Annotated in this window: 206 protein-coding genes and 6 pseudogenes (1 of these 212 only partly in view); 105 read left to right on the forward strand and 107 right to left on the reverse strand. The window is 62.7% G+C overall.

Annotated elements, in window-relative coordinates; all coding sequences use genetic code 11:
• A protein-coding gene (locus NLN62_RS31810) for a substrate-binding domain-containing protein (RefSeq protein WP_027525750.1) crosses the window boundary here: on the forward strand, positions 1-370 show its 3' portion. The gene continues 515 nt to the left of window position 1, outside the view; 370 of the gene's 885 nt are visible here — the last part of the coding sequence; the start codon falls outside the window, past its left edge; its stop codon occupies positions 368-370.
• A 24-nt stretch (positions 371-394) separates the two neighbouring features.
• On the forward strand, positions 395-958 hold the full coding sequence (locus NLN62_RS31815) for a PQQ-dependent catabolism-associated CXXCW motif protein (protein ID WP_027525749.1): 564 nt from the start codon (positions 395-397) through the stop codon (positions 956-958).
• A 20-nt stretch (positions 959-978) separates the two neighbouring features.
• On the opposite strand, the gene NLN62_RS31820 is transcribed toward NLN62_RS31815, so the two are convergent.
• From NLN62_RS31820 to NLN62_RS31845, 6 genes are all read right to left on the reverse strand, one after another.
• Complete coding sequence (locus tag NLN62_RS31820; protein ID WP_027525748.1) at positions 979-1281, reverse strand: copper-binding protein; 303 nt, start codon at positions 1279-1281, stop codon at positions 979-981.
• 138 nt (positions 1282-1419) lie between these two features.
• Entirely contained in the window at positions 1420-2034 is a 615-nt protein-coding gene (locus tag NLN62_RS31825) for a hypothetical protein (RefSeq protein WP_027525747.1), read from the reverse strand.
• On the reverse strand, positions 2031-2882 hold the full coding sequence (locus tag NLN62_RS31830; protein WP_254111427.1) for an ABC transporter permease: 852 nt from the start codon (positions 2880-2882) through the stop codon (positions 2031-2033). The genes NLN62_RS31825 and NLN62_RS31830 overlap by 4 nt, the downstream gene beginning before the upstream one ends.
• A complete protein-coding gene (locus NLN62_RS31835) occupies positions 2879-3688 on the reverse strand; it encodes an ABC transporter ATP-binding protein (RefSeq protein WP_254111429.1) in 810 nt (269 codons plus the stop codon). The genes NLN62_RS31830 and NLN62_RS31835 overlap by 4 nt, the downstream gene beginning before the upstream one ends.
• Entirely contained in the window at positions 3685-4629 is a 945-nt protein-coding gene (locus tag NLN62_RS31840; RefSeq protein WP_245288139.1) for a YVTN family beta-propeller repeat protein, read from the reverse strand. The genes NLN62_RS31835 and NLN62_RS31840 overlap by 4 nt, the downstream gene beginning before the upstream one ends.
• Before the next feature lie 223 nt (positions 4630-4852).
• Positions 4853-6049, reverse strand: coding sequence for an ABC transporter substrate-binding protein (locus tag NLN62_RS31845; protein ID WP_254111431.1), 1197 nt, complete (start codon positions 6047-6049; stop codon positions 4853-4855).
• Positions 6050-6178: 129 nt separating this feature from the next.
• Here NLN62_RS31845 and NLN62_RS31850 point away from each other — a divergent pair, with 129 nt between their 5' ends.
• Positions 6179-6682 carry a DUF3280 domain-containing protein gene (locus NLN62_RS31850; protein WP_027525742.1) on the forward strand — a complete coding sequence of 168 codons (504 nt, stop codon included), beginning with the start codon at positions 6179-6181 and terminating at the stop codon, positions 6680-6682.
• Positions 6683-6841: 159 nt separating this feature from the next.
• Here NLN62_RS31850 and fghA read toward each other — a convergent pair whose 3' ends face one another.
• Positions 6842-7687 (reverse strand): S-formylglutathione hydrolase, encoded by an 846-nt coding sequence (gene fghA, locus NLN62_RS31855; RefSeq protein WP_254111432.1) that lies wholly within the window; start codon positions 7685-7687, stop codon positions 6842-6844.
• Between the two features lie 78 nt (positions 7688-7765).
• Complete coding sequence (locus tag NLN62_RS31860) at positions 7766-8386, reverse strand: response regulator transcription factor (protein ID WP_254111434.1); 621 nt, start codon at positions 8384-8386, stop codon at positions 7766-7768.
• A gap of 200 nt (positions 8387-8586) precedes the next feature.
• On the opposite strand from NLN62_RS31860, the gene NLN62_RS31865 reads away from it, so the two are divergent.
• Both NLN62_RS31865 and NLN62_RS31870 read left to right on the forward strand, forming a co-directional pair.
• Entirely contained in the window at positions 8587-9951 is a 1365-nt protein-coding gene (locus tag NLN62_RS31865) for a histidine kinase (RefSeq protein ID WP_254111435.1), read from the forward strand.
• Positions 9952-10148: 197 nt separating this feature from the next.
• A complete protein-coding gene (locus tag NLN62_RS31870) occupies positions 10149-12539 on the forward strand; it encodes a TonB-dependent receptor (RefSeq protein WP_245288138.1) in 2391 nt (796 codons plus the stop codon).
• 31 nt (positions 12540-12570) lie between these two features.
• Here NLN62_RS31870 and NLN62_RS31875 read toward each other — a convergent pair whose 3' ends face one another.
• The 4 genes from NLN62_RS31875 to NLN62_RS31890 all read right to left on the reverse strand — a co-directional run bounded on the left by NLN62_RS31875 (position 12571) and on the right by NLN62_RS31890 (position 16991).
• On the reverse strand, positions 12571-14337 hold the full coding sequence (locus NLN62_RS31875) for a S8 family serine peptidase (protein ID WP_254111437.1): 1767 nt from the start codon (positions 14335-14337) through the stop codon (positions 12571-12573).
• A gap of 18 nt (positions 14338-14355) precedes the next feature.
• Positions 14356-14814 carry a hypothetical protein gene (locus NLN62_RS31880; protein ID WP_027525737.1) on the reverse strand — a complete coding sequence of 153 codons (459 nt, stop codon included), beginning with the start codon at positions 14812-14814 and terminating at the stop codon, positions 14356-14358.
• 79 nt (positions 14815-14893) lie between these two features.
• Entirely contained in the window at positions 14894-15652 is a 759-nt protein-coding gene (locus tag NLN62_RS31885) for a hypothetical protein (RefSeq protein ID WP_027525736.1), read from the reverse strand.
• Between the two features lie 568 nt (positions 15653-16220).
• A complete protein-coding gene (locus NLN62_RS31890; RefSeq protein WP_051389959.1) occupies positions 16221-16991 on the reverse strand; it encodes a M48 family metalloprotease in 771 nt (256 codons plus the stop codon).
• 898 nt (positions 16992-17889) lie between these two features.
• Between NLN62_RS31890 and NLN62_RS31895 the strand changes: the two genes are divergently transcribed.
• The 4 genes from NLN62_RS31895 (at position 17890) to NLN62_RS31910 (ending at position 23091) form a co-directional block, all read left to right on the forward strand.
• A complete protein-coding gene (locus NLN62_RS31895) occupies positions 17890-19425 on the forward strand; it encodes a PAS domain S-box protein (protein ID WP_254111438.1) in 1536 nt (511 codons plus the stop codon).
• Between the two features lie 1186 nt (positions 19426-20611).
• Entirely contained in the window at positions 20612-21058 is a 447-nt protein-coding gene (locus NLN62_RS31900) for a transposase (protein ID WP_254108308.1), read from the forward strand.
• A complete protein-coding gene (tnpB, locus tag NLN62_RS31905; RefSeq protein ID WP_254108309.1) occupies positions 21039-21392 on the forward strand; it encodes an IS66 family insertion sequence element accessory protein TnpB in 354 nt (117 codons plus the stop codon). Before NLN62_RS31900 ends, tnpB begins: the two co-directional genes overlap by 20 nt.
• 100 nt (positions 21393-21492) lie before the next feature.
• Positions 21493-23091 (forward strand): IS66 family transposase, encoded by a 1599-nt coding sequence (locus tag NLN62_RS31910; RefSeq protein ID WP_371932934.1) that lies wholly within the window; start codon positions 21493-21495, stop codon positions 23089-23091.
• 215 nt (positions 23092-23306) lie between these two features.
• Here the strand turns inward: NLN62_RS31910 and NLN62_RS31915 are convergent, their stop codons facing one another.
• Positions 23307-23837 carry a Spy/CpxP family protein refolding chaperone gene (locus tag NLN62_RS31915; protein WP_027525734.1) on the reverse strand — a complete coding sequence of 177 codons (531 nt, stop codon included), beginning with the start codon at positions 23835-23837 and terminating at the stop codon, positions 23307-23309.
• A gap of 578 nt (positions 23838-24415) precedes the next feature.
• Between NLN62_RS31915 and NLN62_RS31920 the strand changes: the two genes are divergently transcribed.
• The gene (locus tag NLN62_RS31920; RefSeq protein ID WP_245288137.1) at positions 24416-24973 is read left to right on the forward strand and encodes a hypothetical protein; all 558 of its coding nucleotides are present in this window, start codon (positions 24416-24418) and stop codon (positions 24971-24973) included.
• A 334-nt stretch (positions 24974-25307) separates the two neighbouring features.
• On the opposite strand, the gene NLN62_RS31925 is transcribed toward NLN62_RS31920, so the two are convergent.
• The 3 genes and pseudogenes from NLN62_RS31925 to NLN62_RS31935 form a co-directional block, all read right to left on the reverse strand.
• Complete coding sequence (locus NLN62_RS31925) at positions 25308-27785, reverse strand: arylsulfatase (protein ID WP_254111439.1); 2478 nt, start codon at positions 27783-27785, stop codon at positions 25308-25310.
• Between the two features lie 168 nt (positions 27786-27953).
• Positions 27954-28583: pseudogene (locus NLN62_RS31930) on the reverse strand (tyrosine-type recombinase/integrase).
• 277 nt (positions 28584-28860) lie between these two features.
• Positions 28861-29682, reverse strand: a complete 822-nt coding sequence (locus NLN62_RS31935) for a class I SAM-dependent methyltransferase (RefSeq protein ID WP_035665385.1) — start codon at positions 29680-29682, stop codon at positions 28861-28863.
• 291 nt (positions 29683-29973) lie between these two features.
• On the opposite strand from NLN62_RS31935, the gene NLN62_RS31940 reads away from it, so the two are divergent.
• Positions 29974-30630 carry a phosphoribosylanthranilate isomerase gene (locus NLN62_RS31940; RefSeq protein ID WP_254111440.1) on the forward strand — a complete coding sequence of 219 codons (657 nt, stop codon included), beginning with the start codon at positions 29974-29976 and terminating at the stop codon, positions 30628-30630.
• A 78-nt stretch (positions 30631-30708) separates the two neighbouring features.
• Here the strand turns inward: NLN62_RS31940 and NLN62_RS31945 are convergent, their stop codons facing one another.
• A complete protein-coding gene (locus NLN62_RS31945) occupies positions 30709-31038 on the reverse strand; it encodes a hypothetical protein (protein WP_254113888.1) in 330 nt (109 codons plus the stop codon).
• Between NLN62_RS31945 and clcA the strand changes: the two genes are divergently transcribed.
• Positions 30973-32232: a H(+)/Cl(-) exchange transporter ClcA gene (gene clcA / locus NLN62_RS31950; RefSeq protein WP_051390307.1), complete on the forward strand. Its 1260-nt coding sequence runs from the start codon at positions 30973-30975 to the stop codon at positions 32230-32232. The genes NLN62_RS31945 and clcA overlap by 66 nt on opposite strands.
• Positions 32233-32325: 93 nt before the next feature.
• Here clcA and NLN62_RS31955 read toward each other — a convergent pair whose 3' ends face one another.
• Positions 32326-32703 (reverse strand): NUDIX hydrolase, encoded by a 378-nt coding sequence (locus NLN62_RS31955; RefSeq protein ID WP_027528366.1) that lies wholly within the window; start codon positions 32701-32703, stop codon positions 32326-32328.
• 247 nt (positions 32704-32950) lie between these two features.
• Here NLN62_RS31955 and NLN62_RS31960 point away from each other — a divergent pair, with 247 nt between their 5' ends.
• From NLN62_RS31960 to NLN62_RS31970, 3 genes are all read left to right on the forward strand, one after another.
• On the forward strand, positions 32951-34414 hold the full coding sequence (locus NLN62_RS31960; RefSeq protein WP_254111441.1) for a GH1 family beta-glucosidase: 1464 nt from the start codon (positions 32951-32953) through the stop codon (positions 34412-34414).
• Positions 34415-34647: 233 nt separating this feature from the next.
• A complete protein-coding gene (locus NLN62_RS31965; protein WP_027528368.1) occupies positions 34648-35880 on the forward strand; it encodes an acetyl-CoA C-acetyltransferase in 1233 nt (410 codons plus the stop codon).
• A gap of 281 nt (positions 35881-36161) precedes the next feature.
• Complete coding sequence (locus NLN62_RS31970; protein ID WP_027528369.1) at positions 36162-36464, forward strand: HU family DNA-binding protein; 303 nt, start codon at positions 36162-36164, stop codon at positions 36462-36464.
• Positions 36465-36702: 238 nt separating this feature from the next.
• Here the strand turns inward: NLN62_RS31970 and lon are convergent, their stop codons facing one another.
• Both lon and NLN62_RS31980 read right to left on the reverse strand, forming a co-directional pair.
• Positions 36703-39087 (reverse strand): endopeptidase La, encoded by a 2385-nt coding sequence (gene lon, locus NLN62_RS31975; protein ID WP_254111442.1) that lies wholly within the window; start codon positions 39085-39087, stop codon positions 36703-36705.
• An 8-nt stretch (positions 39088-39095) separates the two neighbouring features.
• Positions 39096-39482, reverse strand: a complete 387-nt coding sequence (locus NLN62_RS31980; protein ID WP_254111443.1) for an Hsp20/alpha crystallin family protein — start codon at positions 39480-39482, stop codon at positions 39096-39098.
• A gap of 185 nt (positions 39483-39667) precedes the next feature.
• Between NLN62_RS31980 and NLN62_RS31985 the strand changes: the two genes are divergently transcribed.
• Complete coding sequence (locus NLN62_RS31985; protein WP_254111444.1) at positions 39668-40294, forward strand: MarC family protein; 627 nt, start codon at positions 39668-39670, stop codon at positions 40292-40294.
• A gap of 128 nt (positions 40295-40422) precedes the next feature.
• Here the strand turns inward: NLN62_RS31985 and NLN62_RS31990 are convergent, their stop codons facing one another.
• A complete protein-coding gene (locus NLN62_RS31990) occupies positions 40423-40611 on the reverse strand; it encodes a hypothetical protein (protein ID WP_254111445.1) in 189 nt (62 codons plus the stop codon).
• On the opposite strand from NLN62_RS31990, the gene NLN62_RS31995 reads away from it, so the two are divergent.
• Entirely contained in the window at positions 40526-42337 is a 1812-nt protein-coding gene (locus NLN62_RS31995) for a chloride channel protein (protein ID WP_027528374.1), read from the forward strand. The two genes, NLN62_RS31990 and NLN62_RS31995, sit on opposite strands and share 86 nt — an antisense overlap.
• Positions 42338-42502: 165 nt before the next feature.
• Complete coding sequence (locus NLN62_RS32000) at positions 42503-43384, forward strand: hypothetical protein (RefSeq protein ID WP_254111446.1); 882 nt, start codon at positions 42503-42505, stop codon at positions 43382-43384.
• A 32-nt stretch (positions 43385-43416) separates the two neighbouring features.
• Here NLN62_RS32000 and NLN62_RS32005 read toward each other — a convergent pair whose 3' ends face one another.
• Positions 43417-43671 (reverse strand): DUF2798 domain-containing protein, encoded by a 255-nt coding sequence (locus NLN62_RS32005; RefSeq protein WP_254111447.1) that lies wholly within the window; start codon positions 43669-43671, stop codon positions 43417-43419.
• Between the two features lie 301 nt (positions 43672-43972).
• On the opposite strand from NLN62_RS32005, the gene NLN62_RS32010 reads away from it, so the two are divergent.
• Positions 43973-44365, forward strand: coding sequence for a hypothetical protein (locus NLN62_RS32010; RefSeq protein ID WP_254111448.1), 393 nt, complete (start codon positions 43973-43975; stop codon positions 44363-44365).
• Positions 44366-44535: 170 nt separating this feature from the next.
• On the opposite strand, the gene NLN62_RS32015 is transcribed toward NLN62_RS32010, so the two are convergent.
• Positions 44536-44754 (reverse strand): hypothetical protein, encoded by a 219-nt coding sequence (locus NLN62_RS32015; RefSeq protein WP_245288337.1) that lies wholly within the window; start codon positions 44752-44754, stop codon positions 44536-44538.
• Positions 44755-45010: 256 nt separating this feature from the next.
• Here NLN62_RS32015 and NLN62_RS32020 point away from each other — a divergent pair, with 256 nt between their 5' ends.
• From NLN62_RS32020 to uraD, 4 genes are all read left to right on the forward strand, one after another.
• A complete protein-coding gene (locus tag NLN62_RS32020; protein WP_027528379.1) occupies positions 45011-45289 on the forward strand; it encodes a hypothetical protein in 279 nt (92 codons plus the stop codon).
• Positions 45290-45392: 103 nt separating this feature from the next.
• Positions 45393-45806, forward strand: a complete 414-nt coding sequence (locus NLN62_RS32025) for a DUF3830 family protein (protein WP_027528380.1) — start codon at positions 45393-45395, stop codon at positions 45804-45806.
• Position 45807: 1 nt separating this feature from the next.
• Entirely contained in the window at positions 45808-46743 is a 936-nt protein-coding gene (puuE, locus tag NLN62_RS32030; RefSeq protein ID WP_254111449.1) for an allantoinase PuuE, read from the forward strand.
• 11 nt (positions 46744-46754) lie between these two features.
• Complete coding sequence (gene uraD, locus NLN62_RS32035) at positions 46755-47642, forward strand: 2-oxo-4-hydroxy-4-carboxy-5-ureidoimidazoline decarboxylase (RefSeq protein ID WP_027528382.1); 888 nt, start codon at positions 46755-46757, stop codon at positions 47640-47642.
• A gap of 105 nt (positions 47643-47747) precedes the next feature.
• Here uraD and NLN62_RS32040 read toward each other — a convergent pair whose 3' ends face one another.
• Positions 47748-50477, reverse strand: coding sequence for a molybdopterin cofactor-binding domain-containing protein (locus tag NLN62_RS32040; protein ID WP_254111450.1), 2730 nt, complete (start codon positions 50475-50477; stop codon positions 47748-47750).
• The gene (locus tag NLN62_RS32045; protein WP_254111451.1) at positions 50474-51301 is read right to left on the reverse strand and encodes an FAD binding domain-containing protein; all 828 of its coding nucleotides are present in this window, start codon (positions 51299-51301) and stop codon (positions 50474-50476) included. Before NLN62_RS32045 ends, NLN62_RS32040 begins: the two co-directional genes overlap by 4 nt.
• Before the next feature lie 140 nt (positions 51302-51441).
• Here NLN62_RS32045 and NLN62_RS32050 point away from each other — a divergent pair, with 140 nt between their 5' ends.
• The gene (locus NLN62_RS32050; RefSeq protein WP_254111452.1) at positions 51442-52788 is read left to right on the forward strand and encodes an 8-oxoguanine deaminase; all 1347 of its coding nucleotides are present in this window, start codon (positions 51442-51444) and stop codon (positions 52786-52788) included.
• A 98-nt stretch (positions 52789-52886) separates the two neighbouring features.
• Here NLN62_RS32050 and NLN62_RS32055 read toward each other — a convergent pair whose 3' ends face one another.
• The 4 genes from NLN62_RS32055 to NLN62_RS32070 all read right to left on the reverse strand — a co-directional run bounded on the left by NLN62_RS32055 (position 52887) and on the right by NLN62_RS32070 (position 57587).
• The gene (locus tag NLN62_RS32055) at positions 52887-53963 is read right to left on the reverse strand and encodes a BMP family ABC transporter substrate-binding protein (RefSeq protein ID WP_254111453.1); all 1077 of its coding nucleotides are present in this window, start codon (positions 53961-53963) and stop codon (positions 52887-52889) included.
• Positions 53964-54036: 73 nt separating this feature from the next.
• The gene (locus NLN62_RS32060; protein WP_254111454.1) at positions 54037-54954 is read right to left on the reverse strand and encodes an ABC transporter permease; all 918 of its coding nucleotides are present in this window, start codon (positions 54952-54954) and stop codon (positions 54037-54039) included.
• The gene (locus tag NLN62_RS32065; RefSeq protein WP_254111455.1) at positions 54941-56032 is read right to left on the reverse strand and encodes an ABC transporter permease; all 1092 of its coding nucleotides are present in this window, start codon (positions 56030-56032) and stop codon (positions 54941-54943) included. The genes NLN62_RS32060 and NLN62_RS32065 overlap by 14 nt, the downstream gene beginning before the upstream one ends.
• On the reverse strand, positions 56016-57587 hold the full coding sequence (locus tag NLN62_RS32070) for an ABC transporter ATP-binding protein (protein WP_254111456.1): 1572 nt from the start codon (positions 57585-57587) through the stop codon (positions 56016-56018). The genes NLN62_RS32065 and NLN62_RS32070 overlap by 17 nt, the downstream gene beginning before the upstream one ends.
• A gap of 568 nt (positions 57588-58155) precedes the next feature.
• Between NLN62_RS32070 and NLN62_RS32075 the strand changes: the two genes are divergently transcribed.
• Positions 58156-59262 carry a hypothetical protein gene (locus NLN62_RS32075; protein WP_254111457.1) on the forward strand — a complete coding sequence of 369 codons (1107 nt, stop codon included), beginning with the start codon at positions 58156-58158 and terminating at the stop codon, positions 59260-59262.
• A gap of 157 nt (positions 59263-59419) precedes the next feature.
• Here NLN62_RS32075 and NLN62_RS32080 read toward each other — a convergent pair whose 3' ends face one another.
• From NLN62_RS32080 to NLN62_RS32105, 6 genes are read right to left on the reverse strand one after another with little or no spacing between them, the layout of a single operon-like run.
• Positions 59420-59902, reverse strand: a complete 483-nt coding sequence (locus NLN62_RS32080) for a nucleoside deaminase (protein WP_254111458.1) — start codon at positions 59900-59902, stop codon at positions 59420-59422.
• A 13-nt stretch (positions 59903-59915) separates the two neighbouring features.
• Positions 59916-61448, reverse strand: a complete 1533-nt coding sequence (locus NLN62_RS32085) for an ABC transporter ATP-binding protein (protein WP_254111459.1) — start codon at positions 61446-61448, stop codon at positions 59916-59918.
• The gene (locus NLN62_RS32090) at positions 61445-62128 is read right to left on the reverse strand and encodes a cysteine hydrolase family protein (protein ID WP_254111460.1); all 684 of its coding nucleotides are present in this window, start codon (positions 62126-62128) and stop codon (positions 61445-61447) included. Before NLN62_RS32090 ends, NLN62_RS32085 begins: the two co-directional genes overlap by 4 nt.
• A 16-nt stretch (positions 62129-62144) precedes the next feature.
• Complete coding sequence (locus tag NLN62_RS32095; RefSeq protein ID WP_027528394.1) at positions 62145-63071, reverse strand: ABC transporter permease; 927 nt, start codon at positions 63069-63071, stop codon at positions 62145-62147.
• A 1-nt stretch (position 63072) separates the two neighbouring features.
• Complete coding sequence (locus NLN62_RS32100) at positions 63073-64185, reverse strand: ABC transporter permease (protein WP_254111461.1); 1113 nt, start codon at positions 64183-64185, stop codon at positions 63073-63075.
• Positions 64182-65291: a BMP family ABC transporter substrate-binding protein gene (locus tag NLN62_RS32105; RefSeq protein WP_254111462.1), complete on the reverse strand. Its 1110-nt coding sequence runs from the start codon at positions 65289-65291 to the stop codon at positions 64182-64184. Before NLN62_RS32105 ends, NLN62_RS32100 begins: the two co-directional genes overlap by 4 nt.
• A 405-nt stretch (positions 65292-65696) precedes the next feature.
• Here NLN62_RS32105 and NLN62_RS32110 point away from each other — a divergent pair, with 405 nt between their 5' ends.
• A complete protein-coding gene (locus NLN62_RS32110) occupies positions 65697-66971 on the forward strand; it encodes an allantoate amidohydrolase (protein WP_254111463.1) in 1275 nt (424 codons plus the stop codon).
• Positions 66972-67074: 103 nt separating this feature from the next.
• Complete coding sequence (locus NLN62_RS32115; protein ID WP_254111464.1) at positions 67075-68448, forward strand: hypothetical protein; 1374 nt, start codon at positions 67075-67077, stop codon at positions 68446-68448.
• Between the two features lie 11 nt (positions 68449-68459).
• Here the strand turns inward: NLN62_RS32115 and NLN62_RS32120 are convergent, their stop codons facing one another.
• From NLN62_RS32120 to NLN62_RS32135, 4 genes are all read right to left on the reverse strand, one after another.
• Positions 68460-69779, reverse strand: coding sequence for a dicarboxylate/amino acid:cation symporter (locus NLN62_RS32120; protein WP_254111465.1), 1320 nt, complete (start codon positions 69777-69779; stop codon positions 68460-68462).
• 119 nt (positions 69780-69898) lie between these two features.
• The gene (acnA, locus tag NLN62_RS32125) at positions 69899-72559 is read right to left on the reverse strand and encodes an aconitate hydratase AcnA (RefSeq protein WP_254111466.1); all 2661 of its coding nucleotides are present in this window, start codon (positions 72557-72559) and stop codon (positions 69899-69901) included.
• Positions 72560-72580: 21 nt separating this feature from the next.
• Positions 72581-73900 (reverse strand): MFS transporter, encoded by a 1320-nt coding sequence (locus tag NLN62_RS32130; RefSeq protein WP_254111467.1) that lies wholly within the window; start codon positions 73898-73900, stop codon positions 72581-72583.
• 120 nt (positions 73901-74020) lie between these two features.
• Positions 74021-74905 carry a GntR family transcriptional regulator gene (locus tag NLN62_RS32135; RefSeq protein ID WP_254111468.1) on the reverse strand — a complete coding sequence of 295 codons (885 nt, stop codon included), beginning with the start codon at positions 74903-74905 and terminating at the stop codon, positions 74021-74023.
• Between the two features lie 304 nt (positions 74906-75209).
• Here NLN62_RS32135 and NLN62_RS32140 point away from each other — a divergent pair, with 304 nt between their 5' ends.
• The 4 genes from NLN62_RS32140 to NLN62_RS32155 all read left to right on the forward strand — a co-directional run bounded on the left by NLN62_RS32140 (position 75210) and on the right by NLN62_RS32155 (position 80545).
• Positions 75210-76286 (forward strand): lactonase family protein, encoded by a 1077-nt coding sequence (locus NLN62_RS32140; protein WP_027528403.1) that lies wholly within the window; start codon positions 75210-75212, stop codon positions 76284-76286.
• Positions 76287-76645: 359 nt separating this feature from the next.
• Entirely contained in the window at positions 76646-77260 is a 615-nt protein-coding gene (locus NLN62_RS32145; protein ID WP_254111469.1) for a TetR/AcrR family transcriptional regulator, read from the forward strand.
• 14 nt (positions 77261-77274) lie between these two features.
• The gene (locus NLN62_RS32150; RefSeq protein WP_254111470.1) at positions 77275-79140 is read left to right on the forward strand and encodes an adenine deaminase; all 1866 of its coding nucleotides are present in this window, start codon (positions 77275-77277) and stop codon (positions 79138-79140) included.
• 13 nt (positions 79141-79153) lie between these two features.
• A complete protein-coding gene (locus NLN62_RS32155) occupies positions 79154-80545 on the forward strand; it encodes an NCS2 family permease (RefSeq protein WP_027528406.1) in 1392 nt (463 codons plus the stop codon).
• 8 nt (positions 80546-80553) lie between these two features.
• Here NLN62_RS32155 and NLN62_RS32160 read toward each other — a convergent pair whose 3' ends face one another.
• Positions 80554-80775: a hypothetical protein gene (locus tag NLN62_RS32160; RefSeq protein WP_254111471.1), complete on the reverse strand. Its 222-nt coding sequence runs from the start codon at positions 80773-80775 to the stop codon at positions 80554-80556.
• Between the two features lie 349 nt (positions 80776-81124).
• Between NLN62_RS32160 and NLN62_RS32165 the strand changes: the two genes are divergently transcribed.
• The gene (locus NLN62_RS32165; RefSeq protein ID WP_254111472.1) at positions 81125-81313 is read left to right on the forward strand and encodes a hypothetical protein; all 189 of its coding nucleotides are present in this window, start codon (positions 81125-81127) and stop codon (positions 81311-81313) included.
• 15 nt (positions 81314-81328) lie between these two features.
• Here the strand turns inward: NLN62_RS32165 and NLN62_RS32170 are convergent, their stop codons facing one another.
• The 3 genes from NLN62_RS32170 to NLN62_RS32180 all read right to left on the reverse strand — a co-directional run bounded on the left by NLN62_RS32170 (position 81329) and on the right by NLN62_RS32180 (position 84001).
• Complete coding sequence (locus NLN62_RS32170) at positions 81329-82702, reverse strand: VWA domain-containing protein (protein WP_027528409.1); 1374 nt, start codon at positions 82700-82702, stop codon at positions 81329-81331.
• Between the two features lie 5 nt (positions 82703-82707).
• Positions 82708-83655: a MoxR family ATPase gene (locus NLN62_RS32175; RefSeq protein ID WP_027528410.1), complete on the reverse strand. Its 948-nt coding sequence runs from the start codon at positions 83653-83655 to the stop codon at positions 82708-82710.
• Positions 83656-83800: 145 nt separating this feature from the next.
• Positions 83801-84001: a hypothetical protein gene (locus NLN62_RS32180; protein WP_027528411.1), complete on the reverse strand. Its 201-nt coding sequence runs from the start codon at positions 83999-84001 to the stop codon at positions 83801-83803.
• A 225-nt stretch (positions 84002-84226) separates the two neighbouring features.
• Here NLN62_RS32180 and NLN62_RS32185 point away from each other — a divergent pair, with 225 nt between their 5' ends.
• Positions 84227-85201, forward strand: a complete 975-nt coding sequence (locus NLN62_RS32185; RefSeq protein ID WP_254111473.1) for a quinone oxidoreductase — start codon at positions 84227-84229, stop codon at positions 85199-85201.
• 40 nt (positions 85202-85241) lie between these two features.
• Here the strand turns inward: NLN62_RS32185 and NLN62_RS32190 are convergent, their stop codons facing one another.
• The gene (locus NLN62_RS32190; RefSeq protein ID WP_254111474.1) at positions 85242-85517 is read right to left on the reverse strand and encodes a hypothetical protein; all 276 of its coding nucleotides are present in this window, start codon (positions 85515-85517) and stop codon (positions 85242-85244) included.
• Between the two features lie 117 nt (positions 85518-85634).
• Complete coding sequence (locus NLN62_RS32195) at positions 85635-86246, reverse strand: S24 family peptidase (protein ID WP_027528414.1); 612 nt, start codon at positions 86244-86246, stop codon at positions 85635-85637.
• A 171-nt stretch (positions 86247-86417) separates the two neighbouring features.
• On the opposite strand from NLN62_RS32195, the gene NLN62_RS32200 reads away from it, so the two are divergent.
• Positions 86418-86939: a GcrA family cell cycle regulator gene (locus NLN62_RS32200; RefSeq protein WP_254111475.1), complete on the forward strand. Its 522-nt coding sequence runs from the start codon at positions 86418-86420 to the stop codon at positions 86937-86939.
• 59 nt (positions 86940-86998) lie between these two features.
• Complete coding sequence (locus NLN62_RS32205) at positions 86999-87580, forward strand: hypothetical protein (RefSeq protein ID WP_254111476.1); 582 nt, start codon at positions 86999-87001, stop codon at positions 87578-87580.
• 131 nt (positions 87581-87711) lie between these two features.
• Here NLN62_RS32205 and NLN62_RS32210 read toward each other — a convergent pair whose 3' ends face one another.
• A complete protein-coding gene (locus NLN62_RS32210; protein WP_254111477.1) occupies positions 87712-88710 on the reverse strand; it encodes a DUF3592 domain-containing protein in 999 nt (332 codons plus the stop codon).
• Positions 88711-88844: 134 nt separating this feature from the next.
• Entirely contained in the window at positions 88845-89201 is a 357-nt protein-coding gene (locus NLN62_RS32215) for a hypothetical protein (protein WP_027528417.1), read from the reverse strand.
• A 200-nt stretch (positions 89202-89401) separates the two neighbouring features.
• Between NLN62_RS32215 and NLN62_RS32220 the strand changes: the two genes are divergently transcribed.
• The 3 genes from NLN62_RS32220 to NLN62_RS32230 all read left to right on the forward strand — a co-directional run bounded on the left by NLN62_RS32220 (position 89402) and on the right by NLN62_RS32230 (position 90976).
• Complete coding sequence (locus tag NLN62_RS32220; RefSeq protein WP_254111478.1) at positions 89402-89866, forward strand: hypothetical protein; 465 nt, start codon at positions 89402-89404, stop codon at positions 89864-89866.
• A 456-nt stretch (positions 89867-90322) separates the two neighbouring features.
• Complete coding sequence (locus NLN62_RS32225) at positions 90323-90505, forward strand: hypothetical protein (RefSeq protein WP_027528419.1); 183 nt, start codon at positions 90323-90325, stop codon at positions 90503-90505.
• A 129-nt stretch (positions 90506-90634) separates the two neighbouring features.
• A complete protein-coding gene (locus tag NLN62_RS32230; RefSeq protein ID WP_027528420.1) occupies positions 90635-90976 on the forward strand; it encodes a phasin in 342 nt (113 codons plus the stop codon).
• A 282-nt stretch (positions 90977-91258) separates the two neighbouring features.
• On the opposite strand, the gene NLN62_RS32235 is transcribed toward NLN62_RS32230, so the two are convergent.
• The 4 genes from NLN62_RS32235 to NLN62_RS32250 form a co-directional block, all read right to left on the reverse strand.
• A complete protein-coding gene (locus tag NLN62_RS32235) occupies positions 91259-91576 on the reverse strand; it encodes a cytochrome c (RefSeq protein ID WP_254111479.1) in 318 nt (105 codons plus the stop codon).
• Positions 91577-91868: 292 nt separating this feature from the next.
• A complete protein-coding gene (locus NLN62_RS32240; protein ID WP_254111480.1) occupies positions 91869-92249 on the reverse strand; it encodes a hypothetical protein in 381 nt (126 codons plus the stop codon).
• Positions 92250-92365: 116 nt separating this feature from the next.
• Entirely contained in the window at positions 92366-93196 is an 831-nt protein-coding gene (locus tag NLN62_RS32245; RefSeq protein ID WP_254111481.1) for an alpha/beta hydrolase, read from the reverse strand.
• 121 nt (positions 93197-93317) lie between these two features.
• Positions 93318-95114 carry a ShlB/FhaC/HecB family hemolysin secretion/activation protein gene (locus NLN62_RS32250; RefSeq protein ID WP_254111482.1) on the reverse strand — a complete coding sequence of 599 codons (1797 nt, stop codon included), beginning with the start codon at positions 95112-95114 and terminating at the stop codon, positions 93318-93320.
• Between the two features lie 131 nt (positions 95115-95245).
• On the opposite strand from NLN62_RS32250, the gene NLN62_RS32255 reads away from it, so the two are divergent.
• The 3 genes from NLN62_RS32255 to NLN62_RS32265 all read left to right on the forward strand — a co-directional run bounded on the left by NLN62_RS32255 (position 95246) and on the right by NLN62_RS32265 (position 100463).
• Positions 95246-96406: a FecR domain-containing protein gene (locus NLN62_RS32255; protein WP_254111483.1), complete on the forward strand. Its 1161-nt coding sequence runs from the start codon at positions 95246-95248 to the stop codon at positions 96404-96406.
• Between the two features lie 63 nt (positions 96407-96469).
• Complete coding sequence (locus NLN62_RS32260) at positions 96470-99220, forward strand: EAL domain-containing protein (RefSeq protein WP_254111484.1); 2751 nt, start codon at positions 96470-96472, stop codon at positions 99218-99220.
• 61 nt (positions 99221-99281) lie between these two features.
• Positions 99282-100463 carry an OpgC domain-containing protein gene (locus tag NLN62_RS32265; RefSeq protein ID WP_254111485.1) on the forward strand — a complete coding sequence of 394 codons (1182 nt, stop codon included), beginning with the start codon at positions 99282-99284 and terminating at the stop codon, positions 100461-100463.
• Here the strand turns inward: NLN62_RS32265 and NLN62_RS32270 are convergent.
• The gene (locus NLN62_RS32270; protein WP_254111486.1) at positions 100460-100720 is read right to left on the reverse strand and encodes a hypothetical protein; all 261 of its coding nucleotides are present in this window, start codon (positions 100718-100720) and stop codon (positions 100460-100462) included. The genes NLN62_RS32265 and NLN62_RS32270 overlap by 4 nt on opposite strands.
• A gap of 268 nt (positions 100721-100988) precedes the next feature.
• On the opposite strand from NLN62_RS32270, the gene rocF reads away from it, so the two are divergent.
• The 4 genes and pseudogenes from rocF to NLN62_RS32290 all read left to right on the forward strand — a co-directional run bounded on the left by rocF (position 100989) and on the right by NLN62_RS32290 (position 104323).
• A complete protein-coding gene (gene rocF / locus NLN62_RS32275) occupies positions 100989-101966 on the forward strand; it encodes an arginase (protein ID WP_254111487.1) in 978 nt (325 codons plus the stop codon).
• A gap of 170 nt (positions 101967-102136) precedes the next feature.
• Positions 102137-103408, forward strand: a complete 1272-nt coding sequence (soxC, locus tag NLN62_RS32280; protein WP_254111488.1) for a sulfite dehydrogenase — start codon at positions 102137-102139, stop codon at positions 103406-103408.
• Positions 103395-103934: pseudogene (locus tag NLN62_RS32285) on the forward strand (c-type cytochrome). The gene soxC and the pseudogene NLN62_RS32285 overlap by 14 nt, the downstream one beginning before the upstream one ends.
• Before the next feature lie 107 nt (positions 103935-104041).
• Entirely contained in the window at positions 104042-104323 is a 282-nt protein-coding gene (locus tag NLN62_RS32290; RefSeq protein WP_254111489.1) for a hypothetical protein, read from the forward strand.
• A gap of 20 nt (positions 104324-104343) precedes the next feature.
• Here NLN62_RS32290 and NLN62_RS32295 read toward each other — a convergent pair whose 3' ends face one another.
• The 4 genes and pseudogenes from NLN62_RS32295 to NLN62_RS32310 all read right to left on the reverse strand — a co-directional run bounded on the left by NLN62_RS32295 (position 104344) and on the right by NLN62_RS32310 (position 109020).
• Positions 104344-105558, reverse strand: a complete 1215-nt coding sequence (locus NLN62_RS32295; RefSeq protein ID WP_254111490.1) for a mandelate racemase/muconate lactonizing enzyme family protein — start codon at positions 105556-105558, stop codon at positions 104344-104346.
• A gap of 517 nt (positions 105559-106075) precedes the next feature.
• Positions 106076-107362, reverse strand: coding sequence for an NRAMP family divalent metal transporter (locus NLN62_RS32300; RefSeq protein ID WP_254111491.1), 1287 nt, complete (start codon positions 107360-107362; stop codon positions 106076-106078).
• Between the two features lie 287 nt (positions 107363-107649).
• Positions 107650-108303 (reverse strand): hypothetical protein, encoded by a 654-nt coding sequence (locus NLN62_RS32305; RefSeq protein ID WP_254111492.1) that lies wholly within the window; start codon positions 108301-108303, stop codon positions 107650-107652.
• Positions 108304-108352: 49 nt separating this feature from the next.
• Positions 108353-109020, reverse strand: a pseudogene (locus NLN62_RS32310) (SOS response-associated peptidase).
• 230 nt (positions 109021-109250) lie between these two features.
• Here NLN62_RS32310 and NLN62_RS32315 point away from each other — a divergent pair.
• Together NLN62_RS32315 and NLN62_RS32320 are read left to right on the forward strand one after the other, a co-directional pair.
• Complete coding sequence (locus tag NLN62_RS32315) at positions 109251-109409, forward strand: hypothetical protein (protein ID WP_254111493.1); 159 nt, start codon at positions 109251-109253, stop codon at positions 109407-109409.
• Positions 109403-109609 (forward strand): hypothetical protein, encoded by a 207-nt coding sequence (locus tag NLN62_RS32320; RefSeq protein WP_254111494.1) that lies wholly within the window; start codon positions 109403-109405, stop codon positions 109607-109609. Before NLN62_RS32315 ends, NLN62_RS32320 begins: the two co-directional genes overlap by 7 nt.
• A 27-nt stretch (positions 109610-109636) precedes the next feature.
• Here the strand turns inward: NLN62_RS32320 and NLN62_RS32325 are convergent, their stop codons facing one another.
• The gene (locus tag NLN62_RS32325) at positions 109637-109822 is read right to left on the reverse strand and encodes a hypothetical protein (RefSeq protein ID WP_254111495.1); all 186 of its coding nucleotides are present in this window, start codon (positions 109820-109822) and stop codon (positions 109637-109639) included.
• A 458-nt stretch (positions 109823-110280) separates the two neighbouring features.
• Between NLN62_RS32325 and NLN62_RS32330 the strand changes: the two genes are divergently transcribed.
• Together NLN62_RS32330 and NLN62_RS32335 are read left to right on the forward strand one after the other, a co-directional pair.
• Entirely contained in the window at positions 110281-110952 is a 672-nt protein-coding gene (locus NLN62_RS32330) for a hypothetical protein (protein ID WP_254111496.1), read from the forward strand.
• Positions 110933-111166, forward strand: a complete 234-nt coding sequence (locus tag NLN62_RS32335; RefSeq protein WP_254111497.1) for a cupin domain-containing protein — start codon at positions 110933-110935, stop codon at positions 111164-111166. Before NLN62_RS32330 ends, NLN62_RS32335 begins: the two co-directional genes overlap by 20 nt.
• Positions 111167-111382: 216 nt before the next feature.
• Here NLN62_RS32335 and NLN62_RS32340 read toward each other — a convergent pair whose 3' ends face one another.
• Entirely contained in the window at positions 111383-112060 is a 678-nt protein-coding gene (locus tag NLN62_RS32340; protein WP_254111498.1) for a hypothetical protein, read from the reverse strand.
• A gap of 479 nt (positions 112061-112539) precedes the next feature.
• On the opposite strand from NLN62_RS32340, the gene NLN62_RS32345 reads away from it, so the two are divergent.
• The 3 genes from NLN62_RS32345 to NLN62_RS32355 all read left to right on the forward strand — a co-directional run bounded on the left by NLN62_RS32345 (position 112540) and on the right by NLN62_RS32355 (position 116516).
• Entirely contained in the window at positions 112540-113586 is a 1047-nt protein-coding gene (locus NLN62_RS32345; protein ID WP_254111499.1) for a tetratricopeptide repeat protein, read from the forward strand.
• An 859-nt stretch (positions 113587-114445) separates the two neighbouring features.
• On the forward strand, positions 114446-115411 hold the full coding sequence (locus NLN62_RS32350) for a DUF4261 domain-containing protein (protein ID WP_254111500.1): 966 nt from the start codon (positions 114446-114448) through the stop codon (positions 115409-115411).
• 772 nt (positions 115412-116183) lie between these two features.
• Positions 116184-116516: a hypothetical protein gene (locus tag NLN62_RS32355; protein WP_254111501.1), complete on the forward strand. Its 333-nt coding sequence runs from the start codon at positions 116184-116186 to the stop codon at positions 116514-116516.
• A gap of 11 nt (positions 116517-116527) precedes the next feature.
• Here NLN62_RS32355 and NLN62_RS32360 read toward each other — a convergent pair whose 3' ends face one another.
• Entirely contained in the window at positions 116528-117493 is a 966-nt protein-coding gene (locus NLN62_RS32360; protein WP_254111502.1) for a hypothetical protein, read from the reverse strand.
• A gap of 411 nt (positions 117494-117904) precedes the next feature.
• On the opposite strand from NLN62_RS32360, the gene NLN62_RS53675 reads away from it, so the two are divergent.
• The 7 genes and pseudogenes from NLN62_RS53675 to NLN62_RS32395 all read left to right on the forward strand — a co-directional run bounded on the left by NLN62_RS53675 (position 117905) and on the right by NLN62_RS32395 (position 124125).
• Positions 117905-118543: a M23 family metallopeptidase gene (locus NLN62_RS53675; RefSeq protein WP_371933053.1), complete on the forward strand. Its 639-nt coding sequence runs from the start codon at positions 117905-117907 to the stop codon at positions 118541-118543.
• Positions 118544-118561: 18 nt separating this feature from the next.
• Positions 118562-119182 (forward strand): annotated as a pseudogene (locus NLN62_RS53680) (PBSX family phage terminase large subunit); the annotation flags it as partial.
• Between the two features lie 398 nt (positions 119183-119580).
• The gene (locus tag NLN62_RS32375) at positions 119581-120024 is read left to right on the forward strand and encodes a GNAT family N-acetyltransferase (protein ID WP_027528438.1); all 444 of its coding nucleotides are present in this window, start codon (positions 119581-119583) and stop codon (positions 120022-120024) included.
• Between the two features lie 260 nt (positions 120025-120284).
• On the forward strand, positions 120285-121547 hold the full coding sequence (locus tag NLN62_RS32380) for a CaiB/BaiF CoA-transferase family protein (protein ID WP_254111505.1): 1263 nt from the start codon (positions 120285-120287) through the stop codon (positions 121545-121547).
• A gap of 55 nt (positions 121548-121602) precedes the next feature.
• Positions 121603-122259 carry a maleylacetoacetate isomerase gene (gene maiA, locus NLN62_RS32385; protein ID WP_254111506.1) on the forward strand — a complete coding sequence of 219 codons (657 nt, stop codon included), beginning with the start codon at positions 121603-121605 and terminating at the stop codon, positions 122257-122259.
• 63 nt (positions 122260-122322) lie between these two features.
• A complete protein-coding gene (locus NLN62_RS32390) occupies positions 122323-123552 on the forward strand; it encodes an acyl-CoA dehydrogenase family protein (protein ID WP_027528440.1) in 1230 nt (409 codons plus the stop codon).
• Between the two features lie 9 nt (positions 123553-123561).
• Positions 123562-124125, forward strand: a complete 564-nt coding sequence (locus NLN62_RS32395) for a flavin reductase family protein (RefSeq protein ID WP_254111507.1) — start codon at positions 123562-123564, stop codon at positions 124123-124125.
• A 34-nt stretch (positions 124126-124159) separates the two neighbouring features.
• Here NLN62_RS32395 and NLN62_RS32400 read toward each other — a convergent pair whose 3' ends face one another.
• Positions 124160-125068, reverse strand: coding sequence for an NAD(P)-dependent oxidoreductase (locus tag NLN62_RS32400; protein WP_027528442.1), 909 nt, complete (start codon positions 125066-125068; stop codon positions 124160-124162).
• A gap of 178 nt (positions 125069-125246) precedes the next feature.
• On the opposite strand from NLN62_RS32400, the gene NLN62_RS32405 reads away from it, so the two are divergent.
• From NLN62_RS32405 to NLN62_RS32430, 6 genes are all read left to right on the forward strand, one after another.
• Complete coding sequence (locus NLN62_RS32405) at positions 125247-126230, forward strand: ABC transporter substrate-binding protein (protein ID WP_027528443.1); 984 nt, start codon at positions 125247-125249, stop codon at positions 126228-126230.
• A gap of 75 nt (positions 126231-126305) precedes the next feature.
• Complete coding sequence (gene ilvD / locus NLN62_RS32410) at positions 126306-128000, forward strand: dihydroxy-acid dehydratase (RefSeq protein ID WP_254111508.1); 1695 nt, start codon at positions 126306-126308, stop codon at positions 127998-128000.
• A gap of 122 nt (positions 128001-128122) precedes the next feature.
• Positions 128123-128968: an ABC transporter ATP-binding protein gene (locus NLN62_RS32415; protein ID WP_371933054.1), complete on the forward strand. Its 846-nt coding sequence runs from the start codon at positions 128123-128125 to the stop codon at positions 128966-128968.
• Positions 128965-129750, forward strand: coding sequence for an ABC transporter permease (locus NLN62_RS32420; protein ID WP_254111509.1), 786 nt, complete (start codon positions 128965-128967; stop codon positions 129748-129750). The genes NLN62_RS32415 and NLN62_RS32420 overlap by 4 nt, the downstream gene beginning before the upstream one ends.
• Positions 129747-130514 (forward strand): ABC transporter permease, encoded by a 768-nt coding sequence (locus NLN62_RS32425; protein ID WP_027528447.1) that lies wholly within the window; start codon positions 129747-129749, stop codon positions 130512-130514. The genes NLN62_RS32420 and NLN62_RS32425 overlap by 4 nt, the downstream gene beginning before the upstream one ends.
• A 40-nt stretch (positions 130515-130554) precedes the next feature.
• Positions 130555-131601 (forward strand): peptidase M29, encoded by a 1047-nt coding sequence (locus NLN62_RS32430; protein WP_027528448.1) that lies wholly within the window; start codon positions 130555-130557, stop codon positions 131599-131601.
• Here the strand turns inward: NLN62_RS32430 and NLN62_RS32435 are convergent.
• Genes NLN62_RS32435 through NLN62_RS32455 form a run of 5 tightly spaced genes read right to left on the reverse strand, consistent with a single transcriptional unit; the run spans position 131598 to position 137329 of the window.
• Positions 131598-132590, reverse strand: coding sequence for a 3-hydroxybutyryl-CoA dehydrogenase (locus NLN62_RS32435; RefSeq protein WP_254111510.1), 993 nt, complete (start codon positions 132588-132590; stop codon positions 131598-131600). The two genes, NLN62_RS32430 and NLN62_RS32435, sit on opposite strands and share 4 nt — an antisense overlap.
• Positions 132587-133681 (reverse strand): NAD/NADP-dependent octopine/nopaline dehydrogenase family protein, encoded by a 1095-nt coding sequence (locus NLN62_RS32440; protein WP_254111511.1) that lies wholly within the window; start codon positions 133679-133681, stop codon positions 132587-132589. The genes NLN62_RS32435 and NLN62_RS32440 overlap by 4 nt, the downstream gene beginning before the upstream one ends.
• Entirely contained in the window at positions 133678-135213 is a 1536-nt protein-coding gene (locus NLN62_RS32445; RefSeq protein ID WP_254111512.1) for a class I adenylate-forming enzyme family protein, read from the reverse strand. The genes NLN62_RS32440 and NLN62_RS32445 overlap by 4 nt, the downstream gene beginning before the upstream one ends.
• A gap of 2 nt (positions 135214-135215) precedes the next feature.
• Entirely contained in the window at positions 135216-136502 is a 1287-nt protein-coding gene (locus tag NLN62_RS32450; protein WP_254111513.1) for an acyl-CoA dehydrogenase family protein, read from the reverse strand.
• Positions 136499-137329, reverse strand: coding sequence for an alpha/beta fold hydrolase (locus NLN62_RS32455; RefSeq protein WP_027528453.1), 831 nt, complete (start codon positions 137327-137329; stop codon positions 136499-136501). Before NLN62_RS32455 ends, NLN62_RS32450 begins: the two co-directional genes overlap by 4 nt.
• 189 nt (positions 137330-137518) lie before the next feature.
• On the opposite strand from NLN62_RS32455, the gene NLN62_RS32460 reads away from it, so the two are divergent.
• The 3 genes from NLN62_RS32460 (at position 137519) to NLN62_RS32470 (ending at position 140578) form a co-directional block, all read left to right on the forward strand.
• On the forward strand, positions 137519-138280 hold the full coding sequence (locus tag NLN62_RS32460) for an SDR family NAD(P)-dependent oxidoreductase (RefSeq protein ID WP_254111514.1): 762 nt from the start codon (positions 137519-137521) through the stop codon (positions 138278-138280).
• Positions 138281-138318: 38 nt separating this feature from the next.
• Complete coding sequence (locus NLN62_RS32465; RefSeq protein WP_254111515.1) at positions 138319-139155, forward strand: enoyl-CoA hydratase family protein; 837 nt, start codon at positions 138319-138321, stop codon at positions 139153-139155.
• Positions 139156-139327: 172 nt separating this feature from the next.
• The gene (locus NLN62_RS32470) at positions 139328-140578 is read left to right on the forward strand and encodes a flavin-dependent oxidoreductase (RefSeq protein WP_254111516.1); all 1251 of its coding nucleotides are present in this window, start codon (positions 139328-139330) and stop codon (positions 140576-140578) included.
• A 15-nt stretch (positions 140579-140593) separates the two neighbouring features.
• Here NLN62_RS32470 and NLN62_RS32475 read toward each other — a convergent pair whose 3' ends face one another.
• Positions 140594-141046 (reverse strand): cupin domain-containing protein, encoded by a 453-nt coding sequence (locus tag NLN62_RS32475; RefSeq protein ID WP_254104582.1) that lies wholly within the window; start codon positions 141044-141046, stop codon positions 140594-140596.
• Positions 141047-141083: 37 nt separating this feature from the next.
• On the reverse strand, positions 141084-142259 hold the full coding sequence (locus tag NLN62_RS32480) for an ABC transporter substrate-binding protein (protein WP_254111517.1): 1176 nt from the start codon (positions 142257-142259) through the stop codon (positions 141084-141086).
• A 301-nt stretch (positions 142260-142560) separates the two neighbouring features.
• Here NLN62_RS32480 and NLN62_RS32485 point away from each other — a divergent pair, with 301 nt between their 5' ends.
• The 3 genes from NLN62_RS32485 (at position 142561) to NLN62_RS32495 (ending at position 145356) form a co-directional block, all read left to right on the forward strand.
• Positions 142561-143052 (forward strand): MarR family winged helix-turn-helix transcriptional regulator, encoded by a 492-nt coding sequence (locus NLN62_RS32485; protein WP_254111518.1) that lies wholly within the window; start codon positions 142561-142563, stop codon positions 143050-143052.
• Between the two features lie 141 nt (positions 143053-143193).
• Entirely contained in the window at positions 143194-144885 is a 1692-nt protein-coding gene (locus NLN62_RS32490) for a benzoate-CoA ligase family protein (protein ID WP_254111519.1), read from the forward strand.
• Positions 144886-144900: 15 nt separating this feature from the next.
• Entirely contained in the window at positions 144901-145356 is a 456-nt protein-coding gene (locus NLN62_RS32495) for a RidA family protein (protein WP_027528461.1), read from the forward strand.
• Between the two features lie 8 nt (positions 145357-145364).
• Here the strand turns inward: NLN62_RS32495 and NLN62_RS32500 are convergent, their stop codons facing one another.
• On the reverse strand, positions 145365-146093 hold the full coding sequence (locus tag NLN62_RS32500) for a CBS domain-containing protein (protein WP_254111520.1): 729 nt from the start codon (positions 146091-146093) through the stop codon (positions 145365-145367).
• Between the two features lie 218 nt (positions 146094-146311).
• On the opposite strand from NLN62_RS32500, the gene NLN62_RS32505 reads away from it, so the two are divergent.
• Together NLN62_RS32505 and NLN62_RS32510 are read left to right on the forward strand one after the other, a co-directional pair.
• On the forward strand, positions 146312-146680 hold the full coding sequence (locus tag NLN62_RS32505; RefSeq protein ID WP_254111521.1) for a hypothetical protein: 369 nt from the start codon (positions 146312-146314) through the stop codon (positions 146678-146680).
• Between the two features lie 34 nt (positions 146681-146714).
• Positions 146715-148568: an alpha/beta hydrolase gene (locus NLN62_RS32510; protein ID WP_256576005.1), complete on the forward strand. Its 1854-nt coding sequence runs from the start codon at positions 146715-146717 to the stop codon at positions 148566-148568.
• Here the strand turns inward: NLN62_RS32510 and NLN62_RS32515 are convergent.
• Genes NLN62_RS32515 through NLN62_RS32525 form a run of 3 tightly spaced genes read right to left on the reverse strand, consistent with a single transcriptional unit; the run spans position 148565 to position 152085 of the window.
• A complete protein-coding gene (locus tag NLN62_RS32515; RefSeq protein ID WP_254111522.1) occupies positions 148565-149539 on the reverse strand; it encodes a CHAD domain-containing protein in 975 nt (324 codons plus the stop codon). The genes NLN62_RS32510 and NLN62_RS32515 overlap by 4 nt on opposite strands.
• A gap of 8 nt (positions 149540-149547) precedes the next feature.
• Positions 149548-151089 carry a bifunctional aminoglycoside phosphotransferase/ATP-binding protein gene (locus NLN62_RS32520; protein ID WP_254111523.1) on the reverse strand — a complete coding sequence of 514 codons (1542 nt, stop codon included), beginning with the start codon at positions 151087-151089 and terminating at the stop codon, positions 149548-149550.
• Between the two features lie 12 nt (positions 151090-151101).
• On the reverse strand, positions 151102-152085 hold the full coding sequence (locus NLN62_RS32525) for a zinc-dependent alcohol dehydrogenase family protein (protein ID WP_254111524.1): 984 nt from the start codon (positions 152083-152085) through the stop codon (positions 151102-151104).
• A gap of 167 nt (positions 152086-152252) precedes the next feature.
• On the opposite strand from NLN62_RS32525, the gene NLN62_RS32530 reads away from it, so the two are divergent.
• The 5 genes from NLN62_RS32530 (at position 152253) to NLN62_RS32550 (ending at position 159236) form a co-directional block, all read left to right on the forward strand.
• On the forward strand, positions 152253-153095 hold the full coding sequence (locus NLN62_RS32530; RefSeq protein ID WP_254111525.1) for a universal stress protein: 843 nt from the start codon (positions 152253-152255) through the stop codon (positions 153093-153095).
• 165 nt (positions 153096-153260) lie between these two features.
• A complete protein-coding gene (locus tag NLN62_RS32535; RefSeq protein WP_254111526.1) occupies positions 153261-155954 on the forward strand; it encodes a bifunctional acetate--CoA ligase family protein/GNAT family N-acetyltransferase in 2694 nt (897 codons plus the stop codon).
• Between the two features lie 256 nt (positions 155955-156210).
• Positions 156211-157347: an ABC transporter permease gene (locus NLN62_RS32540; protein WP_254111527.1), complete on the forward strand. Its 1137-nt coding sequence runs from the start codon at positions 156211-156213 to the stop codon at positions 157345-157347.
• A gap of 2 nt (positions 157348-157349) precedes the next feature.
• Positions 157350-158129 (forward strand): ABC transporter ATP-binding protein, encoded by a 780-nt coding sequence (locus NLN62_RS32545; RefSeq protein ID WP_254111528.1) that lies wholly within the window; start codon positions 157350-157352, stop codon positions 158127-158129.
• 3 nt (positions 158130-158132) lie between these two features.
• Positions 158133-159236, forward strand: a complete 1104-nt coding sequence (locus tag NLN62_RS32550) for an MlaD family protein (protein ID WP_254111529.1) — start codon at positions 158133-158135, stop codon at positions 159234-159236.
• Between the two features lie 6 nt (positions 159237-159242).
• On the opposite strand, the gene NLN62_RS32555 is transcribed toward NLN62_RS32550, so the two are convergent.
• Positions 159243-159560, reverse strand: coding sequence for a cytochrome c (locus tag NLN62_RS32555; protein WP_027528473.1), 318 nt, complete (start codon positions 159558-159560; stop codon positions 159243-159245).
• 158 nt (positions 159561-159718) lie between these two features.
• On the opposite strand from NLN62_RS32555, the gene NLN62_RS32560 reads away from it, so the two are divergent.
• From NLN62_RS32560 to NLN62_RS32565, 3 genes are all read left to right on the forward strand, one after another.
• Complete coding sequence (locus tag NLN62_RS32560; RefSeq protein WP_254111530.1) at positions 159719-160432, forward strand: Crp/Fnr family transcriptional regulator; 714 nt, start codon at positions 159719-159721, stop codon at positions 160430-160432.
• Between the two features lie 106 nt (positions 160433-160538).
• Positions 160539-160673: a hypothetical protein gene (locus tag NLN62_RS53050; protein WP_256375347.1), complete on the forward strand. Its 135-nt coding sequence runs from the start codon at positions 160539-160541 to the stop codon at positions 160671-160673.
• A 262-nt stretch (positions 160674-160935) separates the two neighbouring features.
• Complete coding sequence (locus NLN62_RS32565; RefSeq protein WP_254111531.1) at positions 160936-161664, forward strand: Crp/Fnr family transcriptional regulator; 729 nt, start codon at positions 160936-160938, stop codon at positions 161662-161664.
• Between the two features lie 12 nt (positions 161665-161676).
• Here NLN62_RS32565 and NLN62_RS32570 read toward each other — a convergent pair whose 3' ends face one another.
• A complete protein-coding gene (locus NLN62_RS32570; RefSeq protein WP_254111532.1) occupies positions 161677-162453 on the reverse strand; it encodes a cyclase family protein in 777 nt (258 codons plus the stop codon).
• Positions 162454-162983: 530 nt separating this feature from the next.
• Here NLN62_RS32570 and NLN62_RS32575 point away from each other — a divergent pair.
• The 4 genes from NLN62_RS32575 to NLN62_RS32590 all read left to right on the forward strand — a co-directional run bounded on the left by NLN62_RS32575 (position 162984) and on the right by NLN62_RS32590 (position 166742).
• A complete protein-coding gene (locus NLN62_RS32575) occupies positions 162984-163955 on the forward strand; it encodes a TRAP transporter substrate-binding protein (protein WP_027528477.1) in 972 nt (323 codons plus the stop codon).
• 66 nt (positions 163956-164021) lie between these two features.
• Positions 164022-164573, forward strand: coding sequence for a TRAP transporter small permease (locus tag NLN62_RS32580; protein ID WP_254111533.1), 552 nt, complete (start codon positions 164022-164024; stop codon positions 164571-164573).
• Entirely contained in the window at positions 164564-165856 is a 1293-nt protein-coding gene (locus NLN62_RS32585) for a TRAP transporter large permease (RefSeq protein WP_027528479.1), read from the forward strand. Before NLN62_RS32580 ends, NLN62_RS32585 begins: the two co-directional genes overlap by 10 nt.
• Positions 165857-165935: 79 nt before the next feature.
• The gene (locus tag NLN62_RS32590) at positions 165936-166742 is read left to right on the forward strand and encodes an SDR family NAD(P)-dependent oxidoreductase (protein WP_254111534.1); all 807 of its coding nucleotides are present in this window, start codon (positions 165936-165938) and stop codon (positions 166740-166742) included.
• Between the two features lie 15 nt (positions 166743-166757).
• On the opposite strand, the gene NLN62_RS32595 is transcribed toward NLN62_RS32590, so the two are convergent.
• Genes NLN62_RS32595 through NLN62_RS32610 form a run of 4 tightly spaced genes read right to left on the reverse strand, consistent with a single transcriptional unit; the run spans position 166758 to position 171042 of the window.
• Complete coding sequence (locus NLN62_RS32595; RefSeq protein ID WP_254111535.1) at positions 166758-167456, reverse strand: substrate-binding domain-containing protein; 699 nt, start codon at positions 167454-167456, stop codon at positions 166758-166760.
• A complete protein-coding gene (locus NLN62_RS32600) occupies positions 167453-169585 on the reverse strand; it encodes a xanthine dehydrogenase family protein molybdopterin-binding subunit (protein WP_254111536.1) in 2133 nt (710 codons plus the stop codon). Before NLN62_RS32600 ends, NLN62_RS32595 begins: the two co-directional genes overlap by 4 nt.
• Positions 169582-170052: a (2Fe-2S)-binding protein gene (locus NLN62_RS32605; RefSeq protein ID WP_254111537.1), complete on the reverse strand. Its 471-nt coding sequence runs from the start codon at positions 170050-170052 to the stop codon at positions 169582-169584. The genes NLN62_RS32600 and NLN62_RS32605 overlap by 4 nt, the downstream gene beginning before the upstream one ends.
• A gap of 15 nt (positions 170053-170067) precedes the next feature.
• Complete coding sequence (locus tag NLN62_RS32610) at positions 170068-171042, reverse strand: tripartite tricarboxylate transporter substrate binding protein (protein ID WP_254111538.1); 975 nt, start codon at positions 171040-171042, stop codon at positions 170068-170070.
• A 225-nt stretch (positions 171043-171267) separates the two neighbouring features.
• Here NLN62_RS32610 and NLN62_RS32615 point away from each other — a divergent pair, with 225 nt between their 5' ends.
• Positions 171268-173358: a molybdopterin-dependent oxidoreductase gene (locus NLN62_RS32615; RefSeq protein WP_254111539.1), complete on the forward strand. Its 2091-nt coding sequence runs from the start codon at positions 171268-171270 to the stop codon at positions 173356-173358.
• Between the two features lie 139 nt (positions 173359-173497).
• Entirely contained in the window at positions 173498-174280 is a 783-nt protein-coding gene (locus NLN62_RS32620; protein ID WP_254111540.1) for an enoyl-CoA hydratase/isomerase family protein, read from the forward strand.
• A gap of 426 nt (positions 174281-174706) precedes the next feature.
• Here the strand turns inward: NLN62_RS32620 and NLN62_RS32625 are convergent, their stop codons facing one another.
• The 3 genes from NLN62_RS32625 to NLN62_RS32635 form a co-directional block, all read right to left on the reverse strand.
• Complete coding sequence (locus tag NLN62_RS32625; RefSeq protein WP_254111541.1) at positions 174707-175135, reverse strand: heme-binding protein; 429 nt, start codon at positions 175133-175135, stop codon at positions 174707-174709.
• Entirely contained in the window at positions 175128-178103 is a 2976-nt protein-coding gene (locus NLN62_RS32630; protein ID WP_254111542.1) for an FAD-binding and (Fe-S)-binding domain-containing protein, read from the reverse strand. Before NLN62_RS32630 ends, NLN62_RS32625 begins: the two co-directional genes overlap by 8 nt.
• A gap of 107 nt (positions 178104-178210) precedes the next feature.
• Positions 178211-178948 carry a GntR family transcriptional regulator gene (locus NLN62_RS32635; protein WP_254111543.1) on the reverse strand — a complete coding sequence of 246 codons (738 nt, stop codon included), beginning with the start codon at positions 178946-178948 and terminating at the stop codon, positions 178211-178213.
• 132 nt (positions 178949-179080) lie between these two features.
• On the opposite strand from NLN62_RS32635, the gene NLN62_RS32640 reads away from it, so the two are divergent.
• The 8 genes from NLN62_RS32640 to NLN62_RS32675 all read left to right on the forward strand — a co-directional run bounded on the left by NLN62_RS32640 (position 179081) and on the right by NLN62_RS32675 (position 188150).
• Positions 179081-180283: an alanine--glyoxylate aminotransferase family protein gene (locus NLN62_RS32640; protein WP_027528516.1), complete on the forward strand. Its 1203-nt coding sequence runs from the start codon at positions 179081-179083 to the stop codon at positions 180281-180283.
• Between the two features lie 49 nt (positions 180284-180332).
• Entirely contained in the window at positions 180333-181616 is a 1284-nt protein-coding gene (locus NLN62_RS32645) for an MFS transporter (protein WP_254111544.1), read from the forward strand.
• Between the two features lie 124 nt (positions 181617-181740).
• Positions 181741-182940, forward strand: a complete 1200-nt coding sequence (locus NLN62_RS32650) for an alanine--glyoxylate aminotransferase family protein (protein ID WP_027528518.1) — start codon at positions 181741-181743, stop codon at positions 182938-182940.
• Positions 182941-183063: 123 nt separating this feature from the next.
• Positions 183064-183861 carry an enoyl-CoA hydratase/isomerase family protein gene (locus NLN62_RS32655; RefSeq protein WP_027528519.1) on the forward strand — a complete coding sequence of 266 codons (798 nt, stop codon included), beginning with the start codon at positions 183064-183066 and terminating at the stop codon, positions 183859-183861.
• 193 nt (positions 183862-184054) lie between these two features.
• Positions 184055-184996 carry a tripartite tricarboxylate transporter substrate binding protein gene (locus NLN62_RS32660; protein ID WP_254113775.1) on the forward strand — a complete coding sequence of 314 codons (942 nt, stop codon included), beginning with the start codon at positions 184055-184057 and terminating at the stop codon, positions 184994-184996.
• A gap of 112 nt (positions 184997-185108) precedes the next feature.
• Entirely contained in the window at positions 185109-185651 is a 543-nt protein-coding gene (locus tag NLN62_RS32665) for a tripartite tricarboxylate transporter TctB family protein (protein ID WP_254111545.1), read from the forward strand.
• Positions 185652-185662: 11 nt separating this feature from the next.
• The gene (locus NLN62_RS32670) at positions 185663-187180 is read left to right on the forward strand and encodes a tripartite tricarboxylate transporter permease (protein ID WP_027528522.1); all 1518 of its coding nucleotides are present in this window, start codon (positions 185663-185665) and stop codon (positions 187178-187180) included.
• 136 nt (positions 187181-187316) lie between these two features.
• Complete coding sequence (locus tag NLN62_RS32675) at positions 187317-188150, forward strand: outer membrane protein (protein WP_027528523.1); 834 nt, start codon at positions 187317-187319, stop codon at positions 188148-188150.
• 102 nt (positions 188151-188252) lie between these two features.
• On the opposite strand, the gene NLN62_RS32680 is transcribed toward NLN62_RS32675, so the two are convergent.
• Both NLN62_RS32680 and NLN62_RS32685 read right to left on the reverse strand, forming a co-directional pair.
• The gene (locus NLN62_RS32680) at positions 188253-189446 is read right to left on the reverse strand and encodes a CaiB/BaiF CoA-transferase family protein (RefSeq protein ID WP_027528524.1); all 1194 of its coding nucleotides are present in this window, start codon (positions 189444-189446) and stop codon (positions 188253-188255) included.
• A gap of 120 nt (positions 189447-189566) precedes the next feature.
• Positions 189567-189869: a hypothetical protein gene (locus NLN62_RS32685; protein WP_254111546.1), complete on the reverse strand. Its 303-nt coding sequence runs from the start codon at positions 189867-189869 to the stop codon at positions 189567-189569.
• 188 nt (positions 189870-190057) lie between these two features.
• Here NLN62_RS32685 and NLN62_RS32690 point away from each other — a divergent pair, with 188 nt between their 5' ends.
• Both NLN62_RS32690 and NLN62_RS32695 read left to right on the forward strand, forming a co-directional pair.
• Positions 190058-192298, forward strand: a complete 2241-nt coding sequence (locus tag NLN62_RS32690; protein ID WP_254111547.1) for a M10 family metallopeptidase C-terminal domain-containing protein — start codon at positions 190058-190060, stop codon at positions 192296-192298.
• 99 nt (positions 192299-192397) lie between these two features.
• Positions 192398-193969 carry a hypothetical protein gene (locus NLN62_RS32695; RefSeq protein ID WP_156944977.1) on the forward strand — a complete coding sequence of 524 codons (1572 nt, stop codon included), beginning with the start codon at positions 192398-192400 and terminating at the stop codon, positions 193967-193969.
• Here the strand turns inward: NLN62_RS32695 and NLN62_RS32700 are convergent.
• From NLN62_RS32700 to NLN62_RS32720, 5 genes are all read right to left on the reverse strand, one after another.
• Positions 193966-195153, reverse strand: a complete 1188-nt coding sequence (locus tag NLN62_RS32700) for a glycosyltransferase (RefSeq protein WP_254111548.1) — start codon at positions 195151-195153, stop codon at positions 193966-193968. The two genes, NLN62_RS32695 and NLN62_RS32700, sit on opposite strands and share 4 nt — an antisense overlap.
• A gap of 26 nt (positions 195154-195179) precedes the next feature.
• Positions 195180-195941 carry a class I SAM-dependent methyltransferase gene (locus tag NLN62_RS32705; protein ID WP_254111549.1) on the reverse strand — a complete coding sequence of 254 codons (762 nt, stop codon included), beginning with the start codon at positions 195939-195941 and terminating at the stop codon, positions 195180-195182.
• The gene (locus tag NLN62_RS32710) at positions 195938-197059 is read right to left on the reverse strand and encodes a DegT/DnrJ/EryC1/StrS aminotransferase family protein (protein WP_027528529.1); all 1122 of its coding nucleotides are present in this window, start codon (positions 197057-197059) and stop codon (positions 195938-195940) included. The genes NLN62_RS32705 and NLN62_RS32710 overlap by 4 nt, the downstream gene beginning before the upstream one ends.
• The gene (locus NLN62_RS32715) at positions 197056-197502 is read right to left on the reverse strand and encodes a hypothetical protein (protein WP_027528530.1); all 447 of its coding nucleotides are present in this window, start codon (positions 197500-197502) and stop codon (positions 197056-197058) included. The genes NLN62_RS32710 and NLN62_RS32715 overlap by 4 nt, the downstream gene beginning before the upstream one ends.
• An 89-nt stretch (positions 197503-197591) precedes the next feature.
• On the reverse strand, positions 197592-198668 hold the full coding sequence (locus tag NLN62_RS32720; RefSeq protein ID WP_254113777.1) for a glycosyltransferase: 1077 nt from the start codon (positions 198666-198668) through the stop codon (positions 197592-197594).
• A 317-nt stretch (positions 198669-198985) separates the two neighbouring features.
• Between NLN62_RS32720 and NLN62_RS32725 the strand changes: the two genes are divergently transcribed.
• Genes NLN62_RS32725 through NLN62_RS32735 form a run of 3 tightly spaced genes read left to right on the forward strand, consistent with a single transcriptional unit; the run spans position 198986 to position 201621 of the window.
• Positions 198986-200047: a Gfo/Idh/MocA family protein gene (locus NLN62_RS32725; RefSeq protein WP_027528532.1), complete on the forward strand. Its 1062-nt coding sequence runs from the start codon at positions 198986-198988 to the stop codon at positions 200045-200047.
• Positions 200044-200511, forward strand: a complete 468-nt coding sequence (locus NLN62_RS32730) for an acyltransferase (RefSeq protein WP_027528533.1) — start codon at positions 200044-200046, stop codon at positions 200509-200511. The genes NLN62_RS32725 and NLN62_RS32730 overlap by 4 nt, the downstream gene beginning before the upstream one ends.
• Positions 200512-200523: 12 nt before the next feature.
• Complete coding sequence (locus tag NLN62_RS32735) at positions 200524-201621, forward strand: DegT/DnrJ/EryC1/StrS aminotransferase family protein (RefSeq protein WP_027528534.1); 1098 nt, start codon at positions 200524-200526, stop codon at positions 201619-201621.
• Between the two features lie 294 nt (positions 201622-201915).
• On the opposite strand, the gene NLN62_RS32740 is transcribed toward NLN62_RS32735, so the two are convergent.
• From NLN62_RS32740 to NLN62_RS32765, 6 genes are all read right to left on the reverse strand, one after another.
• Entirely contained in the window at positions 201916-203127 is a 1212-nt protein-coding gene (locus NLN62_RS32740) for a hypothetical protein (RefSeq protein WP_051390317.1), read from the reverse strand.
• A 196-nt stretch (positions 203128-203323) separates the two neighbouring features.
• The gene (locus NLN62_RS32745) at positions 203324-204280 is read right to left on the reverse strand and encodes a hypothetical protein (RefSeq protein WP_027528536.1); all 957 of its coding nucleotides are present in this window, start codon (positions 204278-204280) and stop codon (positions 203324-203326) included.
• Positions 204281-204400: 120 nt separating this feature from the next.
• On the reverse strand, positions 204401-205621 hold the full coding sequence (locus NLN62_RS32750) for a glycosyltransferase family 4 protein (protein WP_254111550.1): 1221 nt from the start codon (positions 205619-205621) through the stop codon (positions 204401-204403).
• Complete coding sequence (locus NLN62_RS32755) at positions 205618-206172, reverse strand: HAD-IIIA family hydrolase (RefSeq protein ID WP_051390318.1); 555 nt, start codon at positions 206170-206172, stop codon at positions 205618-205620. The genes NLN62_RS32750 and NLN62_RS32755 overlap by 4 nt, the downstream gene beginning before the upstream one ends.
• 44 nt (positions 206173-206216) lie before the next feature.
• Complete coding sequence (locus NLN62_RS32760; protein ID WP_254111551.1) at positions 206217-207680, reverse strand: bifunctional class I SAM-dependent methyltransferase/glycosyltransferase family 2 protein; 1464 nt, start codon at positions 207678-207680, stop codon at positions 206217-206219.
• 44 nt (positions 207681-207724) lie between these two features.
• Positions 207725-209161 (reverse strand): hypothetical protein, encoded by a 1437-nt coding sequence (locus tag NLN62_RS32765; RefSeq protein WP_254111552.1) that lies wholly within the window; start codon positions 209159-209161, stop codon positions 207725-207727.
• A gap of 267 nt (positions 209162-209428) precedes the next feature.
• Between NLN62_RS32765 and NLN62_RS32770 the strand changes: the two genes are divergently transcribed.
• The 3 genes and pseudogenes from NLN62_RS32770 to NLN62_RS32780 all read left to right on the forward strand — a co-directional run bounded on the left by NLN62_RS32770 (position 209429) and on the right by NLN62_RS32780 (position 211878).
• Positions 209429-210229 (forward strand): FkbM family methyltransferase, encoded by an 801-nt coding sequence (locus NLN62_RS32770; protein ID WP_051390319.1) that lies wholly within the window; start codon positions 209429-209431, stop codon positions 210227-210229.
• Positions 210230-210413: 184 nt separating this feature from the next.
• Positions 210414-210959, forward strand: a pseudogene (locus NLN62_RS32775) (GDP-mannose 4,6-dehydratase); the annotation flags it as partial.
• The gene (locus NLN62_RS32780; protein WP_305881683.1) at positions 210940-211878 is read left to right on the forward strand and encodes a GDP-L-fucose synthase; all 939 of its coding nucleotides are present in this window, start codon (positions 210940-210942) and stop codon (positions 211876-211878) included. The pseudogene NLN62_RS32775 and the gene NLN62_RS32780, both read left to right, overlap by 20 nt.
• 48 nt (positions 211879-211926) lie before the next feature.
• On the opposite strand, the gene NLN62_RS32785 is transcribed toward NLN62_RS32780, so the two are convergent.
• The 7 genes and pseudogenes from NLN62_RS32785 to NLN62_RS32815 form a co-directional block, all read right to left on the reverse strand.
• A complete protein-coding gene (locus tag NLN62_RS32785) occupies positions 211927-213324 on the reverse strand; it encodes a hypothetical protein (protein ID WP_156944979.1) in 1398 nt (465 codons plus the stop codon).
• Between the two features lie 314 nt (positions 213325-213638).
• Positions 213639-213998 (reverse strand): hypothetical protein, encoded by a 360-nt coding sequence (locus tag NLN62_RS32790; protein WP_254111553.1) that lies wholly within the window; start codon positions 213996-213998, stop codon positions 213639-213641.
• Positions 213999-214161: 163 nt separating this feature from the next.
• Complete coding sequence (locus NLN62_RS32795; protein WP_035665410.1) at positions 214162-215292, reverse strand: hypothetical protein; 1131 nt, start codon at positions 215290-215292, stop codon at positions 214162-214164.
• Positions 215289-216299 carry a glycosyltransferase family 2 protein gene (locus NLN62_RS32800; protein ID WP_084802067.1) on the reverse strand — a complete coding sequence of 337 codons (1011 nt, stop codon included), beginning with the start codon at positions 216297-216299 and terminating at the stop codon, positions 215289-215291. Before NLN62_RS32800 ends, NLN62_RS32795 begins: the two co-directional genes overlap by 4 nt.
• Before the next feature lie 41 nt (positions 216300-216340).
• Positions 216341-217951, reverse strand: coding sequence for a hypothetical protein (locus NLN62_RS32805; RefSeq protein ID WP_254111554.1), 1611 nt, complete (start codon positions 217949-217951; stop codon positions 216341-216343).
• A 295-nt stretch (positions 217952-218246) separates the two neighbouring features.
• Positions 218247-218375: pseudogene (locus NLN62_RS32810) on the reverse strand (ATP-binding protein); the annotation flags it as partial.
• A 78-nt stretch (positions 218376-218453) separates the two neighbouring features.
• Positions 218454-219677 carry a phenylacetate--CoA ligase family protein gene (locus tag NLN62_RS32815; protein ID WP_254111555.1) on the reverse strand — a complete coding sequence of 408 codons (1224 nt, stop codon included), beginning with the start codon at positions 219675-219677 and terminating at the stop codon, positions 218454-218456.
• 84 nt (positions 219678-219761) lie between these two features.
• Here NLN62_RS32815 and NLN62_RS32820 point away from each other — a divergent pair, with 84 nt between their 5' ends.
• Positions 219762-220913 carry an AGE family epimerase/isomerase gene (locus NLN62_RS32820; RefSeq protein ID WP_027528547.1) on the forward strand — a complete coding sequence of 384 codons (1152 nt, stop codon included), beginning with the start codon at positions 219762-219764 and terminating at the stop codon, positions 220911-220913.
• Positions 220914-220973: 60 nt separating this feature from the next.
• Here NLN62_RS32820 and NLN62_RS32825 read toward each other — a convergent pair whose 3' ends face one another.
• The 6 genes from NLN62_RS32825 to NLN62_RS32850 form a co-directional block, all read right to left on the reverse strand.
• Positions 220974-221813 carry an ABC transporter ATP-binding protein gene (locus tag NLN62_RS32825; RefSeq protein ID WP_254111556.1) on the reverse strand — a complete coding sequence of 280 codons (840 nt, stop codon included), beginning with the start codon at positions 221811-221813 and terminating at the stop codon, positions 220974-220976.
• Between the two features lie 145 nt (positions 221814-221958).
• Positions 221959-223239 carry an ABC transporter substrate-binding protein gene (locus tag NLN62_RS32830; RefSeq protein WP_254111557.1) on the reverse strand — a complete coding sequence of 427 codons (1281 nt, stop codon included), beginning with the start codon at positions 223237-223239 and terminating at the stop codon, positions 221959-221961.
• Positions 223240-223278: 39 nt separating this feature from the next.
• Entirely contained in the window at positions 223279-224352 is a 1074-nt protein-coding gene (locus tag NLN62_RS32835) for a branched-chain amino acid ABC transporter permease (protein ID WP_027528550.1), read from the reverse strand.
• A gap of 2 nt (positions 224353-224354) precedes the next feature.
• Positions 224355-225248 carry a branched-chain amino acid ABC transporter permease gene (locus tag NLN62_RS32840; RefSeq protein ID WP_027528551.1) on the reverse strand — a complete coding sequence of 298 codons (894 nt, stop codon included), beginning with the start codon at positions 225246-225248 and terminating at the stop codon, positions 224355-224357.
• A gap of 223 nt (positions 225249-225471) precedes the next feature.
• Positions 225472-227403, reverse strand: coding sequence for a long-chain fatty acid--CoA ligase (locus NLN62_RS32845; RefSeq protein ID WP_254111558.1), 1932 nt, complete (start codon positions 227401-227403; stop codon positions 225472-225474).
• A complete protein-coding gene (locus NLN62_RS32850; RefSeq protein WP_027528553.1) occupies positions 227400-228221 on the reverse strand; it encodes an ABC transporter ATP-binding protein in 822 nt (273 codons plus the stop codon). Before NLN62_RS32850 ends, NLN62_RS32845 begins: the two co-directional genes overlap by 4 nt.
• A gap of 335 nt (positions 228222-228556) precedes the next feature.
• Here NLN62_RS32850 and NLN62_RS32855 point away from each other — a divergent pair, with 335 nt between their 5' ends.
• Positions 228557-229231, forward strand: a complete 675-nt coding sequence (locus NLN62_RS32855) for a Crp/Fnr family transcriptional regulator (RefSeq protein ID WP_027528554.1) — start codon at positions 228557-228559, stop codon at positions 229229-229231.
• Positions 229232-229250: 19 nt separating this feature from the next.
• On the opposite strand, the gene NLN62_RS32860 is transcribed toward NLN62_RS32855, so the two are convergent.
• Complete coding sequence (locus NLN62_RS32860) at positions 229251-230513, reverse strand: MFS transporter (RefSeq protein ID WP_254111559.1); 1263 nt, start codon at positions 230511-230513, stop codon at positions 229251-229253.
• Positions 230514-230686: the final 173 nt, after the last annotated feature.

Consider the following 230686-nt stretch of genomic DNA (forward strand, 5'->3'; position numbering starts at 1 on the left):
GAACGCAAAGCCCTATCCGTTGATGATCGACACCCGCTTCGACAATTCGGCGCAGGCGATGGTTGACGATCTCAATGCCGGCAAGATCGATGCCGGCGTGCTGTGGGGCCCGATGGCCGGCTTTTACGCCAAGAAGGCCGCGCAGCCGCTCCATGTCACGGCGCTGGTGAAGGAAACCACCGGGCCAAAGCTCGTCTATCGCATCGGGATGGGCGTGCGCCCCGCCGACCAGAACTGGAAGCGGCAGCTCAACCGGCTCATCCAGGAGAACCAGGCCGAGATCAACAGGATTTTGGTCGATTTTGGCGTGCCGCTGCTCGATGAGAGCGACCGCCCGCTCGGCGCGGAGACTGCCAAGAAGTCGCCATGACGAAATCGCCATGAGTACGTTCTCATGAGGCGGCATCTTGCCGCTGCGCTCGTTGCCGCAGCGCTCCTCGCGCCGGCGCTTGCGCAGCAGCAGGAGCCCTTTGAGCCGGAGGGTTATCGCACCGACAACTACCGGGCGCCGGTGCCGGCGACGCTCGCCGGCGCACGCGTGCTGACGACGGCGGAGGCGGAAGCGATCTGGCACGAGAAGAGCGGCGCCTTCATCGACGTGATGCCGCGCCCGCCGAAGCCCAAGAATCTTCCCGCGGGCACGATCTGGCGCGATACGCCGCGCTTTGACATCCCCGGCAGCATCTGGCTGCCGGACACCGGCTATGGCGCGCTGCCGCCCGCGATGGAGGACTATTTCCGCCGCGGCCTTGAACGCGCCTCGCACGGCAGCAAGTCGGCGTTGCTGGTCATCTACTGCCTCGCCGACTGCTGGATGTCGTGGAACGCGGCCAAGCGCGCGCTCGGCTATGGCTACGCCAACATCGCCTGGTATCCCGAGGGTACCGACGGCTGGGAACGCGCCAGGCTCATGACATCAGAGACACCGCCGGAGCCGCGGCCGGATGAAGGCAAATAGCAGGTGCGCGCGAGGCGCCGCTACTTCGCCTTTTGCAGCTTGGTGATGGTTTTGGAGCCGTTGGCGTCGGTGGAGAAGCTCACACGATCGCCGGCATGGACGCTCTCGAGCATGCCTGCATCCTTGGCCTTGAACTCCTGCACCGGGCCCGTCGCACCGCCATTGGCGCCGACCGTGCCGCCTTGCACCTCCTGGATCGAAATGGTGCTGTTGAGCCGGTCGATCTTGGTGATCATTCCGTTCATGTTGTCTTCGGCGATGGCCGCCGAGGCAAGCAAGCCGATGGCCGCAGCGCTGGCGAGAAGGAGTTTTGCTGTTCCCATCGAGGCCTCCCGACGTCTAGGTTTCATTTCGACAAGACATCTTAAATAGATTTGGTTCCGGCCGACAGTGTGGCAAAGGTTCACGATTCCCGCTGGGCAGCGGGAACCCTGTTCGCGCAGGCGTCAACGAGACTGACGCTATTCCATTTCCTGCTGGATCACGCGTCCGAGTGCGAACAGGCGCTGGTCGATTGCCGTCGGCACCTCGCAAACGAAGCGGACCACCTTGCGGCGGTCCTCGAAGATGCGGGTTTCCCAGATCAGCTGATTGGACAGCGCGTCGACCTTGGCCTCGTCGCGCGGCGTTGCGCCCTGCAACCTCTGGAGCTCGATGGTGTCGTCGCGGACCTTATCGGCGGCCTCGCGCTGCTTGCGACTGACCCGCTCGAGCCCGTTCATCACCGAGGAGCGCTGGGCGTTGAGCGTGTCGAACAGGCCGGCGAACAGGAGCTTTGCGTTCATGGTCTTGTCGGAGGCGGAGCTTGCCAGAAACTCCTTCACCGATTTCTCTGCATCATCCAGTGGCGTCTTGCGCGCCGATAATTTTGAGACCAGCGCGCTCACCTTGGCATTGTCCTTCCACTTGTCCTGGACGTCGTCGAGCGGCGGGCCGGCCCAGACCGCGGCGAGCGAGACTTCCGGGACTTTTGCCTGCGTGCAGGGCCAGTCGGGATAGCGCGGATCGGCCGCCTGCGAGGCCGCGGTCGATGCCGCGACCGCCAGGACGGCTATGGTCACGATCCGGAATCTCATCCTTCGCCTCCCGCGGGCCCGCGTCGCGCCAGCCCTCGCGACGGATCATAGGCATAGATCGCGCCGATCATGAAGACGATTGTGCAGGTCGCGACCACCGCCAGCGAGATCCAGTTGATCTGCCCATAGAGCGCAAAGCGGATCAGCTCGACCGCGTGGGTGAACGGATTGGCCTGGCAGACATAGTAGAGATACGGGCTGCCTTCCTGCACGCGCCACAGCGGATAGAGGGCTGATGAGGCAAAGAACATCGGGAAGATCACGAAGTTCATCACGCCGGCGAAATTTTCGAGCTGCTTGATGCCGGAGGAAATCAGCATGCCCAGCGAGCCCAGCATCAGGCCCGACAGCACCAGCGCCGGCAGCACCGTGAGATAGCCGAGCGGCGGCGGCGTGATGTCCCAGGCCCAGGCGATGACCAGGAACGCGTAGACCTGCAAGAGCGACACCGCGGTGCCCGCGAGCAGCTTGCAGAACAGCAGGAACCAGCGCGGCAGCGGGCTCACTAGGAGCGTACGCATATTCCCCATCTCGCGGTCATAGACCATCGAGAGCGAGGACTGCATGCCGTTGAAGAGCTGGATCATCGCCATCAGCCCGGGCGCGATATAGACCTCATAGAGGATGTAGGTCTCGTAGGGCGGGATGATCGAGATGCCGAGTACCTGACGAAAGCCGGCGGCGAAGATGAACAGCCAGACCAGCGGACGCACCAGCGCGGAGACGAAGCGCTCGCGCTGGTGCAGGAAGCGCAGGCCCTCGCGCCAGACGATGCCGGTGAGGCAGGTCATGTAGGCCGAGAGCGGGAAGCCGCGTGGTGTGGCGTCGCGCGTGGTGATGCTGCTCATGCGCCGCCTCCCGGCATCGTCTGCGCCCCGGTGAGGCGCATGAAGGCGGAATTGACGTCCTGCGCGCCGGCCTCGGCGATCACGCGGCCGACCGGTCCCTTCGCCAGCACCTTGCCCTGATGCAGCACGACGAGGTCGTCGCTCGCCGTGATCTCGTCGAACAGATGCGTGGCCCAGAGCACGCCGACGCCTTGTTCGGTCACGAGCTGGCGGACATGGCTGATGATGTCGGCGCGGGCCTTGACGTCGAGGCCGACGGTCGGCTCGTCCAGCAGCAACAGGCGCGGCCGGTGCAGCAGCGCCCGCGCGATCTCGAGCCGCCGCATCTGCCCGCCCGAGAGATCGCGCACCTTGTTGCCGGCGCGGTCGGCAAGACCGATGCGACCAAGCAGCTCTGCGCTACGCGCGGCCGCCTCGCGCCGGCTGATGCCATGGAGCGCGGCGTGGTAGAGCAGGTTCTGCGTCAGCGACAGGTCGAGGTCGAGCGTACGCGGTTGGAACACGACCCCTAACAGCCGCAGCGCCTCACCAGGATTTTGGCTGATGTCATGGCCGAAAATGCCGACGTGGCCGGTCTGGATCCCGAACAGGCGGGTGATCAGAGAGAACAGCGTGCTCTTGCCGGCGCCGTTGAGGCCGAGCAGTGCCGTGAAGCTCGCAGGCTGAACCGTGAAGGAGACGTCGATCAGCGCACGGCGCGGGCCATAAGCGTGGCTGATGCCGTCGATCGACAGCGCCGGCACTGCGGCCGCCTCTAGCCGGGGCGCGCTTTCGGTCGAGGCGGCGATCGGTGCAGGTGTCGTCATGGCGCGATCGTAATGCCCCAGGGCAGTTCGCCGACCTGAATGGTCTTGATCACCTTCTGCGCTGCGACGTCGATGACCGAGACGTCGTTGGATACGCCATTGGTGGTGAGGAGATATTTTTCATCCGGCGTGAACGCCATGTGCCAGACCCGCTGTCCAACCAGGAGATATTTCGTCACCTTGCGCGTGGCGGTGTCGACCACGGCAATGCGATTGGCGGGCCCGAGCGCGATGAAGGCGGTCTTGTCGTCCTTGGTCATGCCGATGCCGACCGGCTGGATCGCCTCGCGTCGCAGGCCGGGGATCTCGAAAGTGACCTTGCCGATCACCTCGCGTTTTTTGGGATCGATGATCGAGACGGTGCCGCCGATCTCCGAGGAGACCCAGAGCTCCGAGCTGTCGTGCTTGAACTCGGCAAAGCGCGGGCGCGCGTCGACCAGCACGTTGCCGACGATCTGGCGCGAATCCGTGTCGATGAAATGCGCCATGTTGGTCGTTTCCGACGTGTTGATCAGCGTCTTGCCGTCGGGGCTGATGGTCATGCCCTCCGGCTCGACGCCGACCTGGATGTCGCCGATCCGCGCGCGCTTCTCCAGATCGATCACAGTGACCGTGTTGTCGTTCTCGTTCGCGACATAGAGCACCTTGCCGCTCGCATCCTGGGTGAACAGCTCGGGGTCGGGGCCGGAGGGCAGGGTGTCGACGATGCCTTGCGTCTTGGCGTCGATCACCTGGATGGTGTCGTCGTCACCGACCGCGACCATGACGAATTTCCCGTCGCGCGTGAACTCGATGCCGCGCGGGCGCTGGCCGACCTTGATGGTCTTGGTCACCGTCCAGCTCTCGGTGTCGATCACCGTGACGGTGTTGCTCTTCTCGTTCGAGACATAGGCGATGAACGCATGTGCCGGCGCGGCGAGAGGCCAGATCAGCAGGGCCAATAGCAACCAACCACGCGATATGCGAACGCCCTCTCCACGGGCTCGATTCACCTCCCCCGCTTGCGGGGGAGGTCGCGTCGCTTCGTAAGATGCGATGCGGGTGAGGGCTCGTTCCTCTAGGGGGTTCTTTCTTGCGGAGACACCCTCACCCCAACCCTCTCCCGCAAGCGGGAGAGGGGGCGCGGCGTCGTTGTGGCGGTAGCCGGATTTCATCTCATGTTGCTCACTTCAACTTGCATTTGCTCTCCGGGCGATCATAGCCGAGCGTATCGAGCTCGGAGACCTGGTGCAAAAAACCTTCCTGCGGCGACACCGAGACCACCATGCGGCCGTCGACCAGCAGGATCGGCTGGCGGAGCTGCAAATTCCAGTCGCGCAAGGTCAGTCGCGTGCCCTTGAAGGCGGCGACGGAAAAATCCGGCCCTTTGATGAAGTCGGTGACTTTCTTGACGTCGCCGGAATTGGTGCGCGAGGTCGCTTCGCCGATCATGCGCGCTGCGGTCCAGGCCTGCATGTCCAGCGCGGTCATGCGCCGCGAATTCAGCTTCATGAAGCGGTTCTGCATCTGGATGGCGCCCCACTGGTCCTGCGCCGCATCCCAGCTGCGTGGAACGAGGCCGGCGGAGCCGGCGACAGGACGGGGGTCCCAAGTACGATAAGGCAGGTAGGCACCGAACACCTCGCTCTCGTCGGCGGCGACCAGCACGTCATACGCAGGGGCCTGCTGCGTAAAAACGGGCATCTGGCGCTGGATCAGCGTCACGCCGCTATCGGTGCGGCGCGCGCCGCCGGTGTCCTCGAAGGTACGCTCCTGCACGATCTTGGCGCCGAAGCGCGTGGCGGCGCGGCGCAGCGCATCGGCATAGAGCTTGTCCTCGTCATGCGAGCCGACCACGAGCAGCCAGCGCGACCAGCGCTTCCACACCAGATATTGCCCGAGCGCATCCGCCAGCATCGCGCGCGTCGGCGCCACGTGGATGACATTGGCGCGGCAATCGGTCTCGCGCAGCCGCTCGTCGATCGCACCGGCGTTGAACAGCAGCGTGCCGTGATCGCGCAGGCCGTCGGCGACCTTCAGAAGCGCGTCCGCCGGCAGGTCGGCGATAATGAACCCGTTGTGCTCGGCGAGCGCGGTCGCGGCCTGGACCGGATCCTCGCCCTCCTTCAGGCGATGCTCCTCCAGCTTGAAGCGCTGGTTGAGGAATTTGCCGGTGGTATTGTTGTCCTCGACCGCAAGCCGCGCGCCGGCGACGCCGTCATTTTCGGCGGGCTGCTCGACCAGCGACAGGGTCGATCTGGTGCCGGCGGCGCCGAGATAGCCGATCCCGATCTCGGTGGGCTCGGCCGCGAGCGCCTGCGTCGCCGCAAGACCAGCGCCAACAAGACTGACGCCGATCAGGCGGACCAACCATCGGATCATGCTTCCTCCTTCTCGTCCTCCCCGGCTTAGGTATCGGTAGAGGTATTTCCCACCTTGAAACATGACCGATTTGGCTTAGCTTGCAACCCCGCATTTCGTCGTCGCGACACGAGGGAGCAGGTCACGATCATGCGAGCGCTTTTGCTGGCCGGCTTATTTGTGTTGACTGGTACGGCCGCATTCGCCGATCCGCCGAAACTTGCGGTGTTCGATTTCGAGTTGATCGACACCAGCCTGCCGGGGGAGTTCTACGGATCGAAGCCGGAGAACGAGCGCATGCTGCGGATCAGCGATCAGTTGCGCAAGGAACTGGCACAGTCCGGCAAGTTCCAGGTCGTGGATATCGCGCCGGTGAGCGATGCGGCCCGGCACAGCAATCTCCAGGCTTGCGGCGGTTGCGACGTCAAGCTGGCGGGGCAGTTGGGCGCCGATCTCGAAATCACCGGCGTGGTGCAGAAGGTCTCGAACCTGATCCTCAACCTCAACATTTACCTGCGCGACGTGCACACCGGAAATCTCGTGACGGTGGCCAGCGCCGACATGCGCGGCAATACCGACGAATCCTGGTCCCGCGCCATGAGCTACCTGATCCGCAACCGCCTCCTCGCGCCGAACTACGGCAAGCCGGAGTAGTTTCACCTCGCCCCGCTTGCGGGGAGAGGTCGACGCGCGAAGCGCGTCGGGTGAGGGGGGCCTCAACGAATCCATCTTCCACCGTCTTTGCGGATGCGGCCCCTCACCCCAACCCTCTCCCCGTGAGAACGGGGAGAGGGGGAAGAGAGGAGCGCGCCTCTACGCCGTCAGCCGTGCCGCGTGCCAGTGCAGGTGATCGCTCATGAAGGTCGAGATGAAGTAGTAGCTGTGGTCGTAGCCGGGCTGTCGCCGCAGCGTCAGCGGGATATTCGCCTTCGTGCAGGCGACCTGCAGCAGCTCAGGGCGAAGCTGCTCCGTCAAGAAGTTATCGGCATCGCCGTAATCGACCAGAAAGCCCGAATATTTCGCGCCGTCCTCGATCAGCGCGACGGTGTCGTGCGCGCGCCAGGTGTCCTTGTTGGGACCGAGATATCCGGTGAGCGCCTTGGTGCCCCAGGGCACTTGCGAGGGGGCGACGATCGGCGCAAAGGCGCTGGCGGCGCGATAGCGGTGCGGATTGCGCAGTGCGACCGTCAGCGCGCCGTGGCCGCCCATCGAGTGGCCCATCACCGATTGCCGCTTGGCATCGACCGGAAAATTCTCTGCGACCAGCCTCGGCAGCTCGTCGGTGACGTAGCTCCACATGTGATAGTTGCGCGCGAACGGCTCCTGCGTGGCGTCGACATAGAAGCCGGCTCCGAGGCCGAAATCATAGGCGTTGTTGGGGTCACCAGGCACGTCAGCGCCGCGCGGGCTGGTGTCGGGCGCGACGAAGATCAATCCAAGCTCGGCGCAGGCGCGGCGGAACTCGCCTTTCTCGGTGACGTTGGCATGCGTGCAGGTGAGACCGGAGAGATACCAGACCACCGGCAGCTTTGCGCCGTCCTCGTGCGGCGGCACATAGACCGAGAAGGTCATGTCGGTCTTGGTGGCGCTGCTCGCATGGCGATATACGCCCTGCACGCCGCCGTAGGATTTGTTGGTCGAAACAGTCTGGATCGTCATGCCGAAAAACTCCGTGGCGTCTCGCCACATCAAGATTGCAACGCGTATGTGACCGAATTTTTGCGAAAGCGTGCTTCGTCAGGCGACGCCGCTGTCGATCGCCAGTCGCACCAGCTCGACCGAGGTCTTCACCCCGAGCTTCTGGCGCATGATCGACGATGTGTTGGCGACCGTCTTGTAGGAGGATTGCACCAGCCAGGCGATCTCCGAGAGGCTCTTGCCCGCGCTCAGTAGCCGCAGGATCTCCATCTCCCGCGCGTTCAGCTTCGACAACGGATTCTGCGCGAGCTGGGGCCCGGCGAACGCGATGCTGCGGGCGATCGCGCTCGGCAAATAGGTTTCGCCCTTGCCGACGGCGCGGATCGCCTCGACGAGGTCGTTGGGATCGCCGGTCTTGGAGACGTAGCCCTTCGCGCCGCACTCGATGGCGCGCGCGGCGAAGGCCGGATCGTCGTTCATGCTGAACATGATGATGCGGGCGTCAGGTGCGCGATCGAGGATGCGACGCGCCAGCTCGAAGCCCGAGACGGTCGGCAGGTTGATGTCGATCACGCAGATGTCGGGGCGCTCGACGATGAACACGCACTCGCCGCTTTCGGCGTCGGCGGCTTCCAGGATATCGATCTCGCCTTGGTCGGCCAGCACGGCACGGCAGCCGGAGGCTACGATAGGATGATCGTCAACGATCAGAATGCGCATAGGCGTTCCCCGCGACAGCCATTCGCGCCTTTGGTTTTTCCGTCGCATGAGCCTCCGCAACGGTAACGCTCGCAACGAACGTCCCGCGTCGGACCATGCAACCCGGCCGAGATTGCTGTACGGTTCGGATTAGATATCGGGCGCTTTGGTCATGTCAACGCTCCCGATGAACGAACCTTCGCGGGCAGCGGGCGAAAGCAATGTGGCAAAATTTATCCTTGCGCGGGCGCATCAATCTCCTGCTGGCGCTCGTGCTGGCTTTGGGGCTTGGCGTCAATATCGCGCGGCAGGTCGCGGAGGCGGGGCCGCGCGTCCAGGCGGAGGACCAGAGCGTGATCCGGCTGGCGCGCGAGTTCATCGAGATGATCGTCGCCGAGCTGAAGGAGGCGCCCGATCCCGACGCCAGGCTGAACCAGATCGCGCACGACCTCAACCGGAAGCGCCACATCAGCATCGCGCTGCGCGATGCCGCGGGCAACGCGTTGACGCCGCCGCGCGCCGGCGAGGATGATGATGCGCGGGCGCCGCCGGCCTGGTTCGTCAGCCTGGTTCATCCCGAGCAGACCGCGGTCAGCGTCCCCGTTTCGATCCACGGCAATCCGGGCTCGCTGGTCATCACCTCACATCCCAATGACGAGATCGCCGAGATCTGGGACGGCATCGTGACCCAGCTCGAGATCGGCTCGGCGATCGCGCTGGCGCTCTTCCTGGTGACCATGACAGTCGTCAGCCGCGCGCTGAAACCGCTCGAATCCCTCTCGCAGGCCATGATCGCGCTCGAAGCCGGCCGCTATGACGCGCGCGTCGCGCCCGGCGGCGCGCCGGAGCTCGCTGCGATCTGTACCCGGCTCAACCACCTCGCGGCGACGCTGGGCGAGGCGGTCGAGGAGAAGCGACGCCTTGCCGAGCGCGCGGTGTCGCTCCAGGACAGGGAACGCAAGGAGATCGCCCGCGAACTTCACGACGAGTTCGGGCCCTATCTGTTCTCGCTGCGCGCGCATGCGAGCGCGCTGGCAAAGCTCTCTGAGGCGCGCGAACTGAGTGCCGAGACGGTGCGCAAGCATTGCGGTGCGATCCTGGAGCAGGTCAACGCGCTCCAGCAGTTCAACCGCCGGGTTCTGGAGCGCCTGCGGCCCGTGGGCCTTGCCGAGCTCGGCTTGCGGCAGGCGCTCGAAGCGCTGTCGCGGCTGTGGCGGGAGTCGCATCCCGACGTGCGGATCGAAACCACGATCTCGCCCGAGCTCGGGGTCACCGGCGAGACCGCCGATCTCACCATCTATCGCATCGTGCAGGAGGCGCTGACCAACGTGTTCCGTCACGCGCGCGCGACCTCGGTGAATGTCACGATCGAGCCGGCCGAGCAGCCCGGTGTCGCGCGGGAGGGACGCGGCTGCGCACGCGTGCGGGTCTGCGACAACGGCCGCGGCATGGAGGAGGGCCAGAAGCTCGGCTTCGGTCTCGTTGGCATGCGCGAGCGGATTCTCGCGCTCGGCGGCACGCTCAACGTCGCATCCAGCGAGGGCGGCGTGACGGTGGAGGCGCTGATCCCAACGGCGGCGAGTTGAGGATCGGGAATAATTCCCGATTTCGTCGGGAAATATGGTGCCGATACCGCCCGACCTTTTGTAGCTGGCGCGTTTCGCTCTTTGACCTGTATCCTTCACGTCAAAACCGGCGGGGACAAATGAGCCGGAACATTGCGCGTGGAGACGTGTCGACCATGGGGGTTCGTGGGCTGGTTATACTTTCAATTTCTACGGGAATGGTAGTTGGTACCGACGCGGCTTTCGCACAGGACGAGGAGACCAACGTCCAGAACCTGCCGGCCGTCGAGGTGACGGCACCGCCGCAGACCAGCGCCAGGCGCGCGTCCCCTCGGGCGAGACCCACGATCCGCGTGGCAACGCGTCCCCGGACCAGGGTTTACGTTTATCCGACCTCGCCCGGCGCCTCCGGCAGCATCGAAGTTGACAAGATTCCAGCCAGCATCAATGCGGTCGATTCAAACCAGATCAGCCGCACCCGCTCGCCGGACATCGCCGTTGCCCTGCAGCAGTACGTGCCTGGTCTCAGCATCAATGAGGTGACCGGCAATCCATTCCAGCCCGATGTGCAGTTTCGCGGCTTCGTCGCTTCACCTCTGGCCGGCACGCCGCAGGGCTTGGCCGTCTATCAGAACGGCGTGCGCATCAACGAGGCCTTTTCCGATACTGTCAATTGGGACCTGATCCCGACAGCCGCGATCCGATCGGCCCTGGTTGTGACCAACAATCCCGCGTTCGGTCTCAATGCGCTCGGTGGTGCCATCGATCTGCAGATGAAGAACGGCTTCAACTATCACGGCGCCGAGATCGACGTCATGGGCGGCTCATTCGGTCGCATCTATGGCTCTGCACAATGGGGCAAGCAGGTCGACAACAACTGGGCGGTCTACGGAGCGCTTGAAGGCATTCACGACAATGGCTTCCGCAATTTCTCGTCGTCGGACGTCCGGCGCTTTTTTGGCGATGTCGGGTATCGCTTTGAAGGCAACGAATTCCACCTCAACATGGGCCTCGCCAACAATTCCCTGGCCGGACCCAGCACTGTTCCGGCCGAGTTGCTCCAGCAATATTGGGGCGCGACCTACACAACGCCACAAACCACTTCCAACAAGGTCGGTTATCTCAACCTGACCGGCAAGGTGGAGGCGACGCCGACTTGGACCTTTGAAGGCACGGCGCATGTGCGGCGCTTCAGCCAGAACACCGTGGACGGAAACCCGACCGATACGCAGCCCTGCGGAGCCGATCCAACGCTCTTGTGCTTTGGCAATGATACGACCCCCGCTTTTGGCCTGAATGGCGCTCAGCTCGTCAATCCCTTTGCGCCGGATGCCATACTCGGCGAGATCGATCGCACCAGCACGCGATCGACCACGTTTGGCGTATCCGGGCAGGCAACCAACAGCGATCAGTTGTTCGGTCATGAGAACCGCTTCGTGATCGGCGCAAGCTATGATGTCAGCAGCACCCGCTTTACCGGTAGCGCCGAATTGGCAACCATAGGCACGAACTATGTCGTCACGGGCAGCGGCATATTTCTGGGCCAGTCCGGAGTTCCGACATCAATCGGTCCGGTGTCGCTTCGCACCGTCAACCAGTATCAGGGACTTTATGCGCTCGACACGTTCAACGTGGACGATCGCTTTGCGGTGACGGCAGGCGGGCGGTTCAATGCGGCCCGTGTCACGCTGATGGACCAGCTCGGCACCGCGCTCAATGGCGATCATACCTATGATCGATTCAATCCGGTCGTCGGCGGCACCTACAAGATCACGTCGGAAGTGACTGCCTATGCGGGCTATTCCGAAGCCAACCGTGTGCCGACGCCGCTTGAACTCGGGTGCGCCGATCCGACGAGGCCGTGTGTCATCGGGCAGTTCTTGATTGCCGATCCGTCACTGCAGCAAGTTGTCTCCAAGACCGTGGAAGCGGGCTTCCGCGGCACCAAGGAATTGAACATCGGCTCGCTCGGCTGGAAGATCGGCGCCTACCGCGCCACCAACTACAACGACATCCTCGCGACCCCAATTCCGGGGCTGACGGGATTCGGCTTCTTCCAGAACGTCGGCCGGACGCGCAGACAGGGTATCGAAGCCGAGGTGAGCCTGAAATCGAATGCGATTCAATTCCAGGCGAGCTATGCGTTCCTGGATGCGCGCTTCCTCGATGCGCTGCAGCTTGGCTCGAACAGCCCGTTCGCCGACGCCGACGGCAATATCCAGGTTCTGCCGGGCAACCACATTCCGCGCCTGCCGAGCCACCTCGTCAAGGCCAGCGTTGAATATGCTGTTACCGACGTTTGGAAGGTCGGGGGCGATGCGCTCTTTGTCTCAAGCCAGTATTTCGTCGGCGACGAATCCAACCAATTCCCGAAGCTGCCGTCCTATGCCGTGTTCAACCTCCACACCTCTTACCAGGTCACCAAGAACCTCCAGATCTACGGTCGCGTCGACAACGTCTTCGACAACCGTTACTCGACGCTCGGTACCTTCTTCGACAGGGAGGCACTGCCTAATTTCGCCAACGGCGGCAATCCTTTCACCGATCCGCGCTCGCTGAGCCCGGCAAGGCCGCGCGCCTTCTATGCGGGATTGCGCGCGACGTTCTAGGACTGCGGGCCTGTGTCATCCTCTCAGGTCCTTACGCCAGACCAGCGAGCGTCATCGCTGTTCTGAGTTCATGCACCGTTGCCGTTTGCCCGCCAGCGGCCTCGAACGCCATAGGGGCCGGATTCAGCGGAAGCCGCGTCACATTGGCCGGGCCTCGCGGCGGCTCGAACATCATCGCCTGGCTTGCGCCGAATGGAATCCGATCGAGCTGCCGAATGGCGCTGCGCATCTCGCGCAGTCCGGCATTGAGCGGCACGGCAAGGGGCCGCTGATCGGACCAGACGCCAAGCGCGCGGGCCGCATCCGGCAGCCCGGCCCCGGTCTGCCATGGATGACCGATGGGTTGCGCCGTGTCCTTCAGGATCTGGAACAGCCGTTCGACCCGCCGATAATCCTTTGCGATGAAGCTGCCCTTGAAGTCGGCGTGGTCAGCCAGGATCAAGGCGGCAAGCGCGGCAACGTGAGCCGCCGCAAGCGAGCTGCCGTCGCAGACCGCGTAGCCATCCGGCGACTGGCAGGCGACAATCGCAACACCAGGCGCGCACAGGTCGAGCTCGGGCCCGCGGCAGGCGAACGGCGGCACGAACAACCCGCCCGAAGCCGCCGTGGCCGCTGCGGCCTGTGCCGCCTGCGGACTGTCTTCCGGGAAGCTGCCGATCTGTCCGACTGCGCCGACCGCCATGACATGGGCAGAACAGGCCGGAAACAGCACGCCTGCTCCGGAGTTGCCGGCAGCGGCGATGATGCCGATGCCTTGCTGCTTGGCCATCGCAATGCGCTGCTCGACCAGCACGGAGCCCCGCTCGCAACCGACGCCAACGCACGCCACGTCGATGCCATTTTGCAGGCAGTCATCGAGAGCCGCGATCAGGTCGCTACAACGGGCGTCGGTGGGAAGCTTGCAAACATGCAACTCGCTATCCGGAGCGTAGCCGCGGATGCCGTGATCGGCCTGCGGAGCGGCATTGATGATGCCTGCGCAAGGCGTGCCGTGGCCAGCTGCGTCTTTCGACCACGAGCGTTCTTCGCAACCTCTGGCATCGATGCCGTGATCAATCCTCGCCAATTGCTTGTGGCTGGTCGCCACGCCGCTGTCGATGAGGGCGATCTTGATGTCAGCTCCACGGCACTGGTTTGGAATCCGATCGAAGCGCATCGCTTCGCCGCCCCAATCCAGCCCGCCAGCCAGCGGCAACGGCTTGAGGGTGAAGGTGTTCACCGCATCGGCCTCGATATACGGCCGCCGTTGCCATAGGCCCCAATGGCCGGAGCGTGGGCTGACGAATACGTCGGTGATCGTTTCAGGCACTTCGTCCTGCAGCGTCAGACTGACGCTGCCATCACCATCCGTCCGCCCTTGAACTGACCCCTGCTCGCCGATGAGCCGCACCATTGCCTGCTCCACGGGCGTCCCAGCTTCGCTGAGGACCCGGATCGTCACGTTCAGGTCCGGCCCGAGTGCGGTCATTGTCGCGGTCGCCGGGATGAAAGACGAGGCCGGGCCGGCGAAGGATGCAGCTCGTAGAATGCTGTCGGGCTCGATGACCAGGCTGCCGCCCGTGGAGCGGCGCAAGGCGGCCGCGGCTTCGTCGGGCATACGCACGATCGCAATGGGAGGACCGCTGATGCCGCGCTGGTCATGGGTCCAAAGGATATTGCCGAACTGATTCAGTTGTTCGGCCAGCGTTTGAGCGCTGACGCCGGGGCCCGCCGGTGCGATCATGTATTGAGTGGCGCGCGCTGGTTTGCGTCGATTGCCGCGCGAGGTCGGTTGCGCATCATCTGGACCTGTTGCCATGGCGTCACCTCCTTGATCTCAGTGAATTGAAGATTGCGCGTGATCGATCGAAGCCTGTCGCAGCAACGGAAGGCGAGGATCGGCTGCGCGGACGGCTTCGATCGCCCGATAGGCCAGCCAGATCAGGTTGAAGGCCTGCGCATAGTCCCGCTCGGTAAACCTGTTGGCTGCCTGGGTGACGATCGAAACGCAGTTTTCCAGGCCGGCATGCTGGGCAGCATTGGCCTCGAGATAGGCAGAGAGCGAGCGCAGCGATTCTGCGATCATGTCTCCGATCATGTTGTCCGCGGCCTGATGATCGAGCACCGCGTTCGGTATCGGGAAGTTGCCGGGCATGGTCCGGAACGGCTGCTCGAACGCTTGCGACTGCAGGCGCAAGAGCAGCGGCATCAGATTGCCGAGCAGGCCCACGAGCTGCTGAATGTCTGAGGAGTGGCGCTGCGACGCGGTTGCCGCAGAGGGGTTTGAATCCGACATGAGGGTTCTCCTTCGGAGGACGTGCGCAACGGCCGAGCGCGACCGCCGCGTCTGGCGGCGGTCGCGCCATACCGTGCGGTCAGATCATCCGCTGCTGACCGTAGGCCTGAAGGTTACCGATCACCTGCGGAATGATGCCGATCAGCTGGCGGGTGATGTCGGCGACGTCCTGCTGCGTCAGTTGTCGCTGCTGGCCGAACGGCGTCTGGCCGCCGAATGCCGCCTGGAACTGCGGCGCGCCGGATTGCGCACCCCACAACTGCCCAGGCTGAGTCTGCCCCGGATAGCTGAGACCGAATTGACCGAGGCCTCCGAATTGACCCTGACCGAGACCGCCATGCATGGCCGAATGCTGCATCTGCGGCTGGCTCTGCAGCATTCCCATGATCTGAGGCACGATGGGCAGGAGTTGTCGCACGACTTCGCTCACGTCTTGCGGGCTTAGCTGCCGCGGTGCCTGGCCGTAGGCCGCATAGCCGATTCCTGCGAACGGAGTTTGCGCCTGCGCAAGAATTTGAGGCAGCGCCGGTACCAGTTGGCGCACGACCTCACTCACGTCCTGCGGCGAAAGCTGGCGCTGTTGTCCGCCCCAGTGCTGCTGACCCCAGCCCATTTGGCCGCCCCAGCCGGGGCCATATCCAAACGCGCCAAAGGTCGGCTGACCGCCGAACTGTCCGTATTGCTGTCCGTAGGCCGCCTGGCCCAATCCAAGACCGCCTCCTCCATGCTGTTGGCCGCCTTGCGAACCAAATGCTCCGGTTCCCCATTGTTGCGGACCGAATTGTCCGAATGGCGAACCAGGCCCGAGGTTCTGTTGCAGGGTGTCATAGTAGGTCATCGCTTGCCTCCTCGCGATGGTGGGTGCCCTCAGCCCAATGTCTTGCCAAGTCTCTGTCTTGCGAAGTCTGGATCTTGCGAAGGCTGTCGCATGCGCGACGCCTTCTGCGGCAATAGCGGATCGTCACGCCGGTGCGACGGCGCTGGACATTCAAGTTGAAATGCTTGGCACGAAAATCTCAGCCGCAAGCAACGTCGTCCACTTGAGAGATGCAAGTTGCTTCCCCTCAAGGTGACACGCCAACGGTGAGATGTTTTAGAGCGGCAACAAGATGACAGCCGTTGAGAGATGTGGAGCGGATTTTCCTCGCTGGCGATGTGGCCAGCCATTTCGTTATGTTATGTCCGACGTCCGCTCAGACGCTCTGCAATTACGCTGACCTCTCTCCAATCTTTCCAATGAGCATAGACGCGAAAAACGTACTTGCGGCGAAATAGTTTCGCGAAAGCGCGGCGATATTTTGGCGGCAATCAATCTCAGCAAAATTTCAAGTCCGCGGATTTTCGTCAGCACTCTTTGCCTGGTCAGCAAGCTTTCCGATGTGCGCTGGTGTCAACTTGCGCGCATTCTAATAGGCGAGGTTGAGTAATGTGCCGACGCGCTCGGAGGTGGCGGGATGGCTGCGAAGCAAGCGCATCGGATCATGCGCGAATGCGGATGTGGGCCTTGACGCAGAGCCGGTGTGATGGCGCTCGAGCTTGTCGAGTGCGGCGATGAGCGCCCGCGAGTCGCCGGTCAGTTCGAGCGCTGTTGCATCTGCATCCAGCTCGCGGACGCGCGACAGTGCCAATCCAAGGAGCTGACCGAGAGTTGGAGCTGCGCTCAGCAGCGTCGCCAGTGGCCGGCTTGATGCCATGCCACCGTGATGATGATGGCTGCTCCGCAGCAGCGTAAGACCAGCGAGCGATGTCCAATCGATCGCGCGACGCAACGCCGTCGCCCAGCTCATGGTCCGGGCATCATTGTTACGGATATGAGCAACTTCATGGGCCAGGATCCCGGCAATTTCGTCGCGCGTCATGCCGCGCAGCAGGCCCTCGGTGAGCACGATGGCACTGCGTTCTGGTCCGCCGAGCGCATAGGCATTCATGTCGCGCGGTGCCGGCAGGCAATAGAGATCCGGCGATCGAGTAAGGCCCGCCCGGCAGCAAACCCCTGTCAGGATGGCGAACAGGTCCGGCACCTCGGCAGGGGACAGCAGGCGGGCGCCGAACCAGCGATACATGCTCTCGCGTGAGATGACGGTTTCGTCGGGACGGGGCATGCTTCCCAACAGCGCCCGCTGCATTCCCTCGGCTCCGCCGACGATCCAGCCGCACACGGCAAGCAGCAACGTCATTGCAAGGATCGCCAATGCAGATGATTGATGGTTCGCGGCCTGATGGGCGTGCCGTCGATGCCGCAACCGCCACTGGTCTCTTGAGCTCAGTTCGATACGGCAGCGCAGGAAGACGCCTGCCTCTCCCGACGGGCAATGGATCTCTGCGATGACGGTAGGGCCGCACCGTAAGACGCGCAACATTTCTCGCGGCGCATGTCGCACCAAAGCGAACGAGATGCCTGGCGTGAGGCCGGCGAGGCCATCGTGGCCATGCCGATCACCACGCAACGCCATCGGGCTAACGCCAGCGTGAATCACCCCTGTCCCCTCGTGCGCGCTCTAAAGCAAAAAGTTATGGGTCTGCCGGTGCCTTGTCATGCGAGTTTCATGCCTTGGACACAGAAAGTCCCGGTATCCACACAGGGGTCTCCCATCAGCTTCGCTGCAAGCGGTCCGGATGAGACCGGAAGCACCAGGTTTTGTTCAAGCTAAACCATGGTTTGGTCGGCCAAACCCTGTCGAACATGGAAGATCCGGCCGGGCCAGGTCTGTGACCAAGATCAATTTCGCGGCAGCCAGGTCACCTCATGGCACGGCGGACATGGGTCGACACCCCCGGCACAAGCGCACGGCTTCGCCTCACACGCAGGCGTTGATGGAACGGAGCTCAGCCGCGTTGTTTGGCGGGCCGGACCAATTTCGTCCCGCAAGTGGGCAACAAAGAAGCCCTCGTATACGTAAGTATAGTCGTCACAAGGCATATTCCTGAACGATCATTGGCCACTGCGAGGTTCGACCCGCCGTGCATCGTTGGCGATCGTCGGGGTTATCTGCCGCTCCGGGGGCGAGGGACAGCCCCGCTATCCGGTGCGAGAAATTGTCGATTTGATCCATCGCTCTCGAGCAAGAGTCGATTATGCAAGATCCGGTTCAAGTGCCGTCGGTCGCGCTCGATTCGAATCAGCGCAAGCGCCACGAGGAGGCGCTGCGCGAGAGCGAGGAGCGCTTTCGCACCTTGGTGCAATTCTCCTTCGATGTGTACTGGGAAACCGATGCGCAGCATCGCTTCATCCGCCAGGAGTTCGCGGAGACGCTGGCCGAGCCGCCGGTTGCCGAGATCGGCAGGACGCGGTGGGAGGTCCCGCATCTGGAGCCTGATGAAGAGGGCTGGCGCAAGCACCGGGAGATGCTGGATGCCCACCTTCCGTTCCGCGATTTCGAGCACGCGCGGCCGACGCCCGATGGCGGCAAGCGCTACGTGTCCGTCTCCGGCCTGCCCGTCTTTGACGAGACGGGGCGCTTCATGGGCTACCGCGGCGTCGGGCGCCACATCACGGAGCGCAAGCGCGCCGAACAGGCGCTGATCGAGAGCGAGGCCCGTTTCCGGACCTTCGTGGACCACGCCACAGATACGTTCATGCTTCACAGTGAAGACGGTCGCGTTCTCGACGTGAACCGAAATGCTTGCGAAAGCCTGGGCTACAGCCGAAGCGAACTGGTTGGGGCAACTGCGTCCTTCTTCGATCTGGAGATTGATCAAGCGACCTGGCGGATCAACCGCGAGCGCATCAAGGCCGGCGGCATCACGACGCTCGAGAGCCGCTATCGCCGAAAGGACGGCACCGTGTTTCCCGTCGAAGTCCGCATGCGGGAATTCTGCGAAGGCGGCCGACGACAGATCATTTGTCTGAGCCGCGACATCACCGAACGCAAGCGAACCGCCGAGACGTTCCGCGAGATGCAGGCGGAACTGACACACGCCAATCGCGCGGCGGCAATGGGCCAGGTCACGGCTTCGGTGACACACGAGTTGAGCCAACCGATCACCGCGATGCTCTGCAACGCAGAAGCCGCACTGAACTGGCTGGGATCTCAATCTCCGAATTTCGAAAGGGCACGGCAGGCGCTCGCATCCATTGTCGCAGACGCCAAGCGGGGCGGCGAGATCATCGGCTGGATCCGTTCGTTGATCAAGAAAACGCCGGCGCCGAAAGAGAGCATCGACGTCAATGGTGCGATCCTGGACGTGATCACCATAGCCCGGAGCGAACTGCTCAAGCACGGTGTCTTGATCCAGACGGACCTCGCTCCGGGCTTGCCACGCGTGGAGGGCTATCGCGTCCAGCTGCAACAAGTTGTTCTGAATTTGATCCTCAATGCGATCGAGGCAATGAACTGCCTCGACGTGGGGGGACGGGAGCTGCGGATCAGCACGGCCGGAGATGCCTCAAGTCGCGTTGTTGTCGCCGTGCGGGACAACGGTCCCGGACTTGACGGGGTAATAGTCGATCGCCTGTTCGAGCCCTTCTACACCACCAAGCCGGGCGGGACCGGCATGGGCCTGTCGATCTGCCAATCGATCATCGAGGCGCACGGAGGACGACTTTGGACCGGTGCGAATGAACCAAGGGGCGCGGTGTTTCAGTTCAATCTGCCTTCGCAACAGGGATGATCGAGGTCGCTGGCTAGGCAGCGATAGTTCTTCGATCATACGGGCCCGCAGCAGGTGCAACGGGATCGGCGAGTTCGCCCGCTTGTCAGAGCGGGGAGTCCGCTGATCACGCCAGAGGCGAAGTGTCGGCACGTAATTTGTTCTGTGTGGTCTTTTTATTCGTGGGAATGATGGTCTGAAGGTGATATCGTCCTGGCATCACCGGCTGAGGCTCTGTCCGTAGGCGTCGGTGGCAGAGAGACTGATTGCGCTCCCGCCTGCATAGTCGAGGAGCGCAACCATGCTATTGCGGCGTGGCGTTTGCCGTCCGTCCCAGCGGGAAGCGCAGGACGCAGAGATGCTGCGAGAATTGGCCAGAGAAGCGGTCGAAGTGCTCAAGCACTGTCCAGCGCCCGATACCTTCCTCGGCCGCAAGACCCAAGAGCCCTTTCCAAAAGAGACGAGAGAGCAGCGTCGACCCCAGTTAAACTTGAGGGCGCTGTCTTAGATGACTGTCTGCGTTATCGTATTCAGACAGTGTAACTCCATCACCGACAGCGACACATGAGCGTTGGTGATTGAAAGAGACGTGTGCTCCCGCTCAAGTGCCGCGAGCTGATCTGGGACGATTAAGGCGCCTCCGTTGGGGATGTGAAACTAACATACTTAGTTCCGCAAACATGGAAACGTGGCTAGGATCGTCCGATGCATCACGACCTTCCCAATTCCTCTTATCGCTCCCTTGAGCTCCTATGCCGCACGCAGGCGGCGCTTGCATCGACCGACGCCACGCGACGTGAACTAGAGCTCATGGCGCTTGAATACAAACGGTTGGCCGATTGGTTGGATCGCCGACCATCTGGAGCAGATCGGCCTGCATGAAAGAAGCCGCCTCAGTTAGCGGTCTGCTTCGTTTGCAGCTCCTTCCCATAGTCCTTGTCGCGCTCATCAAAGTCGGCACCGATCGATCACGTCATCGAAAATCGACAAGTCGATCCAGGAAGCGGAACGTGCTGGCAGGCCGGGCGCGGTGAATGCGGGGTCGGCTCGTCTGACGATCGACTCTGGAAAGCCGAGCGCACGCATAGAAGATGTCGACGGCGGGGTCGACGGGCCGATGTTGCGTAAGCGCTTTTTTCTACGCACCTGTGCAATTGAGAGCCCGGATGGGATGAGGTGTCCACCATGAACAAGGTGGACACCATCGATGATCACTCCAGAAGCCCCTTTTAAGCTTGAGACGCTCGGCGTGTTGCGGAATGGCCGTCGTCGCTATGACCCAGCCAGCAAACAGCGGCTGGTCGAGGCCTGTCTGCAGCCTGGCGTGTCGCTGGCGGGGCTGGCGTTGCAACACGGCGTGAACGCGAACCTGCTGCGCAAGTGGGTGGCCAAGCGACAACTTCAGAACGGGAATGGCCAGCCGGAGGCGCGGGCGGCGATTGCGCCGGCGTTTATTCCGGTGAGCGCGCCGTCGCGGTCGCCAACCCGATCTGCCGGCGCGATCGCCCTTTGCGCTACGGAGCGATCCTCTGCTGGGCGGCTGACGGCATCGATGCCGAACGGCGTGACGCTTTCGCTGGAAGGCGGCGACGCGCAGTTGCTGTCGGTGGTGATTGAAGCGCTGGGGCGTTGCGATGTTCCGGCTGGCGTCTGATCTTCGAGTCTACCTTCACCGCGCGCCGATTGACTTCCGGGCGGGGATCAACAGCCTGGCGATCGTGGTCGAGCAGTCGATGGGGCAGGATCCGTTCCAGCGCGCGGTGTTCGCGTTCTGCAATCGCCGCCGCGACCGGGTCAAGCTGCTGATTTATGATCGGTCGGGATTTTGGATGCTGTTGAAGCGGCTGGAGGCGGACCGATTCCATTGGCCCCGAAGCCAGGAGGCGGTGCTGACGCTGACGACGGAGGAACTGCACTGGCTGCTTGACGGCATCGACATCGCGGCGGTGCGGCGCCATCCGGTGCGGCAATATCACAGCGTGGGCTGACCGTGTTCGATGCGGGCGGCGTCATCACCGCTATCGGGTGACGCCGCCAACCGCATGGAACCCGGTTGACGCGGCGGCATGACTTCGATTCAAGACTACGATGAGTCGCAAGCCCACGACGCACGAGATGGAAGCCCTGATCGCGGCGCACGCGGCCGAGATCGCGGCGCTGAAGGCCGAGAACGAGAAACTCGCGCAACGTGTCCTGCATCTTGAGGAGCAGTTGCGCCTGGAGCGCTTGCACCGCTACGCGCCGAAGAGCGAAAAGCTCAAGGAGCGCATCTTCAACGAAGCCGAGCAGGCCGCCGCTGAAAGCCGGGACGACGGCGATGTCGAGGCGGTCGCCGTGCCGGACATGGGATTGCCGGAGGCTCCAAAGCCGGCGCCGAAGACACGCGGCCGCAAGCCGCTGCCTGACGATCTGCCGCGCCAGCGCGTCGAACATGATCTGGGTGAGGATCAAAAGGACTGTCCGTGCTGCCGCAATCGGATGCATCGGATGGGCGAGACCGTCACCGAGCAGTTGCACGTCGAGGTAAAGGCGTCGGTGCTGCAACATGTGCGGTTCAAATATGCGTGCCGTCACTGCGAGCGCACCGCGCTGAACACCCCGATCGTGACCGCGCCGATGCCGGCGCAGCCGTTGCCGGGCAGCGTCGCCACGCCATCGACGCTGGCGCTCGTGCTCGCCAACAAATACGTCGACGGCACGCCGCTGTATCGTGTGGCGGACGCGCTGGGGCGGGCCGAGATCAGCATCAGCCGCGGGACGCTGGGCAACTGGGTGATCCGGGCGAGCGAATTGCATCTGCATCGGGTCTATGACGCGCTACAGCAAAAGCTCAGGGCGCAGCCCCTGGTCCACGGTGACGAAACCTGGGTGCAGGTTCTGAAAGAGGAGGGCCGGGACGCGCAGGCCAAATCCTTCATGTGGGCCTACCGCAGCGGCCAGGACTGCGCGCAGCCGGTCGTGCTGTTCGATTACCAGCCCGGTCGCGGTCAGGAGTATCCGCAGGCGTTCCTGGCCGGCTATCGCGGCTTGTTGATGAGCGATGGCTATGACGCCTGGCGCACGCTGACAGGCGCGACCCATCTCGGCTGTATGGCGCATGCCCGCAGGAAATTTACCGACGCGCTCAAGGCCAGGAAGACGCCCGGCGGTTCACCATTGCAGGCGCTCAAGTTCTTCGAGGCGTTGTATGAGGTCGAGAGAGTGGCGCGCCAGACGCCGCCCGACGGCGAAACGCGCGCCGCATACACCGTGCGGCTGCGCCAGCAGCATAGCCTGCCGGTATTGGCCGCCTTCAAGACGTGGCTCGACGACCAGGCGCCGAAGGTCCTGCCCGAAAGCTTGACCGGCAAGGCGATCGCCTATGCGCGCAACCAATGGGACTATCTGACCCGCTACACCAGTGACGGTCTTGCGCCAATCGACAACAATGTTCTGGAGCGCGACATCAGGCCGTTTTGCACCGGAAGAAAAAGTTGGCTGTTCAGCGATACCGTTGCCGGCGCCAAGGCAAGCGCCGTGATCTACAGTTTGGTGCTGACATGCCGGGCATGCGACGTCGATCCCTATGCATGGTTACGTCACGCGCTCACTGAACTGCCTCAGCGTGCGCCCGACGCCGACATCGAAGATCTGTTGCCGTTCAACTGCACCGGTCAAACACACCTGCCAGCTGAGAACAGCGGCTGACGTTCGAACGCTCAGGTCAACCAAGCCGTTCCGATGATCCCGCTGGGGCCCGGCGTCACACCACGCCGCGGCCACCCGCGCGCGCAGCCTGTGCAGTAAAATGCGCGCTTACGATGTTGCAAAACGACGCTTCGCTCGCGCCGATCGCCCCCGCCGCAGAGTGGTCATAACATACCAGGCCAACGGGCTTTATTGTAGGTTTGCAGGACTTCGCTTCAGTCCTCGTCGTCGTCAGACTGCAGCGCCCTGCGCCGTTCCACGACATCACTCATATCGCGGAGTACAAAGATCGCGACGGCCGCCATGCGCTGCCTCTGTTCGGGATTGAGAGTTTTGTAGAGTGGCTGCCATGCCTCAGCGAGTTTATCCAAATCGGCTGATCGTTGAGCCAATGCTTCCGAGCGTCGTTGCAGAAAGGCGATGGGGTCACGATTGCGCAAGGCTTCGACGCGGCTTTCGTCGGCCCGTCTACCCACTGTTTCCTGGATTTTTGCGACCCGCGCTTTCCGATCCTCCGCCCTGGCACGGATAGCACTCTCTACCGGCGGCCAAAGTTTTTCCTGTTCAGGTGTCAGTTGCAACGCCGCCTTTACCAGATCAATCCTCATGTCCGTCAGGTTATTGCGGTCCGCTGCATTTAACCGTTCCGGAGACGCGGAAGACGAAGTCTGCGAGTTTTGGGCGTTGGCAATAGGGGATGCAATAACGAAGAGTGCAGTTGTTCCGGCCACTACTATTTTCAACATCGGAGATCTCCTAGGTGATAGGTGGCCCCCTAAGCACCGCGCAAAATGGTTACGCACTTTGAGGTCTCGTTGACCTAAATCAAGAGAACCAAGGAATTGTTCTCGCGTGCCCATCGACCTGATGCCCGCGTGCAAACGCTTCCCTTCAGGCACTTTCTCATCAGTGCCAATCCCTGCGCCGAAAGTTGAGACCCGGGTTCCTGCAACCAATTTCTGGCGCGCGCGAGCTTCGCTCGGTCGATATACGGTCGTGTGTTGCTGGGCGCCTATGCGCGGGACCTGCGGAATGAAGGTCGCGGTCGCAGAGCCGGGTGCAATGCCAACGTCTTTTCGATTTGATCTTATTGAGGGATCGCGGCGTCTATCGCAGTCACCTCATGCAAAGTGCTCAAGGGTTCCGCTAGGGAACAGTGCGCGTGCATCCACCGCGCAACAAACGTTGCGGTTAGTTTAAGCGGCGACCAAGAGCCGCTATTGGACGCCCGACGTCACACCTCAACCATCTTCGGCCATTGTTTCCGGCCCGATGCGCAACGGCGGACGTCCGCATCACTTCTTCAACTTGGGTAGGGAACTTAATGAAAATTCTGTCTGCGCTGCTCACGGCAGCGCTCTTGCTCGCGGGCATAGGGTCAGGCCACGCGGCGGTTCGGATTGCGGACGACCCAGGCGGGCAGATCGGAGAGTACCTCTCGAAGTACAGTGAACTCCGCGCTTCAGGCCAAACGGTGATGATTGATGGCCTTTGCGCTTCGGCCTGCACCATCCTCCTCTCAACAATCCCTCACGACAGGATTTGTGTCACCTCGAACGCGACACTTGGGTTCCATGCCGCTTATGATTTCACCGGTAATGGCCGAACTGTCACCAATCCCGAGGCAACCCAGCTGCTCTATTCGGGATATCCATCACAAGTGCGGCGATGGATTGCAAGGCGCGGCGGTCTTACCCCCAGAATGATCTTCCTTCGCGGCAAACAGCTGCAAGCCATGTATCGCCCGTGCTACGTCGATGCCCGTGCTCCCACGGCGATGCCAACCCCCTCTGCTTTAGTCGACCAGGACCGGCACGGCTTCTTCACAAGTTTTGGCGCCCGATTGGCACCAATCCGCAAAGAGATGTCTGGGTTCCGTTAACGCTCTCGCTCAATCTCCCGCGACAGCAGACCGAATCCGCATCCAGAATCGATCAAGGAGTCCTGATCGTGTTCGGCTGAGCGCCGCAATCTGCGGCGCCGGAATGACGCTTGCTATTTCGCCTGTTGCCATGGCTCGAAGTTAAAATCGGGCGGCTCTTTCAGATGCCCTCAATAGTGCCGCCTCTGGACCCGCGATCGTTGGCGCAGCATCCATGTACAACCCGTTCCGGCCCGGATATCGGGAGGGTGGCGTGAGTACAGCGGTAAACGCCATCACTGGGCCGCTCTCCATGAGGAAACCGGCCCGTGATTTGAAGGCGATCAGGCGAGAACTAGTGCGCCCTGTTTTTGGTTTCTTGGATATTCCCCTGAAGGTGGTGTTCCTCCGTAGCATTCAGAGGGGTCAACCTGACGGTCAGCTTATCGATTTTGCCGGTGAACCGGAACGGCGGTTGGTAGTCGTTGTCGTCTACCCCCGTGCGTGTATCCACTCCGACGTCGAAGGTTTCATAAATCGTCTCGACAAACGGAATGGTGTGCGCGATCGTTTTGCTCGCGACCTCCTTGCCATCTACCGACAGCACGCCGCTGCCTCCCTTGCCGAAACCAGGGCCGTCGTATTTGAAGTCAAACACGATGGTGTGCTTGCCGGGAGTGAGTGCCGCTGGCCCTTCCCAACGGAATCGTTCCACGTCAAAGAAGTTGTAGACAAAAATGGGCTTGCCTTTGAGCATGTAGAGACCGTGGCCACCGCCACGGCCGCCGAGCGTATTGATCATGCCCTCTGCACCCCCCTGCGGGATGTCGACCTCGGCGGTGATCGAGTAAGACTTGCCGGCGATGTCCGGGGCGCTGCTGTAAGGGAGACCGGACGATTCACCCGAATAGTTGAAGACGGTCCGGCCGGCGGTCGCGCTCGGTCGCGGCGTAGCTGCGCGGGCGGTGAAGCTGTTATCTAACGGGAACACGTTATATTTCGTCGCCTCGACCAGAAAGAGCTGCTGCATGTCGCGCAGCTTGTCTTGCATCTTGGCGGCGAGGTCATTGTTCTCCGAATAATCCTCGGCGAGGTTGTAGAGCTCCCAGGTGTAGCCGTTGACGACGTCGGGAAACTTGCCGAAGCCCAAATCCCAAGGTGGTGAGGGTGGCGTTGTGGCGGCCAACCATCCGTTATTGTAGATGGCTCGGTTGCCGACCATTTCGAAATACTGCGTGCTGCGGGTAGACGGGGCGTTCGCATTGGCATTGTCGAAGGTGTAAGCCATGCTCACGCCTTCGATTGGCTTTTGGGCAACGCCGTCGACCATCACCGGCGCCTGGACGCCCGTGGCCTCGAGGATGGTCGGCACAATGTCAATCATGTGGTGGAACTGCGTGCGGATGCCGCCGATGTCCTTGATGTGGCCCGGCCACGAGATGGCCATACCTTGTCGGGTACCGCCGAAGTGCGACGCCACCTGCTTTGTCCACTTGAACGGCGTATCGAACGCCCAAGTCCAGCCCACCGCCATGTGTGGCGTGGTCTGATCTGAACCCCAGGCGTCATAGAACTTCAACTGCTCCGTGACCGGAATGTTGACGCCTTGAATTGCGGCCATCTCGTTTGGCGTGCCGAGGATAGAGCCTTCGGCGCTGGTGCCATTGTCGCCGCTGATATAGATCATCAGCGTATTGTCGAGCTTGCCCAGGTCCTCGACTGCCTGGATCACACGGCCAATTTCATGGTCGGTGTAGGCCGTGTAGGCGGCAAAGACATCTGCCTGACGTATGAAAAGTCTCTTTTCATCGGCAGTAAGCGTGTCCCATTTCTGAAGCTTGGCCCCGCCGAATTCCGCTTGTCCATCCGGCCAAGGGGTAAGCTGGGCATTCGCTGGGATGACGCCGAGCTGCTTTTGGTTTGCGAAGATCGTCTCGCGCAGCTTTTCCCAGCCCTGATCGAATAAGTGCATGTCGCTGATCTTTTTGATCCACTCCGGGGTAGGCTGGTGTGGCGCATGCGAGCCGCCGGGCACGTAATAGAGGAAGAACGGCTTGTCAGGCGCGGCATCATTCAGGTCCTTCATGTATTTGATGGCCTCGTCCGCCATATCGGTGGTGAGATTGTAGCCTGGGTGTCCTACCCACGGAAAAACCTGTGTCTGATCGCGGAAGAGAAAAGGCGTCCACTGGTCTGTTTCGCCACCCATGAAGCCGTAGAAGTAATCGAAGCCCATCCCGTTCGGCCATTGGTTAAACGGCCCCGCTAAACTCAGTTGATAGCTCGGAGTGTTGTGGTTCTTGCCGAACCATGACGTGGCATAGCCGTTCTGCTTCAGGATCGTGCCGATGGTGGCACTTTCTGGTCCGATGACGGAATCGTATCCGGGGTATCCAGTGGACATTTCGGTGATCACCCCGAAGCCTACCGAGTGGTGGTTGCGGCCAGTGATCAGTGCCGCCCGGGTCGGCGAGCAGAGCGCGGTGGAGTGGAATTGCGTGTAGCGCAGCCCCGCCTTCGCGATGCGGTCCATGGACGGCGTGGGGATCACGCCTCCAAAGGTGCCGGACACGCCGTAGCCTTGGTCATCGGTCATGATGAGCAAAATGTTGGGTGCTCCCTTGCGCGGCACTACGGTCGGTGGCCAATACGGTTTGGAATCCTTCGCGTCCATGCTCATCGTGCCGTCGAACGGCGCGGGCTGGGGCGGAAGATATTTGCCATCAATTGTTGTGGTTGCGCTGGGTGAACCCGGCACGCCCGTAGTTTGCTGTGCGAATGCCGAAACAAACGTGAAGATCATTGCCATAAGTGTAAGAACGGCGGTCTTCATGGACCCGACCTCCTTGATGTGCACTCGGCAAAAAACTTGCTGAAGCGACCCTAGTAAGCTATGCGATTTCGGCTGGAGCGCGCGTCGATATGTCGCTCATCATTTCCGCTGTTGGCCCGAAGGGGCTGATAGCCGATGGGTAGAGCATGTCCGCTCTGCCCTGGTGATTCAGACATCAACTTGTTCGGCAATCGCGAGCGCGTCGTCAACCTCGATGCCGAGATAGCGCACTGTGCTTTCGATTTTGGTATGGCCGAGCAAAAGCTGCACGGCTCGCAAGTTCCCCGTGCGGCGGTAGATCAGCGTTGCCTTGGTCCAGCGTAGGGAGTGGGTGCCAAATACCCCCGGGTCAAGCCCGATGCTTGCCACCCAGTCGGTAAGGAGGCGAGCATATTGGCGGGTTGTCATCGCCCGATCGCGCCCACGATGCCCAGTGAACAAATACTCACCTGGCCTCTTGCCGGCTTCCTTCAAGAAATCGTCAACGGCTTGCCGGGTTTGATCCGTCAACTCGAACTTGACTGGCCTGCCGGCTTCTTCTGTCGGACGGTCGCACGATCGACCGCATAGCCATTCGGAGCGACATCTCCGACCTTCAAGGCGACGACGTCGCAACCACGCAACTTGCTGTCGATCGCAAGGTTGAAAAGGGCAAGGCCGCGGGTCCGTCTTTCGATCAGGAGTCGGGTTCGGATCGACCAGACTTGGTTTGGGCGCACCGGAGGTTTGGCTCGATCCGCTTACCTTATTCCAGGGTGTGTGGCGAGCTTTGGTGGAGAGGCTATTTTCGTCAGGCATGATCGTGCTCCTCGGTTTGTGAGGGCGCAGATCGTGTCTGCTTTCAGAGGCTTGCGGGCCGTGGGGTGCCGTTGGGCCGCCTTAGGTTCGCAGCGAATGACCCTGGCTGTGTAAAAACGCGAAGGATTGAAACACGGCTAGAATTACATTCTGCAGTTTGTCATCTAAGTTGAAATCGCTTGCGAGCTTGAGCGCCAGAGCGGTCTTGGACGAATAACTTGTTCTATCGGGCTTAAGCGTCCTGGCCTTTTCACACAGCCAAGACCCAGAGCAGACCTCAGTGAACTGACGCCATCACCACGAACGATTGCTGCGGGAAGGTCAGCTTGCCGCCCGCCAGCATCGGACGATCAAGGCGGGACGCCGCGTCATCGGCAATCGACATGATGAGGCGCTCACGCTCGGACGCACCTACGTCCTTCAGCAGGAGCGCCGCCATCGGCGTCGCCGTGAGCTGAAAACGGACATAATCTATCACGGAGGGAAACGTGATCTGCTTTGTGACGGTGGCTACATCAACAACGTCGAACCCCGCCTGCTTCGCCCAAGCGCCGACCTCGTGCGCATCGTTCGAGAGGTGCTCCGAACGTTTGGTTCGCGAAGCCTCTTCCCCAAGATATTTCTCGAGCGCCTGCACGAAAGCGTGCGCTGCTGGCGTCCTCTCGATTGCGCTGTAGACGCTCAACCCAGCGCGGCCTCGCGGCTTCAGCACCCGCACCATTTCCCTTAGCGCCAGCGCGCGATCCGGGAAGAATTGTAGCCCGAGTTGGCAGAGCACTACGTCAAAGCTATTGCTATCGAACGGCAGGTCCAGCGCGCTACCTTCAATCCATTCAATGCTGGCGGACTTTCGCCGCGCAATCGCGATCATGGCTGTATTGAGGTCAATGCCAACCAATCTTCCGGCATGCCCACGCTGCTCTGCCAGCCTCGCCACGACGCCTGTCCCACAGGCGATGTCGAGTACGCTTTCACCTCGTCCCAGAGCGATACGATCAAGGAGATCATTAGCCCATACGGAAGTGATGGCTGGCACTAGGTAGCGCTCGTAAAGTTCCGGCGCGCTGGCGTCCATCTGCCAATGTTCATGTGCCGACATGCGTTCCTCCCATAGTGCCGTGGGATTGGAAATTATCGAGCAATTCCTGTGCAATGCCGTCGCGTCCGGTGACGTTGACCGACTTGGCGATCAATCGCAAGCGTGAACGGAACGGCCGCTTTTGGCCCTGAGCTGAACAACTGCGAGCCGTCACGATGTCCGCTGTCTGCGGGAGACCGGACGTCGTACGATGCTGCGCTGACCGCTGCCTTTGCCTCAAACCGGCTATTGACTCAGGGCAGGGCCGTCGTGCCCGTTCAAACGTGTGGCCCAGGAAACTGGTGTAGAACAATGCTGACGCAAATCTACGAGGTGGCGACACCTGCTGAAGCCGAAGCGATCTCGGCAATTGGCGTGGATCATGTTGGCGTGCTTGTCGGCGATGGGTCTTTCCCTCGCGAGCTTCCGGTTCACGAGGCTGCAGCTGTCATGAAGGCGATCCAGGCGCCGTCCGTGCTTTCGGCGCTGTTCCTCTCGGCGGATGTCGCTCTCATCGAACGGATGGCCAGGGAGCTTGACCCGCCCATCGTGCATCTTGGCGCTTCAAACGAATTGCTTACGCCAGATCATGTCGTGGCGCTGCGAAAGTCTCTGCCAAAGATCAAATTCATGCGTAGCGTACCTGTGACGGGACCCGTGGCAGTGCACGTGGCGCGCACATATGATGGAATTGTCGAGTGGATCCTGCTTGATAGTCACCGCAAAGGCGATATCCAAATCGGCGCACAGGGCGTGACGCATGACTGGAGCATCAGTCGAACGATTGTCGAGACCGTTCGTACCCCGGTCATACTCGCTGGCGGCCTCGGACCGGACAATGTCAAAGAGGCCATCCGGTCTGTCCAACCCGCCGGCGTTGACTCAAAAACAAAGACCGACCGCGAGGGCACCCACGCAAAAGACCTGGCGAAGGTCGAAGCGTTCTATCGCGCTGCGAACAGCGGTTAACCAGCGCGGAGGTTTTTGACAACTACTACAGTGGTCATCGATGGGGCGGCGGCGCTATCGGCTTGTCAGCAGCACCGCCTAGAGATAGTGGGAAAACACGGTCGGCATCGGCAAATCCGTATGAAGTCCCGCGGCAGGACGTGCGGTGAGGTCCTGGCAAGTCGACCGGACAAACGGTTCTTCGATCAGGTCGGAGGCATTTTTTCCGGGACATTCGCCAGTGATTTCGGCAAAGATTGTCCCTTGCGAAAGCCTCGAGATCATCGACCTGCTGTGGACCATAACCCTAGTGACGACAGCCAAGTCGCAGACGAACGTCGCAGCCTGTTGGGTCTCGCGGCGATGGCCCTCATCATTGGAGCAGCCACTGGATGTGTTGGGGCTGTTTTCCGGCTTTTGCTCGCGCATGCCGATCGTCTGCGCGATGCGATGATCGCCTGGGCCTATGGCCACGCGATCTGGGGATTCTTGATCGTCGTCGGCACGTGCGCTGTCGCAACCCTGGTTGCCGCGTGGATGGTCAGGCAATTCTCGCCACACGCTTCGGGCAGCGGCATTCCGCATGTCGAAGCTGTCCTGCGCGAAGAGATTCCACCGGCTCCGTTTGGTCTGGTGCCAGTGAAATTCATCGGGGGGATACTGGCGATAGGCTCCGGGCTGGCGCTGGGCCGCGAGGGGCCGACCGTCCAGATGGGCGCTGGTATCGCGGTTTTCGCCGCGCGCGTCTGCCGGCTCTGCGGTGCGGACTCCCGAGTGCTGCTGGCGGCCGGCGCCGGCGCCGGCCTTGCAACGGCCTTCAATGCGCCGATTGCCGGGCTCGTGTTTGTGCTGGAGGAGTTGGTGCAGAGGATCGAACACCGTGTTGCCATCGCCGCACTTGCAGCGCTGGCAACGGCGATCCCGGTCGCAAGGCTGCTTCTCGGTGACGCGCCCGACTTCCAGATCGGGCCGCTGAGCTACCCCAGCGCTGAGTCCGCCCCGCTGTTCTTTACTCTGGGTGGCATCGCGGGCCTGCTGGCCGTCGCATACAATCGCACCCTGCTCGCGACCATCGCAGTTCGGGACCGATTCGGACGGCTACCGATCGAGCTCCGCGCCGGATTGATTGGCGCAAGCGTCGGCATGTTGGCCTGGTTCGCGCCCGAGCTGGTCGGCGGCGGAGATCAGATCACGCAGCGCACGCTGATCGGCCGCGAGAGCGTGGGGATCCTGGGGTTCGCATTCCTGGTCCGGTTCGGGCTCGGCGCTCTCTCATATGCCGCCGGCACTCCCGGCGGATTGTTCGCACCCTTGCTCGTGCTGGGAGCCCAGTCTGGGCAGTTGTTCGGAGCGGCTTGTCGCCTTGCATTCCCAAAGCTCGCTGTCCAGCCGGAAGCATTTGCATTGGTGGGCATGGCCGCTTTCTTCACCGGCGTGGTGCGTGCGCCGGTTACCGGCATCGTTCTCGTCGCCGAAATGACCGGTAACGTGACGATGCTGCTGCCGATGCTGGGCGCCTGCTTCATGGCGATGCTGCTACCCATGCTGCTGGGCAATGCACCGATCTACGATTCCCTGCGTGAGCATACGCTGCGCTTGGAGCGGCAAATCAGACAGAGATGACCGCCGAAGGCTAAGCAATCTTCGACAAAGGCAAAGCGCACTCGACGCCCGCTTATTGCCCGGGTTCGAAGCCCTGATTGCGAGCCTGGGAACTCACCTCGGAAACAGCCTGTCCCGGATGTAACGCGACGTCGGCGTTAGTCTGAGCCCTCGCGGCTTGCGCCAGACCGCCTTGTCGATTTCCTTCTTGTCTCCGATCTTCAACTGGCCGAACGCGTTCTTCGCCAGGAAAATCGCATCGCTCATCTTCCGCCCGGACCGGCGGTTTTTCCCTTTCACTTCCTTCCAGAGCTTTAAAGAGCCTAGCTTCAACTTTGGCAGTTCTTCCCCGATCTCGCGGCGAAGGCACTTCCTGTCACTCTCATTTGCACGCCTGCGGCCGCCCGGGAACATCCAGCGCTTATCGCGCCGTCGCCGGACCAGGAGCACGCGCCCCTTCTTTGCCGCAACGAGTTTGGAGGACTTTGCCATAATCCCTGCGAATCGATTTCACCAATGAGCCTCAGTCTAGACCAGTCGGTTCGGCCGACAATAATGGGCGCTGCGTTTGCCACCCTGTATTATCCCGGCATTGGCCTGGCCGGAGCGTGACCAAGTTTGCCCCTGCCGCTCTCGATACACCAGCGGCGCATCACGATCGTCCCCGAACTTCACTTCTCAAATCGGCCCTGACCCGCCATTGTGCCGGCCCGAAACGAATGGATCTGGAGCAGCATCAATGTCGGACAAGGTCTCGCGTCGCCAATTTGCGAAGATCGCGGGGCTGTCCGCAGCAGGGATGGCGGCGCCGGGGCAATCCGTCGAGGCGAAGCCCGATGCCGGGCCGCGCAGCTCGCGCGGGTTTCCGCCGGGCTTCCTCTGGGGTACCGCCACCTCGTCCTATCAGGTCGAGGGTGCCGTTACTGAAGACGGGCGAGGGCCCTCGATCTGGGACATTTTTACGCGCGTGGCCGGCAAGATCGAGGACGGCACCAATGGCGACCGCGCCAATGAGCACTTTCATCGTTACAAGGACGACATCGCGCTGATCAAGGAGCTCGGCTGCAAGGCCTATCGCTTCTCGATCGCCTGGCCGCGGGTGTTTCCGGACGGCGACGGCAAGCCGAACCCGAAGGGGCTCGACTTCTACAATCGCCTGATCGACGAGCTCCTGACGAACGGCATCGAGCCGTGGCTCACACTCTATCACTGGGACTTGCCGCAATCGCTGCAGGATCGTTTCGGCGGCTGGCGCTCGGCCGAGACCTGCAAGGTGTTCGGCGACTATGCGGCCTATGTCGCGCGGCACCTGACCGATCGCGTCAAGAATGTGTTCACGCTGAACGAGAGCGGCAGGTTCGTCTATTTCGGCTACGGCATCGGCATCGACGCGCCGGGGCTGACGCTGTCGCAAGCCGAGGTGAACCAGGTCAGGCACAATACCGCGCTGGCGCACGGGCTCGCGGTGCAGGCGGTCCGCAGCTCCGGCCGCCGCGGCACGAGGGTTGGGCCGGCCGAGAACATCGATGCCTGCATTCCCGCGATCGACACGCCCGAGAACGTCCGCGCCACCGAGATCGCGCTGCGCGAGTTGAACGCGAGCTATCTCAACGTGATCATGGAAGGCAAGTACACCGACGCCTTTCTGAAATTCGCTGGAGCCAACGCGCCGAAATACACCGATGCGGAGCTGAAGATCATCTCCTCGCCGATCGACTTCCTCGGCCTTAACATCTACGCGCCGCAGCATTATGTCGTGGCCTCCGACAAGGGCGCCGGCTTCTCGCTGCTGCCGATCCCAAAGTCGTTTCCGCACATGAATTCGGACTGGTTGCGCGTCGGCCCCGAGACGATCTACTGGGTGCCGAAGTTGGCTGCGAAGATCTGGAAGACGGGCGCGATCTATATCAGCGAGAACGGCGCCTCCGGCGACGACCAGGTCACGCCGGACGGCAAGATTTTCGACACCGACCGCATCATGTATTTGCGCAACTATCTCGCCCAGCTCGAGCGCGCGACGGCGGAGGGCGTGCCCGTGAAGGGCTATTTCCTCTGGAGCCTGATGGACAATTTCGAGTGGGTCTACGGGCTCAACAAGCGCTTCGGCCTCTACCACGTGAACTTCGATACCCAGGTCCGCACGCCCAAGCTCAGCGCGAGCTTCTACCGCAACGTGATCGCGAAGAACGCCGCGGGGGTGTGAGGCACTTCGCCCTCTCACTCCTGATTGCGCGACCATCGCTTGTTGCCGGCGATTTGTCTTGACGCATCAAATGGTTTCGCGGAACGGTCGTGCATCATCCGGCAACCGTGTTTCTACTTTGCATGGGGTTGTTTTTCAGCTTTTGCGAAAGGGTAGTCCGGCCGGCCCCGATTGACTCCGCTCTCCCCCTGATTCAAAACGCCTCCAACAGTCAAAAAGAAGAGGATAACGCCATGGTTGACGCGCTGATCATCGATGCCTGTCGGACGCCGCGCGGGGTGGGCAAGGCCGGTAAGGGGGCGCTGTCGGGGATCCATCCGCAGCAATTGGGTGCGACCGTGCTTCGCGCGCTCGCCGATCGCACCGGCATCGACACTGCAGATGTCGACGACATCGTCTGGGGCTGCAGCGCGCAGGTCGCAACGCAAAGCGGCGACCTCGGGCGGATGTCGGCGCTCGATGCCGGTTATGACGTGCGCGCCAGCGCGGTGACGCTGGACCGCTTCTGCGGCTCCGGCATCACCAGCGTCAACATGGCGGCGGCCTCGATCATGGCAGGCGCGGAAGACCTCGTCGTCGCCGGCGGCTGCGAGATGATGTCGATGGAGGGACGGCGCGGCGGCGGTCCGATGATGATGGACTCCGGCAATCTGCGCCTGCGCGCGAGGCATCCGCAGTCGCATCAGGGTGTCTGTGCGGATGCGATCGCGACCATGGAAGGCATCACGCGCAGGGATGTCGATGCGCTCGGGCTGGAGAGCCAGAAGCGCGCGGCACATGCGATGGCCAACGGGCACTTCAAGAAGAGTCTGGTGCCGGTCTATCGCGAAGACGGCAGCCTCGCGCTCGACCACGAGGAGTATCCGCGGCCGCAGACCACGATGGAAGGACTTAGCAGCCTCAAGCCGGCATTCCCGGCGATCGCCGACTATGCGCTCGACGACAAGGGCACGACTTATCGCGGCCTGATCCTGCAACAATATCCGGACCTCATAATCGACTTCGTGCATCACGCCGGCAATTCCTCCGGCGTCGTCGATGGCGCCGCTGCGATCCTGTTGGCTTCGCCGACCTATGCCAAAGCGCATGGGCTGAAGCCTCGCGCCCGCGTGGTCGCGATGGCGAATATGGGGGACTCGCCGACCCTGATGCTGAACGCTCCGGGGCCGGCGACCCGCAAGGTGCTGGCCAAGGCCCACCTGACGATCGACGACATCGATCTCTTCGAGATCAACGAGGCCTTTGCAGTGGTTGCGGAAAAGTACATCCGCGATCTCCGGCTCGACCGCGCCAAGGTCAACGTCAACGGCGGCTCGATCGCGCTCGGCCACCCCATTGGCGCCACCGGCTCGATCCTGATCGGCACCATCCTCGACGAGCTCGAACGGCGCGACCTGAAGCGCGGCCTCGTTACGATGTGCGCCGCCGGCGGCATGGCGCCGGCGGTGATCATCGAGCGGGTTTAGCCTTCTTTCATAGGGTGAATCGCGCTCCTCCTTGCACAAAGAGGGTGGTCGTCGCTTGTCGAGAGCATGGAATCAGCTTTAGCAAGGGCGTCGCGGGCCTTTGAAATAAGGCAAAAAGCGCTGTTTTGGCTGCCATCCGCTCTGGAAGTGGCTAAAAAAGCAGGGTTTTTGCCACAGCGGGACAAAAAAGCCCGTAATTTTCGCGACAAAACTGTGCAGAAGGCTATAGGCCTTCAACGGTTGGTCTAATATGCAACCGGCAACGAATCAGAGGAGACACGATGCCAACCCAACTTTCCAAATCGCAGCTGATCGAAAAGATCGCGACTGCCACCGAGCTTTCCAAGCGCGACGTCAAGAACGTCATGGAGACCTTGACGGACGTCGGCCACAAGGAGCTCAAGAAGAACGGCCTGTTCCTGGTGCCGGGCTTCGCCAAGTTCGTGGTCATCAAGAAGCCCGCGACCAAGGCGCGCAAGGGCACCAACCCGTTCACGGGTGAAGAGATGATGTTCAAGGCCAAGCCGGCCCGGAAGATCGTCCGCGCACGGCCCGTGAAGGCCGCCAAGGACGCCGTGGCCTAACGGCTAAAAGCAAAGGCCCCCTCCACAAGAGGGGGCCTTTTGTTTTGAGGTGCCGCAGGGGTGAGGCGGAGGGGTCAGCCCCTGCGGTATCTGGCTTTGACCCGAACGGGCTGAAGCCGACCGCGCGGCGCGGGGATCTGCTCCCGGAGCCGGCCGATCGCTCGATCGAGCCATTGCCGCAGCCGCTGCACAGTTCGCTTCGTCTTCATCCTTTTCAACACCATCGTCATCACCGTTCTCACTCGGCTGCCTCGACCTGCGGCTTGGTCGGGTCGAGCGCTTCGGCGACCGCCTCGTCGACCCGCTCGAGCCAGATGAATTCGAGGCTCTCGCGCGCGCCCTTCGGGATGTCGTCGAAATCCCGCTTGTTGCGCGCCGGCAGCATCACCCGCTTGAGGCCAGCTGCGGCCGCCGCCACCACCTTCTCCTTGATGCCGCCGACCGGCAGCACCAGGCCGCGCAGCGAGATCTCGCCGGTCATGGCGGTGTCGTTGCGCACGGTGCGGTTGGTCAGCAGCGACGTCAGCGCCGTGAACATCGCAACGCCTGCGCTCGGGCCGTCCTTCGGGGTGGCGCCCGCCGGGACGTGAACGTGGATGTCGCTCTTCTCGAACAGCGAAGGCTCGATCCCGAGCTGGCTGGCGCGGCTCTTCACCAGCGTCATCGCGGCCTGCGCGCTCTCGCGCATGACGTCGCCGAGCTGGCCGGTCAGGATCAGGCTGCCCCTGCCGGGCACGCGCGTCGCCTCGATGAACAGAATGTCGCCGCCGACCGGCGTCCAGGCGAGGCCTGTGGCAACGCCGGGCACGCTGGTGCGCAGCGCGATCTCGCCCTCGAAGCGCGGCTGGCCAAGCACGGGGGTGATCTCCTTCGCGCTCACCACGACCTTGGCCGCCGTGCCCTCGGCGATCTGCACCGCCGCGTGCCGGAGCACCTTCCCGATCTCGCGCTCCAGCCAGCGCACGCCAGCCTCCCGCGTATAGCCCTTGACGATCAGCTTCAACGCCTCCGGCTCGATCTCGGCCTGGTCCGCCGTCAGGCCATTGGCCTCGAGCTGACGCCGCACCAGATAGCGCTTGGCGATCTCGAGCTTCTCGTCCTCGGTGTAGCCGGCAAGGCTGATGAGCTCCATGCGGTCCAGAAGGGGGCCCGGGATCGAGTCCAGCATGTTGGCAGTGGCGATGAAAACCACGCGCGAGAGATCGAAGGGCACGCCGAGATAATTGTCCCGGAACGTCCCGTTCTGCTCGGGGTCGAGCACCTCCAGCATCGCGGCCGAGGGATCGCCCTGCACGCCGCGGCCCATCTTGTCGATCTCGTCCAACATCATCACGCAGTTCCGGCTGCCAGCCTTCTTGATGCCCTGGATGATGTTGCCGGGCAGCGCGCCGATATAGGTGCGGCGGTGGCCGCGGATCTCGGCCTCGTCGTGCACGCCGCCGAGGCTGACACGCACGAATGGGCGATCCATCGCACGCGCGATGGACTGGCCGAGCGAGGTTTTGCCGACGCCGGGCGGGCCGACGAAGCACAGGATCGGCGCCTTGCCATGCGGCGCGAGCTTGCGCACCGCCAGATATTCGATGATGCGGCTCTTGATCTTCTCCAGGCCATAGTGGTCCGCATCGAGGATGCGGCGGGCCTCAGCGATGTCGATCGGCTTCTCCTCCGGGATCGCCCATGGCAATTCGATCAGCCAGTCCAGATAGGTGCGGACCATGCCGGCTTCGCCGGCGGCTTCCGGCATGCGCTCATAGCGGCGCAGCTCCTTCCTCGCATGGGCTTCTGCTTCCGGCGGCATTTTTGCTTTGGCGATGGCCTCGGTCAGTTCGGCGACCTCAGCAGCCTTGCCGTCGCCTTCGCCGAGCTGCCGCTGGATGGTCGCCATCTGCTCGCGCAGGATCGCCTCGCGCTGCCGCTCGTCGAAGACCGCCTTGGTCTGCTGGCCGATTTCATTGCTGATACGCAGCACCTCCAGCCGCTCGCCGAGCTGCTTGGACACTTTCTCCATGCGCACGGAGAGATCGACGGTTTCCAGGATCTCCTGCTTGTCCTGCGGCTTGATGTCCATATAGGCGGTGGCGAGATCGGCCAGCGCGCCGGGCGCGGTCGTGCCCTGGAACATCGCCACCAGCTCCGGCGGCACCTGCGGCAGGAGCTGGATCGCCTCGATCGCCTGGCGCTGCAGATTGAGAAAGCGCGCCTCGATCTCCGGCGAGGTCGTGCTCGGCTCTGGAATCTGCTGCACGCGCGCGGCCGGGAACGGCGCCCCCGGCAGGAAGTCGAGAACGCGCGCGCGCTGCACGCCCTGGCAGACGATGTGATGGGTCTCGTCGGGCGCTGTGATGTAGCGAACGATGTTGGCGATGGTCGCGATCCGGTAGAGATCATCCGGCCCGGGGTCGTCGATGTCGGGGTTGCGCTGGAGCACGATGCCGATCGGCCGCTGCTCGCGCAGTGCCTGCTGCGCGGCGGCGATCGACTTCGGCCGCGCGATCGCGATCGGCGCGATCACGCCGGGAAACAGCACCATGTTGCGAACGGGGATGACGATCAGCGCGTCGTCCGGAATCTTCGCGGCTTCGGTATTCACGGTGGACTCGGTCTGTTGTTCGTTTGCCATGGTCGACCTCAAGCGGATTTGGCGAGGCGCAGCGCGACGCAGCCGTCCATCACGAAACGGCTGATGGCATAGCGTCCGACTGGCAGTGCAATACGGCGCTCGAAACGCCCCTGCGGCAGCTCGAGCCGGTGGATGCGGGCGTTGCGCAGTTCCGGCGGCAGCGTGCGCCGGCCCGAGATGACGAGCACGCCGTCATGGATCACCGTTTCGACATTGTCGGGATCGACGCCGGGAAGGGCGACCAGGATCAGGAGCTCCCGGTCGGTCTCCAGCACGTCGATCGGCGGCTCCCAGCAGGATTCCTGGCGGCCGAACTGCTGGCGCAGCCGCTCGCCGCGGTTGAGTTGCTCCAGGGCTTCGGAGAGCATCCAGTCGAGGGGATTTTTGGGTTGCATGGCGCAGGCTCTGGAATGGAAAGCCTGCATATGGTGCGCCCCCTGCAAAAATCCAGCGCGCCTGCCGGGTAGCGTCGGCACCTCTGCTTCGCGATCGTTCCGCGCTGATTTCCCAAAGCGGCGGGGTTGGGCTAAGCCGGTCGCAACGTCATCGTTCCCTGCATGTGGTGAGGAGATGGCCACGCATGCTCGATCTTGCCCTGTCGGCGTTTGTCACCCTGCTGCTGGTGGTCGATCCCGTCGGCCTCGTGCCGGCCTTCCTGGCCGCGACCGCCGGCATGCCGGAAGCGGTCAAGCGCACCGTCGCCTGGCGCGCGCCACTGATCGCGGCCTCGATCCTGGTCGTGATCGCGCTGATCGGAAACTGGCTGTTGCGCCAGCTCGGGATCGGCATCCCGGCGTTCCAGATCGCCGGCGGGCTGCTGCTGTTCGGCGTGTCCTACCGCATGATCTTCGGCGACCGGCCGCACCGCGAGGCGCGCGAGGCCGACAAGGCGCTGTCCGAGCACGCCTCCGACGTGGCGGTGTTTCCGCTCGCGATCCCCATGATGGCCGGCCCCGGCGCGATCGCGACCACGCTGCTGCTCACGGGCGACGCCGGCAACGTCGCCCGGCTCGGCATCAACATCGCGATCATCCTCCTGGTCTGCCTGCTCTGCATGATCTGCTTTGCCACCTCGACCCTGATCGCGCGCACGCTGGGGCGGACCGGCAATGCCGTGCTCTCGCGCCTGCTCGGCATCCTGCTTGCGGCCTATTCGGTGCAGTTCGTGCTGAACGGTATCGCCGCGGTCCGCGCCAGCCTGTCGTGATGCCGTCAGATCAGATCAATCTATTGATTTTGTTGTAATTTTCGCGTGGCTTCCGGGCCGGACATATCGCCGTCGGCAATTCCGTCCGCTTTCTCTTGCGCAGCCTCATGGCTTTGACGTAACTCGGGTCAATAAGAGCGCGGAACGCGCGCATCGCCAGGATGCCGATCCCGATGATAACACAGCGCATGGCCGGCGACGGCATGGCCGAAGAATAGAAGAGCCTCGCCGGTGTTTGCGCGGATCAGGCACATCGTCGATCGCAAGAGATCGCACAAGGGATCGAACAAGGCATCGAACCGGATGCTGGTCCGCATCCGCGCCCTCCTGCGCAGCAACGAATTCTACCTGATCCCGCTCGCGCTTCTGATCGGCGTCGCCACCGGCGGCGTCGTGACACTGATGGCCGAGATCGCGCAGATCGCACACGTTCTGATCTTCGGGATTCCCGTCGACGTTCGGCTCTCTGCCAATGCCTATGTCAGCCCGTGGGCGGCGCTGACCGCGCCCGCACTCGGCGGACTGGCGCTCGGCATGATGGAATGGTCGCGGCGGCGGCTGAAGATCTCGAGCGCAGTCGACCCGATCGAGGCCAACGCGCTGCGTGGCGGCAATCTGTCCCTGCGCGACAGCGTGGTGGTCTCGAGCCAGACGCTGATCTCCAACGGCTGCGGTGCCTCCGTCGGCCTCGAGGCCGGCTATACCCAGATCGGCTCCGGTATCGCTTCGCTGCTCGGTCAGTTCTTCAACCTCCGGCGCAACGATCTCCGCCTGATCGTCGGTTGCGGGGCTGCGGCCGCGATCGCGGCCGCCTTCGGCGCCCCGATCACCGGCGCGTTCTATGCCTGCGAGCTGATCGTCGGTGTCTATGCGGTCGGCAGCGCCGCGCCGATCCTGGCAGCCTCGCTCGCCGGCGCGCTGACGGCGCAATGGCTCGGCGGCGCGCCGTACTCCATCGAGATACCGAAGGTGAGCACGGTCGGCATCGAGCAATATCTGGCGCTGATCGGGCTCGCGCTCGTCACCGGCGGCGTGGGCATCGCCGTGATGCGCTCGTCCTCGACGTTTGAGCGTCTGTTTGCCTGGTTACCGGTCTGGCTGCGCCCGGTGATCGGCGGCCTCATCGTCGGCTGCTTCGCGATCACCACCCCGCAGGTGCTGGCGGCCGGCCATGGCGCGATGGTGCTCGATCTGTTTCACGACATGACGATCGGCCTGATCGCGCTGATCATTGCCCTGAAGCTGACGGCCTGCCTGATCTCGCTCGCCTCGGGCTTCCGCGGCGGCCTGTTCTTCGCCTCGCTGTTCGTCGGTAGCCTGATCGGAAAGTTCTTCGCTGCCGTGCTGCTGCTGATCAGCCCCAGCTTCGCGATCGATCCGCTGGTTGCGATGCTGACGGGCATGGCGACGCTCGGGGTTGCCATCGTCGGCGGTCCCCTGACGATGTCGTTCCTGGTGCTGGAGATGACGCGCAATGTCGACGTCACCGCCGTGGTGCTGGCGGGCTGCATCGTCACCTCGATCTGCGTGCGCTTCATGTTCGGCCATTCCTTCTCGACCTGGCGCCTGCATCTGCGCGGCGAGACCATCCGCAGCGCCAACGACGTCGGCTGGCTGCGCAACCTGACGGTCGAGCGGATGATGCGGAGCGACGTCGGCAAGGTGCCATCCTCGACGACGATCGCCGCGACGAGGCGCGAATTCGCGCTGGGCTCGCGCCCGGGCATCGTCGTCGTCAACAACGCGGACGAATATGTCGGCCTCGTTATGCTGCCCGACCTGTTCTCCAGCGACCTCGACACCATCGCCGACGACATCCAGGTGATCGAGCTCGCCCGCTACACCGACATCGTACTGATCCCGGAAATGAACGTGAAAAGCGCGATGGCGGTGTTCGACGAGGCGGAGGCGGAGATGCTGGCGGTGGTCGAATCCGCCGACAGCCGCAAGGTGATTGGCTTCCTCACCGAGACCTTCGCCCGCCGCCGCTATGTCGAGGAGATCGACAAGGCCACGCGCGGCGTGCTGGGGGCGTTGTCGTAGGACGAGCGGTATCGGAGGAGGGGGAGCCGCGGCGCCCGCCGTCACTCGGCCTCACACTTTCCATGATGGGGTCTTGCTTTGGACAAACCGCATTGGCGATGATCGGCCAAGCGGAAATGCGACGAACGCCCTTCGGGGCGACATTGGGCTGGGGTAGGAGCGCCAATGGATTCCGTGTCAAACCCGACACAAGTCGAGCCACATTTTGCGCTGTCCGCGCGAATGGACCAAGAGCTCACGCACACCTACGAGAAGATCAAAAGCGTGGATGAAGAGATCGCGCGCGCCAGCGAGAAGCTTTCCAGGCTAGAGCGCGAAGAGCGCGAGGAGCGTCGCGAGGAGCGTGATGACACACGCAGCCGTCTGCCGCGCGGCCGGCCAGTGGTGCGCGGCCTCGTCGGCCTGGTACTGGCAGCGGGGATTGGCACCGCGGCCTTGGTCTCGCAATCGTCCCGAGGTGATGAGGTCAGGCAGATGATCGCCGGCTGGGCACCGCTGCATGCTGCGATGCCGTCGCAAGCGCAGCCGCTGCCTGACGCGCAGCCGAGCCCGACTGTTCAGCTGGCCCAGGCCTCGCCGCAACCGGAGCCTGCCGCTCAGACCGTCCCGGAGGCGGTTGCGCCGACCGCAGCCACGCTCCCTCCGCAGGTGACGGAATTGCTCGAGAAGATGGCGAGTGATCTCGCCAACGTGCAGCAGGGCATCGAGCAGCTCAAGGCAAGCCAGGAGCAATTGAAGGCAAACCAGCAGCAGATGTCTCTCGATAACCTCAGGGTTGCCGACGAGCTGAAAGCGGGCCAGGAGCAAATGGCGCGTCTTGTCGCCAAAGCTCCTGATAACAATGCGCCGGTCAATGCGCCCGACAAGACCACCGGAAAGACTGTTCAGGCGCCCGATCCCAACGCGCGTCCCAAGACGGCCACTGCCGCCGTACCTCCACCGCGCCCGGCTGCGGCTTCGGCGCACAAGCCGGCGCAGGCCGCTCCTGCGCCGCATGCGGCGGTGCGACGGTCGGCGCCGGTGCAACTGGAGTCCGCGCAACAATAGTCTAGCGCCGCGAAAGCGGCGCGCGCAGGCTATCAGCTTGGTTCGGTTGAGGGCGCGACCACGAAGGCGACGATCCGGCGAACCAGTGGCAGGACCACCAGCAGCGTCGGAAAGGCGACGAGCCACGACAGTCCCCAGGCGGCTGGCCATGTCGCCAGGAAGAGAGGGGTTGGTCCGAGGCTCTTCAGTGTCGAGATGATCGACACCACGGCTGTCATGAGGATGGAAAGCACCAATGGCATGACGACAGGCGCATAGCGCGCCGGCAGTTTGCGAACCGCAATCATCTGATCTCTTTGGGAAATGGACGCGTCGGTCACGGTGAACCCTGAAAAATGCATCGATCCCGACCGCGTCGGTTGATGCGTTGGTTCACGTGAAACGCTTACGACGCCGAAGAACAGCGCGCCGGTTTCATAACGGCTCCGCTGACATCGATCAAGCCGGATTTGCCAGGCAGGTTTACAATCGTTTCAAATCGGCGCGGCGGATTGCCGCGAGGGGGCAACCACATCGCTGGGTTGTGGATTATGTATCGTTTGCATATCTGAAATTTGGTTCTTTTGAGCGCGAACGGAGGAAGCTCAGATGACGGATCAAGCCATGATGTCCCTGAAAAGCAGGAACGTCCTGCTGGCCACGCTCGCTGGCCTCGCCCTTGTCGCGGCGTCGGCGGTGCCCTCGGCTGCTGCGTCACGCACGCCACTTTCGAAGACTGCCACAGTGGCCCCGGCTTCCGCCGCTGCGACCGACTTCAGTGCCGCGCGGCGCCGCTATTACCGTCGCGGACCGAGCGCCGCCGGTCTCGCCTTCATGGGCATGGCGACGGGCATGGTCGCCGGCGCGATCGCCGAGCAGCGCCGCCAGGAGTATTATGAGAACCGCTACTATTACGGCCCGAGTTCTTATGGTCCCGGCTACGGCTATTACGGCGGCGGGCCTTATTATGGTGGGCCGCGCTACTACTATCAGCCGTACTGAGGCCAGTCACGCGCCCTACACCGTCATTGCGAGCGCAGCGAAGCAATCCAGGCTGTGTCTCCACGGGAAGATTCTGGATTGCTTCGCTGCGCTCGCAATGACGACGTGGGCGCATGCGAGGCCACAAGTGAGTTGCGCTGGTCGCCGGATCAACCTCGATCCGAAAGAACTCACCGCCCCGCAGGCGCCGAGAGCGAGCCGGTCGAGTAGCGCCACCAATCCAGTTCCCTCGGTTCGGTCGGCCAGACAGCGGCGTTGGAGTCGCGGAATGACTGGCTGGCCGAAGCAGGGGCCTTGCGGGCATGGTGCCGCTGGTTCGCCGATGCCATCTGGACCGTGAGGGTCGCGATCAACGTCGCGGTCAAAATGGCGAGTGCAGTTGTTCGCATCATCGATCTCCCTTGATCAACTCCTCATTCTGGCTTGGCGACGCCTTGGGTCGTTGGGGAGAAACATCTCCTGCCGGCGCCGCCCCTTTGGAGATAGCGATGCGGCTTGCCTGACATCACGGTTTCGGCCATCACGAAGCGGCGAGCCGAAATTTTGGTCGCGGCCAAAAATTCGGCAATTGTGGCGGCTGTCCTGATGGACTCGCCGCGGGCGATCCGTTTTGAATGGGACGAGTTGATGTTTCGAGCCACAACGATGTGGAAGTATTTGCTGCTCCTTGCCCTCTTGACCTCGCCCGTGATGGCGCAGGTCAAGCCGACGCCGAAGACCACGGCGGCCCGCACCGATCCCTGCGCCCCGATCGGGCGCACCGCGGACGGCAAGCTGGTCTATTCCATGAAATGCGAGAACCTTCCCGCACCGCCCACGCCACCGCCGCAGGCGGAACTGAAAGAAGCGCCTCCGCCCGCCGCCGAGCCGGAGCCCGAGACGCGGCGGAGCGGCATTTTCGGCTGGTCCTATGACCGCCGGTAGGGTGCACGCCACTTGCGCTCATCCCGCCGGAATGCTCTTTGCTTGAGAGTTCGCTTAAGAGTTACCTTTGGGGGGCCGATGCCCTCCCACCTAGAGAGATGAGATGAGCAAACTCGTTATCCGCGCCGGCGATTTCACCTTCGATGCCCGTTTCGAGGAGCAGCTGGCGCCGAAAACCGTCGCCGCATTCCGCAAGGCCATGCCGTTCGAAAGCCACATCATCCACGTCCGCTGGAGCGGCGAGGGCGTGTGGATGCCGCTCGGCGACCTCGATTTCGGCGTCGGCTACGAGAACCACACCAGCTATCCCGCGCCGGGCCAGATCATCCTCTATCCCGGTGGCATCAGCGAGACCGAGATCCTGCTCGCCTATGGCGGCGTGCACTTCGCGAGCAAGATGGGCCAGCTCGCCGGCAACCACTTCATTACGCTGACCTCGGGCCTGGAGAATCTGGCGACGCTGGGCAAGAGCGTGTTGTGGAAGGGCGCCCTGCCGATCCGTTTCGAGGAAGTCTGATTTGTCGGAGCCCCGCTATCCCCGTGATCTGCGCGGCTATGGCCGCAACCCGCCGCATCCGCATTGGCCGGGTGGGGCCCGGGTCGCGGTGCAGTTCGTCGTCAATTTCGAGGAGGGGGGCGAGAACAACATTTTGCACGGCGACCGCGCCTCGGAAGCGTTCTTGTCCGACGTGCTGGGCGCGCAGCCCTGGCCCGGCCAGCGCCATGCCAACATCGAATCGATGTTCGAATATGGCTCGCGCGCCGGCTTCTGGCGGCTGTGGCGTATGTTCACGATGCGCAAATGGCCGACCACCGTGTTCGGGGTCGCCACCGCACTGAAGCGCAATCCGGAAATCGTTGCCGCGATGCAGGAGGCAGGCTGGGACATCGCGAGCCACAGCCTGAAATGGATCGAGCACAAGGACATGACCGAGGCGCAGGAACGCGCCGAGATCACCGAGTCCATCCACGTGCATACCGAAGCGACCGGCGCGCGGCCGCTCGGGTGGTACACCGGACGCTCCTCGATCAATACCAACAGGCTGCTGATGGAAGAGGGCGGCTTCCTCTATCTCTGCGACTCCTATGCCGACGATCTGCCCTATTGGATCAAGGGCGCGGGCCGCAAGCAGCTCGTCATTCCCTATACCCTCGACAACAACGACATGCGTTTCATCAACGCGCAGGGCTTTGCGGAGGGCGAGCAGTTCTTCACCTATCTCAAGGATGCCTTCGACGTGCTCTATGCCGAAGGCGAGAGCGCGCCGAAGATGATGTCGGTGGGCCTGCATTGCCGCCTGGTCGGCCGTCCCGGTCGCGCGGCGGGGCTGATGCGCTTCCTCGACTATATCGGCAACCACGAGCGCGTCTGGGTGCCGACGCGATTGCAGATCGCGCGTCACTGGCACGACAATCTCGCCCACCTAGCCGACGACGCGTTCGAGATTGGCTGAGGCGGGCGGCGATGTCGCAGGTCTCGCTCTCCGATCTCAACGCTGCTGGCAAGGCTGATTTCGTCGCGGCGCTTGCCAATATTTTTGAGCATTCGCCATGGATCGCCGAGCGGGTGGCAGACCAGCGGCCGTTCGCCGGCGTCAATCAGTTGTTCGCAGCGATGACGGCGGCGGTCGAAAGTGCCACGCCGGAGTTGCAGCTGGCGCTGATCAAGGCGCATCCCGATCTCGCCGACAAGACGCAGCGCGCGGCGAAACTGACAGCGGAATCCAACGCCGAGCAGAATAGCGTGGGGCTGGACCGGCTGTCGGACGCCGAATACACGGCGTTCGAGCGCGTCAACAGCGCCTACCGGGCTAAGTTCGGCATCCCCTATATCGTCTGCGTGCGCCGCCACACCAAGGATTCCATCCTGCGCGATTTCGAGCAGCGCCTCCCGAATGATGCCGAGACCGAGACACGCCGCTCGATCGCGGAGATCTGCCGGATCGCTGCGTTGCGGCTCGACCAGCTCGTGGTCGCCGATGATCGCCTGAAGGTCCACGGCCGGCTCTCGACCCATGTGCTCGACAATCACAACGGTAAGCCTGCGCCAGGGATCGCGGTCGAGCTCGTCGAGCTTGCCGCCCTTGGCGAAAGCCGCATCATCGCGCGCGCGGTGACCAACCATGACGGCCGTACCGATCAGCCGCTGATCGGCGGCCGGCCCCTGCCGATCGGCCGTTACGAACTCCGCTTCAGCGTCGGAAAATATTATGCCGAGCGCGGCGTACCGATGTCGGACCCGCCGTTCCTCGACGAAATCCCGCTGCGTTTTGCGATCAGCGAGCCAGAGGGCCACTATCACGTGCCACTGCTGGTCACGCCCTGGAGCTATTCGACCTATCGCGGCAGCTAGGCGCGAGCGCGCCGCTTCACCTCGATCCGCTTGCGGGGAGAGGTCGAAATTCAAGCGAAGCTTGAATTTCGGGTGAGGGGGATGGAGAGGGAGAGCAGCACCGAGCTAGTCGCCAAACTTTTCGTGCAGTGCCGGGAATAACCGGTCTGGCTTGAACGGTGTCGACGTAAAACGAATGCCGGTGGCATCCGCAATGGCGTTGCCGAGCGCAGCGGAAACCGGATTGTACGGGCTCTCGCTCATCGACTTCGCGCCCATCGGCCCGATCGTGTCTGATGTCTCGGCGAAAAGCACCTCCGTGCGCGGCACGTCGGCGAAGGAGGGCAGGTGATAGTCGCGGAACTTGGCGTTGATGATGCGCCCCTGCGCATCGATCACCATCTCCTCATACATCGCGGCTCCCAAGGCTTGCGCCACGCCGCCCTCGACCTGGCCGCGGCACTGCATGGGGTTGGCGACGACGCCGGCATCGGCCGCCTGCACGCTCTTCAGGATCTTGATCTCGCCGGTGCCCTTGTTGACCGCCACACGAAAACCCTGCACGTTGAACGCGACCGAGCGCGGCGTGCCCTGCGAATTGCCGCTCGCCGCGAGCACCTCGCCTTGCTCCTGCGCGTTTCTCGCAAGCTCAGCAAATGAGATTCGTCTGACGCCGCTGACGACAGAATTGTCGTCGAGTGTGCATGTCGCGGAATCGCATAGCCAAGCCTCGGCCGCGGCAGCCTTCAACATGTTCGCAAGACGCTCGGCCGCCGCATGCGTCGCCTTGCCGGCAACGAAGATGCCGGCGCTGCCATAGGCGCCGGTGTCGTGACCGCCATGAGCAGTGTCGGATTGCTTGAGGCGGATGTTGTCCGCGGTGGTCGCGAGGGCGCTGGCCGCGATCTGCCGGTGCACCGTGCTGGTACCGTTGCCGAACTCGGCGGTGCCGACGGTGAGATCGAAGCCGCCGTCGTCGTTGAGCGTGATCATCGCGTCGGCGATATGCCCGGCAGGCGGCACGGTGTCGATCATGGTCAGCGCGATGCTCTCGCCAATCAGCCAGTCCGCCGACAAATCGGGCCGGGGCGCATCTGCCTGCATCGCGCGCTCGACAAGGTCGAGACACTGGTCGAGTCCGTAGGAGCCATGCGCAACGTCATGATACTCCGACGGCGGCGGCGACAGCATGGGATCACCGGGCCTGACGACGTTGCGGCGGCGAATGTCGTATGGGCTGATGCCGAGCTGCCTTGCCAGCTCGTCGATCGCTGCTTCCACCGCGACCAGGGTCTGCGGCAGGCCATAGCCGCGAAATGCGCCCGCGGGCACCGTGTTGGTGTAGACGGCGACCGCGTCGACCTTCTTGTTCGGACAATTGTAGACGCTGATCGACTCGGCCACCGCGTGACCCAGCACCGGCCCGGCGTGATTGCCATAGGCGCCGGTGTTGGAGAGCACGTCGAGCTGGAGCGCGGTGAGCTTGCCGGCTGCATCGGCGCCGGCCTTGATGTGGACGCGCATCGGGTGGCGCGTCGAGGTCGCGATGAACTGCTCCTCGCGCGTGAGCTCGAGCTTGACGGGGCGCCCCGTCTTCAGCACGGCGAGCGCCAAAATGTCCTCGACGAGCATCTCCTGCTTGCCGCCAAAGCCGCCGCCGACGCGCTCGCAGAACACGCGGACCTTGTCCATGGGCAGATTGTAAATGTCGGCCAGCGCCCGCCGCGTCAGGAACGGCACCTGCGTAGAGGAGCGGACGTTGAGCACGCCGGACGGATCGAGCCAGGCAAGTCCGCCATGCGTCTCGAGCGCAGCATGCTGCACCCGCTGGGTGGTGAAGGTGCCTTCGTACGTGACGGCTGATGTCGCAAGCGCTGCAGCGACGTCGCCGAACTCGCCATGCGTCTCCGCGACGATGTTGCGCTGGGCGTTTGCGACGCGATGTTCGGTGGTCCGGTCGGGATGCACGATCGGCGCGCCCGGCGCCATCGCCTGCTCGGGGTCGACGACGGCAGGCAGGATCTTGTAGTCCACCCTCAGCCGTCGGCATGCTTTCTCCGCAGCAGCCTCGCTTTCCGCCACGACGGCGGCGACCTTCTGGCCGATGAAGCGGACGACATCATCGAGGACGCGCGTGTCCTCGGGGTCCATCCAGTCCTTCTCGTGCCGCGCAGTCGAGAACAGGCGATCGGGCGCATCGTCATGCGTCAGCACCGCGTGGACGCCGGGAACGTTCAAGGCGGCCGTCTTGTCGATCGCGACGATCTTCGCATGCGGATGCGGTGAACGCAGGAGCCTGATGTGCAGGATGCCCTCGATCTCGGTGTCAAATGTGTAGCGCGCCTTGCCGCGCACGATATCGGGACCGGCGGGCGCTGGAAGGCTGCGGCCGAATGCGCCGCCGGCCTCGACGACATCGTCAACATTGGTCCTGCCGTCGAGCGCATCCTCGATCGAACGATAGCCTGTGCAGCGGCAGATGTTGCCCTTCAGCGCCGCACCGAGATCGGTGCGCTGCGCCTGGTTCAACGACGCGCAGGTCAGAATCATCCCGGCGGTGCAGAAGCCACACTGAAAGCCTTGCGCGTCGAGAAAGGCCTGCTGCATCGGATGCGTGCCACCGTCGCCGCAGCCAAATCCCTCGATGGTGGTGATCGCGCGGCCCTCGGCGCGGAAGGCCGGGATCAAACAGCTATGCACGGGCTCGCCGTCGAGCAGCACCGTGCAGGCTCCGCAATCGCCGGCGTCGCAGCCTTTCTTGACGCCGAAATGGCCGAGCTCGCGCAGGAAAGTCCGCAGGCATTGGCCTGCGCGGGGCATTTGCGAAAACGGCTTGCCGTTGATCTCAAAACTCATGGCTGCGCGCTATCCAGCAACTCGCGACGGATCTCCTCGGCGAGCCGTAGCGTCATGTGCTTGCGCCAGAACGGCTTGCCGTGGATGTCGTCGTGGTAGAGGTCGTCGGTGATCTCGTGCGCGATGGCCGCGCGCAGTGCGTTCGCATCGGGCTGCTTCGGAAAGGACAACCGGATGGGGCGCACGGTCGAGGCGGTCACCGTCAGGTTCAGCGCACCATCGCCATCGAGATTGCCGATCAAGAGCGCCGCGGAGCGACCGACCGGCGTCAGCGAGATCTGGCGGAACGCCGAGCGGCGCTTCAGCCCCGCGAGGGGGATATCGATCTGCCGCAACAGATCGCCCGGCATCAGGCGGTTGCGCTGGTTGCCCGTGACGAAATCGAGGACCGAAATCTTCTGCTCGCCGCCGCCGGCCTTCCAGATCGTGCAGACGCCGTCGAGCGCCGCCGTCAGCGAGATCATCGGACCTGCCGGCAGCGACATGCAGAGATTGCCGCCGACGGTCGCCGTCTTCCAGATCTTGAACGAGGCGAGGAAGGCACGGCAGCATTGGCTGATCAGCGGTGCGGCCAGCCAGTCGGGCGGACAGGTCAGCGCATCGAGCTCTGCGATGGTGCAGGTGGCCGCGATCGTCAGATGGGTGTCGGTGATGGTCAGCGCCGGCCATTTGAGGTCGGCGAGATCGATCAACCGGGACAGGTGGGCCTGGGGCTCCGAGAACAGCCAGGTTCCGCCCGCGAGCCAAGCATCACCTGCCGTCCAAGCGGGCAGTTGCGCGCGGCTCGACGGATGGGCCACCGACGTGATGGTATTCAAGTCCATGAGTACGCCAACGCGTTGAATCGGATCTGTCGCTTGAAAAGGAGTCTTGCAAGTCCGGAGCCAAGTCGCAACAAGGACGCAAGCGGCTGGCCCTCGCCTTGCAGGCCAAAATGCCGGCCGACGTCAGGAGAAACGGGATCATGGATAATGCAAAGCCGGTCTGGATCAAGGATCCGCTCGCCATCCTCGCCGACGGTGCCGAGCGCGGCTTCGTGGTGCAGGATGGGCGGATCGTCGAGCTTGTGCCCGCCGGCGGCAAGCCCGCAGCGGACGCCGCGGTCTTCGAGGCGGGCGAGCATGTCGTGCTGCCCGGGTTGATCAACACGCATCATCACTTCTACCAGACGCTGACGCGCGCGCTGCCGGCGGCGATGGACCGCGAGCTGTTTCCCTGGCTCAAGGCGCTCTATCCCGTGTGGGCGCGAATGACGCCGGAGGCGCTCCAGCTCGGCGTCACCGTGGCGATGTCGGAGCTGCTGCTGTCGGGCTGCACCACCACGACGGATCATCACTACGTGTTCCCCGCGGGGCTGGAAGATGCGGTCGACATCGAGGTCGCCGTTGCAAAGCGGCTTGGCGTGCGCGTGCTGCTGACGCGCGGCTCGATGAACTTGTCGCAGCGCGACGGCGGCCTGCCGCCCGATAGCGTGGTGCAGGACGAGGACACCATCCTCGCCGACAGCGCGCGTGTCGTCGCAAAGCATCACCAGCGCGGTGCGGATGCGATGGTGCAGATCGCGCTGGCGCCATGCTCGCCATTCTCGGTGACGACGTCGCTGATGCGCGCCACCGCCGATCTCGCCGACAGGCTCGACGTCCGCCTGCACACCCATCTTGCCGAGACCGAGGACGAGAACAGGTTTTGCGAGCAGATGTATGGCTGCCGTCCGCTCGATTATCTCGAGCAGTGCGGCTGGCTCAATGCGCGCACCTGGCTCGCTCACGGCATCTTCTTCAATGCCGACGAGATGAAGCGGCTGGGCAAGGCGAAGACCACCATCAGCCACTGCGCCTGCAGCAACCAGCTTCTCGCGTCCGGCTGCTGCCCCGTCTGCGAGATGGAGGAGGCTGGCGTCGGCATCGGCCTCGGGGTGGATGGTTCTGCCTCCAACGATGCGTCCAATCTGATGCAGGAGGTGCGCTCCGCGTTCCTGCTCCAGCGTGCCCGCTACGGCGTGACGAAGATCAGCCACAAGGACGCGCTGCGCTGGGCCACCAAGGGCTCGGCCGCCTGCGTCGGCCGTCCCGAGCTCGGTGAGATCGCTGTCGGCAAGGCCGCAGATCTCGCGCTCTACAAGCTCGACGAGCTGCGTTTCTCGGGCCATGGCGATCCGATTGCCGCCGTCGTGCTTTGCGGCGCGCATCGGGCTGATCGGGTGATGGTCGCGGGCAAATGGGCCGTGGTCGACGGGGCGATCCCGGGTCTGGACGTTGCCGATCTGATCCGCCGCCACAGCGCCGCAGCCCGCGCGATGCAGGCGGGATGAAATAAGAGGGGGCAACCACCATTGCCGGGTATTGGTGGCTACCCCCTCCTGACCTCCTCCGGGAGGGAGCAGGTGATTTTAGCAATGCAAGAAGCGTGCTACTTGCCCGGAACCTTGTCGTCGATGCCCTTGACGTAGAAGTTCATGCCGAGGATCTGGCCGTCATCGAGGTGATCGCCGCCCTTGCATTCGACTTCCTTGCCGTCCTGCCCGACGACCGGGCACTTGAACGGATGCAGCTTGCCGGCAGTGATCGCGGCCTGGGCATCCTCTGCCAGCTTTTTCACATCGTCGGGCATATTGGTGTAGGGCGCCATCGCGAACATGTGGCTGTCGAGCCCGCCCCAGGTGTCCTCGGACTTCCAGGTGCCGTCGAGCTCGGCCTTGACGCGCGCAATATAGTAGGGGCCCCAGGTATCCAGGATCGAGGTGAGCTGGGCCTTGGGCCCGAACTTGATCATCTCGGAATCCTGGCCGAAGGCGAGCTTGCCGCGCTCGGCCGCGATCTGCATTGCCGCCGGCGAGTCCGTGTGCTGCATGATCACGTCGGCACCCTGGTCGAGCAGCGCCTTGGCGGCATCAGCCTCCTTGCCCGGATCGAACCAGGTGTTGGCCCAGATGATTTTGACCTTGATGTTCGGGTTGATGGTCTGCGCCGCGAGGATCGTCGCGTTGATGCCGGAGACAACCTCCGGAATCGGGAACGAACCGATATAGCCGAGCACGCCGGTCTTGGACATCTTGGCCGCGATCAGGCCCTGGATGTAGCGGCCCTGGTACCATTTCGACGAATAGGTCGACATGTTCTTGTCGCGCTTGTAACCGGTGGCGTGCTCAAAATGCACGTTCGGATATTTCTTCGCGACCTTCAGCGTCGGGTCCATGTAACCGAACGACGTGGTGAAGATCAGCTTGTTGCCGGCGCGGACGAGCTGCTCGATGGCGCGCTCGGCGTCGGGACCTTCGGGGACGTTCTCGAGATAGGTGGTCTCGATCTTGTCGCCGAGCTCCTTCTCGAGCGCCAGGCGCCCTTGATCGTGTTGGTAGGTCCAGCCGAGATCGCCAATCGGACCAAGGTAAATGAAGCCGACCTTCAGCTTGTCGGCGGCGGAGGCAGCGCTGACGGTTCCGGCAAGCAAGAGCCCGGCAGCCAGCGCAACAAGTGTTTTCCTCATCATCAATCTCCAAACAGTCGGGGAAAGCTACACCGCAACGTGCGCGCCCCATCGCGCACGAAGCGGAAGTCCATCAACGATCGGGCACGAACACGGTGCCAAGCGCGGCCGGCGCGGTCGAGCCGCCGGTGCGCGCACGGGACAACAGAACCAGGACGATCACGGTTGCGAGGTACGGCAGCGCCGACATGAACTGCGAGGGAATGCCGATGCCCCAGCCCTGTGCGTGCAGCTGCAGGATGGTCACCGCGCCGAACAGGTAGGCGCCGACGACGAGCCGCCCGGGCCGCCACGACGAGAACACCACCAGCGCGAGCGCGATCCAGCCGCGGCCCGCGGTCATGCCGGGAATGAAGAAGGGCGTGTAGGCGAGGGGCAGATAGGCACCGGCGAGTCCCGCACAGGCGCCGCCGAACATCACCGCAAGGGTCCGGATGCGCAGCACGGGATAGCCGAGCGCATGCGCGGAGACGTGGTTGTCGCCGCAGGCACGCAGGATCAAACCGGCGCGCGTCCGGTACAGGAACCGCCAGACGCCGACGATCAGCGCGATCGAGAGATAGACGAAGGCGTCCTCGCCGAACAGCACGTGGCCGATCAGCGGAATGTCGGTGAGGAGGGGAATGTAGAGATGCGGCGCCGGCGTGATGCGCTCGCCGACGAAGCCTGCGCCGATCAGGCCCGAGAGCCCGATGCCGAGGATGGTCAGCGCGAGACCGGTCGCGACCTGGTTGACGGCAAGGCCGAGCGCCATCAGCGCGAAGACCAGCGACATCAGCGTGCCCGCGACGATGCCGCAGATCGCGCCAATGATGATCGAGCCGGTCAGCCAGGCGCCGGCAAAGCCGCAGGCCGCGCCCATGATCATCATGCCCTCGACGCCGAGGTTGAGGACGCCGGAGCGCTCGGTCACAAGCTCGCCCGTCGCCGCGATCAAGAGCGGCGTCGAGGCGGCAAGCACCGACAGGATGATGGCTTCAACCAGTTCCACGGGCCACCTGACGATTCGGGAAAACCAGCCGGAAACGGTAGAGGATCAGGGAATCGCAGGCGAGCACGTAGAACAGCAAAATGCCCTGAAAAACCTTGGTGACATCGAGCGGGATTTTCATTGCGATCTGCGCCTGCTCGCCGCCGATGAAGGTCAATGCAAGGAAAAGGCCTGCAATTAATATTCCAATCGGATTCAACCGGCCGAGGAAAGCGACGATGATGGCGGTAAATCCGTAGCCGGGCGAGATGCCGGGTTGCAGATGCCCGACGGGACCGGCGACCTCGATGATGCCGGCAAGGCCGGCCAGGGCGCCCGAGACGGCGAAGGTCAGGATGATCAACTGGTTGGCGTTGAAGCCGCCGAACCGCGCCGCGCGCGGCGCAGCGCCGACCACGCGGATCTCGAAACCCTTGATGGTTCGTCCCAGCAGCACCGCCGCTGCCGCTACGACCAGAAGTGCGATGATCGAGCCGAGATGTAGCCGGCCGCCTTCGATGAGGAGCGGCACGGTTGCGACTGGATCGAACTCGGCCGTGGTCGGGAAATTAAATCCGTGCGGATCGCGCCAGGGGCCACGCACCAGATAATCGAGGAAGAGGTCGGCGACATAGACCAGCATCAGACTGGTCAGGATTTCGCTGGCGCCGAACTTCACCTTGCAGATCGCGGGGATCAGCGCGTAGAGCGCGCCGGCGATGGCGCCGAGCAAGAGCATCACCGGCAGCACCCAAGCGCCGGCGTCGGTGCCCTGCGTCTTCACCGCGATCCAGCTTCCCGCGACCGCGCCGATCAGGAACTGGCCCTCGGCGCCGATGTTCCAGGCATTGGCGAGATAACAGAGCGACAGCCCGATCGCGATCATCACCAGCGGCGTTGCCTTCACCGCGATCTCCTGGAGCGAATAGCCGTCGGTCAGAGGCGCGATGAAGTACGCATGGAGAGCAAGGAGTGGATTCTTGCCGAGGACCGCGAACAGGATGCTCATCGTCGCGATCGTCAGGCCGATCGCGATCAGCGGTGAAACCAGGGCGATCGTGTTGGAACGCTCGGCGCGCTTCTCAAGCACGAGCTGCATGCGCGACCTCCTTCTGGTCCAGGCTGCTGCCGCCCATCAACAGGCCAAGCTTTTCACGCGTCGCTTCGCCGGCTGCGAGTGGTACCGACATCCGGCCGTGGAACATCACGGCGATGCGATCGGCGATCTCGGCGAGCTCGTCGAGATCCTGGCTCGTCACCAGCACCGCCGCGCCGCTGGCGGCGAGATCCAGGAGCGCCTGGCGGATGATGGCGGCCGCGCCTGCATCCACGCCCCAGGTCGGCTGGCTTACCACTAGCACGGCCGGGTTGCGCAGGATCTCGCGGCCGACGATGAATTTTTGCAGATTGCCGCCGGAGAGGCTTGCCGCTTCCGGATCGCGCTTGGCCTTGCGTACGTCGAAGGTCTTGGTCGCCTTGTCGACCGTTTTCAGCGTGGCCGCCGTATCAATGAAGCCGTGCCTGACCATGCCGCTTGCGGCGTGGCCTGTCAGCAGGGCATTTTCCGACAATCGCATCCGCGGCGCGGTGCCGTGGCCGAGCCGCTCCTCTGGGACGAAGGCCGCGCCCAGCTTGCGGCGCTGGGTGATCGACAAATGTCCGGCGGCGATGCCTTCGATCACCACCGTGCCCGGATCTTTCGCCAGCCGCTCGCCCGACAAAGCGGCGAAGAGCTCGTCCTGACCGTTGCCGGCGACGCCTGCGATACCCAGGATCTCGCCGCCCTTGAGCTCGAGCGAGATGTGCTCGAGCCGCACGCCGTGCGGCTCGTCGGGCGCAAGCGTCAGATCATTGACGACGAGCCGCGGCACCGTGGTCTGCCGGCTGGCCGCGGCCTTGACCTCCTTGATCTCGCCGCCGACCATCATGCGGGCGAGCGAGGCTGCTGTCTCTTGCCGCGGATTGCAGGTCGCAACCTTCTTGCCGCCTCGCAGGATGGTGGCGGTGTCGCACAGCCGTTTCACCTCTTCGAGCTTGTGGCTGATGTAGAGGATGGCGCGGCCTTCGGCCTTGAGGCGTTCGAGCACGATGAAGAGCTGGTCGGCCTCCTGCGGCGTCAGCACGGCGGTCGGCTCGTCAAGGATCAGGAAATTGGGATTTTGCATCAGGGCGCGCACGATCTCGATGCGCTGGCGCTCGCCGACCGACAACTGCCAGACCTCGCGCCTGGGATCGAGCGGCAGGCCGTAAGTCTTCGATACCTGCTCCAGCCGCGCCGACATGTCCTTGAAGGATTCCCTGCCGTCGAGCCCGAGCGCGACGTTCTCGGCAACGGTGAGATTCTCGAACAGCGAGAAATGCTGGAACACCATGCCGATGCCGCGGCTGCGGGCTTCCGACGGGCCGGACAGCACGATGCGCTCGCCCTGCCAGCGAATCTCGCCGGCGCTTGGCTGGATCAGGCCGTAGATCGCCTTGACCAGCGTCGACTTGCCGGCGCCGTTCTCGCCGAGCAGGGCATGGATCTCCTTAGGGAAGATATCAATGTCGATCGACGCGTTGGCGAGGAAGTCGCCATAGCGCTTGGTGAGCCCGATCGTCTGGAGCAGCGGTGGCTCCCTGGTATGCAGGCTGTTGGGCATCGCGTCTGACATTCGCCGTCACGTGGGTCGGGTAAAAGTGCCTCTGCCTCAATAGTGGGCTAGTTTGATCCGCCGCGTAAGTAGCGAAAAAACGTCATGCCTTGCTCAACGCTTCGGCAAACGAGAGGATTCGCCGTCCATTCGCGATTCTCGAGCGGCAGTTCTAGCGAGTCCGTAGTTGTGCGGTAAGTGTCTGTTGCAAATTTGTGACGGTTTAAACCAATTCGGAACCGCCCTGTGCAGCCTTGATGCCAAGTTGGGCAACCGACGCGTTTCGCCCTGCATGCTTTGCGCAGACGCGGTGAAGCCGCGGGTTCGGGCTCAGCGTGTCGTTTTTTGCCGAGCACAAAAGGCAAAGAAAAACAATCGGGAAACTCTGGCAGGGGCTTGCGCAACGCGCCCAGGCGAAGCGCGTTGCCGCGTATCGAAGCGAGCGAAAAAATCCTGATCCTCGCGCGCCTTCTGCCGAAACCTGCAGCAAGCGCTGAAACAAGTTGAGGCTTCTCACCTCCGGGGAACGGCGCAAGTGTCGCACCCAACGGGGCTTGCTTTCTAAGCTTCAACATTGGGGGTGTTCAGGATGTCGTTTCGTTTCACGGCAATTGCAGCAACGGCGCTGTCTCTTGCTACGCTAGCCACCGGCGGCTTGGCTCATGCGGCGGATCTTCCGGTCAAGGCCGCCAAGAAGACAACGGACCTTCCGTTCTTCCTGGTGATCGATGACCGGGTGTCGTTCTCGTATATGCCGAAGGGCACCGACCCCGGCATGTGGAGCGTCAACCCGAACGGCACCATCAACGGCACAACGCCCAAGCAGGTCTATTCCTTCACCCATTTCGACCTCTGGGCCTACGGTACCAACTTCTTCACCATCTCGATGTTCAAGTCGGGTCATAACGACCCCGCCAGCCCTTGCGTCGCGCCCGGCGTGACCATCACCGGCGGCGCCGCCGACTGCGCCGGCGCGACCGAGATCTACGGTCTGTTCCGCTCGACCTTCGGCTGGAACGAGCTGTTCAACACCAAGGCCTTCACCGCCGGCCCGCTGCACAACATCTCGTTCGAAGTCGGTATGGACGGCAACACCGAGAACAACTTCCTCGCGCCCGCCAAGCGCGATGTCGTCGCCGGTCTGCAGTTCGCCTTCGATCTTCCCTACAAGGGCTACGTCAACGTCGCGCCTTTGATGTACTGGGAGTTCTCGAACCACAACGCCTTCACCCAGTGCGGCCTGTTCGTTGCCGGGCCGGCGGGCGTCGTCTGTAACTCGGACGGCAACGTCAGCTACAACCCGACCTGGGCGGTCGAGATCAACTACTACATGGATCTCGGCTTCCTGCCGCCGAACATGCAGTACTGGTCGATCAGCGGCCGCGCCGGCTGGTACGGTCCGATGGGCGACTCCAACGGCCTTCCTGCGCTCTCGGGCGTCGGCCGGTTCTCCACCGCGTCCAAGACCGAGCTGAACAGCGAGCCGATCCGCCTGACCTTCGACGCCTCGAAGGCGGCATGGGGTGACAAGTACTCGCACTTCGTCGACCTCTGGGTCGCCTACCGCTACTGGCAGAACAAGTTCGGCCTCGACCACAACGCCATGCCGGGCGTCTGCACCGTCGCCGCCACCGGTCAGAGCACCAAGACCTGCACCGAATCCACGATCTATGGTGGTGTCACTCTGAAGTTCTGATCGGCTGAACTGCGTAGGGTGTGCAAAGCCAAGAGGGCGCGCGAACGCGCGCCCGATGGCGTGCCACCACTTCTGTCGCAATCGTGGAGAGATGGTGGGCACGGCGCGCGAAGAGCGCGCCTTTGCCCACCCTACGATTCCGGGTTTGCTGCGATCGCTACCTCGTCCACACGCCGTCGTGCAGGGCTTCGGCTTCGTCTTCCAGGAGCGGGCCGACGACTTCTGTCGGGCGCTGACCGCTGGCGAAGACTTCGCGGCAGGGCAGATCGAGGGTCGGGTTCTCCGGATGATTGCCGGTGACGCTGCGCAGGCGATGTTCGCTGAGCCCATAGACCACGCGGCCGATGCCGGCCCAGTAGATCGCGCCGGCGCACATCGCGCAGGGCTCGGCGGAGGAGTAGAGCGTCGCCTTGGCCAGCACCTCGCGGCCCTGCGTGCGGCAGGCCTGCGTCGCGGCGAGGCGTTCGGCATGCGCGGTGCCGTCATGGTCCGGCATGTAGCCGTTCTCGGCCTCGATCAGCACGTTGCCGTCGACATCGACCACGAGGCAGCCGAACGGGTGGTTGCCATGGGTGAGGGAGCGGCGGGCGACCTCAAACGACAGGCGCAAGAAGTGCTCGTCGCGTTCAGATCCGCTCATCGCTGCTCCGCGGTTAATGTCCCGCCATGTGTCGGCCGACCACGGTGAGGTCGGCTTCGCTGGTCCGTGCTTCATACACGAATTCGCCGTGGAACATCACCACCAAGCGGTCGGACAGTTCGAGCAATTCGTCGAGATCCTCGCTGACCAGCAGCACCGCCGCGCCGCGATTGCGCGCCGCCATGATTTCGGCGTGGATCTGCGCGACCGCCGCGAAATCGAGGCCGAAGCAGGGATTGGCCGCGATCAGCACCTCGACGTCGTTGCCGAGCTCGCGCGCCAGCACCGCGCGCTGGACGTTGCCGCCTGACAGCGCCGAGATCGGCGTCTCCGGCGTACGAGTCTTGATCTTGTATTGTGCGATCTTCTTCCTGGCGTCATCGCGGAAGGCGCCGCGGTTGAGCCACCAGCCGAGGCTCGCAAAGGGCGCGCGGTCGAACTCGCGGAAGGCGATGTTGTCGGCGACGCTCATGCCGCCGACACAGGCGTTCTTGAGCGGCTCCTCTGGCAACAGTGACATCTTGTGCCGGCGCATCTCCTCGCGGCGCGCGTGATAGGGATCGCCGGCGACGCGGATTTCGCCGCTCTCGGGGTCGCGCTGGCCGGCCAGCACCTCCACGAGCTGGCGCTGGCCGTTGCCGGAGACACCGGCGATGCCGACGATCTCGCCGGCCCGCACCGTAAGGGAGACGTCGTGCACAGCAATGGCGCCGGCATCGTCGAGCGCGCGGACCTTTGCCAGCTCCAGCCGCGCCTGGCCTGTTTCGCCGGTACGCGGGGGCTGCACTGTCAACTGCTCGGCGCCGATCATGGTGCGCGCCATGGCGTCGGGCGTGAGCTCGGCAACCTTGCCCTGGCCGGCGAGCTTGCCGCGCCGCAGGATCGTCACCTCATCGGCGAAGGCCATGACCTCGCGGAATTTGTGCGTGATCATCAGGATCGTCAGCTCGCCCTTGACCACCATGTCACGGAGCATGCCGAGCACCTCGTCGGCTTCGGCCGGCGTCAGCACCGAGGTCGGCTCGTCCAGGATCAGGAAGCGCCGCTTCAGATAGAGCTGCTTGAGGATCTCGCATTTCTGCCGCTCGCCGGCGGAGATGTCGGAGACCTTCGCGTTGAGCGGCACCTTGAATGGCATCCGCGCCAGAAATGCTTCGAGCTCCTTCTTCTCTTTGCCCCAATCCACCACTGCTGGAACGTCGTCGCGGGCAAGCACGAGATTCTCGGCAACCGTCATCGCCGGCACCAGGGTAAAATGCTGGTAGACCATGCCGAGCCCGAGCGCGTGCGCGTCCTTGGGATTGCCGATCGCCTGCTGGCGGCCGCCAATCAGAATGTCGCCTTCGGTGGCGTGGTAGTAGCCCATGATGCATTTGACGAGCGTCGACTTGCCGGCGCCGTTCTCGCCGAGCAGCGCGTGAAACGAGCCGGGACGCACCTTCAGCTCGACATTGTCCAGCGCCAGGAAGTCGCCGAAGCGCATGGTCATGGCGAGCGCGTCGACGCCGAAGGCACCACTCGGCGGAGGTATTTCGCCGATGATCACGAGATCGCCCCGATCAGGGCGTCGGAGGTCGCGACCGCGCCGAACACGCCGCCCTGCATCTTGATCATCTTCAGTGCGTGGTCGTGATTGCCCTTGTCGGTCGCGCCGCAGCAGTCATGCAGCAATACGCATTCGAAGCCGCGGTCGTTGGCCTCGCGCATGGTGGTGTGGACGCAGACGTCGGTGGTGATGCCGGTCAGCACGATGTTGTCGATGCCGCGCACGCGCAGGATCAATTCGAGATCGGTGGCGCAAAACGAGCCCTTGCCGGGCTTGTCGATGATGGGCTCGCCCGGCATCGGCGCGAGCTCGGGGATGATGTCCCAGCCGGGCTCGCCGCGCACGAGAATGCGGCCGCACGGGCCGGCATCGCCGATGCCGGCGCCAATCTGCCGCGAGCGCCAGCGCTTGTTGGCGGGCAGATCAGAGAGGTCGGCGCGATGGCCTTCGCGGGTATGGATGATGTGGAAGCCCTGTTTGCGCATCACCGCAAGCAGCTTCTTGATCGGCTCGATCGGCGCCCGCGTCAGCGAGAGATCGTAGCCCATCTTGTCGACATAGCCGCCGACGCCGCAGAAATCGGTCTGCATGTCGATGATGACGAGCGCCGTGTTCTCGGGTCGCAGATCGCCGTTATAGGGCCAGGCGTAGGGCTCGGACTTGATATGGCGCTCGGGCATGGCTTCGTCCCTGTTATCAGCGGGTGATCGATAGTTCTGCCGGCGCGCCGGTCAACGTTCGTTTTGGCGAGCAGGTGATGATCATGATCGCCAGCGTCAGGATGTAGGGCGCGGCGTTGAAGAGGTGATAGCCGGAGGTGACGCCGACCGATTGCAGCGCTGGTCCAAGCGCCGCGGCGCCGCCGAAGGCAAGCGAGGCCCACAGGCACAGCATCGGATCCCAGCGCGCGAAGATCACGAGCGCGACCGCCGTGATGCCTTGGCCCGAGGACAGGCCCTCGTTCCAGCTTCCGGGATAGAACAGCGACAGAAAGGAGCCACCGATGCCGGCGAGGAAACCGCCGACCATGGTGGCGCGCAGGCGGATCAAGAGCACTGAATGGCCCATCGCGCGCGCCGCATCCGAACTTTCGCCGACGGTGCGGATGAGCAGGCCCCACCGCGTGGTGCGGAAGGCCCAGTAGAGGATGGGCGCGAGCGCGACGCCGATCAGGAACATGACGTTGATGCGCAGCGCCGCACGAACTTGCGGGATGTCGCTCCACCAGCCGAAATCGATCGCCGGCAGCCGCGGCGCGGTCGGCTCGATCAGTGGCTTGCCGAGATAGAAGGCGAGACCCGTACCGAATAGCATCAGCGCAATGCCGACCGCGATGTCATTGACGCGCGGCAACGAGCAGATGCCGGCGTGCAGCGCGCCGAGAAGCGCGCCGGTGACGCCTGCGGCGAGCACGCCAAGCCAGGGCGAGCCTGAGAGATAGGAGATGCCATAGGCGCTCATCGCGCCCATCACCAGCGTGCCTTCGAGTCCGAGATTGATGCGTCCGGAACGCTCGGTGATGCATTCGCCCAGGCTCACGAACAAAAACGGCGTGGAGACGCGAATGGCGCCGCCGAACACGGCGAGCGGAACGGTCCAGAGTCCGATCGAGCCATCTGCCATCTCAGGATTTTCCCTTGAGAAAACTGATGCGGCCGTAGAGCGCATCGCTTGCCAGCACGAAGACGAAGATGATGCCTTGCAACACCAGCACGGAGGCGTCGGGCAGACCCAGGCGACGCTGCAACAGCCCGCCGCTGGCGCTGATGCCGCCGAGCAGGATCGCGACCGGAATGATCGCAAGCGGATTTTGCCGCGCGAGGAAGGCGACCAGGATGCCGGTGAAGCCGTAGCCGGCGGCGAGATTGGCATTGGTGCGGCCCTGCACGGCTGCGACCTCGACCATGCCCGCAAGGCCGGCCGCGCCGCCGGCGAGGAAGCAGATCGTGAGGATGAGCTTGTTGACGCCGAGTCCGACGATCTTGGCGGCGCGGATGTTGCCGCCGGCAACCCGCGCGGCGAAGCCGAACACGGTGTGATAGATCAGGATGTAGGCGGCGATTGCGGCGACCAGGCCGAAGACGAGGCCCCAATGCACGTCGGTGCCGGGGATGCTGCCGATCATGTTGGCCGCGCCGATCTCGCGCGTTGACGGCTTGTTGAGGCTCGCAGGATCGCGCATCACGCCTTCGACGAGATGGTTGAGGATGGCGAGCGCGATATAGACGAGAAGGAGGCTCGATATCGTCTCGTTGACGCCGCGATATTGCCGCAGCGCGCCGGACAGCATGATCCAGAAGCCGCCACCAATTACGCCGGCGCAGACCATTGCAATCTGCATCACGAGCGGTGGTGCGCCTTGCAACGCCAGCGCCGCGCTGGTCGCCGAGAGCGCGCCGATCAGGAGTGCACCTTCGCCGCCGATGATGACCATGCCGAGCTGCGCCGGCAGCGCCGTGCACAGCGCGGTGAGGATGAGGGGCGCGGCACGTGTCAACGTGTTCTGCCAGGAGAACCAGGTGCCGAACGCGCCCTGGTACATGTAGAAATAGAGGTCGAGCGGGTTCTTGCCGAACAGCGCGACGAAGATGCCGAACACCGCGAGCGCGCCGACCAGCGCCGCGCCCGGGATCAGGATGTACTCGATGCTCGCGCCGTGGCGCTGGAGGAAGCCCGCGTCGGCAGCCGGGGCGACGGCCCCGACCGCACCGAGGGGATCCGCCGCTTCCGTTGTCACGCAGTCGCTCCGATCACGCCTTCGACGAGATAGTCCATCTTCTCGAGCTCAGGATCCTGCTGGCCGCGCTCGGTGCCGGCCGCGATCACCGTCTTGCCCTTGTTGTCCGTGATCGGACCCTTGAAGATGACGTAATTGCCGGCGGTGAGCTTCGCCTTGATATCATCGGCATGCTTGCGCGCCTCGGCCGACACCGCTTCGCCGTAGGGCGAGACCTTGACGATCTCCTCCTTGAGGCCGCCGCGGTAGAAGTTCGGGATCTCCTGGCCAGCTGCTATCATCTTGACGAATTTGGGATAGAGCGCCTCCCAATTCCACTCGGCGCCGGTGAGATAGGCCTTCGGCGCCAACGCCGACTGGTTGCAGTGATAGCCACAGACCATTGCGCCGCGGCGCGCGGCGTTCTCGACCATGGTCTTCGGACCGTCGACATGGCAGGTCAGCACATCGACGCCCTGGTCGATCAGGCTGTTGGTTGCCTCGGCTTCCTTGACCGGCATCGACCAGTCGCCGGTGAAGATCACCTGCGTGGTTGCCTTCGGATTGGCGAGCCGTGCGCCGAGCGTGAAGGCGTTGATGTTGCGGAGAACCTGCGGAATCGGTTTTGCGGCGACGAAGCCGAGCTTGCCGCTCTTGCTCGTGTGGCCCGCGACGATGCCGGAGATGTACTGGGCTTCGTCGATATAGCCGAAATAGCTGCCGGCGTTCTTCGGATCCTTGTCGGTCCACAGGCCGCCGCAGTGCTCGAAGCGCAGCTTCGGGTACTTGGTCGCCATCTTGGTCGTGTGCGGATTGTAGTAGCCGAACGAAGTCGGGAAGAGCAGGGTGGCGCCGTCGAGATTGATCATGGACTCGATGGTCTTCTCGACCGCATCGGTCTCCGGCACCTTCTCTTCCTCGACCACCTTGAGGCCCGGAATCTTCTTCAGCGCCGCGGCGCCCTGCGCGTGCGCCTGGTTGTAGCCATAGTCGTCGCGCGAGCCGACATAGATGAAGCCGATCGTCGTCTCGGCCGCGAAAGCCGGGCGGACACCGACCGCGGCTCCCAAGGAGAGCGCCGCGCTACCCTGCAACAAATGCCGTCGTGAAATCCTGCCAAAATCCATTGGATTCTCCCTTGGCGGGTGGACCGCCCCTCTCTCCTGGCCACCGCCGGTCTGGGGCAGCCAGAACAGGATGTCGCAAGCTTCGTGCCAGAGGTTATCGGGCGAGCATGCGCAATTAACTCGTTGTAAAATAACGGGTATGCCTTGAGGTTGAATCTTGGGCAGATGGCGTTCAGATTAAATTATAGGCAGTGTCGCGACATTGTATGCAAGGCAGTTAAGCAACGTTAACCGGGCTCTCAGCGGTTGTCCGATGTGCCGGGTGGCCTGCCGGCCCGGCATTCATGCTAACCAGTCCGCGAGTCGGACCTGCGCGTGAGGCGTGCGCTGGCACCGAACTTGTATCGATGGTCACCGGGCCTCGCTTGAGCGGTTGCGGCCTGCAGGATGGAAAGTTTGAGCGAGATGGCTCCTGGTATCGCCGTTCAAAATGGCTCGCTCGGCGAGGAGATCGTACGACGCATCAACGAGCTCGGCTCCATCTCGGAAGATGCGGCCAAGCTCACCCGGATCTATCTGAGCAAGGAGCTGCGCACCGCTGCCGATCTCATTCTCGCCTGGATGCGCGAGGCCGGCATGAGCGCCCATCTCGATGCGATAGGCAACGTCTGCGGCCGCTACGAGGGCGAGCGGCCGGGGCTGCCGTGCCTGATGCTGGGTTCGCACTACGACACGGTGCGCGATGCCGGCAAATGGGACGGTCCGCTAGGTGTGATCACGGCGATTGCCTGCGTCGCCGAGCTGAACAGGCGCGGCAAACGCCTGCCGTTCGCGATCGAGGTCATCGGCTTCGCTGACGAGGAGGGCGTGCGCTTTGCGTCCACGCTGCTTGGCAGCCGCGCGGTCGCCGGCACGTTCGACGAGAGCGTGTTGAACACGCGCGACCGCGACGGCGTCTCGATGCGCGATGCTCTCGTGCAGTTCGGCCTCGACCCCGACCACATCGGCGCGGCGGCGCGGACGCGGCGCGAACTGCTGGCCTATCTCGAGCTGCACATCGAGCAGGGACCGGTGCTGGAAGCGCAAGGTCTCCCGGTCGGCGTGGTCACCGCGATCGCCGGTGCGACGCGGCTCGCAGCGCGGCTGACCGGCATGGCCGGCCACGCCGGCACCGTGCCGATGGCGCTGCGTCGCGACGCGCTGACCGGGGCGGCCGAATGCATCGCCGCGATCGAGCAGTTCTGCCGCACCGATGAGGGCGGGCTCGTCGGTACCGTCGGCTACATCCACGCAAAGCCTGGCGCGACCAACGTCATTCCCGGCGAAGTGTCGTTCACCATCGACATGCGTGCACCGACTGACATGCACCGCAAGCGCGCGGTCGCCGACGTCGTCCGCCAGATCGAGGCGATTGCCAGGCGCCGGCAGTTGTCGCTCCAGCTCGACGTCACCCACGAGAACCGCACCGCGCCCTGTGCGCCCTGGCTGAAGGACCAGATCGCGCAGGCGATCGCCGCGGAAGGATTTGCCGTATTCGAGCTCCCGAGCGGCGCGGGCCATGACGGCATGGCCGTGATCGACATCGCCGATGTCGGTATGATCTTCGTCCGCTGCCGCGGTGGCATCAGCCATCACCCCGACGAGCATGTCGAGCTCGCGGATGCCGACGCGGGCGCCCGCGTGCTGCTCCGGGTGATCGAGAATTTCAGGCCGCGCGAGGGCCGTGCCGGCACGGCTTGACGATGGCCGCAGGTCATCGATCCCGCAAGTCATAGAGATACGAATCAGACGTGTTTAAGATGGTGGCCATCACCGGGATCACGAGACATTGGCCGACGTGCACATGAACAGCGACATTCCATTTCCATCTCACCATGCGAACCGATTTTACCAGGGCATGGCTGCGACCTTCGTCGCCAATGTCATCCAGGCGGTCAATTTTCTCGGCGATCGATTCCTGAGGAAGTCGCATCATTCGTTGACGCTCATCGAGGACCTTTACCGGCACTCGATGGACAGCGCTTTTTCGGTGACCGAGGCATTCCTCGTCACGGGGGCGCCGCACGCATCCGCCTATTACCCGCGCGACTTCGCCTGGTTCTATCCGGACGTTCTTGATCCTGAGACCATCATGGATTCGCGGGACGCGGTGCGGCGTGCGCGTCTGCTCGAAAAGAGCGTTCGCCTGTTGCTCGAGGCGGTTCGCGCCGACGTCGTCACGACGACCATCGTCCCGGCAGGGCGCGGTCGCTATCTCGGGGTGAACTATTTCTCTCGGCCCTCCGATACGCTGCTCGGCATTCTAGCCGGTCTCCGGCAGATGATCTCTGCCGAGGAGCGGGCGTCGTCCTACCTGGCAATGTCACAATGCGCGCATGCCGGCCACCTGTTGCTGGCCGAATACGGTGTTGACCTGAAGCGTGCGATCCTGCAGCTCGCAAGCGGGCTCGAGCCGTTCGACGATGACGGCACCGAATATTTGCTTTGCGACGCAAACGCTTCTCGCTCAGCAGCGACGGACACCCGCGCCGAGCGCAAGCGGTTTGTCACCAACGCCTGTGTCTACACGACCTTCGTTTGGAGCGTGCAGCTCGGGATCGTCGATCAGAAGGAGCTGAAGCAGCTGCTCGGGCGCGACCTCGCACAGTACAAGAAGGATCTGCTCCGGCTGTTCGGCAAGGACGGCCATGTTAGACATTCCCTGGACGGCCCGTCAGGCACTCCGGTGTCCTCGGTTGCGCTGGATTTCGTCAGCGTGCATCGCGGCTTCTGGGATCTGAGCGATGCAAGCGAGCGCGCGCTGTTTGCGGCCACGACCGATCTAATCATCGCCGAACCGCGCTTTCGCATACCCAGTACCTTTCACTTCCTGGTGTCCGCGGATAATCCGCGGAACAAGATGATCCACAAGATCGCTGCTCCTGCCTACCAGGGACGTTCCTCATGGCCGACGTTCAACGTCGAGTTCGCGGATCGCATGCTGGACTATGATGAATTCTCAGGTCGCGACACCTACCGCTCCTGCGCCCAGGGAATTCTGAAGGACATCCGCACCGCGACCGAGGTCCACGGCGGATATCAGGAACTGATCTCGGAGCAGGGTCTGAAGTATCGCACCTGGGCCTATAAGGGTGCCGTTGCTCACTCCTGGTTTCCGCGGTTCCTGTCGGTCTGGAGGAGGGCGTATGGAACGCCGCTCCTCCATTGGAACGACTGATCCGCGGACAGCTATCCCTCCGTCACGTCCACCATCTCGCCGCCGTCCAGCACCTGCGCGGCCTTGGCGCGGTCGAGATCGCCTTCCCAGGCTGCGACCACGACGGTGGCGACGCAGTTGCCGACCAGGTTGCCGAGCGCGCGGGCCATGCCGATGAACCAGTCGACCGAGAGCACCAGCACGAGGCCGATCGCGGGAATGCTCGGCACCGCGTTCAGCGTCGCCGCAAGGATCACGATCGCCGAGCCCGGCACGCCGTGGGCGCCTTTTGACGTGATCAGAGACACGCCGAGCACCAGGAGGAGATCGCCGAAGGACAGCGGCGTGTTGGTTGCCTGCGCGATGAAGACCACCGCAAGCGTCAGGTAGATCGAGAACGCATCGAGGTTGAAGGAATAGCCGGTCGGGATCACGAGGCCGACCACGGAATCCTTCACCCCCATGCGCTCCAGCTTCTTCATGATCTGCGGCAGCACCGCGTCGGAGGAGGCGGTCGCAAGCACGATGGTCAGCTCCTCGCGCAGGTAAGCGAGGAATTTGAGGATGTTGATCCCGGCGAGGGCCATTACGCCGCCGAGCACGCCGAGCACGAAGATGCCGACCGAGACGTAGAACAGCATCACCAGCGAGACGAGCTGCTTCAGCGAGCCGACGCCGTATTTGCCGACGGTGTAGGAGACTGCGCCGAGCACGCCGAGCGGGGCGACCCGCACGATCAGCCCCATGACGCGGAACAGCACGGTGGAGGCCGCGTCAACGATGGTGGTGACGAGCTTGCCCTTCTCGCCGCCGACGAGCGCGAGGCCGACGCCGAACAGCACGGCGAAGAACAGCACCTGGAGCACGTCGTTGCGCGACAGCGCATCGAACGAGGTCGACGGGATGACGTTGAGCAGGAAGGCACCGATGCCCGCGCCTTGCAGCTTGTGAGCGTTGTCGGCGTAGGTGTTGAGCGCCTTGGCATCGAGCGTCGACGGATCGATGTTCATGCCGTGGCCGGGGCCGAAGACGTAGGCAAGGATGAGGCCGACCACGAGCGCGACCGTCGTCATGGTTTCGAAATAGACCAGCGCCTTGACGCCCACCCGGCCAACCTTCTTGAGATCGCCGGCGCCGGCAATGCCATGCACGACCACGCAGAACACGATTGGCGCCACGATCATCGAGATCAGTTTGAGGAAGGCGTCGCTCAGGATCTTGAGGCTGATGGCGAAGTCCGGGACGGTCACGCCCAGGATGATGCCGAGCACCAGCGCCGCCAGGACCTGGACGAACAGCGAGGTATAGAGCGGCTTCGGCTCGGCGGCCGGCGCCGCGGTGATGGTCGACATGGTGAACTCCCCCGGTTTGACGCGTCTTGGACGCCAAAAAGGAGCAACAACCGTGCCAGTTTGTCGCGATCTGGCCGGGAATCCGCTCGTTTTTCTCGACTTTCCCCCAGCGCCTCGCTTCAAACCGACAAAATTGCGGTCCCTTCGAGGGATGCTTCGCTAGCCTGTTCGATGGGCCTAGCCGAGTGGCGTCGCAGAATGAGCGGCAGCAGCCCGCCGACACGTAGGGTCTCACATTCCAGATTGGTTTCCACCGCAGCGATGGCATCGAAGCGGACGATCTCGGCGCCGTCGCGCAGGAGGCGAACTTTGATTGTTGCTCGCGGCTTGAGCGCGCCGATGTGTGCGTCGATCTCCAGGCGATCATCCGGCCTTATGTCCAGCGTTTGCGGCCGGCGATCGGGCGGCAGGCGGAGCGGCAGAATGCCCATGCCGATCAGGTTGGAGCGGTGAATGCGCTCGAAGCTCAACGCCAACACCGCACGCGCGCCGAGCAGCGCAACGCCCTTCGCCGCCCAGTCGCGCGACGAGCCCATGCCGTAGCGCTCGCCAGCCACGATGACGATCGCGCGCTGTTGCTTCTCATAGTGCTCGGCGGCAAGCCGGAGCGATAGCCGTTCACCGGAGCCTGCGAGAATCGTCTGTCCGGGCGGCAGATCGGGACCGAGCAGATTCCGCACGCTCTTGTTGGTGAACAGTCCGCGCAGCATCACCTCCCAGTTTCCGCGGCGTGACGCAAATACGTTGAGATCGTGCGGGTCCTCGCCGCGCGCGACGAGATAACGCGCCGCTTCGCCGTTCGCCGCGATCGCGCCTGCTGGCGAGATGTGGTCAGTCGTGATGTCGTCGCCGAGCACCAGGAGTGGCGTTGCCGAGTAATGTCCAAGGCGCGTGCCATGGCCAAAATCCGCGAAAGGCGGGCGGCGGATATAGGTGGAGGCGTCATCCCAAGGGAATAGCGCTGTGGCGGGCGCCGAGAACGCAGCCCAATCGGCGCTCGCTTCCGCGGCGTCATAGGCACCAGCGTAGTCGCGTGCGTCGCGTGCGAGTGCCAAGGCCGCATCGATCTCGCGACCAGTCGGCCAGATGTCAGCCAGGCGCACCTCGGTGCCGGCAGAACTGCGCGCGATCGGATCGCGCAAAATGTCGCGTGCGACATCGCCGGCGAGTGCGAAGGCCACGACGAGCGGCGGCGAAGCAAGAAATCCAAGCTCGATCTGCGAATGCACGCGGCCGGGGAAATTGCGGTTGCCCGACAGCACGGCGACCGGCGCCATTTGCTTTTCGGCCATCGCGCTGGCCATGCACGGTGCCAGCGGCCCAGAGTTGCCGATGCAGGTTGTACAGCCATAGCCGACGATGCCGAAGCCGAGCGTCTCGAGATCGTCGAGCAGGCCTGAGCGTCGCAAATAGCGCTCCGCGGTCGGCGAGCCCGGCGCGAGCGAGGTCTTCACCCAGGCGGGCGGCATGAGCCCGAGCCGCCGCGCCTTGCGCGCGAGCAGGCCTGCGGCGATCAGGAGCCTTGGGTCCGAGGTGTTGGTGCAGCTCGTGATCGCGGCGATCGCGATCGAACCATTGACCGGCGGATCGGCGCGCTCCACGTGAGTCGTTGCAGCGGAACGTCCAAGCGAGAGCGTCTCGGCGGTCTTGCTGGCAGCGATACGGTCTTGCGGCCGGCGAGGGCCGGCGAGGCTGACCTCGACCTCGTCGAGATCGATGCTGATCGTCTCCGTGTAGCGCGGCGCGGCTTCGGGATCGAACCAGAGTTTTTGGCGCCGAACATAGGCTTCGACCAGCGCGACCTGCTCGCGTGATCGGCCGGTCTGCTCGAGATAGTCGAGCGTCCGGCTGTCGATCGGGAAGTAGCCGGAATTGGCGCCGAACTCCGGCGTCATGTTGGCGACAACGGCCCGATCGCCGGCCGAGAGCGCCGAGACACCTGGCCCAAAGAATTCCACAAAGCGGTCCGCAAGATCGATCTGCCGAAGGCGCTCCGTGACGGTCAGGGCAAGGTCGGTCGCGAGTACGCCTTCACGCAGCCGCCCGGTCAGGCGTACACCGACGACATCGGGCACGCGCATCGCGACGGGCATGCCGAACATCACGCTTTCGGCTTCGAGTCCGCCGACACCCCAGGCCAGCACGCCGATCCCGTTGATCATGGGTGTGTGGCTGTCGGTGCCGATCAGCGTGTCGGGTACGGCCCACGTTTCGCCGTCGCGGTGCAGCGTCGTCACGACGCTTGCGAGCCGCTCCAGGTTCAGCGTGTGCATGATGCCGGTGCCAGGCGGATGCACGCGCACGCCCTCGAGCGCTTGGCTGGCCCATTTCATGAAACGATAGCGTTCGCCGTTGCGCGTGAGCTCTTGCGCCATGTTCCGCGCCATCGCATCCGGCCGTGCAAACACGTCGACGCCGAGTGAGTGATCGGTCGAGACGTCGACCGGTAGGACCGGATTGAGCCGAGTCGGATCGCCGCCAGCTTCCGTGAGCGAGGCGCGCAGACCCGCAATGTCGACCAGCGCCGGACCACAGGTCGTGTCGTGCATGAGCACGCGCGAGGGCTGGAAGGCGATCTCGCTTTCGCTGCGTCCATCGGCGAGCCAGCCGAGGATCGCGGCAACCGATGCGTCCCGCTCCGCACCGCCGATGCGCAGCACATTCTCGAGCAGGATGCGCAGGATCACCGGCAGGCGAAGGAGGTCCTCACCTGCCACGGCGGCGATGTCGGCGATGTGATAAGTCTGCGACCCGCAGCGGAGCGTTCCGGAACCAGTCATCTCTCGATCCTGCCTATCCGATCAGGCGTGTTGCTCGGCAGCCTGCGTCTGCGCTTCGTCCGCGTCCTCCATTCGGGCGAACCAGGTCATCAGGAAGGACACAAACAATAATCCGCTGAGGAACAGGAGCCCGCCATAGGTGCTGCCGGTGGCGTCCTTGATTGCGCCGATGGCGTAGGGGCCGGCGAAGCCACCGAGATTGCCGATGGAGTTGATCGCCGCGATCGACACGGCTGCGGTCGAGCGCGTCAGGAACAGCCCCGGCAGCGACCAGAACGGCGACTTGAAGGCGTAAATGCCGGCAAGCGACAGCGAGATCAGTGTCATGGCGACGGCGGGCTGTACCGCGAGCCCGGTGAGCGCAAGCGCCACCGCGCCCCACAACAGCGGAAAGGCGGAATGCTTCTGCCGCTCCCCGGTGCGGTCGGAATTGCGCGACCACAGCACCATCACGATCGTCGCAAAGGCATAAGGCAGCATGGCGGCGAGGCCGATCTCGAAATTCGTCAGCGAGGACGAGAGGCCTTTGATGATCTGCGGCATCCAGAGACCGATGCCGAGATTGCCGACCTGGTAGATGAAATAGATCACCGACAGGAACAGTACTTTTGGGTTGGTGATCGCGGCGACGATGCCGAGATGCTGAACGTTACGGCGGCCGGTTTGGTCCTTGCGCAGCTCCTCGGTAAGCCAGTCGCGCTCCCGCGGCGTGAGCCATTTGGCCTGCTCGGGGCGATCGGTCATGATGAAGTAGTTGACGATTCCGGCGACGATGGCGGGGCCGCCTTCGAGCAACAGCATCCAGCGCCAGCCGCTGAGGCCAAAGCCTCCGACGTGGTCCATGATCCAGGTGCTTAGGGGCGCGCCGATCAGATAGGACACAGGAATGGCCGCGGTGAACAGCGCGACCGTGGTCGCCTGTTCCTTGGCGCGGAACCAGTAGGTCAGATAGATGATGATGCCGGGAAAGAAGCCGGCTTCGGCGACGCCGAGCAGGAAGCGCAGGATATAGAGCTGCGTCGCGCTCTGCACGAAGGCGCTCGCGGTCGCGACGATGCCCCAGCTGATCAGGATGCGCGAGATCCAGATACGTGCGCCATATTTGTTCAGCGCGATGTTGCTCGGCACCTCGAACAGGAAATAACCGATGAAGAAGATGCCGGCGGCAAAGCCAAAGGCCTCGCTCGACAGCGCGAGCTCCTTGTTCATCTGAAGCGCCGCATAGCCGATATTGGCGCGGTCGAGATAGGAGATGACGTAGAGGCTGAAGCAATATGGCACGATGCGCCAGGACACCTTGCGCATGGTGGATTGCTCGATGGTCGCTGCGGTGGCGGACATTGACGGCGTTCCCTTGCTGCGTTTCGTCGGGGCTTGTCGGCAACGCCACAACCTTCCCCGCAGGCGGGCGCCTTGCGGGCATATATGCATTTTATATAATAAAGTGCAATATGGTTGAAGTCAGACCTTTGGGACCTTGATCAGGCCAGCGCCCTCGATGTGGACGCGAAGGAAGTCTGACGCCTCCTGGCGCAGGCCTTTTTCCAGCAATGTCAGGATGTTGATGTGCTCGCGGCACTGGATGGGGAGACGGCTGCGGTCCACCGTGATGCGGTACTCGACCAGCCGCCGCAGCCGGTTCACGCGCTTCACCGCATCGAGGAAGAACGGGTTGCGCGCACAGCCGACCAGCATTTCGTGGAACTCGGCATTGGCGGCAAATATCTCCGAGCGCGAGGCGCGCTTGTAACCGCCGTCGAGTAGCCATTGCTGCTGCTCGCGCGCGGCCGCAAACGCCGCGCGATCGATCTCGAAGCTCGGCAGCAGCAGGGCCTGTGGCTCCAGCGCGACGCGCAGCTGATAGCCCTGTTGATAGCTCTCGCGCGAGGTCAGGAGCGGGCCGAACGCCCAGCCATTGCCGGGCAGGCGCTCGATCCAGCCTTCATCGGCTATTTTGGTGAGGATCTTCAGGAGGCGTGTGCGGGAGAGGCCGTAGCGGCGCATCAGCTCGTTCTCGCTGACCTTGTCCGGGAGGTTTCCGGCCAGCCGGTCCTCGGCGATGGCGAAGTACCACTCGTCCTCGCGCTCCGGTTCGGCGTCCTCCGCATCCGGCAGATCGGCGAGCTCAGTGGCGCTCTTGACCAGGAAGAAGCCGCGATTGGGCTCGGAGCGGACGACCTTCATGTCTTCGAGGATTTGCAGCGCCGCATTGATCGGCGCGCGCGAGACCCGCAGCGCATCCGCCAGCATCTGGCTCGGCAGATGCTGATCGGCCCGCAAGCCGTTGGCGCGGATGTAGTCGAGGATCCGCGCAGTCATCTGGGTCGCGAGATTGGGGCGGGGCATGGGGCGACTCGGGTTGGTCCTCTCCTGAAGAGATGTCGCTTACCGGCGCGGACTGTACAAGCGTGGCGGCCCGCCGGTTCTTGCGTCTTGCCTAGAATTGTGTTTTAAAAAATAAAAAGCAATATGGGGAGGGGCCGTGACACCTAAGAATTCTATTGCGCGCCCTACGTCGTCGCTCCGCGCTGACGGCGCACCTCTGTCGCGGCGCATGTTCGCGGGCCTCGTCGCCGCCGGCGCGGTGAACGCTGCATGGCCTGGCGCATCCGCGTTATCTCAGACACAGACGTCCCATCCGGAGGACAACATGCTCGAAGGCTCTCACTCATTCGTCTATGTCGGCGCGCGCACGACGAAGGAGCGCAACGCCCGTGGCGATGGGCTCAACGTCTATGCGATGGACAATGCGACCGGCGCCTGGCGCCACGTCCAGCTCCTCGGCGATCTCGTCAATCCGTCGTTTCTCACCTTCGATCGCACGCGACGCTTCCTCTACACGGTGCATGGCGATCTCAGCGATATCACGGCTATGGCGATCGACCCAGTGAGCGGCAAGCTCGCCGTGATCAACCGGCAGGGCACGGAAGGAAAGAACCCCGTCCATCTCGCGATAGATCCCACCAACCGCTTCGTGGTGGTCGCCAACCACATCACGTCCACGTTGGCGCTGCTGCCACGGCAGGACAACGGTTCGCTCGGTGCCGTGATCGATCTCGTCAAGGTGGAGGGCAAGATCGGCCCGCATCGCGTCGAGCAGCCCTTCGCCAAGCCGCATCAGGTCGAGTTCGATCCATCAGGAGCGTTCATTGTGGTACCGGACAAGGGCCTCGATCTCGTTTTCACCTACAAGATCGATGCTGAGAAGGGAAAGCTCGTGCTCGCCGGCAACCCGGTGCAGGCGCGGGAAGGAGCGGGGCCGCGCCACGTGGCGTTTCACCCACAAGGGCGGCTCGCCTACGTCGTCAACGAGCTCGACTCGACCGTCGCGGCCTATCATTTCGATCCCGCGACCGGTGCGCTTGCTCCATTCCAGATCGTCTCCGCGGTGCCTGACGCGTATACGGGCAACAGCCGCGCGGCCGAGATCGCCGTATCGGCCGATGGGCGCTTTGTCTACGCCTCCAACCGTGGCGAGAACAGCATCGCGACCTTTGCAATCGATCAGGCGACCGGCCGCCTTTCGTCCGTCGGCTGGATGCCGAGCGGCGGCAAGACGCCGCGCTTCTTCGCGCTGGCGTCATCGGACGACTTCCTGTTCGCGGCGAATGAGGACACCGACACGGTCAATCTCTTCAAGCGCGATGCCGCCAGCGGCCGCCTCGTTGCGACGGCCCAGGTTGTCCATGTCGGCAGCCCGGTTTGCGTTCTCTTCAAAACGGGTTGACTGGGTGCGCAGACGCACGCTGATCAGTCGCGACGTCACACCTTGCGCCGTCATTGCGAGCGCAGCGAAGCAATCCAGAGTGTCTCCGCGGAGGGGTTCTGGATTGCTTCGCTGTGCTCGCAATGACGATGTTGATGCATTGAGCACCGGCCTCATGCCGGCCCCCCGTGCAACGGCGAAGTCATTGCCGCTGGAGACGCCGGAGCGTAGCTCGGGCCTGGAGGAGTACACCTTCGCCCATCGTTGCAGCGCGGGGTGCCTCAAATCTCGGCTTGACCGCTGAAATCGCCCGATGTCAGACTTATGACATGAATACAGCAAAGCGACACGGGTCGAGCCTCCGCGACGAGTACGCCGAGATGACGCGGCAACGCATCGTGGCGGCCTTTGTCGAGACGCTGGAGGACGAGGCGGCCGACGACATCTCGATGGCTGCGGTGGCCAAGCGCGCCAAGGTTGCCGAGCGGACCATCTATCGCCACTTCAAGACCCGCGCGGAGCTGTTCGCGGCGGCCGGCGAGTGGATCGAGAACAACGTCTTCAGCTACATTCCCTTCACATCGCCCGACGAGCTGCCGGATATCTTCCGCAAGCTGTGCAAGCGGTTCGACCGCCATCCGCATCTGGCGCGCGCCATTGCGATGACGCGGGCCGGCCGAAGGGTGCGCGCCGGCTTCCGGCGGCACCTGATCGAGCAGCATCGCAAAGCGATGGCGCCGCTGGTGCTGCATCTTCCTGCGAAGGAGGTCCGGCAGGCGGAGGCGCTCGCGTCCTATCTCAACAACGTGCTGGCCTGGAATGCGATGCGCGAGGACTTTGGCATGTCCAGCACGGATGTTGCCGACGCGATCGAGTGGGCGCTCACGACCCTCTTGAAAGATGTCCGTCAGCGCGATGCTGCTGGTGCGGCGCGCACCGGCAAGGCCGGCAAATCATCGCGAAAGCGAGCCACGGCTGCGAAAGAGCCGGCGTAGAGTGAGGGCAATGCATGAATGCGATACCCGACGATCTCCTGATCAACGCGCCCGACGAGGTTCGCATTCGCCAGGACCTCGTCCTGACGGCGCTCGGCCGTCGCCCCGCCGATCGATCCTTGCGGGTCGCCAGGTTGCTCGACGTCCACAGCCGCACCTGGAGCGAGGATCAGGAGATCGTCTTTAGGGGACGGCGCATCGCGTGGGTCGGGCCCGCCGGGGGCTACCCGGGCGAGGTCCGCGAACGCGTGCATCGGCCGGATCTTGCCGCCGTGCCCGGCTTCGGCGAGGTGCACAAGCACATCGAAAGTTCGCATCTGACGCCGGAATGGGAGGCGGCGCTGGTGCTGCCGCATGGCAATACCTGGACCTGCGAGGCGAGCCACGAATTCTCCAATGTCAACGGTGCACGCAATCTCGAATTCTGGTTCGAGGCACGCCGCGGCGGCTCGCCGCTCAAGATCTTTCCGCAGCCTGGCTCGGCCGTCCCGCCGACGGCTTACGAATGGGGCGGCGGCTGGTATGGCCGCGACGAGCAAGTGCGCTTCATGGGCGAGAGCCTGATGGTCACCGGGCTCGACGAAGTCATGGACTGGCCCGCGGTCTGGAATCCCGACAATCCCTCCTACAAGCGGCTCTGGGGCATGATCGAGGCGACGTTCGCGGCGCGCGGCGTCGTCGAAGGCCACGCGTCGGGCTTGCGGGATCTGCCCTCCATCAACGCTTTTGCCGCAGCGGGGCTCGCCTCCGACCACGAGGTGCAGACGCCGGAAGAGACCTGGGACAAGCTCACCCGGGGCCTGTTCGTCGAGCTGCGCGTTTACGCGATGGACGAGATCGTCAAATGGCTCCTCGCCAGGGGCTTGCAGGACTGGTCGCAGATCGCGTTCACCACCGACGACCGCAGCGCCAGCCACACGCTCGAGCTTGGCGCAAGCGATCACAATGCGCGCGTCGCGATCGAAGCCGGCCTCGCGCCGGAAATCGCGATCCAGTGTCTCACCATCAACCCGGCGCGGCACATGCGCCTCACGCCGTTCGTCGGCAGCCTCGCCCCGGGCCGCTTTGGCGATGTCGTGCTGCTCTCGGACGTATCCAAGCTCAGCATTGCCGAGGTGTGGGCCGATGGCGTGCAGGTCTCCGACGGCAAGCGCTACCTCGGCGAGGTCCCCAGGATCGAATGGCCGGAATGGGCGACCAAGACGGTCAATATCAAGCGCACCGTCAAGCCCGAGGATTTCGCGCTGTCGGCCGAGCCCGGCCGTACCACGATGAAGGCGGCCGTGATCCGTCCCTTCCATTGGCATCCCGAGTTCTACACGCTCGAATTGCCGGTGCGTGACGGCGCCGTGCAGCGCGATGAGAGTGAGGCCATTACCAAGTTCGCCATCGTCGACCGCTTCTCCGGCGATGGACGGGTTGCAAAGATGTTCTGGCGCGGCTGCGGACCGCGGACGCCGGAGACGGCGCTGGCCTGCTCGGTCGCGCATGACAAGCACAATATCTGGGTGGTCGGCTCGTCCGACGCGGCGATGGCCAAGGCGGTGAACGCGCTGATCGAGCTTCAGGGCGGATGGGCGCTGGTGCGCGAGGGTGAGCTCGTTGCGACCGTACGCTTCGAGGTCGGCGGGCTGATGAGCTGTCGCTCGGCGCAGGCGCTCGATGCCGAGATGCAGGCGCTCTACGCCGAGGGCCGCAAGGTCGACTGGATGTATGAGCCGACCTTCCGGCCGCGCTGGTATCCGGGATTCCCCGAAAGGCTGATGTTCGCAACGCTGACCTGCGCGCCCTGGAGCTGGGTGCTGGTGGCGCCGTGCGAGCAGGCGCCGCTCGGGTTCATCAATGTACAAACCGGTGAAGCGCACCCGGTGGTCTGGTAGGGGAGTGACTGGGATGAACGAGATGACGCCGCCGCAAGCCGCTTCCGCAGAGCCGGCGCCGCGCGCCGGCGCAGGCCCGCTCGATCGCATCTTTGGCCTCACCGAGCGCGGCACCAGCGTCGGGCGCGAGGTGATGGCCGGCGCGACCACCTTCGCGGCGATGGCCTATATCATCGCGGTGAATCCGGCGATCATGTCCAATGCGGGAATGGATCGCGCCGATCTCGTCAGCGCCACGGCACTTGCCGCGATCTTCGGCTCGGTGATGATGGGCCTGTGGGCCAACCTGCCGCTCGCCGTTGCGCCGGCGATGGGCTCGAACGTCATCTTCACCTATGTCATCGTCAAGCAGATGGGCATGCCCTGGCAGGGTGCGCTCGCCATGGTCGCTTTCACCGGTGTGCTGTTTTTGATCCTCAGCTTGTCGAAACTGCGCGAGAAGGTTGCGAAGGACGTTCCGGAAGCGCTGAAGATCGGCATCCAGGCTGCCGTCGGCACGCTCATCGTCTTTATCGCGCTGCGCGGCGCCGGCTTCGTGGTGCAGAACCCCTCGACCTACATCGCGATGGGATCACTGCGCAGCCCGCCGGTGCTGCTGACGCTGTTCGGTCTCCTGTTGACGCCGGTGCTGGTGGCGCGCCGGGTGCCGGCCGCATTGATCCTCTCGATCGCGGTGCTGACCCTGATCGGCTTCTTCGTTCCCGGTGCGAACGGGAAGATGGTGACGTCGGTGCCATCAGCCATCATGTCGTGGCCGCGCTGGCCGACCAGCACCTTCATGGCGCTCGACGTCGGCTATCTCTTCAGCCATTTCGTCGTCGCGCTGCCGCTGCTGTTCTACTTCCTGTGCGCCGAATTCTTCTCGACGCTGGGCACGCTGATCGGCGTCACGGGCGCCGCCAATCTGCGCAAGGCGGATGGTTCGATTCCGAATGCTACCGCGGCGTTTGCGACCGACGCGACGGCCTCCATCGTCGGCCCGCTGCTCGGCACCTCCGTCGTCACGGCCTATATCGAGTCCATCACCGGCGTGCAGGCTGGCGGCCGCACCGGCCTTACTTCAGTGACCGTCGCGGCGCTCTTCTTCCTCGCGCTGTTCTTCTGGCCGATCTTCGTCATCATCCCGCCGCAAGCCACCGCGCCCGCGCTGGTGCTCGTCGGCGTCTTGATGATGCAGGGTCTCGCGCGCATCGACATGACCGATCTCGTCAATGCGGTGCCGATTGTGCTCACCCTGCTGGTCACCGTGCTGACCAACAATCTCATCAACGGCATGGCGCTGGGGACGCTGAGCTACATCGCGCTGGAGGTGACCATGGGGCGCCGCGCGCAGATTCCGGCAATGGTCTGGGGGCTGGGTGTCGTGTTCATCACCTACGCGATCGTGATCGCGCAGATATTCTGAAGGCAGGGCTACGCCGCAAGATCCAGCAGCCGGCACGATCCGCGCACCAGCACCTTGCGGCCGGATGAAGTCATGTTGGGGACGCCGTCCCTGATGGTGACAAGGCCGAGTTTGACGAGGTCTTCGACCGCATGGGCCTTCGAAAGACGATACTGCGAAGCCGGACAGCGCAATGCTTTCAAGATTTCCCACTGGTCCGGCGAAAGATCGAAGTCGAAATCGTCGTTCATGTTGCCTCGAAATATCTGGCCGTTCGTGCACCGATTAGCGGCGCAGCATGAAAACCATGCGACGACAATGAGTCGGGAATTCGATTAGTTGTTTAGAACATCTCTTCACAAATTGCCGCAGATCATTTGCGCCACAATAGTTAAGATCGCGCGCATGCGGATATCGTCCCGATATTCGATCACCTCTTGATGATCCGGAGTTGATGGTGCGTTGCGAATTGCCGCAGTGCACGGGAAGAAGGGTTGCCCCATTCCGCGCTGCGATGTGCACAGGAAAATGAGACAAGCCGTTCAAGACTCTGTTACGTTGACTCGCGGGGAATGACTTCACGCGGCAGGAGTGGAGTGCATGAACAGGCTGGTGGAAATTCGCGGGCAGGAATCCTTTTGCCGGGAACGGGCGGCGCTGGATTCCAATCGCCGGGGTTTCTGGCTCGCGCAGGCGGAGGAGTGGGAGCAGCGCGCGCTCGACGAGATCGCCTATCACTTTCGCGAGTGCAATCTGGCTCACGGCGATTTGCACGCAATCGCCAGCTAGCGGACCTTCACGGGTTTACTGATAGCTTGCCACGATATCTGACACGGCGCGCTCGAGCTGTTGCGCGGTGGCGCATTGTCGCACCACGCTGCAAAATGTCGCGTAGCGCGGCATCTCGGAGTCCCCAAAACCCCAGACCATGCGGCCCTCCGGATTGAGCCAGACCAGCCGCTTCGAGCGCTCGGAGATGCGCCGCAAGATGTCGGCGCGCGGATCGAGATTGTTGCTGCGGGCGTCGCCCAGCACGATGACCGTGGTCTGCGGCGTCAGCGTGCTCATGAACTCATGCTCGAAGTCGTCGAGGGAGGAGCCGTAGTCGGATGAGCCGAAGCCGACCTTGGACATGATCTCGGCCATCGCAACTTCCGGCGAGTTCGATTCCAGGATGTTGCTGACCTCGATCAGATGCGAGGAGAACGCGAAGGAGCGGACGTCGTCGACCACCTCGTGCAGCGAGTGGATCAGCAGCAGGAAGAAGTCGGAGACGCGGGCAACCGAGCCCGAGACGTCGCACAGCGCGACGATCTTCGGCCGGTCGCGGTGCTTGCGCTTCCAGGCCGTGAGGAACGGCACGCCGCCCCAGGCGGCGTTGCGGCGCAGCGTGCGGCGGACGTCGAGATGTCCGCGGCGCTGGCGCTTGCGCGGCTTGGAGTAACGCTCGCGCAGGCGGCGCGCGATCTTGCGGATCAGCGCGCGCATCTCTTCGACCTGGCGCGGCTCGATTCGGGCCAGCGGCGCATTGCGCAAGATCTCGTTGCGCAGGTTTTCGGCCTCCTCGCGCGCATAGAGCGCGAGACCCTGCGAGACCGTGTCGCGGACGGCTTCGCGCAAGCCCTCGAGCGCTGTACGCAGACGCTCGGCGAGCGACGGGTTGGCCGCGGTCAGGTCGTCGAGATCGTCGCGCAGGCGCTGAAGGCCCATCGCGTCGAGGATGCGGCCAGAAAATATCCCGCGCTGGGTGGCGTAGCGGATGTTGGACAGCGACGCCGCGCCGGCCGCGCTGGCAATGGCGGTCGCGATCGCGTTGCGGTCCTGCGACAGAAGCATTTGCGCCAGCGGACCCAGGCCTTCGGTGGGCTGACCGCCGCCCGCGTCATTGGCCGCGTCGGGTGAGGGCGGCTGACCGTCCTTCGAAGACGCATCATTGTCGTTGGCCTCCTGCTCCTGCCGCGGCTCCGGCTGGCTGAAGAACAGATCAAAGCAGTCGCCGAGCGCGAGCTTCTCGTCCTGCGACTTTGCCAGCGTCAGCAGCAGCGCATCGCGCAAGATGTCGCGATCGGAAAAGCCGACCTGCGCGACCGCGCGCATCGCGTCGATGCTTTCGGCGGGCGAGACGTGGACGCCGGCGCCGCGTGCCGCACGAAAGAAGCGATGAAGGTTCTCCCGCATCGGCGTCAACCGAAGACGTTGGACCGCGCCGCCTTGGCAATGAACGTCGTGACGTGGGGCGCCGCCGCCTCGATGTCGGCCTCGTATTTCAGGAGCACGTTGAGCGTGTCCTTGACGATCTCGCTGTCGAGCTCGCCGGCCTGGAGCAGCACCAGCACGCGCGCCCAGTCGATGGTCTCACTGACCGACGGCAATTTTTTCAGGTCCAGCGTGCGGATCTCGTGGATGAAGCCGACCATCTGCCGGCGCAGCGTCTGCGAGATTCCGGGCACGCGGCTCTCGACGATGCGCTCCTCGAGCCGCTGCTCGGGAAAACCGATGTGCAGGTGCAGGCAGCGCCGCTTCAAGGCGTCGCCGAGATCGCGCTCGCTGTTGGAGGTGAGGATCACCGTCGGCGGTGTGATCGCCGAGACGGTGCCGAGCTCGGGAATGGTGACCTGGAAATCGGACAGGATCTCCAGCAGCAGCGATTCAAACTCGGCGTCGGACTTGTCGATTTCGTCGATCAGCAATACGCAGCCGCCGGGCTGCTCGAGGGCCTGTAGCAGCGGGCGCGGTTCGACGAACTCCTTGGAGAAGAACACGTCGCCGAAATCATGCAACTGGTCGAGCGCGGCGTGCAGAGTCTGCGCGCCGCCGAGCACTTCGCCGAGCTTGTCCTTCAGGATCTGGGTGTAGAGAAGCTGCTTGGCGTATTTCCACTCGTAGAGCGCCTTGGCCTCGTCCAGGCCCTCGTAGCATTGCAGGCGGATCATCTTCATGCCGCGCCAGGCGGCGATCGCCTTGGCAAGCTCGGTCTTTCCGACGCCGGCGGGACCCTCGACCAGGATCGGCTTCTCGATCTGTTGCGACAGATAGACCGCGGTCGCGATCTGCCGGCTTGCGATATAGCCTTGCGCGGCGAGGCCGCTCTCCACTGCCTCGATCGAGGTCGAGGCCTTCTGATCAGCCACGAATGGGCGCTCCCGATGGTCTTTTCGAGGCTTGTTCTGCCCCCCTTCCGGACAAAGAACAAGCCTCGATTATCGGGGAACACATTGCGCTGACGGCATTTTTCCGTTCAGCGCAAATACGCGAGCGCAGGCTCGGGTGTCTCGATCAGTGACGCAGCAGCTCAGGTTTCCGGATGGTCTGCCGCAACTCGCCGCCGCAATCGGCGCATTCGTAGACGAAGTCGATCTTAGCGAGGCTCCAATGCGGCTCGACCTCGCGCACATACATTGGCAGGAACCCCATGCAGCTTGGGCAAATTACAGGCGCGATCTCGATGTCCTGATGATGCTGTACATAGGCTGGCATCTCGGCTCTCCTTCGCAGGCGACCACCAAACCCCGCGCAGAATCTACCGCCGGTGGCGTAAGCGCCATCATCAACTCTTTCGAACAGAGGCGGAACGGCGGGCGTTTGTCCACCGCTGTGACATTCTTGTAACGTCTCTGTACTGTAACGGGCGGACTAAATGCCTATTTCAGAGCCCAACCCGCTTCTTCGGCGAACACTCCAACAATAAGGGAGCAAAAACCCATGACGCATGCCATTCGTTTTCACAGGACCGGAGGTCCGGAAGTCCTGGTTTGGGAACAAGTCGAGGTCGGCAAGCCCGGTCCGGGTGAGGCGCGCATCCGTCACACCGCGGTCGGTCTCAATTTCGTCGACATCTACAACCGCTCGGGTCTCTATCCCGCGCAATTGCCGAGCGGGCTCGGCAGCGAGGCGGCCGGTGTGGTCGAGGAAGTCGGACCCGGCGTGACCGATTTGAAGCCGGGTGATCGCGTCGCTTATGGCGCCTCGCCGCTCGGCGCCTATTCCGAGGCGCGGCTGATCCCGGCCGACCGGTTATTGAAGCTGCCCGATGGCGTCGACGACAAGACCGCGGCGGCGATGATGCTGAAGGGACTCACGACGCAGTATCTGATCCGCCAGACCTATCGCGTGAAGGCGGGCGACACCGTCCTGCTGCATGCGGCTGCGGGCGGCGTCGGCCTGATCCTGAGCCAGTGGGCGAAGCATCTCGGCGCGACAGTGATCGGCACGGTGAGCAACGACGATAAGGCCAAGCTCGCCAAAGCTCACGGCTGCGACCACGTCATCATCTATACCCGCGAGGATTTCGTGAAGCGCGTCGACGAGATCACTGGCGGCAAGAAGGTGCCGGTCGTCTATGATTCCGTCGGCAAGGACACTTTCCTGAAGTCACTGGACTGCCTCGCGCCGCTCGGTGTCGTCGCGCTGTTCGGCCAGTCCTCCGGCGCGGTCGAGCCGCTCAATCTCGGGCTGCTCGCGCAGAAGGGCTCGCTCTACGTTACCCGTCCGACGCTCTTCACCTACGCGGCAAAGCGCGAGAACCTGGTGGCGATGGCGGGTGAGCTGTTCGACGTCGTGAAGTCCGGCGCGGTCAAGATCGAGGTCCACCAGACCTATCCGCTGAAGGATGCGGCGAAGGCGCATGCCGATCTAGCTGGACGCAAAACCACGGGATCGACCGTGCTGCTGGTGTGATGCCAGATCGGATGGTGAGGCAGGCCGCTTGCGGCCTGCCTCACGTCCGTTCGTGCTTGCGCAGGTCGCGGGCATGATCGAAGCGGGCCGCCCGGAGATCGACCTCGTCAGGCGCCACCTCAGGCAGCGCGGCCTGGGTGAGGATGTCCTCGGTCACGTCCTCGACCGCGGTCCCGCTGATTTCGTGGATGAAGCAGATGTTTCCATATTCACCGGAGGCGACGCGCGAGACGACCTCGCGCCGGGTGACTTCGGGGTCGACGACCGCTTCGCGGCCGCGGCGACCATAGTCGATCATCACGACGAAATACTGCATCCAGATTCCCAGCCCGCCTCAAGGCGAGCCGCAGTATTTCTGAAAATAAGAATATAGTCAAGCCTCGACTTCCAAAAATCGGAAATCGAGGCTCTGTGGTCTCGGGCAGGCCGCGCGTTACTTGCCCTTGCCTTTGCGTGCGCGGGCCGACTTGGCACGCAGCCGCTCGAGCTGGCCCTTGGGCATGGTGAGGCAGATTTCGCCGACCCACTCCAGCTTCACGCCGACGATCGGCTTGGCGTTGAAGCTGGCGAGATTGACGACCGAGGGGGTCTTGCCTCGTTCGATGGTCTTCAGATAGCGCTCCCCCGTCTTCAGCCGGACCACGGCCTCTTCGCCATAGAAGCTCGACAGCGGGAAACGCTGCTCCTTGTAGACCACGATCACGTCGCCGTTCTCGTACTTGGGCAGCATTGAATCGCCCATGACCTCGAAGGCGACGGTCTCCTCCATGATCGGGAAGGGCAGCACGATGTCGCCCAGTCCTTCCGGCGGGACCTGCTCATATTCCGGCTCGATCACGGCGCCGGCGCCGACCCGGCCCATGATCGGCGAGAGATTGAGCTCAAGGTATTCCATAATCGGGAGGATTTCCGACGCCTTGACCAGGCGCTCGCCGCCGAGGATTTCGGAGACCGCGCCCGGTCGGACGCCCATGGCCTGGGCCAGCCCGCCCTTGCTCTTGCCTGACCGCTTCAGGCCCCGTTCGATCATCGTCGCGTCCAGCATGGTGATTTCCCTCGTTTGTCCAGCTTCGTGACAACCTTAAACCGAAATTCGGAATTATCTATTACGAATATCAGAATTCTAGATTGACATTGTATTCGGAATATCGGAAGGTATGTCTCGCCTCAAGAACGTCGTTCGGACCAGATGGGGCGCATCACAGGGCAAGACAGCATGGAACCGGGCAACTGGGCGTCGGAGCATTCCGACGCGCTGCGCGACTATTTTCTCAAGCGATTGTCTTTCGCGGAGATCGGCAAGGAGATTAACGCAAGATTTGGAACGAATTACAGCCGAAACGCGGTGATCGGGCGGGCCAAGCGGATGGGGCTCGCTGCGACCAAGCAGATGCCAGCTCCGCCGATCGCGCCGCATCTGCCGAATGGATTGTTCCCGCAGCTCTGGCCAAACCCTGCGGGGAAAGGCGAGGCGTTCAAGCCGCCCCTCGTGCCGGCCGAACCGGTCAAGCTGCGCTGCGTCGGGATCCGGCCGCGGCTGGTCCCGTTGCTCGCGCTCGAACCCGGCGACTGCCGCTATCCGTATGGAGGGGACAAGGACGGGGAGCTGATCGCCTTCTGCGGTCATCCCCGGCGCCCGGGCTCCAGCTATTGCACGCCCCATTTTCACCTGACCTCCGGGCCCGACACGGCGCGAACGACCGGCCCGGTCATCCTGCGGCTCGTCGCGGCCGCCTGAACCTGGCCGCCCCGTGCTGGGAATCCGATTTTCATCGTTTTGTGTCAAGGAGTATCCAAGTGGCACGTGCCAAACGCAGCAAGACCTTTCGCCTGGGAGGGATCTACGAGCGCAGGTCACGCGACCTGCCGCTCCACGCCGAAGTGGCGGAAGTCGAGGTCGATAATCCCTTAGGCCTTGATCCCGGCGAGAAAATCATCGCGCTGCGCTCGATTCGCCACGATCCGTTGGGCCGGCTCCATTCCCATCACCAGATCGACGAAGCGCAGTACCGCGGCGGCCGTGCATTCCAGAACGACTGGGAGAAGGCGGAGCGGGGGCCGCAGGCGGTCGATCCGAGCCGCGAATATGTCGACGGCACCCTCGGCCGTGAGCCCGTCACTGAGAGCCAGCGCCAGGCGGTGTTGCGGCTGAACCGGATCGAGCGCGAGCTCGGCACGGACGGTGCGGCGCTCGTGCACGACGTTTTGGTGCTCGGACTGACAATGGAGCAGGTCGGCGAACGCCGCGCCGTGCGCAGCCAGCGCTGGAACGACTATTTCTCCAAGAGGCTGCAGGAATGCCTCGATCGGCTGGCACAGGTCTACGGCTTTGCGACTGACGGCGGCACGACGAGCCCGCTCGGCGCCAAAGCGCTGTGAGATCTTCATCGCGCTTCAGGTTTGTTGTTCGAGCATGATCTCCGCGCAAACGCGTTCCGCGTTTGTTGCGAGAGAAAACCACGTCATACTTTGCGCTAACGCTGCCCTCCGGTTCCGGATCATGCGCTAGCTCAGGAGAAGCTGGCACGAACGAAGATCCAGAGCAGGGCCGTTCCAACGGCGAAGCTGATTGCGCCGAAGATCAGCGGCGCGAACGAGCCCTGGCGGCTTTCCGGCTCTAGCACGGCATGGGACGGCCGCCGCGGATCGTAATGGACCGTCACGGCCTGGCCGGGCGGATATTTGCCGGCTGCGTTTTCGGCGAGCTCGCGAAGCCCATAGATGCCGGTCCAGCCCCAGTTTGGGCGGACGCCGACGAAATCCCGATTGCCGACGTGGTAGGCGTAGCGGAGGTCGACCTGGTAGCGGTGGATCTTCTTGACGCGCGTCCGGTCGTCGTCGCTGCGCTCCTCGATCATCTCCTCGATCACGCGCGAAGCCGTCACCGTTCCCGGAATGGTCGGCCAGCGCAGGCTTGCGGTGGCGAGCCGGCGCATCCGGACGAAGCCGAAAATGGCGGCAACGGCCGCGGCGAAAGCGAGTGCCGGAAGCAGGAAGGCGAACAGAGGCACGCCGCCGGCGGCATAGAGCACCCGGCCGGTGACCGCGTGCGCGATCAGAACGGCTGCGATGATGCCGAACGTCACGGTGAGGGCGATCTGTGCCGAAAGGTTGCTGACCTGCGAGGGATCGAGGACGGCATTGCCGGGGTCTTTCGGATCGACGTGAACGTCGACCACGGCCCCGACCGGATACTGCGCCGCCTGTCGCATGGCGAGCGTTCTCGTCGTCATTGCCGTGCCACCGATCCTCGTCCTGTCGCTCTCGAACTCCCGGCCGCCGACCCGATAGCGATAGCGAACGAGCGGGGTTGCATCGTCCAGGTCATCGGATACGTGCGCTGACGGCGCTTTCACGTCCGATGCGATGATGACGCCTTCGACGGCTATCCAGCTGGTGGCGGCCTGGAGACGGCCACGCAGGCGAAGCAGGTTGAATAGCATGCCGCCAAACATCAATGTGCAGATGCCGGCGCCGATCTGGGTCCAGAGCAATTGCGTGCTATCCACGGTATGCGCTTTCTCGCTTGAGGAAGGGACAGGGACAGTCCGGCGCCGCTTTTTGTCGACATGCCCAAGAGCGCGAAGAGATTGGATGAATCGTCATCGCGCTCTGGGTTATCGTTCGAGCGTGATCACGCATCTCACGGATGCGGCATGATCTGGTACGGCGTCGTGTAGGGTTCGACGCGGAGCGAGGCGTTGGCCAGCAACCCGATCTTGGCGGTCGGCGCCTGCTGCAACTCGCCGTTCTGGCCGCGGTGGACGTTGTATTGCCATACGGTGAGATCGCCCTTCTGCGCCAGCGCATGGGCCACCGCGCTGGCGTCGGTGCCGCCGAGCGCCTGGAGCTCTTCGGCGTTCAGTCCGATGACGATTTCGTCCTTGACGGTGACGATCTTAAACAGGTTCATCTTGGCCTCCTGCGCCCATGCGCCGTGTGATGCGAGAGTGAAAAGCGCAACCGCCGCGCCCTTGACGAGATCGCTGCGAGAAAGCATGCCGTCTTCCCTTGCTGGACACGCGCCCGAATCGTTGGTCGAAAAAGTCAGCCAGGGCGCCCGTGATCTGCGTGGCCGTGTCGCACTGGGCCTTTGGTCGCCCGCTTGCGAATGACGGTTCATGTCTTTGAAAAATATCGTTGTACGTGAACCGCGAGGCGGCGCCCCGCGTCCAAGTACGAGAATGAGGGGACCATCAGATGAAATTCGCCGGCGTCGTTTGCTTTCTTGCTTCTGTGGTTGCGGCCAGCATCGCTCACGCAGCTGACCCCTCCTACGTCGGAAGCTGGAAATTCACGAGCGCGGTGGTGGCGCCTTGGGCTGATCCGCAGCACAAGCCCGACAGCGCCGAGCAGGCGCGGCTGATGGGCAAGATGGTCCTCGTCAAGGCCAAGGAAATCTTGGGCCCGCGCCCCTTCGCGTGCGCCAAGCCGCAGTACAAGCTCACCGACTACGGCGCCGACATGATCTTTCAGGGCGCTTTCGACGAGATGCAGCACTCCAGCAAGAAGGCCGATCCGAAGGCGCTCGCCGCCTCGCTCGGCTTCACCGGCGACAAGATCAAGACGCTAGAAACAGGGTGCGAGATCGATTTCCACTTCGTGGATGATGCGACCATCGAAGCGGGCCTCAACGACTACGTCTACACGCTGAAGAAGCAGTAGCCCGATCAGTTCGCGGCCCCCGGCGTGGACTCCGTGCCCTGCCGGTCCCGAACCGGGGCGCAATCCCCCAAATCGAAATAATATGTGCGCATCGTGCCCCCCGTTCCCCGTTCATAATGGGAAACAAAATAAGCCGCGTTGTCGCATTGACGCAGATCAAGCCAAGGTGCAGCTATGACCTGCTGAATCCTGTCGCAGGCGGGGGTGGACCAGGTCCGTCATCCGGAATTTGCCGAGGTGCGGTGACGATGAAGCAACCCTCTCCCAGGAGTTTGGCTTGCCGGAAGGGTTGTTCCTTGTCATAATTGCAACCTCATCGGGTCCGCCCGATCCGTTGCGAGCATGCGGTTTGGCGGTCCGCCCGCGGTCGCCCGGCCGAGAGCTGTTCATGTCCGAGGTCCGGTTCTCGAATGACGTCTGCCGTCTCACGAAGGCCGTTCCTTTCATAGGTGCGAGATGAAAAACCTCAATTTCGCGACTGAATTGCACCTGAAGCTGGGGGCGCCTGCGAGTCAAACCGTCGAGAGCCTGCGACTGCTCCGCGCATTTCTCAAGCTCGCGCCGCGGCAGCGTTTCGAGGTCATCAAGCTGGTCGAAGACCTCACCACCGAAGAGATTCCCGAACATCCGCTTTCGTGAGGCGAGGTATCGCCCGTCGACGTCCGAACCAGAACCGACCGCCCCAGGGATCCCTGACGCCAGCCTAGCCGCTGGAATGCGATCCGATAAGTGTGATAAATCAGTTAGGGACAAGGGGAGGACGGCGACATGATCGAACCGAAGCTCGAAGTTCCGGCCGAATTGCGCGATCTGGCCGAGAAGACCATCGATCAGGCGGAGAAAGCCTTCGGCCTGTTTTTCGATGCTGCCACCAAATCGATGTCATCGGTGCCTGGAACCGGTACGGAGGTTTCCAAGCAGGCGCTTGCTTTTACCGAACAAAACATGAAGGCGGCGTTCGAGCACGCGCGCAAGCTGGTTCACGCAACCGATCTTCAGGAAGCCATGCGGATCCAGTCCGAATTCCTGAGAAGTCAATTCACCAACGCCGGCGAGCATATGCGACAGATCACCGGCAACCTGATGCAGCCCGGCAAAGGCAAGTCCTGAACCGCGGGCGGTCGCGCGTGCTCACAAATTGATCTTGCGTGAGAGCGTCGCGCAGAATTCAATCGCAGGGCAGGTCCATGATGGGCCACCGGATGAACATACCGTCCGCCGTCCGTCATCCTTTCTGCTGATCCCTGTCGGCTCAACCGGCAGGGATTTGCGTTTTGGGGCGCGTTGTCGTTTGAACATGATCTCCGCGCAAACGCGTTCCGCGTTTGTCGCGAGGGAAAACCGCTTCACACTCTAACGCAGCCCTCGTCGGCCGGATCATGCTCTCAGGTGCTACTGGCGCAGCGAGCCGATATAGGCGGCAATGTCGCCGGCCTCGATCCGGCTCAACGGGAAGTTCGGCATCTTCGGATGCGGATCGAGCAGGAAGAAGGCAAGCTTCTCCGGCGTGAAGTCGGGCCTGCGCGCGATGGCCGCAAAGGCGGGGACGTCCGCGCTCGCCTGTTTCTGTTCGCTCGTCACGACGTGGCAGCTCGCGCACCAGCGCTTTGCAAGATCGGCGCCGTGATCGGGATCGGCGGCGAAAGCCGGCGATCCGGACAGGCCGGCTGCCATGATCAGGGTTGAAAGCCGTCTGACAGGCGCTCGCATGGGGCGTCCTTGAACCATTTGTCCGGCGACCGTGCTCAACCGCAGCACGATCCGGGGAATTGGGAGAGGTCGATGCGGGCGATGATCGACCGGACCAGCCTGCGGGAGGAGCGGTAGAGGCGGCGAAGAAGGGCCGGCGCAGCCGCGGCGGGCAGCCTTAGACTTTGTATGTAGTGCGACATCTGGGCTTCCCCGACGCTCGAGGTTTGCCTTGTCGCGCGTTCGGCGCCGAGCCGCCTTGATCTGCCGCAAGCTGGCCTAGCTGGGACGTAAGCCACATTTGATGGCTGGACTATCCGAACAGCCAGGACTTGGGATTAGCGATTGGTTTGTGCTCGATGAGCAACAGGCTGCCCTTGACGACGCGGACCACTGACCAGACGAACCACCAGGCAAAAATCGGAAAGCCGATCAGCACCATGCACAGCGGAATGGCGACCGCGAGGTACGCCAGTCCGATCCAGAAGGTCCTGATCTGAAACTGGTAGTGCGAGCGCGGCACGGGGTCCGCATCGTCGATCTTCACATGCGCGATGATGACGCCGATCAGCGCCGAAATCCCGGTAAAATAACCCACGCCGTAAAGCACGTAGACAACGACGGCGAGGCTGTTGTCCGAGACGACGGGGCGCTGGTTTTCGTAAGGAAGTGTTATGGCCGCCTCCGTTGCCACGGGATCGAACTCTGCGAACGCCCATTAGGTCGCTCCAGCCATGTTCCCGGTTCAACAGACCATGATTATTGGAGAAAAAGGGGACCTCAGGCGTGCCCGTCGATTGACGAGTGAGCCTAGTAATCGCCTGGGTTCATGATCATCGGGCTCGTCGTATCGGTCGGCGCGAGCTCGCTGCTGGAGCTGCTGCGCAGGAACTGATCCAGCGTGGCCTGGATCTTCTCCTTCACCGAATCCGGGCCCCGGTCGCTCAACTCGGTGTGCTGGGCGCCTGTATTGATGATGTCGATGCCGCGCAATTTTGCCTGCTCGGGCGTTGGCAGGACGCCGGGATCGGTGACGAACTTCGGGTCCTTCGAGCGGAATGACAGGATCTTCAGGTGATCGCTGAGCACGAAGGGCACCCGCAGATTGTCGAGCGTGATCACCTTCGACACCAGCTCGGGATGCTGATGGGCGACATACATGGAGACGTCGCCGCCGTTGGAGTGACCAACCAGCGTGATGTGATCGTATTCCGCGTTCTCCTGCTGCTTCTTCAATTCGTTCAGGACGAAGAGGATGTTGGCCTCGCAGCGCATGTAAACGCCCTTGCGACCGACATAGGGCTGGCCGGCCTTGGTCATCAGGGGCGGATCGGTCGGCAGATCCTGCTGGATGCTGGCCACGAGATATCCGCGCGCGGCGAGCACGTTGGCGAGAAACGAATACTCGGTGGCCTTGACCGTGTTGCCGTTGCTGATGACGGCGAGCGGAAGCTTCCAGAGGCCGAGATTGGCCTTGGTCTCGTAGTCGCGGCGCACGGCGATGTCGACCGAGACCGGCCGCTGGCGCGCGGCATCGAACAGGTTGAGCGTCTCGTGGCGGATCGCGAACTTGCTCACGGCGACATATTCGCCCGCGGCAAGGACGCAAAGGAACGCCAGAATCGCGAAAGCCCTTTTCATCGTTTCATCCCGATCACTTTTCACAGAGGTATGATGGGGAACTCGCGGATCGAGCGATTGTGAGGGCGAGACGGGATTAAATTTAGGCAAGCTTGATCGCAGGCTAACGTTAGGCCGGAAACTAGATGCAGTTCGCCTTGCCGCGCTCCGGGCAGAGCCTGAAGGCACTCGATAGCGTGAACAGGAACCGCGCGTTCCGCCGCTCATTGTCAGGCGCGCGATAGCTGAGCGGAACTGCGACGGCGAGATCGGCTCGTAAATCGTCCCACAGGAACAGGCGTATGCCGGCGCCGGCGGATGTCAGCGACAGTCCGTCACTCAGCCGATAGCCATCGTTCCACACCGCGCCGGCATCGGCAAAGCCGTAGATCTGGTAGCCGGTCCAGTAGCGGAAGTTGACCGTCTGGTCGAAGCGGAGCTCGATCGATCCGGCAAGCCCATTGTCGCCACTGATTTCGGCGGCGCCATAGCCGCGGCCGAAGGCGGCGCCGCCGAGATAGAATTGTTGCGAGCTGAACAGCGGCCGGGATGCGGTCTGGCTTGCGCCTGAGAGCTTGATCGACCAAGCGTCGGTGAGGGTCTGATAGCGCGTGAACCAGGCGTTCAACACCGAGAAGTTCGCCGAGGCGCCGTCGCGCGACAGAAGGTCGTCGGTCCAGTGCGAGGCGCCGAAGATGTCGAGTCCCTGGCGGTAGGTCAGGGTCAGATAGTTGGTGCCGCCGAAGCGGTCCTGCAGCCGGTAATCCGAGGTCAGGCTCGCGGTCCTGATGTGGTCATTGTACCACGGCCCAAACATATCGTGCTCCGATACGTTGCTGAACGTTAAGGCCGAGGTGAGCGTGAGCGAAGATGCTTGCGACTGAAGCGGGACGATGCTTGCCCGTAGTTCGAAGGCTTCCGTCGTCGTGATGTCGCTGTCGAGGCGACGGGCATCGCCCGGCCGCACCGCGCTGTACAGGATCGAGGCGCCGAGCCGTACGCCGTCGACGCCGACCGGCGCGTCATAGGACAATCGTCCGAAGCCAAGCTGACGTGGATCGTTCGCGATCGTCGACAGGTTGACCGCCAGCGTATCGCCGGGCGCGAGGTAAGAATTGAAGGCGCCGGTCGCATAGGTCTGCCACGGTCCGACCGACGATGATCCAAGATTGTCCAGGCCGAACGAGCTGAAGATGTGCCAGGTCTTCAGGAAGACCGTGAGGCGGAAACGGCCGCTCGCGGTGCCAATCTCCTCGAGCGCGGTATCTGCGATCCGCACCCCCGGCCATCCGTTGATCAGATAAAGCTGGCGTTCGAGCGTGGCGAGGTGCGAGGGATGTTCGCCGAGGACCGGCCCCAGCATCGGACGGATGCCGAACTGCTCGGCGCCGTCGCCTTTCAAGTCGGCCTCGACGATGGAGCCTTCGATCACCCGGATTTGCACGCGTCCATCGTGGATGTCCTGCGGCGGGATGATGGCCCGGCTCAGATGGAAACCGGCGGAGCGATAGAGATCGCTGACGGCGCCGGCGATCGCCGCGAGGTCCGCCTGCGACACCTGCTTTCCAAGATACGGTTGCCAGGTGCTGGTGATCCGCTCACGCGGAATGCTGTCCGCACCAACGATGCTGACGTGGCGAAGCACGAATTGCGGCCGGGCATCGGCGCCGACGTCGGGCCGGCCGAGACTCGGTAGTCTTACGGGAGTGCGGCTGCGGGAGTTCTGATCGGACTGTGTGTCGAAATACTTTTCGGTCTGTCGCGGATCGAAGCCCGGCTGGTTGGCTTGCTGCGCGAGACCTTGCGGAATTGCCGCAAGAGTGGGCACAAGCAGGCCCATTAGGGTCACAAAATGTCTCCACCGGCGGCTCCATCGAGACCGCTCTCCGTAGTTCAACGGAGCCCCTTCGCGCGCATGGTAAGAGATCGTTAGGCTCATGATTTTTCATAGTTTTTTATGGTCAACGATTGGTTAACGGAGCGATGGAACTTGCCGGGACTCCGGCTAATCCTATCTTGAGACATCTCCGATAAATCTCAGGCCCGCTGTTCGTGGACTGAGGACTCATCATGCTCGGCAGAGATGGAATGCGGCGCACCTTCCTGGCTGCGCTAGTACTGGGATTTGCTTCCAACGCCTTTGCAGCGGACGGCGGTGTCTGGTCGGTCAGCAAGGCATCGGGCGACGTCTGGATCGCGACCGACGGCGCACAGCAGGTCTCGCTCAAGCAGGAAGAGACGCTGAAGCCAGGCGATACCATTCGGACCGGACGCAACGGGCGCGTGCTCCTGGTGCGCGGCGAGGAGACCATCCTGATCTCGCCGAATTCGGTCGTCGGTCTGCCGACGGAGCAGAAGGACGGGCTTTCGACCACCATCGTGCAGCAGGCGGGCTCGATCCTGCTCGAAGTCGAAAAGCGCAACGTCAAGCATTTCGAAGTCGAGACGCCCTATCTCGCTGCCGTGGTCAAGGGCACGCAGTTCAGCGTCACGGTGAACGCCGGCAGCACCAAGGTCGGCGTCGTCCGCGGGCAGGTCGAAGTCTCCGATTTCCGCACCGGTCAGATCGCACAGGTGATGCCCGGTCAGGCCGCGACGGCCTTCGAGCATGGCAAGCCTGGCCTCAACCTGAGCGGCTCCGGCACCTTCAATCCGATCGAGCAGGGCAAGCCGCGCGCGTCGACCATCGAGCGAGTGCCGGTGCCGAAATCGGGCCTGTCGGCTCCGCGCAACGCTGCGAACGGCCACAGCTTCCATGCTCTCGTGCACATCGAGACGGGCAAGGCGGCCGGAGCGGCTTCCAAACCCCTGCAGGCGGCTGGCGAGTCTCACGTCAAGCCGGGCGTGGTCCGCATCTCCAGCTCGCTTGGTGAGGTGAAGCTGAATTTCCACAAGGTGACGCACGGGCTCGCACGCGGATCGGTTACGACCGCCGCCGTCAGAAGTGCGTCAAGCTCCAGCACCGATACTGTCTGGAGCGATAGCAAGACGAGCACGACGACGGTGTCCAACAGCGCCACCCAGACGGCCGTGACGACGAGCAGCAGCACCACGAGCGGCAGCACGAGCACCTCGAGCACGACCACGACGACGGCTGCGACAACGGCCGGTTCGTCGAGCGATAATTCCAACAATGGCCATTCCGGCAATGACAAAGGCAACAACGGCAATGGCAACGGGAATGGCGGCGGCGACGGTAGCAACGGCCACGCGCATGGCCACAAGCATTGAGGCTATTTCGTAAGTGGACAAAGGGGGCGCGTCCGGATTGAGCCGGATGTGCGGGGGGACTGAGTGAAACGCTATCGACCGCATATTCTGGTTGTGGCTGCGCTTGCCGTCGTGCTGTCCACGGGATGGCACGGCGCGCTGCGCAGTGCGCTCACCGATTTACGCTTCGCCTGGCAATCGCGCGAGGCGAGCGGCGATATTGCCGTGGTTGCGATCGATGCGGCATCGATCGATCGGATCGGCGTCTGGCCATGGCCGCGGCGGCTGCATGCCGAGCTCTTGCGCAAGCTCGAAGGCGCCGGCGTTCGCGATGTCGCCTTCGACGTCGATTTCAGCACACCGTCCGATCCTGCATCCGACCAGGCTTTCGTCGAGGCGCTCACGGACGTCGGTGGTTCGACGATACTGCCGTCCTTCAAGCAACCGGCACCGAACAGCGGCGGGATCCACATCAACCGCCCTCTGACGCCGTTCGGCGAACAGTCGTGGCCGGCCGTCGTCAATGTTTCGGTGGAGTCCGACGGGCTGGTTCGACGCTATCCTTTCGGCGAGAAGCTCGGCGACGAGTTCGTGCCTTCGATGGCGGCGGTGTTGGCGGGGCAATATGCCAACCGGAGCGCGCCGTTTCTGATCGATTTCTCGATCCGCGCGTCTTCGATTCCGCGCGTCTCCTTTGCCGACGTTTTGCGCGGCGACGCCACGACCCTTGCCAAGCTGAAAGACAAGAAGGTCCTCGTCGGGGCCACTGCCTTCGAGCTCGGCGACCGCTTCAGCGTACCCAACGGCAATGTCGCATCCGGTCCCGTGCTACAGGCTCTGGCGGCGGAATCGATCCTTCAGCATCGCACGCTGCGCTGGACCTCCGATATCGGCATGATCCTGGGCCTCGGTGCTCTGGCCCTGCTCATGATGTTCTCCTGGCGCCGCCTCGGTCCGGGTGTTCGGGTTGTGATCCTCGTTGCGGCGGCGGCGGCAGTCGAGCTGCTCGCTGCCCTCGTGCAGCTGAAATGGCCGCTCGTCATCGACACGTCGCTGTTCCACATCGCGACGGTTGCCTATCTCACCGCGATCGCGCTCGACGAGATCGATTTCCGCAGCCTGCTCGGTCGCATCGCCGAGAGCCGCTTCCACCGCATCGCGATGTCGCTCGGCGACGGCCTGGTCTGCACCGACGAGAACCACATGATCACGGTGTGGAATCCCGGCGCGAGCGCGATCTTCGGCTACATGCCGGCGGAAATGATCGGCCGCCCCTTCGAAACGCTCTGCGCAGCGCCGACCGACGGCGCGGCCAAGCGCTTCTCGACACGTGACGCTGCGCGTCAGGCGCTGCTGGTCCCGGGCGGGGCCGTCGTCGTCGAGTTCGAGGGACGGCGCAAGACCGGCGAGGTGTTTCCGGTCGAGGCCAGCTTCTCGGGCTGGCAAGGCACGGACGGCTTCCAGTACGGCGCGATCCTGCGTGACATCTCGGTCCGCAAGCGCGAGGCCGAACGCGTGAAATATCTCGCCGAGTACGACTCGCTCACGGGCCTTGCCAACCGCAACACCTTGCATGCGGGGCTGGTCGGCCTGGTCGCGGCGGCGAAGCGGCAGTCGCACGAGGTCGCGCTCCTGGTGCTGGGGCTCGACGGCTTCCAGCAGATCAACGATATGTTCGGTCATGCGGCCGGTGATCTCGTCCTCAAGGCGGTCGCTGCGCGGCTGCGGGCCGAGGCCGGGGTCAAAGCGATCGTCGCGCGGCTCAGCGGCGACGAGTTCGCGATCGCGATCGACTGCGTCGAGGCCAATGAGCCGATCGCGGTGTTCACCGAGCGCGTGATGCGCGCGTTCGAGCTGCCGCTCGCGGCCGGCACGCGCCAGCATCGCGTCAGGATCAGCGCCGGGGTCGCCCTCTATCCGGACGGCGGGCAGAACGCCGACGACCTCCTGAGCAACGGCCATCTCGCACTCTACCGGGCGAAGACGACCCACCGCGGCGGCTACGTGATCTTCGAGAGCACCATCAGAGAGGAGCTCGAGAACAGGCTGACGCTCGAGAGTGAGCTCGCGCAGGCCGCTGACCGCAACGAATTCGAGCTGTTTTACCAGCCGCAGGTTCGTCTGGTTGATGGCGCGCTCCTCGGCGCGGAAGCGCTGATCCGCTGGCGTCATCCATCGCGCGGCTACGTCTCGCCGGCGGAGTTCATGCCTGTCGTCAACACGTCCGCGCTCTCGGAACGGATCGCCGGCTGGGTGATGGAGACAGCCTGCAAACAGGCGCGGGCGTGGGAGCTGTCCGGCAACAACGTCCGCGTCGCGATCAATCTGTCGCCGTCGCAGCTTCATTCGGGCGATCTGGCGCATTCGGTAGGCGAATTGCTGGCCGCCACCGGGCTCACGCCCTCGCTGCTCGAGCTCGAGGTGACCGAGGATATCCTCCTCCTCGACGAGGCGCGGGTGCTCGACATGTTCAAGCGCATCCAGGAGCTCGGTGTCCGCGTTCTGTTCGACGACTTCGGCACGGGTTACGCGAGCTTGAGCTATCTGAAGAAGTTTCCGCTCGACGGGCTCAAGATCGACCGCTCCTTCGTGCTCGATCTGCTCGCCGATTCCGACGATGCAGCGATCGTCAGCTCGACCGTCGGACTGAGCAAGCAGCTTGGTCTCTCCGTGATCGCCGAGGGCATCGAGAACCGCGCGACGGCCGACTTCCTGGTCAGCATGGGATGCGAGGAAGGGCAGGGCTATTTCTTCGGCCGCCCGATGCCGGCCGCCGCATTCGGGCGTCAGTTTCTGACGGTGCAGCCGATCCACGAGGTCGTCGGCGCCGCCTGAGTGCGACGCGCGGCGGTACAGACAATCCCGGCAGAATCGGTATCATGCAGTCTCGTGCGACATGCCCGTCGTTTCGAGGCTCATCGGGATCGTGACGGATTATCACCCGGAGTTGGCCAAGGGAGCACTTCTGCACGGACAGAAGGGCTATCGCGATCTGCGATTGGACGTCTGTCGCGGACTGGCACTGTGGTTCATCTTCATCGATCATATCCCGGACAATTCGCTGGCATGGCTGACGCTGCGCAACTACGGCTTCAGTGACACCACCGAGGTGTTCGTCTTCGTCTCCGGTTACACCTGCATGCTGGCCTATGGCGGCGCTCTGCCGGAGCAGGGATGGCTCACGGTGATCGCCCGGGCGCTGCGGCGGAGTTTCGAGATCTACTGCGCATTCTTGCTGCTGTTTGGGGCCTATGTCGCCCTGGTATGGCTGGTCGGCGGTGGTGAGCGGTACGTCGACGAAACCAACACGGGCTTTTTCTTCAAGGACCCCGGCGCGGCGCTCGTGCATGCGGCGATGCTGCAATATACGCCCGTCAATACCGATATCCTCCCGACCTTCGTGCTGCTGCACCTCGCATTTCCGCTGCTGCTGTGGCTCCTGATCCGCATCCCCACGACGACGCTGGTCGTTTCGTTCCTCGTGTATCTGATGGTCCAGCTTCGGAGCTGGCACGTGCCGGCCTGGCCGACGGGCGAACTCTATTTCAATCCGTTCGCATTCCAGCTCCTGTTCGTGTTCGGCGCTTGGTATGCCGGCAGCGGCGGTAACATGATCAGGCCACTCGTGCAGTCGCGGGTGACCCTGGTGGTTGCGCTGCTCTATCTGCTGTTCAGCCTTGTCATCGCCTTGAGCTGGCAGTTCGATGTGTTGCAGCTGCTGATCCCGGACGATGTCTCGGGATGGATCTATCCGATCTACAAGAGCCACCTGGCGCCGGTGCGCCTGGTGCACTTTCTCGCGCTGGCCGTCGTGGTTTCGCGGTTCACGCTCCGGGAGGGACGCCGACCGGTACCACCGCCTGCGATCGCGATGATCCGTTGTGGCGAGAACTCGCTTTCGATGTATTGCCTGGGAGTCCTGCTGTCCTTTATCGGTCAGGTCATCCTCAGCGATGTTTCCGGCGGCTTCGTCGCGCAGCTTTGGGTCAGCGTTGCCGGAATCGCGGTGATGATCGTCGCTGCCACACTGGCGACATGGGAGGCGCAGCTCGATCGGCGGGGACCAAAACTGTTCTAGCGCCGGCGCGCAATCGCGACGCCGAACAGGAACGCGACGAAAAGGCTCGCCAGCGGCGCCTCGCGCGTGATCGCGGCGACCGTCGAGAGCGGCTTGCCGGGCTTTCGTGCCTCCTCGATGGCCGCTGTAAGACGATCGACCGCGGCGTGCAGGCCGCCGGCCACCTCGCCGATCGTGCGAGAGACGTCGGTTGCGGTATCGATGGCGCGCTCGGCTATGCCTGGTTGCGCAACTGGTTCCGGTATGTCCACGCTCAAGGCTTACGACCTCCACGCCCGCGAAATGGCAGGGACCGGCACCTTTGGCTATCCTCGCGAGCGCTCGTTCTGAACAGCGGGTCCGAAGACCTTTGGCTATCCGCGACTGGCGCCGTCTTGACGGCGGGTGCCGGCCTACACTGAAAATGCCGCGGGCGAGGTTTGGTTCCCGTGGGCGTCGGCGGGCGATGGATCGGACCCGGGAAACGACGGAGGCGAATCTCTGGTAGGCTGATGCCTCAGCGCAGACCTGATCAGGGAGATGGTCGTGACCGATCGCACAACATCGGATCGAACCAGGCGCATTGCGCTGCTCGGCGCTCCCATCGACATGGGCGCTTCGCAGCGCGGGACGCTGATGGGCCCTGCGGCCTTGCGGACCGCCGGCCTTGCGACCTTGCTGGAAAATCTCGACTTCGAGGTCGTCGATCATGGCGACCTTTCGGTCGCCGGCATTCCTGATCCGAGCGACGAGCCGCCCCAGAACGCCAATCACTACCGCGAAATCCAGCGCTGGACGCGCTTGCTGAGCCATCGCGCCTATGACGTCGCCAAGAGTGGGACGGTCCCGATCTTTCTCGGTGGCGACCATACGCTGTCGATGGGCTCGGTCAACGCCATGGCGCGTCATTGGCAAGAGCGCGGGCGCAAATTGTTCGTGCTCTGGCTCGACGCGCATGCCGACTACAACACGCCGGCTACGACGATCACGGCGAACATGCATGGCATGTCCGCGGCGTTTTTGTGCGGCGAGCCCGGGCTCGACGGGCTGCTCGGCAAGGAGCCGCGCGCCTCGATCGATCCCGGCCAGCTCGAGCTGTTCGGCACGCGCTCGATCGACAAGCTCGAGAAGGAGCTGATGCGCACGCGGCGTATCCGCGTCGCAGACATGCGCCAGATCGACGAGTTCGGCGTTGCCGTCCTGATCCGGCGCTTCATCGAGCGGGTGAAGGAGAGCGACGGGGTGCTGCATGTCAGCTTCGACGTCGATTTCCTCGACCCCTGCGTGGCTCCCGGCGTCGGCACCACGGTGCCGGGCGGAGCGACCTACCGCGAGGCGCATCTGATCATGGAGCTGCTGCACGATTCCGGTCTGGTCCGGTCGGTCGACATCGTCGAGCTCAATCCGTTCCTGGACGAGCGCGGCCGCACCGCGCGGACCGCGGTCGAGCTGATTGGCAGCCTGTTCGGGCAACAGATCGCGGATCGCCCGACGCCAAGCAACGCGATCTCGCCAGGCGAGTAGAGTCCGAGACGCCGATCAGATTGTTCATGCGCTGCGGCGCCGGAAAGGAACTCCTCCGCGAGACCGCGGATTTAGATCAGCCGTCGCGACGATCGCCTGATTTTGAAACGCGCGCGAATTGCCAAGGCGCTCGCGAGGCGATTTCATGCGGCCGAGCACGAGGGCCCGCAATGACCAAGGCACGAACGACTGACGGCATAGACGCAACCACGCGCCGTCGCTTCCTAAAGTCCGGCGGCGCGGCCCTCAGTGCAGTCGTTTTCGGTGCCGGCACCGCCGCCACGGCGGCTGGGACGGACAATCTACCGCCCGACATTCCCGAATGGATGAAGGCGCCGGGCGAGCCGATGGGCAGCCAGCCCTACGGGGCGCCGTCGCCGTTCGAGAAGAACGTCGTCAAGAACATCTCGAAAAACCTCAAGCAATACATCTCGGCTTCGAGCCGGACACCGTTGCAGGAACTCGACGGCATCATCACGCCGAACGGGCTGTTCTACGAGCGCCATCACGGCGGCGTGCCGACGATCGATCCGGCGCAGCACCGCCTGATGCTTCATGGCCTGGTCGAGCGCCCCCTGATCTTCACCATGGATAACCTGCGGCGCTTTCCGTCGCAGTCGCGCATCCATTTCCTCGAGTGCTCGGGCAATCCCGGCTACACAAAGCCTTACGGCAAGACCGCCTCCGACCTCGTGGGCCTGGTGAGTTGTGCCGAGTGGACCGGCGTGAGCGTGAAGCTGGTGCTCGAGGAAGCCGGTCTCAGGCCGGAAGCCAAGTGGGTCGTGGCCGAAGGCGCCGACGCCGCGGCGCTGACGCGCAGCATCCCGATCGAGAAATGCCTCGACGATGCCATGCTGGTCTACAGCCAGAACGGCGAGCGGCTGCGGCCGCAGCAGGGCTATCCCCTGCGGCTTTTTCTCCCCGGATTCGAGGGCAACATGAGCGTGAAGTGGCTGCGGCGCCTGCACGTGACGTCGGAGCCCACCTATTCGCGCGAGGAGACCTCGAAATACACCGACCTGCTGCCCGACGGCACCGCGCGCGAGTTCTCCTTCTACATGGAAGCCAAGTCGATCATCACGCGTCCCTCCGGCGGACAGCGCCTCGATGCGCCCGGCTTTCACGAGATCACCGGGATTGCCTGGAGCGGGCACGGCAGGATCGCCCGCGTGGAGGTGTCCGTCGATGACGGCAAGAGCTGGCAGTCAGCGCAATTGCAGGAGCCGGTGCTGACGCGCGCGTTGACGCGCTTCCGCTTTCCGTGGCGATGGGACGGCAAGGCCGCCGTGATCCAGAGCCGCGCCATCGACGAGACCGGCTACGTCCAGCCGACGCTTGATCAGCTCCTTGCCGTGCGCGGCGAAAACTATTTCTACCACAACGACGCGATCTGGCCCTGGCGCATCGCAGACAGCGGTGAGGTGACCAATGCGCTGGCGTGAATTTGGCGGCATCGCCTTCGCAATCCTGCTGTGCGCGTGGACGGGCGGCGCGTCTGCGCAAAGCCCGTACGGCATCGGACGGTCGGCATCGCCCGCGGAGATCGCAGGCTGGAACATCGACATCGGACGGGACGGCAGCAATCTGCCTGAGGGCCGCGGCACGGTCAGTCGGGGAGGCGAGGTCTTCGCTCAGCAATGCGCGTCCTGCCATGGCGACAAGGGCGAGGGCGGCTTGGGTGATCGGCTGGTCGGAGGGTAGGGGACGATCGGGACAGCGAGGCCGATCCGCACTGTCGGCAGCTACTGGCCTTACGCGACGACGCTGTTCGACTACATCCGCCGCGCCATGCCGCAGAACGCGCCGCAGTCTCTCAGCAATGACGCCGTCTATGCGGTGTCCGCCTACATCCTGAGCCTGAACGGACTGCTCGGCGCGGATGCGACGCTCGATGCCAAATCGCTGGCCGCGATCAAGATGCCGAACCGCGACAAGTTCGTCGGCGACGCGCGTCCCGACGTGAAGTGAAGCAACCGTTGAATTCCTCGGACTCTCGCGGAACCCACCTGTTCCAGCCGGAACCCGACGCGAGCTCACCGAGTTAACGACTCAGAGGAAACAGCCCAGAGTGTTCGATGGCAATAAGCTTCACGAACTCCCTTGCCGTTGCGCTTCGCCATCCCGGCGTAATCGCGCTCATCGTCGCAGGCCTCACCATTGCCGCGATGCTGCTCGTTGATCACGGCCCGTGGAGCCGGGCCAAGACGCAGCCCGCGCATGTCGCGATGTATCACACCACGGGTGAAGCCGCGCGCGCCGCAGGCGCCATGGTGCTGCCGACCGATCCGAGATCACGAATAGAGCCGGCGCGGCCGGGACCGAAGACATCCCCGGCCGTCAACCCCATAACGCCGTAGTCCTTCAGCTCTTGAGTCCTTCAGCTCTTGCGGCCATAGCTGAGCAGTCCGCCGTGGGTCTTCGGCGGATGTGCGCGCAGCGTCTCCTCGTTCGGCTCGGTGCCCCAGCCCGGGCGGTCCAGAATGACGAGATGGCCGTTCGCGATCTCCGGCTCGTGCGTGAACAGCTCGCGGTCCCACGCCAGGCGATCGATGTCGATCTCCATGATGCGCAGGTTCGGCACCGCGGCGCAGAAATGCGCGTTCATCATCGAGCAGAGATGGCCGTAGAAATTATGCGGCGCGACGTTGACCTCGAAGGCTTCGGCCGCCGACGCGATCTTCATCGACTGCCAGACGCCATTCCACGGCGTGTCGATGATCGCGACGTCCATTGCCTGCTCGCGGAAATAGGGCAGGAATTCGCGTAAGCTGAGCAGCGTCTCGCAGGACGAGATCGGGTGCGGGCTTTGCCTGCGGATGTAGCCGAGCGCTTCCGGATTGAAGCTGTCGATCTCGACCCAGAACATGTCGATGTCGGCGATCGCGCGCAGGATCTTCAGATAGCCTTCGGTCTTGGCGTTGAAGTTGCAGTCGAGCAGGATCTCGACATCGGGGCCTGCGCCGTCGCGGATTGCCTCCAGATGCATGTGCAGGTCGCGCAGGATTTTGCGGTCGACATTGATCTCGGGCGCAAACGGCGAGCCGAAGCCGGGCCGCCAGCCCGTCGGCTTGCCGTCGTCATAGGAGAAGATGTTGGTCTTGAGCGCCGAAAATTTCTTCTCGCGCACCTCGCGCCCCATGGCCTTGACGTCGTCGAGGCTTTCGATTCCTGGCTTGTACCAGGAGGGATGATTGATCCGCCACGTCGCGCAATGCGACCAGTACACGCGCACGCGGTCGCGGATCTTGCCGCCGAGGAGCTCATAGCACGGCACGCCGAGGCACTTGGCCTTGGCATCGAGCAGCGCGTTCTCGATCGCGCCCAGCGCCTGCGCCACCACGCCGCCGGCAGCAGGCCGCGTCGCTGCGAACAGCTCGGCATGGATGCGCTCGTGCTGGAAGACGTTCTGCCCGACCACGCGGCTCGACAGCCGCTGGATCGCAGCGCCGACGCCGGGCGAGCCAAAGCCCTCGTCGAACTCGCTCCAGCCGACGATGCCGTCTTCCGTCGTCAGCTTGACGAAATGGTAGTTTCGCCAGCCGGCGTCGCAGGCGAGGATTTCGAGACTGGTGGCCTTGGATGATGTCGTCATGTCGCTCCCCGGCGGCTGCTTAATGAGCCTTGTTGATCTCTTGCTTGTTAAGCCAAGGCACGAGCCCCGTGAAGCGACGGAGGCGCGCGGCGCTTATGCAGCGGCGTTGTTTTGCAGCGCAGAGGGTTGCCCGAAAGCCTGGGGATAGCCACGATCTTTCCGGGGACCGCCGCGAAATTGCGCCGGCTTCTTTCCTTTTTGGCCACAATCGGACCCCCACGATCAGCCCCATGCAAGCCTTGGCCGTTATGTCGATTCTGGCGCTGCTCACCTTGGGCGGGGCAGCCATTTCCGACCAGATTCTCACGGCCGATCGGCAAATCGTGCAGAGGGTTCAGTAGGGCGCACGATTGGCGAAGGCGCATTGTCTTTGGGGGATGACAGATGCTTTCGGTAGACCAGTTTCTGAGACTGATCAGCGTGCCGGCCGTGTTCGTGGCTTTCATCATTGCATCGCAGGTTTCGGCGGCCCTGACGTCGAACTGATCCTTCTTGCCGCGGGCGCTTTGGCGTCGCACTAGCCGACCACGGACGAGCCGAGCAGGGCCACGACCGCGAGCGCCATCAGCGCGGTGCCGAGCCAGCCGAGCGCGATCAGCCATGTCCGCGCCCTGAACTTGCCCATGACGCCGGCGTTCGAGACGATCAGCATCATCATCGCCATGATGGGGACGGCGACGATGCCGTTGAGCACCGCGCTCCACACCAGCATGTGGATGGAATCGATGCCGGTGAAGCCGAGCGAGAAGCCGATGACGGTCGCGGCCGCGATGATCGTGTAGAAGCCGACGGCTTCATCCGGCTTTGCCTCCAGCGTGGCGCGCCATCCGAAGATCTCCGCAACGCCATAGGCCGCCGAGCCCGCCAGCACCGGGATCGCCAGGAGGCCCGTGCCGATGATGCCGAGCGCGAACAGCAGGAAGGTGAAATCGCCGGCGAGCGGCCGCAGCGCTTCGGCGGCTTCCGTTGCTGAATTGATCCTGGTGACGCCGTTGGCGTGCAGGACTGAGGCCGTGGTCAGGATGATGAAGAAGGCGATGCCGTTCGAGAGCAGCATGCCGAGCGTGGTGTCGGCCCTGATGCGCGTCAGCTCGGGATCCCCGGTGCGCGGCGCCTTCGCCAGGGGCTGGCGATTCCTGTGGTTCATCTCCTCGACCTCCTGGGAGGCCTGCCAGAAGAAGAGATAGGGGCTGATGGTGGTGCCGAGCACGGCGACCACCATCAGGAAATAATCGGCGCTGATGTTGGCCTGCGGCCAGACTGCTGCGAGCAGCGCCGTACTCCAGGGGATGTTCACGGTGAAGGCGGTCGCGACATAGGCGAACAGCGAGAGCGTCAAAAATTTCAGCACCGGCGTGTAGCGACGATAGGGCACGAAGACTTGGAGCAGGGTCGAGGATGCCGCGAAGATCAGCGCGTGCTCGTGGTTCAGCCCGCCGATGACGAGCGAGAGCGCCTCTGCCATCGCGGCGATGTCGGCCGCGATGTTGAACGTGTTCGCGGCAACGAGCATCGCGACCAGCGCCAGCACCAGCCAGCGCGGCACGAGCTTCATGACGTTGGCCGCCAGCCCCTTGCCGGTGACCCGGCCGATCCGCGCGCTGACGAGCTGGATCGCGATCATGAATGGCAGGGTGAGAAACACCGTCCAGAGCAGGCCATAGCCGAACTGCGCGCCGGCCTGCGAATAGGTGGCGATGCCCGACGGATCGTCGTCGGCGGCCCCTGTGATCAGACCGGGCCCCAGCCGCTTCAGCACCATCCGGAGGGATTTTGGCGGTGCGGGAAGGGTGGGGGCGCTCATGGAGGGCGGTGTCTCGCGTCGGCTGGCTTTTCCGAATTCTCCCGGCTAACTCGGGTTAGGGACGAAAAGTTCCCGCCGTCTGCTCGACAGTACGTTTCGGATTGTCCGCATTCGCGGTTGACACGTCGCGCAAATCACCTGTAAACAGGCATCATCGCAGAAATCGTCGAGCCCGCGCCGTCACCGGTCGCGGGCTTTGTTGTTGAGGTGGCCGGAGTGACCCAGCAGACTAGCGGACGCTGACGAACATTCCCGGGCGGCTGCCAGGCCCGCGCCTGCAGGAACGCTCACCTGACGATGAATGCTTGAATATAGTTTTCGAGTGCGTTTTGTTGGGGGAATAGCGGGTGCTCCATGGGCGGCGGATAAACTATTTCCCGCGCGAATATGTCGCGCCACGGACGCGTCACTTCATCCGGAAGCGCTTGCTCGAAAGTGCGGCACTCCACAGAGCAGAACATGTTGATCAGAGAGCTATAAAATCTGCACTTCGCCGAGAACGCTTTGATTGCATGAATATCCTTCGTGGGTGTGTCGCTAGCTACCGCTGTTAACGACGCTGGAGGCATTAGAAATACGTTCGCAGTTTCTTGCCCGTCTTCATCAAGGCCCATGTGACATGCCGCGTTCCAATGGACGATTTCGTTGCGTTCTATGTCGATCGGCCGGAGTTGGCTAAAAAGAGACTTTCTGAATTCCTTGAGTTCTTCCTGAAACTTCTGTCGGAACAGCTTCTCTAGAATCTTGTTTCTTGCATCAGAGTTAGTAATTCTAAAGAGAACAATGGCGGCGGTCCTTATTGATGCGTCCGAGAGGCCGGCGAAAAGTGTTGCAAATGACTGCTCTAGGTTTGCGTACGCTTGAATTGCCTTTCCTCTTGCCGCCCAAATTTCGTGGCCCTCGGCGATCGGAATCACTTTGTTCATATCGATATTTGCCATTGTAAAATCTCTCGTCACATTTGATCGAACGGCATTCAATTTCAACAATTCAAACCCGTGAAGCTATGTCTTCCTTTTCAGCCCCGCGCGCGACGATCTTGAGCTCTTGGTCCGCGAGCGGTCGCTGCAGCGCCTTGGCTTCATCCCATGGTGCCCGTAGCCACACGTCCCGTTCTTCAGCGGTAGTCAGGATCACCGGCATGGCCTTGGAATGGATCGGCTCGACAATCGCATTCGGTGCAGTGGTGAGGAAGCCATAGACCTGATGCGGGCGGGCGATGGGTTTTGATTTCGTACCGCGATCACCGTTGAAAATGGTCCAGATGCCGGCGAAGGCGAACAACGGTCGTGCATCTGCGAGTGCGACCACACGACGTCTTTCTTCTTGGTCTCCGGGTTGGGCTCCGGCGCGTATTCGGCAAAACTGTTGACCGGCACGAGACAGCGGTGCTCCGGCTTGAGCCAGGCGCGCCAGTGCGGCGAGGAGGTGTTGCGGATGTTCGTCACGGGCGGGCCGCCGGTGCGTGGTGGGGGCGGCATGCCCCAGCGCATCATCACCATCTCGCGTTCGCCATTGCCGGCTTCGCGGATGACCGGCGCCGGGTAATCCGGAAACACGCCCGGCATCGGTGCCAAGTTGCCTTCGTAGCGGCGCACGACACGAAAGAGATCGGCAATCGCCGCCTGGTTGGTGGTGATCGAATAGAGATTGCACATGAACGCGATCGATCCTTGGTGCTCTCCGGATAGGAGCGCCCGGCAGTGTCTCACGAGGTTTGCTCTTCGCGCGGGTGAATCTTTTTGCCCGAACGAGGCCATAACGCATTGACTCTATGTTCTTGTTTTGTTCTTATCAAGCTTCATCGCCTGCAAGAGCCGAGAATGCCAACCCTCGAATTCATCCGCTCGGAGATCGAGCGCAGATAGGGCGCCAACGCAAGGAGGTCTTGCAGCTTCAACGCGCCGGCATCTCGACGGCCTCGGCCGAGACTCTGTTGGAGCGCATGCAAGGCAAGGTGGAGCAGCTCTGTGCGCAGCGCGACGCGCTGAGGAAGTCTGAGCCGGGTCCGGTGAAGGGCAGGGTGCTGGGAGGACGAAAATGGTGAGAGAGCGCCCGCAATATTTTACGGATAGCGACGAACATTCGGAGTTCGTGAAGGCGCTGGCTCAAGTCCGCCGCCTCGCACCATTTGAAGGCTGGTGCGCTATGCACGTTCAAGCCATTCAAGTTGCGATCGATCAGTACGCAGAAGCGGCTCTCGGCAATCGCGAGTTCTTCTGGAATAAGCCGCACAGTGCCGGGTAGGCGCAATTATCGTTTGTTGCGTCGAAACTAGCGGATGCTGACGAACATGCCCCACGCGGCCGCGAGACCTGCGCCTGTAACAACATATATGGGGTTGTCGCAGAAGGCGCTTCCGTAAGTACACACGGTGGCACCAAACGAGCCGATCTCGTTATGGCTCGCGGAATAGAACAGACCTGACAGGCCAAGCAGTGCACCGGCGACGTAGTACATCGATCTCCTCCTCGATGGACTTCAAGCGGAGGGCCGCCGCGCAACGCTTGATCCTTCATCGGAGATGATGGTGGCGTGAAGAAGTTTCATTCCGCCAAATTCGATTTGGTGCATTTTAGATAAAGTTCGACACGTCGGGGCGTCTAGGAATGTCGGTTTGAAAAGGAAGAGCGGGCATTCGGGGCACATATAAGAATCCGAAACGACTTGACGCGTCGAGTGCACATCAACCCGCGCGGAAGAATCCGCTGCGGGCTTTTTCGTTATGATGCGCGAGACACGTGATGGCGCATCACGGGGGCGAAATCTCTCGGAAGATTGCCGATGGGCATCAACTCTCTGAGCCGACTATTCCGCCCTGCGAACTTGCTCAGACAAAGGCTGCGTGTTGACTTGCGTTCCCTATTTGTTCCAGGGTAGCCTCTGTTCTGCCCTTGAGCGAAAGAGATGGTTGCTGAATGAGTGCTCTCGCCTTTGTGCTGCTGGACAATCCGACAACTCCGGATATGTCGGCCGTCGCCAAAGCTCTTCGAACGCGGTATCCCGAATTGCCGGCGGAGGCAGTGACGGATGATACCCCCGCGGGGGCTCGGCAAGCAAATTCGCCGCTCATTCGCTGCGGTAACGAATTCGTCGCGGTGATGTCGATGGCGGCGCCTATACCGCAGGATCCGGGCCTATGGTCGCGTACTGCCACGACTTGGTCGGAGGGCAAGACGATTGCGGCGCGGCATCGAGGCCATCTGATCGTTTCAGTGCTTGGGAAAGGCCCGCAGCCGCTGCCCGCTGCGCGTCTCAGCACCGCGGTGACCGGCGCACTGATCGCCGTTATCCCGGAATGCTGCGGCGTGGTGTGGGGCGGCAAGGTTGCACGGCCTGCCAGGCTGTGGCTCGAGATGTCCAGCCGGTCCTATGCGCCGTTTCCCGACTATCCTTTCACGCTGTGGGTCGACGCCGGCTTTTGCCCAGGATGCGGTTGTCGCAACGCTTCCTCAGGACATTCATTTCGAGGGACCCGCCGGAGCGGTGGGAATCGCTACCCTATATGGCGATCCGAAAAAGGCGGGAGTATTTTCGGAGCGGGTGAGAATCCCATCTGGCTTCAAGATCATGCCGCATTGGCATGGTGAGACGCGAACGGCCATCGTTCTGTCCGGCACCTTGTATTACGCGTACGGTGATCAGTGGGATGAAAGTAAATTCAAGGCCTACCCACCCGGCTCGTTCTTGATTGAACCGGCGAAAATCTCCCACTACGCGATGGCAAAGGACGGCGAGGTGGTTCTTCAAGCGACGAGTATCGGTCCGAGCAGCACCGTCAAGATTGAACAGGCGAAGAAGTAGGTTAGCGGTGGCACACGCCTCAGCCTGAATGTTCGCTCCTGGCCCAGCGTCGCAAATCTGACACGTCCCGCTGACGTCCGCTTTCGGGGGCGGAGCCGACTAGATTGGCTCACACGAGTTTTTCGCCTTTTTAACCCGAAGCGGACATTCCGCATGGCTCGATGGTTTCGAGCCATGCTGTCTTGTGTCTCTTGTGCGGTGGGTGGGCGGCATGGACTAGCGGCGGCCCGAATGCTCGGCGAATTGCTTTTCGCCGGGCAACTTGCCCCCGGCCAGCAGGCTGGTGCAAATCCACCGAGATTCTCTGGGTTGCGCGCCAAGGAAAGCCTTGGTCTCTACGCACTGCGCGTAAGTGTTGTAGCTGAGCGTGTCTGTGCACGTTGGCGAGAAATTGCTACTATCATATCCCCCGGCAGCAAGGCTACATCCAACCCAGGGGGCGTTGCCGACCCTGAAACTTGTTTCGCAACCACCGTTGCAGCTGCGGGCCTCTCTCTCCAGCTTGGCAAGCCTCCCCAATGTTGAATTCGGCGCGAACACTGGCGTTTGAGCGGTTGAGGTGCCGGTTGTCCTGCGGGATGTCCCCGTGTTTGACGACCCCCGTTGCAGATGATGGGGCCTGGCCGCCTGCTCCGGCGCATTGACCGTGACACCGGGTAGCGTGCTGGTGGCCGAGCCTTGCGACGATGCCGGGCCACACAGGAAGACAGTTGCGAACATAGCGAGGATCGAGGGAGCGACAGCACTTGAAGACAATTTCATGATGATGCCTTTCCAGGACGGACAGGCCGTCCATTGGTCAAAATAAACCACGCGCAATTCGTAGCTTGTATTCTGCAACCTGGCTAGCGGTCGGCTCGCCAAGAAGTTGTGCACGCCGGCGTCGCGGGCCACGGCTCGCTCGAGCAAGCGCCCGGTGCAGCGCAACAATCGCGTTGGAAGGGTGCGGGCACCAGTGCTGTCTTCCGCTCATGGCCTTAAGGGACAAGCTGACATATTTCCAAGGAATGTCGGTCTGGAAACGTAGATCGGATTTTCTGACAAAATAGGAAAAACCGAAAACAACTTGACACGTCGGGCAAATCACCAGTAAAGTGGCATCATCGAAAGAGTTCGCATCAGCCCGCGCGGAGAAATTCGCCGCGGGTTTTTGCTTTGATACGAGCCTCCCAGGCGCGGTCGTTCTGTTGCAGGTGATTGGGAGCCGAACGTCCGCTTCCATTTGTGCCCCCTTCCGGCATCCGGAGTTGAACCGCGTCATTAGGTGAAGCGACTACAGATAGCCGGCCAATGCAAGACGCTGGAATTCTCCGACAGGCTCGAACGAACCGAGCCGGTACGCCCAGTTTTCGTTCTGTCCAAGATCACTCATAATGAAGTTAATTCTGCGGGGCGCGCTGGCGGCTCTGGCTTTCGCATCGATAGTCTGGTTGGTGGCGGCGCCCTCGGCGGACGACGACGTCAATACGTGTGGAAAGGCATCTGGCGACGAGGCAATAGCCGCGTGCACACGTGGGATCGACTCCGGTCGATATAGCGGCCATCAGCTTGCTGCGCTCTTCAACAATCGTTGCTCCAAGTGGAACGGAAAGCGGGAAAGCGACAAGGCCTTTGCGGATTGCAGCCAGGCGATCCTGCTTGATCCGGACTACGCATTGGCGTTCTTCAACCGCGGCAACGCCTGCTTTGCCAAAGGCCAATACGACCGCGCCATCGAGGAATACAACCAATCGATCCGGCTCAATCCGAACTACGCGCATGCGTTCAGCAACCGCGGCAACACCTATGCCAACAAGGGCCAATACGACCGCGCCATCGAGGATTACAACGAGGCGATCCGGCTCAAACCGAACGACGCAGCTGCGTTCTACAACCGCGGCACCGCCTATGACGTCGAAGGCCAACACGACCGAGCCATCGAGGATTACGACCAGGCGATCCGGCTTGATCCGAACTACGCAGATGCGTTCTACAACCGCGGCATCGCCCATAAGGCGAAGGGTCAATACGACCGCGCCATCGAGGATTACGACCAGGCGATCCGGCTCGATCCGAACTACGTAAATGCGTTCAATAACCGCGGCACCTCCTATAGCGCCAAAGGCCAATTCGACCGCGCCATCGAGGATTTCAACCAGGCAATCCGGCTTAATCCAAACCACGCTGAGGCGCTCAACAACCGCGGCATCGCCTATAATGCCAAAGGTCAATACGACCGCGCCATCGAGGATTTCGACCAGGTGATCCGGCTTATGCCGAACCAGGCAATAGCGTTTAATAACCGCGGCTTTGCACGGGAACAAAAGAACGACCTGCAACGCGCATTGGCGGACTACCAGAAATTCTCCGAATTGGCCCCGTCCGATCCTGATGGTCCAAAGGCAGTTGAGCGCTGCACGAAGGCGTTGAGTGGTCGGTGACAGCCGTGCTTTCGATATTCCCATTGACCAAAAGACAGTCTGCGACATCGAGCGACCTGGTGTCGCAGTTTGGAGGCAAACTGCCACAGCTCTGCGAATGTCGGTTTGGAAGGCAAGGCGGGCATTCGAGCCGGATAGGAAAATCAGAAACGACTTGACACGTCGGGCAAATCACCACTAAAGTGGCATCATCCAAAGAGTTCGCATCAACCCGCGCGGAGAGATCCGCCGCGGGTTTTTTTATTCCAATTCCGGGATCGGACGGCGGCCTCGCCCTCGTTGAAACGCGTTCACTGAGCGCCGATCAGCGCGCCGTCGTCCGAACCATGATTGGCCGTGCACGCGCGAACGTGCCGGCCCGCGGCGCGAGCCGATTGCTTGCGCCGCCGCGGCCCCCGGGAAGGGGATAGGGTTCGCGCCCGAAATGAATCGCGCTTTGTCTCGCGATCTGCCGCGCTTTTGCTTTTGTTGGGGTAGCCGATGACTGCCTATCTGATCTCGCTCGCGCTTGAGGGCCTCCTCGCGATCGTCCTGTCGAAGGGAGATTGTGAATGGACGAAATGAAAAAGGAAATGAGTGTACGCGGGACGCCTTCCTCGGTCGTGAGAGGAAAGGGAAGTCAAGTCAGGGTACGAACGCTTACGAAACTGCAGGTTTTTTCATCCGATGCGCAAGACACGTGATGGCGCATCCGAGGGAGTCGAACTCTCTCGGAAGATCGCCTATGGGCGTCTACTCCCTGAGCCGACTATTCCGCTCACGCCCTGCGAACTAGCTCGGAGGGAGGACGTTGACTTTTGTTCGCTATTTGTTCTAGTCAGATTTTGGTTCTACCTCTGAGCGAAAGATGTGATCGCCGATGAGTGCTCTCGCTTTTGTCCTGCTGGACGATCCGACAACACCGGACATGTCGACCGTGGCTAAAGCTCTCCGCACGCGGCATCCCCAGTTGCCGGTGGAGACCGTGTCGGACAACAGTCCGACAGGAGTTCGCCATGTGGGTTCGCCGCTCATTCGCTGCGGTGATGAACTTGTCGCGGTGATGTCGATGCCGGCGCCTATCCCGCAGGATCCGGGCCTATGGTCGCGTACTGCCACGACTTGGCCGGAGGGCAAGACGATTGCGGCGCGGCATCGAGGTCATCTGATCGTTTCAGTAGTCGGGAAAGGCCAGCAGCCGCTGCCCGCCGCGCGTCTCAGCACTGCTGTCATCGGCGCATTGATCGCCGTTATCCCGGAATGCTGCGGCGTGGTGTGGGGCGGCAAGGTCGCGCGGCCCGCCAGGCTGTGGCTCGAGATGTCCAGCCGCTCCTTTGCTCCGTTTCCTGACTATCCCTTCACGCTGTGGCTCGACATCCTTCCGTTTCGTTCGCATGCGGGAATCGGCGCCGTGACGATGGGGCTCGCGGCATTCGCCGGACGTGAGATCGAATTCGAGACTGCTAAGCTGCCGTTTCCAACAATGATCGACAAGGTGACGGGCCTTGCCGCCTATCTCGTCGAACACGGAAACGTGGTCAAGGACGGCGACACCTTTGGAGGAGACGAGCGCGAGCGCTTCGCGGTCCGTTACAAGAACTCCGACCGGTTTGGTGGGATGACGGCAGTCGCTCCGCGGGGGCCGCGTCCCCGCCGCAGGCGGCCGAACGCAGGTCGTTCGATCAAGAACCGGCTCGCGCCGACACTTTTGCCGATCGCTTCGGCGACTGGACCGAGACCTCGGCGGGCACGATGCCTGCGCAGGCATCAGGCACGCTTGGGGCTCCGGCCCCTGACGCAGCACGAACTGTCGCCCCCGAAGATGTTCGGCGCCTTACGCGCGTGAACGCCTCGAACTCAGCTAACGCGTTCGCGTCGGGTACGTCGCCCATTCCCTACTTGCCTTCTTCGGAGTTCAACGACCGCTTTGGCGATTGGAGCATGCCGCCTGGCGATCCACAGTCGCCGCAAGCACGCAGGCCAGTTGGTGCCTTCGTGAATGAGCCGGCCTATTCCATCCCACCACCGATCTGGGGATTGGAGGATCCCCGCGGCGTGCAGAATGATGCTGAAGAATGGTTCTCGCGCTGGATACGGCCGCTCATGCGGCAGGACCGAATGGATTGATGAGGACCGCCCTGCGCATTGTCGAAGCCAGAGTGATAGCAATCAGCCTGCTTCTGGATGGTTCGTTTCGGATTATACAAAATTGCACTTGACACGTCGGGCAAATCACCTCTAAAGTGGCATCATCGAAAGAGTTCGCATCAACCCGCAGCGGAGAAATCCGCTGCGGGTTTTTTCATTCCAATACCCGAGATCGGACGGCGGCGGCGCTTCGCGGCCTCGCCCTCGTTGATACGCGTTCACTGAGCGCCGATCAGCGCGCCGTCGTCTGAACCATTATTGGCCGTGCACGCGCGAACGTGCCGGCCCGCGGCGCGGCTATGAGCCAGAGCCGCCGCGGTCCCCGGATCGGGGATAGGGTTGGCGCCCGAAATGATTCGCGCTTCTCGCGATCTGCCGCGCATTTTCTTTTAGGAGCAGCCAATGACAGCCTATCTGATCTCGCTCGCGCTTGCCGGCCTGCTCGCGATCGTTTTGTGGGAGACAGTTTCATGAATGAGGATCCGGAGTGCGAGCACGAGAGCGACGCCGTCCGCCCGCCTGTCGCCAAGAGGACTTCCAGGGCGAGAACTCTCACCGAAATTCGGTCTGTGGCGCGTAGCCACACCAGAACCGCCATCAACGTCCTCGTCGGCGTCATGCGGAGCGAGGATGCAACCCCTGCCGCGCGCGTCTCCGCCGCGAATGCGATCCTCGATCGCGGCTGGGGCAAGGTCGCGCAGGGAGGCGAGAACGTCGAAGACGGGGTGTTGCAGCTGATCCACCGGATCGAGCGCATCATCGTGCATCCGGTGATATCGGGCGGTGGAGACCCCAGCGATTAAGCCGCGTCCGGCTAGTTCTTGACCGACTTGCCGGTCCGGTGTTGCCCGGCATAGGCGCGCTGCACCTGATCGCTGCAATAGGACAGCGTCCGGCCGTCGCCGGTGAAATGTCCGTTGTTGATGATCCAGAGGATCACGGTCTTGTCGTCAATCTTCTTGAACATCAGGTTCTCACCGTCCGACGTGGTGCTCGTGTTCTGTACGCTGACGGCATCCGGGCTTGTGCAGGTCGCGCCGATCCTGACGGTGTCGGGAAGCTGAACCCGCGTCCGGTTGATCTTGCAAATGTTTGAGGCCGTTGAGATCGATTTTCCGGCGAACGTAACGATGGTGTCGTTGAACTTTGTGCAGCGCTCCTCGAAATCACTACCCGCCGCGGCGTAGACACCATCTTGCGGATGAGCGCTCTTGAGAGCGCGTTCCTCTTCGGCCTTCCGCTTGGCTTCCTCGGCCTTCTGCTTGGCTTCTTCTTTCGCCTGGAGCTTGGCTTCGGCAAGGGCGCGCTGCGTCTTCAGAGGGCAGTAGGCCTCACGCCAAGGAGGATCCTTGAGCTTCCCATTCAAGCTCTTCTGAACGGAGATCGTCGTTTCATTCAGCCGCTTGATGAACATGATCTCCTTGAACAGCCTATTTTCCCATTTGCCGTCGCGAGAGTCGAGGTTTTGCGCCAGATTATAATCTCTGCAAGTCATTTCGACCTTCAGCGAACCTGGCGCGAGATCGAGGAGTTTCTTGACCTCGCAGGCCCACTCGTAGCCGCTGACCGATTTGCCGCTGACATCGATCGTCACGTCGTTGCGTTCGTCGCAGGACGACTGGAAATTGTTGCCCGGCTCGGCGTAGACGCCAGCTTTGGGGCGCCATTTGTCGAATGTCGGAGCGAGCGGCTCCTGTGCGAAAGCAGGAGGCGCAAGAGCGAGCAGTACAGCCGCAGAGACAGCCTGACCGAGAATTCTGTGACGAAGATCTCTGTTCACCTCAGTCCCCTCATTCCTCGACGAATGCGGCATGTGGCTTCGACGAAACTACCGCGCGCGAACTAGTTAATGGATCAGCGTGAGTTGAGCAAGCCGTCGCCCGCCATCGAAGCGGCGAGGACCGCCGTTTGCCAATTCGCGTGAAGGCTCTCTCTCTCTCTCTCTCTCTCTCTCTCTCTCTCTCTCTCTCTCTCTCTCTCGCGCGCGCGCTCTCTCTCAAAAGGGATTTTTCAACATGTGGGACGACATGATGCGACGTATACTTCGGCCCATCGGGGGGATATCGCCTCACGTTACGAGTCCATACGGCGCGGTAACAGGCAGGCCACGCGGATCAAGTAACCCGCACCTGGGATCGACTTCAATTATGTCGGTGGTCAAGAGGCTCGGCTGAACAAGAACCACCCGGAATTGCGGTCTCCCGTAAATGGCGTCGTTGAGCACGCCGGCGAGGATCAGTGGGGGACAATCTCGATCAGAGACAATAACGGATTGCGGCACCAGATCCTGCATACCAACTCTCGGCACGTTAAGGTTGGCGATGTGGTTGCGGCGGGTCAAGTGATCGGCACGATGGGGAATACCGGTCTTTTTGATAAGGATGGCAATCCAGGACAGCAGCACGTCCATTATCAAATCAAGGATCCCTCAGGTAATGTTTTTGACCCCGGTGCGTTTGCCGATGCGCAAGGACCATTCGATCCAATTCCCGCGCCGGCTTACATTCCGGAGTATCTGCGGTATCGGCAAAACGGGGATATCATGCGTGCATCACGTCCCGAAGATGTGCGGATTCTGAGAAGGATGCCAGCCGGAAAATCGGATCAGTCCGTATCTAATTCGGATGATCCCGTACCGGTGCCCGCTGTTCCTCCCGACGCTTCGTTTCCGTCTTCGCCACAAAGCGACTTCGAGAGACGATTCGGATCGTGGCCTACGTCTTCCGGCGACGTCCTTGCTGATTTCAGTCCAGCTCCGCAAGGACCATCCGATAAGCTGAACAACGAAGACTGGTCAGCGATGTGGCGCAGGCGTATCGGCCTGCCCTAGGGCGAGCGAGCGCATCCATTGTCCATTCTGAAAATTCCAACGGCCAAGATCTTCGAGCCGCTGCTCAAACCCGCGCGCTACAAGGGCGTTTACGGCGGACGGGGCTCCGGAAAATCCCACTTCTTCGGCGAGCTGCTGGTCGAGACCTGCCAGGCCGAGCGCGGCACGCTCGCGGTCTGCATTCGCGAGGCGCAGCGGACGCTGGCGCAATCCTCCAAGCGGCTGATCGAAGGCAAGATCGCGAGCCTCGGGCTCGGCCACGGCTTCAAGCTCTATAGCGACAAGATCGAGACGCCCGGCGACGGGCTGATCATCTTCCGCGGGCTTCAGGATCACACGGCCGACTCGATCAAATCATTGGAGGGATTTCGCATCGCCTGGATCGACGAGGCGCAAAGCCTCAGCGCGCGCAGCCTCGCGCTGCTGCGGCCGACCATCCGCGCGCAAAACTCCGAGCTGTGGGCGAGCTGGAATCCGCGGCGCAAGAGCGATGCGATCGACGACTTTTTGCGCACCCGCGGGCCCGACGGCGCCGTCGTTGTGAAGGCGAACTGGCGCGACAATCCCTGGTTTCCTGATGTGCTCGAGGAGGAGCGCCTGCTCGACCAGAAACTCTATCCAGAGCGCTACGATCATATCTGGGAGGGCGAGTATGCCCGCGCCTTCGAGGGCGCCTATTTTGCGGCGCTGCTGGCGGAGGCGCGCGCACAGGGGCGGATCGGGAAGGTCTCGGCCGATCCGCTGCTTCCCTTGCGTGCCTTCATCGATATCGGGGGCGCGGGGGCTGCGGCGGATGCCTTCACGATGTGGATCGTGCAGTGGGTCGGAGGCGAATTGAGGGCGGACTTCCAGCACCTTCGCCGGTGGAGAAAGAGCGTGGAACAGGCTCAGAGCTACACCTTCAAGGCGGTCATCACTGTGATCGCGACGGGCCTGATCGGCGCGCTCTGGCTGGGCGTCAAGGTCGTGCTGAGTAAGTGAGCAAGGGCAGTGACATCGCGGCCGAAGATCCGTCTTGCTTTTCAGAGGGCGAAGCCGTGTACCGTATTCGGGCTGTCGACAGCGACGACGACGAGGTCGCCGAGATCCTCCGCGATCTTCATCAATGGACCTTCTTCGGCACCGCAGCCGTTCCACAGTTCGGATCGGGATCCTGGTGGCTTGCCCATAGCGGAGCCAAGGCCGTCGCTTTTGCGGGCGTCGTGCCGTCCACGCATGCCCCCAACAGCGGATATCTTTGCCGTGTGGGAGTCTTGCAGGAGCATCAAGGGCGCGGGCTGCAACGCAGACTGATGCGGGCGGTCGAGGTGCAGGCCCGGCGGATCGGTTGGGAGAGCATCGTGTCGGACACGACCGACAACAGGATATCCGCGAACAACTTCATCAGGACTGGCTACCGGCTCTATGAGCCGGAGGTGCCCTGGGGATGGAGGAACACGCTCTACTGGCGAAAAAGGCTGAACCGGAGTTTAGGTGGGTGAGCTTCCGTGAAGCGGAATGCACCACGCAAAAGCAAAGCACGGCCTCGCCTTTAAGGGACGACGAACCACCGTCCGTTGCATGGAAGCGGCCCGGCAGCATCACGCTGCCGGGCCGCTTTTGCGTTTCGATCGGCTCGTTGTGCCGGCGATCTGCGATACTACTGCTGATCGGACGCGGGCGGGGGACTTGCGCTGCGCCGTGCCGCGGGCTTTAAAGTCGGTATTCGGCGGCCACAAGCCGATGTAGGGAGCAAGCCAGCATGATTGATCAGCTGCAACTGCCGGAGCGTCCACCGCGCGCCGGGAACGGGCCTACGGCACTTGACGGACTGCTGGTCATCGATTTCACGCGTGTGGTCGCAGGACCGGCCTGCACGCAAATGCTCGGCGATTTCGGCGCAGATATCATCAAGATCGAGAATCCCGACGGCGGCGACGATACGCGGGCCTATGAGCACGCCGAGATCGGAGGCGAGAGCGCCGCCTTTCTCAGCCTCAATCGCAACAAGCGCGGCATCGCGCTGGATCTCGCAGTGCCGACCGCGTGCGAGGTGGCGCGCGAGCTGATCCGCAAGGCCGACGTGGTCGTCGAGAATTTCTCGGGCGGCGTCATGAAGAAGTTCGGCTTGGATTATGAATCGGTCGCGCCGATCAATCCGCGGCTGGTTTACTGCTCGATCTCTGCCTATGGCCGGACCGGGCCGTTTGCCTCTCGGCCCGGCTTTGATCCCATCACCCAGGCCGAGAGCGGCTTCATGTCGTTGAACGGCTTCCCCGATGGACCGCCAGTCCGGACTGGTCCGCCGATCGTCGACATGGCGACAGGGTTGGCGGCCGGGAATGCCATCCTTCTTGCGCTGCTGGCCCGGGAGAGGCTGGGGCGCGGGCAGCACGTTGAAGTCGCGTTGTTTGATATTGCGATGGCCATGACTGGCTTCTATGGCATGGCCTATCTGATCAACGGCCAGAATCCCGGGCGGTTCGGCAACTCGCCGAGCGGTTCTCCCACGGTCGGAGTCTATGAGGCGGCTGACGGACCGCTCTATATGGCGTGCGGCAATGACAGGCTTTACCGGCGTCTGGTCGTTGAGGTGCTTGATCGACCTGACCTCATCACCGATCCTCGCTTTGCGACGCGGAAAGCGCGGGCCGAGAACAAGGAGAAGCTGCGCGCCGCCATTGCCGAGGTGTTTGCCGGCGATCGCCTCGAGAACTGGATGACGAAGATGAAGCAGGCCAATATCCCGGTTGGCTATCTTCGCACCGTCGAGGAAGGCTTCAATGCGCCAGAGGCGCGAGAGCGGCAACGGCTGAACCGGATCCCGCACCCCACGGCAGGCTGGGTGCCCAACATCGAATCTCCGGTGTCCATGAATCTCACGCCCGCAATTGAGCCCGTCGCGGCGCCGCTGTTGGGTGAGCACACCAGGGACGTCCTGCGCGAGACGCTTGGTTATGACGAGCGACGGCTCGGCGAGCTTGCGGAGAACGGCGCCTTTGGAGCCGGCCGGCGATTGGGGTAACCAACCCGGAACGTCGTCTCGCGTCGGGAGCGTCGGCGAATGGAGGGGAGTGACGATGGACATCCAACTATACGGTTTCTGGCGATCGATTGCGTCGTTTCGCGTGCGGGTGGCGTTGAAGCTCAAGGGGCTCCCGTTCAAGGAAATTCCCATCGACATCATGTCCGGCGAGCAGTTCACGCCTGACTATGATGCCGTGAACGCGGAGCGCGTCGTGCCGACTTTGGTGCACGACGGATACCGGGTGTTTCAGTCGCTTGCGATCATCGAATATCTCGACGAAGTCAGTCCCGAGCCGGGGTTGTTGCCGACGGATCCGGCCGATCGCGCGTATGCGCGGTCGCTGGCTCTGGTGACGGTTGCGGACGTCCATCCGCTGGTGACGCCGCGCGTGCGTAATCATTTGGCAAAGGCATTCGGGGCAGATGGTGACGCAATCACAGGATGGGCCGAGCATTGGGCACGCGAGGGGCTGGCGACCTATGAGCGGCTCCTCGCCAGGCGATCGCCGGCTCCGTTCGTCCTAGGCGCCACGCCCGGGATAGCCGATATCTGCATCGCGGGGCAGGTTGTGGGGGCCCATTTCCTCAAATGGGATATGGCGCCTTATCCGACCGTGGCCCGGCTCGCGGATCGCTGTTTCGCGCTGCCGGCCTTTGCGACGTCTCATCCTTTCGAGCAGCCCGGGTACAAGGCTGAATCCGGCCGCTGACATTGCATCGTCTTGATCTGGCGGGCTTTCGGCCGCATAACAGTGGCGAAACGAGGGACACGAATGGTGGCCGGCAATCCCATTTCAGGTGCGGCCCAGCCGGAGGCGGAGACCGGTGAGCATGCCTATGCCGCGATGATCGCGCGCGCCAGGGCGCTCGTTCCTCAATTGCGACAGCGCGCAGCGCGGACGGAGGAGCTTCGGCGCCTTCCGCCCGAAACCGAGCAGGACCTTCATGACGCAGGCCTGTTCAGGATTCTTCAGCCCAAGCGCTTCGGAGGGGCGGAGCTCGATTACGGCGCGCTGATCGATTGTGCCGACCTGCTGGGGCAGGCGGACGCTTCAGTGGCCTGGAATTTTGCCAACCTGGCGAGCCACCATTGGATGCTTGGCATGTTCGAAGAGAAGGCCCAGACTTTGGTCTGGGGCCACGATGCCAATACTCTGATCGCCTCGTCGTTCATTTTCCCCGCCGGTCGTGCCCGGAAAACCGATGGCGGTTATCGACTGCACGGAAGCTGGCCGTTCTCGTCGGGTGTAGCGTCCTGCGAATGGAACATGCTTGCAAGCGTGGTCTACTCCGATGACGAGGCCGACGGCATCGAATATCGCATCTTCTTGCTTTCCAGAAAGGACTACAAGATCCTCGACACCTGGAACGCAGCGGGACTGCGCGGCACCGGTTCGAGCGACGTGGAAGTTAGGGATGCCTTTGTTCCCGACTACATGACGGTCGCCGTCGGCAATCTGGCGGGAGGTCCGACACCCGGAAGCGCGGTCAATCCCAATCCGCTCTATGCGCTTCCGGTATTTTCATTGTTTCCGTACGTTCTGTCCGGCGTTGCGCTCGGAAACGCGCAGGCATGCCTGGATGACTACGTCGAGGTCGTTCGCCACCGCATATCGACCTACAACCGCGCCAAGCTGAGTGATTTCCAAAGCACCCAGATCAAGATTGCCGATGCCTCGGCGAAGGTCGACGCCGCACGCTTGATCATGCGCTCTGCCTGTGCGCTTGCCATGGAAGATGCGCGGCGTGGCCACGTTCCGAGCATGGCAGCCAAGACCAGGTACAGGCGTGACGGCGCATTCTCGGTCAATCTGTGTACCGAGGCGGTGTCGATGCTGTTCGCCGCGAGCGGCGCGCGCGGATTGTTCACGAGCGGCGTCTTGCAGCGGCAATTCCGCGATGCCCACGCCATCAACTCGCACCTCGCGTTCAATTTCGACGCGGCTGGTACGAACTATGGCCGCGTGGCGCTCGGCCTGCCGTCCGAGAACCTGACGCTGTGAGGCCGGCCGATGACTGATTTGCCCAAGCAGCCGCCGGCCGCAGACCCAGCCAACGAGCTGGCGAGCGACAGCTCGCCGATCGATCCGCGCGATTTTCGCAACGCCCTTGGCAACTATGCCACGGGCGTGACCATCATTACCGCCGCGGGTCCGGACGGCAAACCCTACGGTTTGACGTGCAATTCATTCGCTTCGGTATCTCTCAATCCACCACTCGTGCTCTGGAGCCTCGTGGTCTATTCGTCGAGCCTGACCGTATTTCAGAATGCCAGCCATTTCGCAGTCAACGTGCTCGGCGCCTCGCAGCAGGCGCTTGCGAACAAGTTCGCAAAATCTTCGGACGACAAGTTCATTGGTGTTGACTGGAGTCCCGCGCTCGGGAACGCGCCGCTGCTTGCCGAAAGCGTTGCCAATTTTCAGTGCCGGTCTGTCAATCGATATTACGGTGGCGACCACGTGATCTTTCTTGGAGCGGTCGAGGCCTACTCCTACAATCGAAATGAACCTCTGCTTTTTGCGCGGGGGGCCTACGGGCGTTTTTTACCAGACGATGATCGCCAGAACTCCTCGTAAGACGGACCAGTTCGGCGCCCGCATCCGAACCAATTCAATCTTTCGGCGCGGAGAGCTTGTAGATCTCCAGGGCATCGGCATCCGCGCCGCGGCTCGCGCTTGCAAGTCTGAACAGTTGCCCGGCGAGCGAGGCCATCGGCACGGGCGTCGAGGTGGCGTGAGCGACATCGGCGATGGCGTCGAGATCCTTCAGCATGGTCGCGATGTAGCCGAGCGGCGGGGAGTGAATGCCCTGAACCATTCGCGGGACGAAGAGCTGAAGGGGAATGGAATCCGCAAAGCCTCCGGCGAGGGCTTCCGGAAGCCGTTCTGCGTCGATTCCGGCGTTCACGGCAAGTCGCGTTGCTTCGGCTAGGACGGCCATCGCGCAGCCCACGATCACCTGGTTGCAGAGCTTGGTGGTCTGGCCGGCGCCGATCGGGCCCATGTGTGTGAGCCTGCGTGCCATCGTGAGGACGTACGGCCGCACCCTTTCGACATCTCCGGGATCTCCGCCCGCCATGACCGCTAGCGTGCCTTCCTCTGCTCCTTTTGTGCCGCCCGAGACCGGTGCGTCAATCCAGCCCATACCGTTTGCCGCCTTAAGCCGCGCAGCGATGTCGCGCGCGGCATCCGGATGGATGGATGAGAAGTCGACGACGAGCTTGCCCGCGCCGGGGGCTGCCGAAAGTCCTTCGGGGCCGAAGATCACCTCCTCGACCGCCGCGGCATCCGTCAGGCACATGAAAACGATGCCGGCACAGGTCAAAACGTCCCGGGGGCTGGCTTCGCGTTTCGCGCCGACTTCGACGAGCGCGGCCGCCTTCGCGGCCGAGCGGTTCCAGATCGCCACCTCATAGCCGGCCGCGAGGAGCCGTCGGGTCATAGGCGCTCCCATCAATCCGAGGCCGAGATAGCCGAGCTTCTCGGCGGGATGCGGGTTCGCGCCTGCGGATTCAGCCATGGGTCGCTTCCTTCTGTCGCTGTGCAATGCTGGTTGAATGTCGCCCTAACATACACGGGAGCTGATGGGGAAATTGCGTCGGTGCGCATGGCTTGCCTGACTGTTTGAACCATGAAACATTTGGTTCCTGGTCGGATTGGGTGGCGCCGGTCGGCGCCGAAGCAGCGGAGCGGGCATGATGCGGACGGTTTCAAAGTGGATCCTGGCATTTGGGGCGGCTGCGGCTATCGCCGCGAGCACGGGCTCATCGCAGGCGCAACAGACGATCCGTGTCGGCTGGACCATTCCGGCCGAGGAATCCAAATATTGGATGATGCGGCGGCCGGCCGAATTTCCCGACCTCGGCAAGACCTACAACATCGAGTGGACGCAATTCCAGGGCACGGCGCCCATGACGCAGGCACTCGCCGCCGGCGCGCTCGACTGCGCCACGCAGGCGCCCTTGTCGCTGTCCAATGGCGTGGTTGGCGGCAATCTCAAAGCCTACATCGTGGCTCAGCACGTGTTCGAGAAGCCGGGCGGCTTTTCGGTCTATTGGGCGGTGATGGACGACTCACCGATCAAGACGATCGCCGATCTCAAGGGCAAGACGGTCGGCATTTCAGTGATCGGAGGCGGCACCCAGGGGCCGTTCAACATGCTGCTCAAGCAGAACGGTGTCGATCCCGCAAAGGACATCAAGCTCGTCGAGGTCGGCTTTGCGGTCTCGGAAGACGCACTACGGCAGGGCCGGGTCGACGCCGTCAACATGAACCAGCCATTCGCTGCGCGCGCGGAAGCAAAGGGCGGCACGCGCAAGCTGTTTTCGCTGTCGCAGGCCATGCCGAACATCGTGCATATCCTCGAAGCCTGCCGCGCCGATTTCGTCGACAAGAATCCGGAGCTGGTGAAAGCCTACGTGCGCGACATCACCTCGGGCATGAAGAAGGCGCTGGCGAACCGCGAAGAGACGCTGAAAGTGGTCTCGGAGGTGCTCAAGGCTCCGATCCCGGTCCTCGACACCTACTTGCTGAAGGACAATGATTTCGGGCGCGATCCAGGCGCCGCGCCGAACTTCCCGGCGATCCAGAAGATGCTGGATATCTACGCCGAGACCGGCATGCTGCCGAAACTGGATGTTGCGCAGTTCAAGCATCCGACCATCGTTGCGCCGTTGCAATAGGCAACTTGGCGAATAGCCGGAACAATTTGCGGCGTCCCAATATTGCGTGGGACGTCGAATGTAGATGATACAGGCATGAAGAAGCTGCGCTCCCGGGTAACGACTGACGGCCTCGACCGCGCGCCGCATCGCGCGTTCATGCGTGCGATGGGTCTGGATGACGCAGCCCTTGCCAAGCCGATGATCGGCGTCGTCAGCATGAAGGGCGAGCAGACGCCCTGCAACATGACGCACGATTTCCAGGTCGACGCGGCCAAGGCGGGCATCGAGGAGGCCGGCGGAACTCCGCGTGAGTTCACGACGATCTCGGTGTCCGACGGGATCAGCATGAATCACGAGGGGATGAAATTCTCCCTCTTTTCACGCGAGCTGATCGCTGACTCCATCGAAGCCGTCGTTCACGGCCTTGCCTACGATGCATTGATCGGCTTCGGCGGCTGCGACAAGACGCTTCCCGGTGTGATGATGGGGATGATCCGCTGTAACGTGCCGTCGATCTTCATCTACGGCGGCAGCGCATTGCCAGGCCGACTCGAAGGAAAAACGCTGACCGTCCTCGATTCCTACGAGGCGGTCGGCAGTTTCATGACCGGCGAGATTGAGCGTGCCACGCTCGAAAAGATCGAGCGGAGCTGCCTGCCGACCATCGGCGCTTGTGCCGGACAATTCACCGCAAACACCATGGCGATGGTTTCGGAGGCGATGGGCCTCACCATCCCCAATTGCTCGATGATCCCCGGCGTCTATCCGGAGCGCGCGCAGGTCTCGCGGCGTGCGGGCCGGCTCGTCATGGAAATGCTCGAGCGCGGCGGGCCACTGCCGCGCGATATCGTCACGCGGAAGGCGCTGGAAAATGGTGCTGCAATTGTCGCCGCCACCGGCGGCTCGACGAATGCGGCCTTGCATCTACCGGCAATAGCGAACGAGGCCGGAATTTCCTTCGCCATCGATGATGTCGGTGAGGTTTTTGCCCGCACCCCCCTGATTGGAAATCTGCGTCCCGGCGGCAAGTACACTGCAAAGGACGTTTACGATATCGGAGGAGCGGCCGTCGTCATCCGAGAACTGATCCAGAGTGGACACATTGACGGAAGCTGCCTGACCATCACCGGTCGAACGATTGCCGACGAGTATGGCAGCTCCAACGCGCCGGATGGTGAAGTGATTTATTCGGCCGGTACACCCATTATGAGCGACGGAGGCGTCGCGGTGTTGAAGGGCAGTCTCTGCCCTGATGGTGCCGTGATCAAGGTTGCGGGACTGAAGAACTTGTCCTTTGAAGGGCCGGCGCATGTCTTCGAAGACGAAGAGGCCTGTGTCGACGCCGTGCGCAACCGGAGCTACAAGGCGGGTGAGGTCCTCGTGATCCGCAATGAGGGACCGGTTGGCGGTCCCGGCATGCGCGAGATGCTCGGCGTCACGGCGCTGATCTATGGCCAGGGTATGGGCGAGAAGGTCGCCCTCATCACCGACGGACGTTTTTCCGGCGCGACACGCGGCATGTGTATCGGGTACGTGTCCCCTGAAGCCTTTGTCGGAGGTCCGTTGGCGCTGGTGCGCGATGGCGATAGAATAAGGATCGACGCCGGCGGCCGTCGCATGGACCTGTTGGTCGATGAACAAGAACTCGCAACCCGCCAGCGCGACTGGAAGCCCCGGCCACCGCGTCACCGCGCCGGGGCCCTTGCGAAATATGCACGCCTCGTTGGGCAGGCTCCAGGAGGAGCAGTCACTCACGAGGGGCCAGCGGAGTGGCCGTGGTTCAAGTGATCGGGGCGAGCGTCGGAACGGCATTCGTCTGGCAAGTTTCTTGCTAGGTCGAGGCCAATCGTTAAGGGAATTGAGCAGGTCGTTCGTATTCGGAGTCGCGCACGCATGAGGCGAGAGACGGCATGAAGGTGTTGCCTTCGAGATCGAGCGAGATGACGGCCCAAGTGCCGGCGCAACAGCCCGCGACCGCAATGATCGAGATCGATCGTGTTTCGCAGATCTTTCAAACGTCGGCGCGCAAGGATCACCTTGCGCTGTCCGATATCTCGCTGGCGATCGAAGAAGGCGCATTCGTCTCCATTCTCGGACCGTCCGGCTGTGGCAAGTCGACGCTTCTCTATATCGTCGGCGGTTTCGTCAGTCCGACCAGCGGCTCTGCGAAAATGAAGGGCAAGACGATTACGGCACCCGGGCCCGATCGCGGGCCGGTGTTTCAGGAGTTCGCGCTCTTTCCATGGAAGACCGTCCTCGGCAACGTGATGTACGGGCCGCGTCAGCAAGGCGTCCGCGCGACTGAGGCGGAGGCACAGAGTCGCGCGCTGATCGAGATGGTTGGCCTCAAGGGCTACGAGAATTTCTTTCCCAAGGAGCTGTCGGGTGGAATGAAGCAGCGCGTCGCGCTGGCCCGTACGCTCGCTTACCATCCCGAAGTGTTGCTGATGGACGAGCCCTTCGGAGCGCTCGATGCTCACACGCGTACGCGGCTTCAGAACGACCTCCTCAACATCTGGGAACGCGACCGGAAGACGGTTCTGTTCGTGACTCACTCCGTCGATGAAGCGGTGTTTCTTTCAGACAAGGTCGTGATGATGTCGCGATCTCCCGGCCGCATACGGCAGGTGATCGATATCGATCTGCCGCGGCCGCGCCGGCGGACCGAGCTGTTACTCGACCCGCGCTATCAGAAATACGTCGTTGATATCGAACGCATGTTCGATGACAGCGATGAAGCTGGTGCGAACGCATGACTTGGTCCGCAGCCATTGGCCGGCGCGTTGCTCCCTTGCTCGCTTGCGTTGGGCTGCTCGCCGCGTGGCAGGTGGCGGCGCTTGCGCTGAAGAACGACGGCTTCCCAACCGCGTTCGAGGCCATGCGTGCGGTTCCGGCCATCCTTGGCGACAAGGAGGCCCTGATCAATATCCTGGCATCGCTGCGTCGCATGACCATCGGCTTCGCCGCGGCCGTCGCCGTTTCGATCCCACTCGGGTTGCTGATGGGGCGGAGCCGTTCCGTGGCGGCCTTCTTCAATCCGCTTCTGATGGTAATCTATCCCGTGCCAAAGGCGGCATTGATGCCGATCATCATGCTTTGGCTGGGCGTCGGCGATATCGCCAAGACGCTTGTCATCTTCCTCGGCGTCAGCCTGCCGGTGATCTATCACAGCTTTGAAGGCGCCAAGGCGGTCGAAGAGAAGATGCTGTGGTCCGGGGCCGCCATGGGCCTGTCGGCTGTACAACGCCTGGTCCGCATTGTGCTGCCAGCGGCATTGCCGGAAATCCTGACCGGATGTCGTACTGGACTTGTGCTGGCGCTGATCACCATGATTACCAGCGAGATGATTGCCCGGCAGTCCGGCGCAGGCAATATCCTGTTCAATGCACTCGACATGGGCCAATACGACACCGTCTTCGCAATGATCATTATCGTCGGTGCCATGGGAATAGGTCTTGATGCTGCCTTCGAGAAGGTCCGGGCACGCCTGGTGCGGTGGTCGGAGCCCCAGTTCGACATTCCCCTGAGCTTTTCATGAAGTCGCGCGCGCTCTCAATGGACGTCCTCCTCGGGCTTCTGCCGATCGCCTTGCTCATCGCATTGTGGCAGGGACTGGTATCGTTTGGGGTGGCGCCAGTTGCGTTGCTGCCTCCACCGGGATTCGTTTTTACTCGGTTGCTGCAACAGCTTGCCACCGCCGGTTTTCAGCAGGAGATCATCGCAACCCTGTTCCGACTATTTGCCGGTTTTCTGATTGCGGTCGCGCTGGGAGTCGGCATCGGTATGGTGGCGGCTGCGAGTCCTGCGATCAACCGCGTCGTGCGGCCGCTCGTGCGGGTTCTCGCGCCGCTGCCAAAAGTCGCGCTTTATCCGGCGCTGCTGCTGCTGCTCGGCTTCAGTCATGAATCGAAGATCGCGCTGGTCGCTGCAGACGCGCTGTTCCCGATCCTTTTGTCCACCTATTATGGCGCCTCCACCGTAGAGCAGAAGCTGATTTGGTCGGCGATGGCGGCTGGTACGCCGCGGCGGGAGATCTTGCTCAAGGTCGTGTTGCCGGCCGCGATGCCGTCGATCCTGACGGGTTGCCGCATCGGACTTGTTATTTCCTGCATCGTGGTGTTCCTGGCCGAGATGATCACGTCGACCGACGGCCTCGGCCATGTGCTCATCACTGCGGCCCGCACGTTCCAGGCCGTTGACATGTTCGTGCCGTTGATCACGATCTCCCTGCTGGGATTGATCCTGAACGCCCTGTTGCAAGCCGCGCGGTCGTACCTGCTGCGGGGTTTTCCCGAGGCGTGATCTGAGCGAACAAGAGAATAAGAAAGTCGGGGAGTGAATCATGCTGGCAGATCGGATCGAGGCGAAATGGATCGACGCGTTCTGCGAGATTTTTGAGCGGTGCGCTGTCAGGGCCGGCGATACGGCAGCCATCCTTTCGGAAACCCAGTCGCGTGCGCTCAACGTGCAACTGGCGGAGCTCGCTCTGTTGCGTCTGGGCGCGCGACCGTTCCACGTCGTTATGCCCACGCCCAGAAACCGCCATATCGTGCCGGTCCGATCCACCGGGGCGAGCGAGGCGATCCAGGGGATGGCGCCCGTCATCAGCGCGCTCCAGCAGGCTGGTTTCGTGGTCGATTGCACGATCGAAGGCTTGATGCATGCCGTGGAGACGCCGGAAATCCTCAAGGCCGGTGCCCGCATTCTGGTGATTTCCAATGAGCACCCTGAAGCGCTCGAGCGCATGGTGCCGGATCCAGCGCTCGAGAAGCGGGTTCGCGCAGCGGCGAAGATGCTGCGCGGAACGAAGCGGATGCGCGTCACGTCGAAGGCAGGCACCGCGCTCGATGTCGACATGGTCGGGGCTTCGACGGTCGGGGTCTGGGGGTGGACCGACAAGCCGGGCACGCTCGCGCACTGGCCGGGCGGCATCGTCGTCAGCTTTCCGAAGAGCGGGACCATCAACGGGACTCTGGTCATGGCGCCGGGTGACATCAATCTCACCTTCAAGCGTTACCTGACATCGCCGGTGAAGATGACGCTGAAAGACGACTATGTCGTCGAACTCGAGGGCGAGGGCACTGATGCTGCGATGATGCGCGCCTATCTCGCTGCGTGGGGTGACCGGGAGGCCTATGCGGTGTCGCATGTGGGCTTCGGCATGAACCCGGGCGCGCGCTATGAGGCCTTGTCGATGTACGATCAGCGCGACACCAACGGCACCGAACTGCGCGCGGTCTCCGGCAACTTCCTGTTCTCGACCGGCGCGAACGAATTTGCCGGCCGCTACACTGCGGGACATTTCGACTTGCCGATGATGGGAACCACGATCGAGCTCGACGGCGTTGCGGTCGTGCGTGACGGCGTGCTGCAGGACGTGTTCGGCTAGTCGCGGTCGAGCACTGGCGGCCGTGCAAGGCCAAAGTGCCGGAGCAGGTCGACCATCGCCTTCAGCCGCGTCTCGCGATAGGCGTCGACATCGAGGCCTGAATAGTCGAGGAAGCCCGCGCCGGTACGAAGTCCGATCCGGCCTTCCTGCATGTTGCGGGAAATGACCTCGGGCGCCCGATAGCGGTCACTGCCAAGCGCGCCTTCGAGGTAGCGGCTGGCGTAGTAGAGAATATCGCCGCCGCCCCAATCGATGAATTCCAGGAGCCCCAGGACGGCATAGCGGAAGCCGAACCCGTAGCGGATGGCCTTGTCGATCTCCTCGGCGCTTGCAACGCCTTCCTCGACCATGCGCGCGGCCTCGTTCATGGCCAGCGCCTGGATGCGCGGCACGATGAAGCCGGGCGTTGCGGCGCAGACCACCGGCACCTTGCCGATGCCTTCGAGCGTCACCTTGACTTGATAGACAACGGCCGGATCGGTGGCAGCGCCCGGCGAGACTTCGACGAGCGGGATGAGATAGGCCGGATTGAGCCAGTGCACGTTGAGGAAGCGGCCCGGATGTTCGATCACACCGGAGAGATCGTCGACGAGGATCGTCGATGTCGTGGAAGCAATGATGGTGTCACGCGGGACCTGCCTTGATGCGGCGGCGAGCACCTCGCGCTTGAGCGCGACGACTTCGGGGACCCCTTCGAAGACGAGGCCGGCGCTGGACAGGGCAGCTTCGCTTTCACTGGCCGGGACCACCAAGACTCGTCCGACGAGCATGTCGGCTTGCGCCTCGGTAAGTAGTCCCAGGCGCGCCAGACTCGCGAATGTCTTATGGACCTCGTTCAACGCTTCCGCCTCAAGCCTTGCGAACTCCTCCGCAGAACGGGCCTTGACGTCGATCATGGTGACAGCATGCCCGGCATAAGCGAAGGCGACCGCAATCCCGCGACCCATGCGACCGGCGCCGAGACAGGCGATGTTGGTGCGGGCGGTCATCGGTCAAAGCCCTCACGCAGCAATGTCTGCAATTCGGCTTGGCTGAGTTGGCCGAGGCCCAGGCTTGCGAGGGTACGACCGCCTTGAGCAAAATCCTCGCCGCAGATGGCGCCTCCGATGGAGAGGAAGGCTTTCGCGAGCGGCGTAGCAACGCCGGCCAACTCAGCGACGGAGACGAGGAACGATAGCCCGAGCTGGAGATCTTCCCGCATGTAGCGGTGGTCCCTGAGCACGATCCGCTCGCGCCAATCGCCGGAGTCGGTGAGGCGATCGTGCGAGCCGCGGCCGTACATCCAGATCTCGCCCTCCTTTGCATAATGGTGGGCGAGCGGGAAGTGCGGGGCTCCGTAGCCGAGCTTTTCGCGCACCGCGATGCGCTCGGCATCGAGCGCATCCGTCACCCGGCGGATCGCGGCTTGCGTGCCTTCCTTGTGAATGTCCCAACGTTCAAAATGCTCGATCGGGCCGGCGTTCATGACGATCAGCGGCGGATGAATGATCGGTCCGGCGTTCATCAAGGCGCCGGAGAGAGCGTCTCCACAGGGTTCAATCGCACCTGGAAACGCACGGCCGATCACATCGAGCGCGTGCGGCGCCTGGCTGAGCGGGAACACGCCGACCGGCAATCGCTTGGCGCGGATCGTGATCGCGACCTCGAACGGCCCATGCTTGCGCGTCAGCCAGGGCAGCGTGCCGGTTTCGGCAAAGCTCACCTTGGCGCGATTGCCGCAATCGCGCAAAGCCTGAGCGAAGATCATCGAGCCGAAGGTTGCCGGTGGCAGAAACACGACCTGTCCGTCCCGTAGGTGCGGACCAAGCAGGCGAGCGATATCCGGCTGGGCAAAGGCCGGGGCCGGACACAGGATCAACTCGGTGTTGCTGATCGCCTCGGCAATGTCGGTGGTGACAAGCTCAAGCTTGACCTCGTGCCGGCCGCCGTGGTCTTTGACGAGAATGCGCGAGCCGGCCGCGCGGAGGGCCGCCGCTTGTTCTCCATCGCGCCGCCAGAGCCGAACCTCGTGCCCGGACAGAGCAAAATCGCCGGCGGCCGCGAACGAGCCATTGCCGCCGCCCAGCACGGCAATCTTCAAGAGACTTCTCCTTGCGCGCGCGACTGCGCGTCGAGCTTCTTCAGCAGGAAATGCTGCACCTTGCCCAGCGCCGTGCGAGGCAGGTCGGCGACAAAGACGATCTCACGCGGGACCTTGTAGCGTGCGAGCTGCGCCTGCAAATGCGCTTTTAACTGGTCCGCGTCGGGCCGACGGCCTGAGCGCGGGATCACATAGGCGATCGGCACTTCGTCCCAGCGCGGATCGGGCCTGCCGATCACGGCGCACTCGCTAACGTCAAGATGCTCCAGCAGGACGCGTTCGACCTCGGCCGGATAGACGTTTTCGCCACCGGAAATGATCATGTTCTTCTTGCGATCCCGGACCCAGAAATATCCGTCGTCATCGCACAGGCCAATGTCACCGGTGCGATACCAGCCGTCATGCAGCGCGTCGCGGGTGGCGTCCTGGTCGCCCCAATATTCGAAGAAGACGTTGGGACCGCGCACTGCGATCTCGCCAGGCGTTCCAGGCGGCACCTCGGCGCCGTCAGCGCCGATCACCTTTGCTTCACAGCAGAGGCCGGGCAGGCCGGTCGAGCCCGCGCGCGATAAATCGCCGCCGAGCCGGGTGTAGACGGCGATGGGGCAGGTCTCGGTCGAGCCATAGACCTGCAAGACCGGAACACCGCGCGCGACGAAGCGTTCGATCAGGTGCGGCGGCACGATGGTCGATCCCGTGGCGACGGCCTTCAATGACGAAAGATCGGCCGCACCCCAGCCGGGATGATCGCTCACCGCCTGGAGGATCGTCGGTACCAATACGGTCAGCGTTGGGCGGTCGCGCTCGAAGCTGGCAAGCGCTGCCTCCGGCGTGAAACGCGAATGAATCGTAACGGTCGCACCCAACTGCAGCGCCGGCGTGGTCTGGATATTGAGTCCGCCGACATGAAAGAACGGCAGCACCGTCAGGACGTGGTCGTCCGACGTCAGATTGTGCATGTGCTGACTCATGACGCCGTTCCAGAACAGCGCTTCCTGACGCAGCACCGCGCCCTTTGGCCGGCCAGTCGTGCCCGACGTGTAGACGATGAGGAGCGGGCAAGCGAGATCGGCATGTGGATTGCGCCCATCATGGTTGTCGCATTCCAGCAGTGAATCGAACGTGCTTCCGTCCGGCGGCGCGAAGTCGAGACCAACAAGGTTAATGCCCGGCAGGCTTCGATCCAGCTCAGGAATTACGCCGGAAAAAGCCTCTTCGAGCGCCAGCACCTTGGCGCCGGCATCCGTGAGAATGAAAAGCTGCTCGGCAACCGCGAGCCGCCAGTTCAGCGGGACCAGTATCGCGCCGACGCGTGCGCACGCGTAGAGCAGGACGAGGTAGTCGGGACGATTCAAGCTCAGGATCGCGACGCGATCGCCGCGGCCGACGCCGAACTCAGCCTTCAACGCGCTGGCGGTCCGCTCGATGCGCACGGCAAAGGCCGCATAGCTCAAGCTCTCGCCTTCGAAATGGATCGCAGGCTTGTCCGGCGCGAACGCTGCGTTGCGATCGATCAGATGACAGAGGTCCACAATCAGTCGTCCGATTCGCCGGGCTCGTACAGCGCCTCGCGCCCGATGCGATCGAGGCAGAGCTCGGCCGTCCAGGGCAGCATCAGCGAGCCGCAACGGCTGTCGCGATAGATACGCTCCAGCGGCAACGATTTGAGCATGGCCTGACCGCCGCAAGTGCGGATCGCCAGCGCTGCGAGCTCGTTGGCACCCTCCATGACCGAATATTGTGCGGCGTAGGCCCGCAACACCTGCTCCTTGCTCGGATTGGCGCAAGCCTCGGTGACCGCCTGAAACCAGATCGCCTTGATCTGCTCGACCTTGATCTGCATTTGCGCGACCGCGATCTGCTTGGTCGGATACATCCTGCGCTTGACCGGCGGCATGCCGGGAACCTCGCCGCGCAGATAGCGCACGGTGAAATCATAGGCCGCCTGCGCAAGACCCATATAGGTCGGCGATAACGTCAGGAACATGTGCGGCCAGCGCATTGCAGCCTGGAAATAGACGCCGCGCGGCATCAGGGCGGCATCTTCCGGCACGAACACGTCCTTGAACAGGAGCGTGCGCGAGACCGTCCCTCGCATCCCGAGCGGATCCCAATCCCCGACCACAGACACGCCTTCCGCCTTGGCGGGAATGGCGAGGTAGAGCGTGTTGCGGCGTGAGGCCTTTTCGCCTTCCTCGACTTCGGTGCAGAGAACGCCGTAGTAGTCGGCATGGCCCGAGAGTGAAGCAAAGATCTTCTTGCCGTTGATGATCCAACCGCCGCCAACGGGCTTCGCCTCGGTGCCGAAAGCAACGCCGCCTGCGGCCGCCGCGCCGCCTTCCGAGAAAGGCTGCGAATAGATCGCACCATCCTCGACGATGCGCTTGTAGTGGACTGCGCGACGACGCTCGTGCTCCGCACGCATTGCGTCATCCATGTCGAGGTCGTCCGCCAACGGCCCCGACCACAGGGTCGAACAGACATGCATGTTCCAGGTCAGCGCAGTCGCACCGCAATAGCGGCCGATCTCAGCCGCAGCCAGCGCATAGGTCTGGTAGCCGGCCCCCAGTCCACCATGTTTCTTCGGGACGGCGATGCCGAGCAGGCCGACGCGGTGCAGATCGCGGTAGTTCTCGGTCGGGAACACCGCGTCGCGATCGTAGGCCGCGGCGCGGCCGGCGAACACGCTCTGGCCGATCTCCCGCGCCCGGGCGATGATGGCCGTCTGCTCGGCGTTCAGGCGGAATGCAACGGGATCGAAGATCGGCGCGTCGAGCGCGACCTTGTTGGCTGTGCTGTTCTTGCTGACTTGCATGGTCATTGTCCGGTCACCTGTGTTTTGGCCACGCTTGATATCAGAAAATCATCGATTGCCGCGTTGAAGGCATCAGGACGTTCGAGATTGGCAAGATGGCCGATGCCCGCGAGCTCCACGTAGCGAGCTGAACGGACGTAGCCCGCCATTTTCGCCATCATCGGCGCAGGCGCATTGTTGTCCCTGGATCCGGACAGGAGCAGCGTCGGAACGGCGATGTCCTTGAGTGCGCTCCGCCGGTCGAACCCGATCAGGGCGAGCATCATCGCGCGATAGCTCGCCTCCGGCACGCTGGCCATGCAGTCACGCGCGACATCCATGCCCTTCGCGTCCGGATCCTCGCCAACCAGCTCCTTGACGAGCGAGGGCGCGAGCGAACTCATGGTCTCGCCGCGATCGAGGGGCCCGAGCCGCGCCGCAATGAACGATTTCTGCCAGTCACCGTCGGCCTTGCCGAAGGCTGGGCTGGTCTGCGCCAATACCACCGCGCGTGCGGCTTGAGGATGTTGCGTCAGCCATTGCTGCACGATCATCCCGCCGATCGAATGGCCAACCAGGACGGGTCCGTTGGCTTCGATCTGTTGCAGGAACTCCTGCAAGGCCTCCGCCAATGCGGGAATGCTCACGTCAGGGAGCGGTTTCGACCCGCCATAACCAGGCATGTCCCATGCAATTGCGCGAAAACGCCTGCCAAATGTCGCGAGCTGGTGGCGCCAGGCGCGCGCTGCGCCGCCAATGCCATGCAGAAAGACCAAAGGCACCGCATCCGGATCGCCTACGGCCTCATAGGCGAAGCGTCCATCCCTGGTTATCGTCGGCGTCGGTTGCTGCACGCGGCTCCCCTTGCTCGGCCCGCCGATGCTAACAGGCCTGTCGGGGATGGGAAGAGATAACTTTATACTTAAAGCAATTTCCGGACCGGCACCTCACGAGGGCTGAAATGGGGCCTTCCATTGCAATAATTTGAAGCTTAAAATATATTCGCAACGCTCGATCCACCGGTGCCTTCAGGGAGGCTGCGCATGTCCGGACTGCCGCGTTCTTCGCATGCGCTCGTGACGGGCGGTGGCCGCGGCATCGGTCGCGCTACCGCAGCAGCTTTGACAGAAGCCGGCGCCACGGTCACCGTACTCGGCCGCAATGCTGCGACTCTGGAGGAGGCCGTCAATGCGGGGGCCGCGCATTATGCTGTTGTCGCCGATGTTTCGGATGAGGCGGCGCTGAGGGCTGCGATCGCGAAGACGGCCGAGCGACAGCCCATCGACATCTTGATCGCGAACGCCGGGAGCGCCGAATCCGCGCCGTTCGCAAAATCCGACGCCGCGCTCTTTGCCCGGATGATGGATGTCAATTTCATGGGCGTGGTGCACGCCGTCCAGGCCGTGTTGCCCGCGATGAAGGACCGCCCTTATGGCCGCGTCGTCGCGATCGCATCGACAGCGGGCTTGAAAGGCTACGCTTACGTCAGCGCTTATGCGGCCGCCAAACACGCCGTGGTCGGGCTCGTGCGTTCGCTGGCGCTGGAAATGGCAAACAGCGATATCACCGTGAACGCCGTCTGCCCGGGCTTTACGGATACGGACCTCGTTGCCGATAGCATCGAGAACATCATGAAGAAGACAGGGCGGAGCCGCGAGCAGGCGATCGCCGATCTCGCGCGGCACAACCCGCAGGGTCGGCTCGTCACGCCACAGGAGGTGGCGGACGCCGTGCTCTGGCTTTGCGGTGAAGGTGCCGGCGCAATCACGGGGCAGGCGATCGCAGTGGCCGGTGGCGAAATATAGACCGCAGGGTAGCGTAACGAGAACGACAGAGAGTCCTCATGAGCAGACCAGCCAATCCTGTTACCGTGCCGCTGGCGGATTATTCCCCTCAGCATTTCCTGCTTGCAGTGGTTGACCATGTGGCTACGGTCACATTGAACCGCCCAGAACGAAAAAATCCCCTCACGTTCGAGAGCTATCGCGAACTCACCGACTTCTTCTGCGCCTGCGCGTTCGACGACGCGGTGAAGACCATCGTCGTCACGGGCGCCGGCGGCAATTTTTCCTCGGGCGGCGACGTGTTCGAGATCATCGGCCCCCTCGTCAAGATGGACACCAAGGGGCTCACCGCCTTTACGCGGATGACCGGCGACCTCGTCAAGGCGATGCGGGCCTGCCCACAGCCCATCGTTGCCGCGGTTGAAGGCATCTGTGCCGGCGCCGGCGCGATCGTCGCCATGGCATCGGACATGCGGCTGGCGGCAAGTGGTGCGAAGGTCGCGTTTCTGTTCAACAAGGTCGGGCTCGCCGGGTGCGATATGGGGGCCTGCGCCATCCTGCCGCGGATCATCGGTCAGTCGCGCGCCTCTGAGCTGCTCTACACGGGTCGCTTCATGACGGCGGAGGAGGGCGAGCGCTGGGGTTTCTTCAGCCGTATCGTCACAACCGACCAGGTTTTGCCGCAGGCGCAACAGCTGGCGAAACAAATCGCGGAAGGCCCGAGCTTCGCCAACACCATGACCAAGCGGATGCTGGCGATGGAATGGGCGATGTCGGTGGAAGAGGCGATCGAGGCGGAAGCCGTGGCGCAGGCGCTCTGCATGACGACGGCCGATTTCGAGCGCGCTTTCGAAGCCTTCGCCAACAAGGTCAAGCCGGTCTTCAGGGGGGATTAGCCGCTCCGCAGCAGAATATGCGAAGGCAGGAATTTCGAGGAGTTGTTAATTAAGGCTAAGCCCAAGAGCCGGGCGACGCGGAGGGTGAGGGCGATAAAGCCGCTTGCGGCGGAGTGACCGCCCATGCGACGTTAACCCCGTTGCCTGGCGTGTATCGAGTGGAGTTTGGGCGATGAAGGCGATAATCGTCGGTGGCGGTATCGGAGGTCTCACCACGGCGTTGATGCTGCGCGCGCGCGGCATTGCTTGCGAGATTTTTGAACAAGCCGATACCATTCGCGAGCTCGGCGTCGGCATCAACACCCTGCCGCATGCCATGCGCGAGCTTGCCGGGCTCGGTCTCTTGCCGAAGCTCGACGAGGTCGCGATCCGCACCGACCAGCTCTATTATCTCAATCGTCACGGTCAGGAAGTCTGGCGCGAAGCGCGCGGCATCGACGCGGGTCATGACGTGCCGCAATTCTCGATTCATCGCGGTCGTCTGCAGGGCGTCATCCACCGCGCGGTCGAGGAGCGGCTCGGGCCCGCGATCATTCACACCGGTTGTCGCCTGGGCGCCTTCACCCAGGACGAAGGCGGCGTCACCGCCTATTTCTTTGATCGCTCCGGCGGACACGTCCACACGGCGCGTGGTGACATCCTGATCGGTGCTGACGGCATCCATTCCCGTGTACGTGAGACGCTGTTTCCGAACGAGGGGCCGCCCTGCTGGAACGGCCTGATGCTGTGGCGCGGCGCGCGCGATTGGCCGGTGTTCCTCACCGGCAAGTCGATGATCGTCGCCGGTGGCCTCAACGCCAAGGTCGTGGTCTATCCGATCGCTGAGGGCTCGAGCCCTGCGAGCCGCCTCACGAACTGGGCGGTGCTGGTGAAGATCGGCGAGGGTAACGCGCCGCCGCCGCGCAAGGAGGACTGGTCGCGGCCGGGCCGGCGTGAAGAATTGATGCCGCACGTCGCGCGCTTCTCGGTGCCCTATATCGACGTCAAGAGCTTGATCTCGGCAACGCCCGAGTTCTACGAATATCCCACCTGTGACCGTGATCCCTTGCCCTATTGGTCGTCGGGGCGGGTTACGCTGCTGGGCGATGCTGCGCATCCGATGTATCCGGTCGGCTCGAACGGCGCGTCTCAGGCCATTCTCGATGCGCGCTGCCTTGCAGATCTGCTCGCGCGTTCCGAGCACCCGCGCCAGGCGCTGGTCGAGTATGAGAAGAAGCGTCTGCCGATGACGGCTGAGATTGTCCGCTCCAATCGTCGTGGCGGCCCCGAAGGGGTGATCGACGCGGTCGAGCAGCTCGCGCCCGATGGTTTCGACAATGTCGAGAACGTGCTGAGCTACTCGCAGCGTGAGGCGATCGTGCGCGGCTATGCGACGAAGGCCGGCTTCGCCGCGGTGCCGGGCTTGGCCGCCGTCAGGGCGTGATACGCCGCCCTCCGTCTAGGACGGCGGCGGGGGCAGGAAGTGGATGTTGAACTCCGCGGCCATTGCGACGACGTCCTCCGGCTTCTGCTCCTTCATATTGTGAAGGCCCCAGAACAGGTCATAGAGCTTGCGGCTCGGTGAGACCCAGAACAGCACCTTCGCTGTCTGCTCCGACTTGTTGAAGATGCCGTGCGGGACGCCCATGCCGAGCCGGATCAAGTCACCGGGCGTTGCCTGCGCCTCGGTGTTGCCGAGCACGAAGTCGAGCTTTCCCTCCAGCATATAGAGATACTCGTCCTGGTCCGGATGAATGTGCGGCGGCACGAAGGTGCCGGGCGGCAGCGTCGCATGCCAGGAGAAGCTGTGCTCGGCATAGCTCTTAGGCACATAGGTCTGGCCGAGAATGTTCCAGGAAATGCCCTGGATACCCTCATTGGCCCTCGTGATGCCGGTGATCTCGCTCTTCACTTGAATTCCTCCCTTTACTCCAGGCTCAACGCGGCATTCAGTTCGCCGGCTTGCAGTCTTTTGCGTAACGGTCACCGTAGTTCTCGAAGACCTTTTGAACGATCTCGGTCTGGAATTTTCCGTCAGGGCGCTTGGCGACCTTGGTCAGATAGAAATCCTGGATCGGATAGCCGTTAGTGTTGAATTTGAACGAGCCGCGCAGCGAGGTGAAGTCGGCCTTCTTCAGGGCTGCGCCTACGGCGTCCTTGTTGGCGAGGTCGCCTTTCACGCCCCTGACCGCGCTGTCGATCAACATCGCGGCGTCATAGGCCTGGAAAGCATAGGTGCCGGGCACGCTGTTGTAGGCGGCTTCATAGGCCGCGACGAACTTCTTGTTTTGCGAGTTGTCGAGGTTGGGCGCCCAGTTCGCGCCGCCGAACATGCCCACGGCCGCGTCCTGCTGCGCCGGCAAGGTCGATTCGTCGACCGTGAAGGCCGACAGCACCGGGATCGTATCGGCAAGCCCCGCCTGCCGGTACTGCTTGACGAGGTTGACGCCAAGGCCACCCGGCATGAACGTGAAGAGCGCGTCAGGCTTGAGCGAGGCGATCTTCGAAAGCTCCGGCTGGAAGTCCAGCGTGTTGAGCGGCATATAGGATTCCTCGACGATTTCGCCCTTGTAGTCGAGCTTGAAACCGGCCGCCGAATCCTTGCCCGCCTGATAGTTCGGCACCATCACATACATGCGCTTGTAGCCGCGGTCCTGGGCCACCTTGCCGAGGATCTCGTGCACCTGGTCGTTCTGGTAGGAGGTCACGTAGAAGAAGGGGCTGCAGTCCTTGCCGGCGAAGGTCGACGGGCCTGCATTGGGGCTGATCAGGAATGTCTTGGATTCCGTGACGGGGCGATGGATCGCCTGCAGGACGTTGGAGAAGATCGGCCCGACCACGAAATCGACCTTGTCGCGCTCGAGCAGGCCCTTGACCTTGGTCACCGCCGCATCCGGCTTCAGTTCGTCATCGACCACCACGACCTCGACATCGCGGCCGCCCATCTTGCCGCCGAGATCCTTGACCGCGAGCGCGAAACCGTCGCGAACCTGCTGGCCGAGCGCGGCGGCGGGGCCCGACAAGGTCACGATCACGCCGAGCTTGATCTTCTCCTGCGCAAGTGCCGGATCCAGTGCGGCGCCGACGAGCAGAGCCAATCCCGCCAACTTCAGTTTCTTCTTCATGATCTCTCCCATGCTCGCGCTCATGCTGCAGCCCTGTCGTTCGATCCAAGCTTATTCTGATGACGGCGTCCGCGGCAAGCAGAGCCGAAGCTTGCTGCATCTTGCGTTGCGCCATCCGCCCGCGCATCAGCCCTGCGCTATATGCAAGCGGCGCGCCAATTGCTTGAAGCCTAAAGAAATTCGGTCCGCACGGGTTGTTCGGCGCGTTTTGGGCTTGCGGTGGGGCGGAAATTACTTGAAGCTCAAAACGACCGTTGGCTCGCTTCCGCCGCCAGTGCTGTGACATAGTGACCGCACCACGATGCTCGATTCCGAGACCAAGGCTGTCGAACTTCCGGAAGACCATGCCGAAGAGCTTCGGCTGTGGCTGCGTCTGCTGACCTGCACGACCCTGATCGAGGGTGAGGTGCGCAGCCGCCTGCGGGAGCGGTTCGACGTCACATTGCCTCGCTTCGATCTGATGGCGCAACTCGACAAGGCGCCGGACGGCATGACCTTGTCCGACGTCTCCAAGCGCATGATGGTCTCCAACGGCAATGTCACGGGGCTCGTCGAACGTCTCGTGGAATCCGGGCACCTCGACCGCCGCACCTCCGACACCGACCGCCGCGTCCAGGTCATCCGGCTGACGAAGCTCGGCCGCGCCGAGTTTCGCAGGATGGCCGCGGAACACGAGACCTGGATTGCCGACGTCTTTGCCGATCTCACGCCAAAGGACGTGCGTGAATTGATGCGCCTTCTGGCCAAGACCAAGGCCTCGGCTCAGAAATCCGCCTCGCGCCGCAAAGCGTAGCCTGTTCCGCAGCGATCGCTCCCCCTGCCGTCAGAAAAAGCACGCGTTGTCCAAAATCTGCTATTGCGCCAAATTATTTTAAGCCTAAAATGATTTCCAGATAGTGCTGCCGGGTGCTCTCCAAGCTGAAAGGAGCGTGCGATGGCTAACGCCGCCAAGGTGCAACTTCCGGGCTCATATGCCGGCAGGGCTGGAACGGCTCACGCCGACACCTTTGTCTTGCAACATCTGCCGCCCCGCGATCTATGGCCCGAGTTCATCTTCACGCGGCCGGAGCTGCAATATCCGCCGCGATTGAACTGCGTCAGTTACTTCCTTGATCGCTGGGTCGAAGAGGGGCATGGCGATGCGCCATGCTCGATCAGTCCTTCCGTCAGCTACAGCTATCGCGAGCTGCAACGGCTCGTGAACCGCATTGCCAATGTGCTGGTTGGCAAGCTTGGCCTGGTGACCGGCGGACGTGTCCTGCTCCGCTCGGCGAACAATCCAATGATGGTCGCCACATATCTTGCGGTCATCAAGGCCGGCGGCATCGTGGTTGCGACCATGCCCTTGTTGCGTGCCAAGGAGCTTCTGTATCCAATTCAGAAAGCCGAGATCACGCTGGCGCTGTGCGACGGCAAGCTATCCGACGAAATGGAGAAGGCGAAAGCGGCAGCGCCGGGGTTGAAGCACGTCGTCTACTGGGGCACAGGCGCTGCGGACTCGCTGGAAGCGCTGACCGCAGACGCAAGCCCCGAGTTCGAGGCGGTCGACACGGCGTCCGACGATGTTTGCCTGATCGCCTTCACGTCGGGTACGACCGGCGACCCCAAGGGCACGATGCATTTCCATAGGGATATGCTGGCAGTCTGTGACGGCTATGCGCGCAACATCCTGCGGGCGAAGCAGGACGATCGTTTCATCGGATCGGCGCCGCTCGCCTTTACCTTTGGCTTCGGCGGCGTGTTGTTCCCGATGCATATCGGCGCGTCCTTCGTCGTTCTGGAGAAGACCACGCCGGACGATTTTCTTGCGGCCATCGAGCGCTACAAGACCACCGTCTGCTTCACGGCGCCGACTGCGTACCGCGCGATGCTCGGCAAGATCGCAGGCCGCGACATCTCGTCCTTGCGCAAATGCGTGTCCGCTGGTGAGACCTTGCCCAAGCCGACATTCGACGCCTGGCTGAACGCAACGGGCATCAAACTGATGGACGGCATCGGCTCGACCGAATTGCTGCACATCTTCATCAGCGCGACGGAAGACGAGATTCGCCCTGGCGCCACCGGCAAGCCGGTGCCGGGCTACGAGGCGAAGATCGTCGATGATGACGGCAACGACGTGCCATCAGGCACGATGGGCCGCCTCGCGGTCCGCGGGCCGACCGGATGCCGCTACCTTGCCGACGAGCGGCAGCGCAAATATGTCCACAATGGCTGGAACATCACCGGCGACACCTATGTGATGGATGCCGACGGGTACTTTTGGTACCAGTCGCGCTCCGACGACATGATCGTTTCGGCCGGCTACAACATCGCCGGTACCGACGTCGAGGCTGCTCTTCTGACGCATCCGGCGGTCGCCGAATGCGGCGTCGTAGGGGCGCCCGATGAGGCGCGCGGCATGATCGTGAAGGCGTATGTGATCCTCGCCCCCGGCGTCGTGCCGGACACGCGGCTTGCGACCGATCTGCAGGAGCACGTCAAGCGCGAGATCGCGCCTTACAAGTATCCGCGCGCGATCGAGTTCGTGACGCAGTTGCCGAAGACCGAGACCGGCAAGTTGAAGCGCTTTGCCTTGCGGCAGATGGCGCTGGCGGCGGCTTCGTCGCCCGGCGTCGACACCAAATAAGAGAGGAATGGACGATTGTCTGCAACGACGCCGAAGAGCCCGCAGCTCGCAACGCTGCCGATCAGGGAAGATGCACCTCCGACCCGGATCCTGCAGCCCTCCGGATGGCCGATGCCGAAGGGCTATGCCAACGGCGTGGCCGCGGAAGGACGCATCGTCGTCACCGGCGGCGTGATCGGCTGGGACGCGGAAGAGCGCCTTGCGGATGGCTTTGTCGCGCAGGTTCGTCAGACGTTGAGCAACATCGCGGCGATTCTTGCGGAAGGTGGCGCGCGGCCCGAGCACCTCGTGCGTCTCACCTGGTATGTCGTTGATATGGACGAGTACCTGGCCAACCTGAAGGCGCTTGGCCAGATTTACCGGGAGATTCTTGGCGCGCACTATCCGGCAATGGCGCTGGTGCAGGTCGTCAGGCTGGTGGAGAAGGCGGCGCGCGTCGAAATCGAAGCCACCGCCGTGATCCCGCGCTGATGCACCGATCAGCTCGCCTTGGCGAGATCGTCGTCCTCCGGTGAGTTCAGATAGACGCCGGAGATCGTGTCGACCCAGCACAGATGGTCGTGCACTTTCTTCACGCCATCGATGTTCTCGGTCAGGACGATTGCCGCCCGGCGTGCGCTCTCGTCCGTGATGACGCCGCTCAAGTGTACGATGCCGTCGCTGACGATGACGTTCAGTCCGAACGGGCACCAGTCGTTCTTTTCCATCGCGTCAATGATGCGGCTGCGAATGTGATCGTCGTCCGCCGTGGGATCGGGCACCTGGTGGGCAAGGCTAGCGACAGCCTGGAGCAGGTTGGCGCGAGAGACGAGACCGACGACCTTGTCGCCGCGTACCACGGGCAGGCGCTTGATGTTGTTCTGCTCCAAGATGTCGACGATCTCGGCAAGTGCCGTATCCTCGGTGATGGTCACCGGTGACGTCGTCATCACTTCGGAAACCTTGCGGCCGTGTTCCTGAACGAAATCGCTGGCCGATTGGCCGGGGCCAAGGATGAATTTCAGCCAGCGGCCACGCTTGCGCTGGGTTCCGATCTCGCTGCGCCGGATGAAGTCGCCCTCCGACACGACGCCGACCAGCTTGCCGGTTTCGTCGACCACCGGAAGACCGCTGACATGGCGTTTCAGCATGATGTTCGCGGCTTCGACGATGGTGGTGTCGGGCGTGACCGAGATGACCGACCGGGTCATGATCTGGTGGGCGCGCATGGCATAACTCCACATGTCCTGGCAGAATTCTTGGCCTGTTCTTGGCAAGAATCCTTGGCAAGAATTCGATGTCGCGAGCCTAGTGCAGGCGGAACTTGGCGGTTTGACGCAGGTCAATGGGTCAGGGGGCGCGGCCGCGCTTGATGCAGCTCAAGGTGCGCAAGGCCCATGGTCATATTCTGGAACCTGGAAGTCCCAGAGCGAGCCAGGAGGTCACCTTGAGCGAACTCGCCAAACTGCAAGATTTTGCGCCCGAGAAGCTGGTGTCGGATCCCGCCCGGCGGGTCGCGGAGGCAAACCAGCGCACGTTCGATCTCATGTTCAGCGCGCAACGGCTGTTCCTGGACGAGATTGTCTTCGTCGCCAACGAGCTCCTGGACCGCACGCAGACCGAGACGCATTTGTTCGCAGAGTTCATCTCAAAGCTCGCGGGCTCGCACTCTGTCAAGGACTGGAGAACGCTCAGCGCCGAATGCGGTCAGCATCAGATCGATTTCATCCGGCGCGACTGCGATCGGATTTTCAAGCACGGCGACAGAGTGATCGCGACCACCACGGGCCTCTTCAATGTTGCGTCTCGCGATTGAGCCCGAAGCCGGAAATACGGACGAAATGCGAGCCATGAGCGCCGGAAAGACCTCTCTACTCCAGCGGGCCGAGGAGCCCGCTCCAGTGGCCGATCTGATTGCCGACGTGCCAGCAGGCACTGAGGCCACAAGCCCCGAAAAAACGCCCGAAGCGGTGGCCGCTGGCCCAATCCCGTCGGCGGACTCCTATCCGGTTGACCGAGCCTTGCATGCGATGCTGGCGCGGCTGACCGGCGGCATCTCGCCCATCGCCCTGTCGCTCGCCTATCTCGATTGGGCCTCGCACCTTGTGGCCGCGCCGCAGCGACAGATGGAGATTGCGAAGGATGCTGTTCGAGATGCGGGCCTGCTGCTCCAGGCCGCAGCACATGCGCCAAAACCCGATCAGGACCCCTGGTCCGTGATCAAACCGCAGGCTCAGGACCGTCGCTTCGCCAGGCCCGAATGGGAAAGTCCTCCGTTCAACCTGCTGGCTCAGGCGTTTCTGCTGAGCGAGCAGTGGTGGCACAAGGCGACGACCGGCGTTCGAGGTGTGGCACCCGCCAACGAGGCGGTCGTGGAGTTCTCCGTGCGCCAGGTTCTCGACATGCTGGCGCCGTCGAACTTCGTCGCGACCAACCCTGAAGTGCTGCAAAGGGCCTTTCGGAGTGGCGGCCAGAATTTCGTGTTTGGTTGGCAGAATTGGTGGAGCGACTTTCCGCGGATGCGTTCCGCCAACAAGTTGGCCGGTGATGGCCAGTTCGCTGTCGGCAAGACGGTGGCGGCCTCGGCGGGAAAGGTGGTCTACCGCAACGAATTGATGGAGTTGATCCAGTATCACCCGACCGCCGAGAAGGTCCGGCCCGAACCGGTGCTGATCGTTCCGGCCTGGATCATGAAGTACTATATCCTCGATCTGTCGCCACAGAATTCACTGGTGAAGTATCTCACCGGCGAGGGCTTTACCGTGTTCGCGATCTCGTGGCGCAATCCGGGCGCCGGCGACCGCGACGTTGCCTTCGACGATTATCGGAAGCTGGGTGTGAAGGCAGCGCTTGATGCGATCGCGTGCATTCAGCCGCGCCGGAAGGTCCATGCTCTCGGCTACTGCCTTGGGGGAACCCTGCTGTCGATCACCGCCGCCGCGATGGCGCGCGACGGTGACAATCGCTTGAAGTCCATCACATTGCTGGCCGCGCAAACGGATTTTACCGAAGCGGGCGAGCTGACGCTGTTCACCAACGAGAGCCAGGTCGCATTCCTCGAGGACATGATGTGGGAGCGCGGCTATCTCGACACCACGCAGATGGCCGGCGCCTTTCAGCTTCTGCGCTCGAACGATCTGATCTGGTCGCGGCTGTCCCACGACTATCTGCTGGGCGAGCGCGCGCCGCCGAGCGATCTGATGGCCTGGAATGCAGATGCCACGCGTCTGCCATATCGGATGCATTCGGAATATCTGCGTCAGCTGTTCCTCGACAACGATCTGGCGGAGGGACGCTATCACGTCGACGGGCGCAACATCGCATTGTCGGATATTCACGCGCCGATGTTCGTGGTCGGCACGCTGAGGGATCACGTGGCGCCCTGGCGATCGGTCTACAAGATTCACTATCAGGTCGATGCCGACGTGACCTTCCTCTTGGCCAGCGGCGGCCACAACGCCGGCATCGTTGCGCCGCCTGGCGAGCCCGGGCACAGCTATCAGGTGATGACCAAGGCGGCAGACGCGCCCTATGTCGGCCGTGACGAATGGGTCGAACTCGCGCCGCGTGTCGAGGGGTCGTGGTGGCCGGAATGGACCAGATGGCTCCTCGCGCGGTCCGGCGACCTCTGCGAACCGCCTCGCATGGGGCTCGGCAATGTCGATCATCTGCCAGATGCGCCTGGCGATTACGTCCTGACCTAGTCGGCAGGCTCCGTGCCGAGCGTCAATCCGGAGGCTCGAAAAGGCTTCGCCTTGTCGAGTTTCCTATAGGCGGTCGCCGCCGTCTGCAGCAGTTTCTTCTCGCGCTTGCGACCGAGGAAGTGGAGGCTGACGGCCGACCCCTCACCATTGAGCGCCCTGGCAAGCGCACGGCCTCTTGCGTCGTCGTTGAGCTGCCCAAGGCTGCGTTGTGCTCGGCGCAACTGTTTGAGAATGGCCTTCTGCTTCTCAAGCGACTCATCGACGAACAGGTCTTCGAGGGACTCGATCGCGTAGGTCAGTCGCTTGTTGCGAAGCCGCAAGCGATGCCGCTTCTTCACGCCGAGCTCGTCGAGCTTGCGCGACTTCTTCAGAAGGATCCTTTCCCACGCCGCCAGCTGCTGCGCGGCGTGTTCGGCGAGCGAAGCCCGGCGCAATCTGATGGCCTCCTTGGTTCGTCTGGTTGACCAGGGCCCGCTCTCGATCCAGCCGGATGTCTGCTCGATGAGGCGGCGACAGCGGGCCGATTGCAGCGCTCGCGCCAGAATACGATGGCTTTCGGCCCGTTTCTCCTGCCACAACTGAAGCTGGGCAATCAGGGCGAGTTCTTCGCCGCTGGCAGCGACAATTCGCTCGATCGCGACATCGAGATCGCGCACCATGCCGAGTTGCCTATGCAGCCATTTCAGCTCGGTCCAGACGACCGGCCGCACGGTGTCGTCGACCATGGGAGAAAAGAAACGGATGGCGGTGCGAAGATGCGTGAGCGCGATGCGAATTTGGTGAAGGGCGTCGGGATCGCCGCTGCATGTTCCCTCGTGCTGGGCCATGACCGCATTGAGGTGACGACGGGCTACGATTCGAAATGCGGTATCGCAGGCCATTCCGGCACTGAGGCGGGCCGGCGAGGTGCTCCGTGCCGATGCCGGCTTGACGCGGGCGGGGGCCTCCGGTGTCGTGGTGCGTCGCGCCATCGTCCTGCTTACCTGTCCCCCGCCATCCCCGTCCGGCAACGGTCGCGCGTCTGCTCTGGTGTTCCTGAGGCGTCGATGATCCTCCAGTCCAGGTCGCCGATATTATAGCGCTCCTGAAGCTCGGCAACCTCTCGCGTTGCGTCTGATGCGTCGTCCCGCCGGCTGCCGATACGCGCCTGGCGCGTTGCCAGGTCCGCGACCAGGAAGAACCCGCTCAGAGGGACATTGCACGCCCGCGCCAATCCAGCCACCTCGCTCCGCTCGGACTGCTGCGCAAAGACCGCATCGACGATGACCGAATGCCCCTGTGCCAGAACGCGCCGCGCGCGCTCGGCCAGGGCATCATAGACCCGCGCGGTGACGTCGGGATGATAGGCAGATTGCGGCAGCCGGTCTGTTTCCTGGACCCCGAACAGCTGTTTTCGCACGACGTCGCTGCGCAGCACGACGGCACCCGGCTGTGGCGGGACGAGGGGAGCGAGCATGCGCGCGAGCAGCGATTTTCCAGTCCCCGAAAGGCCACCGACCGCGATCAAGCGGGGAGCCGGGGGACTGATCAGCGCCTGGGCCAGGCGAAAGTAGCGACGCGCATCTTCGATGATCCCGGTTTGATCGGCGTGAGGCCGTGCCAGCTTCGCGAGCAGCACCTGGGCGCGGATCGCTGCGCGGATGGACATGAATAGAGGAAGCGCGCCAAGCGCGTCGGCGTTTTCGGCTTCCGTCGTGACGAGGTAGCGATTGAAGACTATATTTGCTGCCGACTGCTGCTCATAGTGCGGCAGGTCCATCAGCGTGAAACCAAGGTCATAGAGAACGTCGATCGAAGCCATCTCCGGATCGAACTCAATCGCGTCGAACAGCGTTGGCTGATTGTCGATCAGCACGATGTTTCCCAGATGCAGATCGCCGTGGCAGCGTCGCACGAAGCCCCGGCGTCCACGATCCTCGAGTAGCTCACGAACGCGCACAAATGCGTCGTGTGAAGCCCGTGCCAATTCGTCGATCTCGGTCGTCGAGACATGGCCGCCGCGCCGCAGACCCTCGCTATTTCCGTCGATCAGCGCCGGGATCTTTCCGATCCAGCGAGGTGCCTCGACGCGCGCTGCGATCGCGTGCGAGGCTGCGATCGCATCGGCGATGCCTGTCGCGAGATGCGGATCCAGTGGGCCGGCTTGTGCGAGATGATCCAGCGTCCGGTTTTCGTCGAAGCGGATCATCTCCACGGCGAACTCGATTGCCGGACCTTCTCCTTCAATCCTTAGCGAGCCGTCACGCTCCTCCGTGATCGCGACCACGCGCCGGTAGATCTGCGGCGCCAGCGGTTGGTTGATTCTGATTTCCTCCTCGCAGGCTGCCTTTCTCTTCTCCAGCGTCGAATAGTCGAGGAAGGGAAAGCGGACTGCCCGCTTGATCTTCAGTACGCGGTTGCCGTCGAGAAAAACCGAGGCCGCATGCGTATCGATCCGCGTGACGCCCGGATGCGTCCTCGGATCGGTCAGGAATGCGAAGATCCGCTCTTGGGTCGAAGTGTCTGGGTGTGAGGGCGTCATGTGGCGATATCGTCAAGGCCGCAGCACGGCCGCTCCCAGGATCTGCCCGCCCCGCAGTCTGTCCAGAACCTCGTTGGCCTCGCTCAACGCAAAGACGGTCGTCTCGGTCCGGACGCCGGCCTGCGGCGCAATCTTCAGAAAATCCAATCCATCCTGGCGGGTCAGGTTGGCGACGGAAAGCAGCTGCCGTTCCTCCCAGAGCAGGTTGTAGGGGAAGCTCGGAATGTCGCTCATGTGAATGCCGGCGCAAACCACGCGGCCGCCTTTGCGGACCGCACGCAAGGCGGCCGGCACGAGCTCGCCGGCAGGTGCGTAGATGATGGCAGCATCGAGTGGGGCATCAGGCAGCTCGTCCGATGCCCCAGCCCAGACGGCGCCGAGCTTGCGCGCAAAATCCTGTGCCGCAATGTCGCCGCGGCGCGTAAAGCCGTAGACAGAGCGCCCCTGCCAAACTGCGACCTGGGCGACGATGTGGCCAGCGGCTCCGAAGCCATAGATCCCGAGCCTTTTCGCGTGTCCTGCCATCACAAGCGAACGCCAGCCGATCAGGCCCGCGCATAGCAGCGGCGCGATCGCGACATCGTCGCCATCCTCGCCAAGCGGAAATGCGTAGCGTGCATCGGCAATGGCATGCGTCGCGTAGCCACCGTCGCGCGTGCAGCCCGTGAACAACGGATGATCGCAGAGATTTTCCATGCCTTCGCGGCAGAACCGGCAGGTGCCGCAGGTGTAGCCGAGCCAGGGGATGCCGACGCGATCCCCTAGCCGATGCGTGGTCACGACGGGCCCGATGAGATCGACGCGGCCGACGATCTCATGACCGGGGACAATCGGATAACGGATATCAGGCAGCTCGCCGTCAACCACATGAAGGTCCGTACGGCAGACGCCGCAGGCACTGACCTTCACCCGGATCTGGCCGTCGCCGGGGATCGGATCGGGCCGTTCATCCATCCGCAGCCGCGCTCGTCGGCCGGGCAGCACCATCGCACGCATCAGTCTCTCCCGAACCCATCGCAGGGATCATATCGATCCTAGCGTGTGAACACGGCAAGTCCTTGACGCCCATCAAGTCGTCGGCTTGCCGGACCGCCCTTGGCCTTGACGAGGATCAAGGGGCGGGCGGCGAGGCGGTATATCTTGACCGACAGAGGAGAATTCCGATGCCGATCAAGGACGTCTTTCTGCCGCTTGTTGGTGAACCGAGTAAGCCGGCACTGGCCGCGATCGAGACATGCGTGGCGGCAGCCGCCAATCTCGGTGCGAAGATCACTGCGTTCGCCGTGGAGGAGGATATTCTCGTCCGGCCGAAGGTGGTGATCTCGTCGGACCTGGACAATGCGGCGCAGGCTCATGCCGTGCGCAGTGTGACGGGGGTCCAGGACCTGCTGAATGCATTCAGGACTGCGGCATCCCGCTTGAACGTTCGGGCCGACGGCCAGTTGCACAAATTGGAGGCGGAGACGATTGCGTCGGCGGTGGCGGAGCGCGCGCGTTACAGCGATCTCACGCTGGTCCCGGTCAAGGGGAACGACAGCCGTTCGGAACGCCTGATCGAGCAGTTGATTTTCGAATCCGGGCGGCCTCTTTTGCTATGTCCCGAAGCGCATGCCGACAAGCTGCGGGTTGAATTCGAGAACATCATGATCGCGTGGGACCGTTCCGCGCCCGCGGCGCGAGCCGTCGGCGATGCCCTGCCGATCCTCCAGGCGGCTACCTCGGTTCGGATCATCACGGTGACGGATGACGCGACCGACGACGTCAGGAAATCCGGGGCGGGCCTCGTCGACCATCTCAGGGAGCACGGAGTCACTGCGTCCTTTGAAACCGTCAGGATCGACGGCAGCTCGATCGGCAAGGTGCTCGGAAGCTGGGCACGTGAGCACGCCATCGATGCGATCGTCATGGGGGCCTACCACCATTCCCGCCTGAACGAGATCGTCTGGGGCGGCGTGACCAAGACCGTCATCGGCGAGCCACCCTGTTGGGTTATGATGTCGCACTGAGCATGATCCGGAGAAGTGAAACGGTTTTCCGAAAAGATCATACTCAAGCAACAACCTAAGGCGCGATGACGTTTCATACCAATCTCATCGCGCTTTAGGTGCTTCAGCCATCCGTCATGGCCGGGTTCCAAGCACGTGGCCTGGCGCCGAGTGAATGATTGCGACATGTCGACCTATCGTCTGAGGAATTTGCTGTCGCCCCGATCGGTGGCGCTCGTCGGAGCCAGCCCGCGCCACGTGTCGGTGGGTCGTGCGGTTCTGGAAAACATCCGCAAGGCGCGCTTTGCGGGCGAACTGGGGCTGGTGAACTCGCGCTATGCCGAGATCGCCGGCGTTCCCGCCGTGGACAGTCTCGACAAGCTGCCATTCGTGCCGGAGCTGGTTGCAATTACCGCGCCGGCGAGCGAGGTTCCCGGCATCATCGAGCAGGCCGGTCGCCGCGGCTCGGCGGGCGCGCTGATCGTGACCGCGGGCCTCGGGCATGGGCCGGGATCCCTTGAAGAGGCGGCGCTCCTCGCGGCCCAAAGGTACGGCATGCGGCTGATCGGTCCCAATTGCCTGGGGATCATGATGCCCGGCGTGAGCCTGAACGCGAGCTTCTCCGCGCATATGCCCGGTGCAGGAAGCCTGGCGCTGATTTCGCAGTCGGGCGCGATCGCCGCCGGCATGGTGGATTGGGCAGCGCAGCGCGGCGTCGGCTTCTCCGGGATCGTCTCGATCGGCGACCAGCTCGACGTGGATATCGCCGATCTCCTCGACTACTTCGCGCTCGACCACAAGACGCGCGCGATCCTGCTCTATATCGAGGCCATCAAGGACGCGCGGAAATTCATGTCGGCGGCGCGCGCCGCGGCGCGGGTGAAGCCGGTGGTCGTCGTGAAGTCCGGCCGCATGGCGCAAGGCGCGCGCGCGGCCGCGACGCATACCGGTGCGCTTGCCGGCGCAGATGCCGTTTACGACGCGGCGTTCCGCCGTGCCGGCATCCTGCGCGTGTCCGATTTGCGCGAGCTGTTCGACTGTGCGGAGACGCTCGGGCGCGTCGAATCGCCGAGCGGAAAGCGGCTCGCTATTCTCACCAATGGCGGCGGTATCGGCGTTCTCGCGGTCGATCGCCTCGTCGAACTCGGCGGCATTCCCGCGCCCATGACGCCGGAGACGCGACAGAATCTCGACGCGGTGCTGCCGCCGACCTGGTCGGGTGCAAATCCCGTCGATATCGTCGGCGATGCCGATGCCGCGCGCTATGCGGCAGCGCTCGAAGTGCTGCTCGCCGATCCCGGCAACGACGCCGTGCTGGTTCTCAACGTCCAGACCGCGATCGCGTCCGCTTCCGAAATCGCGACCACGGTCACCGAGCTCCTCAAGAAATACCGCGAGCAGCATCGCAGCTGGGCCAAGCCGGTACTCGCTGCCTGGGTCGGGGCTGACCAGACGATCGTCGAGACGCTCTCAAGCGCCGGCATTCCCAACTACCCGACGGAGGACGATGCGGTGCGCGGCTTCATGCACCTGGTGCGACATCGCGAGCTGGTCGAGGAGCTCACGCAGGTGCCGCCGGCGATGCCCGACACGTTTGCGCCCGACGTTGAGGCTGCCAGAGAGATCGTGAGGGCCGCCATCGCCGACGGTCGCAAATGGCTCGAGCCGGTCGAGATCAAGCGGCTGCTCGGGGCCTACGATATCACCATGGTGCCGACCTATGCGGCCGCCGACGTCGAGCAGGCGGTTGCCTATGCCAAGGAGATGTTCGCACAAGGCGCGACCGTCGTGCTCAAGATCCTGTCACGCGACACCGTGCACAAGTCCGACGTCGGCGGCGTCGTCCTCAATCTGACCACGCCCGACGCCGTGCGTGCGGCCGCCGCGGACATTCTGGCCCGGGCGAGGAAGCTGCGGCCCGAGGCGCGTATTTCAGGCGTCATCGTGCAAGCCATGGTCGTGAAGGCGAAGGCGCGCGAGATCATCCTCGGACTTGCCGACGATCCGACCTTCGGCACCGTCGTCGTCTTCGGGCGGGGCGGTACCGCGGTCGAGATCATCAATGACAAGGCGTTGGCGCTGCCGCCGCTCGATCTGCAGCTCGCTCGAGATCTGATCGAGCTCACCCGCGTCTCGCGCCTGCTGCGCGCCTATCGCGACGTGCCGGCGGTCAAGCAGGACGCGGTCGCCATGGTGCTGGTCAAGCTCGCGCAGATGTCCGCTGACATTCCCGAGATCCGCGAACTGGACATCAATCCGCTGCTTGCGGATGAAACCGGGGTGACGGCGGTCGATGCGCGCATCGCCGTCGGGGCGCCGCAGCGAAAGTTCGCGGGCTCAGGGCCCGGCAATTTTGCCGTCCGCGCCTATCCGTCGCAATGGGAGCGCCACCTCGAGCTCAAGGAGGGCTGGCGCATCTTCGTGCGGCCGATGCGTCCCGAGGACGAGCCGACCATTCACGAATTCCTACGGCATGTGACGCCGCACGACCTCCGCCTGCGCTTCTTCGCGCCAATGAAGGAGTTCACCCATCAGTTCATCGCGCGCCTGACCCAGCTCGACTATGCCCGCGCCATGGCCTTCATCGCCTTCGACGAGGCGACGGGCGACATGGTCGGCGTGGTCCGCATCCATTCGGACTCGATCTATGAGAACGGAGAGTACGCTATCCTGCTGCGGTCCGACCTGAAGGGCAGGGGACTCGGATGGGTCCTGATGCAGCTGATTATCGAATATGCGAGGACGGAAGGACTGAAGGTCATATCGGGCGATGTGCTGCAGGAGAACATCGTGATGCTCGACATGTGCCGACAGCTCGGCTTCGAAGTGAAGCCGGACCCGGTCGAGCCTGATATCTGCGACGTACGGCTGAAACTCTAGTGCGGTGTCTCTGACGTCTCGTTCACTGGATGTCATTCCGGAGCGCGACGAAGTCGCGAGCTATGATGCGCAATTGCGCATCTGAGAATCCAGTCACCCACGTCTTCTGCGGCCCGATGGATTTCCGGGCTCCCTCGCTCCGCTCGGGCTCCGGAATGACAGAATGGTCTGTTTGAGGCAGGTCAAGCGCGCTGCCATGCGCCGGCCTAGAAACGCATGCTAGCTTGGGACCGGTCGTCCCGAGGAGGATGTGATCTTGAACGCTGACCCCCTGTTGGCGGCGATGCCGTCCGGCGATGTGCTCGAGCTGCGGCCGGCCGGGCCGTGGACCGCAGCCAATGTCATCAAGCTCGAATCGCTGTCGCAATCGGTGAAGGCCGACGTCGATCGGTCGAAGGCCGTGAAGCTGGACATGAGCGAGGTGAGCGAGCTCGACACGCTCGGTGCGTGGCTGCTGGAGAAGCTGTCCCGCCGGAGCCCGTCGACGGGCAGCGCCGCCGAGATCGTCGGCGTTGCCGACAATTACAGCGGCCTCATGGATGAGGTTCGTCAGGTCAATCGCCACAATCCGGCGCCCGCGCCGATACCCAACCCGGCTTTGCTGCGGTTGAACGATCTCGGCAGGGCGACGGTTGGTGCGCGGGAAGACATCGCGATCTTTCTGCAAATGCTGGGCGCGCTGTTCATGGCGTTGATCGGCGTCGTGCGGCGGCCGCGATCGTTGCGGCTGACCTCGCTGGTCTACCAGCTCTACCGCATCGGCTGGCAGGCGATCCCGATCATCATGCTGATCACCTTCCTGATCGGCGCGATCATCGCGCAGCAGGGCTTTTTTCATTTCCGCAGGTTCGGCGCCGAGTCATATACCGTCGACATGGTCGGCATTCTGGTGCTGCGCGAGCTAGGCGTCCTGATCGTCGCCATCATGGTCGCCGGGCGCTCGGGCAGCGCCTATACCGCCGAGCTCGGCTCGATGAAGATGCGCGAGGAGATCGATGCGCTCTCGACCATGGGGCTCGATCCGGTCGACGTGCTGATCCTTCCGCGCGTGATGGCGCTCGTCATCGCGCTGCCGATCCTGGCCTTCATCGGATCGATTGCCGCGCTCTATGGCGGCGGCCTCGTCGCGCAGTTCTACGGTGACATGGGGCCGGCGATCTATCTTGCGCGGTTGCATGAGGCGATCTCGATCACCCATTTCGAGGTCGGCATCCTCAAGGCGCCATTCATGGCGCTGGTGATCGGCATTGTTGCCTGCAGCGAGGGATTGCGGGTGAAGGGCAGCGCCGAGTCGCTGGGCAAGCAGACGACGACCTCAGTTGTGAAGTCGATCTTCCTCGTCATCGTGCTCGACGGCCTGTTTGCGATCTTCTTTGCCTCGATCGGAATGTGACGATGGCTGATGCTTCTCAGGAGTTCGCGATTCGCGTCCGCGATCTCGTGGTCGGATTCGGCCGCCAGATCGTGCTCGATCATCTCTCGCTCGATGTCCGCCGCGGCGAGATCCTCGGGCTGGTTGGCGCATCCGGCGGCGGCAAGTCGGTGCTCATGCGCACCATCATCGGCCTGATCCCACGCCGGAGCGGTGATATCGACGTGATGGGGCAGCCGATCGGCGCCACGCACGACCGCAGCACCCAGAGCGTCGCGAACCAATGGGGCATCTTGTTTCAGCAGGGTGCGCTGTTCTCGTCGCTGACGGTGCGGCAGAACATCCAGTTTCCGCTCCGCGAAAATCTCGTCCTGTCGCAGGAATTGATGGACGAGATCGCGACCGCAAAGCTCGAGATGGTTGGGTTGCGGCCACAGGACGGCGACAAATATCCGGCAGAACTATCCGGCGGCATGACCAAACGCGTGGCGCTGGCGCGCGCTCTGGCACTCGACCCGCCGATCCTGTTCCTGGACGAGCCGACCTCCGGCCTCGACCCGATCGCGGCCGGCGATTTCGATGCCTTGATCAAGACGCTCCAGAAGACGTTGGGGCTCACCGTATTCATGGTCACCCATGATCTCGCCAGTCTTACGACCGTCTGCGACCGTGTCGCGGCGCTCGCAGACGGAAAGATCGTGGCCATCGGGCCGATGCGCGAGCTGCTTCAATCCGAGCATCCCTGGGTGCGAGCCTATTTCCATGGCAAGCGCTCCCAGATGCTGCAACCCCAAATGAGATGAGACATGGAAACCCGCGCTCCCTACGTCCTGATCGGCGCCTTCGTGATGGCTGCGATTCTCGCGGTCTTCGGCTTCATCTACTGGCTGAACAACACCGGCGGCATCGGGCCGCGCACGAGCTACCACGTGCAGTTCCAGGGACCGGTACCGGGCCTTCTGGTCGGCGCCGGCGTGCTGTTCAACGGCATCCGCGTCGGCGAGGTCACCGCGCTTGCGCTGGCGCCGGACAATCCGCGCTTCGTCAATGCGACGATCTCGGTGGCCTCCGTCACGCCGGTGCGCGCCGACACCAAGGTCGGGCTCGATTTCCAGGGTCTGACCGGCGTGCCGGTGGTGGCGCTGGAAGGCGGCATGATCGTCGCAAAGCCGGGCGAGATGCCGGTGCTGATCGCCGATGCCGGTGCCGGACAGAGCATGACCCAGGCGGCGCGCGACGCTCTGCGCCGAGTGGATTCGGTGCTGGAAGAGAACTCCGGTCCGCTCAAGGATACGATCGCCAATTTCAAGACCTTCTCGGAAGGGCTTGCGCGCAACACCGGCAAGCTCGACGGCATTGTCGCGGGATTGGAGAAGATGACAGGCGGTGCTGCTCCCGCCCAGAAGATCACCTATGATCTCCGCGCCCCGCAAAATATCGGTCCTGTGGGCAAGATGCTTTCGGAGCAGCTTGCGATTCCCGAGCCGACCGCGGTCGCGATGTTGCAGACACAGCGGATGCTGTTCTCGCCGACCGGTGACTATCCCGGCTTTGCCGAGTTCCTCTGGGCCGACAGCATTCCCAAGCTTCTGCAGGCGAGGCTCATTGACAGTTTCGAGAATTACGACATCGCGCACGCCCCGTTGCGGACGAGCGACATCGGTCAGGCGGACCATCAACTCCTGATCGACATCAGGCGCTTCCGGATTGCGACGGACGGTGACCCGGTTGCCGAGATCGGCCTTTCGGCGAGGATCGTCGACAAGAACGGCAAGGTGATCGCCTCGCGCCTGCTGGAGGCGAGCGAGAAGCTCGACAAGATCGAGCCGGCTGCCGCGGTCGAGGCCTTCAACGCCGCGTTTGCGCGGATCGCCAAGGAGCTGATCGGCTGGACCGTGCAGTCGGTCTAGCAGCCGCTATTCCAGCGTCTTCAGATAAGACAGGAGATCGTGGATCTGGTCGGGATCGAGCTCGAAGGCGGGCATGTCGGCGTGGCCGGTGTAGATGCCCTCCGCGAGCGCTTCTCCGAGCGTCTCGATCGGGTAGCGTTGATGCAACGTCCTGAATGGCGGGGCAATCTTCAGCGGGCTTTCCGACCTGCGGTCGATGGCATGGCAGCGCGCGCAATTGGCGCGCGCGTAGGCCTCGCCGCGTTGCTCGGGCTTGGAGGCGGCGAGGGCTGGCGTCGCCAAAAGAAGCGCGATCAGGATCTGACGAAGCGCGAATTGCAGCATGGAAGGATTGGTCTCGAAGGGCGCGGCACAGAGAATACGAAGGCGACGCCCGGCAAAATTGATCTGGGTCAACTGCGTTTGTGACAAGGCAGTAAAATGCCGATGCGCGGCAGACCCGGCTTAGTGCCGAAGAGAGCGGCGCTTGGCTGGAGCGATGGATGAAGTCTTCCCTGGTTGCAATCGAACCCAACGGGCACTTCTGCAAGGAGTGTTCGATACGCGAGTTCAGCGTCTGCGCTTCGCTCGATGCGGCTGAACTCAGGGAGTTCGAGCATCTGGGACGCCGCGTGCATTTTACCGCCGGCGAGACGGTCTTCTCCGAAGAAGACATCACGACGTCCTTCTACAACCTTCTCGAAGGTGTGATGAGGCTCTACAAGCTGTTGCCGGATGGGCGGCGGCAAATCGTCGGTTTCGCGCTGCCGGGCGACTTTCTCGGGATGAATGTCTCCGGTCGCCACAACTTCTCTGCGGACGCGATCGGCCCAGTGACGGTCTGCCAGTTCGCCAAGGCCGCGTTCGGCCGTTTCATCGAGGAGAGGCCGCATCTCCTGCGCCGCATCAACGAACTCGCGGTGCGCGAATTGAGCCAGGCCCGCGACCACATGGTCCTGCTCGGACGCCGTTCGGCGGAGGAGAAGGTCGCGACCTTTTTCCTGACCTGGCGCGAGCGCCTGATGCCGCTCAACGGGCCGTCGAACACGGTGCCGTTGCCGATGAGCCGCCAGGACATCGCCGACTATCTCGGACTGACCATCGAAACGGTCAGCCGCACCTTCACCAAGCTCGAGCGCGTCGGTGTGATCGAGATCATTCATGGCGGTATCAGCCTGCTCGATCCGGCGCGCGCCGAGGCCCTGGCGGCAGCCTGAGAGACCTCTTTCCATGGTGATCGCTGATTTTTGATCGCGATCAACGACGGCAATCAGCCGCCGCGCATAATGCCTAGGTTGATGAGAGCTAAGGGGGAGAGCCACCATGCCGACCGATGCGCTGTTGATGACCATTGCCGTTGTGACCGTCTTCGTCGCTTTCGCGGCGGTGTTGGCGTGGGCGGACCGCCAAACGAGGCCCAACCAGCTCAAGTCGAACGAAACAGCCCTCAAACATTGAAGCGGTTGGGGTCATAGCCGCATTGGCTCCATCCCAGCCCTGCGGGGCGAAGTCCGTGCATGGCCGCGGCATGGTTAATTCGCAACTCAGCATCGCGCATATCGCGCCGATGCAGCTTCTGGATGCAAATTTTGGACGGCGGGAGCGGTCCCTTTCCTGGCCCCTTGTCCAAAAGTGCATATATGTGGTTTCCGGTTGAAAAGCCCGGCAACGTTGACTACGCAGGAACTCCAGTACCTCGCAGTCTTAGGAGTCCGGCGGCGTGCCTCAGGACAAGACCAGCGATCCCCGGCAGTCGTCGGGTAACAAACTGTCGGTGCTGCGCAAGCATCCGATCTTCGCTGATCTGTCGCCCGAGGCGCTCGATCAGCTCTGCCGTTACGCCAAGCACACCACCGTCAAGCGCGGCGCGATGATTGCGGCGAAGGGCGATCCCGGCAACAATCTGTTCGCGGTCATCTCCGGAACGGTGAAGATTTCCTCTTCTTCGCCAGATGGCCGCAACGCTATTCTCAATTTGATCGGTCCTGGAGAAATTTTTGGCGAGATCGCGGTGCTCGATGGTGCGCCGCGGTCGGCGGACGCGACTGCCAACACCAATTGCGAGCTCTACATCATCGACCGTCGGGACTTCCTCCCCTTCGTGAAGAGCCAGCCGGAACTGGCTATGAAATTCATCGAGCTGCTCTGCGGCCGGCTGCGCTGGACCAGCCAGCAGGTCGAGCAGGTGATCTTGCAGAACCTGCCGGGACGGCTCGCCAGCGCGCTGCTTGGCTTGACCGAGGAGCGCAAGCTCGACTCCGGCAGCGGAACCCTCGCGATCACCCAGCAGGAGATCAGCGAGATGGTCGGCATGACCCGCGAGAGCATCAACAAGCAGTTGCGCGCCTGGGCCGCGCGGAGCTGGGTCCGTCTCGAGCATGGCGCCATCGTTGTGCTCGACATCGACGCGTTGCGCGAGCTCGCCGAAAGCGGTCTCGAAGGCGAGTGACAACGTTCGGTGTCAGCCGTCGATGATGGCGACGGCGCGCGTCCAGCCTGCCGAGGCGCGCTCGATCTTCACGGGGAAGCAGGAGACCGTGAAGCCCGTCGACGGCAGCTTCTCTAGATTGTGCAGTTTCTCGAGATGGCAATAGCCGATGTGACGCCCCGCCTTGTGGCCTTCCCAGATCAGCTTCGCATCCCCGGTCTCGGCGTATCTCTTCGCGGTATGGACGAACGGCGCGTCCCAGCTCCAGCCGTCGGTGCCGGTCAGGCGCACGCCGCGCTCGAGCAGATACATCGTGGCCTCATAGCCCATGCCGCAGCCTGAATTGACGTAGTCCGCGCGCCCGAATTTCGCGCCGGCGCTGGTGTTGACGACGACGATCTCCAGCGGCGACAGCGTGTGCCCGATGCGCTCGAGTTCCTTCTCCACGTCGTACGCGGTCGCCACATAGCCGTCCGGCAGGTGGCGGAAGTCGAGCTTCACGCCGGGCTGCAGGCACCACTCCAGCGGCACCTCGTCGATGGTCCAGGCGCGCTCGCCGCGATTCATGGTGGGATGGAAGTGCCAGGGCGCATCGAGATGCGTGCCGTTGTGGGTCGATAGCGATACCTGCTCCACCGCCCATCCCTGACCATCAGGCAGATCCTCCGCCTTCAACCCGTCGAAGAACTGCAGCATGCGCGGCAGGCCCTGCTGATGATCGATGTACTGGATCGTCGGATGGTTGCCGGGCGGGTCGGCCGGCACGTCATTCTGCAACGGCACAGAAATGTCGATCAGCTTCCGCGGCATGGCCGTTCCCTCAAGATGTCCCGTTCTGCTTCGGAGCATCTTGAAGGGGCTGATCGATCGATGCAACTCCTGCATTGATCGATGCCGGATTTGGCTTGGACTCGGAAGGCTGCCCGTCCTAGGCACGACATTGGCGGACATCGCGCCGATGCAGCGCGTTCGCATAGGAATGGGACGACCGTCTCGTCCGAACCTCCAAGCCGCAACCAATAGCGGTCGAGCATAAAACGAGAGGAACATCCATGGATACGACGAGCATCGTTACCTCGCATCCGGCATTGGCCGATGGCGAGGCGCGATTGCAGGGAGGCCGGCACCTGCCACGCAGGTCCCCGCCGGAGAGGGCGCGATGACGGTTGCACTTTCCAGGGCAAGCGGAAACATTGGTTGGATTCCCTCGACTCCGTCGCTCAAATCCTACCAAAGTGGTGCGTTTGTGACGCTTGACTTCACCCCTGAAGGGGAGCGCCTTAAGGCGGCCCGCAGCACCTGCGCAACGACGACATAATCAATTGAGGAGGAAAGACCAGATGAAGACACTAGCCGGTATCATCGCCGCCGTTGCCCTGGCGGTCACAGCGCCCCTGGCGACCGCACGCGATTTCCGCTCTGCCGACGTACACCCCGCCGATTATCCGACTGTCGAGGCCGTCAAGTTCATGGGCAAGCAGCTCGCGACGGCGAGCGGCGGCAAGCTCGGCGTGAAGGTGTTTCCCAATGGAGCCCTGGGCTCCGAGAAGGACACCATCGAGCAGCTCAAGATCGGCGCACTCGACATGATGCGGATCAACGCATCGCCGTTGAACAACTTCGTGCCGGAAACCGTCGCGTTGTGCCTGCCCTTCGTCTTCAGGGACACGCAGCATATGCGTAACGTGCTCGACGGGCCGATCGGCGATGAGATCCTGGCGGCCATGGAGCCTGCAGGATTGATCGGCCTTGCCTATTACGACAGCGGCGCGCGGTCCATTTACACCGTCAAGGCACCGGTCAAGTCGCTCGCCGACCTCAAGGGCTTGAAGATACGCGTCCAGCAATCCGACCTTTGGGTCGGCATGATCCAGAGCCTCGGGGCCAACCCGACGCCGATGCCGTATGGCGAGGTCTATACTGCTCTCAAGACCGGCCTGGTGGACGCTGCCGAGAACAACTGGCCGTCTTATGAGTCGTCGCGCCATTTCGAGGCAGCCAAGTTCTACAACGTCACTGAGCACTCCCTGGCGCCCGAAGTTCTCGTGATGTCCAAGAAGGTGTGGGACACGCTGAGCAAGGAGGATCAGGCGATGATCCGCAAGGCGGCCAAGGAATCGGTGCCCGTCATGCGCAAGCTCTGGGACGAGCGCGAGCAGGCGTCCCGCAAGACCGTCGAGGCGGCCGGCGTCCAGGTCGTTACGATCGCCAACAAGCAGGAATTCGTCGATGCGATGAAGCCGGTGTACACGAAGTTCGCCGGTGACGAAAAGCTGCAGAGCCTCGTCAAGCGTATCCAGGACACGAAGTAAGAACAGAGCGCCCGGGTTCCGGCGTCGCCGACCCGCGACGCCGGAGCCTCGCAAGGAGACGCGGGAATGACAGACCCACACGTCGCAAGCCACGAGCCGGAAGCCGCTGCGGCACGCCCGTCTACCGGCTTGCTGTCGCGGATCAATGCCACCGTCGCCCGCGTGGGCATGTATCTGTCCGTGAGCGGACTGCTCGTCATCGTCACCATCGTGTTCTACCAGGTGTTCGGACGTTACGTGCTCAATTCCAGCCCGACCTGGACGGAGAACCTCGCGCTGGTTCTGATCCTGTATGTCACGCTGATCGGCGCCGCCGTCGGCGTGCGCGATGCCGGACATATCGGCATGGACAGTCTGCTGGTGATGCTACCGGATCATTTGCGAGAGAAGATCGAACTGGTGATCCACGTTCTGGTGGGCTTGTTCGGCATTGCGATGGTCTACAACGGCTGGATACTGGGGGCGTCGGTCGGAACCGTGAAGATTCCCAATCTCGGCCTTCCTGAGGTCGTCCGCTACGTGCCGTTGATCGCCTCGGGCGTCCTGATCGTTTCCTTTTCAATCGAGCACATCATTGCTCTCCTGCGCGGCGAAGAGGTCGTCCCCTCATGGAATTGATCATTCTCGGCGCCACCTTCTTCGGCTTCCTCATCCTCGGCGTGCCGGTCGCCTTCGCGATCGGCCTCTCGGCGATTTGCACCATCCTTTACGAAGGCCTGCCGGTTGCCGTCATCTTCCAGCAGATGATGTCGGGGATGAACATCTTCTCCTTCCTCGCCATACCGTTCTTCGTCTTCAGCGGTGAGCTGATGCTGCATGGCGGCGTCGCCGACAAGATCGTGCAGCTTGCCAAGAACCTCGTCGGGCACATCCGCGGCGGGCTCGGCATGTCGAACGTGGTCGCCTGCACGCTGTTCGGCGGCGTATCCGGTTCGCCCGTGGCCGACGTGTCGGCGATGGGAGCGGTGATGATCCCGATGATGAAAAAGGAAGGTTTCGACACCGACTACGCTGTCAACGTCACCACCCACGCTTCGCTGGTCGGAGCGTTGATGCCGACCAGCCACAACATGATCATCTATGCCCTGGCTGCCGGCGGCAAGGTATCGATCGGCGCGCTGATCGCCGCCGGCATCTTGCCGGCGCTCGTGCTGATGGCGTGCATGCTGGTTGCCGCCTACGCAGTCGCGGTGAAGCGAGGCTATCCGGCCGGCAAGTTTCCGGGCTGGGCCGAGGTTTTCCGCTCGTTCGCGGCCGCCCTGCCGGGTCTTCTGATCGTCGGCATCATCCTGGCCGGCATCCTGTCCGGCGTCTTCACGGCAACTGAATCCGCAGCCGTCGCAGTCACTTACACGATCCTGCTGACCTTCTTCATTTACCGTACCATGACCCTGCAGAACTTCCTGCGGGCCGCGGCCAAGGCGGTGAAGACGACGGGCGTGGTGCTGCTGCTGATCGGCGTCTCCACCATGTTCCAGTATCTGATGGGACTCTATGAAGTAGCCGACCTCGCCGGCGACATGATGAACAAGGTGTCCTCGGAACCCTGGATGATCTTTCTGCTCATCAATGTCATCCTGTTCTTGCTCGGCACCTTCATGGACATGGCGGCGACCATCCTGATCTGCACCCCGATCTTCCTGCCGATCGCGATGAAAGCGGGCATGGATCCGGTGCAGTTCGGCATGCTGATGCTGATCAACTGCGCCCTGGGGCTGAACACCCCGCCGGTTGGAACGACGCAATTCGTGGGCTGCGCCATCGGCGGCATCTCCGTGGGCGCGGTGATGCGCACCATCCTGCCGTTCTACGCAGCCCTGATCGCAGCGCTCATGTTCGTGACCTACGTCCCCGCCTTCTCGCTTTGGCTGCCGCGCCTGCTGATGGGGTACAAGGGATAGCAGCCGTGCGTACGCCGGCACTTGGCCGGCGTACGGGCCTTGCGATATTTTGCGTCTCAGCAACAGGGAGAATCTGTCTGTGACGGACTATCGCAAGCTCTTCGATCTCACCGGCAAGACCGCGGTCGTGCTCGGCGCCGCATCCGGCATCGGCAGATCGTCGGCCGAGGCGCTGGCCGGGCTCGGCGCCCGCGTCATCTGCGCCGATCGTGCGCTTGACGCAGCGGAAGCGACCGCCGCTGGCATTCGCGACAAGGGCGGCTGGGCCGAAGCGGCTGCGTGCGATGCTGCGAGCGCCGCGGATGTCAATGCGCTGGCCACGACCTTGATGCAGAAGTTCCCGCGGCTCGACATCGCTGTGACGACGCCGGGGCTGAACATCCGCAAGACCATTCTCGATTACACCGAGGAGGATCTCGACCGCGTCCTCAACCTGAACGTCAAGGGCACCGTCTGGTTCTTCCAGGCCTTCGGCCGCATCATGGTCGACCAGAAGGGCGGCAGCATCATCGCCTGTTCGTCGGTGCGCGCAGTCACCATCGAACCGGGCCTTGGCATCTACGGATCGACCAAGGCGGCGATCGGCCTCCTGGTGAAGGGTTTTGCCTCCGAGGTCGGCCATGCCGGCGTCCGTGTCAACGCGATTGCGCCGAGCATTGCCGAGACAGCGCTGACCGGTCCGTTCAAGCAGCGTCCCGACATCTATGATCTCTATGCCAGGCACACCGTCTTCAACCGCTGGAGCAGTGCCGACGAGGTCGCAACTGCGGTGGCCTATCTCGCCTCGGATGCCGCAAGCTATGTCAGTGGCAGCACGTTGTTCGTTGATGGTGGCTGGACGGCCGTGGACGGACCGCCGACCGGTCTCACGAAGCTCAGCAAATAGCACGCGTCGTCTAAACTAGCCGGAAAAGCCCATGCGGCGGCGCAGCTCGCTCCGGTCTGCGTCCGTCAGCAGCTCGATCAGGACGCGCGCCGCGGTGACATGTGCCGCGCGCGTCGCCACACCCGCTGTGTACATCGTCGCGAGCTCGTGTCCCGGCGGCAGCGAGCCGGACAGCACAATACCCTCTGTGGCGATGATTTCGGTCGCCTGCGTGCATCCGATCGGCCGTTTGGCATCGGATGCCGCCAGCTGCCGCATCGCGGTTGCGCCGTTCGGAAAGATTCTGAGGCAAGACGCAACCTCGTCGGCGATGCCGAGCCGGTCCAACGTCTTGGCGACGTGAATTCCGGCCGTGGAGGCCTTGATGTCAGGAACGAAGATCGCATCGGCCGCACGCAGCGCGTCGCGCAGGTCAGACCCGGTCTTGACGGTGACCTTGGGGTCGTTGGCGCGCACCGCAAGCGCCGTCTCGACCACTCCGACGTCGACGATCGAGGTCGGATCGACGAACTCTTCGTCGCGAAGCTTTGTCACGAGCGCGCGCGTCAGGATGACGATGTCGGCTGGCGTGCCCCCACGCAACTTGTCGGCCATCAGGCCGACCGCGCCGAACTCGCCCTCGATGCCGAGCCCGGTCTGCGCCTTGAGAGTCTCGGCAAGCTGGGCGACTAGGCCCTGTGCCGCGCCGCCGCTCAAAATATGGATCGCCGTCACGATGCAAGCTCCATTGCTGCAATCAGCCTCTCCCGCGTGATCGGCAGGTCGCGCACGCGGATGCCGAGGCAATCGAACACCGCATTGGCAATCGCCGCCGTCACCGGTCCATGCGCGGCTTCGCCGGCGCCGACCGGCGCGATATCGGGCCGCTCGATGACCTCGACGTCGACGGCGGGCGCCTCGCTGAAGGTCAGGATCGGGTAATCCGTCCAGGACGTGGAGGTGATGCGCGTGCGGTCGAAGCGGACGCGCTCCTTCAAGACCCAGCTCGTGGCCTGGATCGCACCACCCTCGATCTGGTTGATCACGCCGTCCGGATTGATGGCCTCGCCGACGTCGACGGCGAGCGTCAGCCGCTTGACGCGAATGTCCTCTTCGCCTTCGATCTCGGCAATCGCCGCGCAATAGGCGCCGGTGCTCTTGTAGCGCGCAAAGCCAAGGCCGTAGCCGATGCCGGCCTTCTTTTCCAGTTTCCACTTCGCGCGCGCCGCAACAGCGCGGATCACGTCCTTGGCGCGCTCGTCGCGCAGATGGCGCAGCCTGAACTGGACGGGGTCTTCACCGAGGATGGACGCGATCTCGTCGAACATGGATTCGATCGCGAACACATTCCCCTGCGCGCCGAGTGTCCGCAGCGCCGAGGTGCGTATGGGCATGGTGAGGAGGCGATGGGTTTCGATTGTCCAGGCGGGCAAGTCGTAGAGTGGAACGGAGTTGCGATCGCTGCCACCGCCGTTGGCCACTGGAGGGTCTGACGAGATGAGGCGCGGGTAGGGCCTTGCGAGCTCTGTTGCGGCGAGCAGGGCAGGCTGCGCCGCGCGTCCCGGCCGCGCCGTATGGCCGTTGCTCCAGATCGCGTGGCGCCAGCCGACGATCTCGCTATGCGCGTCGAGATCGGCCTCGATCTCGACTGCCATCGCTGCACCGAACGGCGCAAGCGACATTTCATCGTGTCGCGACCATTGCACTCGCACAGGACGTCCACCAGCTGCTCGTGCCAGCAGCACGGCGTCGAGCGCAACGTCATCGGCCGCATTGTGGCCGTAACAGCCGGCGCCTTCCATGTGCTCGACGGTGATGCTCTCGACCGGCAGCTTGAGCACGATCGCAAGGTCGGCGCGTAGCATGTAGACGCCCTGGCTGTGCGTCCAGACGTGGACGAGATTTCCCTCCCATTGCGCCATCGCGCAGGACGGTGCGATCGAGGCATGCGCGATATAGGGACGGGTGTATTGCCGGCGGATCGTGCGTGCGACCTGCTTCGGTGCGGCTGCGGTTTTGGTGTCGATGACCCTGGTCTCGACCGGCTGGCCCTTCAGGAACGCAGCCAGATCGTCCTCGTCCGGCAGCGTCTCGCCCGCCGACCATGTTGCGCCCTTGCGCAAAGCTTTCAACGCAGCCTCGGCGCCGTCCTCGGTTTTGCTGACGACGCCCGCGAAGCTGCCGTCCCGCACGATGGCGACGAACCCGCCAACCGCGCGCGTTGCCGCTTCATCGAGCGCGACGAGCTTTGCGTCCGACACCTCGGGCCGCAGCACACGGCCATGCAGCATGTTCGCCAGCGGCGTGTTGTGAATGAAGCGCGGCCGCGCGAACACCTTATCGGGAATGTCGATCCGTTGAATCGATTGCCCGGCAACGCGGCGCGCGGCGGTCGGCTTCGCGACCGCTTCCGCGGTCGCGCTGCAATCGAGCGAGACCTCGCTGGCGAGCTCCCAGTAGCTGGTCCGGACATTGCCCGGTCCGGACATCGTGCCATCATCGACGTCGAGCGTCGATGCTTCGACGCCGAGCCGCTCCGACGCTGCTGCGAGGAACAGCCGGCGCACCTCGGCGCAGACCTGGCGAAGCGCGCGGCCCGATTGCTGGATCGAGAGGCTGCCCGAGGTGACGCCTTCGTTCGGGCTAGCAGGCGTTGAGGCACGGATCATCGCGATCCGGCCGATATCGACATCGAGTTCGTCGGCGGCGATCTGTGCCAGCGCCGTAACGATGCCCTGGCCGATCTCGACCTTGCCCGGCGAGATCGCGACGCGTCCATCGGGCGTGAATTTCACCCAGGACGACAGCCCTGGATTGGCAGCCAGGCTGGGCGGCAATTGCGGAGCAGGGGGCGAAGTGCTCATGGCGCGGCCATTTCCGATGCTGCGCGCAGCACCGCCCGCACCATGCGGTTTTGCGAGCCGCAGCGGCAGAGGTTGCGATCGAGCGCTTCCCTGATTTCCGTCTCGGTCGGTGACGGTCTGCGTTGCAGCAGCGCCGCTGCGCTGATCAAAATACCCGGCACGCAGTAGCCGCATTGCATCGCCTGTTCGGCGATGAAGGCACGCTGCAGCGGATGCGGATGTTCGGGCGTGCCGAGACCTTCCACGGTCGTGACTTCCTTGCCGGCCACCGACCACAGCGGCATGTCGCAGGAAGCGAGTGCGTGCCCATCGACCATGACGTAGCACGCGCCGCATTCATTGGCGCCGCAGCCGAAATGGCTGCCCGTGAGGCCAAGCGTGCCGCGAAGCGCTGCGAGCAGCGTCTGATCGGAAGCGGCGTCGATCGCGGTGTCGGAGCCGTTCAGGCGAAATCGGATGGTTGGCATTGACGGACGACGACCTCAGGACCTGTCGAATTTCTTGACGACATCGGCCCATTTGACGATATCGCCGCGCAGGAATTTTTCGAACTCGTCTGGCGTCATCGCCATCGGCACGGCACCCTGTTCCTTCCATAGCTTGACGATGTCGGGCCGTTTCACCAGTGCCGTCACGGCGGCGTTGAGCTTGTCGATGACCGGTTTCGGCGTGCCCGCCGGCGCCATCAGGCCGAGCCAGATGGTTGCCTCATAGCCGGGGACGCCGGCTTCGCCTGCGGTCGGAACGTTCGCCAGCACCGCGGAGCGCTGCTTGCCGGTGGTCGCGAGCGCGCGCACCTGGTTCTCCGTCACGTTCGGAGCCATCGCCGGGACAGCGTCGATCATCATCTGCACCTGCCCGCCGATCACGCCGCTGCGCGCCTCGCCACTGTTGCGATAGGGGACGTGCACGACGTCGATCCCGGCCATGGCTTTGAACAGCTCGCCCGCCATGTGATAGGGCGTGCCTTGTCCTGATGACGCGTAGTTCAGCTTGCCCGGCTGCGACTTGGCGAGCGCAATGAAATCCTGAAGCGACTTCGCCGGGACCGAGGGATGAACGACGATGACGAGATCGGAATAGTTCACCGGCGCGATCGGCGCGAGGTCGCGCATCAGATCGTATTTGCGCTGCGCCGGCGTCAGCAGCGATTCGTTCGCGGTCTGGGTGTTGGACATCATCAACAGCGTATAGCCGTCGGCCTGCGACTTCGCGGCCTCCAGAGTACCGATGACGCCGCCGGCGCCGGTGCGGTTCTCGATCACGAAGGGCTGGCCAAAACTTTCCTGGAGAGCATTGCCGATCAACCGCGCTGCAACATCCGCAGGACCTCCGGCGCCGAAGGGCACGATGATCCGGACCGCATGTGCGGGATAATCCTGCGCGAAACAGCACGGCGCGGAGAATAGGGTGAGCAGCCCAGCGGCCAATGCCAGCGCGAATTTTGGGCTCGTCATGCCCGCCTCCCTGATGTCGTTCTTGTTGGCGCGCACTGTAGCGACAGGCCAAGCAGCCTGTCGACGCCTCACAAAGTCGACCCAGCCAGGAATCTTGACCAGGAATATTGCGCGGTTTCCGGGGTGGCCGCGTCCGGAACAGGCCGGCTCGGCCCCGCTATTTGCATGGGCAATCCCGGATAAATGCGCTCGGCTGGCCGGTGCTTTGATGTTACGAAGTTGGCCATGAACCAGCACGCCAAGATCGCGATCCGTCACTCCACCTGTCCGCACGACTGCCCGTCGGCCTGTGCGCTCGACGTCGAGGTCATCGAAGGCCGGAGCATCGGTCGCGTCCGCGGCTCGAAACAGCAGACCTATACGGCGGGCGTCGTCTGCGCCAAGGTCGCGCGCTATGCGGAGCGCATTCATCACCCCGAGCGGCTGATGTATCCGATGCGTCGCACCGGGCCGAAAGGCTCGGGCCAGTTTGCGCGGATCTCCTGGGACGAGGCGCTGGACGAGATCGGGCATCGCTTCAACGCGGTCGAGCGCGAATTCGGCGCCGAGGCGGTCTGGCCCTATTACTACGCCGGCACAATGGGGCTGGTGATGCGCGACGGCCTCAACCGCCTCACGCATGTGAAGAAATATTCGCGCTTCTATTCGACGATCTGCGCGAACGTCGCTCGCGTCGGCTTTGCGGTGGGCGCCGGCAAGATCGCCGGCGTCGATCCGCGCGAGATGGGTGTCTCCGACCTCGTGGTGATCTGGGGCACCAACCCGGTCAACACGCAGGTCAACGTGATGACGCACGCCTCCCGCGCCCGGAAGGAGCGCGGTGCGAAGATCGCCGCGGTCGACATCTACAACAACGACACCGTGAAGCAGGCTGACATCAAGATCATCCTGCGTCCCGGCACCGATGGCGCGTTCGCCTGCGGCGTCATGCATGTCCTGTTCCGCGATGGCTATGCCGACCGCGCCTATATGGCCAAGTACACCGATTGTCCCGGTGAGCTCGAAGCGCATCTGAAGACGCGCACGCCGGAATGGGCGTCCGCGATCTGCGGCGTTCCGGTTGCCGAGATCGAGGCCTTTGCGAAGGCGGTCGGCGAGACGAAGCGGACGTTCTTCCGCCTCGGCTATGGCTTCAGCCGAAGCCGCAACGGTGCGGCCCAGATGCATGCCGCGGCCTGCATTCCCGCGGTGACCGGCGCCTGGCAATATGAGGGTGGCGGTGCCTTCTTCAACAATTACGCGCTGTGGCACTTCGACGAATCCATCATCGAAGGCCACGACGCGATCGATCGCGATACGCGCGCGCTCGACCAGTCCCAGATCGGCCGCATCCTGACCGGTAATTCCGAAGCCCTGCAGGGCAAGGGTCCGGTCAAGGCGATGCTGATCCAGAACACCAACCCGGTGACGGTCGCGCCGGAGCAGGTGCTGGTGCGCCAGGGCTTTGCGCGCGAGGACCTGTTCGTGGCGGTACATGAGCAGTTCATGACCGAAACGGCGCTGATGGCCGACATCGTGCTGCCGGCGACCATGTTCATGGAGCACGACGATCTCTATTACGGCGGTGGCCACCAGCACATCTCGGTCGGCTCCAAGCTCATCGACCCGCCCGGCGAATGCCGCTCCAACCACGAGGTGTTGCAGGCGCTTGCGCCGCGCCTCGGCGCCGAGCACCGGGGTTTCGAGATGTCGTCGCGCGAACTGATCGATGCGACGCTGAAGCTGAGCGGCCACGGCGATATCGAGGCGCTCGAAGCAGATATCTGGCGCGATCTCCAGCCGGATTTCCGCACCTCGCACTTCCTCGACGGTTTTGCGCATGCCGACAAGAAATTCCACTTCAAGGCCGACTGGGCGCATCCACCGTTCGGCCTGATGATGGGCGATTTCGACAAGATGCCGTCGCTGCCGGATCATTGGGCGGTGATCGAAGAGGCCGATCGGGACCATCCGTTCCGGCTGGCGACGAGCCCCTCGCGCAGCTTTCTCAACACGACCTTCAACGAGACGCCGTCTTCGCAGGCCCGCGAGGGCAAGCCGAGCGTGATGGTCCATCCCCTGGATGCAGCCTCGCTCGACATCGCCGAGGGCGATGCCGTGACGCTCGGCAACACCCGCGGCCAGACGACGCTCATTGCAACGCTGTTCGACGGCGTGCAGCGCGGCGTGCTGATCGCGGAATCCGTCCATCCGAACAAGCACCACGTGGGTGGTCGTGGCATCAACGTGCTGACCGGTGCGGACACGATCGCGCCGATCGGTGGCGCGCCGTTCCACGACAACAAGGTCTGGCTGAAGAAGGCTGCCACTGCCTAAGGCGCGCGTCACTGCCACCATCGCGGCGCAAAGTTGCGTCGAGGCGCTAAAGCAGCGCGATGTCGGTAGATTGCGCTTGCGCCCGCCGTCCGACCTGCCGCAAATGTCGGGCAAGCAAGAGCAAACAGGCGAGCGTGCCATGACCGATACGAGCAGTGTCATCACCGAGAAGCGCGGGCAGGCGTTCTGGATCAGCATCAACCGTCCGGAGAAGCGCAATGCGCTCAATGGGGACGTCATCGCCGGCATCGCCAAGGGCTATCGCGATGCGCATGACGACAAGGATGTCCGCGTCATCGTGCTGACCGGGACGGGCAACAAGGCGTTTTGTGCCGGCGCCGATTTGCAGAACTCCGGCGCCGCCTTCGCGATGGACTTTTCCAGGCCCAACGTCGACTACGCCGATCTGTTGCGGCTGTCGCAGGATGCGACGAAACCTGCGATCGCGCGCCTCGGTGGCGTCTGCATGGCCGGCGGCATGGGCCTGTTGTGCATGACGGACATGGCAGTCGCCGCCGATCACGTCATCTTCGGCCTGCCCGAGGTCAAGGTCGGCGTGTTCCCGATGCAGGTGCTGAGCCTGTTGCAGAACATCGCGCCGCCGCGGCTCGTCAACGAATGGGCGCTGACAGGCGAGCCGTTCGATGCCAGGGCTGCGCAAGCGGCGGGCCTGCTGAACTATGTCGTTCCCGCGGCCGAGCTCGACGCCAAGGTCGACTGGCTGATCGGCCGTATCGTCGACAAGTCGCCGACCGCGATCCGCCGCGGCAAATACGCCATGCGTGCCATCGCCTCGATGTCGTTCGACGAGAGCATCGCCTATACCGAAAGCCAGATCGCGCTGCTCGCGATGACTGAGGACGCCAAGGAGGGGCTGAAAGCGTTCAGCGAAAAGCGCAAGCCGTCGTGGACGGGACGGTGAGAGAGAAGTGACGTGATCGCGCTGTGAGTTCCGTCACCCTGAGGTGCGAGCGGCGCAGTGCGTCCGCACTGCGCCGGGAGCCTCGAAGATGAACGGCCCGGATGCATCCGCGCATTGCGATGTCCTCGCGTTGGGAGCGGGCCGTCGCCCTTCGAGGGCCGCTGACGGAGCGGCCACCTCAGGGTGACGATGCCAAGTATTGCGGATTTTCCGATGGTGACGTTTTACCCCCTATTTGCCCGACGTGTCAATGGATTTCGGAAAATCAGCAGAATGCGCCGGCGCCATCGGCTACTTTGCATGGGGTTGTTTTCGAGTTTTTGTTTGGCCGTCACGTGTAGGGTGGGTTAGCGCAGCGTAACCCGCCTCCTTCTTCAGCGGAGACAAACAGTGGTGGGTTACGCTGCGCTTACCCACCTACGATCATCAGCCCGCGTTAGCCTTCAATCCTGCCGCCGTGATGCCGGCGACGGCGCAGGCTTCGTCATTGTCCGAGGTGTCGCCGGAGACGCCGACGGCACCGAGCAGGGTGGTGCCGTCCTGGATCAGCACGCCGCCGGGGACCGGCACCAGCGCGCCCTTGGCGATGGTGTTCACGGCGTCGATGAAATAGGCCTGCTCCTGGGCGCGCTGGAACAGGGCGCGCGATCCCATGCCCATGGCGAGCGCGCCATAAGCCTTGCCGTGGGCGATCTCCGCGCGCATCAGGCTGGTGCCGTCCTGGGCAGCCGCGAGCTTGAGGACGCCGCGCGCATCCAGGATGGTGACGACGAGCGGTTTCAGCTTCAGCTCCGCGGCCTTCGCGAAGGCGGCGTCGAGGATCTTGCGGGCGGTGTCGAGGGTGAGTTCAGCCATTTGGAATGTCCTTGTGTGGTGAGGTTGTCGGATTTGCGTTGGCGCGATCGAGGCTCATGGCGAGCAGGCGCGCGACATGCAGGGCGTCGCGTTGCGCGCCGTCCTGGATCTGGTGCCGGCAGGAAGTTCCGTCGGCGACCACCAGCGTCGCCTGGTCCGCGCGCCGCACGGCCGGCAGCAGCGACAGCTCGGCCATCTCGATCGAGGCATCGTAAGTGTCCGCGCCATAGCCGAAGGCGCCGGCCATGCCGCAGCAGCTCGACTCGATGGTCTCGACTTTCAAGCCGGGAACGAGGCGCAGCACCTGCTCGACCGGCTTGAACGCGCCAAAGGATTTTTGGTGGCAATGGCCGTGCACGAGCGCCTTCCCAGCGATCGCGCCGAGCGGCAGTTGCAGGCGACCGGCCTCCGCCTCGCGCACCAGAAACTCCTCGAAGGTGAGGGCGTGGGCGCTGACAGCCTTGGCGTCATCGTCCTTGCGCAGCGACAACAGCTCGTCGCGCAGCGTCAACAGGCAGCTCGGCTCGAGCCCGATGATCGGCACGCCCCGCGCGGCAAACGGCGTGAAGCCCTCAACGAGACGGCTGAGCTCGGCCTTCGCTTCGTCGACGAGACCTGCGGACAGGAACGTACGGCCGCAGCAGAGCGGCCGGGTGCCGCTCACGGGCTTTGGCAGATGCACGCGATAGCCGCCAGCGACGAGCACACGCAGCGCGGCGTCGAGGTTTTCCCGCTCATAGATGCGATTGAACGTGTCGGCGAACAGCACGACCTCGCGGCCATCCACAGGTCCGACCGCTTCCGCTGGCGGTGCAAACACATCGCTGCGGAAGGCGGGCAGGGCGCGGCGCGCGCTGATACCTGCAAAACCCTCGAACAGCCTTCGCAGCAGAGCGCTGCGATTGCGCAGGTTCGCAAGCGGCGCGAAGCGCGCGGCAAGGCCGGCATAGCGCGGCAAATAGCCGACCAGCCGGTCGCGCAGCGTCAAACCGCGAGAAGCAACGCGCGCCGCCAGCACCTCGATCTTCATCTTGGCCATGTCGACGCCGGTCGGGCATTCGTGGCGGCAGGCCTTGCAGGAGACGCAGAGCTTCAGCGTCTCCATCATCTCGTCGGAGGAAAGTGCGTTGGGGCCGAGCTGGCCGGAGATCGCGAGCCGTAGCGTATTGGCGCGGCCGCGGGTGACGTCCTTCTCGTTGCGTGTCGCGCGATAGGACGGACACATCACGCCGCCCTCGAGCTTCCGGCAGGCGCCGTTGTTGTTGCACATCTCGACCGCGCCCTGGAAGCCACCGCCCGCACCGGGCCAGGCAGACCAGTCGAGCTTGGTTTTCAGCTCAGTGACGCGATAGTCCGGTCGATAGCGGAACAGCGAGCGGTCGTCCATCCTGGGCGCATCGACGATCTTGCCGGGGTTGAGGACGCCATCTGGATCGAACCGCCGCTTGACCTCCTTGAAGTCCGCGACGAGACGCTCGCCGAACATCGTTTCGTGAAACTCCGAGCGCACGATGCCGTCGCCATGCTCGCCGGAATGCGAGCCCTTGTATTCGCGCACCATGGCGAAGGCTTCTTCCGCGATGGCGCGCATCGCCTTCACGTCCTTCTCCAGCTTCAGGTTCAGCACGGGCCGCACATGGAGGCAGCCTTCGGAGGCGTGCGCATACATCGTACCGCTGGTGCCGTGCCTCGCAAAAACCTCGTTCAGCCGCGCGGTGTAATCGGCGAGGTGCGGCAGCGGCACCGCGCAGTCCTCGACGAAGGAAACCGGCTTGCCCTCCTGCTTCATCGACATCATGACGTTGAGGCCGGCGGCGCGGAAATCGGCGATGCCGCTTTGCAGGGCGGGCTCGGTGATATCAACCACGCCGCCCCACTTGCGCTTGTCGTTGGTCCAGCCGAAGCCGAGATCGCCCATCAGCTCAGCGAGCTGCTTCAGGCGCTGCAAATTGGTCGCCTGGTCCTCCTCAGCGAACTCCACCACCAGCACCGCATCCGGATCGTCCTTGATGGCGGCGCCGATGATGGGCCGAAACATCGCGATGTCGCGCCCGAGCGCGATCATGGTGCGGTCGACGAGCTCGACCGCGATCGGCTTGAGCTTGACCAGATGCTGGGCCGCATCCATCGCCTCGTAGAAGCTGCCGAAATGACAGACGCCGAGGGCTTTGTTGCGGATCACGGGCCAGAGCTTCAGCTCGACCTTGGTGGTGAAGGCGAGGGTGCCTTCGGAGCCGACCAGAAGATGCGCCATGTTGTTCGGTGCATTGCGCGGAGTGAGCGCATCGAGGTTGTAGCCGCCGACGCGGCGCTGCACCTTCGGAAACCTGTCCGCGATCTCGTCGGCCTCGCGCGCGCCGAGATCGAGCATGTCGCGGAACAGCGTCAGCGTGCTGTCGCCGGCGTTCACTTGAGCGAGATCGCGCGGGACCTCGCCGAAGCCAGCTATCGTGCCGTCGGCAAGCGCGGCTTCCATCGACAGCGTGTTGTCGCGCATGGTGCCGTAGCGCAGCGAGCGGCCGCCGCAGGAATTGTTGCCGGCCATGCCGCCAATGGTGGCGCGTGACGCCGTGGAGACGTCGACCGGGAACCACAGGCCGTGCTTCTTGAGCTGGCGGTTGAGATCGTCGAGCACGATGCCGGGCTCGACCACGCAGGTGCGGTCCTGGACGTCGAGCGAGAGGATTTGGTTCAGATGCTTTGAGACATCAATGACGAGGCCGTCATTGATGGTCTGGCCGCATTGCGAGGTGCCGCCGCCGCGCGGGGTCACCTTCAGGCCCCCGTCGCGGGCAATGGCCAGCGCCCGCAGCGCCTCGTCCATGGTCTTCGGGACGACCACGCCGGCCGGCGTGATCTGATAGAACGAGGCGTCGGTCGCATAGCGGCCGCGGCTGAAGGCGTCGAACAGCACGTCGCCGGTCAATTCTGAGCGCAGGCGCCGTTCGAGCGATGAGGCGTTCATCATCCCTGATCCTGAGGTGATCCAACGGGGCTGTCCCACCGCATTGGATTATTCATTATTGTCTGAGACCGATTACATTGTGAATTCATAGTGGGCAAGCTGGCCGCCCATTAGGGCGATACCGGCATATCCCCATCGGGCTCGGTCAGGTGCTCGATCGCGGCCGTCCGCTTGTTGCGCAGATGCTGGAACAGGATGTCGCTGAGCTCGCTCCCGGCGCGGCGGCGGAGCGCGTCGAGGATGGCCTCATGCTCGCGCATGGCCTCGCCCCAGCGCTGCCGCTTGCGCGCGAAATTGGCCGAGTAGCGGATCCGGCGGATCCGCCCTGCGAAGTTGGCGTAGGCGGCCTTCAGCGTCTCGTTGCGCGCGGCTGCGACGATGCATTCGTGAATGCGCTGGTTGGTCTGGAAGTAGCCGGGCATGTCGCGGTGCAGATAGTGGCCATACATCTCGTAATGCAACCGCTCGATCTCGGCGATTTCATCATCGGTAATGGCTTCGCAGGCGAGGCGTCCGGCCAGGCTTTCCAGGCCTGCCATCACGTCGAAGAGTTCCTCGAGATCGCGCTGGCTGAGCTGGCGCACCCGCGCGCCGCGGTTGGGCAGAAGCTCGATCAGGCCCTCGGCGGCGAGCACCTTGAGCGCTTCGCGCAAGGGCGTGCGGGAGATGCCGAGCATCTCGCAGAGCTGCCGCTCCGGAACGCGTGCGCCCTCGGGGATGTTGCCTTCCACCACATAGTCGCGCAGCCGCAGCAGGATCTCGCCGTGGAGCGAGGCCTCCTGGCGGTCGCCGCCATTGCCGGCCGGGTGGGCGATCGGAACCCCGGTTTCGGGAATCGTGGATTTCATATGCAGGACAGTAGTTTGCCGTTTGCGTGGCGTCGACGTCCACAATCGAATACCAAATTTAGATTGAAAGGACAAAAAATGAATGCAAAATAGTGGATGAGCCGGCCACGGTCCGCCCATACGGAGGTTTTCATGCACCAAGGACGCCATTTCCTCCAGATTCCAGGCCCGAGCCCCGTGCCCGACCGCGTTCTGCGCGCGATGGACATGCCGGTGATCGACCACCGGAGCGCGGAGTTCGCCGAACTCGGCCGCGCCGTGCTCGAAGGCAGCCAGAAAATCTTCCAGACGTCAGGGCCGGTGGTGATCTTCCCGTCCTCGGGGACCGGCGCCTGGGAGGCTGCGATCGTCAACACGCTGTCGCCGGGCGACAAGGTGCTGATGGTCGAGACCGGCCACTTCGCGACCCTGTGGCGCCAGATGGCGCGACGCTTCGGCATCGAGGTCGATTTCATCCCCGGCGATTGGCGCCGTGGCGCCGACCCCGCCCAGATCGAAGCCAGGCTCACGGCGGATACGGCGCACACGATCAAGGCGGTGATGGTCGTCCACAACGAGACCTCGACCGGCGCAACCAGCCGGATTCCCGACATCCGCGCCGCGATCGACCGCACTGGCCACCCGGCGCTCCTGATGGTCGACACCATTTCCTCGCTCGGCTCGGTCGACTACCGGCATGAGGAGTGGAAGGTCGATGTCAGCGTGAGCTGCTCGCAGAAGGGCTTCATGCTGCCGCCCGGCCTCGGCTTCAATGCGATCTCGGAGAAGGCTCGTACTGCCTCCAAGACCAACAAGATGCCGCGCTCCTATTTCGATTGGGAGGAGATGCTGAAGCCCAATGCAAAAGGCTTCTTCCCCTACACGCCGGCGACGAACCTGCTCTATGGCTTGCGCGAGGCGATCGCGATGCTGCTCGACGAGGGCCTCGACAACGTCTTCGCCAGGCATCAGCGGCTTGCGGCGGCGACGCGCGCCGCCGTCGGTCATTGGGGCCTCGAAGTGCTGTGCCAGGAGCCCAGCGAATTCTCGCCGGTGCTGACGGCGGTGCTGATGCCGCCCGGACATGACGCCGATCAATTCCGCAAGACCGTGCTCGACAATTTCAACATGTCGCTCGGCGCTGGCCTGTCGAAGGTTGCCGGCAAGGTCTTCCGGATCGGCCATCTCGGCGAATGCAACGAGCTGACGCTGCTCGGCGCGCTGACCGGTGTAGAGATGGGGCTTTCCGTTGCCGGCGTCCCGCACCGCTCCGGCGGCGTCGATGCCGCGATGAAGTACTTCGAGCAGCGCACGCAGAGCAATTCCTCACCGCACCTGAAAGTGGTCGGCACCTAGGATGGGCCGCGCACCGACAATCCAGAACAACAGATAGGGTAGGGTGGAGATGAAGGTTCGGTTCAAGGCCACGCATGTCGTGCTGGCAATGCTCTGTGCGATGTATTTCATCACCTATGTCGACCGGGTGAACATCGGCACGGCAGCCGGCGAGATCCAGAAGGAGCTCGGTCTTTCCAACACTCAGCTCGGCCTCGTCTTCTCTGCCTTCGCCTATCCCTATCTGCTGTTCCAGGTGATCGGCGGCTGGGTTGGCGATCATTTCGGGCCGCGCAAGACGCTGTTCTGGTGCGGCATGATCTGGGCCGTGGCGACGATGATGACCGGCTTCGTGCACGGTCTTGCCGCGCTGTTCATCGCGCGCTTCGCCCTCGGCTTCGGCGAGGGTGCGACCTTCCCCACTGCGACGCGCGCGATGCAATACTGGACGCCCGCGAACCGCCGCGGTTTTGCGCAAGGGCTCACTCACTCCTTCGCACGGCTGGGCAATGCGATAACGCCGCCCGTCGTGGCGCTGCTGATCCTCTGGCTGACCTGGCGCGGCGCGTTCGTCGTGCTTGGTTTCGTGAGCCTGGTGTGGGGTTTCATCTGGGTCTGGTACTTCCGCAACGAGCCGAAGGAGCATGCTTCGATCACGGAAACCGAGCTCGCAGCGCTGCCGCCGCGTCCCGTCGGTGACCGGCCGCGCGTGCCGTGGGGGCCGCTGCTCGCCCGCATGTGGCCGGTGACGCTGACCTATTTCTGCTACGGCTGGTGCCTGTGGCTCTATCTCAACTGGCTGCCGCTGTTCTTCAAGAACAGCTACAATCTCGACATCAAGAACTCGGCGCTGTTCGCCTCGGGCGTTTTCTTCGCCGGCGTGGTCGGCGACAGCGTCGGCGGCGTGCTGTCGGATCGGATTCTCGATCGCACCGGCAATGTTCGCTTCGCGCGGCTGAGCGTGACCGTTACGGGATTTGCCGGAGCGCTTCTGTCGCTGCTGCCGATCCTGTTCATCCATGACATCACGGTCGTCGCGCTCTGTCTGTCGGCGGGCTTCTTCTGCGCGGAGCTGGTGATCGGTCCGATGTGGTCGATCCCGATGGACATTGCCCCGAAATATTCCGGCACCGCATCGGGCATCATGAACACGGGGTCCGCCTTCGCCGCCATCGTGTCGCCGCTGGTCGCGGGGTTCGTGATCGACGCGACCGGGAATTGGTACCTGCCGTTCCTGATGTCGATGGGGCTCTTGCTGCTCGGCGGCTTCTCGGCCTTCCTGATGCACCCGGAGCGTCCGTTCACGGAGATCGAGGGGCGCGTGCCGACCGGAAAGGTGGTTGCCGCGGAGTAGGGGGAGGGCGTCCGGGCGGGGGTCGCCGGTTATGCATGGGAGGCCCCTAGGAGAGGGGGACAAGCCCGTCAAATGGTGCTATTCGGCGGCCATCAAAACCAAGGCTAGACCGGGAAGGACGCCTATGACCGTGCATACTGGAAGGCATTTTCTCCAGATTCCAGGACCGACCAACGTGCCCGACCGGGTGTTGCGGGCGATGGACATGCCGACGCTGGACCACCGCGGTCCGGAGTTCGCCGAGATCGGTTTTGCCGTTTTGGCCGCGATGCAGCGGGTTTTCCGCACCAAGCAGCCCGTAATCATCTATCCCTCCTCCGGAACCGGCGCCTGGGAAGCGGCGATGGTCAATGTGCTCTCGCCCGGCGACAAGGTTTTGATGTGCGAGACCGGCCAATTCGCCGTGCTGTGGCGCGGCATCGCCGACAAGTTCAAGCTCGACGTCGACTTCATCCCGAGCGACTGGCGCCATGGCGCTGATCTGGCCGAGATCGAACAGCGCCTGTCCGCCGACAAGCAGCACGAGATCAAGGCGGTCTGCGTCGTGCATAACGAGACCTCGACGGGCTGCGTGACGCCGCCCGCGGAGGTGCGCAAGATCCTCGACCGCGTGAAGCACCCGGCGCTCTTGATGGTCGACACCATCTCCGGCCTCGGCTCGATGGAATATGAGCACGATGCCTGGGGCATCGACGTCTCGGTCGCAGGCTCCCAGAAGGGCCTGATGCTGCCACCGGGCCTTGGCTTCAACGCCGTCTCCGAGAAGGCGCTGGCCGTCGCCAAGTCTAACCAGGGCATGCGCTCCTATTGGGACTGGCAGGAGGTCATCGCCTTCAACAAGGCCGGCACCTTCCCCTACACGCCCGCGACCAACCTTCTTTTCGGCCTGCGCGAGGCGGTCAAGATGCTGGAAGAGGAGGGGCTAGAGAACGTCTGGACCCGCCACAAGCGCCATAGCGCCGCGACGCGCGCGGCGATCAAGGTCTGGGGCCTGGAGACGCAGTGCGCGGATCCCAACGCGCATTCGCCGGCGCTCACGGGTGTGCGCATGCCCGAGGGTCATGACGCCGACAATTTCCGCAAAGTGGTGCTCGAGAACTTTGACATGTCGCTCGGCACCGGCCTGAACAAGGTGAAGGGCAAGGTGTTTCGGATCGGCCATATCGGCCATTTCAACGATCTGATGCTGATGGGCACGCTGTCCGGCGTCGAGATGGGCCTCGATCTTGCAAAGGTCCCGCATCGGAGCGGCGGCGTGCTGGCGGCCATGGACGTCCTCAAGGGACGCGACGCGGTGCCGATGACCAAGGCTCAAGTCGCCTGAACTCAATCTAAAGCGCGATGAGTAGTCATCGCGCTTTGGGGTTTATTTTTTTGAGCATGATCTTTTCGGAAAACCGCTGCACATTTTTCCGGATCATGCTCCAGTGAAGAAAGAGAGCGCGCGATGAACGCACCCGTGACTGCCAGCGAAGACCTGCTCTACTCCGTCACGGACGGCATTGCGCGCATCACCTTCAATCGTCCGCAGGCGCGCAACGCGCTGACCTTTGCCATGTATGAGCGCATGGCGGAGATCTGCCAGGCCATCAATGCAGATCGTTCGATCAAGGCACTGATCCTGACCGGCGCCGGCGACAAGGCGTTCGCCTCGGGTACCGACATCTCGCAGTTCCGCGCCTTCAAGACCGCGCAGGATGCGCTCGACTACGAGGCGCGGATCGATCGCGTGCTCGGCACGCTGGAGCAGTGCCGCGTCCCCGTCATCGCGGCGATCGCGGGGGCCTGCACCGGCGGCGGCGCAGGGATTGCGGCCTGTTGCGACATTCGCATCGGCACGGAATCCACCCGCATCGGCTTTCCGATCGCGCGCACGCTCGGCAACTGCCTGTCGATGTCGAACATCAGCCGCGTCGTCTCGTTGGTGGGACCTGCCCGCACCAAGGACCTGATCTTCAAGGCGCGCCTCGTCGAGGCGCCGGAGGCCCTGGCGCTCGGCCTGCTCAATGAGGTCGTTCCTGACGTCGAGACGCTTCAGCGCCGCGCCGACGAGACTGCCAAGCTCGTCGCAAGTCACGCGCCGCTCACGCTGGAAGCCACCAAGGAGGCAGTGCGCCGCATTCGTCGCACGCTGTCGCGTGAAGAAGGCGAGGATCTGATCCTCAAGGCCTATATGAGCGAAGATTTTCGCGAGGGCATGGATGCCTTCCTCAACAAGCGCGCGCCGAACTGGAAGGGCAAGTAGGCCCCCCGTTTGTTTGCGCGCGTTCCGTCAGCCGAAAGTCATATGCGGCGGAATGTCCGCAAGCTTGAACTCGTCAGTATAAGTCCGCACAATGCACCGATAGATTTCCCGGCATCACAAAGCCAATAAGAACCAGGGGACGAAACTCGTGCGAATTTCAGTGAAGGCCGTCGGAGCTGCGGCGGCCCTGTTGATGAGCGCGCCGGCCTTCGCCGGCTGGGAGCCGACCAAGCCTGTCGAAATCGTGGTCGCAGCCGGTGCGGGCGGCGCCTCCGACCAGATGGCGCGCATGATGCAGGCCGCGATCCAGAAGAACAATCTGATGAAGCAGCCGATGGTGGTGTCGCTCAAGGGCGGTGCCTCCGGCGCCGAAGCGCTGATGTACATGAAGTCCAGCGAGGGCGATCCGAACAAGGTGCTGATCGCCTACTCGCTGATCTACATGCTGCCGCTGTCGGCCAAGATCCCGTTCAACTGGCGCGAACTGACGCCGGTCTCGGTGATCGCGCTCGACCAGTTCGTGCTGTGGGACAACGCGGCGGGACCGAAATCGGTGAAGGAGTTCATCGAGGCGGCGAAGGCCGCAAGCTCCCCGTTTAAAATGGGCGGCACCGGCTCCAAGCGCGAGGATCACGTGCTGACCGTCTTCCTCGAGCACAAGACCGGCGCGAAATTCTCTTATCTGCCCTACAAATCGGGCGGCGAGGCCGCGACCCAGCTCGTCGGCAACCACACCGAATCCAACGTCAACAACCCAAGCGAAAATCTCGAAGTCTGGCGCGCGGGACAGGTGCGAGCGCTCTGCGTATTCGACAAGGAGCGCATCTCCTACACCACCAAGGTGACGGAGACGCAGTCCTGGCACGACATCCCGACCTGCAAGGAGGAGGGGCTGGACATCCAGTACCTGATGCTGCGCGCGATGTTCTTGCCCGGCAAGGTCACGGCGGAGCAGCAGGCTTTCTATGTCGACCTCTTCCAGAAGGTGACGCAGACGCCCGAGTACAAGGATTACATGGAGAAGCAGGCCTTGAAGCCGATCTTCCTCACCGGCAAGGACATGGTGCAGTTCCTCGAGGAGGACGACGCGCTGAACAAGTCGCTGATGACGGAGGCGGGGTTCGTTGCGAAGTAGCCGGACTCTCCGTGGGTCCAGCTCTCACCGTCCCCGTGGAGACTCCCCCTCACCCTAACCCTCTCCCCGCAAGCGGGGGAGAGGGATCGGCCGCAGTGGTTGTTGTTCGCTCATGTCTCAAACCGATATCGAAATCGTCGTCGACGATCCGACCGCGCCTGAAGACGACTCCCCCTCCGTCGTCAGTTCCGGCACGATCGAGATCGTCGTCTGCCTCCTGCTGCTCGTGCTCGCCACCACGCTCGGCTACGACAATTGGCGCACCGGCATTTCCTGGGATTCGACCGGGCCCGAGCCTGGCTACTTCCCGTTCTATCTGTGTGTCGTCCTCGCCGGTGGAAGCCTCTATGGCCTCGTCGCGGCGCTGCTTGCGCGGCGTGCGGGAAGCGAACCCTTCGTTACCCGCGCGCAGACCCGCCGCGTGATGGCGGTGTTCGCGCCGACGCTTCTGTTCTGCCTGGTGACGCAGTTCCTCGGACTCTATGTCGCGAGCCTCCTCCTGATCGCGGGCTTCATGCGGCTGATCGGCAAGATTGCGCTGTGGAAGTCGCTGCTCACCGCTCTTGTGTTCACGGCGATCATATTCGTCACCTTCGACGTCGCCTTCGACGTCATCATGCCGAAGGGACCGCTCGAAGCGGCCTTCGGTTTCTAGGGCTGCCAACGATGGAAGCGTTCGGTCTCCTCGTCCACGGCTTTGCCGTCCTGCTCACCTGGAAGACGCTGGTCCTGATGATGGTCGGGCTCGTGCTCGGCATCTTCGTCGGCGTGCTGCCGGGGCTCGGCGGCCCCAACGGCGTCGCCATCCTGCTGCCGCTGACTTTCACGATGGATCCGACCTCGGCGATCGTGATGCTCTCCTGCATCTATTGGGGCGCACTGTTCGGCGGCGCCATCACCTCGATCCTGTTCAACATCCCCGGCGAGGCCTGGTCGGTGGCGACCACCTTCGACGGCTACCCGATGGCACAGCAGGGCCGGGCGGCGGAAGCGCTCACCGCGGCGTTCACCTCCTCTTTCGTCGGCTCGCTGGTCGCGGTGCTGCTGATCACCTTCCTCGCACCGCTGATCTCGTCCTTCGCGCTCAAATTCGGCCCTCCCGAGTTCTTCGCGGTGTACCTCCTGACTTTCTGCTCCTTCGTCGGTCTGGGGCGCGAGGCCAAGCACAAGACCGTCATTTCGATGTCGCTCGGCCTTTTGCTCGCCGGCATCGGCATGGACACCGTATCCGGCCAATTGCGCATGACGTTCGGCTCCGCCGAGCTGCTCCGCGGCATCAACTTCCTCGTCGCCGTCATCGGGCTCTTCGGCATCAGCGAGATCCTCCTGACGATGGAGGAGCGGCTGGCGCTGCGCGGGCACGCCGCGAGCATTTCGCTGCGCATCGTACTCTCGGTGTGGAAGGATCTGCCGAAATACTGGGTGACGCTGCTACGCTCCTCCTTCATCGGCTGCTGGCTCGGCATCACGCCGGGCGGCGCGATCGCTGCTTCCTTCATGGGCTACAATCTCGCCAAGCGCTTCGCCAAGGATCCCCAAAGCTTCGGCAAGGGGCGCATCGAGGGCGTGTTCGCGCCGGAAACGGCCGCGCACGCCTCCGGCACCTCGGCGCTGCTGCCGATGCTCGCGCTCGGCATCCCCGGTTCGGGAACGGCGGCCATCCTGCTTGGCGGTTTGATGGTGTGGGGCCTCAATCCGGGGCCGTTGTTGTTCGTCGAGCACAAGGATTTCGTCTGGGGCCTGATCGCCTCGATGTATCTCGGCAATGTCGTCGGTCTCGTGCTGGTGCTGACCACGGTGCCAATCTTTGCTTCGATCTTGCGCGTGCCCTTCGCCGCGGTCGCGCCGATGATCGTGGTGTCCTGCGCGATCGGCGCCTACGCCATCCAGAATGCGATGTTCGACATCTGGCTCATGCTGGGCTTCGGTGTCGTCGGCTACGTCTTCAAGAAGATCGGCATTCCCCTGGCGCCCTTCACCCTGGCGCTCGTGCTCGGCAATCGCGCCGAGGACGCCTTCCGCCTGTCGATGATCGGTTCAGGTGGCGACCTCAGGGTGTTCTGGTCGAACGGGCTGGTCGGCTCGATCACGACGCTGGCGATTCTCCTGCTGTTCTGGCCCGTCATCGATGGTCTGATCGGGCGTGTCGGGTTGACGCAGGGTGGGACGTCAACGTCTCGATAAATGGCGCGATAAACCTAAAAATCCAACTGCGCGTCGTAGCTGACCGTGCTCCTCGATCGTCCTGTTGCCGATGCGTAACAGCCATCGGGAGCCGGCGCGAGTACTCTGATCGCGAACTTGTGCAGAGAGGACTCACATGAAGCGCATGACGATTGGCGTCGCGGCGGTTGTTTCGCTGCTTGCAACGAGCGCGATGGCTGCCGATCTGACGGCGCCCAAGCCCTACGTCAAGGCGCCGCCGGTTGTCGCGACTGTCTATGGCTGGACCGGTTTCTACGTCGGCGGCAATATCGGCTATGGCTGGGGCCGGTCGAGCAACTCTGTCGACATTTCGAATCTGGCAACGGGCGCCACGCTGTTCACCAATACCTCGAGCAACGATGTCGATGGCGTGATCGGCGGAGGTCAGGTCGGCTACAATTGGCAGGTCCAGAACTGGGTGTTGGGCCTCGAAGCCGACATTCAGGGCAGCGACCAGAAGGGCTCCAGCAACCTTGTCTGCGTCGGTTGCGCGAACGGCGGCACCACCGACATCACCACCACGCTGACCCAGAAGCTGTCCTGGTTCGGTACCGTGCGCGGCCGCGCCGGTATCCTCGTCACGCCAAGCATCCTGCTCTATGGGACCGGCGGCCTTGCCTATGGCGAATTCAAGACTGGCGGCAGCGTCACCGGAAACGGCGTCGGTGGCGTTCCCGTCACCGTGACCTTCCCGGGCACCTCGTCGACGCAAGTCGGCTGGACCGTGGGGGCTGGCGTTGAAGGCAAGATCGGCGGCAATTGGACCGCGAAGCTCGAATACCTCTACATGGATCTCGGTTCAGTGAGCACCGGACCGATTGCGACGACCATCCTGGTCCCACGGCGGACCGACGCCGGCGTTTCCTACTCCTCGGCGCTCCGCGACAACATCCTCCGTGTCGGCGTCAACTATCAGTTCGGTGGCGGCCCGGTCGTCGCGAAGTACTGATCTCCGTTCTGAAGTCCTGCTGCAAGGCCCGGCCTGCGCCGGGCTTTGTCATTTGGGGCGTTGCATCTCGCGCCGCTCGCATGTGTGCTCGCCCTATAGCCTTCACACGACCTTTGCCTGGCGCAGCCCGGCAATCTCATCGGCGCTGAACCCGAACTCGGCCAGCACCTCGTCGGTCTGCTCGCCGAATTCCGGCGGCCGTGCCACCATCGTGCTCGGCGTGCGCGACAGCGTGACGGGCTGGCCGACCAGGCGGATGTGACGGTTCTCCGCGTTCGGCACGTCCTGCGCGATGCCGAGATGCCTGACCTGCGCATCGTCGAACATCTGGTCGATCGAATAGATCGGCCCGCAGGGCACGCCCGCCTCGTTGAGCTCCCTGACCCAGGTCTCGGTCGATTTCGCGACCGTGCGCTTCTCGATCTCGGCGTTGAGCGCATCGCGGTTCTTCGAGCGCGCGGGCGCCGTCACGTAGTCCGGATTGGCGACGAGCTCGGGCGCGCCGATCGCCTGCGCGCAGCGCTCCCAGATCCGCCCGCCGGTGGTAGCGATATTGATGTAGCCGTCGGAGGTCTTGAACACACCAGTCGGAATGCTGGTCGGATGATTGTTGCCGGCCTGTTTGGCGACTTCCTTCTCCACCAGCCAGCGCGCGGCCTGGAAGTCGAGCATGAAGATCTGCGCCTGCAACAGCGAGGTCTGCACCCACTGGCCCTCGCCGGAGACGTCGCGCTCGAGCAGCGCAGTGAGAATGCCGATGGCACAGAACAGCCCGGCCGTGAGATCGGCGACGGGAATGCCCACTCGCATCGGACCGCCGCCCGGCGCCCCCGTGATCGACATCAGGCCGCCCATGCCCTGCGCGATCTGATCGAAGCCCGGCCGCTTGTGGTAAGGGCCGTCCTGGCCGAAGCCGGAGATGCTGCCATAAACTAGGCGCGGGTTGATCGCGCGCAGGCTCTCATAGTCGATGCCGAGCTTCTTCTTCACGTCGGGTCGGAAATTTTCGACCACGACGTCGGCCTTGGCGGCGAGGCACTTGAACACCTCCAGCCCCCTCGGGTCCTTCAGATTGAGCGTCATCGCCCGCTTGTTGCGGTGCAAATTCTGGAAGTCCGCCCCGTGCCGCGGTCCACCCGGCTGCTCGCCGCCGGCATCCTCCGTGAGGGCGTCGATCTTGATGACGTTGGCGCCCCAGTCCGCGAGCTGTCGCACACAAGTGGGACCAGACCGGACGCGGGTCAGATCGAGCACGGTAAAGCGCGACAGGGCCTGTGAGGCATGCGGGAAGGGCATTTGTGCGAGCTCCGGAGCGAATTGCGCGCCTACCATAGTGCCCAGCGATCAGGCGGCAAGCCTCGCTGGGCGCTGGTGTCGTCGGCGAAAACGTGGGGCTGACGCGCGATGGCGCCCGGTTCAGCGCGACAGGCGCTTCAGGTCGGCGCGAGCCTTTTCCGCGAGCGGGTCGTCGCCGTGGCGGGCAATGAACAGCTCCAGCGCCTCGGCCGTTCCCTTTCGGCGAGCAAGCTCGTACTCTTCGGCGACGGCGATGGAGGGATCGCGCGCGGGCGGCATGATTGCGGCGCGCCCGGGTTTTCCAGCTTCCTGCGCCTCGGCTTTGCTGACCATGACAGGCTGTCCCTCCAGGAACGGGTGATCCGGGCTGGCGAGCGCGGCGAGGGCCACGAAAAGGCCGGCCGCAGGGCGGAACGGTCCCATGGGTTACCTCAAGATTGCCGCGGTGGTCACGTCCGACCCCGTGTAAACACAGCAAGACGGATTAACAAGTCGTTATCAGGGCGGCTTCGCACAACCTACCCAAATTAAACCAAACGTATAAAACGAGCCTCTAGAATTGGCGCGGCACCGCGAATCAGACGCGTGTCGGCGTTCCCGGGAGAGGATCATTGGCCACCGCGGTTACTATCGGCGCAACCGGCAACGCTGACATCGATGGAATGCTGTCCGGCTATGGATGGACCGGCACGATTACCTATAGCTTTCCGGATTCCTCGAGCGACTATCCGAGCCCCTACACCGGGGGTAACGGCGAGCCGACCACGTCGGGCTTCTCGCAGGCCCCGAGCCAGATGCAGGCTGCGGTCAACTACGCGATCGGGCTGATCCAAAGCTACACCAACGCCACCATCCAGTACGCCGGGACCAACGGCGCGGATATCATGGTGGCGCAGTCGCCGGCCGCCAATCCGACCTCTTACGCCTACTATCCGAACAGCTATGCGTCCGGCGGCGACGTCTGGTTCGGAACCGCATACGATTATTCGCAGGCCTCGCTCGGCAACTATTATTTCGCGACCGCGCTGCACGAGCTCGGTCACGCTTTCGGCCTGAAGCACAGCCAGGAGACCGGCGGCCCCGCCAATGTCGCGGTGCCGAGTGCGCATGACGATTCCGAATACACCGTCATGAGCTACCGCAGCTATGTCGGTGGGCCGCTGACCGGCTACACCAACGAGTCCTATGGGTATCCGCAGACCTATATGGCGAACGATATCCTCGCGCTGCAAACGATGTACGGCGCGAACTACACGACCCACAACGAGAACACCGTCTATACCTGGAGCCCGACCACCGGACAGGAATTCATCAACGGCGTCGCGCAGCTTGCGCCGGGCGGCGGAGTCGGTGGTTCGGCCAACCGCATCTACGAGACGATCTGGGATGGTGGTGGCGTCGATACCTACGACCTGTCGAATTATACGACGAACCTGACCATCAATCTCAACCCCGGCGCATCGTCGGTGTTTTCAAGCACGCAACTGGCCTATCTCGGCAACGGCCACTATGCGGCAGGCAACGTCTACAACGCCTATCTCTACAATAACGACGCCCGGTCCTACATCGACAACGCCATCGGCGGCACCGGCAACGACACGATGACCGGCAACGCCATCGCCAACGTGCTGAATGGCGGTTCGGGCAACGACACCATCACCGGCGGCGGCGGCAACGACACCATCATCGGTGGCGTGGGGACTGATACCGCGGTGTATTCGGGCAATGAGGCGAACTACGTCATTACCTACGACGCGAACAGCCAGACGTTCACAATCGCAGACCAACGCTCAGGCGTGCCCGATGGCACCGATACTGTCACCGGCGTGGAGAATTTCCAGTTTGCCGATGGGACGGTCTCGAACACCACACTGATCAGCCAGGTCGCGCCTGTTGTCATCGAGGCGCTAGGTGCGACAAGCCTGGTCCAGAGTGGCAACAGCTATTTCATGAATCCAGTTGCCGGCGGCAACGGCCCGGAACTCAAGAATGGCGGCTCCGCAGTTATTGCTGGAGCGTATGGTGGTTGGGCTCCGATTGGTGCGGAGCAGAACGGGAGCACCTACCTCGTCGCCTGGAAGGATTCCGGCAGCGGTTCCTATACGGTCTGGACGACCGACGCCAACGGCAATTTCGTGTCGAACTCCGGCGGCATGTCGGGCACGAGCTCAACGCTCGAAAACTACGAGACGACCTTCCATCAAGATTTGAACGGCGATGGCGTTATTGGCGTCCCCGGAACATCGGGTACCGTCATCGAATCCTTCGGCTCAACGAGCCTGGTCAGGACGGGAAGCAACTATTACTTGAACCCGGTGGCTGGCGGCACTGGTCCCGAATTAAAGAACGGCGGAGCTGCGGTTGTTGCTGGTGCTTATGCGGGCTGGGCTCCGATCGCAGCGGAGCAGGTGGGGACGAGTTACAAGGTCGCCTGGAAGGATTCCGATAGCGGCCTTTACACAGTCTGGACAACGGACAGTAATGGCAACCTAGCATCCAACACAGGGAGTATGTCGGGTACCAGCACGACGTTTGAGAATTTGGAGTCGACCTTCCAACAAGACCTCAACGGAGATGGAACAATCGGTGTTCCGGCTTCCTCGGGGACTACATTCTTGAATGCGCCCAGCGACGCTTTCATGTTTCGCGAGAGCTTTGCTACGAACGGCCAATCCGCGGACCTATTCGCCGGGTTCAAAGCAGGCGTTTGGTTTGACCATCCGCAGGACGATGGGTTGCATGGCTACTGGCAGGCGATTGCATCCCAGCCGACAATTCACGCGAATGAAGCGATTGGGACGATTGAATCTCACATATTGGCCTCGTTGCAAGATCACTTCCTGATCAAGTGAGAATTCATCTCGTGCGGAACCGAGGTTCGGCGAACATTTTCCGCCGGACGAATCGCCGCTAAGTTGCCGGGCTGGCCCTATCTCAAGGAAGGTTACGGCTTGTCCGGCACAGAAATCAACATTTCAAGCAAGGCGCCGGCCGCAGGGGACGCGCTGAACTCCGGCGGTCGGTTGCGGCGTCTGATCCATGGCTGGTCGGCGAACCTCGTTCAAATCCTTCTGGTTCTGGTCCAGCAGCTGCTTTTGATTCCGGTGTTTCTTCATTTTTGGACCAGTGATGCGCTCGCGGCTTGGCTCGCCATCTATGCCGCGGGAAGCCTCATTGTCGTTGCCGACGCAGGACTTCAGCTCCGAGCCATCAATCGGTTTCTCGCTTTCAAATCCTCCGTCGATTGCGATGGCAGAACGGCGAGCTTCTATTCCGGTATGCTACGAATCTACTTTGGCTTGGTCATTGTGTTGGGGGCGCTGCTGCTTATCGCCACGCGGATCGTGCCTCCATCCGCGGTGCTCGGATTTCATGCGACCGTCACGTTTGATTCCGCTCTGCTGGTGATGATCTTGGGCATGCTGCTTGTCTTGCCCTCGAATCTCGTATCTGGCCTTTATCGCGCGCGTGGCAGGTATGGCCGGGCCGTTTGGCTGCAAAACCTCGCGCTGTTGCTCGGTCAGATTGCGCAAATCGTTGCCGTCGCTGTTTTCGGCCATTTACTCGCCGTGGCAGTCGCTTTCGTTTCAACCCAGGTCTTGCTTGCCTTCTTTCTTGTTGTGTTCGATGCGCCACGCTTATTTCCCTATCTGCGGCGCGGTGGGGACGTGCGGTCGTGGCGGTGGAGCATTGGGCAGTTTGGGCCGGCTTTTCCGTTTGCTGTAGCCAACCTCTCGGAACTGGCGATTGTGAACGCTCCTGTGCTGCTGGTCAGCGCCTTCGTCACAGACCGGGAACTGGTCGCGCAATGGGGGCTGACACGCGTGGTAGCAGGCCTGGTGCGAGGACTTTGCACGCAGATCGCCTTGCCGATTGCCGCCGAACTTGGCCATGACTATGCGATCGGCGACAAGGACCGCCTGCGTCGCATCTATTCTCTCGGCTCCGTAATCGTCACGGCAACTGCCAGCTTGATGGTGGCGGGCCTGCTTCCGTTCTGGCCCGACTTCTTTTCGCTCTGGACCCGAGGCAATATTCCCTACGATGCATCGCTTGCAATTATACTGTTGCTCGGGTCTGTCGCTGTTGCTCCATCGCTGTTGGCGCTTGCCTTCGCCAACTATAGCGACCGTCGCGATCTGCTGGTCCGCAGCAAGGGCTCGCAGCTTGTTGTCTTCCTCGCCTTGTCGTTCATACTGATCCCTCGGCTCGGTCCGATTGGTGCGGCTTGCGCGATTGTTGTGAGCGATTTCCTTGTTCAGTTCGGCCTCCTCGCGCTCATGATCATGGGCCAGACCTTACGTCATCCGTTTCGACACGCGGCGTTCCTCGCTGCTGTTGCTCTCACGATCGTGGTGCCGGGATGGAGCTTGGGAGGGCTGATCGCTTCACTTCTGCCGGCGGCAGGTTTTGCGCATTTCATTGCAAAATGCGCCATTTGGCTCATTGCGGTAGGCCTTGTCGCGAGTCCGCTTCTGAGCGAGCGCGTCCGGGGTCGCTTGATGGATGCCGTTCCGACCTAGCGCTGCGTTAGCGCAAGGCGATGTTTCAGTCGATCCATGCGTCGCGCGAACTGCTTACGTCCCAATTCAGTTTCTTCGGCGAACTGCTGTAGCCGCTTTTCGCCTGCGTGGCGCAGCCGTTCGCGCGTCCCCTCGGCTCGCAGGCTCATGATGGCGTCCGCCAGCGAACGCGGGTCGTCATAGTCGAACAGGATCGCCGCGTCGCCGGCTTGCGCCTTGAACGCCTCGGGATAGATGACAGGCGTTCCGACCGCCCAGGCTTCCAGCGGCGGCAGATTGGTCGGGCCGAAATAGCTCGGCATGACCAGCGCGGCGGCCCCGCGGTACAGGGCGCCCAGTTCGGCCGACTCGACGAAGCCGATGATCGAGATCTGCTCTGAGAGGCCGTGGCTGATGATCGCCTTGTCGACCTTCTCGCGTCCGCCGCGGTCCGATCCGCACAAAACCAGCCGCTCTGCGCGGCCCTGTTCGCGTAGCAGTGCGAGGGCGGCCAGCAGCGTGGCGTGGTTCTTGTGCGGCCAGAACTGGGCGGGATAGAACAGATAGCCCGGCTCGAGCCGATATTTCCTCAGGACGGCCTCATCCGCGGCTCTGTCGTCGTGCGCGGATTTCGAGACATAGGTCGACGGGGAGAAAGGAATGCATACCGCGCGCTCACGCTCCATGGCGTAGCGCCTGCACAGGTCGTCGATCAGCTCTGGAGCATTGACGACGACCAGTACCGCTTTCATGCTCGCAAGACCAAACAGGATCTCGCGCCGCTCGAACTCGCCGAACGCCCGCACTTCCGGAAATTCCGGCGCGTCGCGATGGCAGCCGTCGAAGATCGTGATGATGAACGGAAGCTGATGCAGCAGCAGATGCCGCTTGGACGTCGAAGTGAAGTGCACGACGTCGATCCCGTCGCGGACCAGGGCGCGCTCGAACGGCGATTTCAGGCGCAGCGCGATCTGCACCAGATCGAACGGCCCGACATATTTCAGGAAGAGGAAGGCGTAGTCGATAGCGCGAAATTTCAGCAGGCGCGCGTCGATGCCGAAGTTCTTTAGAACCGTCAAGGTTTGCTCGTAGGGCGAGTAAACGATGATCTCGTTGCCGGATTCCGTCGCCCAGTCGCGTAGCCACAGCACATCGTTCAGGGGCTGCTGGAATCCACCACCGACCTCGATGGCCTGCTCAAGCATTACAGCAAGTCGTAACGGTCTCACGGTCAGAAGCTCTTCCTGGCGATGGAGTAGGCCGCCCAGACGGTCGAATTCGGCGCCGCATCCGATAGCCAGGCATGGGTGCCGGCCGGTTCTAACCCGGTGCTCCTGAGCGAGGCCTCGACCTCGAACGGAAACCAGTAGCGCATGTGGTGGGTCTCGTCGACGCGCCGGATCGTCGAGCGATTGGTGTCTTCGCAGAACAGGGTGTAGCTTACGAGCACCGTCGCCTTGGTCTCGTCATGCTCCGATTGCGCGATTCGGGTCAGGCGCAGCGGCTTCTGCTCGATCACCTTGACGCGCGTCTCGACGCCCTGCGCCAGCACCGCGCCGCCATACCAGTAGTCGAAGAAGAACACGCCGCCGGGCTTCAGCGCCGCGTGAGCGGTGTGGAAGAGGGCCTCCAGCCGGTTTCGGTCCGTCTGATAGCTCGCGACGTGAAACAGCGACACCACCGCATCGTAGTCTCGTTCTGCACCGGCCTCGCAAGCGTCGCCCTGCCGGAAGGGAATCTCAAGGCCCGCCTCGACGGCGCGCGTCTTCGCCTTGGCGATCATGTCCGCGCTGAGGTCGATGCCGGCGACGTCCCAGCCGCGGCGAGCGAATTCGATTGCGTGCACTCCCGTGCCGCAACCAAGATCCAGTAGTTTGCCCGACGCGACGCCGTGGTCGCGCAGCCGCCCTTCGACGAAGTCCACTTCCGCGGCGTAATCCTTGTCCCGGTACAGGAGATCGTACCAGGGCGCGTAGTCCGCAAACACGCTCACGCCAGGATCTCCTTCAGCGCCTCCGCGGACCGCACTATCTCGTCGTCAGTCAAGGCAAGCCCGCTCGGCAGATAGAAGCCGCGGCGCGCGATCAATTCCGCATTGGGATGGGATTCGCTCAGCATGAAGCCCATGCGGCGCAGCACCGGCTGCTCATGCATGCACCAGAAAAATGGTCGCGTCCCGATGCCCTTCGCGGCAAGGCGCCGCATCGCCTCCTTGGCATCGAACGGCACCTCGTCGTCCAGCACGACGCCGTAGACCCAATAGATGTTGTCGGCATAGTTGGTTCTGGCGACGGGACGGCGTATGCCCGGCGCGTCGGCGAGATGCTCATCGTAGAGACGGCCGATCCGGCGCTTGAGTTCGACCGTGCGGGGCAGGCGCTCGACCTGGGCAACGCCGAGGGCCGCCTGCAAATTGGTCATGCGCGCGTTCCAGCCGAGCTCTTCGTGAATGAACCGCTGCTGGGGCTGGAAACAGAGGTTGCGCAGACTTTGCAGGCGATCGGCGAGCGCGGCATCGTCAGTGAGAATCATGCCGCCTTCGCCAGTCGTGACGTGCTTGTTGGGATAGAAGCTGAAGGTCGAGACATCACCGAAACTGCCGCAGGGCGCACCGCGATAGGTCTGGCCGTGCATCTCGGCGGCGTCCTCGATCACCTTCAGCCCACGCGCACGCGCGAGCTCGAGGATCGGATCAAGATCGACCGGGAGACCGTAGATGTGGACCAGCATGATCGCGCGCGTTCGCGGCGTCAGTGCGGCTTCCACGCCTTCAACGGTCATGTTCCAGGTGGCCGGATCGCAATCAACGGCAACCGGAACGAGGCCGGCTCTGACCACGGCTGCTGCACAGCTGATGATCGTGAAGGTCGGAATGATGACTTCATCGCCCGGTGCGAGCCCAAGGGCGTGAACGGCAATATCGAGTGCGACAGAGCCGTTGGTGACGGCGACGCCGTAGCGGCGTCCCGCGGCAACAGCCATCGCCTGCTCGAAGCGTTTGATGAAAGGGCCCTCGGACGAAATCCATCCGGTGCGGATGCACTCCGTCAAATAGTCAGCCTCGTTTCCGTCGAGCAACGGCGTATTGACGGGGATGAACGCTTCGGTCACAGGCCTGGACCCTTGATCCGTATCTCGGACGGCGCGGCTTCCGAAAAACGAGTCTTGTCGTTTTCTCCGGCATAGGGCCCTTGCTTGATTTCGAACATCTCGAGTGGCTCGAGCACATGGAAGCCATGTGCTCCGCTACAGAGCAGGATGATGTCGCCTGCACAGAGCACGCGGCTTTCCAGATATTCTTCCTCGACCGTGTAGAAGTCGACCTGAAGCTTGCCCTTCTGGATGAGGAGCACTTCCTGCGTATAGTGCACCTCTCGCGTCACCTTGTTGTGGCGATGCGGCGCGATGCTCTTGCCCGCAGGATGGCTCATATAGGCGAGCTGCTGCGACAATTCGGGCGGGGAAAAGAAGTGGATCCCCGGCTCGCGAAAGGACGCTCGTACGATGATCGCGTACAGCTTTCCATCGAATTGACACTGCTCGACGCTATTCACGTTCCACCTGGAAAATGTTGCAGTTGCAAGAGGCTAATGACCTTGGCGGGTTTGTGCCAAGCCGTCAAGGCGACACTCCCTTCCTTAAGCTACTGCGCCAGAAAAGCTAGGATTTCCTCGACGCGGCGACGATAGGTGTGGTGTGCGAGGGTCTTCTGCTGACCGGCCGTTGCAACGGCTTTGCGCGCCCCTTCATCAGCGAGATACCGGTCTATGGCGACGGCGCATTCTTCCGGTGAACGCCAGACTGCCACCTCGATGTCGGGCTCGAAGAGGCTTTGCAGATTACGTTTGAAGTCGGTCAGGAGGAATGCGCCGATCCCGGTTGCTTCGAACAGGCGCACATTGCCGGCTTCGTCGCCCGCGATGTCGATGTGAGAGTTGAGCGTGATGCGCGACCGCCGCAGGGTTTCGTACATCTCCGCGCCCCACACCTCGCCCTGGAGGCACTTCCAGAGCGGCGAGGAGGCGGAAACGGTCTGCGAGATGTTTCCCCAGATCTTGAGGTCGTAGCGCCGCGCGAGGAACTCCAGGAGTGCGATGCGCCCGCGGTGATCCTCTGATATCGAGCCGACGAAGGAGACATCGACGTCCGGAGTGGAAGGCGGCGACAAGCGGTTCAGAATGTCCGGTTCAAATGCCAGATGATTGACCTCGGCGCGAACGCCCGCCAGGCGAAACTTGCTGACGATCCGCGGGAGTTGCGAGATCATCAGATCGTAGGGACTCCAGTCCACGCCTCGCGATGGCTCGATGCCCACCTGTCCGACCAGGAAAGGGGAGCCGATTTGCTTGATTCGCCTGACGAGGCGGCTGTCGACGTGAAAAACGTCCTGGTTGAGCACGAAGTCTGGCTTGTGCTCTTCGACCTGCGCGAGCAGGATTTCCTCGGATTGCCGTTTCAATCGAGGGCTAAGCCCCAGATGCCGGGCGAGCGGCCGCAGCAGCGGCTTCACGGGCGCAGCAACTCTCTTCAGCCAGGCTGGAACCCGCTGTGTCGTGGCGGGCGCTTCTTCGGATTCGACCGCCATTCCGTGTTCGCGAGCCCATGCCGACTGGAGCGACCAGTTGTTGACGTGGATGTCGGTGGCCTGGTGGCCCAAAAAGATGAAATTGCGAGAGTAAAAGTCTGCAACCCCGAATAGACTTGCGTTCCTGGCCGCCATCTGCTGCACGTAGGAGGCGTTCGCAAGCTCCGGACTCCGGCGGTAGAGCCAGGTCAGAAACTTGGGATAGTCGGCGTTCAGTATCAGGACACGCATGTGCAACCAGATCGTTCCGGACTTGTCTGCGTCCCTGCGCAAAGCATCATTTCGCAGGCAGATCAAGCGTTCCACCGCGCTCTCGGGGCACCGCAAGCAAAAATCGAGGCGGGGCCGAGCGCGGGCAATTGGCTTGATCTGAAAGGACTTTTCCGTATAGACACATGCTTCGTGCGTGAGGACATGAGCGGCCCTGGCCAGCCTCGCCGAAGGGGAACCCAATGATCAGATTCGGCTTGCTCGGTTGCGGACGCATCGCCACGCGGCATTCGGATCTTCTTGGCAGCGGCCAAATCGAGAATGCCAAGCTCGTGGCGGTCTGCGATCCCATTACCGCACGCGCGGATGCGATCGCGGCGAAATTTGGCGTGGCCGCACACCACGACATGGACAGCTTCCTGGCGCGGCAGGATATGGATGCCGTCGCGGTCCTCACGCCGAGCGGGCTGCATCCCCAGCATGCGATCGCCGCCGCCAAGGCGGGCAAGCACGTCGTCGTCGAGAAGCCGATGGCGCTTCGGCTCCAGGACGCCGACGACATGATCAAGGCTTGCGATCAGGCCGGTGTGAAACTGTTCGTCGTGAAGCAGAATCGATTCAACGTTCCTGTCGTCAAGGCGCGCGAGGCGCTGGACGCCGGCCGCTTCGGCAAGCTCATTATGGGGACCGTTCGCGTGCGCTGGTGTCGTGACCAGGCCTACTACGATCAGGATGCGTGGCGGGGCACCTGGGCTTACGACGGCGGCGTGCTGACGAACCAGGCGAGCCACCATATCGATATGCTGGAATGGTTTTTCGGGGAAGTGGTCAGCGTTCACGCGCGCGCCGTCACAGCGCTGGCAAAGGTCGAGACAGAGGATACCGCGGTTGCGACGCTCAGGTTTCGTAACGGGGCGCTGGGTATCATCGAGGCGACGACGGCGGCGCGCCCCACCGATCTCGAAGGATCGTTGTCGGTGCTCGGCGAGAAGGGGACTGTGGAGATCGCCGGCTTCGCGGTCAACCAGATCAGGCACTGGCGGTTCGTCGACGAGCTTCCGAGCGACAAGATCGTCGTCGAGAAATTCTCCGTGAACCCGCCGAACGTATACGGCTTCGGGCATCAGGCCTATTATCAGCACGTCGTCGATTGTCTCCTGCACCAGCGCGCTGCGCTGGTGGATGGTCTGGAGGGACGGAAGAGCCTCGAGTTGATCTCGGCGCTGTACGAATCCATCGAGACCGGGCAGGAGGTGTCGCTCCGCTTCGAGCCTCGGCGAAGCCGGCTTGGTGCCATCTCATGAACACGCCGATCGTATCCCGGGTCGGCGTGCGCGATGTCCGGTTCGGGGAACGCGTCAAGTTCGTCGAGCCCTGCAATCTCTATGATTGCACGATCGGCGACGACTGCTTCGTCGGTCCGTTCACGGAGATCCAGGCCGGCGTCGTGATCGGCGCCAGGACGCGCGTGCAGTCGCACGCCTTCATCTGCGAATTGGTGTCCGTGGGAGAGGACTGCTTCGTCGGCCATGGCGTGATGTTCATCAACGACACGTTCGCGATCGGAGGACCTGCGCGTGGGCGCAAGGAATTGTGGCGCGCGACGAGGATCGGTAACCGTGTCTCGATCGGCTCCAACGCCACGATCATGCCCGTCAGCATCGCCGATGACGTCGTGATCGGTGCCGGCGCCGTCGTCACCAAGGACATCATCGCGGCCGGTACCTACGCCGGAAATCCCGCGCGCCTGCTCAGGCTGCACAAATAGGGAAGATCAACAATGGCGGTACCTTTCGCGGATCTCGGGCTGCAATACCGATCGATCAAGGATGAGATCGACGGCGCAATTAGTGCGGTCATCCGCGACAACGCGTTCATTCGTGGACCATATGTCGATGCCTTCGAGCGCGAGTTTGCCGAGGCAGCTTCCGTCGAGCACTGCGTGTCCTGTGCCAATGGCACGGATGCCCTGTACCTTGCGATGTCCGCACTCGGCGTCAAGCCAGGCGACGAGGTCATCACGACGGCCCATTCCTGGATCTCCACCTCCGCAATGATCACGCATGCCGGGGCGACCGTGGTGTTTTGCGACACCGACGCCGCCACGTTCACGATCGATCCGGCCGCGATTGAGGCCGCGATCACGCCGCGCACCGTCGGCATAATCCCAGTCCACCTCTATGGGCAGCCCGCAGACATGGATGCGATCATGGCAATCGCCCGCAAGCACGGCCTCTGGGTGGTAGAGGATTGCGCTCAGGCGCATCTGGCGAAGTTCCGCGACCAGCCCGTCGGCACGTTCGGTCAGGCTGCGACGTATTCGTTCTACCCCGGCAAGAATCTCGGGGCGTTCGGTGATGCCGGCGCCGTCGTGACCAACGACGCGGTGCTTGCCGAGCGCATGGCGATGCTGGCCCGTCACGGCGGCTTGGTGAAGCACAATCATCAGATCGAGGGCATCAACAGTCGGCTGGACGGCTTGCAGGCGGCCATCCTTTCAGCAAAGCTGAAGCACTTGGCGGTTTGGACCAGGGCGCGTCGGGAGGCTGCGATGATTTATGACGCGGGCCTCAATCAACTCGATGGGGTGGAAGTACCGTATGTCGCGCCCCAACGTACTCACGTTTATCATCTCTACACAATCAAACACCGGAACCGCGACGGCCTGGCGTCGTACCTGAATGCGAATGGGGTACAGACGGCGATTAACTATCCCGCCGCGCTACCGTTGCTGCCCGCCTATGCGCGATATGCGCACAGGCCAGATCAATTCCCGCACGCCTTCGGCGATCAGGGTAGGATTCTCTCGCTTCCTATGTTTGCCGAAATCACGCGCGAGCAGCAGCACGAGGTGATTAGGCTGATCCGGGATTTCTAGCTGGCGTTGCTTCCGGGAGAAGACTCTGCACGATCGGTGATCGTGACCGTCACCACGGCACATACACCATCACCAGCACGAGGAGCCCGCCAAGAACCAGTGCCCACAAGGCGGCACTATCGAAGGTTCGAGTGTCCCAACGGGATCGCTTGAGGTTCCAGACCATTCTCTTCTTCCCCTTCTGATGCGCAGGTGCGCCTCTCAAGCTACGCGTTGTGCTCGCCGCCACGAAGACTCTTCATCTAGCGAATCCAATGCTCGGAGCAGCTGTGACCTGACCAAGTTGAGGGAAGGTCAGCTCTCGATAGACCGTGGACCGACTCGATATTGAGGCTCAAAGATTGAACGAGGGGTAAGAAACCAGAGCAAAAAGAGGAGCGCGGCGCCATAAGTGACGAACGAAATCGTGAGCGGGACGTTGACGAACGTTTGCGCGAGAACGCCGGCAGACAAAAGCACGAATCTCGGCGGTAGACCCGATGATAGGCAATTGCCGAGCGATATGATCAACCCGCATACCAGGGCAGAGATGGGAGCCCAAATCATTCCAACTGATGCGATACCTTCGGTCGCGAACAGGGAGGCGTTGAAATTCCCGATCTGATAGGCATTTTGCATCGCGATGGCCAACGGCTCGCGGTAAGGGCAATTGACAAATGTCTTTACGAAATTGACCTGACAAAAGTAGGTCAACTCGTGCGTCGAAAAGAAATCATTGTAGTAGTCAAGAGCACTCGATGGTAGGGCGACCATCCTGAAGTTCACCAAACTGAAGTATGCGATGAATTGCTGAAATGTGATCGCATCCGCGTCAAATAGTTTCGCCAGAAGTACTCCAACTGAAATCGGCAAGAGGAGCGAAAGAACGACAGTTGTTCTGGCTTCAAACAGAACCGAGCCTAGGCTCAGCAACAACAACCATCCCGGCGCGAACAGCGAAAGCTTGCTGAGTGTGATCGGGTAAAACAGCAACAGGAGCATCAGCGTCAACGCAGCTCGCCACCAGCTCTTCTGCGTAACAAAGTATGCAAATGCAAATGGAAGCAGCACGTTCGATGCGATGCCCATTGCATACTCTAGCCAGGTCGGAAATTGAAGCTCGTTGCGGAAGCTATAGATGTCGGACAGTCCCACCAGTCTTAGGTTGAAGACGGCGCCGCAGCCAACAATGATCGATGCGAGAACAACGATTGACATCAAGAATCTGCCAAAGGCCTTTTCCGATATGACAAATGGCGGTTTTATGGGGGACGCAATGAACAGTGCAGGAATGAGAAAGGCGATCGCCGACGTAAAAGCCGAGGCGTATGCCAAGGAATGATCGTAGGAGAACTTGGATAGTTCGATTAGCCCAAGATAGCCTAGAATCATCGTGTAGAAGTAGAATCCGAGCAGGTAGCCGAAGTTGAACCGGGCAAAGGAAAAGAAAACTGAGATCAACGCAAAGGGCGCGATATTCAGGGCGGCCTTGAACAATACGTCCGGATTAACTTCGGTTAGTCGCATCAGCGATCCATAAAATCGCGTGACGTAAGCGAGTGACACGGAGCAAAGTACGACGTGAACGGAAATAAGTAGGGCGGGCCCGAGCCTGCTGGCCGTGAGTACAGTTGATGCTTCAGGGCTTCGATCAAAAGTCGTAGTCATTGAACTGTGCGACATGGGCGGGGTTTGCCGATCAAATGAGTCGAAAGCCCGAGCTTCAGGTCTTTGTCTCTGCAAAGTTGTGTAAGAGAGCAGCTGCCGCGAACATGACCAAAATGGAGGCGACGGCAGCAATGAACAGGAATTTGAGTGGTCGCGATCTTTCTGTCGTGGTCGCTCTTTCCGGTGCGAGAGAGACTCGCGTTTCGTTGATGGATTTCAGCAAAAGTTGCGCTTCCGCGAGAGCGCTTTCCTGCGACGCGTGTTCCGTGCGGGTCGCCATAAGATCTCGGGCGAGTTCAGTTCGTTCGATGGACAGGCTAGCTAACAGGTTCAGTTGGGCCGAGATGAGCTCTCGAGAACGTTTGGTGTCGTCGGTGGAAGAGGGCGGTGGTTGCTGAGCATCGCGAGCCTGCTGTGCAGCCAAATCTTCGCGTTGTGAGCGCAAGGACGCTCGTAGCTCATCGGACAATTCCTCAAAGTCGTTACTGGCCTTTAGGCTGTTGGTGATCTGCTGACTCAGATCATCGGTCGATTTCTTGGCCAACACGGTGCGCGCAGCGATGCCCTCGCGGATGAAATCGCTTCGTCGTTTCTGGGCGCCGATGATTTGATCAAGGACGTTTTGTTGAAATTGCTTCGCGTCGGTCTCGGCGCTCGGGTCAATGACGCTCTGCAAAGCCACGGTACGTCCGATGCTCTCTGCGGTGGAGTTCCGCAGGGCGCTCAGAGTCGGGGCCGGCACGCCCTTCTTCCCTAACTCCAACAGGGCGAGTGGGACGTAGACGACCGGAATTCGCTTTGCCACCAGGTCTGGAACGTCCAACAGTTCGTCTTTTCCGTTCACGGTAAAGGAGCCAATATCTATTGCCGATCGAATAGTTGTTAATGGCCCGACGAGCAGGAAGATGGCGGTTGCCAAGAGAAGAAATGTCACGCCCCCGATCGAGAGCAAGATCCAACGATACGACAAGAACGAACGTACAACTGAAGGTTTCATGATCTTGTCGGCCATCGTCTTGCGCCAGCTTCGGAAAGCTAGGTTGCGTCGAGGCTATTCTACGTCTGATAGTGATCGAATCAGGGCAGATTCGACATCTGCGGCGACCAATCCAACAGGAGCACCGTCGGTAGCTCACTGAGCATGTCGGGAGCACAAGCTCCGCAGAATCTTTCGGTAAGCGCCAGTCGAAGCTTCCTCGGTATATTTGAGGGCAGCGGTGGCCGCTCGGCGGCTTCGTTCATGCGTGGTTGCCCGATCTGCTGCCGCGTTGCGCACCGCCTGCGCGAGTTGGAGTGGGTCTTCCGGGGGCACAATCCATCCGATACCTTCTTCGGTTACCGCTAATGCAACCTCAGAATGTGGTTCCGTCGCCACGATGACGGCGCGCCCGACCGCCAGAAAATTATAGAGCCGGCTTGGGATGGAAACGCCGGCTACTTTATGCCGGTAAGGAATAAGCCACACATCCGCAGCCGCAAGAAAATCGACGAGCTGGTCCTCCGGTACGGGGTCCAGCAGGGTTACATTCTCTAGCTTCTCGGACTCTTGAAGGCTTCTAAGCTCTGACCATCCAATCCCCCATCCGGAGAGAACGAAGTGTATATTTTGCTCGTTTCGTAACAGCCGTGCAGCCTCGAAGACGGTACGAGGCGCGTGCGTGAAGCCGAGATTGCCGCATAGCCCAACAATGAATTGCGAGGAATGGGCCTTTCTGAAGCGATTTTCATCATCGGGCTCGCGGAAGCCAATAGGAAGCAGCGTCCAGTTTGGCACGAAATGGATCTTCTCCGCATTCACTCGCGGATAGCGCAGCAGAAGAGGAGGTACGTCGCGGCCGATGACGAAGATCACATCCAACGATCTGAAGAGCCATGCATTGGCAACACGAAAAGTGCGCGCAACCAGGGACGTTCGTCGGGCAAGTCCGGCTGCCTCCAGCGCCTCAGGATAGAGATCGTAGATCAGTAACGCCGTATTTGCCTGCCGCAACCTTGCGGCAAGCGTGATCGCATATGGTAGCGTGAACGGGCTCGTGACTGACATGACGACGTCGTTTGAGCGTGCTCGTCGGTAGACCGCCCAGAACATCCTCATCGCCAGCGCCATATTCGCGATAAGGCGCCTTCCAAGCGCGTGCTTGGGCGGGCGCCGGTTCAGGATCTCGATGACATCGGGAGCCTTTGGGTCGTCCTCCGCTTGCCTGGCGGAACCGGGAGTTCCAGAGAGCACGACTACCTTCATGTCGAGGGCGATCGAATGGGCGATAGCTCCGAGATAGGTCGCCGTCGTGCTTTCATCTGGTGGATAGAACTCCGACGCAAGGATTAGCCTAGGTGGTCCCACCGCCTTCACCTGTTCTGCGCCAGGAGTGGCGCAATGAAGCTCTGGAGGTTCCCGCCTCCAAAGAGACGGCCGGACAACCCTGCGGCGCGAGCTGCGTCCATATCGGACGACTTGTCACCGACGACGAAGCTATTCGTGACGTCGATGGGAAATCTGTTCAAAAGATCAAAAATCATGCCGGGTTGTGGCTTTCGTCGGTCACTTACACATCTGTAACGCTCGACCACTCCTTCTGGATGAAATGGGCAATATTCAAAGGCATCAATACGTGCATCATGCGCCGCCAACTGGGTTGCCATCCAATCGTGCAGGATATGCACGTCGCTCTCTTCATAGAGGCCTCTAGCTACGCCTGATTGGTTGGTTATCACGAAAGCGAAATAGCCAGCATCATTGACCGCCTTTACGGCTTCAATCGCGCCCTCGATCCAGACGAATTCGGAGATCTGAAACGTGTATTCGCGGTCGACATTTAGAACGCCGTCACGATCGAAAAATACTGCCGGGCGTTGTTCCGCCAATCCTTTACGTGGGGCATACGGAATTTGGATTCCTGCCATGTCATTCACGACCTGAACAAATGATCATAGAACAGCTTGGTATTTCAAACTGCCTTCAACTTCCGAAAAGCAAATAGTACCATTTTTAGTAGCAGCCAACCGTCTCGAAAGCGGGAGATCTGGGTATCGCCAAATGTACGCGCTTTGTAGTGGACGGGAGTCTCGATCATTTTGAGATTTTGCTTCGCCGCGCCGAAGATCAGGTCGAAATCACCAAACGGATCGAAGTCTCCAAAGTAGGACCTCTCCTTGATGAGGGCCTCGTAGTCACTGCGGCGCAGCACCTTCGTGCCGCAAAGCGTGTCGGTAAGACGGGTGTTGACGAGATAGCTGAAGATGTAGGCGAACGCCCGATTTGCTAGAAGATTGAGTGGCCGCATCGCCTCGTTCTCCATCGGGTAGACGAGGCGCGTTCCGTTCACGAAATCGGCTTTTCCCGTTTCCACGATGGCGTGATACCTCGGAAGCTCCTCCGGCGGCATCGTGAGATCCGCATCCAGGATCATCAGTACGTCGCCCGTCGCGTGAGCAAATCCTTTGCGAACGGCGTCTCCCTTGCCTTTGCCGTCTTGCTTCAAGATCTTGATCTGCCACTCGTCTCTGTACTTATCCTGAATGCGTTCGCATTCCTCGAACGTGCCGTCCACGGAATTGCCTTCGACGAAGATGATCTCCTGTTGCGATGCAAAGCGGGGCATTCGAAGAATGGCATTTTCGATGTTGCCTCGCTCGTTGCGGCAGGGAATGACGACGCTCGCCGAGAACTTTCGGCCCGGGAATGGCCGGATCGGTCGTCCCACCAGATAGGTACGTAGGCAGAGCCGCCGTATTCCCGGCAGCGGTGCGACGAAGCGATTGACGAATGTGCCGAAACCCAGAAGCTTGCGTGGCAAGAGCTGGCGTTGCTCCTGTCGGATGACCTCGAAATCCGCAAGGTCCATCAGGTTGAGGAAGTCAGCGGTCGCGAAGTAGTTGATCGGCGGCTGCTTGCTCTTGAGCTTAAGGATTTCGCCGACTTTCAGGATCGGCTCCCAGAGATGCGAGTAGTAGGCAATTACCAGCCGCGTCTCCGGCGTACTGAGACGGTGCACCGTTCGCAGCGTTTCATCTATCTTCTCGAACATTCCTATCGTGTCTGAAATCACGATGTAATCGAAGGGACCCTCGATGGACGTCATCGTGTCCGGATCTTCGACGTCGCCAACAATGAAGTTCAAATTGGGGTACTGGGCCTTTGCGCGCTCGATCGCGCGCGGGCTGAAGTCGACGCCAACGCCGTAGCTCGGTTCGAGCGTCGCCAGCAAGTCGCCGCGGCCGCAGCCGAGCTCTAATACCCGCTTCTGACGCGGGATCAGGAATCGCATGTAGGCGCGATCATCGTTGTAGTAGGCGGAGTTGATCGTTCGCCAATGCACCTGGTCATCGATCGTGTCCTCGGTGTGCTGAACGAAGCCGTGCTTCCGGGCACTGCGGAGGGGGAGGACGTCGGCCGTGGGAGGGGTGGACATGATCGTAGCGCTTCCTTCGGAGCGGTCTTCGGGCGTGTGACGACTTACTGGATGACCGGACGCAAGAGAAGAAAGACGGTGCGAAGCTCGAGCAGGGTGTCGCCGTCCTGGTACTGGACGGGCTTAGGCCCCAACAGATCGACGTTGCTGGCCGCTTTGACTGCATCGGCAGTAGGAAAATAGTTCTTGTCGATCACGTATGCTCCTACATCTTCATGCACGAGAGCCTCCGCAAAACTGTTCGTGGTGCCCCGCCTATCTCCTAGATAGGCCGCGGTCAATGGCTGGATACCGGCATAGGTCAGTACAAATCCTTCCCCGTATTCGGGAAAGGGTACGCGATAGGCGAATTCGATGACCCTGCTTCCAGTCAGGTTGCGAATCTCGTCGCGGTCGAGCACAGCGGCCTTGGTTAGCTCCGCGTGATTTCTCAAATAGGACTGTAGCCGCAGGGCGACCGGATACGCCACGAGCACCGTGACGGACGCAGCAATCAAGGTTGCGATCCGCGAGAGACGTCCCTTCATGAGGAGATGAAACGCAATGACGCAGCCCGGTAGAGTGGCCGAAACGCCGGCGGAGTAGTGGAAGGCGTAGTGCTTGAAAACGAACAGGGCGGACAGTGCGCTCGCAACGCCGCACCCAATGGCAATCGTAAGCTCGGGACGCGGCTGCCGACTTCTGAGCAGGAGTAGTCCTGCCGTGAGTGACAGTCCTGCTCCTCCGATGAGTGCGATCGGAAGGGCAAATGTCTTGTCCGATGGAATTGCGCGAAATGCACTGAGGACCTCATCGGAACTTACGACAGTCTGGCTACCGGCTCCGTAGAGGCCAGATCCGAGCGCCACGGCGCGATGAAAATTCAAAAGCGCGCGGAAGTCGTTCCAGCCAATGATGAAGTAACCGATGGCTATGAGGATTGCGACGAACATTGCGCTGAAGACGATCAACCCTCCCAGAAGTCGAACGGAATTGCTTCGGGAGAAGCCGTATTGCGCGATCATTGCCGCGCAGAGAGCCGCGGGCACGTAGATGTAGGACAACTTGTTGAGATACGCGATTGAACTGACTGCGGCCGCGAGGACGAACGTTTTGAGCATCCCGCGGTCATCCCGCGTGATCTGGAACAGGCTGAAAAGGAAGAGCGAATTGACCGCAAACGCGAAGGATTCGTTACTCGGCGAGAGGAACGTCGTGACCGTGCCCGGGGTCGACAACATCCAAAGCAGAATGCTGAGGACGATCACCGGCGCGGAGACCAGAGAAGCGGTTATCCGGACGAACAGGTAGACACTACAGGCGCCGACCAGGGCAGCCAGCGCCATCGCAAGCAACTGGTAGGTGCGGATGTGCTCGAGGACTGCGTGAAAGAATTCGAGTGGGGTGGACGCGAACGGATATCCGCTGAGCGCCAGAGCCGACCAAGTCAGAAAGTAGAAGGGAAGGCCCGGATGGTTCGTCAGGCCATTCGCCGGATACATATGGTGGTGGCCCAGGCGGAAAGCGAGATTGAGTGCATTGGCAAGGCCAAGAGGCTCATAGTCGTTGCCGAGCCAGAACGAGATCGGGTACAGAAGGGCCAATGACGGCGGCAGCAGGAAGAACAGGGCGGCCAGGACAAGCGGCAGTTTCGCAGATCTAGACTTCATAAGAGGGTAATCTCGTGCGGGCAGACCAAACCGACCAATTCTCTTTGCACCGCTGGCTCAATCGTGGATTGTACAGAAATCGGCAGAGTTGACGCAACAATGTTTCAAAAGCTATTGCGGGATCTTGCCGTCAGGGTGTTCGGAGTCGTGGCCGAATTCGGTTCCAGGTCTAAGCTGTTTCAGCGGATGTTTCTAGCATCCTATTCCATGTATAAAGAGTACCTGGAAGCTGGGCCAGTCGACGAGCTCAAGCAGTTTGTTCCGGTCGGCTCCGTCGTGATCGATGTGGGGGCGAATGTTGGTTTCTTTTCGAAGCGCTTCGCGTCCTGGGTGGGTCCGCAGGGTCAAGTGATTCTGCTTGAGCCGGAAGACAGAAATTTCGAAGCCTTGCAGTCGATGCTCAATCGGGATGGCTTGATCGGTCGAGCCCGTTTGATCAAGGCCGCCGCCTCAGAAACGTCCGGCAAAGCACTGCTGAAGATCAATCCTCACCATCCAGGGGATCATAAGCTGTCCACGGACGACACGGGCGTCGCGGTAGAAACGGTGCGCTTGGACGATCTGGTGTTGGACAAGGGCGCTGGCAAGCCGAGCTTGATCAAGATTGACGTTCAGGGTGCCGAGCTGATCGTGTTGCGGGGCGCGCCGGAGATATTGAAGCAGGCAAAGCCGGCGCTTTTTGTCGAGCTTGACGAGGCGGGGCTCGGGAAATTCGGTGCGTCTGTCGCGCAAATACTCGGCTACATGGGCAGCGCCGGGTACGATGCGTATTGGCTCAGAAAAGGAGGGCAGTGCACGAGGGCGACTGAAAGCGACATTGTCGCGCGAATCTCAGAGATCGGATACGTGGACGTGCTTTTTCTGTGTTCGAGCGGGCGGGCCTCGGGCCGGACCGGGTGAGCGAGGGAAAGTGTGGAGGCTCCTTGCCCGGAGGCCACGCATTTCCCACGCCTGATCTACGCGGCCGATTCATCAGTTCCAGCCATTCGTCCGGGACATGTCTGGGCTTGACCCGGCCCCCCGACATGTCCAAAGAAGGGCCGGATGGGGGCGTTGAGACTCCCAATTGGCGACCCCTCCAAGAGCCTCCGGCATGTTTGCGAGTAGTGGCATCCTGTTCAACCACGAGAGTCCAATCTGCGGCGAAACCTTCGTGACCCGCAAGATCACCTGCGTGTCGCTCGCATCGAAGTCCGCCTCGAGGGCGCGCTCTCTCTCGGCAATCTCGAGGCCAAGCGCGACTGGGGCCATGCCAGAGGCTATGTCGAGGGCATGCGCATGATCTTGCAAGCCGACAAGCCCGACGATTTCGTGTTGGCAACCGGCGAGACCCGCTCGGTTCGCGAGATGGTCGAGCCCGCCTTTGCCGAGGTTGGCCGCCGGATCGAATGGCGCGGCAAGGGCGTCGACGAGACCGGCGTCGATGTGAAGAGCGGCAAGACGGTGGTGAAGATCGATCCCACCTATTTCCGTCCCACCGAGGTCGATCTCCTCGTCGGCGATGCCAGCAAGGCGCGCGCAACTCGGCTGGAAGCCGAAGCGCAGTTTCGCGCAGCTCGTGCAGGAGATGGTGACAGGCGATCTGGCCGAAGTCAAACGGGAAGCCACCGATGGCAAGCGTAGCGTTTGAGCTGAAGGGCAAGAGCGTCTACGTCGCCGGCCATCGCGGCATGGTGGGCAGCGCGCTTTTGCGCCGGCTTGCCCAAGAGGACGTCAGGCTGCTCACGGCCAGTCGCAGTGAAGTCGACCTCTGCAATCAGGCCGCCGTGTTCAACTGGTTCGTCCATAATCAGCCACAAGTCGTCTTTCTTGCCGCCGCCAAGGTCGGCGGCATCGTCGCCAATGATACGCTGCGCGCCGAGTTCATCTACGACAACATCGCGATCGCCGCGAATGTGATCCACGCCGCGCATCTGAACGGCGTGGAGAAGCTGATGTTCCTGGGCTCCTCCTGCATCTATCCAAAACTGGCGCCGCAGCCCTTGCGCGAGGATTCGGTACTCACCGGCCCGCTCGAGCCGACCAACGAACCCTATGCGATCGCCAAGATCGCGGGCATCAAGATGGCGGAGGCCTATCGCAGCCAGTATGGCAGCGATTTCATCAGTGTGATGCCGACCAATCTCTACGGCCCCGGCGACAACTATCATCCCGAATACAGCCACGTCGTCGCCGCCCTGATCCGCCGCTTCCACGAGGCGAAGCTCTCGGGTGCGGCGAGCGTCGCGGTCTGGGGCACCGGCACGCCGCGGCGCGAGTTCCTCTATGTCGACGACATGGCGGATGCCTGCGTCCACCTCATGAAGACCTATTCGGCCCCGGAGCTGATCAATATCGGCACGGGCGAGGACGTCACCATCGCCGAGTTCGCCCGCGTCGTCGCCGACATCGTCGGGTACCGTGGCGCCATCACCTTCGACACTTCGCGCCCCGACGGCACGCCGCGCAAGCTGCTCGACGTCAGCCGCCTTTCCGAGCTCGGTTGGTGCGCGCAGACCTCGCTCGATGACGGCATTCGGCGGGCCTACCAGGCATTCCTGTCGAGCTAGTCCATCGAATTGGGAGTTCGTTGTCCCGCCACGTTGCGGGCACGGCTGTTACGAATGTCGGGACACGCTCGCCTTGGGCTCGAGATCGACGTCGCGCTCCGCGAACAGGGAACGAGGTGTAACATACCAAAGCAGGAGCAACAGCAAGGCGCCGTGACTCGCTAGCGCGACCGACAGCGGCACGTTCATCAGGATGTTGAGCAGAACTCCACCGGACAGGAAGACGAGTTTGGCCGGCAGTCCCGCGGAAACACGGTTGGCGAAGCCGAACAGGAGCCCGCAGCCGAGGGCTGAAAGTGGCGCCCAGGTCATGCCGAGGGAGGCGATTCCTTCCGTCGCAAACATCGAGGCGTTGAAGTAGCCAATATGATAGGTGTTCTGCATCACAACGGAGAGTTGGTCCTGATAGGGGCAGGCCACCAGCCGATTGATGATGCCGATGTGGCAGAAATGGGTCACGTCGTGGCTGGAGAAAAAGCCGTTGTAGAAGTCCATTGCGCTGGACGTGAGCGCGAACGCTCTGAAATTTGCTGACCCGAAGTAGGCAATGAATGCCTGGTGTGGAAGCAGGTGGAAGGCGTTGAGTGCGGCCGCTGCAATCCCCACCAGCAGTGGCAGGAGAAGAGAGACCATGACCGCGGTCCGAACCTCGAAGAAACGGGTCAGTGCGGCCAGGAACATCAGCCATGCCGGGGCGAACAATGACACCTTGCTCAGCGTGATCGGCCAGAAGAGGACGAGCAAGAGCAGGCACAGCGCTGCGCGCAGGCGCATGTCGAACCAGACGAAACACGCAAATGCAAAGGGTAGCAGCGTGCCCGAGGTCATTCCCATGGCGTATTCCAGCGGCTTCGGGAATCCCAGCTCATTGCGAAACTGGTAGATGTCCTCGAGGCCGACCAGCCGAAAGTGGTAAAACATCCCCATCGCAACGACAGCCGCGGCCGCGATCAGGATCGCCGACAGAAGTCTTCTGAACATTTCAGGCGTCAGCGCGAAACGCTGTTTGATCGGCGACGTGATCAGGAGCGCCGGTGCCAGGAAGGCGACCCCCGAGGCGAAGGCAGACACTGACGCCTTGAAGTGATCATAAGGAAACGTCGAAAAGTTCACGAGCCAGAGATAGCCCAGGATCAGAGTGTAGGCATAGAAACCGAGCGCATAGCCGAAACTGAAGCGGCTGAAGGCAAACGCGACGGACACGAGGGCGAAGGGGGCCACCCCGAGAGCAGCCGCTCGAAGATGGTCAGGATCATTTCCGGCGAGTCGAAGAAATACGTCGTAGTTGTCGACCACGATGATCAGCGAGATGCAGCACGCGATGACGTGGCAAAAGCCGAGTAAAGTTAGCCGCATCCAGCCAGAGGGACGCGAACCAAATGTAGCCTGATCAGCAATCAAGTCTATTTCTGCGCGAGAAGGCCCACCGATGAATGTCGAGGTCAAGACGAGAATAGCCTTCCATTGTCACGATCCGCAATCCAGGGGGCCACTTGGCCGACCACGAACACGCGCATGTGCCAGACAATGTCTTCCCCCGAGAAGCGGGCGGGTGCTCCGCAAACACATGTGTTTGTTTAAGGCCAAGCGTGTGGAAAGTCTAGTTTTCGGCGCATAGGACTTTTTGGGGATGGGCGGGCCCTGCCTCGGGCGCGGCCGATTGTCCGATAGCGACTGAGGCAATCGAAGTACGGATCAATCAGCGTGCGTACGCTCCGAAGTCGCTTGAGATCTCGCGAATGGCTGATCCGGTCGCAGATTCAGTTCAACCGGGAATACTGCTGCTGCTCGCATTCTTCGAAAAGCACCGATTGTCTCGAGCCCTCGTAAACATCGTTATTGAAGAACACCGAAAAGGTGTAGTGCGGCCTGCCAGGCACCGGAGCCGCCTCTCTCAGACAAACAAAATAATCACCTGGCCCATGGTCAGTTCTGCGCAGCGCCGATATCTCGACGGGCTGCGTCAGTCTGGCTTCTTTCACAGAACTGCCGATGCCTTTTTGCAAGGCTTCCTGGCTAGGAGGTCCCACTGGCTGGACGGCTGATGGGGGTGCAGGGGCGTCTACCCACCCTGAAGAACAGCCGGATAGAAATAAACAGAGCGGTAGGATGTAGCGCATCACTCGACTCCCTAAGCGGCCGGAATGGCTGCGCTAGAAGTTCGGAGGCTCGGGCTGCGGCAACAACGTGCCACGGCCGTCAGCGAATGAGACTGTACTTTTAGCCTCCTTCGTTCAGTACTGGCAGGCGATCGTGAAACGCCAGCCTCAGTCGTGCTGATTGTCACTCTGGGCGTATCGTCTTGGGGCCCGTACGGCCCGTCGGCTTAGATTCAACTACCGTAAACAGCAGGGTCCAGAGCGAAAGTGCGGCGCACGGAACTGTGTAGTAGGGCGTAAAAACGGGATGTGTCGCAAAAAATAGGATATTGACGGCGAGATTGGCGGCTAAGACCATCGTAACTCCGCCTCTTGCGCTATGGCGCGTCAGCAGGGCCGTCCAACCGACGGCGAGCAATAGCAATCCGAACTGCGGGTCCATCGCATATTCGAGCAGCGTCGCCAAATCCAGTTGCGGAGAAACGGCATCAGCAGCTCCGTAGGTCGTCGAAAATGGCGAGCCAGCGTTGATGGCATTCGCGACCAAAGTTGGCGACACCCCGAACAGCAAGCCCACTCCGAAGGAGACCCCCCTCAAGAAGCTCGTCATGTTGCGCGTTAACAGGAATGTGCCGAACAAAGTCAGAGAGTATCCGGCGGACAGCAGCAGATTGGCCAAACGAAAGTTGACTGATAGCCCGAGCAGGAATCCGAGAGCGGAGAATATTGCAAAGGAATGGTCGCGTCGCGAATTGAACAACTGCGCCGTTAGCCAACCCGCGGCTGCACAAACGGCCATGGTCGGCGCCATAGAATAACTGGCCTTGGTCGGATTGATCATCAAATATAGCGCGACGGCGCCGAAAACCATTGCAATCGCCAGGGTAGCTTGCGTCTGGGCGCGCCGAATCGCGAGGACAACAAACGCAAAAACGAGAAGGGTGCATACGGTGTACAGGGGTACTACCTGAGTGCCGGGCGAGAATAGGGCCAGCACGAACCCCGTGCCCGGCGGATATTGAAGAACCCATTTGTTCAGCGTGGATATGTACGTGTGACAAGGGGGTATCTTGCCTTCGTCCCATCCTCCTGGCAGTCGGTGCAATTTGTTGATCAGGTAACGGTCGTCGTCCTTTGTGAGGGAAGTCTCGAGTCCGTCGACGCCAAATCTCTGGAAGAGATGCGCCTGCCGAAGATAGCAAATGTCATCATTGACGCCGCGATCTTCCGTCCAGCGGGACATGGACAGGAGATTGCTTATTGCAATGCCAAGGCAAAGCGCCAAAGCAAGTGCTTTTTGTACTCGAATTGTCATTCCGCCGCCGCTCTATCTTTCGCGGGGACATCAAGCACCGCACTCCGTTTCACGGCGTCCACAATGAACAGCGGACGCGCCTTTCCGCTCAGATATATCCGCCCGACATATTCGCCGATGATGCTGAGCGAGACCAACTGGAAGAAGGATGCAACAATGATGGAGATCATTAAGCTGGTCCAACCCCGTTCAACTGTCAGGTACATCCAGGCGTAGAGGGAGTAGAGGCCGACGGCAAAAAGTACGATCAGAAGACAAATCGCTGCGATAGAAGAAAACCGAAGCAGAGTCATCGAGTAGCCAAGAAATGCATCGGCCGCGAATGCAAGCATTTTTCGCAAGGGGTATTTGGTCTCGCCGGCAAATCGCTGCTGACGATCGTATTCAAACGGAACTTGCCGGAAGCCGACTGACGCTACCATGCCGCGGATGAAGCGATCCCGTTCTGGCATTTGGGCGATCAAGTCCGTCACGCGACGCGACATAAGTCTGAAATCGCCGGTGTCGACGGGTATCACGATATCGGTCATCCTTTCCAATAGCCGGTAGAAAAAACGCGCCGACGCCTTTTTGAACCAGCTATCGCCCACCCGACTTCGCCGTTTTCCATAGACTACGTCGGCGCCCGTTGCATATCTGACCCGGAGCATCTCGCCGAGCAACTCCGGAGGATCTTGCAGGTCGGCATCCAGCACAAAGATGTCGGTGCCTCTCACCGCCGATAGTCCAGCGGTTAATGCAATTTGATGACCAAAATTGCGGGAAAGCCGGATCCCGATGATGGGATCACCCTTATTGATGAGTTCCTCAATAGCTTTCCACGTTTCATCCGAAGAGCCGTCGTCGACCAGGATGATCTCGTAGTTCGCTCCCACGGCCGTTACTGCGCTTAGGCTTGCGCGCCGTACGAACTGACCGACGCTTTCCTCCTCGTTGAAGCATGGCGCGACAATGGAGACGAACGCCCGCGAGGCTTCATTCGCCATGCCAATCGCATTGGTGTTCATGCTGGAGCTAGAGTGGGCCACAAGTACCTTCCATGCATCCGTCATTTGTCGCTGATCTGAAGGTTGATCTGAAATGGAGTGCAGGCGTTGTCCGGCGGCCCAAGTAGGCCGACGCTGAGGCATCCTTTTGATCGATCGGACAAGGCGGTCGTCAGTGGTGTGAAGCCATTGGTTGCCGCGTGCTCGATATCGACCAGGGTGCGTTCAAGTCCGCTATAGAGCGCGTTGTCTTTTGTGTTTTCCTCAGGAGTGAACCTGACAGCTATGGCATTATGAACACCTAACGCGCGCAGATAGGCCATCACTGAAAGTACTGGTTCATAGGCGCGTGGGCCATGAGCATCTAAGACAACTGGACTAACCGGGGCTTGCTGAGCAGCACGTGCTACGCGCTCCACTTCGTGGAAGAACGAATTGGTGGAGTCGATGTTTTTTTTGACAGCGACCGCGAGGGCGGGCGGGCTTTTTAAGTTTCCGGTTACGAGAGCGAATATCCAGAAAACCGAGGCAGCGAGTTGTGCGTATTTGATCGTGCGGTCAGGGAAGTGATCGCGGAGTTTGCTTGATAGCTCGCACAAGATAAGGCAGCAGACGGCTGGAACGAGCAGCATCGCTGGGAAGTCGTATCGAGAATTGTGTGGAAAGAGCATGCGGTACACGCCGCATTGAGCGGCGTACATCGCGACAAAGAAGAGATAAATCGCGAATGCGCCGCACGAGAGCGTGATCCAATGTGTAAGTGGTTTGTTCGGGAGGACCTTCAACAATCGGAAGAAGACTATTGGGAGAACCCATAACCACCACGTAAGCGACAGTGCTTCCAGCGTGCCCACTATTGCGAATAGAATAGTCTGGGATGGGCCGGCCGATTTCCCATAGTAGTCAGCCCCGCCCATGCTGCGTACCTCCTTGACGATCATGAAGGCGATCGAAGCGATGGAAGTCAGAACGAGCGCTGTAAGTAGAAGGATGAGAATTGTGGACAGTCGTTTGTAGGTCCGCGCCAGCGCAAATACGAAAGCGGGTCCAAAGAGCGCCAGAGGCAGGAACGTCTCTTTCAGGCCGGCGAGAGCAACCGCTGCAACGGTGAGGAGGATCGCGCCTGCGCTCGGGCCAAGCCTCCATCTGGAAAAGAAAACAAGATCGGCGCCCAAGATCATTGCCGCGACAGCCGCGGCGCCAAATATCTCCGACGGTCCGAGGCGGGACCAGACATCACTCCACAAAGGTAGAAGCGCGATCCAGGCAACTATCGGCCCGCCGAGCCATACGCCAACAAATCGCGAAATCGTCCACCAGACGGAGGCAAGAAAGAAGGCAAAGCAGACCGTGTTGACGAGATACCACAGGTGAACATCGGGTCCGAAGAGGGAGGCCTCGCTAACCTTGAGGAGATAGAAGACGGGTCGAAAGCGTCCCTGCAATTGCCCGACCTCGGTCTTTTCGATGAGCGTGCTCCAGATTTTGCCCGCGGGCAGATGCAGATCGGGTCCCAGATAGCTAAACACCTCGTGGTCATCGATCACGCCCCAGTTGGCCTTGGATATCTGGTTGCCGGTGAGGAGATAGGAGAAGGCCACGGAGAAGCTCAGGATGGCAACAAGCTGCAGCGTCCGGTTATTCGGAAAAAGCAGCCGATCGAGCCAGTCCATTTCAGTCCCCGTTCCGCTCCAGCCCATGCCAAAGACGGCCGGCCAATCATTTAGGCTGGGAGGGTCGCACTAGGGACGGATCGCGTGGACGACAGGTGGCCGAAGGGTCAAAAGGTGGGCACCCTCTTCGGATAAGCGGGGCCGCCAACAGGCCAATCCTCAGCAGCAGACAATAATTCTGCGGCCCGCCAAAACAAGGCGGGATGCCCAATGTTGCTCGTCGTCCCGAGCTATGCCTAATGCATTAAGATAACCCCCAGCTCCCAGAGCTAGTAAGCGCAACTCTCGGGCGAGATCAATAACCTGCAACCGCGCGCTGATCGACGATGTCACAGTGATGGGTCAACCGGTCGAGGAGCGCGGCGGTCATCATGGCGTCGCCGAACACGCTGGGCCATGCTCCGAAGGTGACGTTGACTTGGACCTCGGCGACGATAGAGCCGCGCCAGGGTGATTTTCCCTGCAGAATTCCCCGATCCCAGGGAAACTGGGATTTAAGCACTCACCGCTCGTCGGCGATTACCTTGCCATCGTTCGGTAGCGCGCCCGGGCTCACCAACTCGACATTGCCACCGAGCTTCGTCACCGCGCGTAGCGTGGCGGCGATCTCCTCGTGGAGCGCCTCGCTTGCTGCCGCCGTCTCGGCCTTCAACGTCATCGCATCCGTTTCGCGCTCGCGGGTGACGATGAGGCGCAGGCGGCCGAGCGCGGGATGGCGCTTGCCGATCTCGGCGATCTGCTCGGGGCGGACGAACATGCCCTTGACCTTGGTGGTCTGGTCGGCGCGACCCATCCAGCCCTTGATGCGCATGTTGGTGCGGCCGCAGGAGCTCTTGCCCGGCAGCGCCGCGGTGAGGTCGCCGATCGCAAGGCGGATCCAGGGATGATGCGGGTCGAGCGAGGTCACCACGATCTCGCCGACGTCTCCTGGCGCAACGGGATCGCCGGTGCCTGCCTTGACGATCTCCATGATCAGGTCCTCGTTGACGACCATGCCTTCGCGGGCCTCGGTCTCGAAGGCGATGAGGCCGAGATCGGCGGTACCGAAGGCCTGATAGGCGTCGATGCCGCGCGCCTTGATCTCGGCCTGGAGCGAGGGCGGAAACGCGGCGCCCGACACCAGCGCGCGCTTGATCGAGGAGACATCGCGCCCCGCGCTTGCGGCGGCGTCGAGCAGGATCTTCAGAAAGTCCGGCGTGCCGCTATAGCCGATCGGCCGGTAGGCCTCGATCAGCTCAAATTGCGCTTCCGCGTTGCCCGGGCCCGCCGGGATCACCGCGCAGCCCAGCGCCCGCGCCGAGGCGTCGAAAATGAAGCCCCCGGGGGTCAGATGGTAGCCGAACGTGTTGAGCACGACGTCGCCGGGCCGAAAGCCCGCGGCGAATAATGCCCGCGCCCCGCGCCAGGGGTCGGCCTGGGTTCCCTCCGGCTCAAAGATCGGTCCGGGCGAGGTGAACAGGCGCGCGAATGCCCCGGGCGGGTGCGCCACGAAGCCGCCGAAGGGCTGGGAGGCCCTGTGCAGGGCGGGCAGTTCCGACTTGCGCAGCACCGGCAGCCGCGCCAGCGCCGCCCGCGAGGTCACGGAGGCCGGCTCGAAACCCTTCAGACGCTCGGCATAGGCCGGTGCGGCCATGGCATGGTGCAGGATGCCTGGCAGCCGCGAGAACAGCTCGGCCTCGCGCTCGTCGGGCGCGCGCGTCTCAAGGGCGTCGTAATGGGCGGTCATGGCTGGTCCTCAACTGGTTCGCTTCCGTTGCGCCGCCTCGCGCGCGTCGCTATCAGGGCGGCAGCCGGAGCTGGAGAAGGTGGAATGGCCGACGAACAGGGGATCACGACGGAGGAGGCCGCCGATGTCGTCGCCAGATTGAAGCGGCGAACGATCGACGCAGCGCTGCCGTTGTGGTCGGGCGAAGGCTGGGATGGGGCTACGGGCGGCTTCATCGACCGGCTGCACAAGGATGGCACGGCGGATCGTGTGGCGCCTCGCCGCGTGATGGTGCAGGCCCGCCAGATCTACTGCTATGCCAAGGCGGCACAGATGGGCTGGTATCCGGACGGCCGTGCGATCGCGTTGAAGGGTCTCGAGTACATGCTGGCGCGCGCCAAGGCGCCGGACGGCCGTCCGGGCTACGTGCATCGCTTGACGCCGGAAGGTACCGTGCTGGACGGCAAGCGCGATGCCTACGACCACGCTTTCATCCTGCTCGCGCTTGCGACCGTCTATGCGCTGGACAGGGACGCGCAGGTTCGCGCCGAGATCGACGCGCTGCTCGCCTTCATCGACGCGCATTTGCGCTCGCCGCATGGCGGTGTTCACGAGAGCCTGCCGACGGCGATGCCGCGCCGGCAGAATCCACACATGCATCTGTTCGAGTCGATGATCGCGTGTTTTGACGCGACGCATGACCTGTCGTTCCAGAACCGCGCCGGCGAGTTCTTCGCGTTGTTTCTCGCCAATCTCTACGACAAACAGAAGCGCGCGCTCGGCGAATATTTCGAGGAGGACTGGTCCAAAATCGAGCCAGTCAGTGTCGAGCCCGGCCACCAGGCCGAATGGGTCTGGCTGTTGAAGGGATTCGAGCGCATCACGGGCTGCCCGACGGGCCGCTATCGCGGCGAATTGCTGCAGACAGCGGTGCGCTGTTACGACACCGCAACTGGCTGCCTCATCGACGAAGCCGACGTCGACGGCAATATCCGCCGGCATTCGCGGCGGCTGTGGCCGCAGACCGAGATCGCGAAAGCGTGGATCGCGCAGGCCGAATCCGGCGAGACGGGCGCGGCGGACAAGGCGCTCGCGGCGCTGGTGCGGCTGGAACGGCACTATCTCAGCCATCCGGTGAAGGGCGGCTGGTATGATCAGTTCGACCGCGACGGCAACTCGCTGGTCGAGACCATTCCTGCGTCGTCGTTCTATCATGTTCTCTGCGCGGTCACGGAAGCCGAGCAAGTGCTGGGGTGAAACGCTTTTGTTTTGACGCGTTTTCTTCACGCGAACCGGTTCCCACTTCGCTTGAAAACGCTATAGCCAGCGCTTGCGTCGCTTGAAGCTCTTGAGGTTCTTGAAGCTCTTGCGTTGGTCGCCGGCGCCGCCGAGGTAGAATTCCTTGACGTCCTCGTTGTCGCGCAGATCGTCGGCGGTGCCGTCGAGCACGACCTTACCCTGCTCCATGATGTAGCCATGGCTCGCGACCGAGAGCGCGGCGCGTGCGTTCTGCTCGACCAGCAGGATGGTGACGCCGAGGTCGCGATTGATCTTCTTGATGATCGCGAACACTTCCTTCACGAGCAGCGGCGACAACCCCATCGACGGCTCGTCCATCAAAATCATCTTCGGGCGCGCCATCAGCGCGCGGCCGATCGCGAGCATCTGCTGTTCGCCGCCGGAGAGATAGCCGGCGAGGCCCGTGCGCTCCTTCAGGCGTGGGAAATAGTTGAAGACTATGTCGAGGTCGGCATCGATCTCGCGGTCGCTGCGGGTGAAGGCGCCGAGCTTGAGGTTCTCCAGCGACGTCATGTCGGCGACGATGCGCCGCCCCTCCATCACCTGGAAGATGCCGCGGCGGACGATCTTGTCGGGGTCGATGCCGTTGATGCGGTCGCCGTCGAACATGATCTCGCCGCGCGTGACCTCGCCGTCCTCGGTCTTGAGCAGGCCGGAGATTGCCTTCAGCGTCGTCGACTTGCCGGCGCCGTTGGCGCCCAGCAGCGCCACGATCGCGCCCTTGGGCACCTCGAGGCTCAAGCCCCGTAGCACCAGGATGACGTCGTCATAGACGACCTCGATGTTGCGCACGCTGAGCAGCGGCGGCGTGGGAACGACGCTTGGACTGGGGCGCGTTGCTTCGGCGGTTTGGGTCATGTCTCTTCATTCTCCGCTGTCGTCGCCCGGCTTGACCGGGCGACCCAGTATTCCAGAGACGCCGGACGTGCCCTGAGAAGCCGCGGCGTACTGGATCCCCCGCTTTCGCGGGGGATGACAGTTGTGCGCGAGGCGAGGGGTGAGCTCACCACCCCAGCCATTCCGGCTTGCGCGGCAGCTCGACCGTCTTGACCTTCTCGAGCTTGATCACGCCCTTGCTCATGAGATCATTGAGGTCGCCATCGGTCGCGCCCGTGATCTTGGTGCGATAGAGATCGACCTTGAGCGTGCCGCGATGGTCCTTGTCGGTCCAGGTCGAGGGATTGCAGACGCCTTCCATTCCCGCCGGCACCCAGTCCTTCTTCTGGTAGAAGCCCTTGGCGACGTTCTCGCCGGTGGCGCCGCCGTTCTTGACCGCCCAGTCGAGCGCTTCCTTGGTGTAGAGCGCGCTGCAAACGGCGGCGACGTAGTGCACGGGGCGATAGACCTTACCGGTCGGATCGGACATCTTCGAGATCTCCATCACCGTCTTCATGCCCGGTGCGTTACCGCCCCAGCTCACTGCGGTACGCAGCGGGAAGATCACGCCGTCCGCCGCATCGCCGGCCGTCTTGGCAGCGTTCTCGTCCATGCCCCAGACGTTGCCAAGGAACTGCACGTCGACGCCCGCGGTCTTGCAGGCCTTCAGCACGGAGATATTCGAGGCAGCCGTATTGCCGAGATAGGCGTAGTTGGCGCCGCTGCTCTTCAGGCTCAGGCATTGCGCGCTGTAGTCGCCGGGCGTCAACGCAAACACGATCGGCGGCAGCACCTCGAAACCGAGCTCGGTCGCGAGTGCCTCGCCGGCGGCCTTCGGTGCGTTCGGGTAGGGATGGTTGCCGCCCATGTGCACGAATTTGGGCTTGCCGCTCTTGCCCTTGGCCTTCCAGTCTTCGGCCGCCCAGGTCAGCATCGCGCGCATGGCATCGGAATAGCTCGGGCCATAGAAGAAATTATACGGCGCGGCCTTCGCCTTGCCGCTGCTGCCCTCGGGATCGGTGAGTGCTGCGGCGTAGGAGCCGGACATATAGGGGATCTTGTCCTGCGCGACGAAGGTCGTCAGCGCTTCGGTGTCCGCGGTGCCCCAGCCCATGATCGCCGCGACCTTCTCGCCGCCGGACCACTTCTTGTAAAGCGCGACCGCGCGCGGCACCTGGTAGCCGTAATCATTGCTGTCGACATTGAGCTGCTTGCCGCCGATGCCGCCATTCTTGTTGATCCAGGCAAAGGTATCCACCACGGCCTGGCCGTAGGGCGTTCCCACGTCGGAAGTGGCGCCGGAATAGTCGGCGAGATGGCCGATCGCGATCTGCGCATGTGCCGGCGCGGCTACGGCGCCGACCAGCAGCGCAAGCGATGCGGTGCTCAAAAGGGCTTTGATCTTCATGGGTTTGTTCCTCCTGTTTTTCGTTTAGATGGCCCGCGCTCAATGCGAGAACGGGTAGAGTTTCCAGTAAGCCTTGATCTGCCGCCAGCGATGCGCGAGCCCGTCCGGCTCGAACATCAGGAATGCGATGATGATGAGCCCGATCGCGATCTCGCGCAGGAAGGTGATGTTGGTATTGAGCGACAGCGCGTGATCGATCGCGCCGCCCTTCAATTGCAGGCTGAGCCATTCCATCGATTCCGGCAGCAGCACCACGAAGGCCGTTCCCATCAGCGTGCCCATGATCGAGCCGGTGCCGCCGATAATGATCATGGCGAGGAACAGGATTGACCGCTCGATGCCAAAGCCTTCCTGCGAGACCACGAGCTGGTAATGCGCGTAGAGCGCGCCGGCGATGCCGGCGAAAAAGGCGGCGAGCCCGAACGACAGCGTGCGGTACTTCGTCAGGTTGATCCCCATGATCTCCGCGGAGAGATAATGGTCGCGGATCGCGACCAGCGCTCTGCCGTCGCGCGTGCGCATCAGATTGGTGACGAGGACGTAGCTTGCGAGCACGTAAGCCAGCACGACGTAGAAATACTGCTTATCGCCGCGCAGCGCATAGCCGAAGATCGAAAACGGCTCGGCGCTGGCTGGCACCGAGCCGCCGGAGAACCATTCGGCGCGCGAGAAGAAGTCGAGCAGGATGTATTGCGCCGCGAGCGTCGCGATGACGAGATAGAGCCCCTTCAGCCGTGCCGCGGGAATACCGAAGACCAGGCCGACGAGCGCGGTGACGATGCCGGCGAGCGGGATGGCGAAGAACACCGGGATCGGTGCGTTGTTGGAGATATAGGCCGAGGTGAAGGCGCCGAGCAGGAAGAAGGCAGCATGGCCGATCGAGATCTGGCCGGTGAAGCCGACCAGGATGTTCAAGCCGAGTGCAGCGATCGAGAAGATGCCGATCTGGATCAGGATGCTCAGCCAATATCCGCTGAAGAATTGCGGCGCCAGGCAAAGCAGCAGCACGCCGGCAATCGCAAAGTTGCGGCTGGTCCTGGTCGGGAAGATCGTGGTGTCGGCCGCGTAGGTGGTGCGGAAATCACCAGCAGGGATGAGGGCAGGGCCAGCCATGGTCAAATCCGCTCGATGTCGTGGGTGCCGAACAGGCCGTAGGGCTTGATCATCAGCACGATGATGAGGACGTAGAACGGTGCGATCTCGTAGAGATTGCCCCAGTGCAGATACTGGCTGTCGACATATTGCGCGATGTTCTCGAGAAGCCCGATGATGATGCCGCCGAGCACGGCGCCGCCGACGGAGTCGAGCCCGCCGAGGATCGCCGCCGGAAACACCTTGATGCCGTACGCGGCGAGCCCCGACGACACGCCATTCACCACGGCGACGACGACGCCCGCGACCGCCGACACCGTCGCCGAGATCGCCCAGGCCATCGCGAACACGCTTTTGACGGAAATGCCGAGCGACTGCGCCACTTGCTGATTGAACGCGGTGGCCCGCATCGCAAGCCCGTATTTCGAGGCCCGGAAGAACCAGGCCATGCCGATCATCATTGCCACCGACACCACGAGGCTCATGATGTAGACGGTCTGGATCTGCAGCCCGAGCAGGTTCACCGACTGGCTCTCGAATACGCGCGGGAACGGCTGTGGGTTGACGCCGAACATCCACTTCAGCGCGGCCTGGAAGACCGTCGAGAGGCCGATGGTGACCATGATCACCGAGATGATCGGCTCGCCGATCATGGGCCTCAGGATCAGGACCTGGATCGCAATGCCGAACACGAACATGAAGACGAGCGTCATTGGCATGCCGATCCAGAACGGCACCTGGTATTTCGCCAGCAGCGCCCAGCACACCCAGGCGCCGACCAGCAGCAATTCACCTTGCGCGAAGTTGACGACCTGCGTCGCCTTGTAGATCAGCACAAACGACATCGCGACCACGCCATAGAGCGTTCCGACCACGAGGCCGTTGACCAGGAGCTGGATGAGGAATGCGGTATTCATGTCGATTTCCGCGCAAAATGCAGAAGCGTTGGCGGTGCACCCTCTTCCCTTGCGGGAGAGGGTGGCTTCGCGAAGCGAAGCCGGGTGAGGGGTTGCCTCCGCATTGAAGGTGTGGAGACAGGACCCCTCACCCCTACGAGCTTGCGGCTGAGGGTGGAGCTGCCCTCTCCCACAAGGGGAAAGGGCACAATAAGGTGCATCGTGCTCGTTGCTTGCGAAAGACTCACTCCGCCGCCTCCGCCATATGCGCGTCGGCGCTCAGGTCCACCACCCGCAAGCTCGTGCGCACCCTCTGCGTGGTGCCGTCCTGGAAGCGGATCACGGTGTCGACGGGGATGTTGGCGTCGCCCCGGTAGATGGCGTCGATGATATCTGCGTATTTCTCGTTGATGACGCCGCGGCGCACCTTTCGGGTGCGGGTGAGCTCGCCGTCGTCGGCATCCAGCTCCTTGTAGAGCAGGAGGAAGCGCGAGATGCGCTGCGCCGGCGGCAGCGTCGCGTTCACGGTCTCGACTTCCTTCTGGAGCAGCGCATAGACCTCCGGCCGCGAGGCGAGGTCGCTGTAGGTCGTGAAGGAGAGGCGGTTCTTCTCCGCCCATTTCGAGATGATGGAGTAGCGGATGCAGATCATGGCTGCGAGCGCGTCGCGGCCCGCACCCAACACTACGGCTTCCGCGATATAGGGTGAGAACTTCAGCTTGTTCTCGATGAATTGCGGCGAGAAGCGTTCGCCGCGCGAAGTCTCTGCGAGGTCCTTGATGCGGTCGATGACGACCAGCTGCTTGCTATCGTTGAAATAGCCGGCATCGCCCGAGAGCATCCAGCCATCCCTGATGTCGGCGACGCTTGCCTCGGGGTTCTTGTAGTAACCGAGGAACATGTTGGGATGCCGCACCACGATCTCGCCGACCCCGTGGATGTCGGCATTGTCGATGCGGATCTCGATGTCGTCGGCCATCGGCACACCTGTTGTGTCAGGGTCGACCGTGCCCTCGGGATGCAGCGTGTAGGCGCCCAGGAGCTCGGTCTGGCCGTAGAGCGTGCGCAGCGGCACGCCCATCGCCTGGAAAAACTTGAAGGTATCAGGCCCAAGCGCCGCGCCGCCCGTCGCAGCCGAGCGCAGCCGCGTGAATCCGAGACGGTCGCGCAGGGCGCGGAACAGGATCATGTCGGCGAGGCTCGAATGCTTGCCTTGCGCGAGCGCGGCAAGCCCGGTCTTCATGCCAAGATCGAACAGCCGCTGCTTGAACGGCGTCGCATCCATCACCTTGGCTCGGACATCGGCGGCGATCGATTCCCATACGCGCGGCGCGAAGAGAACGAACGTCGGCGCGATCTCGCGCAGATCGTTCATCATGGTGTCGGGCTCTTCGACGAAGTTGATCTTCATCCGGCAGAGCAGGCCTTTGCCGAGCACATACACCTGCTCCATGATCCAGGGCAGAGGTAGCACCGAGACGTATTCGTCGTCCGGTCCCTTCGGATCGAAGGCGAGATAGGTCGCGCAGTGGCCGAGCACGCGGCCGGCGGCGAGCATCGCAAGCTTGGGATGCGAGGTGGTGCCCGACGTGGTGCAGAGGATCGCGACGTCCTCGCCCCTGGTCGCATCCACCAGCTTGTCGTAAAGCTCCGGCTCGCGCGCGGCGCGCGCACGGCCGAGCTCGGCGAGCTTCTCGGCCGGCATTAGCCGCGGATCATCATATTTCCGCATGCCGCGCGGATCGGAATAGATGATGTGCTTCAGTTTCGGCACGCGGTCGGCGAGCCCCAAAAGCTTGTCGACCTGCTCCTCGTCCTCGGCGAAGACGAGCTGCGCTTCGCCATAGGTGAGGAGATAGGAGGCCTCCTCATCCAGCACGTCGCGATAGAGCCCGAGGCTCAGACCGCCGATGGCATGGGTAGCCACTTCCGCCGCGACCCAGTCGGGCCGGTTGTCGCCGATGATACCGATGACGTCGCCGCGGCCGAGGCCGAGTTCAACGAGGCCGAGCGCGAAATCGCGCACCCGCCTCTGATAGTCGCTCCAGGTGAAAAGACGCCAGAGCCCAAAATCCTTTTCGCGCAGCGCGACCTCGCTGCCGTGCTCCTTCGCATTCAGCCGTAGCAGTTTCGGATAGGTGTCGGCCTGCGCGACGCGCCCCGCATAATCCATCATGCCGCGCACTCCGGGGCAGCGGGCTTGTCGTCGGGATCGACCAGCACGTCGTCCTCTTCGCCGAGATAGGCGCGCTTGACGTGGGGATCGGCCAGCACCGCGGCCGGATCGCCCTCGGCGATCTTGCGGCCGAAATCCAGCACCATGACGCGGTGGGAAATATCCATCACTACGCCCATGTCGTGCTCGATCATCACCACCGTCATCCCGAACTCCTCGTTGAGATCGACGATGTAGCGGGCCATGTCCTCCTTCTCCTCGAAGTTCATGCCGGCCATCGGCTCGTCGAGGAGAATGAGGCGCGGCTCCAGCGCCATGGCGCGCGCCAGCTCGACGCGCTTGCGCAGGCCGTAGGGCAGGGTGCCGGCTTGCGCTTTTCGAACCGATTGCAGGTCGAGGAAGTCGATGATCTCCTCGACCTTGCGGCGGTGCGCGAGCTCCTCCTTGCGCGCGCCGGTCAGCCAGTACAGCGAGCCCGTGATGAAATTGTTCTTCAGCAGGTGATGGCGGCCGACCATGATGTTGTCGAGCACGCTCATATGGTGGAACAGCGCCAGATTCTGGAAGGTGCGGCCGATGCCGAGCGAGGCGCGGGCGTTTGGCGTCAATCCGGTGATGTCGCGGTCCTGGTAGAAGAGCTGGCCTTCCGTCGGCTTGTAGCGACCGGAAATACAGTTCACGATCGAGGTCTTGCCTGCGCCGTTGGGGCCGATGATCGAGAACAGCTCGCCGTCCTTGATGGAAAAGCTGACGTCGGTCAGCGCGCGGACGCCGCCGAACCGCAAGGACACGCCGCGCACTTCAAGATTGGTTGCCACCAATAATTCCCTCCCCGGCGACGGCGCTTTGGCGCTCTTTCGTCCATTTCCTTGGGCTGATCCTATATCGGCCGTTCGGGCGAGGCCATGCAGCCGATGGTCCCGGTCCGATCACGCGGCCGGCGCTATCCCCATTGGGAACAAAAGCCGCATCGCGCGAGGTGGTCCTCAATAGGGTAAAGCGCTATCTTGAAATGTCTTGTGCCTGACAATTCGTCGGCAAAGTTTTTCGCGGGGGCGGGGCTTGCTTCTTTCGCCGCAGGGCGAATGAGGCGGGTTTGCTGCGATGCAGCAATCAGGCGGGGTGGCGTTACGGTGCGGTTGGCTTCGGGATCATGATTTCAGAGGATCAATTGAAGCGCGTCGCCGCCTGGTCGCGCGAACTCACGACGCGCGAGATTGAGGTCGCCCGCGCCGGGATCGTCGAAAAATCCTACGCCAACGGCGAGACTGTCTTCATGCGCGGCGACAAGTTCGACTATTGGGCCGGCGTGGTCAGTGGCCTCGCCCGGATGGGCGGGGTTTCGCGCGACGGCAAGGAGACGAGCCTCGCGGGTCTCACCGCGGGAGCCTGGTTCGGCGAGGGCAGCGTGCTCAAGAACGAGCCGCGGCGCTACGACGTGGTTGCGCTCCGCGACAGCCGTCTCGCTCTGATGGAGCGCAGCGCCTTCCTGTGGCTGTTCGAGAACAGCGTCGGCTTCAACCGCTTCCTGGTGCGCCAGCTCAACGAGCGGCTCGGCCAGTTCATCGGCATGCTCGAGGTCAACCGCACGCTGGACGCCACAGCGCGCCTTGCCCGTAGCATCGCCTCGCTGTTCAATCCGATCCTCTATCCGGATTCCAAGACGCATCTGGAGATCACGCAGGAGGAGATCGGCGCACTCTCCGGCATGTCGCGGCAGAACGCGAACCGCGCGCTGAACCGGCTCGAGAAGGAGGGGCTGCTGCGGCTCGAATATGGCGGCGTCACCATCCTCGATGTCGAGCGGCTGCGCGGATATGGGGATTAGGGTTTAGGGCGCCAATCCATCATCGCGCATTGGCTGGCGCGTGTGCCGGCCACAGATCGGCGCGCCAGCGCACTGCAATCGCCATCATAGCGATGAAGCCAGAGATCGCATACAGCGAACCTGTCGCCGAATAGCCGATGCGGTCGATCAGGCTGCCCGCCGCAAGCAGCCCGAGCGGCAAGCCGTAGATCACCATCATGCGCACCCCCATGACGCGGCCCCGGAGGTGCGCGCTCGCCGCGCGCATCAGGATCACGGCGGCTGATATCATCGACATGCTCTGCGCGATGCCGGCGAGCACGAGGCAGGCCATGGCGACCGGCATGGTCCTCATTCCGACGAACACCAGCAGCATCGCGTACCAGGCGAGCGTCGCGCCGATCAGAAGCCGGGCGATCCGCAAGCCGCTCATAAGGCTGAGTGCGATCGAACCTGTCAGCGAGCCCACGGCAAAACTCGCCGACAGATAGCCGAGACCGGTCTGGTCAGTATGAAAGATATCGCGCGCGACGAAAGGTAACAGCCCGCTCGTCAGCGGAAATGCCGTGAGATTGGCCAAAAATGCGACGCAGAGCGCCGCTCTCATCCCGGGGCCGTTCCAGGCATAAACGATGCCTTCCTTCAGGTCGCGCAGCAATCTCGTGCCGGCGCGGCCGTCCGCCGGGCGATGGCTTGCGGCAGAGGACTTTGCCGGCCGGGTCAGGCAGAGCATCAGGATCGCGGCCACGAGATAGAGGCAGGCGGTCGCCACATACACGAGGCCGATGCCAAGCGCGGCGAACAGTCCGGCGCCGGTCAAGGCACCGGCGATGCGCGCGCTATCCTGGGTCGTGCGCGACAGGCTGATTGCACCAACCAGTTGTTCGGCCGGCATGATGCTGGCGAGCAGCGCGCCGCGCATGCCGAGGTCAGAAGGGCGGATCAGGCCCATGACCGCGACGATGATCATCACATTGAACGTCGCCAGATGGCCGGTGAGGGCCAGCGCCATGATGGTCGAAGACAGTGCCGTATAAGCAAGACGCATGGCGATGAGAAGGTCCCGGTGACCGATGCGGTCTCCGATCATCCCGAACACCGGCGCAATGAGTGTCCCGACATATTGCAGCGATGCCAGGATGGTAAGCAGCAGAACCGAGCCGGTCTCCACCATGATGTACCAGCCGAGCACCAGCGTCTCCACCTCGAACGCCCACGAGGTGAGGAGATCGGATGGCCATTGAAAGCGATAGTTGCGGATGCGGAACGGCGCGAGCGCGGAAGGTCGTTTAGGTGTGCTCAAGATGCGATGACGGGTTTCACGGCGATTCCCTGCCCTTATTATTGGTTCTTTCGTCAGCGTAGTGCGGGCGATACTCGTGTCAATTGACGCTACCGCATGCCGCCATGCTCGCCGACGATTCGCGATGAGCCGCGCTCCCCGGGACTTCCGCCTGTTGAATAGAATCGCTGCAG

Source organism: Bradyrhizobium sp. CCGUVB23, assembly GCF_024199885.1.
Lineage (GTDB): Bacteria > Pseudomonadota > Alphaproteobacteria > Rhizobiales > Xanthobacteraceae > Bradyrhizobium.

Coding starts and splice junctions, on each gene's coding strand:
- NLN62_RS31845 (WP_254111431.1), bottom strand. CDS start 6,049: ATGATCCGATGGTTGGTCCGCCTGATCGGCGTCAGTCTTGTTGGCGCT.
- NLN62_RS31895 (WP_254111438.1), top strand. CDS start 17,890: ATGCAAGATCCGGTTCAAGTGCCGTCGGTCGCGCTCGATTCGAATCAG.
- NLN62_RS31830 (WP_254111427.1), bottom strand. CDS start 2,882: ATGAGCAGCATCACCACGCGCGACGCCACACCACGCGGCTTCCCGCTC.
- NLN62_RS32795 (WP_035665410.1), bottom strand. CDS start 215,292: ATGACAATTCGAGTACAAAAAGCACTTGCTTTGGCGCTTTGCCTTGGC.
- NLN62_RS31900 (WP_254108308.1), top strand. CDS start 20,612: ATGATCACTCCAGAAGCCCCTTTTAAGCTTGAGACGCTCGGCGTGTTG.
- NLN62_RS32245 (WP_254111481.1), bottom strand. CDS start 93,196: ATGAAAAGGGCTTTCGCGATTCTGGCGTTCCTTTGCGTCCTTGCCGCG.
- NLN62_RS31945 (WP_254113888.1), bottom strand. CDS start 31,038: ATGCGCGAGCAAAAGCCGGAAAACAGCCCCAACACATCCAGTGGCTGC.
- NLN62_RS32195 (WP_027528414.1), bottom strand. CDS start 86,246: ATGCTGGACGCGACGATGATCGAACGGGGCCTGAAGCGGTCAGGCAAG.
- NLN62_RS32230 (WP_027528420.1), top strand. CDS start 90,635: ATGATCGAACCGAAGCTCGAAGTTCCGGCCGAATTGCGCGATCTGGCC.
- NLN62_RS31960 (WP_254111441.1), top strand. CDS start 32,951: ATGTCGGACAAGGTCTCGCGTCGCCAATTTGCGAAGATCGCGGGGCTG.
- NLN62_RS32470 (WP_254111516.1), top strand. CDS start 139,328: ATGAAGGCGATAATCGTCGGTGGCGGTATCGGAGGTCTCACCACGGCG.
- NLN62_RS32500 (WP_254111520.1), bottom strand. CDS start 146,093: ATGCGCGCCCACCAGATCATGACCCGGTCGGTCATCTCGGTCACGCCC.
- NLN62_RS32300 (WP_254111491.1), bottom strand. CDS start 107,362: ATGAGCGCCCCCACCCTTCCCGCACCGCCAAAATCCCTCCGGATGGTG.
- NLN62_RS32225 (WP_027528419.1), top strand. CDS start 90,323: ATGAAAAACCTCAATTTCGCGACTGAATTGCACCTGAAGCTGGGGGCG.
- NLN62_RS32560 (WP_254111530.1), top strand. CDS start 159,719: ATGAAGTCTTCCCTGGTTGCAATCGAACCCAACGGGCACTTCTGCAAG.
- NLN62_RS31880 (WP_027525737.1), bottom strand. CDS start 14,814: ATGTCGGATTCAAACCCCTCTGCGGCAACCGCGTCGCAGCGCCACTCC.
- NLN62_RS31875 (WP_254111437.1), bottom strand. CDS start 14,337: ATGGCAACAGGTCCAGATGATGCGCAACCGACCTCGCGCGGCAATCGA.
- NLN62_RS32840 (WP_027528551.1), bottom strand. CDS start 225,248: ATGAATACCGCATTCCTCATCCAGCTCCTGGTCAACGGCCTCGTGGTC.
- ilvD (WP_254111508.1), top strand. CDS start 126,306: ATGAAGAAGCTGCGCTCCCGGGTAACGACTGACGGCCTCGACCGCGCG.
- NLN62_RS32320 (WP_254111494.1), top strand. CDS start 109,403: ATGGTGAGAGAGCGCCCGCAATATTTTACGGATAGCGACGAACATTCG.
- NLN62_RS32090 (WP_254111460.1), bottom strand. CDS start 62,128: ATGCCCGAGCGCCATATCAAGTCCGAGCCCTACGCCTGGCCCTATAAC.
- NLN62_RS32525 (WP_254111524.1), bottom strand. CDS start 152,085: ATGCGTGCGATGGTGCTGCCCGGCCGACGAGCGCGGCTGCGGATGGAT.
- NLN62_RS32605 (WP_254111537.1), bottom strand. CDS start 170,052: ATGCCAACCATCCGATTTCGCCTGAACGGCTCCGACACCGCGATCGAC.
- NLN62_RS32480 (WP_254111517.1), bottom strand. CDS start 142,259: ATGAAGAAGAAACTGAAGTTGGCGGGATTGGCTCTGCTCGTCGGCGCC.
- maiA (WP_254111506.1), top strand. CDS start 121,603: ATGGACATCCAACTATACGGTTTCTGGCGATCGATTGCGTCGTTTCGC.
- NLN62_RS32190 (WP_254111474.1), bottom strand. CDS start 85,517: ATGCAGTATTTCGTCGTGATGATCGACTATGGTCGCCGCGGCCGCGAA.
- NLN62_RS32770 (WP_051390319.1), top strand. CDS start 209,429: ATGTTTCAAAAGCTATTGCGGGATCTTGCCGTCAGGGTGTTCGGAGTC.
- NLN62_RS31860 (WP_254111434.1), bottom strand. CDS start 8,386: ATGCGCATTCTGATCGTTGACGATCATCCTATCGTAGCCTCCGGCTGC.
- uraD (WP_027528382.1), top strand. CDS start 46,755: ATGTCGCAGGTCTCGCTCTCCGATCTCAACGCTGCTGGCAAGGCTGAT.
- NLN62_RS32135 (WP_254111468.1), bottom strand. CDS start 74,905: ATGCCCCGCCCCAATCTCGCGACCCAGATGACTGCGCGGATCCTCGAC.
- NLN62_RS32520 (WP_254111523.1), bottom strand. CDS start 151,089: ATGACGCCCTCACACCCAGACACTTCGACCCAAGAGCGGATCTTCGCA.
- NLN62_RS31955 (WP_027528366.1), bottom strand. CDS start 32,703: ATGGCAAAGTCCTCCAAACTCGTTGCGGCAAAGAAGGGGCGCGTGCTC.
- NLN62_RS32255 (WP_254111483.1), top strand. CDS start 95,246: ATGCTCGGCAGAGATGGAATGCGGCGCACCTTCCTGGCTGCGCTAGTA.
- NLN62_RS32130 (WP_254111467.1), bottom strand. CDS start 73,900: ATGTCCGCCACCGCAGCGACCATCGAGCAATCCACCATGCGCAAGGTG.
- NLN62_RS32735 (WP_027528534.1), top strand. CDS start 200,524: ATGGCGGTACCTTTCGCGGATCTCGGGCTGCAATACCGATCGATCAAG.
- NLN62_RS32045 (WP_254111451.1), bottom strand. CDS start 51,301: ATGGACTTGAATACCATCACGTCGGTGGCCCATCCGTCGAGCCGCGCG.
- NLN62_RS32760 (WP_254111551.1), bottom strand. CDS start 207,680: ATGTCCACCCCTCCCACGGCCGACGTCCTCCCCCTCCGCAGTGCCCGG.
- NLN62_RS32730 (WP_027528533.1), top strand. CDS start 200,044: ATGAACACGCCGATCGTATCCCGGGTCGGCGTGCGCGATGTCCGGTTC.
- NLN62_RS32655 (WP_027528519.1), top strand. CDS start 183,064: ATGAACGCACCCGTGACTGCCAGCGAAGACCTGCTCTACTCCGTCACG.
- NLN62_RS32185 (WP_254111473.1), top strand. CDS start 84,227: ATGACGCATGCCATTCGTTTTCACAGGACCGGAGGTCCGGAAGTCCTG.
- NLN62_RS32685 (WP_254111546.1), bottom strand. CDS start 189,869: ATGGGACCGTTCCGCCCTGCGGCCGGCCTTTTCGTGGCCCTCGCCGCG.
- NLN62_RS32510 (WP_256576005.1), top strand. CDS start 146,715: ATGAGCGCCGGAAAGACCTCTCTACTCCAGCGGGCCGAGGAGCCCGCT.
- NLN62_RS32075 (WP_254111457.1), top strand. CDS start 58,156: ATGTCGTTTCGTTTCACGGCAATTGCAGCAACGGCGCTGTCTCTTGCT.
- NLN62_RS31925 (WP_254111439.1), bottom strand. CDS start 27,785: ATGAAGACCGCCGTTCTTACACTTATGGCAATGATCTTCACGTTTGTT.
- acnA (WP_254111466.1), bottom strand. CDS start 72,559: ATGACTGGTTCCGGAACGCTCCGCTGCGGGTCGCAGACTTATCACATC.
- NLN62_RS32780 (WP_305881683.1), top strand. CDS start 210,940: ATGGCAAGCGTAGCGTTTGAGCTGAAGGGCAAGAGCGTCTACGTCGCC.
- NLN62_RS32040 (WP_254111450.1), bottom strand. CDS start 50,477: ATGAGTTTTGAGATCAACGGCAAGCCGTTTTCGCAAATGCCCCGCGCA.
- NLN62_RS32420 (WP_254111509.1), top strand. CDS start 128,965: ATGACTTGGTCCGCAGCCATTGGCCGGCGCGTTGCTCCCTTGCTCGCT.
- NLN62_RS32050 (WP_254111452.1), top strand. CDS start 51,442: ATGGATAATGCAAAGCCGGTCTGGATCAAGGATCCGCTCGCCATCCTC.
- NLN62_RS31990 (WP_254111445.1), bottom strand. CDS start 40,611: ATGCGGACCAGCATCCGGTTCGATGCCTTGTTCGATCCCTTGTGCGAT.
- NLN62_RS32435 (WP_254111510.1), bottom strand. CDS start 132,590: ATGACCGCCCGCACCAACATCGCCTGTCTCGGCGCCGGTCGCATGGGT.
- NLN62_RS32625 (WP_254111541.1), bottom strand. CDS start 175,135: ATGGCTGAACTCACCCTCGACACCGCCCGCAAGATCCTCGACGCCGCC.
- NLN62_RS32415 (WP_371933054.1), top strand. CDS start 128,123: ATGAAGGTGTTGCCTTCGAGATCGAGCGAGATGACGGCCCAAGTGCCG.
- NLN62_RS32670 (WP_027528522.1), top strand. CDS start 185,663: ATGGAAGCGTTCGGTCTCCTCGTCCACGGCTTTGCCGTCCTGCTCACC.
- NLN62_RS32215 (WP_027528417.1), bottom strand. CDS start 89,201: ATGCTTTCTCGCAGCGATCTCGTCAAGGGCGCGGCGGTTGCGCTTTTC.
- NLN62_RS32815 (WP_254111555.1), bottom strand. CDS start 219,677: ATGACCGCCCATTACGACGCCCTTGAGACGCGCGCGCCCGACGAGCGC.
- NLN62_RS32740 (WP_051390317.1), bottom strand. CDS start 203,127: ATGCGACTAACCGAAGTTAATCCGGACGTATTGTTCAAGGCCGCCCTG.
- NLN62_RS32400 (WP_027528442.1), bottom strand. CDS start 125,068: ATGGCTGAATCCGCAGGCGCGAACCCGCATCCCGCCGAGAAGCTCGGC.
- NLN62_RS32665 (WP_254111545.1), top strand. CDS start 185,109: ATGTCTCAAACCGATATCGAAATCGTCGTCGACGATCCGACCGCGCCT.
- NLN62_RS32345 (WP_254111499.1), top strand. CDS start 112,540: ATGAAGTTAATTCTGCGGGGCGCGCTGGCGGCTCTGGCTTTCGCATCG.
- NLN62_RS32600 (WP_254111536.1), bottom strand. CDS start 169,585: ATGAGCACTTCGCCCCCTGCTCCGCAATTGCCGCCCAGCCTGGCTGCC.
- NLN62_RS31970 (WP_027528369.1), top strand. CDS start 36,162: ATGCCAACCCAACTTTCCAAATCGCAGCTGATCGAAAAGATCGCGACT.
- NLN62_RS32790 (WP_254111553.1), bottom strand. CDS start 213,998: ATGCGCTACATCCTACCGCTCTGTTTATTTCTATCCGGCTGTTCTTCA.
- soxC (WP_254111488.1), top strand. CDS start 102,137: ATGACCAAGGCACGAACGACTGACGGCATAGACGCAACCACGCGCCGT.
- NLN62_RS31920 (WP_245288137.1), top strand. CDS start 24,416: ATGAAAATTCTGTCTGCGCTGCTCACGGCAGCGCTCTTGCTCGCGGGC.
- NLN62_RS32745 (WP_027528536.1), bottom strand. CDS start 204,280: ATGGCCGACAAGATCATGAAACCTTCAGTTGTACGTTCGTTCTTGTCG.
- NLN62_RS32165 (WP_254111472.1), top strand. CDS start 81,125: ATGAACAGGCTGGTGGAAATTCGCGGGCAGGAATCCTTTTGCCGGGAA.
- NLN62_RS32350 (WP_254111500.1), top strand. CDS start 114,446: ATGAGTGCTCTCGCTTTTGTCCTGCTGGACGATCCGACAACACCGGAC.
- NLN62_RS32800 (WP_084802067.1), bottom strand. CDS start 216,299: ATGAACACCAATGCGATTGGCATGGCGAATGAAGCCTCGCGGGCGTTC.
- NLN62_RS32820 (WP_027528547.1), top strand. CDS start 219,762: ATGGCCGACGAACAGGGGATCACGACGGAGGAGGCCGCCGATGTCGTC.
- NLN62_RS32620 (WP_254111540.1), top strand. CDS start 173,498: ATGACCGATACGAGCAGTGTCATCACCGAGAAGCGCGGGCAGGCGTTC.
- NLN62_RS32835 (WP_027528550.1), bottom strand. CDS start 224,352: ATGGCTGGCCCTGCCCTCATCCCTGCTGGTGATTTCCGCACCACCTAC.
- NLN62_RS32000 (WP_254111446.1), top strand. CDS start 42,503: ATGGATTCCGTGTCAAACCCGACACAAGTCGAGCCACATTTTGCGCTG.
- NLN62_RS31815 (WP_027525749.1), top strand. CDS start 395: ATGAGGCGGCATCTTGCCGCTGCGCTCGTTGCCGCAGCGCTCCTCGCG.
- NLN62_RS32700 (WP_254111548.1), bottom strand. CDS start 195,153: ATGCTTGAGCAGGCCATCGAGGTCGGTGGTGGATTCCAGCAGCCCCTG.
- NLN62_RS32460 (WP_254111514.1), top strand. CDS start 137,519: ATGTCCGGACTGCCGCGTTCTTCGCATGCGCTCGTGACGGGCGGTGGC.
- NLN62_RS32010 (WP_254111448.1), top strand. CDS start 43,973: ATGACGGATCAAGCCATGATGTCCCTGAAAAGCAGGAACGTCCTGCTG.
- NLN62_RS53050 (WP_256375347.1), top strand. CDS start 160,539: ATGCCGACCGATGCGCTGTTGATGACCATTGCCGTTGTGACCGTCTTC.
- NLN62_RS32160 (WP_254111471.1), bottom strand. CDS start 80,775: ATGAACGACGATTTCGACTTCGATCTTTCGCCGGACCAGTGGGAAATC.
- NLN62_RS32430 (WP_027528448.1), top strand. CDS start 130,555: ATGCTGGCAGATCGGATCGAGGCGAAATGGATCGACGCGTTCTGCGAG.
- NLN62_RS32515 (WP_254111522.1), bottom strand. CDS start 149,539: ATGGCGCGACGCACCACGACACCGGAGGCCCCCGCCCGCGTCAAGCCG.
- NLN62_RS32105 (WP_254111462.1), bottom strand. CDS start 65,291: ATGGATTTTGGCAGGATTTCACGACGGCATTTGTTGCAGGGTAGCGCG.
- NLN62_RS32265 (WP_254111485.1), top strand. CDS start 99,282: ATGCCCGTCGTTTCGAGGCTCATCGGGATCGTGACGGATTATCACCCG.
- fghA (WP_254111432.1), bottom strand. CDS start 7,687: ATGACGATCCAGACTGTTTCGACCAACAAATCCTACGGCGGCGTGCAG.
- NLN62_RS32680 (WP_027528524.1), bottom strand. CDS start 189,446: ATGCCCTTCCCGCATGCCTCACAGGCCCTGTCGCGCTTTACCGTGCTC.
- NLN62_RS32110 (WP_254111463.1), top strand. CDS start 65,697: ATGGCTCCTGGTATCGCCGTTCAAAATGGCTCGCTCGGCGAGGAGATC.
- NLN62_RS32025 (WP_027528380.1), top strand. CDS start 45,393: ATGAGCAAACTCGTTATCCGCGCCGGCGATTTCACCTTCGATGCCCGT.
- lon (WP_254111442.1), bottom strand. CDS start 39,087: ATGGCAAACGAACAACAGACCGAGTCCACCGTGAATACCGAAGCCGCG.
- NLN62_RS32570 (WP_254111532.1), bottom strand. CDS start 162,453: ATGCCGCGGAAGCTGATCGACATTTCTGTGCCGTTGCAGAATGACGTG.
- NLN62_RS32290 (WP_254111489.1), top strand. CDS start 104,042: ATGGCAATAAGCTTCACGAACTCCCTTGCCGTTGCGCTTCGCCATCCC.
- NLN62_RS32755 (WP_051390318.1), bottom strand. CDS start 206,172: ATGGCAGGAATCCAAATTCCGTATGCCCCACGTAAAGGATTGGCGGAA.
- NLN62_RS32660 (WP_254113775.1), top strand. CDS start 184,055: ATGAGCGCGCCGGCCTTCGCCGGCTGGGAGCCGACCAAGCCTGTCGAA.
- NLN62_RS32535 (WP_254111526.1), top strand. CDS start 153,261: ATGTCGACCTATCGTCTGAGGAATTTGCTGTCGCCCCGATCGGTGGCG.
- NLN62_RS32390 (WP_027528440.1), top strand. CDS start 122,323: ATGGTGGCCGGCAATCCCATTTCAGGTGCGGCCCAGCCGGAGGCGGAG.
- NLN62_RS31940 (WP_254111440.1), top strand. CDS start 29,974: ATGCTGACGCAAATCTACGAGGTGGCGACACCTGCTGAAGCCGAAGCG.
- NLN62_RS32015 (WP_245288337.1), bottom strand. CDS start 44,754: ATGCGAACAACTGCACTCGCCATTTTGACCGCGACGTTGATCGCGACC.
- NLN62_RS32830 (WP_254111557.1), bottom strand. CDS start 223,239: ATGAAGATCAAAGCCCTTTTGAGCACCGCATCGCTTGCGCTGCTGGTC.
- NLN62_RS32585 (WP_027528479.1), top strand. CDS start 164,564: ATGGAATTGATCATTCTCGGCGCCACCTTCTTCGGCTTCCTCATCCTC.
- NLN62_RS32005 (WP_254111447.1), bottom strand. CDS start 43,671: ATGATTGCGGTTCGCAAACTGCCGGCGCGCTATGCGCCTGTCGTCATG.
- NLN62_RS32325 (WP_254111495.1), bottom strand. CDS start 109,822: ATGTACTACGTCGCCGGTGCACTGCTTGGCCTGTCAGGTCTGTTCTAT.
- NLN62_RS32450 (WP_254111513.1), bottom strand. CDS start 136,502: ATGACCATGCAAGTCAGCAAGAACAGCACAGCCAACAAGGTCGCGCTC.
- NLN62_RS32180 (WP_027528411.1), bottom strand. CDS start 84,001: ATGCCAGCCTATGTACAGCATCATCAGGACATCGAGATCGCGCCTGTA.
- NLN62_RS32825 (WP_254111556.1), bottom strand. CDS start 221,813: ATGACCCAAACCGCCGAAGCAACGCGCCCCAGTCCAAGCGTCGTTCCC.
- NLN62_RS32200 (WP_254111475.1), top strand. CDS start 86,418: ATGGAACCGGGCAACTGGGCGTCGGAGCATTCCGACGCGCTGCGCGAC.
- NLN62_RS32295 (WP_254111490.1), bottom strand. CDS start 105,558: ATGACGACATCATCCAAGGCCACCAGTCTCGAAATCCTCGCCTGCGAC.
- NLN62_RS32485 (WP_254111518.1), top strand. CDS start 142,561: ATGCTCGATTCCGAGACCAAGGCTGTCGAACTTCCGGAAGACCATGCC.
- NLN62_RS32155 (WP_027528406.1), top strand. CDS start 79,154: ATGAACGAGATGACGCCGCCGCAAGCCGCTTCCGCAGAGCCGGCGCCG.
- NLN62_RS32150 (WP_254111470.1), top strand. CDS start 77,275: ATGAATGCGATACCCGACGATCTCCTGATCAACGCGCCCGACGAGGTT.
- NLN62_RS32650 (WP_027528518.1), top strand. CDS start 181,741: ATGACCGTGCATACTGGAAGGCATTTTCTCCAGATTCCAGGACCGACC.
- NLN62_RS32140 (WP_027528403.1), top strand. CDS start 75,210: ATGCTCGAAGGCTCTCACTCATTCGTCTATGTCGGCGCGCGCACGACG.
- NLN62_RS31885 (WP_027525736.1), bottom strand. CDS start 15,652: ATGACCTACTATGACACCCTGCAACAGAACCTCGGGCCTGGTTCGCCA.
- NLN62_RS32405 (WP_027528443.1), top strand. CDS start 125,247: ATGCGGACGGTTTCAAAGTGGATCCTGGCATTTGGGGCGGCTGCGGCT.
- NLN62_RS32610 (WP_254111538.1), bottom strand. CDS start 171,042: ATGACGAGCCCAAAATTCGCGCTGGCATTGGCCGCTGGGCTGCTCACC.
- NLN62_RS32615 (WP_254111539.1), top strand. CDS start 171,268: ATGAACCAGCACGCCAAGATCGCGATCCGTCACTCCACCTGTCCGCAC.
- NLN62_RS32490 (WP_254111519.1), top strand. CDS start 143,194: ATGGCTAACGCCGCCAAGGTGCAACTTCCGGGCTCATATGCCGGCAGG.
- NLN62_RS32545 (WP_254111528.1), top strand. CDS start 157,350: ATGGCTGATGCTTCTCAGGAGTTCGCGATTCGCGTCCGCGATCTCGTG.
- NLN62_RS32675 (WP_027528523.1), top strand. CDS start 187,317: ATGAAGCGCATGACGATTGGCGTCGCGGCGGTTGTTTCGCTGCTTGCA.
- NLN62_RS32575 (WP_027528477.1), top strand. CDS start 162,984: ATGAAGACACTAGCCGGTATCATCGCCGCCGTTGCCCTGGCGGTCACA.
- NLN62_RS31825 (WP_027525747.1), bottom strand. CDS start 2,034: ATGAGATTCCGGATCGTGACCATAGCCGTCCTGGCGGTCGCGGCATCG.
- NLN62_RS31935 (WP_035665385.1), bottom strand. CDS start 29,682: ATGTCGGCACATGAACATTGGCAGATGGACGCCAGCGCGCCGGAACTT.
- NLN62_RS32115 (WP_254111464.1), top strand. CDS start 67,075: ATGAACAGCGACATTCCATTTCCATCTCACCATGCGAACCGATTTTAC.
- NLN62_RS32380 (WP_254111505.1), top strand. CDS start 120,285: ATGATTGATCAGCTGCAACTGCCGGAGCGTCCACCGCGCGCCGGGAAC.
- NLN62_RS32330 (WP_254111496.1), top strand. CDS start 110,281: ATGAGTGCTCTCGCCTTTGTGCTGCTGGACAATCCGACAACTCCGGAT.
- NLN62_RS32425 (WP_027528447.1), top strand. CDS start 129,747: ATGAAGTCGCGCGCGCTCTCAATGGACGTCCTCCTCGGGCTTCTGCCG.
- NLN62_RS32020 (WP_027528379.1), top strand. CDS start 45,011: ATGTGGAAGTATTTGCTGCTCCTTGCCCTCTTGACCTCGCCCGTGATG.
- NLN62_RS31890 (WP_051389959.1), bottom strand. CDS start 16,991: ATGACGTTGCTGCTTGCCGTGTGCGGCTGGATCGTCGGCGGAGCCGAG.
- NLN62_RS31870 (WP_245288138.1), top strand. CDS start 10,149: ATGGTAGTTGGTACCGACGCGGCTTTCGCACAGGACGAGGAGACCAAC.
- NLN62_RS32645 (WP_254111544.1), top strand. CDS start 180,333: ATGAAGGTTCGGTTCAAGGCCACGCATGTCGTGCTGGCAATGCTCTGT.
- NLN62_RS32725 (WP_027528532.1), top strand. CDS start 198,986: ATGATCAGATTCGGCTTGCTCGGTTGCGGACGCATCGCCACGCGGCAT.
- NLN62_RS32335 (WP_254111497.1), top strand. CDS start 110,933: ATGCCGCATTGGCATGGTGAGACGCGAACGGCCATCGTTCTGTCCGGC.
- tnpB (WP_254108309.1), top strand. CDS start 21,039: ATGTTCCGGCTGGCGTCTGATCTTCGAGTCTACCTTCACCGCGCGCCG.
- NLN62_RS32765 (WP_254111552.1), bottom strand. CDS start 209,161: ATGTATCCGGCGAATGGCCTGACGAACCATCCGGGCCTTCCCTTCTAC.
- NLN62_RS31980 (WP_254111443.1), bottom strand. CDS start 39,482: ATGCAACCCAAAAATCCCCTCGACTGGATGCTCTCCGAAGCCCTGGAG.
- NLN62_RS32720 (WP_254113777.1), bottom strand. CDS start 198,668: ATGGCGGCCAGGAACGCAAGTCTATTCGGGGTTGCAGACTTTTACTCT.
- NLN62_RS31850 (WP_027525742.1), top strand. CDS start 6,179: ATGCGAGCGCTTTTGCTGGCCGGCTTATTTGTGTTGACTGGTACGGCC.
- NLN62_RS31865 (WP_254111435.1), top strand. CDS start 8,587: ATGTGGCAAAATTTATCCTTGCGCGGGCGCATCAATCTCCTGCTGGCG.
- NLN62_RS32395 (WP_254111507.1), top strand. CDS start 123,562: ATGACTGATTTGCCCAAGCAGCCGCCGGCCGCAGACCCAGCCAACGAG.
- NLN62_RS32070 (WP_254111456.1), bottom strand. CDS start 57,587: ATGTCAGACGCGATGCCCAACAGCCTGCATACCAGGGAGCCACCGCTG.
- clcA (WP_051390307.1), top strand. CDS start 30,973: ATGGCCCTCATCATTGGAGCAGCCACTGGATGTGTTGGGGCTGTTTTC.
- NLN62_RS32250 (WP_254111482.1), bottom strand. CDS start 95,114: ATGAGCCTAACGATCTCTTACCATGCGCGCGAAGGGGCTCCGTTGAAC.
- NLN62_RS32065 (WP_254111455.1), bottom strand. CDS start 56,032: ATGCAGCTCGTGCTTGAGAAGCGCGCCGAGCGTTCCAACACGATCGCC.
- NLN62_RS31820 (WP_027525748.1), bottom strand. CDS start 1,281: ATGGGAACAGCAAAACTCCTTCTCGCCAGCGCTGCGGCCATCGGCTTG.
- NLN62_RS32845 (WP_254111558.1), bottom strand. CDS start 227,403: ATGATGGATTATGCGGGGCGCGTCGCGCAGGCCGACACCTATCCGAAA.
- NLN62_RS32220 (WP_254111478.1), top strand. CDS start 89,402: ATGAAATTCGCCGGCGTCGTTTGCTTTCTTGCTTCTGTGGTTGCGGCC.
- NLN62_RS32305 (WP_254111492.1), bottom strand. CDS start 108,303: ATGGCAAATATCGATATGAACAAAGTGATTCCGATCGCCGAGGGCCAC.
- NLN62_RS31985 (WP_254111444.1), top strand. CDS start 39,668: ATGCTCGATCTTGCCCTGTCGGCGTTTGTCACCCTGCTGCTGGTGGTC.
- NLN62_RS32145 (WP_254111469.1), top strand. CDS start 76,646: ATGACGCGGCAACGCATCGTGGCGGCCTTTGTCGAGACGCTGGAGGAC.
- NLN62_RS32550 (WP_254111529.1), top strand. CDS start 158,133: ATGGAAACCCGCGCTCCCTACGTCCTGATCGGCGCCTTCGTGATGGCT.
- NLN62_RS32635 (WP_254111543.1), bottom strand. CDS start 178,948: ATGAAATCCACGATTCCCGAAACCGGGGTTCCGATCGCCCACCCGGCC.
- NLN62_RS32080 (WP_254111458.1), bottom strand. CDS start 59,902: ATGAGCGGATCTGAACGCGACGAGCACTTCTTGCGCCTGTCGTTTGAG.
- NLN62_RS31915 (WP_027525734.1), bottom strand. CDS start 23,837: ATGTTGAAAATAGTAGTGGCCGGAACAACTGCACTCTTCGTTATTGCA.
- NLN62_RS31910 (WP_371932934.1), top strand. CDS start 21,493: ATGAGTCGCAAGCCCACGACGCACGAGATGGAAGCCCTGATCGCGGCG.
- NLN62_RS31835 (WP_254111429.1), bottom strand. CDS start 3,688: ATGACGACACCTGCACCGATCGCCGCCTCGACCGAAAGCGCGCCCCGG.
- NLN62_RS32555 (WP_027528473.1), bottom strand. CDS start 159,560: ATGCTGCAATTCGCGCTTCGTCAGATCCTGATCGCGCTTCTTTTGGCG.
- NLN62_RS32095 (WP_027528394.1), bottom strand. CDS start 63,071: ATGGCAGATGGCTCGATCGGACTCTGGACCGTTCCGCTCGCCGTGTTC.
- NLN62_RS32630 (WP_254111542.1), bottom strand. CDS start 178,103: ATGATGAACGCCTCATCGCTCGAACGGCGCCTGCGCTCAGAATTGACC.
- NLN62_RS32640 (WP_027528516.1), top strand. CDS start 179,081: ATGCACCAAGGACGCCATTTCCTCCAGATTCCAGGCCCGAGCCCCGTG.
- NLN62_RS32120 (WP_254111465.1), bottom strand. CDS start 69,779: ATGTCGACCATCACCGCGGCGCCGGCCGCCGAGCCGAAGCCGCTCTAT.
- NLN62_RS32355 (WP_254111501.1), top strand. CDS start 116,184: ATGAATGAGGATCCGGAGTGCGAGCACGAGAGCGACGCCGTCCGCCCG.
- NLN62_RS32580 (WP_254111533.1), top strand. CDS start 164,022: ATGACAGACCCACACGTCGCAAGCCACGAGCCGGAAGCCGCTGCGGCA.
- NLN62_RS32855 (WP_027528554.1), top strand. CDS start 228,557: ATGATTTCAGAGGATCAATTGAAGCGCGTCGCCGCCTGGTCGCGCGAA.
- NLN62_RS32805 (WP_254111554.1), bottom strand. CDS start 217,951: ATGGACTGGCTCGATCGGCTGCTTTTTCCGAATAACCGGACGCTGCAG.
- NLN62_RS32170 (WP_027528409.1), bottom strand. CDS start 82,702: ATGCGGGAGAACCTTCATCGCTTCTTTCGTGCGGCACGCGGCGCCGGC.
- NLN62_RS32235 (WP_254111479.1), bottom strand. CDS start 91,576: ATGCGAGCGCCTGTCAGACGGCTTTCAACCCTGATCATGGCAGCCGGC.
- NLN62_RS32530 (WP_254111525.1), top strand. CDS start 152,253: ATGCCGATCAAGGACGTCTTTCTGCCGCTTGTTGGTGAACCGAGTAAG.
- NLN62_RS32465 (WP_254111515.1), top strand. CDS start 138,319: ATGAGCAGACCAGCCAATCCTGTTACCGTGCCGCTGGCGGATTATTCC.
- NLN62_RS32055 (WP_254111453.1), bottom strand. CDS start 53,963: ATGAGGAAAACACTTGTTGCGCTGGCTGCCGGGCTCTTGCTTGCCGGA.
- NLN62_RS31965 (WP_027528368.1), top strand. CDS start 34,648: ATGGTTGACGCGCTGATCATCGATGCCTGTCGGACGCCGCGCGGGGTG.